Below are 193,582 nucleotides of genomic sequence, written 5' to 3' on the forward strand. Positions count from 1 at the left end.
CGTGGCCTGGCATTCCCTAGATCCACAAGCCGCGATCGAGCAGTTGCAAGCCCGGCCCGAAACCGGCCTCAGTTCCGCCGAAGTGCGCGATCGGCTGGCCCAATACGGGCCCAACGAACTTGAGGATGTCGGTGGCCGCAGCGTTTGGGAAATTCTGTTGGGTCAGTTTGGCGACATCATGTTGCTGATGCTGATCGGGGTTGCCTTCGTGTCCGCCGGCCTGGATCTGTTTGAAGGTTGGCAGGGCACTCAACAGGCCAACCTCAGCTTGGCGGAAGGCTTCCAACAGGGCAAATTTCCCTTTCCCAAGGATGCCTTGGCCATCTTTGTGATCGTGATTTTGAACGGCACTTTGGGCTATTTGCAGGAGAGTCGGGCCGAAAAAGCCCTATCCGCCCTCAAAAAATTGTCATCTCCCCGAGTCCGGGTGCAGCGGGATCAGCAAGTCTTGGAAGTGGATGCCAAGGAACTGGTTCCCGGCGATGTGATGTTGATTGAAGCCGGAAACCAGGTGGCCGCCGATGGCCGAATCCTGGAACTGGCCAATCTGCAAATTCAAGAAGCCGCCTTGACCGGAGAAGCCCATGCGGTGGATAAGCAGGTGAACTTGACCCTGGATCCGGAAACGTCCCTGGGCGATCGTCTCAACCTGGTGTTTCAAGGCACGGAAGTGATTCAGGGCCGCGGCAAGGTGCTGGTTACGGAAACCGGGATGCGGACGGAGCTGGGCAAAATTGCCACCATGATCCAGTCCGTGGAAGCGGAAGAAACCCCCCTGCAACAACGGATGGAGCAGTTGGGCAAGGCCCTGGTCACCGGCTCCATGGTGTTGGTGGTGCTGGTGGTGGTGGGCGGAACCTTTGCCCTGGGCTGGGAAAACTTCCGCAAGCTGTTGGAAGTGTCCCTCAGTATGGCGGTGGCCGTGGTTCCGGAAGGATTGCCCGCTGTGATCACCGTGACGCTGGCCTTGGGAACGCAGCGGATGGTGCGCCGCCATGCCCTGATTCGCAAGCTACCGGCCGTGGAAACCCTTGGCTCAGTCACCACCATTTGTTCCGACAAAACCGGGACGCTGACCCAAAACAAGATGATTGTGCAGGCACTGGAACTGTGCGATCGCTCCGTGCGGGTCACCGGCCAAGGGTACGAACCCTTCGGCTCCCTGCAACCGGTGGATGCGGCGGGACAAGTGGCCGAGCCAATCCCCGCCGAAACCTTGGTCCAGGAAGCACCGGACGTATATTTGCTGCTGTCGGCCTGCGTGCTCTGTAACGATGCCATTTTGCAGTGCGACAAAACCGTGACCGATCGGGGCAAGTCGCCTTGGATGATCATTGGTGACCCCACCGAAGGGGGGCTGTTGGCCCTGGCCGGCAAAGGCAACCTGAACCAGGAAGAGTGGACTAAGCGCTATCCCCGCGCCGCTGAAATTCCGTTTTCGTCCGATCGCAAACGGATGAGCGTGTTTGTGCGCACCGATCAGGCCGGGCCCCTGTCGTTGGCAGCCATCACCGGCCCCGCCAAGGTGTTGATGGCCAGCAAGGGATCACCAGAGTTGTTGCTGGAACGGTGCGATCGCGTCCAAAGCGGTGCCCAGGCTCGTCCCCTGACCCCAGCCGATCGCGCCGACATCTTGGAGCGCAATAACCAACTGGCCAGCAAAGGGCTACGGGTTTTGGGCTTGGCCTACAAACCCTTGGATCAACTGCCCCCCGAAGCCAACAATCACGCACCGGAACAGAACGGCTCCGCCACCGACCCCGAACAGAACCTAATTTGGCTCGGATTGGTGGGCATGATGGACGCACCGCGCCCGGAAGTGAGTGAAGCCGTTGCCCGCTGCCGCATGGCCGGCATCCGCCCGATGATGATTACCGGTGACCATCAACTGACCGCCAAAGCGATCGCCCAGGAGTTGGGCATTGCCGCCGAGGGCGATCGGGTCTTGACCGGCACTGAGCTGGAAAAAATGACCCAAGGGGAACTGGAAGAAGCCGTGGGCCGCGTTTCCGTCTATGCCCGCGTTTCCCCAGAACACAAGCTGCGGATTGTGAAAGCCCTGCAACACCAAGGCAAAATCGCCGCCATGACCGGCGACGGCGTGAACGACGCGCCCGCCCTCAAACAGGCCAACATCGGCATCGCCATGGGCATCACCGGCACCGATGCCAGCAAAGAAGCCAGTGACATGGTGCTGCTGGATGACAACTTCGCCACGATCGTCGCCGCCACCGAAGAAGGCCGCGTCGTTTATGACAACATTCGCCGCTTCGTGAAATACATCCTCGGCTCCAACATCGGTGAAGTGCTGACGATCGCCAGCGCTCCTCTGATCATCCCCATTTCCCAAGTGGGCGGCGATTTGGTGCCCCTCACGCCCTTGCAAATTCTGTGGATGAACTTGGTGACCGACGGGTTGCCGGCCTTGGCCTTGGCCATGGAACCCGCTTCCCCAGACGTGATGCAGCGGCCGCCCCATGCCCCCCACGAAGGCATCTTCGCGCGCGGATTGGGGGCCTACATGGTGCGGATTGGGATTGTGTTTGCGGTGGTCACCATTGCCCTGATGGTTTGGTCCTATAACTACGCCCAAGGCACCAACCACCCCGAGAGCTGGAAAACCATGGTCTTCACGAGCCTTTGCATTGCCCAGATGGGCCACGCTTTGGCCGTGCGATCGGAAACGAAGTTGATTGTGGAGATGAACATGCTCTCCAATCCTTATGTGCTCTGGTCGGTGACCCTCACCACGCTGTTGCAACTGGCGCTGGTTTACCTGCCGCCGCTGCAATCTTTCTTTGGCACTTCGGCGTTGGATTTCACGGAACTGCTGGTTTGTCTTGGCTTCAGCGCCCTGATTGTGGTTTGGATTGAGGGCGAAAAGCTGTTTCTCCGCTGGTTCTGGAACAAGCGCTAGGCGATCGGCATTCAGTCGCAATCACTGAAATTACTGAAATCACTGGCATGAGCATGATGGGGGGCGATCGCTCCCCTTTTTCATGGCTTGTTTTTCATGGCTTGTAGCGATTGCGCCTTGGGTCTCGATCGCCATAAATAGGGTCACCCTCCTGGGGACAGTGACCGGTAATCAAAAAATTGCTAAATGTAACGCGATCGAGTCGGTCTTCAGGTCTACTGAACAGAAAGTTTAGGTTTCTTTATCAATTCATGAACGATCGCTGACATTCTTCATCACCATCTCGCGACCAGTCATGAACACCCAAATGGCTTCATAGCGGGATTTTGGGTAATTTTCGCCAAAAATTCTCATTTTTAATTCTTTACTTACAGCAAAAAAGATTTATGAATAACGCTTTACGAAGTCAGTAGAATAGCAACATCCATAAGGCAGTAAGTATTCTTGCTCACCACCATCATGGCGGATCATTTTCCCTGGCTGACCGCGATCATTTTGTTTCCGCTGATCGCGGCCTTCCTGATTCCCCTCCTCCCCGATCGCAACGGCAAAACCGTCCGCTGGTTCGCACTCAGCGTCGGCGTACTGGACTTTCTATTGATGGTCTATACGTTCTGGACGCACTACGACCCCAGCAACTCCAGCTTCCAACTGGTTGAAAAATATCCCTGGCTGCCGCAAATCGGCTTTAGCTGGGCCGTCTCCGTTGACGGCATCTCCATGCCCCTTGTTCTGTTGGCTGGATTCGTCACCACGTTGGCCATGTGGGCCTCCTGGCAGGTCGATCGCAAGCCTCGGTTGTTCTATTTCCTGATGTTGGTGCTCTATGCAGCCCAAATCGGGGTGTTCGTGGCCCAAGACCTGCTGCTGCTCTTCATTCAGTGGGAATTGGAACTGGTTCCGGTGTATCTACTGGTTTCCATCTGGGGCGGTCAAAAACGCCGCTACGCCGCCACCAAGTTTCTGATTTACACCGCTGCCGCTTCGATCTTTATCTTGGTTGCTGGCTTGGCCCTGGCCCTGTCCGGCGACGGCCCCGTCACCTTTGACATCGCAGACTTGGCCCTCAAGAACTATTCCTTGGGCTTGGAACTGTTGCTCTATGCGGGTTTGTTGATTGCATTTGGGGTCAAGCTAGCTATTTTCCCCATGCACACTTGGTTGCCGGATGCCCACGGGGAAGCTTCTGCGCCCGTGTCCATGATTCTGGCGGGTGTGCTGTTGAAAATGGGCGGCTATGGGTTGATTCGCCTGAATCTGGAATTGCTGTCCGATGCCCACATCTACTTCGCACCGGTACTGGCCATTCTGGGGGTGGTGAACATCATTTATGGTGCTTTCGCCTCCTTTGCCCAAACGAATATGAAGCGCCGCTTGGCCTATTCGTCCGTGTCGCACATGGGCTTCGTGTTGCTGGGCATCGCTTCATTCACCGACTTGGGGGTCAGCGGCGCAATGTTGCAAATGCTGTCCCATGGTCTGATTGCAGCACTGCTGTTCTTCTTGGCGGGTGTGACCTATGACCGTACCCACACCCTGGCGATGGATCAAATGCGCGGCATGGGTCAACTGATGCCGAAGGTGTTTGCGCTGTTCACGGCGGGGGCGCTGGCTTCCTTGGCACTGCCGGGGATGAGCGGTTTTGCCAGTGAGCTGGCGGTGTTTGTTGGGTTCACCAGCAGCGATATCTATAGCTCCACGTTTTGCACGGTGACGGTGTTCTTGGCTGCGGTGGGTGTGATTCTCACGCCGATTTACCTGCTGTCGATGCTGCGTCAGGTGTTTTACGGCACGAGTGCGGATCTGGCTTGCGAGGTGGGCAATGCGGGCCTGCAAAACCAGGATGTGGAAGGCGCAGTTTGTTTCGGTACCGATTGCGTGTTGCCGGATCAGGCTGTGTTCCGGGATGCCCGGAAGCGTGAGGTGGCCATTGCGATGGCGTTCCTGATTCCGATCGTGGCGATCGGGGTGTATCCGCAACTGGCCACGAAGGTCTATGACGTGAAGACGGTGGCCGTGAACTCGCAGGTGCGGGAGTCTTACACGATCGCGAAGGCGAATCCTGAGTTCTTTGCCCAGGGTCTGTTCCAACGGTCGATCGCCCAAAAGGTGGCTCAGGCTCCGACGCTGGCGGAATAGGGTAGTGGAATCGGGTTGGAAAATGCCCGGTTTCGCTGCTCGGTCAATTCATCGGTTAACTTAATAGACTCCGATCGGGGGCGATCGCTATCTCAAGAAGATGGTCGATCGCCCCCGATTCAGTTACCAGATCTGCAAAAATATAGACCCGAAAAAATTACAGATCGAAAAATTACAGATCAAAAAAGGGAGCCGATCGACTCCCTTGAAAGCTATCTTTTCAAGCCGCATCCAGACTTATAAGCCTGGATTCAGGCATGGTTAATTTGCTAAAGACACCCTAGGAAATCCCTCAGGAATTCCTAGAAGTTGCCTAGAAATTTCCTGGAAATCCTATTTCTGCATCCAGCTAAACATGGCCCGCAGATCCTTGCCGACTTCCTCGATCGGGTGTTCTGCTTCCCGACGACGCATGGCCGTGAAGCCAGCCTTACCGGACTGATTTTCCAACACGAAATTACGGGCGAAGGTTCCGTCTTGGATATCCTTCAGCACCCGACGCATTTCATCCTTGGTTTCGTCAGTGATGATGCGGGGGCCGGTCACGTAATCACCGTATTCCGCCGTGTTGGAGATGCTGTCGCGCATCTTGGCCAAACCACCTTCCACCACCAAGTCCACAATCAGCTTCACTTCGTGCAAGCACTCGAAGTAAGCCAACTCGGGCTGATAACCCGCTTCCACCAGGGTTTCAAAACCTGCCTTGATCAGGGCGCTCAAGCCACCGCAAAGCACCGCTTGCTCACCAAACAGGTCGGTTTCCGTTTCTTCGCGGAAGGTGGTTTCCAAGATCCCGCCGCGCGTGCCGCCGATGCCCTTGGCATAGGCCATGGCCAGGTCACGGGCCTTGCCGGTTGCGTCTTGATAAACCGCAAACAGAGCAGGCACGCCTTGGCCTTGCTCATAGGTGCGGCGCACCAGATGGCCGGGGCCCTTAGGAGCCACCATCACCACGTCCACATCGGCGGGGGGAACCACTTGGCCAAAGTGAATGTTGAAGCCGTGGGCGAAGGCCAACAATTTGCCCGCGCTCAGGTTCGGCAGAATTTCGTTGCTGTAAACGGTCTTTTGCACTTCATCGGGCAGCAGAATCATGATGAAGTCGGCACGCTTGGCGGCTTCGGCCACGGACACGACTTCTAGACCGGCTTCCCGCGCTTTGGCGGTGGATTTGCTGCCTTCGTAAAGGCCGACAATGACGTTTACGCCGCTATCTTTGAGGTTAAGGGCGTGGGCATGGCCTTGGGAGCCATAGCCGACGATCGCGACGGTTTTGCCGTTCAGCAGGTCTAGGTTTGCGTCGTTGTCGTAGTACAACCGAGCCATTTGATTTCTCCTTCGGACGTGGGCCGTGCAAGGGGCATTGCAAGTGTTCGATCCTAGCGCAAAACGGCACGGGAACCGTTGGCCCGGCTCAGGTTGCCTGTGGGTCAAACGTCAAACGGTGCGGGAACCATTGATTTGGCTCAGGTTGCCCTTGGGGAACGCGATCGAGGATTGGTCGTCAAGCGATTAGTAGAGAACGTTGAAAGAGGTTTGGGTATGGCCTTGCTAGTGCTGACCGATGAGGATGAGCGGCTGAATTTAACGGAAGCCCAGGCAGTTTTGGGTCAGGGGGGCAATGACTCCCTCACGGGAACCAGTGGCGATGACATCCTCTACGGTGGCCTGGGCAACGACACCCTGATCGGCGGTGCTGGAGCGGACATTCTGGGCGGCAACGAGGGGGACAATCGCCTGCGAGGGGGGGCGGGCAGCGATATTTTTGTGATTGAGGCCGGAACCGGCACAGCAACGGCCCTGCAACGAATTGAGGATTTTGATCCAACGAGCGATCGAATTGGGCTGGCTCCGGGGCTGCGGTTCGAGGACTTGGAGATTGTGCGGGTTAGCGATCGCGCCAATGACACCATCGCCACCAGCACCACCGACAGCCCCGGCGAAGTGCTGATTTTTCTGAAAGGCACGACCAATCTGCTGGCCCGGGTGGCCAATGTGCGGTTGACAGACTTGGGGCGCGATCGATTTGTGGAAGCGGAGGTGCTGCAATTTAGCGACAGCACCTTCCAGGTTCGGGAAGATGGCACACCGCTCACCAGTATTCGCATTGAGCGCAGTTTTCCCTTTCTGAAATCGCCAATCACCACCAAAACGGTCACGGTGGGCGTGAGCAATGGCACGGCGATCTTGGATCAAGATTTGCGCTTGGATGGGCCGATCGTGGCGGAGTTTGGGGCCGATGAGCGATCGGTCTCGGTGGTGTTGCCATTGGTGGATGACCTGCTGGTGGAGGGAACGGAAACCCTGCGCCTCACCTTGGCGGATCCAACCGGGGGCAGCAAACTGGGCGATCGCACGCAGGCCACGCTCTCGATCGAGGACAATGACCAGCCTTCAGCGGCTTCGCCGGGGCGATTAGATTTCAGCGGCTCCGTCTACAGCGTTGAAGAAAGCGATGGCTCCGCCCTGATCGCCATCACGCGCACGGGGGGGACCAATGGCGAAATTACCGCCACGATCGATATTGTCAATGACAGCGCGATCGTCTTCCGCGATCTGGGCGCACCGGAACCCACCGTGGTGCGGTTTGCCGACGGAGACAGCACCACCCAATTTGTTCGGGTTCCTCTGATTGACAACTTTGTGGAGGATGGAACCCGCAGCGCCATTTTGCGGCTGGTGAACCTGACCAACGGAGCCAGCACCGGAGAACGCCCCGCCGCCCGCTTGGAAATCATCGACAACGACGGCCCCGCCGGAACTTTATCCTTCAGCCAACCGGTTTTTAGCGTGGTGGAAGGCCAGGCGATCGCCTCGGTGACGGTCACCCGCAGCAACGGCAGCAGCGGCCCCGTCACTGCTCTCATTTCCACCACCAGCGGCACGGCGGTTCCCGGTGCTGATTTTGGCATTCCTGCCAGCACTCTGGTGAGTTTTGCCGACGGGGACACCACACCCAAGACGATTCAATTCTCGATCGGGGATGATGCCCTGTTGGAAACCACCGAAGTGGTGAATCTGTCCCTGGTGAGCCCAACGGGCGGGGCCTTGCTGGGACGGCAAAATACGGCATTGTTGGAGATTGCCGATAACGATCGATTCACGGCCCAGGTCAACTTTGGGCAAGTGCGCGATCTCCAGCCGATCGGCACGGATCCGATTACGGGCGTTCAATTTTCCAGCAATGCCCTAGGCATTTTGGATTACAACGCGGGTGGCAGTGGCAACTTCATCGATCCACTGCTGAATGCTGGAGCCGCCGCCCAAGTGATGACCTACGGAGAAGGGCGATCGATTGTGATGACTGTGGCCAACGGGTTTCGCGATCAGCTCAGTTTTCGTTATGCGGCCCCCTTTGCCCTTGATCCTCGCCGTGATCCCGATGGGGATGGCCTCCACGAAGTGACACTCTACGACGGGCCCAACGGCACCGGAAACATTTTGGCCACCATCGATCTGCCCCTGACCACCGACAGTAAATTACCCGTGGGAGCCTATGCCCTGACCCGCGATCCCTTCGTGGTTAACTTCAGTGGCATTGCCCGATCGGTCACCTTCGGCAGCCAAGCAGACAAGCTGATTTTGGACGACATCGCGATCGGCTAGGCTGCTCGCCACTGCAATTCGTAGCCTGCTGAACAGCAAAAATTTTGATTTGCTTCAACATTGACGGGTCGCATATCTAGTGTTTGACTGAAAAAGGTTTTCTGTTTCACGCTAGATATTGTGGGTGTCCCATCAGCTATGGTCTCGCAACTTGAGGTTTCCACCCTATCGCGATCGTCCAACTCCCTCGCTCATGGTTTGGTGCAGGTGTTTACCGCGCCCCGGCGAACGTTTCTGACAGATGTAATGGCCCAGGCCCTGCGCGTGGCCGGCCAGGGACAGTCGGTGTTAGTGGCCCAATTCCTCAAGGGCGGTATTCGTCAGGGCAGCGACCATCCCATTTCCTTGGTGCAACGGCTGGATTGGCTGCGTTGTGACCTCTCGCGCAATTTGGATGAAACCCAGCCCACGCCCGAAGAAATTGCCGCCATTCGCGATCTTTGGCAACAGGTGGTCGATCGGGTGCAATCGGGACAATACGAGCTAATCGTGCTGGATGAATTAAGCTTGGCGATTCGGCTGGGGGCGATCGACTGCAAGGAAGTGCTGGATCTGCTCGATCGCTGCCCTCAACACCTGGACGTGATTTTGACCGGGCCCGACGTACCCCAATCGCTGTTGGATGCGGCTGACCAAATCACCGAAGTTCGTCGCAGTCGTCGTTCCTGATCGCCACTTTGGCTTGTTTTGGGCTGGTCTGCTCGATCGGGACTGCGCCATAGATTGCACCTTCCCCGAAGAGCCATCACAGCCAGGGGTAGTAAGCTCAAGGCTGCTTTATGCTAAGGTGGCTTGCTGCCCTACCTCACTCGCTGACGATCATGCTCAAGAACGATGCCTGGATTACTGAGATGGCCCGCCAAGGGATGATTTCCCCCTTCGAGCCAAAGCTTGTACGGCGCATCGATCAGCATCCCGTCATCTCCTATGGGTGCAGCAGCTTTGGCTATGACATCCGCTTGTCGCCCAAGGAATTCAAAATTTTTCGCCACATTCCTGGCACAGTCGTTGATCCCAAAAACTTCAACCCCGCCAACCTGGATCCCGCCGAGCTACACCGCGATGAAAACGGTGAATTTTTCATCCTGCCGGCCCACTCCTACGGCCTCGGAGTCGCCCTAGAGCACTTGCAAATTCCCGACACCATCACCGTCCTTTGCATCGGCAAAAGCACCTACGCCCGTGTCGGACTGATTGCCAACTTGACCCCAGCGGAGGCGGGCTGGCGCGGCCATTTGACCCTGGAAATTTCCAACGCTTCGAGCGCCGATTGCCGAATCTATGCCAATGAAGGCATTGTGCAATTGCTCTTTATGGAAGGGGATCCCTGCGAAGTCAGCTACGAAACTCGCCGGGGGAAATATCAAGACCAACCCGAGTCGATCGTGATTGCCCGAGTCTAATTCGCACCCAGTTTGCTGGTTATCCATCTCCCTTTTCCTGCCCCTCATTGTCGCTTTCCCTCGAACGTCATGGATCTGTTTCGTGTTGAAGTGCTTTCCGCCATGCCCAATCCTCAGCAGTTGGTGTGGGCAGCCATGCACCAGGACTATTCGGAAAACTTTGTAGTTGATGAGCGCGATCAATTCCCCGACGAGGCCCGAGCGGGTGAATTAATTATCAAGCACCTCTTACAAGGAAATCGGGGACATTTTGGGCCGATCGAGCATCCGCAAATTGTGTTTAATGTGGGCTTTTTTCCCCATTCAACCATGCAGCAATTGCGAACTCATCGAGTAGGAGTTTCCTTCGATGTTCAGTCCGGAAGATATTCAGGAATGCGAATTCTGGACGTAATCGAAGGAAAACGAGCACTAGAAGAAGTTTTTTATCTTCGACCAGTCGATTATTATTCTGATCGCCAAGGGAAAAAGTATTTTTATTCGCCTGAGCAACGGCAAGCGGATTTGGATTGGTGCTTAGAAGCTTGCAAGCGCTATAAGCAACGGATTGAGGAAGGACTGTCCGAAGAGCACGCTCGCGGGTTGATTCCCTTCGATGTGCGCCAGCATTTTGTGATGAGTTGCAATGCCCGATCGCTCATGCACATTCTCGATTTGCGAGCCAAAGCTGACGCACAGTTGGAAATTCAAAAGCTGTGCGACTTGTTGATGGTGCATTTCAAAAATTGGATGCCGGCCTTGGCCGATTGGTATGAAACCAATCGGTTGGGTAAGGCGCGGTTGTCGCCCTAGCGTCGAATAATCACGGTGGTGCGATCGAACCCAGGAGGCAGCCCGGGCGGCAGTGGAGAACTGGGATTAGTCGGCGTGGCGCTGGGGGCGTTGCTGCGGGGGCGATTGGCTCCCTCGCTCACGGTGCTGGGTGTGCCGCTACCGGTTGCACCGCGCCCACCCAGGGGATCCGCCATCCCATCTAGGGCATCAATCACAAAGGTTTCGGAAAAGCCGGTGCGGGCTGGCCGCCGGGACTCTTCAAAAAAAGAGGGCTTGGGACTGCTGCCCGAAGAGCCACTGGGGGCTGCCGGTTGGGCGATCGCCCCCATTGTCCCTAACCCCACGCCCAACAAGACTCCGATCGCCCCGCTGCTCAAACGCCATCCCCAGACCATAACCCGCCCCATCGCGATCGCCCTCTTCACTAATCAAGCTCAACAATTCAGGCAAAATTTCTCGGATTGTAGCCAAGTTATTGCCCCAGCCTGCACCCAGATCACCATCCAACCCGATCGTCATCCAGATTGAATCCGGCGAACTGCCGCGCTAGGATTCCTAAGCGGTGTTAAGAAACGCCGGAAATTCCCCCGTTGGAATTGCTAGACGAACACGAGCCATCGATCGTTTCCCTCGTCGCCGCCCAGACAACGTAGAAGACCGCTCCACCCGATCGGCCCCCTTTGCAACCCATGAGCCAAACCAGCAAAAAACGAGTTCTCTCCGGCGTACAACCCACCGGTAGCATCCACCTCGGCAACTATTTGGGCGCAATCCGTAATTGGGTCGTCGATCAGCACCAGTACGACAATTTCTTCTGTGTGGTGGATTTGCACGCCATCACCGTTCCCCACAATCCGGCGGTGTTGGCCGCAGACAGCTTCAAGATTGCCGCCCTCTACTTGGCCTGTGGAATTGACCTCAGTTGCTCCACAATCTTCATCCAATCCCATGTGAGCGCCCACAGCGAACTGGCTTGGTTGCTGAATTGCGTCACGCCCCTGAATTGGCTGGAGCGGATGATTCAGTTTAAGGAAAAAGCCCTGAAGCAAGGCGAAAACGTCAGCGTGGGCCTGCTGGACTATCCGGTGTTGATGGCGGCGGATATTTTGCTTTATGACGCGGATTTGGTGCCGGTGGGCGAAGACCAGAAGCAGCACTTGGAGTTAACCCGCGATGTGGCGATTCGGGTGAATCATCAATATGGCAGCGAGGAGCGGCCGATTCTGAAAGTGCCTGAACCCGCCATCCGCAAGGAAGGGGCCCGCGTGATGAGCCTGACGGACGGGACGAAGAAGATGTCGAAGTCGGATCCGACGGAGATGAGCCGGATTGAGCTGTTGGACAGCCCCGACACGATCGCCAAGAAAATTAAGCGCTGCAAAACTGACCCCCAGCGCGGTTTGGAATTCAATAACCCCGATCGCCCCGAATGCCACAACCTGTTGGGTCTCTATCAAATTTTGTCCGGCAAATCCCGCGAGGAAGTGGCGGCGGAATGTGCCGACATGGGTTGGGGACAGTTCAAGCCCTTGTTGACGGAAACGACGATCGCCGCGCTGGAGCCAATTCAGCAAAAATATAACGAGGTGATGGGCGATCGGGGCTATCTGGAATCTGTGTTGCGGGATGGTCGCGAAAAGGCGGCCGCCGTGGCCAATGCCACCCTGCTTCGGGTGAAGGATGCTTTGGGCTATTCGCGACCGCTTTAGGGCCGATTCGAGGGTTAATCAACCGCTGACGTGCGATCGGTCGCTGACGGGCGATCGGTCGCTGACGGGCGATCGGTGCGGCCCCGGAATTTGAGACCATAACCAACTGGACAATGGAGACGGAAACAGCGATGAAAGCCGTGGTGTTTGGTGCAACCGGCGAAACGGGCCGGCGAATTGTGCAAGTCTTGGTCGATCGCCAAGTGCCTGTGCGGGCCGTGGTGCGTGATTTGGCCACCGCTCGCGCAATTTTGCCGGATTCGGTGGAAGTGGTGCAGGGCAATTTACTCGATCGCCGCTCGATCGACTCTGCCTTAGCCGGTTGCACGGTGGTGTTGAGCGCTGCCGGAGCCAGGCCCAGCTTGGATCCAACGGGGCCCTTGCAGGTAGATTATCTGGGAACCAAGAACTTAACCGATGCAGCCAAGGCGGCGGGCATTGAGCAGTTGGTGCTGGTCTCTTCCCTCTGTGTGTCCAAACTGCTCCACCCGCTGAATTTGTTTTGGTTGATTCTGTTTTGGAAACAACAGGGTGAGCGCTACTTGCAAAACAGCGGACTGACCTACACGATCGTGCGGCCCGGCGGTCTGAAAAACGAAGATCGGGACACCCCTGTGGTGATGAGCACTGCCGATACGCTCTTTGAGGGATCGATTCCCCGATCGCAGGTGGCCAAGGTTTGTATCGAAGCCTTGTGGGAACCGGCGGCCCGCAACAAAATTGTGGAAATCGTAGCGCGGGATGATGCCCCCGTGCAGCCTTGGTCAGCCCTTTTTGCCAGCGTTTAAGCGCGGTTCGATCGATGTTTCCTAACTCATCCAATCCCAATCCCTTGGGGGGTTCTGGGTCGTCGCTGCCCGGTTCGCTGCCCGGTTCGCTGCCTGGATCTCCCACCGGAGAACCCGGGGGCGATCGCTACGGCACCGGGCTAGTGGCTCCCCAAAGTGTGGATGCGCGCACCAAAAAATTGATGCAGCGCACTTTCTTGATCTTGCTTTTGGCGGGTCTGGCGATCGGGGCGGTCATCTCCGTAGGGGTGGTGATTGCCTTCCAAAAATTTGGACTGATTGGCGTACCCACCCCCAGCACTCCGATCACGCCAGGGAATTAACCTCAAACTGGCACGCAACGAACCGTTAGGATTGGCGCACCACCGCCCCTCGCACACATAACCCCAACAAGCTGCCACTCAACAGCAGCTTCAGGGTTTCCAGCCCAAAGTAGCCCCCATGCCAAAGGGTCATGGCCGCCGGAACCGAGGGAGCAGTGCTAGCCCAAGACAGGGAAGCCCCTAGCCCCGCCATGGTCGGCGCAAGCCAATAGGTTTGCATCAACATAATGGCCATCAGCACCGCCGCGATCACCACCACCCACCGCTCGCTGAGGCGGCTCACTTCGTGGCGATATCCCAAGGCCAGCGCACCGGCCATCACCACCCCGGCCACCAACAGCCCCACGTGGTTGAACCCATTGAGCAGTAACCAACCCACGGGCGCAAAGTCGGGCCGCTCCATCATGCCGCCCATGTAGAGGGCCGGCATGGCCGCCAAGTCGATCGCCAAGGTGGCCCCAACCCACAACAAGAGGGCGATCTCAACGGTCATTTTCCAAGCCGATTGCCCCAGACCGAGAGCGTGGCTGAGACTGGTTTTAAATTCAGAACTCATGCTCGATCGCCTCCTAAATTCCAATTTCTAGCCTAGGAAACTTCCGAGATCAGCGGTAGCCTTTGTTGGGTTTATTCATGATTTGCACATGAACCGTAATACCGGCGATTGCTGAAGAATCTAGAGAATTGAGGATCATGGTCTGATCGAAAAAATGAAGTTCTTCGGTAGTTCTTCGGTAGGTTGGGTTGAGCTTTGCGAAACCCAACGCGATCGCTACAAACTTTACTGTTGTTGGGTTTCGTACCTCAACCCAACCTACAAGACTACAAAAAAATCGCTGATCGGCCGATTTTGAGAGAGGGGGTTAAGAATGGGGGCTTTTCACTGATTCGTGAAAGAAGTCTATTGATTGCGATGTTGATTTTTGAGTTGGTTTTGGAGTTGATTTTGGATTGGTCTTCAGTGTTAGTTGATATTAAGGAAAATTCATGAAGAATCTTGGATAAATGTCAAGATCAGTGTCAAAAAAGATGCGAGATTCGCACAGAAAACCGCAAAAGCTTTTGCTCAATAGCCGTTGCTCATGGTCCAGGTTGCAGAATGAGCCAGGTTCCAGTGTTGACGATCGGCCGATCGATCGGTGCTAGGGCGTTTTGGGGGGTGATTGATCGAGCGCTTGAATGACCCAAGTGTTGTTAAAGGGTTCGATCGCCTGGATTTGGTAGCGGGGATTGGTTTTGAGCCGATCGAGCCATTCTGTTTTGGGCCGATAGGCGATCGCCCGTTGAATGGTCTCGGGAAAGGTCAAATCTGGCTCCTCTAGGTAAATCAGTTGAGCTTGGGACGGCAGGCGACGGGCCAGGGCAAGCAACCGCAGAGCATTGCCGCTGATCACCACAGGTGGCTGAAGTTCACTCACCCGTTGAGCGATCGCCGGATCGTCGTAACTGCTGTATTTGTTCCACCAAGTGGGGGCCATCACGCCTTGGCTACTAGACCACAGCCCCACCACCCACAACAGGGTAATTGCTCCCACAGCCCAAGGCCGCCGCCGTTGGTTCGCCCAAGCTTCGCTGAGACCAAAGGCCAGCACCCAGGTGAGGGCCAAGTAGGCCGGAAGGAAGTAGCGGGCAATGGTCGATCGCTGGCCGCCATCCACCGCATCCAACAGGGCAAAGGGCAGGGCGATCGCACCAGTCAGCAGGGGAAACAGCCAAATATCCGGCGGCGCGACCCGCAGCAAGCGCTGGCTGCTGAGCGCAACCATCACCAGCAACAACCCGATCGGGAGCCAATGCCAGGACAGGGCGATCGGGTCGGTTTCCTGAGTGATGTCAAACAGGGGCCGATCGAAACAGGCTTGCCAATCCAGGGCGATCGCGCTGAAATTTAGGCCCCAACGCTGCACCAAGGTTCCCCAAGTCAGTTCTCGATCGATCCAACCCATGGGTTTGCGATAGGTCAGCCAACAAACCAGCCAGGGACTGAACAGCACCAATGCCCCCAACAGGGAACCACCCCAGGCCAAAAGGTTATGGCGCAAGGCATTCCAACCCCGGTGCGATCGCGCCAGCCATCCCCGCAGGGCCACGTAGGCTCCTTGGGCAGCAATCCCGAGGGCCAAGGGCAAATGGCCATAGAAATTGCAGGCCACCAAGACTCCGTAGGTCATCCAGGCCGATCGGGTGGGTTTGCCCAAGCGATCGAACCGCAGAACACGCAACAGGGCCCAACTGGCCAACAAAAACAACACCACCGCCAAGCTGTAGCCTCGGGCTTCGCGGGCATAGACCACTTGGATCGGGGAAACGGCCACCAGACCGATCGCCAAACCAATCACCGATCGCGCCCTGGGCCAGTCGGCTAGCCAAGCCTGCCCAAACAGAACCAAAGCCGGAAAAACCAGCAGGCTCACCAGGGCAGAAAAGGCCCGAATCGTCGCTACCGAGTCCCCTGCCAAATGCGTCCAGCCCCGCAGCAACAGGTAATAGAGCGGTACTTGGTCGGGGGTTTCAATAGCCAGGCTTTGGAGCGTCGCCAGCCAAGAACGATCGCCCGATCGCTGCAAGGGAACTAAATCAGCGGGGACGACGGGCCGCCCCTGGGGCTGGAAAAAGTCCTCCACTTGCTCCTTGGTGTAGCCCGCAATGCGCACGGAGGTGATGGTTTCGTCGTACCAGTAAACCGCGCGATCGAGGGCCGAAAACCGCAACAGCACCGCCACCACCAAGACGAACCCAATCACCCAACCCGATCGGCCCAGCCCAAATCTGCCACACCAAAAACCGCCTAAATTCCCAAATCGGCTCGATCGCTTCGGGGAGCTGCTCATGGCTTCACGTCCCGATCGCGGGCAATTTCAGCGGCGGCATCTGGCAAATCATCGAAATCATCAGGGGCATCATCATTGGGAACATCATCCGCCGGCAATCTCAACGAATCCTCTGGGTCATCATCCATGAACCGATCCTCCTCAATGGCCGACCAATCAGCCGGGGGCCAGTGGAGCGCCAAATAGGGCACATCCCAGGAGTCTTGGCGCGATCGCCCTGCCGCAAAGTTGCGCCCCGTCTCCGCACCGGGGTAGGGCAAATGACCTACCGGGGCCGACAGATCAAAAATGAGAGAGTTGTAAGGAATTAGTTCCACCACCCGATCGGGCGCAGTGCCCCGAAACCGTTGCCACCAAAGGGCCAGCCGTTGCCAGTCGTCCTGGGCAGCCGCATCGGGATCAAACAGAGTCACTTGCCAGCCCACATAATCCGCCAATTGCTCATAAACCTCTGAATCCCACTCTCCCGGCTGCCCGCCCAATTCCGTCCACAGGGCCGCTTGGATGCTCCAGCCAAATTGCCCGCGACTGTAGGTCACCCATAGCTCATCAATCTGTTGCAGTTCCGCCGTGGGTAATTCCAGAAAGGAGCATTGGGCGGCAAAGTAACGCACTAGCCGATCGGTTTCCCGATCGGCTGATCGCCAATCCCCCGCTTTCAATGCTTCAAACAAATCCTGATACAAATCTTGGCGTGCAAACCCGCCTCTTGCTTCCGCACAAATCCGATGGGCTTCGCCTCGGCGGGCAATATCTTCGTAAATGAGCAGGCCATCTCGTTCAACTTTGTGGATCCAATCCTCACAGCCGGTCAACTCTGGCGCAAAGGCATGGCCACAAAATTTACAAGCCTGGTGATCCAGAGGCGCACCACAGTTGGGGCAATGTTCCAAGGACGCATCCAGGGCCAAGGCTCCACAACTGCCACAGGGTCGCGGGGCTAATTGCACCTGAGCCAAGCAGTCTTCATGAAAGAAGCGCTGCAACTGGGGTAAATACACTACCGCCGAGGGGGCGATCGGCTGCTGACAAACCGCACAGGGCAATCCTAAATAGTCGATCGCCCCGCAATGGGGACAGGCCGCCGCCCCCAAGGGCACTGCTCCGCCACAGTCCAGGCAGGTGGATAACTCAGCCATGCATTCTCCTGCGTTGCTCAACCCCGGGCGATCGCTCCAGTTATGCAAGATTTTGCAACCATCGGGGGCGATCGGCGTTTGTCTGTGGGTTATTTTGCCTGATTTTCTGGTTCCCATTTCCTGGCGCTCAGCGTGTTGATGAACCCTGCGGGTCGTTGTTGCCTGAGCTGCTGGGGTTAATCAACCGTTGGGATCACGGGTTGATGGCAGCGCTATTCAGAATCATCAGAATCAATAGACCTCTTGCATCAATCAAGAACCTCATCCCAAATCCCGCTCCCAGATCCCTGATTGACTGAAAAAACACTCAAACACTGGGTTGTTCCGTAGGTTGGGTTGAGCTTTGTGAAGCCCAACTCGATCACTGCAAGCCTTGCTGTTGTTGGGTTTCGTACCTCAACCCAACCTACGAAATGATCGTTAATTAGCCCATCTTGATCAGAGGGGGTTAATTCGTGCAAGAGGTCTAATGCAGCGCCAGTTCAGCACCAATTCAGTTCAGTACCAATCGAGTGCCGAAGGTTTAACGGTTACAGCCGAGATCACTCGCTTCGGCGGTCGGGGTTGCGGTGTAGTATGTTCGTTGCGACATCCGGCCCGTTTCGGGGGTCGTTGGTTCAGCCGATCGGCGACGCGCAATCCTGAGGCCTATGCAACGCCAAAAATTTACCCTTGGTTTCATTGTGGTGCTGACGATCGCGGCGATCGCCGTGATTGTTAACCTGCCCGTGCAGTTGGGGCTTGACCTACGCGGTGGCTCCCAACTGACACTCCAGGTCATGACCACGCCGGAAATTCCCCAGGTCACGCCCGAAGATCTCTCGGCCGTCCGCAAAGTTATTGATAACCGGATTAATGAGCTGGGGGTTTCCGAAGCCCTGGTGCAAACATCCGGCAACGACAAGCTGGTGGTGCAACTGCCGGGGGTCAGCGACCCGGAACAGGCGGAGCGAGTTTTGGGCAACACGGCGCGGCTGGAGTTTCGGGAGCAAAAACCGGGAACCGAGGCCCAATACCAAGCGGAACGGCAAGTTTACGACGAGCTGAAGGCGAAACGGGCCGCGCTGATTCAGGCAGGAGACAAGGCCGCGATCGACGAAAATCAGCGGGCGATCGAACGGAGCCAGGAAGCCATTAGCCAACTGTTTGAAAAAGCGGTGCTCACGGGCCAAGACCTTCGGGAAGCGGGAGCCGCCCCGGACGGGGGCTTGGGTAACTCTTGGGTTGTGATTATTCGCTTTTCGGCCGATGCCGCCGATCGCTATGCGGAACTGACCAAAAAACTGGCCGGCACGGGTCGCGGTTTGGGTATTTTTCTCGATCGGGACTTGTTAACCGCACCCGTGGTGGGGCCAGAATATGCCCAATTGGGAATCACCGGCGGCAGCACCGAAATTCGGGGTAACTTCACCGCCGACTCCTCCCAAGAGTTGGTAATTCAACTGAAGGGTGGAGCCTTGCCCCTGCCCGTGAAGTTGGTAGAAACCCGCACCGTAGGCGCAACTTTGGGTCGCGACAGCGTAGAAAGCAGCATTTGGGCCGGCGTGGGTGGCTTGGTGTTGGTGCTGATCTTTATGGCCATCTACTATCGCCTGCCCGGCGTGGTGGCTGACCTGGCCCTGATGATCTATGCCCTGTTGAACTTTGCAGTATTCGCGTTAGTGCCTGTCACCCTCTCATTACCGGGGATTGCGGGCTTCATTCTCAGCATCGGGATGGCGGTCGATGCCAACGTGCTGATCTTTGAGCGCACCCGCGAGGAATTGCAATCGGGCAAGAGTCTTTATCGATCGGTCGAATCCGGTTTCTATCGGGCGTTTTCCAGCATTTTGGATGGTAACGTCACCACCTTGATCGCCTGCGCGGTGCTGTTTTGGCTGGGCACCGGTTTGGTCAAAGGGTTTGCCCTCACCCTGGCGATCGGGGTGTTGTTGAGCATGTTCACTGCCCTCACCTGTAGCCGCACCCTGTTGTTTGTGGCCCTCAGTATTCCTTCCCTGCGCCGTCCTGAGTGGTATTGCCCCGGTTTAAAAGCCAATCTGAAAACGGCTGGCTCGGGCAACTAGTGCCCCCCTTCGCCCCCTTCCACCTGCCCTCCTGAATCAGCAAGCGTGATGAACCTGAAGATTATTGAAAAAAGTCGGTTGTGGTGGTCGCTGTCCCTGGCCTTGACCGTTGCCGGGGCGATCGCCGTGGTTGGTTGCATGGTCAACTTTGGCACGCCCCTGAAGTTGGGACTGGACTTTGTGGGGGGAACTCGCCTGCAACTGCAATTGGACTGCCCAGCCACCGGGGCCCAACCCCAATGCCAAAAACCTGTGGAGCTGGCCGATGTGCGGGCCGTGCTGAACGAACAGGACTTGGACGGCGCGGCTGTCCAGTTGTTGGACGTGGACTCCAAGGCCCAAGACCGACATATCATCGCCATTCGATCACAGGATTTATCGGCCGAGAAGCGCACGGCCTTGGTGGCCGCCCTGGAAGCTAAATTGGGCAAGTTTGATGCCCAGGGAACGCTGATTGACACAGTGGGGCCCGTGCTAGGGCAGCAGGTGCTGAACTCCGGGGTGATGGCTGTGTTGCTGTCCCTGCTGGGCATTGTGATCTATCTGCGTTTCCGCTTCCAGTGGGACTACGCTATTTTCGCGGTGGTGGCCCTAATCCACGATGTGCTGATTACGGCTGGGGTATTCGCGGCCATGGGCTGGTTTGGCGGCACAGAAATTGACACGCTGTTTATTGTGGCCCTGCTGACCATCATTGGCTTTTCCGTGAATGACACTGTGGTGATTTACGATCGGGTGCGGGAGAACATTGCCCAAAATTCCACTGCCCCGATCGATACAGTAGTGAACGAGGCGGTGAATCAAACCCTGACCCGATCGCTCAACACCACCGCCAGCACCTTGCTTTCGGTTGTGGCAATCTTCCTGTTTGGGGGTTCCACCCTGCGGGACTTTTCGCTAGCCCTGATCATTGGGTTCATCTCTGGGGCCTACTCCAGTATTTTCATCGCCAGTACCCTGCTGGCCTGGTGGCGATCGCGCCCGGGCTATGTGCCCCCCAAACCTGCCACGGAAACCGAAACTAAGCTCCAAGACTCTATTTAGCCATCCCCTTCTTTGCTGAATCGGTTGGCTGAACAGGTCTGCTGAATTGGTTGGCTGAACAGCTCTACTGAACGGGTTTGCTGGGTTTCTGCAACTTTGCTGTTGCTGAGTACCCCCAATGCCAGTTTCTTGCTCGACCCCAGAGACTTCTCAATCGGCCGTTTGTCTTTTCTTCCTCGCCCCTTGCCCAAGCGTGCCTGCTCCTTCTTCCTCTCGCTTGCCCAGTCGATTGCGCTGGTTGCTGCTCGTCCTCTGTTGGGGCACGATCGGCCTAGCTAGTCTCTGGGCAATGCGCGAAGAGTTTGACCTTTGGCGCACCTACTTCACCTGGGCCGCGGTGCGCTATGCCATTTTTTTCAACCGCTGGCCGATCTTTGGCCTGTCGTTTTGCCTGGGGCTGACCATCACCACGCTGATCGATTACGGCCGCCATTATTTCTGTGATCAGCAGCCCGATCACCCGCGTAAACCCTGAATGGGCCACAGGTGTAAGCACTTTAACCAACCCCCAGACCTCGGCATTTTCAGAACAGCGATCGCAAGTTGACTGTCGGGAAAAGTTGATAATAATAAAGAGTGAATTGCAGTGAGCGATCGCTCCTCTTGCTAATCGGGTTTAAGCAATTAGGCCAACGGCTCGATCGCCCCAATGGTTACTTATGCCGTTTACCCAGGAACTACGCCATGTCCGTTGAAATCATAGAAAAGAAGTCAGCCGCCACCATCCGTAAACCAGCACCTCGCTACAAAGTGCTGCTGCATAACGATGACTTTAATTCCATGGAATATGTGGTGGAAACGCTGTTACAAACCGTTAGCAGCCTTACCCAACCCCAAGCCGTTAACATCATGATGGAAGCCCATTTTAACGGCTTGGCTTTGGTGATTACCTGTGCCCAGGAACATGCAGAATTTTATTGCGAAACCCTCAAAAACAAAGGGCTAACCAGCACGATCGAGCCAGATGAGTAGGAAACAATTCATCAGTTGTCTTGCGAAGTTCTACGAAAGCTAAAGACAAGGGGCTTAAGCCCCTTGTTACAACGACTGGGATATGGAAAATCAATCGTTTCCGCCTAGATCCTAGGAAATGACGACAGGCCCTAAGCCCCTTGCCCCCACCACTATTGGTGCTTTGCCAGTACCCCAAGTTACTGATGAGTTGCCCTATAAAGCAGACGGCTTGTACCCCAGCTTTTGGTAAACCGGGAGGGTGAAATGAAAACAACTCCCACCGCCCGGCCGCTCATCAACCCAAATTTGTCCATAGTGGGCCCGAATTGCTCGCTGGCAGGCAGCTAGCCCAATGCCATATCCTTCTGAGCGTTGATCTCGTTGCAGTCGGAATCGCTCCTTAAAGATGGAGCTACGTTGACTGTCGGGGATACCGGGGCCGCTGTCGCAAATGCTGACCTGCACATTCTGGGTGGTGCGGTGGAGGGCGGCCACATGGATTGTGCCCCCATCTGGCGTGTATTTCACGGCATTGTCCAGCAGGTTGGAAATCACTTGCCGAATCCGATCGGGGTCGGCATAAACCACCGGCAAGTCTTGGGGAATATCCGTTTCTAGGGTTTGGTGCTTCAGGTTAATTCGACTGCTGAAGGTGTCAATCACCGCGTGACAAAGGGCCTTGAGGTCAACGGACTGGGGCTGGATGTCGGCCTCTTGCCCCTCCCCTTGGGACACTTCTAACAGGTTGGCAATCAGCCGATCGATCGCTCGAATTTGCGATCGCGCCTGCATCAACAGTCGCTCCCGCAGGCTGTCGGTCATCTGGGCCGCCTGAATGGTGTTGGGTCGATAGCTGGCCTCCAGGGTCTCGATCGCCATTGAAGCCGCCGCCAAGGGGTTTCGCAAATCGTGGGCCACGATCTCGATCGCCCGATCCTTAAACCGCAACAGTTCCCTTAACTCCGCCTTTTCCCGCCCTAGCCGAAAGACTTCATCTGACAGACGAATCACCTCCGCCGCCGTTGCCAACGACGAAGGCGAACCATCCGTCGGCATCATGTCCATCGGCTGGTTTTTCTCCGGCGAGTCCAAGCTGTCGTGAATTGCCTCCTGCCACCGCTCCCACCAAGCATCCAATTGCTGGGCCAAGTCCATCCCCGTCAGGGTTTGGCGAGGGTGGGGATGCACCTTCACCAGTGCAGGCGTGGCAATCAGCCGGAAATGTTCAGCCACATAGGGCTGCTCGGCCACATCCACAATGTCGAAAGCAAAGGGATAACGGGCTTTTAAGGCCTGTAATCGACCCTGAATTAGGCTTGCTTGCTCCCAGGAACTGGAGCGGTGATCCACAAACAGAAGCAGTTGCAAGGGCGCGCGTGAGGCAGGGAAAGGATCGGGCGAAACCGACATAAGCGATGAACCATAAAATCAATAAGTTATGGATCGAGGCGGGCCTGCACCGTGACCATCCACCCGCATTCCAACCAAAAAGGCGCAAACTCTTTACAATCAACGTCAAGCAAAATCAAGTCGCAAGCCAGTTGCAATCAAACTACACGCAAACGCCCATCAAGGGCAGTGGGGGTGATGGAGCTGGCAGTGGTTGCCTCTGTCGATACCAATACCGTAGAAATGCCGTTGCTGGATCAAGGGTGGGGTTGGAAATGGGGTCGCAGGCTAAAAGTCGCCAGTCGGTTGAGTTCAGGCTAAGTTGGGCTTGAATGGGTGTTGATTTCTCCAGCCTATCGCTTTTTTCAGCGGGAGCTGCCAATTACGGTAAATCGGGAGGGGTGGAAGCGGCAATTCGATCGAGCGCCGAACGGGCCGCCTTCGTCACGATCCCGGTTACAACTAGGGTGGTGATCAAACCCAAAACAAAGAGTAACCACTCGATCGGGCTTTTGGCCCGCTCTCCATACCCCGAAAACAGGCTGGCCAGGTCCCGAAAAGAAGCCCCGATATAAACGTAGGCAACCGTTCCCGGCAACATCCCGATCGAGGCTAACAGGTAGTCTCGGATCGAAACCTGCGTTAGCCCCAACATATAGTTCAAGGCATTAAAGGGAAACAGCGGCGACAAGCGCATCAGCAACACAATCTTGAGGCCATCTTCTGCAATGGCGCGATCAATCGCCTGGAATCGTCGATTTCCAGCAATCCAGCGCTGTTCCACCCAATCCCGAATGCCATAGCGTCCCACCAGGAAAGCCGCCAGCGATCCCAGCGTGGCTGACAAGAAAACAATCACCGATCCCCACCCCACCCCAAACAGCACCCCAGCCCCCAAGGTCAACAGCGCTCCGGGAACCAGCGCCACCGTGGCAACCACATACACAACCACGAAAGCGACACCGCTCCAAGGCCCCAGATGCATAATTTCCGATAAAACCCACTCCAAGAACGCTTGCACGCTAACCAGCCTCCCTCAGCCCCAAATCGGTGAATCTCCAGTAATTCCTCGTTTTAGCCCACCAATGCTCTCCATCTATAAAAACCTGCATCGATAAATTTGCTTCCGCTAGCTATCAAGTAATTAAAAATTTTTGGAATCTCTTACTTGAAATTTAGCTTGATCTTTGCCCGATCGCTACTCGATAAAGACTGGATCTGTATTCTCTTCCTCATAGACAGTTGAACGCCTTCAGTCAAGATTTTTTTGATGAAGACCCCGACGATGACAGTAAAATGGTTCAATATTGCTATTGCCACAAAATTGCTGAAGCTAAAGCTGCAACTAAAACGGTAACGAAATCCCACTAATCTTTAATTTGACTTTAGAATTTTTTCAGAATCACTCCGTGAATGTCCTATGGATCGGCCGTCCCACACTCCAATTCCGCTGCCCTCACACATTCACTACGAACTACTTCTTCAGTTGCTGGAACGAGAAACCAGTGGCACTCTCAAACGAGGCACAGAGGAACACCGACAGCTCCAGGAATTGGTGGCCACCCTCCGCCGAGCACTCGCCGTTCAGAAACAGTTGGAAGCCAGTTGTCAAAACAAACAGCTACCGATCGAATATCACTGGTCGTTGAATCTGCCAGCCGTTGGCCCTCTGAGTAACGTTACCAAAGGCGAAGAATAGCCCAGCACTAACGATTAATCAGGAACAATCAATCGACAACAATTGTCAATCAGTTTTACTAATCAATGATCGATCAATTTTATTGACCAATTTTTGATGATTAGTTTGATGATCAAATTTTTGATTGCAATTACCAGATTATTGTAATTACCAGATTGGTAATTCTGGATTGATATTGAGTTGAGTTCAAATGATTCAATCGATTTGCGTGATCTTGGATAACTTCAACTTTAACTAATTATCGACTCTTTCGCTTCGTTTGAATATTTTTCTGAAGAACACTGTCGGAGTTAATCAATAAAATAATTCAATTATTAGCCTTAGCCCATTAAAAATTCGCAAATTTAAAACCTGTTTAACCCAAAAATCAAAAATTAAAGACTAGTGAATTAATTTCAATTCGTTAAACTAGTCAAAATAAATCAATATGGATTAATCAAGATCAATTAATCACCAAAATTACTAATCACCAAAATCACTAGCTTTTGCCCGCTAGCTTTTGCCCAATTTTTTGCTAGTTAAATTTGCCTTTCACGGCACAGTCAGCTCTCAATTTTCCAAGAAAAGAAGCCACAGGTCACAGGCGATCGCCCGAAGCGCTTGGGCTAGCTCGTTTGGTGACCAATGGGGCATCTACCCATGGGTGATCGCCCATGCTTAAGAATCGACCCAAGCCAGACCAACGGAATCGACCCCATTTCAGGGGGGCTTGTGACAGTTAATGTCAGGTTGATTTTGGTTTTGTCTTTATTTTTATCTAAATTCTAATTGCAAAAGATTCTCGTTTCTGGCAGTTCCGTGGGCTGTAAAAACCTCTCCCGATTACGGATCTAGCCCATCAATGGCTCAAGACAAATCTGCCAAATCAGGCGATCGCTTATAGTTTCAAATTTGCAACAAACTGAAATAATTAACGGGATTATTTTTATCGAATTGTGTCAGATCCTAGAATTGCAGATCAGCGCCAATCGGCAATCTGGTAAAAGTGCCTAGAGAGCAAGCGTTTTCGAGTTTCCATCCTCATCCAACCCAGCCGCAGGAGAGAGTACCGGATGTTCACCTACGTCAAGCCCGCCGTGCGCCACGTCCAACCCGAAGATCTTCGGGGGCGGTCTTTAGTCAAGGTGGTCTACGTCGTTCTGGAAGCGCAGTACCAGAGCGCCTTGACGGCAGCAGTCAAGTCGATTAATGCCAACAATCCGAATGTGGCCGTGGAAATCAGCGGCTATTTGATTGAAGAGCTGCGTAGCCCCGAAAATTACGAAGCCTTTTGTGATGATGTGGCCAGAGCTAACATCTTCATTGCTTCATTGATCTTTATTGAAGACCTGGCCGAAAAGGTGGTGGCCGCCGTGCAGCCCCACCGCGATCGCCTCGATGCGGCGGTGGTCTTCCCCTCCATGCCCCCCGTGATGCGGCTGAACAAGTTGGGCACCTTCTCGATGGCGCAATTGGGCCAGTCCAAGAGCGTGATCGGCGAATTCATGAAGAAGCGCAAACAGCAAAACGGCAGCGGTTTTGAAGACGCAATGCTGAAGCTGTTGCGGACGCTGCCCAACGTGCTGAAATTCCTGCCTGTGGAAAAGGCGCAAGATGCCCGCAGCTTCATGCTCAGTTTCCAATATTGGCTGGGTGGTTCGCCGGAGAACCTGGAAAACTTCCTGCTGATGCTGGCCGATAAATATGTCTTCAAAACGGACAAATCGGGCCGCGACCAGTCACGCGAAAAGATTGATTTGGACTATGCCGAGCCGGTGACCTATCCCGATATGGGAATTTGGCACCCGTTGGCCCCCAAGATGTTTGAGAGTACGAACGAGTATTTAGCTTGGTATCGCAATTCAGAGCTAGTGCCCGATGCGGTGCGCGATCCCGATGCGCCCTGTGTGGGTTTGGTGTTGCAGCGGACACATTTGGTAACGGGTGATGACGCGCACTATGTGGGCATGGTGCAAGAGTTTGAAGCCCAAGGTGCAAAGGTAATCCCGGTGTTTGCGGGGGGCTTGGACTTCTCGAAGCCGGTGGATGAGTACTTCTACTTGCCGAGCAAAAATGGCAGCGAACCGACCACGATCGTGGATGCGGTGGTGTCGCTGACGGGGTTTGCCCTGGTGGGCGGCCCGGCCCGGCAGGATCACCCGAAGGCGATCGAATCCTTGAAGCGCCTGAACCGTCCCTACATGGTGGCGCTACCGTTGGTGTTCCAAACCACCGAAGAGTGGGAAGAAAGCGAGCTGGGCCTGCACCCGATCCAAGTGGCGCTGCAAATTGCGATTCCTGAGTTGGATGGGGCGATCGAGCCGATCATCGTCTCCGGCCGCGACGGCAACACCGGCAAGGCGATCGCCCTGCAAGACCGCATCCAGGCGATCGCAGAGCGTGCCCTTAAGTGGGCCAACCTGCGCCGCAAACCGAAGCTGCACAAGAAAGTGGCGATCACCGTCTTCAGCTTCCCGCCGGACAAGGGTAACGTGGGCACGGCCGCCTATTTGGACGTGTTTGGCTCAATTCACGAAGTGCTGCAAGGGCTGAAGCGTGAAGGCTACGACGTGCAAGACGTGCCCGATTCGCCCAAGGAGCTGATGGAAGCCGTCCTGAAGGATGCCCAGGCCCAATACGCCAGCCCCGAGCTGAACGTGGCCTACCGCATGAGCGTGGCGGAATACGAAAAGCTCACCCCCTATTCCAAGAAGCTGGAAGAAAATTGGGGCAAACCGCCGGGGAATTTGAACAGCGACGGTCAAAACCTGCTGGTGTTCGGGAAGCATTTCGGCAACGTATTCATCGGCGTACAGCCCACCTTCGGTTACGAGGGCGACCCGATGTTGCTGCTGTTCTCGCGATCGGCTAGCCCCCACCACGGGTTCGCCGCCTACTACACCTACCTGGAAAAGGTCTGGGGCGCGGATGCGGTGTTGCACTTTGGGACGCACGGCTCGCTGGAGTTCATGCCCGGTAAGCAAATCGGCATGTCCAATGACTGCTATCCCGACAGCCTGATCGGTTCAATACCAAACCTCTACTACTACGCCGCCAACAACCCCAGCGAAGCGACGATCGCCAAGCGCCGGGGCTATGCGGAAACCATTTCCTACCTGACTCCGCCCGCTGAAAACGCTGGTCTCTATAAGGGCTTGAAGGAACTGAGCGATCTGATCGGCTCCTACCAAACCCTGAAGGATACGGGTCGTGGCCCCTCGATCGTCGATGCGATTATCGAGCAAGCTCGCGCCGTCAATCTGGACAAGGATGTGGAACTGCCGGAAACGGCCGGAAAGGATCTGAGTTCCGAGCAACGGGATACGGTGGTGGGTTCCGTCTATCGCAAGCTGATGGAAATCGAGTCGCGCTTGCTGCCCTGCGGTTTGCACGTGATCGGTAAGCCCCCCACGGCCGAAGAAGCGGTGGCCACTCTGGTGAACATTGCCGCCCTCGATCGCCCCGAGGATGGGATCATTGCCCTGCCCCGGATCATCGCCAACAGCATCTATCGCGACATCGAAGAGATTTACCGCAACAGTGATAAGGGCGTGTTAGCCGATGTGGAACTGTTGCAAAAAATCACCCTAGCCACCCGTACGGCGGTGAAGGCCATGGTCGATGCCCAAATCGACACCGATGGTCGCCTCTCGAAGCTAGCCAAGTTCAACTTCTTTGGCTTCGGAACCCAGAAGCAGCCTTGGGTTGAAGCCCTAAGCGAGGCTGGGTTTAGCAACGTCGATCGCGACTCCCTAAAACCGCTGTTCGAGTACCTGGAATTCTGCCTCCAGCAAATCGTGGCCGACAACGAAATGGCCTCTCTGCTGCGGGCCCTCGAAGGCGAATACATCCTGCCCGGCCCCGGCGGTGACCCGGTGCGGAACCCGGAAGTGCTGCCCACGGGCAAGAACATGCACGCCCTCGATCCCCAGTCGATTCCGACCACGGCGGCGGTACAGTCAGCCAAGGTGGTGGTCGATCGGCTGCTCGATCGCCAACGCCAGGAAAACGGCGGCGCATACCCCGAGACGATCGCCTGTGTCCTTTGGGGAACCGACAACATCAAGACCTATGGTGAATCCCTGGCGCAGATCCTCTGGCTGGTGGGTGTGAAACCCGTGCCCGATGCCCTGGGTCGCGTCAACAAGCTGGAACTGGTCTCCCTTGAGGAGCTGGGTCGCCCCCGGATTGACACGGTGATCACCTGCTCCGGCGTGTTCCGGGATCTGTTTGTGAACCAAATGGCCCTGCTCGATCGGGCCGTCAAGATGGCCGCCGAAGCCGACGAGCCGTTGGAAATGAACTTCGTCCGCAAGCACGCCATGGCCCAAGCGGAAGAACTCGGCATCAACCTGCGCCAAGCCGCCACCCGCGTGTTCACCAACTCCTCCGGCTCCTACTCCACCAACGTCGGTCTGGCCGTGGAAAACGGCACCTGGGAACAGGAAAAAGACTTGCAAGACATGTACCTGTCGCGTAAGTCCTTCGCCTTCTCCGCCGACAACCCCGGCGAAATGGAGCAGTCCCGCGAGTTGCTGGAACGCGCCCTGAAAACCGTCGATGTGACCTTCCAAAACCTGGATTCGTCGGAAATTTCCATGACCGACGTGTCACACTACTACGACTCCGACCCGACCAAGGTGGTGGCCAGCCTGCGCGGTGACGGCAAAAAGCCCGCCGCCTACATGGCCGACACTAGCACCGCCAACGCCCAGGTGCGCACCCTGTCGGAAACCGTCCGCCTGGATGCCCGCACCAAGATGTTGAATCCCAAGTGGTACGAAGGGATGCTGTCCCACGGCTACGAAGGGGTGCGCGAGCTGGCCAAGCGCCTAAACAACACCTTGGGCTGGAGCGCCACAGCGGACGCGGTGGACAACTGGGTCTACGAAGACACAAACGACACCTTCATCGCTGACCCCGAAATGTGCAAGCGGCTGATGGATCTGAATCCTCACTCCTTCCGCCGAATGCTGGGCACGCTGTTGGAAGCCAACGGCCGCGGCTACTGGGATACGAGCGATGAAAACCTCGATCGCCTGCGGGATCTCTACCAAGAAGTGGAAGACCGCATCGAAGGCATCGAGTAAGTGTGACTATAGACCCTATTGTGAGTCTAGGCTAGACTAAACTTCGAGGGTAGACAGCAACCTGTCTACCCTTTGTTGTATGCGATAAGCTGATGATTGAAGACTATGCCAGCGCCTTTCTGGAACGCGCTCAAGACCAAGCTGTTCTTGCCAAAGCCGATCGCCGAATTGCAGCTATGCACATGGGCGGTATCGTCATTGAATGTCGGCTAAAAAGCTTAATCTTCCGTAGTCTTTCCCCTGCGGAGCAAAATTGGAAAACAGACGATTACGACCCCGGTCACAGCATCACTAATCCTGGTCACAACTTACAAAATGCTCTGAAGCGTTGCCCTCGGCTATACACCAAGGCCCAGAGGAACAACATTCTTCCCTGGCTAGCAATTATTCAAAATCCATGCGGGGAGTTCATTCAACTACGATATTCCAGTCACAAAGTGTCAGATAAAGACTACTCGCAGTGGGTAAAAGCCTATCGCATTTTAATAGACTGGATTGAGAAAAATTATCGGGACTGAATTTCTTTGTCGGGATAACTAGTTGCTTTATGGATACCAATTGGATTGCTGATCTTCAGTCATTACTCAAAAGCCAGTATGTTCACCATGACAATGAATGGCTGGATTTCACAATCTCATCTAATAGCTTTATTGATTTAACAATTGTCAGTAATAATTTTGAAGGATTAAGTTATCAAGCTCGCCGGGATGCTGTTGAGACATTAATTCAACGCGAAACAGGATTTCTATCACTATATACCGTTGAAGAAGCGAAAGTTTTGGAGATGGAGCGCCCTGAACCAGCCCGGAGTGATCAGGTCAGAACTTGGCATGACTTAGCAATTTGGGCCCAGAATCCCCAGAATCACGGTGAAGTAAAAGAACGATCGCCCCGATCTCCCCGCACTGTGGCTTTCTATTCCTTCAAAGGGGGTGTTGGCCGCACGACAGCCTTAATTCATGTGGCTTGGCTGTTAGTCAAACAAGGCAAAAAAGTTGTCGTGGTGGATCTGGATATTGAAGCACCAGGACTCAGCAAAGCTTTAGATCTGGATGATTTGCCAGAAGTCGGCATTGTTGATTATTTCTATGAGCGGGCTTATGCGCCTGACGGAGCAGATTATGAAATTCAAATCGGCGATATCTTAGCGGAATATCGAGATCAGCAATTAGGTGATACCCGTGGTGGTCGCTTCTTTGTTGTGCCCACGGGAAAACTCGATCTCGACTATTTAGCGAAAGTTGATGACTTAAAGGCTAGTACTTGGGTCAATGGCAATAAGTCTCTGTGGGATATCTTTACCCACGATATCAATAAACAAATTGAACCAGATTTGATTTTAGTAGATTCTCGAACTGGCTTGAATCAATGGGGCGCTTTTTCCTTGATTCAAGCAGCAGATTCTGCCATTTTAGTATTATTCCCGAATGCTCAAAATGCAGAGGGAGCAAAAATTTTAGTTCAAGCTCTTGGCTCATTGGGCAAGCAGAATATTAATTTTGTTTTTTCACCAATTCCCAACTCGGATTCTAAGAAAACAGCCCAACTAATTCAGAGCGATTTAAGCGAAATTCTTAATCACTTCATTCCGCAAGACAGTGAAGAAGAGATCGACAATGCTGAGAGTGACGATTCAGCTAGCACTGATAACGCGATTTGTATTGAATATCTTCTCCCGATTGCAGTGGCTTCCCACTACCCTGTCCATACTGTCGTGGACTGGTATCAGCCGATCGTTAATTTAATCCTAAATTCCAGTACATCCGTGTCAACTCAATTGCAGCAAGATCGATGGAAGATTATCGAAGATCTTCAATTCTCGAATGTTGATGCCGAGAGAGAACAGGCAAATCTTAGTCATATTTTCCAAAAAACATCTAATTTCTATGATTTCCTGGACGACAAAGTATGTCTAGTGATTGGTCGAAAAGGAACAGGAAAAACTGCTCTTTACTTCCTTTTTTTAAAGCACTTTTCAGTTGTAAAATCCTTAATTAATCGGACAGGGGAAATTATCATTCTTTCGGGGCATGGTACAAGTTCTGCTAGCCGACCTACTCAGAGAAGCTTTAATGCTATTCACAAAAAGCTAAAAGAGTCTCAAGATAGTTGGTTGGGTTTTTGGGCTGCTTATGCCTTGTTTATAATAATGCGTGATCATGGTGATTCCGTAAATAGTCTGACCAAGGAGAAGCATAAAGCTTCAAAGTATAAGGAATTGAAAGACGGCTTTGATAAGATCAAAGGACTTCAATTTCGCTCAGAGCATCAAGAATTACTCCTCCAGTGGTGTCAAAATCCAGATCTAGAACCATTAATCTTTGATGCATTAAAAGACATTAATGATTATCTCAAGAATCAAGATCTAAAAATTTGGTTGCTTTATGACAACCTAGATCAAGACCTAAAGGAAGATAATAATTTACGCAATAATGCATTGACCGGACTCTTCAAGTTGATTCAAGAGTTTGATACTCAGGAGTTAACTCATCTTCGGATCAAAGTTTTCCTGCGTGAGGATATTTGGGAACGATTAATTTTCGACAATAGAAGTCATCTTCGCGGACGGTCTATCAAATTAGAGTGGAAGCGTATTGATCTGCTGCGCTTTGCCTATCGCCAGGTCACTCAATCAGAGAAGTTTAAAGCTCTGGTTAGTCAAGTTGCTCCCATCCCAGATCCCGATTCAGCAACGGAAGAGACACTGGTTGAAGCGTTAAAGGTTCTGTGGGGCGATCGCATTCGATTGGGATCCCGTGGGAAATATCTTTATCGCTGGGTCTACGATCGCCTGAGTGACACCAGTGGCGCAACCTATCCTCGTAGCTTGGTAGTGTTGCTAACTGAGGCAAAGAAATTAGAATTGCAACATAAAAATGATCCTAAATTGCAATCTGATCGCCTTTTCCGAAGCCGCTTTATGGCACTCGCACTCGAAGAAGCCTCACGAGCACGTTGCCAAGAAATGCGTGAAGAATATGGCAATCTCTCAGCGTTCTTTGATTCCTTGTCAGGAAAAGATGCCTTACTGCAACCGGAAGAGTTGCGGCAATGCTGGGAAAATTCTGCCCGAGAGGTTGAGCCAGATTTTGAGCGATTTGTGCAGCTTTTGAAGTCGATCGGGCTGGCGGAATGGCGACCTAAGGATGAGCGATATCGCTTTGCTGACCTTTACGTTTATGGGTTTAATATGAACAAAAAAGGGATGCGATAACGCATTTTTGTTGATGTAGCTGGTTACGAGCTGGTCGAGATAGCACAGAACTAGAGTCAGGAAGAGCATTGAAGAAACTACAAGCCGATCGCCCTGTTTAAGAATATCGATTTCATTATTGATCAATGGTTAACAAATAGAAGCCTTTCTGGACAGGCAGTTTTCTTAGCAATCATCACCTCACAGGCATCGTTTAATCGTAATTGGTGTGGAAGTAATGCATCGCATCGCTTCCACACCAAAGTTTGCACCTATCAAAACCAATGAGTCAACAACTGGGCACTGTTAGAAATGACTTGCCAAAGTCCGATGAAGGCTAAGATTTTGGTGATGTAGGCCAGCCAGTCAGTTTTAGCCGTTGACCTAGCAGCAGCGTGACGCTGTTTCATGGTTGATGCTCCTGATTACCATTTTTTGTAGGGCAGGAATTTGCCATTCATGGTGATTTTCACGCGATCGCCCTTGGGATCTTCTTCTTTTTCAATGTCCAAGGTGAAGTCGATCGCGCTCATAATCCCATCACCAAACTTCTCATGAATCACTGCTTTCATCGGCATTCCATAGACCTGCATAATTTCGTAGAACCGATAGATCAGCGGATCGGTGGGAACCACGGGCCCTAGCCCTTTCACCGAGGATTCTGTCAGTTCTGGCACCAAATCTTCGCTGAGTCCCAGAGCGTTGAGTAGCTTACTAGCCTCATCGGCAGAGGCAGACGCTTGGCGATAGATCACCGCCGCAATCCACACTTCGTCCCGACCGATCGCCTGTTCTAGCTCCGTGAACGTCACCCCCTTTGCCTTTTTAGCTGCCAACAGGGTTGCGGTGATTGCAGGAATTTCAGTGGTAGACATATTTTTTCCTTTCAATGTTTGGGTTGCTTTGCTGATTTTGACAGGGTTAATTCTGTCCGCGGCTAACGGTGGTTATTTCCGCACCCGAGACTCTTCCACAGCCCGAGTTTCGTAGGAAAGATGCTGCTCCATAGCCGCTTTTAGTTCGTGGTAGCCCGGATATTGATCCAGTTCTTCCCGACGGCGCGGCCGAGGAAATGGCACATCCAGCACCTGAGCAATACCCGCAGCAGGGCCCCGTGTCATCATCACAATCTTGTCAGACAACAGCAGCGCTTCTTCAATGCTGTGAGTGATTAGAATCACGGTCTTGCGTTCTTGCTCCCAAATTCGCTCAATTTCGTCTTGGAGAAAACCACGTGTGAGCGCATCCAAAGCGCCAAAGGGTTCATCCATCAACAAAATTTGTGGATTGATTGCCAGCGCCCTGGCAATGCCCACCCGTTGCTTCATTCCCCCCGAAAGTTCGTGGGGATGTTTAGTTTCGGCTCCCCGTAGTCCTACCAAACCGATGTAGTCTTGGACGATCGATTTCCGTTGGGCAATTCCCATGGTTGGGTAGACTGTTTCCACCGCAAAATCGATGTTTTCAGCAACCGTCATCCAGGGCATCAAGGCATAGTTTTGAAACACAACGCCGCGATCGGGCCCCGGTGCAGAAACCGGCTGGCCATTGATGCTGACTTGTCCCGTAGTGGGCTGAGATAATCCCGCAATAATGTTCAGCAACGTGGACTTGCCGCAACCCGATGGACCAATGATCGAAACGAAGGTGTTAGGCTCCACTTCTAGATCAATATCCGCGATCGCCACAAAAGGTTTTGAGGTGCGCCGCAGCAGTTTGTCCATCGCACCCGTGCGTCCCGGGAATACTTTGGAAATACCGTGCAGTGTCAGATGCGCTACAGGAGATTCAAGGGGAGGGAGCGCCATTTTAGATGCAGAAACTTGCATGGATTAAGACCTTTGGCCAAATGAAACTCGATGTTGCAATACACCAAATAGGTAGTCCATCAATAGCCCTACTAGTCCAACAATTAAGATGGCAGTAATAATGCTAGTGATCTTCAAGTTGTTCCATTCGTTCCAAACAAAATAGCCGATTCCACCACTCAACAGAATCTCCGCCGCCACAATCACCAACCAAGCAATTCCTAGGCTAATTCGTAGCCCGGACACAATGTTGGGGGCAGCGGCAGGCAAAATCACTTTGGTAATGATTCGCCAACGGGAAGCGCCTAAGGTGTGGGCCACGTTCAGATAGGCTGGATCCACATTGCTGACCCCGAACTTGGTGTTAATCAGGGTGGGCCAGATACTGGTGATTGCGATGACAAACAGGGCTGTTCTTTCCGAATCTCGCATGAGCGCCAGACCCAATGGCAACCAGGCGAGCGGAGAAACGGGCCGCAGAATTTGGATGAAGGGGTCAACGGCTTTGGAAACTACGGGCGATAGACCAATCAGAATTCCCAGGGGAATGGCGATCGCCGTGCCAATCAAAAAACCACTCAAAACTCGGCGCAAACTGGTCAACAACAAGAGACCAATGCCCTGATCATTGGGCCCATTATCAAAAAATGGGTTCGAGATCCAAAACCAAAGATCGGCGATCGTTTGGCTAGCAGAGGGCATGATTGGCAAGAAGAGTTTTGAATTTGCGCCTAACTCCCACAGACCCAAGAACACTAGCAAAATTGCCACAAACAACAAGAAGGCTTGTTGGTCGGTATTCAGCCGAAATGGCTTAACCTTTGGTGGAGCAGAGCGGAACACTTCATTTGTCACGATGGTGAACCTCGCTAGACTTTAAACCGCTTGATTTGCTCATCAACGTAAACAGCGGGGTCTTCGGGATCGAAGGTGTCGTACTTCAGCTTTTCAGACCGCTCGGCCGTGCTGGGCGGTGTTTGACCCAGTTCTTTTTGCAGTTCCGCTGCCAGATCTGTCAAGAAAATATCTTGGGCGATTTTGTCGTAATCTGCCTTGTCTTTGGGCATCAAATCCCAGCGGACTAATTGTGCTGCAATCCACTTGGAAAAACTCTTCCAAGGATAGGGATCAAAGCCAATGCGATCGGGCACATCTTGGGTATTACCCAACCCATCTTCAAATTTACCTGTCAGCACAGCTTCCACCACGGGCAAGGGTTGATTGAGATATTTACGCTCAATCAAAGCCTTGGCAATTTCAGGGCGGTTAGCTGGTGTGTCTGCATAGGCAGCCGCATCAATGATCGCCTTGTTCACAGCCCGGAAGGTGTTAGGATTCGCATCGATCCACTGTTGACTAGCGGCGAAGGCACAGCAGGGGTGGCCGTCCCACAGGTCTTTTGTTAATAGGTGAATAAATCCAACCTGCTCAAACACAGCCCGTTGATTGAAGGGATCAGGCATCAACATGGCATCAATTTCACCTGCTGCCATTTTGGCAACACTGTCCGGCGGTGGCACGGGTGAAATTTGCACATCCTTATCTGGATCAAGCCCCCCTGCTGCTAGGTAATAGCGAATCAGCATATTGTGCATCGAGAAGGGGAAGGGCACACCAATTTTGAAGCCCTTGAAGTCTTTGGCTTCCTTCACCTTACCCTTATGCTTGGCAGCAACGGTAATTGCTTGACCATTGATGTTTTCAATGCTGGCTAGCTTAATGGGAAATGACGCTGATCCTAAGCCGAGGGTAATCGCGATCGGCATGGGAGAAAGCATGTGATAAGCATCGAGTTCACCCGCGATCGCGGAGTCCCGAACAGCGGCCCAATTGGGCATCTTTTTCACTTGCACATTCAAGCCATATTTGCTGTAGAAACCCAGCGGCTCCGACATCACAATCGGCGTGGCACAGGTAATCGGAATGAACCCGATCGTTAAATCCTTTTTTTCCAAATTTGTTGGAGCATTAGCTGCTGGTGACTGAGCTGCATCAGGAGTTTCAGCCTGTTGTTGACCGCAACTGGCAGCAGCAATGAGTGCCCCGGCCACAACCACCCGCTTCATGAACTCCCGCCGACTAAATTCACTATTGCGGATAGTGTTGCTAAAAAATTCCGTGGAGTGAACACCAAATGCGGCTGTAAATACCTGGTCAAGCCCGCCCGCTTCCTTGATCAGTGCCTGGCAAAAGCGCTCTCGCTCTGGGTTGCCGCCCATTTGCCGCAACAGCAGCGCTTCTTTCATCTCCACTTCAGTCAGGGTCTTGGCCAGCTCTAGGGTTTCAGGCTTGTACAAACCCATTCGCACGAGATCATTAACGAGTTCTGCCGGATCATGGGGCATTCCTTCAGCCGCTTGCCAGTGATCCTGAGGGAGATGAGTTCCCCCGCAGGGGCAACGACTGAGTTCGACTTGAGCCTGAGAGCGAATATCCACTGATGACATGAGCTGCTCCAATTGGTATTGCGCAGGACAACATTCGGGTCTGTTGCTTTGCACAATACCAAGGAATAATGGACGATCGCATTAGAATTTTTTTGGTAAGAGTAGGATTTTTTTTCGCTCTTGAAAGAACAACCAAAGCCTCTGTGGGAAGCTTGGAAAATTCTCATTTGGAAAATAATGCGCTAAAAGTCCCTAATTCCAGAAAAATCACGCAAAAAGCGTCAATTTTTCCTGAAATTTTGGAATCACATCTGCGTTTTACGCACAAATAATTGATTGATTTTGTTGTGTTTAATACCATTTCTATGCGAACCGTAGTCGCACAGAGTTTCGCCAGGACTGGGGTGGATCGCCATAGAGCTGACGAAATTGGCGAGTGAAGTAAGCCACGTCTGCATAGCCCACTCCCGCTGCAATTTGGCGTACGGGTTGATCAGTTTCACAAAGCAACATCCGTGCCTGGGACATACGGCGTTCAGTAATCCAACGCTTAATGCTGTAGCCCGTTAGCTCTTGGGTAAGATTCGTTAAATAGGCGGGAGAATAGCCCACTGCTTTGGCCACATCATTTAACCCGATCGGGCGGTGATAGTTGGCTTCGATGAATGCAAATACTTGTGATAAACGAGAACAGTCGGGAAAAATTCCGTTTTCGAATTGACTGTTTATTTTACTTTCTGCTGGGGATGCATGAAAACTCGCTGCCAATTGGGCTTTTCGTTCCAGGCGAGTAGCGATCGCCGCCAACAATTGTTCAACGCTACAGGGCTTGGTTAAATAATCATCTGCACCCAATTCCATGCCCTGACGCAAATCTGCCATGGTTGCTTTGGCAGTGAGAAAGATAAATGGAATTGCAGCGGTGGCCGGATGGCGACGAATTGCCGATAGAACGCTGTAGCCATCGAGATCGGGCATCATGATGTCGCAGACGATTAAGTCTGGCAGATGCATTTGGGCTAACTTGATCCCGATCGAACCATTCTCAGCCTCGATCGCACAAAACCCCTCAAACGTCAGGCATCCCATGAAGATGCTGCGGGTTTGCGCTTCGTCTTCAATCACCAAAACTTTCGTCATGAACTGCCTGATTTACAGTAATGACCTGGGTGGTGTACCATGCCGGCCAAGTTTCGGTCGTACTCTCCAAACTGTGTGGTGTAAGAGGATACATATCCTCATTGGTCGCAAAATTTGTCAGGAATTCTGGACATCATGCGGCAATATTATTGGTTACAGCCTGTTTCAAAGCCGACCACGACACCGGCTGAGGCGCATATCTCCGCCTTACAAGCATCGCCGGAAACCGACCTAGAAACCCTGCGTCGCCAGCATGAGTTAATCCTGAATGCGGTGGGCGAGGGGGTCTATGGGCTGGATTTAGCAGGTCGAGTAACCTTTGTGAATCCAGCGGCGGCCAGCATGATTGGTTGGGAAATTCAGGACTTAATTGGTCAGTCCATGCATTCGGTTTTGCATCATTCCAAACCCGACGGCCAACCCTATCCCATCCATGACTGCCCAATTTATCAAGCTTTTCAAGACGGACGAATTCATCGTGCCAATACAGAAGTTTTTTGGCGCAAGGATGGATCGAGCTTTCCCGTTGAATATATCAGCACACCCATGCAAGATCAGCAGGGAAATGTGATTGGAACGGTGGTTACCTTCCAGGATATTACCCAACGAAAATGGGCAGAGACTTTGTTGCAGCGAACCAATGAAGAGCTTGAGTTGAAAGTGCGCGATCGCACGGCTCAACTTCATCGTGCCAATCAAGAACTCCAGGAGCTAAGCGATCTCAAATCTCGCTTTGTTTCGATGGTTTGTCATGAATTTCGTAATCCGCTCAATAATATTTTACTGTCAGCATCATCGCTTGACCGTTACGATGCACAACTTTCCCATGAGCAGCGCCAAAATTATCTTCAGGGAGTCAAGAACGATGTAGAGCGCATGACTCAAATGATTGATGACATTCTAGTGATCGGTAAAACTGAGGCCCATAAGCTAATGGTTCAACCTCAGCCGATCGAGCTAGTGCAGTTTTGTCATAGCTTGGTAGCAGAAATGCAGGCGACATCTGATCAACAGTCACTATCGATGTTGAGTCGGCATCGTCATGTGATGGCCAACTTAGACGAAAAACTATTGCGATCAATTCTGACTAATATTCTCTCTAATTCAATTCGATATTCCCATCACCATCAAAGCCCAATTCATTTGCGACTGTCAAAGCGCAGCGGTCAGGTAACGTTCCAAATTTGCGATCAAGGCATCGGCATTCCCCGCGAAGATTTACCCCACCTCTTTGAACCTTTTCGTCGAGGTAAGAACGTCAGTAATATTCCTGGAACTGGCTTGGGTTTGAATATTGTCAAGCGCTTTGTAGACTTGCAGCATGGAACAATCAAGATAGATAGTAAGCTCAATGTGGGAACGACTTTTAAAATTACGTTGCCGCTTGGTTGGAACGAAACATAGAAATAAGCCATCAGTTGCAAGTTGCAAAATGAAGCGAGCAACCGTATCGAAATTGCCTAAACATGCATTTCTGATTTGCACGTCATGTAGACGGCATTGTGATCAGCATCATGATTGAGCGCAATAGAATAATTTTTAAGTGATCACTAAAATCAACTAAGCGTGGGTTGAACGCCATTCATTGCACAACAACTCAAGTATTGTGCAAGGTTGCAAGGGGCTGGCTGATCAGTTGCAGAGATTAGGGGGAGTGGTTGCATGGGGATCGGGCGATCGCGCTAGAATCGGCTCCACTGTGCTATTTCAAGGGCCGATGGGCAACACCACCGACTCCTGCATGTCCCAATACGATATTCCGGCGCTGATTGCTGGCTATTCGCGCGGCTATTTTTTAATGGCCGATGAAACGGGTAACGATTTGGGCTGGTATTGCAGCCGGGAACGGACGCTGATTCCGCTGGATGATCGCTTCCGATATCCCAAGTCCCTGCGGCGAGTGCTGAATCAAAATCGGTTTACGGTGGCGATCGATCGAGCATTTCGGGATGTGGTGGAAGGCTGTGCCGATCGGGACACCACTTGGATCTCGGAAGAGCTAAAGGAAATTTATTGGGCGCTCCATTGCGCTGGCTATGCCCACAGTTTTGAAACTTGGCAGGGCGACCACCTGGCCGGCGGCGTTTTGGGAATTGTGATCGGTGGGGCGTTCATTGGCGAATCGATGTTTTATCAAATTCCCGATGGCTCGAAGGTGGCAATGGTCAAGCTGGTTGAGCATCTGCGCTGTCGCGATTTTCTGTTGTTTGATGCCCAAATGATGAATCCACACTTGGAACGATTTGGGGCTTACAACATCCGCGATCGCCACTACGAGGTGCTGTTGCATCGTGCAACCCAGCATCGCTGCTCATTTTGCTAACTGCATGGCTAGCCAGTTTGCCAGTGGTTAGCCAACCGGTTAGCAACGCAGTTAGCCAGTTTGAAAAAGTCGGGGATCAAAAAGCGATCGACTCCCCTGTTTCAGGAATCGATCGCGCTGTGCCAAACGGTGAATAACGCTGGCAATTGTTGGAAATTGTTCCGCAAACCACCGTTAATCAGACGGTAGTAATGGGGCGCTAATCAACTGGGGGCAATTACCTACCGACGGCGGAAGCTGCCAAAGCTCGATCGCATCCGCACGGGCGATCGCCCAAAGCTGCTGCCAAAGCTGCTGCGGGGCCGGGGAGCAGCCACGCGACGGTTAGGGGTGCTGCGGAAGGTGCTGCTGCCAAAGCCAGAGCCAGTGGCCTTGGCTCGGTTGTTGGCGGCCGGGCGGTTCAGCCCCGTAGCATTGCGAGCCACATTGCCGGTGGCGCGGAACTGCTGGCGGTTACGCTCGGCCACGGGGGCAGCGTTGTAGCGGTTTTGATAGCTGCTGATGGCATCACCGTAGCTGCGACCATAGCCGCCGTAGCCCACCAAGGGGCGACCGGGCAAATAGGCCGGGGGCAGCACGTAATGGGGCGCAAACAGAGCATTCGCCACCACTTGACCCGCGATCGCCCCAGCAAAAGGAGACCAGAAGCTAGACTCACGGCGAACAATCACCGTTTGTTGCTCACCCGTTTGGGGATTGGTTTGGACAGCGGTTTCGCTATGGAGATATTCGATTTTGAAGTCTTCGTTGAGGTACAGCACGGGCTGACCGTCTTTCATGGCCAGGTAGGGCTTTTTTCCTTGGGCGATCGCCTCGTCATCCAGCCGGGCCATCTGCAACTCGGAGGTGCGAAAAACCGGCGAAGCACCAGCGGGCGTGTTTAACAGCATCAGGGCATATTCCCCCGTGCCGTCGTCATAGGCGGCCTGCTGAACCGGATAGTCGCCCGTGGGCAGGGATTTGGCAGCACTGGGCGCGGCGGCCACAATGGCGCTGGGCAAGGCTTCCGCTCGCACCACCGTTGGTGAGCCGGTGATCGTGACCCAGGCGATCGCGATCGCCAGTACCAAAGCCAATAATTTTCGGAGCATAGGGCTATCTCAAAACAACAAAATCACGCTTGAGGCCATTGGGCGGCCAAGAAGCTGAGTTCTGTGGGCCAAGCCGGCAATGGGCCAAGTCTGCAATCCGCCAGCAGCGAATCGATCGCGTGGTGGCGGCCGAACCAAGAGCCGCAGCCCCAAAACAGCAAGCCAAACCCAAAACAGCAAGCGAGGATTGATTAAAAAAGACCAACCCTGATTCCTCGGATTGAAATTCCGATGGGACGGCATTCCTCCCAAAGACCCCCTAAGCGGGAGTTTCTACAGCGGAATCAGTTCCGGGAAATTTTGCAGGAGCTGATCATTCGTCAGCTCATCTCCCAGTCGGGCAGGGGCAAAGTGTACCTGCACAGCCCGCAATTTTTGATTGTAGTGGAGGTTTGCCAGAGCCTTGAGACCCGTTGCTAAGGCTTCAGAATCAGCCAGGTTGGTTTCGAGGCTGGGGACTTCGCCTTCATAGCCCACCGTCAACATCACCAACAGGTTGCTCGTGGCCGGGAGGGTCAGCAGGTCGTCATCCAGTTGACTGGGCAAATCCAGGTCAGGCTGGCTGAGATAGCGGGCCGCCGAGTCGGTGAATAGGTCATTGAACCGATCGCCCGCTTCTCCTTCATCCCAAAACACATCCCCCTCATTGCTGGCGGACTGCCAATAGGTTCGATATTGCAGCAGGCTTTCGCAAAGGTCTGACAGGCCCTGGCCCAAAACGTCCAAGTCCCCTTCCGCTTCGATCGCCTCCCGAGCAATTTGATTGAGCTTGCCCAGCAAGGGGGCCACTTCTGACCCGGCTAGATGCACAAAAATGCGGGTGACGACGAAGCGGCTTTTGCCCGTCAGTCGATTCCACTGATCACCTAAACTCATGGTTCTGGAACGCTGTTGACGCGATGTTGACGCGGTACTGATTCGGTCTCAATTCGGTACTGATTCGAGATCAAATCAATACGGTTTGAATGCAAATTGAATGCAAATTGAATGCAAAGGGAGTGGCTCAAAATCCAAAAGCGTGCAAGCCTTGGCTTGCTTACTGTCCAGCTTATCCTGTGGAGCAGGGGTGGCTCTGGCGAGATAACCGACCGCTGGCCGGCCTAGCGGAATGATGGCTAATCGGGTATCGACTGCGTTGCATTCCTGAGGCGTGGTGGGACAAAGGGAGTTTTAGGGAAGCGATCGATCGCGCGATCGGGGCAAATGGACAGCGTTTGGGCGATGATTCGGCGGTAGTCGGGGCTTGGGAATGGTGAAAGGAGTGTGGAGTGGTTGGTGTCGGCGAACAATCGGCCGGCGAACAATCGGGCTGGTGGGCTGTTTGGGATGGCTGTGGGGTGGAATCCTGATCCCAGCCGGGGCCGAGCCGGGGCCGGCTGTGCAAGCGCCCCAAACACCCTTGGACTGGCGTTATCAATATCGCAAAGTGCGCCACCCCCAAGGCTTTTGGGCGATCGAACTGCCGATCGATTGGAATATGCCGCTCCATCGGGATTATCACTCGGTGTTCTATAGCGAGCCGATCGCCCCGTCGCGGGGATGGCAACCCAAACCCCTGCCCCGATCGCTGATTCGGTTGGATTTGGTGCTGTTAGATCAATCCATGGAAGCGGCAGAAACGGATTTAACAACTCGGGCAGAAGCGGCAGGATTGACCTTAACCGAGCGATCGACTCTGAGCTTGGCCGGGCGATCGGCTGTGCGGATGGTTTTAGATCGGGTGATTTCAGATCGGGTAATTTCAGATCAAGTAATCTCGGATCAGGCGACTCCAAATCCGGTGAGTCCAGAAGCCAAAGACGCAAAAGACACAAAACCAGAAGCGGGCCCAGAGTTCGATCGCACCTGGTTCACCTTGATTCCCGTCACCCCGCGCTTGAGTTTGTTGCTGGTGGGGAGCTATAACCCCTGTGAAAATCCGACGGCGGAGGCGGTGCTAACCAAAATTCACCGCTCGATCGAGCTGTTTTTTGAACAACCCACCGACATACGCACACCGGCCCAACATTTACTCCCCCTGGAGTTGCCGCCCTTGGAAAATTCACCCGGCGATCAGGAACCCCAAACCCCCTAGAAATAATCCAATTCAAAACAACTCAAAACAATCCAACTCAAAACAATCCCAACTATCAAAAATGGGGCGATCGAACTGCTCGATCGCCCCATTAGTTAATTTCTGATTAAGGCATGGGTCGCTGATAACAGGCCCTTGGAACTAGGAACCCACCGTGGCCGGTTCCAGCTTTTCTAGCATCAGCTTCGATCGCTTCAACAGGGCTGGCACTGGAATTGGGTAGCGACCATTGAAACAAGCCGTACAGAAATTCTGCGTGGCATCTTGGGTCGCCTCCAGCATCCCTTCTTCGCTCAGGTAAGCCAGCGTATCCACACCAATTTGATCCGCAATTTCCTGCACTGACTTGGTGGCCGCAATCAGTTGCGATTGGTTGTCCGTGTCGATGCCATAGAAGCAAGGGTGGGTGACCGGCGGCGAAGAAATGCGCATGTGAACTTCCGTGGCTCCCGCATCCCGCAAGGCTTTGACGATCTTGCGGCTGGTGGTTCCCCGGACGATCGAATCATCCACAATAATCACCCGTTTGCCCGCGAGCACATCCCGCAACGGGTTCAGCTTCATCCGAATTCCCGATTCCCGCATGGTTTGGGTCGGTTGAATGAAGGTGCGGCCCACGTAGCGGTTTTTGATCAACCCTTCGGCGTAGGTGATGCCCGAAACCTGGGAATAGCCGATCGCGGCAGGAACACCGGAATCGGGCACAGCAATCACAATGTCCGCATCGATCGGGGTTTCGATCGCCAAGCGCCGTCCCAACCGCATTCGATAGCTATAGAGGCTGTCGTTGTGGAACTTGCTGTCTGGGCGGGCGAAATAGATCATCTCAAAAACACAAAGTTTCGGCTCCGGCTGCGTGGCCCAAAAGAAGGAGGCGAGACCATCGTTCGTGATCCAAACCATTTCCCCCGGTTCCACATCCCGCAGATAGTCCGCGCCGATGATGTCTAGGGCACAGGTTTCCGAAGCCAGCACATAGCGCTCGGGCGCACCGGGCAGCGTGCCAATCACCAGCGGCCGTACGCCGTTGGTGTCGCGAGTGCCAATCATGCCGTCGGGAGTCCCAATGACCAAACTGAAAGCCCCTTGGCATTGCTGGAAGGCCCGAATGGCCCCTTCCATCCAGCCCAAACCGCTGTCCACCTCTTGGCCAATGGCGATCGCGATCGCCTCGGAGTCCGTGGTGGTGGCAAATTCACAGTTGCGGGCGGCCAAGGAATCCCGCAGTTCCGCCGTGTTGACCAAGTTGCCATTGTGGGCCAGGGCCAAAGACCCCAAGCGCGTTTTCACCACGGCCGGTTGTGCATTGACACGACGGCTGGATCCGGTGGTGGAGTAGCGGGTGTGGCCCACGGCCAAATTTCCCGGTAGCTCTTGCAGGATTTTTTCGTTGAAGACTTGCGAAACGAGGCCCATGTCCTTGTGGACATGTACCGTTGAGCCATCAAAGGTGGCAATCCCCGCCGATTCTTGCCCCCGGTGCTGGAGTGCAAAGAGGCCAAAATAAGCAAGGGTGGCGATGTTTTCGCCCGGCGCGTAAACCCCAAAAACGCCACAGGCTTCTTCGGGTTTGTCGGGCCGATCGCCCATCAGATCGAACAGGTCTTCAGACTCGGAGGGAAACATTGGGCGACAATGACTCCTAGCAGCAAGAGCGGGTGAATTAGCAAAAGACGGTCAGAATCGCGATCGAGTGAGGCTGGCGCGGCTGGTTAGCGCAACGTTTCCTGAGCCAGGTAATTCCTGGTGCAGCGATTGGAAGCCAAAAAATCGGCCACTCAGGAAGTTAACAAGCTCTTAACGATCCCGCCTTAACAGTAACAGAAGTTGCGGAATCGATCGGCTGTGGCGATGGCGAATTCAAGGGCAATCATCATCGGGGCAATTTCCATGGCATCCCGATCGCTCTTCCCATGATTCTGTTGGCTCCCAAGCGGATCGCCAGGCAAGCACCAAGCTCGCCCCTGTGACTGATGATCAGCAATTCATAACCTGATTGAACTGCTGATTGATCGTTGTTGATCATTAATCGATCATCAACCTGACGATCGACAACGATCAACGATGATCCTCAGTGGACGATCGGGCGGCGCGAGATGACGGGGCAATCTCCCTTAAACCAACCGTTCCATCCGGCGGGCGATCGCCTCGCTCCAACCCTCGGTCAAATTCGCCAGGGCCGCATCGAGTGCCGTTGCGCCGTCCGGTGCGTTGATCACCAGCCGATCGCCCCCGACAGTGCCCAGCTTGGCCCAATCAGACCCGAGCTGCTCCGTCAGCCAGGTTTCAAACTCAGCCGCCCGATCGCCCGCCACGGATACCACGATCCGCGCGCCGCCTTCGCCAAACAGGGCCGCATCCCAGCGATCAGCTCCGGGGTCGATCGTCACCGTAGCGCCCAGGTTGCCGCTAATGCAGGACTCGGCCAGGGTGACGGCGATGCCCCCTTCGGCGCAGTCGTGGGCCGATCGAATCCAGCCCTGGCGAATCCCATTGCGGCAAGCGGCTTGCACGGCCCGCTCCCGATCGAACTCCACCACGGGCGGCCGACCGGCGATTGTGCCATGGATCGCTGCCAAATAATCCGACGCGCCAAGGGTGACGGGAGCTTGCGCGCCCAGCAGATAAATTCCATCGCCCGCCCCTTGGAAGCCCTGGCCGGCGATTTGGTGAATGTTCTCGATCGCCCCCACCATGCCCACCACGGGCGTGGGATAGATCGCCTGGGGATTGCCTTCGGAATCCAGGGTTTCGTTGTAGAGCGACACGTTGCCGCCTGTGACCGGCGTGCCCAGTTCCCGGCAAGCATCGGCCAGGCCGCGGCAAGCATTGGCCAACTGCCAATAGCCCACGGGCTTTTCGGGGCTGCCGAAGTTGAGGTTATCGGTCACGGCCAACGGTTCCGCCCCTACGCAAGACAGGTTGCGGGCCGCCTCCGCCACCACACCCAAGGCCCCTTGGTAGGGGTCGAGGTACACATGGCGAGCATTGCAATCCACCGTGGCCGCCACGCCCTTGGTGAAGGGAGTGCCGTTGTCTGTGACCAGTTGGGGCCGCAGCCGCACCACCGCCGCATCGGCCCCACCGGGGACGATCACCGTGTTGTTCTGCACTTGGTGATCGTATTGGCGATAGACCCAGGATTTCGAGGCGATCGAGGGGGTTTCCAGCAGGCTTTGCAGCACCGCGCTCCAGGGGCGATCGCCCGATCCCGTCACCGAACAAGCGGGCAACGAGTCCGGCGACCAAGCCCAAGCCTGTTGCGCGTAGGCCGGTGCTTCCGCCATCAGTTCCCGGCGATAGATCGGGGTGTTGTCCGCCAGGGCCGTCGCCGGAATTTCCGCCGCAATTCTCCCCTGGAACCGAATCCGGACGATCGACTCTTCGATCACTTCCCCGGCCACCACCGCTTGCAGACCCCAGCGATGGAAGATGTCGATCAGCTCCTGTTCGCGGCCCTTGTGCGCCACAAACAGCATCCGTTCCTGGGATTCCGACAGCAGATATTCGTAGGGAACCATCCCCGACTCGCGCACGGGAATCTTGTCGAGATCCAAATCAATACCCACGCCGCCCTTGGCCGCCATTTCCGCCGTGGAGCAGGTGATGCCCGCCGCGCCCATGTCCTGGGCTGCCGCCACTGCGCCTGTTTTGAAGGCTTCCAAACAGGCTTCGATCAGGGACTTTTCCAGGAACGGATCGCCCACCTGCACGGCCGGGCGATCGTCCATGGACTCATCGGTTAACTCCGCACTGGCAAAGCTGGCCCCGCCCATGCCGTCGCGGCCCGTCGTTGACCCCACGTACAGCACCGGGTTGCCAATGCCATAGGCTCCCGCCTTGACGATTTCCGGCGTTTCCATCAGCCCCAGGGCCATGGCATTCACCAGCGGGTTGCCACTGTAGGCGGGGTCAAAATAAACCTCACCGCCGACGGTGGGCACGCCCACGCAGTTGCCGTAGTGGGAAATGCCGGCCACCACCCCTTCAAACAGGCGGCGGTTGCGCGCGTCATCCAGGGAGCCAAACCGCAGGGCATTCAAAATGGCGATCGGGCGGGCCCCCATAGTAAAAATGTCCCGCAGGATGCCGCCCACGCCGGTCGCCGCCCCCTGAAAGGGTTCCACGGCAGACGGGTGGTTGTGGGATTCGATCTTGAAGGCCAGGTGCAGCCCATCGCCCAGATCCACCACGCCAGCGTTTTCGCCGGGGCCCACGAGGATACGCGGGCCGCTGGTGGGAAATTGGCTGAGTAGGGGGCGAGAATTCTTGTAGCAGCAGTGTTCCGACCACATCACGCCAAACATCCCCAGTTCGGCTTTGTTGGGGTGGCGGCCCAGTCGATTCACAATATCGACGTATTCATCGGGCTTGATGCCTTCGGCGGTGATTTCAGCGATCGGGAAGGGTGCGGATTCGAGAACGGTTTCGGGGGTTGACACGGCTTTGGTGGCGCGATTCAGAAAGCGCCCTAATTGTACAACCGAGGCGATCGGCGCGCCCGCCCCCAACCCCAAGGGCGATCCATTTATAAATCATGTTTGCTTACAAGATATGCGAGCTGCTTAGAATCGAAACAGAAGCCAATAGCCTCTTCAAAATTCAAAAGATCTGGGCATTTAATGAGAAGTTCGTTTTCAAAAACGGATCTAGTCAATTCTATCAAACTGGAAGTGAGGCTAACATTAGAAGTCGAAATAGAAATTTTCGAGCCACTTGCCAATTCATCCATGAAGTGATTATTTAGGTGGTGAATTACTTGAATAACAAGCGATTCCGTATCGGACAAATTTCGGTAATTCCTGTTGATGTGGTCAATATATGAAAAAAATAAGTAAAAGGCTTTTCCTAGTTGATTAGGACTAGATTTATAGAAATCAATTAAGTCATCCATCGACAAAAAAGGAAATTCATTGAATTGCGGTATTTCAAGTAGAAAATTCTTTTCGATAAAAAAATCTCTATCAATCTCTCTGAAATATATGATCAAAGAATTAAATATTTCAAAGAAAAGATTGTAATTGCAGTGACTCTGAGAAAGTTCTGAAAAGTACGCAGAATTAAAAGATTGTTTGAATTCAAATTCTCCGAAAAAGTCAACTATTTTTTCAAAAATTTCAAATAGGAAATAAATGCGAGAATTTTGATATGGCCTCAGCATAATTAGAGAAAAATTACCTAATGAGTCAAGCAGCAATTCTCGTCTATTGATATTATTAGACCAAGATGGTGTATGAATCCAGTGTGTTAGTAATACGATGCTGCCATAGGCTTTAAGTAATCGATCTAACTTTATTGAAGAATATTGTTTTGAGCTGTAAATCGGCAAATCAGGCACTGAAATCCATTTGCCATGGTAACAACGTTTAACTATCCAGTCTTTGCCATTTGTAAAAGCTGCAAACTCTGCTTGCAAGCAACTAGCGTAGCTCACTGCCTGTTCGACTCCATTAGATATATCGCTGTCTTCCTGCCTCTTGCACTCAATAACAGCCCATGGTCGATAGTCCTTGAGAAGGAGAATATCGGCACGATGCTGTCTCGTTCCCACCTTGACAGGTGATTCTATCGAAATTGCCTGAACCGGCACGTTGTAGACCGCTAGCAGTTCAAATATTATCCATTGGCGAACTTTCTCTTCAGGAGTATCTGATTTCCCAAAAAGATAATATTTTGAGTCAATATCGCAGAAGTTTCTTGGAGGCATAGGGTTAAATTTTTAAAGCAAATATAGATTGAGCGAATGTGTTGAGCAGCCATGCACTAATTTATCACAAAAAACTGTTATAAAGAAGAATCACCAACTCTGTTGATCTACATCGATCCCATCTAAGCAACTATAGGGCGCTGTCTTTTCTCCAACGGCTAGAATCAGGGCAGATTGCGCGATCGCCCCAGTCATCCCATGCAAGCCCCCGATTTACCAGCAGCTCTGATTCCCATCACCCATCAACTGCGGGCATACTTTCAGCAAACCTACCCCAATCGCCTCGATCGACTAGTGCTATTCGGGTCATAGGCGCGGGGAGAGGCAACCGCTGATTCAGACCTGGATCTATTGGTAGTTTTGCGTGATCCAGTTTCACCCAGTCAAGAAATTAGCCAAACCAGTGAATTTATTGGTCAACTTTGCTTAGATCACAACATTTTGATATCGCGACTCTTTATGGGGCGATCGCGCTTTGAAACCGAAAATTCCCCCTTGCTGCGAAATATCCGGCGCGAGGGAATTGCTTTATAGCTAGGCAAAAATACGCCGTAGATCTGTTGCGAGACGAATAGCTACACACGCGATCGCGACAGGATTCGGACGACTTGATCGGGTTGACCCGTGGGGACGGCGGGACTCCACAGGATGGTTTCGCCGATGCCGCAGAGGTGCAGGCTCTTGACCAGGCGATCGACCCACTCGCTTTGGCCCACGAGGATGATCCGGTTGCAGCGATCGTCCAGATGGTTCAGGCGTTCCAGAATGGGGCGATCGCCGTTGGTTGGGGTAGTCATATCGATTGAATGCTGCGAATCGACAACAAACTTACTGTAATCGATTAAGTTGTCAATTCGCAACCTTTACGCAATTTCCCAAGTTTGACACCATGAGCGGCATGGGAAAAGCCGGGAAAGCATTACGCGAAACGCTACAGCAACACAACCTCACGCAAAATCGTTTAGCCGTAACGATGGGGATTGCGCGCGGCACGATGAGCCATTGGGTGGCGGAAACACGCGACCCGACGGCGGAAGCAATCCCGACTATTGTGGATGCCCTAGAGCAGTTGAACCCGGAAGCCGCACGGACATTTGTCGAGGCTTACCTGGGCCGGGCGATCGGGGAACTGTCGCCCAAGCAGATTGAAGATAGAAGCTGAATGGGAAAAGCCGGGAAAGCACTACGCAAAACGTTGCAGCAGTACAACATCGCCCAGAATCGACTGGCGGTGAACATGGGCATCAATCGCGCCACCATTAGCCATTGGTTCGCGGAAACGCGCGACCCGACGGCGGAATCGATTCCGGCGATCGTGGATGCGTTGGAGCAGTTGAACCCCGAGGCGGCGCAGGCTTTTGTCGAGGCTTACTTGGGCCGGGCGATCGGGGAGCTGGCTCCTAAAAAGGCTGAGGGCGAGGGCTGAGCGGGAACGGCCGGAAAAATATTGCGCGAAATACCCCAGAATTAGCCCCTCGTCCACAGTCAGCGGACGAGGGCTGTGGGTATTGGTTGGGCGACCAAGAGCAGACTGAAGATGAGCTGTTGATTAGGTCATTCAACAGTTAATTGATCGTGGGCAAAAAGCTTAACTGCTGCTAAATTTATTGTATCTTTTTCAGGATAATTTAAAAATTTAGTATCAATAAATTTAGGACTCAATTATATTTTTATACCTCGTGATTTTGTCATGTACCTCAATGAGCGTTTCAGGCTGTTTTTTTAAGCTAAGGAAGTGCGTCTTTATACTTTACAGGGTTCACCACTGAGGCCACTGGGCTAAGCAATGACAAGTAATTCAACCCAAAACGATCTAACCGTCCCGGCTAAATCAATGAAATTTGGACTTCGTTCGATCGGCACTCGCTTGTTTTTGGCGGTGATGTCTGCTGCTTCCATTGGTCTCGGCAGTTTAGGGTATCTATTTTATAGTGAGCTGAAATCCGTTCGGATTTTGCAGCTAACTTCGGAAATGGATAACAAGGTTCGGCACCTTGATGCGGAGCTGCTCAGTGGTGAAACTTTTTTAAAGAGTTTGGTTTCCGCAACGATTTTCTTGCACGATAGTGGTGTGCGATCGCCCGAGGCCTACGAGAAATTATTACTTTCATTTATGTCAGCCCGTCCTAAACTAATCACCGGGTTTGGGGTGATGCAGTTCCCTAGGGGCTTGGTTGATCGTGAGTGGTTTGGACCTTATATTGAAGAATCTATTCCTGATCGCGGGGTTACGCTTTCTCAAAATTCTAGATTTACCTTGGTTGATCTATGGGAAGTAGATCAGTACCCAAAATTGCAATATTTTAAAAACGCATTTAAGGCTGATCGTTATCTTTGGTCAAAGCCTTATATAAATGATAACTATCCCATTCCACTCATGACTTTTTCGGGAACGATTCGCAACCAAAAAGGTCAATTAATTGCTGTAATGAACGGAGATATTAATATTGATGACCTTAACAAAGACATTGACATTAATGATCTTAACCTGAGTCAAGATGATCCTTCATTCAACAGCACTGGTTATCATGCCCTAATTACAAAAGAAGGGCAACTTTTGAGCTATTCTCCTGATCCTCGTAAAGCTGCCCAACTAGCCAATATTTCATCAATTCCATCTTTAAAACCTGTTTGGGAACAAATTCGCTACCGAATCAATCAAGGTATTGGAAAAGCGTATTTTGAGTCTGATTCGACCTATTGGGTTTATCAGACAGTTCCTAGAACTCAATGGGTGATGTTGGAAGCGATTCCCTATGAGACTATTGCCAAGCCTGCCCTGCTGGGAGCCATCAGCGCCACAATCATTGCAGCTATTTTTTTGCTATTAGTTGTTTGGTTATTTATTCGATTTCTAAATCACCGTTTACAACCCATTTTAGATGCTTGCGATCGCACGATCGGGGATCATAGCGACATCAACAACTCAGGCGATGAAATTAGCCATTTGTCTGATGTCTTTTTCAGCATGGTTAATCAGCAGCAGACCCTATTACAAAAGTTGCAAACAGCCAACAATCAACTCGCGCAGTCGAATCGACTGAAAGATAACTTCTTGGCAACAATGAGCCATGAACTCCGCACTCCCTTAAATACAATTTTGGGAGTGGCAGAGATTCTACAAGAGGGCATCTTTGGTGGAATTAATAAGCAACAGCATAAGGCCTTAGAAAATATTGAAAAAAGCGGCACGCATCTTCTGAATTTAATTAACGATATTTTGGATATTGCCAAGATTGAGTCGGAGTTTTTGGAGTTGAATTGCACGACTGTTGCGATCGGGCCGCTTTGCACATCAAGCGTCACCTTGATTCAACCCCAAGCCGAACAAAAGAATATTCAATTGGAAACCAATCTATTGCCTCATTTGCCTGATCTATACATCGATGAACGTCGTATCCGTCAGGTTTTGTTGAATTTACTTAGCAATGCCCTTAAATTTACGCCACAAGGAGGACGCATCACCCTAAAAGTGACTTGCCAAACGCAGGAAAATGAAGAGGATGCAGAAAAAAATGGAGAATTGCAGAAATATTTTGTGCGAATTTCAATCACTGATACGGGTATTGGGATTGCGCCAGAAGATGTCAAGCGTCTTTTTCAGCCGTTCGTACAAATTGATAGTGCCCTCAATCGTAAATATGAGGGAACGGGCCTAGGTTTGGCTCTGGTGAAGCGAATTGTTGAGCTTCACGGTGGTTGTGTAGGGTTGATCAGTGAAGTGAATGTGGGCAGTTGTTTTACGATCGATTTGCCTTATATTGAAACGCGATTTTCCGTTGAGCGAGAACGAGAAGGCAAACCCAATTTATCGAACGATCGGGAAACCTGTACTGAAGTAGCCCAAGAATGAGGTCTGAAAAGGAATCGCTTAGATCTTTTCGATCGCCAGATCCCGTAACCAAAAGAAGCGATCGTCCCGCCACTCACGACCCTTTTCGCGGCTCAAATAACCCGTAAGCGGGGAAGCCAGTTCGATCGCCACATCGTGTAAGTCTTCCATTTCCAGCAATTTTGGTGGCTGGGAAGTGATATAGACTGCGTGAAGCTCGACTGTGCTGGCTCCTTTATTTTGATTGTTACTTGTTAGTCGTTTCAGGCAATCAATCAAAAATGCACGGATTCGCAATTGTTCGATTTTTTCATCTATAAAATCATTAATTTGGTCATCGGCTTCTTGAGCATAGGGCGGATTTTTTAGGCAATTTTCTAGCTCCCATAAATTCAACGAACCAGGATAGGAAGCATTGAGTTTAACCAAGCGTTCTAGGGTAGCAGGTTTGATTAAATTCATCCGATTACCTTGGGCTGTTTTTTGGGCATGTTGATTGGGTTTTCCAACGGAAATCACTAATTTTATTGCTTGTTCATATTCCTCAGGATTGAGATATTTGTTACCAAGTTTCATGAGCTGCGAAAACACCCCATCGGGCAAAGTATCGCGGCTGCTGGATTTACATTCACCGATGACTAAATAGGGCGATTCACAAACAAAGTCCAGACCGCCCGCGCCGCCAACACTATCGGGATCAAGGCTAGCTTTGGGGTTTTGATTGCGGTTAGAAAATCCCAAAGAAATCATGGCTTGGCGCACTAGCCGCTCAAATTCGTTGCCTTCGCTGGATGCGCCGACTTTAGAAATTTTGTTCATCCAGGAACTGAACCGGGACGATCGCCCTGGAACGCGCCACCCCAAAAAGGCCTGAATGTTGTTGTCTAACTGCTTAGCGCTGGGCAGTATGTTGGCTAAATCAGCGAGGGCGGATTGCAGGGCTTCGAGTTCCGAATGTTCTGGCGGCTGTCGATCGCGCAGTTGTTGCGATCGCCGTTTAAACACCGCTTCTGGCAGCACCGGCTCAGGATTTTCGCCTGTGAAGGGACGGGGCATCACCACGCATTTTCCGATCGCACTGAGGTCTTCAAAATCGTGCTCTAGGGGGTGGGGTGTGAGCAGTCGAAAAGCACGGACGGTGGCTAGGAATAAATGTCCTTTGGTGGCGATCGAACGGGCGAGGAAATCCTCAGACCAAATGGTGAGGGCGGCGATCGCGTCAACGGCCGCCAAGTCGTCAATAATTTGGCATTCCACACAGGTGACGATCGCCCGAATAGCGGGGGGCAGCGTTTCGGAACCCAAATCTGCGAATCGGTAGGGGCGATCGTGCGATCGGGGATTGAGGCGATCGGGAATCGGCTGAAGTGCCAACATGCGCTGGGGCTTGATGAACGTGGCAGACAACATCGCCAGCATTCGCCCTTGCAACAGTGCTGAAATCTCAGATTCTGGCAAGCAGAGGGCGGCGGTAGGTTTGGGTTGTAGTTCCATGTGGCTGGATTACTAATTAATTTTGTCAACCACTTGCAAAGTCAATTCGTCCTCCAAATACCCCAGAGGAGCTAGCAGTTTTTCCGTGAGGGTTAGAACGCTAGAAATTCCCAAATCTGTTTCAATGTATAACCCTACCTTTCCTAGGAAGATAGGCTTAAACATCCCCTCAGTTTTTTGAGAAAACCGGGCCTTTCGGCCATTGGACTCCAGCGCAACCTTGACAAATTTCTCGGCGTGTTTCTCTGCCAGTACTTGGTTAATGGTGATAAAGAACTCGCGCCAGCTCTTGACCGAATAATTTTCGCCACGCAAGGTAAAAGCACAAAGTTTTTTACCTTTGTAGTCAGACTTGAGGGTAAGTGACTGGATTGTCGATGTATCAGCGGGTAGAGTTGCTGACTGGCTCGCATCGTCTGGTTCTAAGTCATCATCACCGCTGCCCACCAACAAATCGATCAAGTCTTCTTCGTTGTCCTCGATCGCGCTGGTATCGATCAAATCATCGTCACCGATAATGATGCTGACGAGGGTTTCGTCATCGATGATGCTGGGATCAATCAAGCCCGATGGGTCACTGAGAATTTCCAGCAAAATCTCATTATTCAGTGCAATTTCGCGAGAAAATTCCTGTACTTCTGCTTCCGTCAAGCCATAAATTGAAGCGCTTTCAAAGACGGCTTTCAGAGCCATCAAGACTTTCAACTGTTCCGGGTTAGGTTCAATGTGTTCGCCACCTTGGCGCTGGATAAAGTTCTGATAGGTTTTGTAGGAATCCCAGAAGGCCTTGATCTTGAAATCTGCGCCACGAATCAAACAGCCGCGCGTTAGCCCATAGGTTTTGTAGTCCACTAGGCGATTCAAACCGGCGGCAAAGGAGAGACCCGATTGTTGCAGGACGGCTACCCCGATCGCGAAGGGTTTGTCCTGTTCGGTTCCGACAATCTTGAAGTTGATGTAGCCAGCATTTTTGGCTTTGGGTTCAATATTGGCGATCGCGGTAATTGTAGCCCCTTCGATTTTCTCACCGGATTTTGTTTCACCGCTGATGGTTTGATTGACGACCAACTCAAAGCAATAGCGCAGGGTTTCAGCAACAGTAGCGCCATCGGCCATTGCTTCGCGATAGTCATCTTGGAGTTTCTCTTCAAATCCCTTTTGAAAACGCTCCTCAGGCGGAATCGGCGGTGCTGTCACCACAAAGTTTTCAGCACACCAACGAAGTGCCCGTCTAACAGGCATCCGTTCCTTTCTACCAACTTCTTTTAGCTCATCTTCATCGAAGGGATAGAACGGATTAGGCGGAGTTAAACCACGCGGTTCATAGAATTTTTTGGCTAGTAAAAACTTGACAAGCTTCGGAAAAGATTGACCATCGAGCTGCTTGAGGTTAATCGGATCACCTGTGCCAGCAGTCATACGATCAGAAGCCCCCGCTAGCGGAACCACTTCACGAGACCATTGGTCGGCAAACATAAATGATGAAATTACTAGCCCTCCATCATTGGCACTTTGATGAAGTGAATCAAAAGTATGCTTGATCAAGTAAGCCAGGATTTGAGTTGAGGAAAACCCTTGCTCACTGACTTGGGGAATTTCTGTTTCATCAAAGCAGAGCAAAATAGGTTGATGAGCTGATAGCAACTTGAGCAGTGCCAAAGAAATCTTGAATGATTCTGGTTCCTTGGAAACTTCCGCCGCCGCCATGCTCGGAAGCCCCATTTCTTCTACGCGCGCAGAAGATAGCTCATCACCACCCAGCCACTTGATGGCATAGGGCGCATGAGGTTCCGAAAGCGTCCACAGCAGTGCCCGCAACACATCAGGATCGACCTCTGGAAACAGTCCTTGGCATTTGTTCACCAAGGTTGTAATCAGGTCACGCCCCTGGGCCAAATGGCTGCGATAGAGTTTCCCAAAGCGCTTAGAAAAGCTAACGGGATCAAAAACTTGCTGACTCTTGGGATCAAGCAAAGCTTTTTCAATCACCGATGCAGCGAGCAGTTGCCATTGGGAAATTCCCAGAATAGTTGACTGTGACAAGCTGCGTGCGATCGCTTGCCTAAGTTCATAGTGAATTAAATTAATATCTCCACAGAGCGAAAAGCTCATGTAGAGAAAGAAGCCATTTTGTTCTTCATAAATCCGTCGATGTAGCCGACGAATCAAGTGACTTTTGCCAACGCCCTGTTCAGCGGTAATCACGAAAGAAGAAATCTTCTTTTCTGAATCCTGTATCGCTCGGGTTTCTTGCAGTTTTCCCAGAATCAAATCTGATGCCTGGGCGTGCAAAAACTCAACATCAACAAAATCTACATTCCAAACATCCTGATGTTTAACAACAGATCGCAAGTTGAACGGGTTATATTCCTGAATAGCTTGATGAATTTCATGCAGAGGGGAAGCGCTAGTCATAACCCAAAACTCAACTTTGCGATCTGGTGTGCAAGGAACAAAACAGGAGCAATCAAGCCGCTCTACAGCAACTTGGCATAGAACCGCAAACCACTGATTTTCGTTTCGATCGAGTCTCTGACCTGATCCTTCGATGCCTCAGAGACGTTGCCCTTTTCCAATTGAAAAATGTCATCACCCTGCATTTCCAGTAGCCATTCATCGAATTGTGTGCGCGAAATCCGATCGCCCAGTTGCCGACGAATTTGATAGATCGGCACAAAATTTTCGCAGCGATGTTCCTCATTCAAGAACTTGTGGGTGTCCAAAACCACCGTCTTAAATTCGTCGTAGGACGTAATTTTTTCGCCCGCCGAAACAGCCCCAGCCGCCGGAGCGGGAGCCTGTTGCAACCAATTCAGCGCCGCTTGGGCATTTTTGGCACTCACCACCGTGCCCTTTTGTCCCTTCGTCCAAAACGTCAGTTTGCCTGCCCGCAATTCTTGATCCAGCCGCGCCTTGCCTGCCGCCGTCAGGGATAACCGTCCCCCGTTCTCGCTCACAGCTCCCGCTTGGATCAGCGCATCCACCGCTTCCTCAAAATCCGAAACCTTGACCTTGCTGCCACAGCGCGATCGCGCCGTGTCGTCCTTACCCTTGCCACTAACTTTGCCTTTGCGAGGTACGCCCGCCCCCGTCATGCGTTCTAGATCCCACAAGACCAGCAACAGCAGCGTTGATTGCATCTCGCCTTACTCCTTTGTGACCCGTGCATGGATGAATGGATCACGTAAACCATGGTAAACGATTTTGCTGATTGCGGTTTGAGAAATCTAGAAAAAGTGAATTTTGAAAATGTTTTTTTGAGATTTGCTTTAAAGGCGAAATAAAAATTAAACCTGTGATGAATCTATTACCAGAGGATGAAATTGATTTCTCAGGAAGAAAATAAGGGAGGTTTTCGGCTGTTTTCTAAGCAGAACGCGCCTATTTGCGCTGGGAGGCTCAATCGTGGCTGATTGTGCGAATCACCTCCTAAAAATCCTCCAACCGATGGCTAGATTGGAGGATGGGACTGAAGGAAAGGGCGATCGAGTGGTTGGGGATGGATTAAACCAAAACTGGTTTTAGGCGATCGGCTTGGTATCCATGGCGGCAAGTTGGGCGATCGGTTGCCATGCGGTCACATCAGCCAGGAGACTTTCATAGCCCAAATCATTGGGGTGCAAACCATCAGGACCGAGGCGCTGTTCAACCCAGGAAGCCCCACGCGCGAGCCACAATTCAAAACAGTCTAAAAACGGAATCCGCCGCGCCTCACAGGCCCGACGGATCACTTCTTTATATTGATACTGATCAGCGTGGTTGTAATACAAACACTCTAAGAAAGGCATTTTGCTGGGGTTGACGGGAATCATGCCCACAAACAAGACGGGACAGAGGCCCTGCGCCCGATCGAGCAAGGCTTCCACTTGCGGGCCAAAGATTTCAATGGGGGTCATGTTTTTGCCGTCGGCTCGGCCCACTCGCGGCGAATCATTGGTGCCCACGGAAAGAATCAGGCGATCGGGAAGGCGATTGCGCAACTCGCCCCGGCTGCGAAATTCCAACTCCAGTCGATCGCTCACTTGGGTCACCTTGTCGCCCCGAACGCCCAAGTTATAAATCACATGGCCGGCTGAGTCGGGAGCCATCCACTGGCGGCGCAACCGTTCAACCCAACCGCCGCCACTGAGATCGCCGTAGCCATAAATCACACTGTCGCCCATGGCAATGATGCGGAGGGGTTGCGGTTGCTTGGGCCGAAATGGAGTCACCACGGCGTTATGGCGCATGACAGGAGACGCGATCGGAGCTTGCATAGGCTGCGGCGTAGAACGCGATCGAGAAAGGAATTGAGCCGGAATGTATCACTGCTGGGATGCTTGAGGCAATCACCGTCACTAATCATCCTGACAGCGGCATTGAGCCTGATTCCGGGTCAAAGGAGCCGATCGGGACAGTTTTGGCGATGGTTGCGGCGATGGTTGCGGCGGCTGGGCCAGGGTTGGGCAAATTCGTTGAGCTAATTCGTTGAGCTAATTCGGTTGGGGCAAAGTTGGGGTGCATTCGGGGCGAATCCGGGGCGAATTCGGTTTGAGCCAAAAGAACGCAACAGGCTACATCGGCCACCAAGGGAGTTTGCTAATCTCTCGATCGCCCTTGATAATACGCCCCGGACTGCCAAGGCCCCGACCGCCTCTCCCGTCAAACTCCGCTGAACCACCTTCAACCACCCGCAAGTAACCTGCCGTTTCCCATGAGCAAAGTCTTCCGCGAGCTGCTGAAAACCATCGGCAGCGGGCCCCACACAGGCAAAAATTTGGATCGATCGCAGGCCGCCGAAGCCATGCGACTGATGTTGACCCAGGCGGCCACCCCAGCCCAAATTGGTGCATTTCTGATTGCCCATCGGATTAAGCGGCCCACGGGCGAAGAGTTGGCGGGCATGTTGGATGCTTACGCTGAGTTGGGGCCGCGCTTGGGGCCGATCGAGGGCGATCGGCCCTTGGTCAGCTTTGGGATTCCCTATGACGGGCGATCGCGCACGGCCCCTTTGGGCATCGCCACGGGGTTGATCTTGGCGGCGGCGGGGTTTTCCTTGCTGTTCCATGGGGGCGATCGCATGGCCACGAAATATGGCATCACCCTCACGGAACTGTGGCAGGCCTTGGGTTTAGATTGGACTCGGGCCAGTTGGGAGCAGGTGGAACGGTGCTTGGCAGAGCAGGGTTTAACCTACTGCTACCTGCCGAAGCATTTCCCCGAAACCTTGCCCCTAGCGGCCTATCGCGACGAAATTGGCAAACGGCCGCCCCTGGCCACCCTGGAGCTGTTGTGGTCGCCCTATCAAGGGCCCCAACATCGGGTGATGGGGTTCGTGCATCCGCCCACGGAACAGATGATGCGTGATGCCTTGGCGCTGCATCAGATTGAGTCCTTCACCACAGTCAAGGGCCTCGAAGGCAGTCCCGATTTACCGCACGATCGCACGGTGATCACGGGATTGGGGCAACCGGGCCGGTTCGATCGCCTCTGTCTCAACCCCTGGGATTTGGGATACAGCCAAAGCAATTTGCCCTTAGGGACGGCCGCTGAATGGGCTGAAAACTTGAGTTCCCTGTTCCAAGGGAGCCATGGCCAAGATCATCCCTGGCGCACCAGTGTGATTTGGAATGCGGGTTTCTATCTTTGGCGACTGAACAGCGTTGGCTCCGATCGGCCCGATGACTTCACCGATCAAACGTCATTGAAGGATTACTTGGCTCAGGCGGCCACGATTGTGGATCAAGGATTAGCCTGGCAGAAGCTTTTGGATCTGCGATCCCATCTGGCGATCGCCCCAGAATAGGCAAGAATGGGCAAGCAAAATCAACCCCAAACCGGTTAACAATTCCGGCCCAGAGGGGTCTGACTCCCATGTTAGACTCGCATGTGACTCATCAAAACGATCGACTATCGCTCCTCTGCACACGAGCGTCCCATTGGTGGGGCGCTTTTTCGTAGGTGAGCGATCGCTTGCAGGATACCAGACTCGTTGAAACTTTGGGGTTGGGAATCCCGATCGGGGCCCCAAGAGATCCACAAACCATGCATCAATCCAGACTGGATCAATCTAGACTGAAATCTAGACTGAGATTCAGATTGATGATCAGTTTGATTATCAGTAAATTCCTATCGGTGATTAACCATTGGCTATGAACCGCAAACGGCAACCCGCCCGCGATCCCTACCGCGATCGCGACAGTTATCGCAGTGATTATCGGGGAAGCGCTCGCGAGTCGGCCGGGCGCGATGCGGATCGCGAACCGCGATCGGAAGGGCGATCGCCCGAACCACCCAAGAAAAAAGGCTTTAACTACACGGTGGTGGCGATTTTGGCCGGCGTGTTCATCCTGGGTATGGGCGTGGGCATAGGGTTCAGCTCTTCGGCCAGTGTTGATCCGCAAAATGTGGCTTCGCGGGAATTTATCGATCGGGCGGCTCCCAACCCGGAACTTTGTGCCCAATTTGGAGCCAGCGCCATTTCCATGAATGCGCGCATCTTTGTGACCCTCAGCCCCTTTAGTGTTTACGTGTCCCAGCCGGAAATGCAGCCCGGTTGCGTTATGCGCAGCAACAACTGGGCCGTGCTGCAACAACGGGGCGTGGTGACGGATAAGCAGGTTTCCGAATGCAAAAACCGGATGAATACCTTTGCTTTCACCGGCAGCATTGACAGCAAACCCCGCGTGGACTGTGTTTATCAAAACGATTCGGCGGGGAACCTGTTCTTGAATCAGCCCGGCGTGGTTCCGGCCCAAGAAAGCGATCGTTTCTAGCGTGACCCACGGGGGAATAAAGACGGGATGTTGGCTTATGGATTGGCGATTTTAGTGGCGATCGGGAGCCTGTTGCTCTACGCGATCGCCCTGCGGTTTCCGATCCTGTCACGGCGTAGTGACGTGATTTGGAGCAGCTTTGGCCTGTTTTATGCCCTCGTGTTGTGGGTTTGCAGTGGTCAACTGCATGGGGCCGTGCTCCTCAGCCAAGGGGTGGTGGTGGGGTTGATTGCCTGGCAAGGGTGGCAAACCTTGGTGCTGCGCGAACAAGTGGCGCGATCGAGCCTGGATGAGGTGCTGGTTGCCGCATTGCCCCAGTTCGATCGTTGGGTCGGGCTGCTGAATCTCTTTCGCCCCAGCCAGCCTAACTTGACCGGTTGGCAAGCCTTCCGCCAATCCCTCACCGGTTTTGGGGTCGTGCTTTGGATCCAGATTCAGGGCAAATTGGCCAACCTGCGAGCTTCCCGATCGCCCGGCGGCAGTCCTGCCCCAACACCCAAGCCAGTACCCAACTCAGCAGCCAAGCCAAACCCAGCACCCAACCCAACGTCACCCCCGACCAACCCCGCCCCCGCACCGCCCGCTCCGGTCAGCCCCACCACAGGCAGCACAGGGCAAAGTGCAGAGCAAAGCGCAGGACAAAACGCAGGACAAAGCGCAGGACAAAGCGCAGGGCAACCGGTTTACGTGCGCAAGAAATATCGCCAACCACCGGAAGGTGCGCCCCCAAACCAGGCTACGCCGTCACCTGCTCCCTCCCCTGAGCTTGTACCCGAGGGTTCCAAGCCCGTTTACGTGCGCAAAAAATATCGTCAGGCCCTGGAAAACTCATCTTCTGTCCCCAGTGCAAATCCTGTCCCCAGTGCAAATCCCGTAACGCCTGCCAATGCATCGGCGGATTCACCGTCGCCCGCTGCTGCAAGACCGGACAATTCAGCACCGATCGCCCCCAGACCACCCCGCCCCCGACCCACCCCCTCGCGCACGGTCAAACTCGACGGAGCCAATTTGCCCGATGAGGTGGTGGTGGATTACGAAGAGTTGCCCCCACGCCCGCCGCGGCCCCGTCGTCCACCGGCCGGATAAGGGAAGTTTTGGTGGTTCGGGAGGAACCGATTCGCGCTCTTTCGCTCCTCAAACGGGTCAAAGCAAGCCGCTACAATGGTTAACAGCCGTGCTGAACGGTTGTTGGCCGCGTTCTGGTGAACAGCAGGAGCCAACCATGCTGGTTAACAGCGCTGAAGTTTGTTTTTGAGTGCCTGCCCCGTGAGTTCCACCGTTCCTCCAGCGCGATCGACCTTGCAACCCGCCATTTCCCTGAGCAACGTCACCAAGGCCTTTTCCACGGGAACCGTTGCCCTACAAGATGTGTCCCTCACGATCCACGAGGGCGAATTTTTGAGCTTGGTGGGGCCCTCCGGTTGTGGGAAAAGCACCATTTTGAGCCTGATTGCGGGTCTGAGCAGCCCCACCCAAGGGGATTTGACTTGGCAGATGCCGGACGCTCGCCGGAATTTGGCCTTTGTGTTCCAAGATTCTGCCCTGCTGCCTTGGGCAACGGTGCAGGAAAATATTCGGTTGCCATTGAAGTTGGCGGGAATTTCCCGATCGGCCAGCGAAGACCGCGTGGCGGAGGCGATCGAGCTGGTGGGGTTAAAGGGGTTTGAAAAATCCTTTCCCCGGCAACTCTCCGGCGGGATGAAAATGCGGGTTTCAATCGCCCGGGCGATCGTCACCCAACCCAAGGTGTTGTTGATGGATGAACCCTTTGGGGCCCTTGATGAAATTACTCGCAACAAACTGAATGAAGACGTGATGAATTTGTGGCATCAAAAGCGTTGGACGATCGCTTTTGTGACCCACAACATCTACGAAGCCGTTTATCTGTCAACGCGGGTGGCGGTAATGGGGGTTAATCCCGGGCGCATCGTCACGGAGTTAGATATTCCTGAACCCTATCCCCGATCGGAAACCTTCCGTCAATCTCCAACTTTTGGGCAATATCGCTATCAACTGGCGGAAGCATTGGCCCTCGGAATGGGTGCGACGGTTCCCTTGTAAGGGTGTCAATGTGAATTGCACCAAGGTAAATTGCACCAAGGTAAATTTTGCGAATTTGCCCCAATTTACTCAAAGTTGACTGAGCATTAACTGAGTTTGGACTGCAAAATTCTGGTTTTGAATGGCTGGGAAACTCCTTAAAATTATCCCAGAACCGCCTAGCGATCCGTTAGAAGCTGCTTGAGAACTGCTGAAAACCCGCTGAAAGATCGGTTTTGAGCATTCCTTCCTGATCCTGAATCTTCTGAATTATTCCCACAATTTGAAGCCTATGAGTCGCAGTCGTTCTCCCCTAATTCCCAAGCGATCGCTCATTCAGCGCGTTTTTTCTGCCGACGTGCTAGCCCCCTTGGGGGTGGGACTGGTCTTTCTGTTGGCTTGGGATTTATTTGTACAAATCACTGGACTGCCTCCCTATCTACTCCCTCGGCCTGGCTTGGTGTTGCAAACCCTATTTGAAAACTGGAATGAGCTGTTTTCGGCCTTGATGGTGACGTTGCAAATTACGATCATTGCGTTTTTGGCGGCGGCGGTTTCCGGCCTAGGGATCTCGGTGCTGTTTACGGTGAACAAGTGGATTGAACGGAGCCTGTTTCCCTATGCGGTGATTTTGCAAACCACGCCCTTGGTGGCGATCGCGCCGCTGATTGTGATTTGGCTTAAGGATAATACGCTGGGGGCATTGGTGCTTTGTGCCTGGATTGCGGCCTTTTTTCCGGTGGTTGCTAACACCACCTTGGGGTTGAACAGTGTCGATCGCAACCTAACTAACCTCTTCAAGCTCTATAACACCAATCCTTGGCAGCGATTGATTTATCTTCGGTTACCCAGCGCATTGCCCTACTTTCTGGGGGGGTTACGAATCAGCGGTGGCCTGTCCTTAATTGGAGCCGTGGTGGCGGAATTTGTGGCCGGAACCGGTGGCGCAAAATCAGGCATTGCCTATCAAATTCTGATTGCTAGTTACAATTTGCAAATTCCGAAAATGTTTGCGGCCTTGTTGTTGGTGACGGGCTTGGGTATTTTGATTTTTGTGGGTCTTTCGGCCCTGTCCGATGCCCTTCTCAAAGATTGGCATGAAAGTGCTGTCAAGCAGGAAAGTTAAGTGACTTGAAAGGGTAGCTTGAAGGCGCTTGAAAGTGGCTGACTTCCAAGTCCTGATTTGCAAACAATCTCCCAACAATCAAACCCTGAAATTGAGCCTTGAAATTATCCCCATGACCGCCCCCTCACCCGTTGAAAATGCTCCTCAGTCGATCGCCCTGGTGGCTCCGACCCCGATGGAAGGGTTTGAGTTGCCCTCGATGGTGAGCGATTTGGCAGGGCTGCAACGGGCGATCGCCCAGGATCCCGATCGCTGGCGACCGTTGGTGTTCACCAATGGCTGTTTTGATTTGCTCCATGCGGGCCATGTGCGCTACCTGAATGCGGCGCGCGCGTTGGGGCGATCGTTGGTGGTGGGGTTGAACAGTGATCAATCGGTGGCGGGCTTGAAACCAGCGCGGCCCGGGTTTCCCCCTCGCCCGATCGTGCCCCAAGCCCAGCGGGCGGAGGTATTGTTGGCGTTGCGGGCGGTGGCGGCGGTGGTGATTTTTGAGCAACCCACGGCCACGGCACTGATCGAAGCGTTGCAACCCGACATCTATGTCAAAGGGGGCGATTATCGGGTGGAAACCTTGCCGGAAGCGCCGGCCGTCTTTGCCGGAGGTGGCCGCATTGAGCTGGTGAAAATTGAAGTGCCCAGCAGCACCAGCGGTTTGGTGGAGCGAATTTTGGCGGCCCGTCCCCAGGAGCCATAGGCTATGGCGGAAGATTGGGCTGCGGAGTTGCCCCCCAGCAGCGCCACGGAACCTTGGTCAGTGGCCACCCTCAACCAGTGGCTGAAGGATTGTGTGGAGGCGGAACCGGCGCTTCATCGGGTTTGGGTGATGGGGGAGGTGTCCAGCGCCAAGCCATTTCCCAGCGGCATCTATTTCACTTTGACCGATCGGGAGGCAACGGCCGCGATCGGCTGCGTGGTGTGGCGAGGCCAGGTCGATCGACTGGCGAGCTTGCCCGAACCGGGTCAGCAGGTAATCGCCTTGGGAGAATTGCAGCTTTGGCCCAAACGAGGCGAGCTGAAACTAGTGATCTGGCAACTGCTGCCGGCCGGGGCAGGTTTGCAGGCGTTGCGAATGCAACAGCTCCACGATCGCCTGGCCGCCGAAGGGTTGTTTGATCCCGATCGCCGCCGGCCATTGCCCGCTTTTCCCCAAACCGTGGCGGTGATCACGTCTCCCCGCGCGGCGGCCTGGGGAGACATCCAGCGCACCTTGCTTCAGCGCCATCCCGGCTTGCGGGTGTTGTTTGTGCCCGCTTTGGTGCAGGGCGATCGGGCCCCGATCAGTCTGATGCGGGCGATCGCGCAAGTGGTGGTGGATGGTCGAGCCGATTTGCTGATTTTGGCTCGGGGCGGCGGGGCCACGGAGGATCTATCCTGCTTCAACGATGAGCAACTGGTGCGCACCCTGGCAGATTGTCCGATTCCAGTGATCACCGGCATTGGTCACCAACGGGATCAGTCCCTTTGCGATCGGGTGGCGGACTGGTGTGCCCACACGCCCACGGCCGCAGCGGAGCGGGCCGTGCCGAGCCTGGTGGAGTTGCGCAACCGCTGGGCTGAACAGGCCTTGGGCCTGAAGTTAGCCATGGATCGCTACTTACAAGACCGAGTCGATCGGGTCGATCTGCTCCAGCAACGATTGGGACGGCTGCGCCCCGATCGCCAATGGCAGCGGGAAACGGAGCGGCTGGCGGATCTTCGGCGGCGGCTGAGCATGGCCATGCAACACCGGCTCGATCGGGAACAGCAACGGCAACAGGCCCTCAACCAGGCCTTGCGATCGCTGGATCCAAACCAAGTGTTGCAACGGGGCTATAGCTTGGTGCGCGATGATCAAGGGGCGATCGTTCGGCGGGCAGCCCAAACCCAACCGGGCGATCAACTCCGAATTCAGTTAGCCGATGGGTGGTTAGAGGTGAAGGTGGTTCCACCCCCGCCCCCGATCGCGCAACTCTCGATCGACCTTGATCCGCCGCCCTGAGAGGATGTCTGCACAATCAAAACGGCAACCTTGTGAATCTCGATCAATCAACACAGACAGGCGATCAACACAGACAAGGGGCTTCAGCCCCTTGCCTAGACGACGACTAGTGTTTTGCAAGCGTCCCAAGTGACTCCTCAGATATCCTCTCGGGCTGTCGAAATCCGCCCTAAACCGTTTCCGGTTCGCGTTCCTGGACTTGCGGTTGGAATTGGAACAGGGAATAAACCACATTCCGGCGCATGTTGGTCATCATGTCCAAGAAGAGTTCATAGCCTTCGCTCTTATATTCCACCAGCGGATCCTTCTGGCCATAGCCGCGCAGGCCCACCGTTTCCCGCAGCGCATCCATATGCTGCAAGTGCTCGCGCCAGAGGGTGTCAATTTGCTGAAGGATGAAATAGCGTTCCGCGTCGCGCATCAGGCCAGGGCGCAGGCTGTCGATTTGCCCTTCCTTGATGTCATAGGCAATCCGCACTTGCTCGGCCAGGAAGGTCTTGATTTCCGTGGGGTTGAAATCCTCAATCTGCTGGGGAGTCAGGTCTTGGATGGTGCTGACAAATTCCTTTACCTTGTCCACCATCTTCTCCAGATTCCACTCCTCCGCTGGCAAATCGGGATTCACATAGGCATCCACAATGTCGAACATTGTCCGCTCGGCATATTCAATCACCCGCTCTTTCAGGTCTTCCCCTTCAAGGACGCGGCGGCGCTCGGCATAGATGGCCCGACGCTGGTTATTCATCACCTCGTCGTATTCAAAAACCTGCTTCCGAATGTCGTAGTAATAGGTTTCGACTTTCCGTTGGGCCCCTTCGAGCGATCGGGTCAGCATTCCCGACTCGATCGGCATGTCCTCTTCCACACGGAACATTTGCATCAGGCCGGCCACCCGATCGCCCCCAAAGATCCGCAGCAGGTTATCTTCCAAGCTCAGGAAAAACCGAGTGGAACCGGGGTCACCTTGGCGGCCTGCCCGCCCGCGCAACTGGTTATCAATCCGGCGCGATTCGTGGCGCTCCGTCCCGATCACATGCAGGCCACCCAGTTGGATCACCTCTTCATGTTCACTGTCGGTGAAAGCTTCGTATTCCCGGCGAATTTGGTTGTAGGCTTCCCGCAGACCTTGCACCACTTCATTATCGGTGGGGGCCTTTTCCGAGGCGATCGCCAACAGTTCTTCGGCTTCTAGCTCCGGGAGCGATCGCTCGCCATAGGTCTTGACCGCAAAGGCCACCGCATCCTTCAGCATCTTCTCCGCCTCGGTCGTAATTGGCGTGGGGAAAATTTCCGGAGCCGCTTGCCAGGTTTTGCGCTTCTTGCCCGAGTTGCCAAAGCCCTGGGCTTTTTGCCGGCCACTCAGGCCCGCCACCTGCATCACCTCAAACTCATCTTCCTCTTCCAGGCGCACCAGCTTGGGCATCAGGTACTCCCGCACCTTCAGCCGGGCCATGTAGTCCGCGTTCCCGCCCAAGATGATATCCGTGCCGCGACCGGCCATGTTCGTGGCGATCGTCACAGCTCCGCGCCGCCCGGCCTGGGCCACGATTTCCGACTCCCGCTCCACGTTTTCCGGCTTGGCGTTCAGCAGGTTGTGGGGAATATTGCGCTCTGCCAGCAGTTCCGACAGCAATTCCGACTTTTCAACACTGGTGGTTCCCACCAACACGGGGCGACCCATTTCGTGCATTTCCAAGCACTCTTCGGCCACGGCCTTCCACTTGGCCACCTCGGTTTTGTAAACCACATCCGAGTAATTCTTCCGCGAGTTGGTGCGGTTGGTGGGGATGATCGTCACTTCCAGGTTGTAGATCTTCTCAAACTCGGCTTCTTCGGTTTTGGCCGTGCCGGTCATGCCCGCCAGCTTGGGATAGAGCAGGAAGAAGTTTTGATAGGTAATGGAGGCGAGAGTTTGGGTTTCGTTTTGGATTTCCACCCGCTCCTTGGCTTCGATCGCCTGGTGCAAGCCATCGCTCCAGCGGCGACCCGGCATCACCCGCCCAGTGAATTCATCCACAATCACCACTTCCCCGGCCCGCACGATGTAGTTCACATCTCGCAGGTAGAGTTCCTTGGCCTTCAGGGCGTTGAAGATGTAGTGGGCCCAGGGATCTTGCGAATCAAACAGATCCGTAACCCCCAACATTTGCTCGGCGGCGATGAATCCCTCATCACTCATGATCACGTTGCGGGCTTTTTCGTCCACTTCGTAGTGGTCATCGCGCACCAGTTGCCGCACCAGCTCATCGGCGGTCAGATATTTTTCGGTGGGGCGATCGACCTGGCCGGAAATGATCAACGGGGTACGGGCCTCATCAACCAGCACCGAATCCACTTCGTCAATCACGCAATAGTTAAAGGGCCGCTGCACCACTTCGTTGATGGTGGTGGCCATGTTGTCGCGCAGATAATCAAACCCTAGCTCACTATTGGTGGCGTAGGTGATGTCGCAAGCATAGTTCCGGCGACGCTCTTCGGGACTCATGCCCTGCTGAATCAGCCCCACGGACAGGCCCAGGAACCGATGCACCTGGCCCATCCACTCGGCATCCCGGCGGGCCAAGTAATCGTTCACCGTCACCACATGCACCCCGCGCCCCGTGAGGGCGTTCAGGTAGGACGGCAGGGTGGCCACCAGGGTTTTTCCTTCCCCGGTTTTCATTTCTGCAATTTGCCCGTTGTGCAGCACGATGCCGCCCAGGAGTTGCACATCAAAGTGGCGCATTCCCAACACCCGCTTGCCCGCTTCGCGAACCACGGCAAAGGCTTCGGGCAGGATGTCGTCTAGCAGTTCCTTGCGTTCGCTGTCGTTGCGGGCTTGGGCCAGTTTTTGGCGAAATTCGGCGGTTTTGCCTCTGAGTTCGTCGTCCGACAGCTTCGCGATGTCCTCTTCAAGGAGGTTGACTTCCACCACGTCGGGTTGGAACCGCTTGAGTTTGCGGGCGTTGGGGTCTCCCAGCAGAGCTTTCAACATGGCAGGCGATCGGGTGGCGTACTAGGCGAGATAATGGGGGCCAATGCAGTTGGCCGGTGGCGATCGCCCGATCGAGCGTCATGACGCGATCGAGCTGTGGCGCGCCTCCATCGTATCACCGCACCTTTGCGCCGGGCCGGTTCGGTTTCCCGTCGCGGCCGGTGCAAGGGCACGATCGACCGGAGGCCCAGGGCCCACAACGCCACTCAACCGCATTGGCCCGCCGTTGCACGCTATTGAGATTGAGGCCGATCGAGCCATGACCACCACCCTTGACAATCAGATGAGCCAACCAGAATGGAAACAGGGGGCGGCGATCGAGCTGGAAATTACCGACCTGGCCGATTCGGGGGATGGCGTGGGCCGTTGGGCCGATCGGGTGGTGTTTGTGCCGGAAACCGTACCGGGCGACTACCTATCGGTGCGGCTGTTGCAGGTGAAGCCCACCTTTGCCCGGGCCAAAATTTTGTCGATTCTGGATCCTTCGCCCGATCGTGTCCGCCCCGGCTGCATCGTGGCGGACAAGTGCGGCGGTTGCCAATGGCAGCATGTGGCCTATGGATCCCAACTGCTGGCCAAACAGCGACAGGTGGAACAGGCCCTCACCCGGCTCGGAGGCTTTGAAGAGCCGCCCGTTTTGCCCATTTTGGCCGCCGCTGCCCCCTTGGCCTACCGCAACAAAGCCACCTATCCCGTAGCTCCCGGCCCCGATGATCAAATTCGGGCGGGCTATTACCAAAAGGGCAGCCACAAAATTGTGAACCTGAACCAATGTCCCGTGCAGGACGATCGACTCGATCCCCTGCTGCGACAGGTGAAACAGGACTTGACCACCAGCGGTTGGGAACCCTACGACGAAACCACCCACACGGGCACGGTGCGTCACCTAGCCCTACGAATTGGGCGGCGCACGGGCGAAATGCTCCTCACCCTGGTGGTGCGCGACTGGGAAGCGCTGCCCGGTTTGGTCACCCAAGCGGAACTGTGGCGCGAGCAATTTCCGCAGTTGGTGGGGGTCTGTGTGAACCAGCAGCCCCAGCGCAACAATGTGATTTTTGGGCCCGAAACCCGCTGCGTTCTGGGGCGGCCGGCCCTGGAGGAACACCTGAATGGGTTGGTGTTTGAAATCCGCCCGGAAACCTTCTTTCAGGTGAACACCGACCAAACGGAAGAACTGCTGAAAACCATTCACCAACAACTGGCCCTGACTGGCCGGGAAATTTTGGTGGATGCCTATTGCGGCGTGGGAACCCTGACCTTGCCCTTGGCCCAGCGAGCCGGCCGGGCGATCGGGATTGAAGCCCAAGCGGAAGCCGTCACCCAAGCCCGCCACAACGCCGAACGCAACCAGCTCACCAACGTTGAATTTCAGGTGGGGAAAGTGGCGGATCTGCTGCCCCAATTGGGACTGCAACCGGACGTGGTGTTGTTGGATCCGCCCCGAAAAGGTTGTGAGCCGGGCGTGATTGAAGCCTTACGGGCGATCGCCCCGGCACGAATTGTTTACATGAGCTGCAAGCCGGCCACCCTGGCCCGAGATTTGAAGCTGCTCTGTGAACAAGGGCAATATCAGCTCGATCGGGTGCAGCCAGCGGACTTTTTCCCCCAAACGCCCCATGTGGAATGTGTCGCCTTTTTGAGTGAGCACCGTTGAGATGAGCGATCAAAATTTTGCCGCACGCTATGACGATCTAGAAAGGCGATCGTTTATTCAATGAACCGTACTCTAAAAGCACCTTGCTGATTCCGAAAACTCATCCAATTTCACCCTTGATCATGCCATCCGCACAATACAAAACCATCGCGGATGTTTTGGCGGAGTTCCCGATGACTTATCAGGAAACATCTTTCCTTGAACATCATGCCCTAGCGATCAATCCCAGCTTTGTGGATCGCTTGCAACTGGTTTTGACCGAAGGCATGGTTTTCAATTCGGAATATGCGATTTGCGAAAATATTATTTCGCCGATTTTGACGGAAGTGTGGCGATCGTATGTGGGTGAGTTGCTGACTTGGAGTCATCAACCGTTGCGCTACAACGATGAGCTATCGGGCACGCCGGATTATGTGGTGGCGAAGCGATCGCCCCGAGGAAAGGTGTTGTTTGAGCAGCCCTATTTGATTCTGATTGAAGCCAAGCGAGATGACTTTGAAGCGGGTTGGGGTCAATGTTTGGCGGAGTTGTGGGCGGCGCAACAGTTGAACCAAGAGGGCGATCGCCCGTTGTTTGGCATTGTCTCCAACGGGAAGTTATGGGAATTTGGGCGGCTTTGGGGCGAAACCTTCACAAAACACCCGACGGGCTACACGCTCGATCGATTGTCTGAACTGATGGGGGCGATCGACTGGATTTTCGCCACGAGTGCTCACTAGCTACATCAACCCAGTTCTGATGTAGGTTGGGTTGAGCTTTGCGAAACCCAAATCGGTCAATGTACACTTTGCTGCTGTTGGGTTTCGTACCTCAACCCAACCTACGAGATGACTGTTTTTTAGCCTATCTTGAAACCAAAGACGAAGAGAAATTCTAACCAATTTATGAAAAAGATCTAACTGATCCGCAGAACGATGATTGATACCGCTTAATTCCTCGAATTCATCACCAAAATACTGAAATTATTGCCAAATTTTTCTACGGAACTGCAACAGGATTAGCCAACTCTGATCGAATTGCTAATTGTTGTTGATGGAATTGTTCGAGCCAATATTTGACCCGATAGGTGGCCAAACAATCGTCCTCGTTGTAGGTAACGATCGCCTCTAGATAGGAGCGATCGCCCGTTTTCAGCCAGCGATCGTACCAATAGACCGCCTGCGACCCATTGGCCGTGCTGTCTCGCCACCCAAACCCCAAATACCCAGCGATTTGCTTCAGGGCATAGCCTTCCACCGGTAACACCACCGTTTGCGTTACCCAAGCATGGACATCCACAAATCGATCGAGCAGACGCTCTAGCCGCTGACTGGAACAACCATAGAGCTTGGCCAGGCGCTTGCTGGCATCCCGCTCATATTCACAAAAGTGAAAGATCGGCGCAGTGGGGTAGCGATCGACCAGCGCCAAAAAGTCATCCCAAACCCGCTGCTCATCCTCGGGGGTTTCCGCCAGGAAGCGGTGAAACGTCGGTTCCGGCTGCGATCGATCCACCACCAACACGCCCAGCAGGTAATCCAGCGAAAGATCCGGCTCCGCTTCGATGTCGAAATAGAGTTCCACCGGAGCGGCGGGCAGGCGATCGGGCGACCAAGCCTCACGGCGGGCCAGGGCGATCGGCTGTTGGGTCAAGGTGGCGCGGGATTGCACCAACACCGCCTCCGCCGCGCCGTCAAATTCGGGAAACTCCTGGAGCCGATCGAGTGGTGTGGCCGCCAACTGTTCGATCGTCTCGATTTTCAGCCGCTCCAACACCCGGTAGCGGGCAGGAGTCACGCCGGGGATCAGCGACAGGTGCTTGGCTTGCCGCGCTCGATCGGTGCAGTCGCCCACCCAATGACAAAGGGAACAGCGGTTGCGGGAAATGAACAGATCCGGCTCCCGATCGTCCTCCATCAGCGTATCGATTAGGTTCGCCAGCAAGTCTTGCACCTGCTTCAGCCGCGTCCGCAAGTCCACCCAATGGGGCGATCGACCGCGCAACACCACGCCCGCCTTAGCCGGAGCTGCCCCCTGAATCATCGTCAACAAATCCGCATGGAGCGCCGCCACGAGCTGATATTCCAGCTTCGGCTTCTTGCCCAACCGAATATCCACCGGCTCATAAATCCAATCGCCAAAGGCCGACTGGCCCGGCCGTTTCACCAACAAATCGGGATGGCCCACCAGCTCCACACCGGGGATCTCCTCCACCCGCAACAGCCCCCCGACGATCAACCCCGCCCCCGCTTCCATCAGGGCCAAGGTGGCCGCCGCGCCCGCATCCCGATCGCCCCGGCGAAACTGCGGCCGCACTAGCTCCAGTTCCAGCTTCTCGGCAATTTGCTGGGCTGCATCGCGCTTGTGGCGATCGCTCTCGTCATGAAGTTTTTGGATAAAACCGGCCGTGGGGGCGCGCCGACGGGGATCGCCATAGAAATCCAAAAAGACGCGCCGGGGGCAGCGCTGAAAAAAGAGCAGGTCATCAGCGGTTAGCAGCATGAAACTAAAGTTAACCGATCGCACGATAGGATAGGAGCGCAAGTCGCGGGTTTGCTCCAGTCCATGAAAGTTGGCGTTATCGTTTTTCCGGGTTCCAATTGCGATCGGGATATGCAGTGGGTGTTTCAGGGGCTATTGGGCCTGCCCACGCGCATGGTTTGGCACCAAGACAGCGACCTGGGCGATCTTGATGCAATTGTGATTCCCGGTGGCTTCAGCTATGGCGACTATTTGCGCTGCGGGGCGATCGCCCGGTTCTCGCCGGCCATGCGATCGGTGATCGAAGCGGCCGAGCAGGGCAAGCCGGTGCTGGGGGTTTGCAACGGGTTCCAAATCCTGACGGAGGCGGGGCTGTTGCCGGGGGCGCTGATTCGCAATCAGAATTTGCACTTTGTGTGCGATCGGGTGCCGGTGAAGGTGGAACGCAGCGCCCGCCTGTGGACGGAGGGCTACGCGGCGGGGCAAGTGCTGAACCTGCCGATCGCCCATGGGGAGGGTCGCTACTACGCCGATCCGGACACCCTGAAGCAAATTGAGGACAAGGGCCAAGTGCTGTTCCGCTACGAGGGCAGCAACCCGAATGGCTCTTGGAACCAGATCGCGGGCATCTGCAACGATCGGGGCAATGTGTTGGGGATGATGCCCCACCCGGAACGGGCGGCTGATGCGGCGTTGGGCAATACGGACGGGTTGGCGCTGTTCCAAGCAATGACGGCGGCGTTAGTGAGTGTCTAGGACGCTCAAGGATTGGCTCTGAATTGATGACCCTGCGATCGCCCGATCAACCGGATTTGCCAGATCTATTTGCTGCGGCGGCTCACAAAATAACTCGATCGCTTCTGGTGTTGGGGGCGATCGGCTTGATGGCCTGTGCGCCTTTGGAGGCAAGCACACCGGAGCCGGGCGGGCAGCAGTTGCCGATTCAAGCCCGCACCCTGATTGGGACTCAGGAAATTTTGCTGGAGGTGGCCCGCACACCGGAGCAACAGGAAATTGGCCTAATGTTTCGGCGCGATTTGCCACCCGATCGGGGGATGTTGTTTCCCTTTGAGCAATCACGGATGGCGCGGTTTTGGATGAAAAACACGCTGATTCCGTTGGATATGGTCTTTTTGCGGGAGGGGCGCGTGGTGGCGATCGAGGCGAATGTGCCACCTTGCCGTGAAGATCCCTGCCCGAGTTATGGCCCGAGTTTGTGGGTGGATGCGGTGTTGGAGTTACCAGCGGGGCGATCGGCTCAGTTAGGTCTCAAAGTGGGCGATCGGCTCACCATCACCCCCGCACCACCCGCCAAACCCTAGATAAACCATCAGCACCAACACCAGTTCGAGATGACTACATACGGAGAAAAAGTCAGAAAGTACGAAGCCAAAATTCGCAAGATCAATGAACTTGGATTAGAGGCATCCAAAAAGGATTTAAAAAGATTGGTTTACTACTACACCAGAGCAGAAAAGAAGGGTTGGGACTACAAAAGAAAACCAATCCAAGCAATGAAAGATAGAATTGCTTATTTAGACTTGAAAGAAATTAGTAAAATTATTGGAAACGTGGCTACCATAGAATCGGCCGCAAAGATTATCCTAAAAATTCTGTGTAAATAAACTGACTAGATAATTTCGTAGGTTGGGTTGAAGCATGAAACCCAACAGCACTTAGTATCGTCATTGATCGAGTTGGGTTTCGCCAAGCTCAACCCAACCTACCGACACTACTGCTACTGACCGTGAAGCTATGCAAAAGTCAGAATCTAAGATTGCACTCTTAATTGATGCCGACAATGCTCCCGCATCAAAAATTGAAGCAATTATTGCTGAAATTGCGAAGTATGGCGTTGCCAACATTCGTAGAGCTTACGGTAATTGGAAGAGTGCGGGACTCAAAGCCTGGGAAGACTGTTTGCATGAACATGCCATTCGCCCTGTGCAGCAATTTGACTATACAAAGGGGAAAAATGCTACCGACGCAGCAATGATCATTGATGCGATGGATTTGCTATACACGCAGAATCTAGATGCATTTGCAATTGTTTCAAGTGATTGTGATTTCACTCCTCTAGTTATGCGAATTTTGACTAATGGACTAAAAGTTTATGGCTTTGGAGAAAAGAAAACTCCCTTGCCATTTGTGTATGCTTGCTCAATATTTTTATATCTAGAAACAATTGATCAAGGGATCAATTCTGAAGAAACTCCTAAAGTTACGAATAACATCAAAAAAACTGGCAAAGAATTGAAGGGAGATACTAAATTAATGAACTTATTGAGAAATGCGGTTGCAAGCACTATGGATGATGATGGATGGTCAAATTTGGGGGAAGTTGGTGCTTGTATCGCTAATCAAGCATCATTAGATTCGCGCAACTATGGCTATGCAAAGCTTAGTGAACTATTTGAAGCAATTGATTTGTTTGAAGTTCAACGCAGAGACTTGACAGTCTATGTGAGAAGCAAGCGAAAAAATAATGTTTCGGTCAAAGTGCAATAGTGTAGTAGCTAGTAGGTCAGGTAATTTCTGCCTCCTCCTGGTCAAAGTAGAATCTATCCTCAAAATAGATGATTGTTATCTCCTAAAGTAGCGATCAGGTTATGGGATTTGAGATTGCTAGTTCTAGCGTTTTAAAGATTTTTAAGACAGCAATTCTGACGGGACTAGCTGACCATTACTATCTGGCTGAGTATGCAGACAGCCCCAATTCTCTAGGGTGGGGCCCCAATGGGCTGGAGCTGAAAGGATCGGTCAGAGTTACAGCAGAAGAACTGGAGCGCATCGAACGATTTATGTCGGCTGCCCAGTACAGCCTAGAGATCCATAACTGCGAACACTTTGCCAATTATGTTCTTTACGGTATTGATTTTTCTTCTCAACAGCATCTTTGGTGGAAATCCCTAGGCTCAAGCATCCTCAGCCAGTTGCAGCCTGTGCAAAGCGTGCGATCGAACTACAACAGCATCATGGGGCAGCAAATCTCGGATGTTTTAAAAGAAAATCTCAGACAAGCCAAAATTGAACAAGCCAATCGAAAACGTATTGAATTTTGGAAAAATAAGGGGATTGATGTTCAGTGAATTTATGACACCGGCAGAATATTTTCTTTGGGAAGAACAGCAACTGGAAAAATATGAGCTGATCGATGGTCAAGTCTATTCCCTAGCTCGGGGCGGAAATAACCCTAGCAGGATTGCGGTTAAGCTAACCGCATTGCTCGACAATCACTTAGATGAAAACTACATCGTTGGTAACTCTGATCTTCGAGTGAACATCCTTGGAACCAACGATTACACCTATCCCGATGCCAGCGTCAGTTGCGACGATCGCGACAAAACCACCAGCCAATACATCACCTATCCCTGCCTAATTGTCGAAGTGCTGTCCGAGAGCACCGAAGCCGACGATCGCGGTCAAAAATTCCGCCGCTATCGCCAAAATCCCATGCTGATTGACTATCTCTTGGTCAGCTCCACCAGCATCGCCGTGGACTTGTACCAAAAAAATGAGGCCGGCGATTGGCTGATTTTCAACTACCAAGCCGGTGACACGATCGCCCTGAAAAGCATTGATTTGCACTTCCCGATCGAGCAGATCTATCGCGGCCTCAACCTAACCCCAGCCACCGACTCTCAAGCATGAGTCAGGAAACTGACTGATTCAGCGAGATCAAGGCTATCTTCTGCGGCTCCGACCGTGAAATGAACTGCCCACCCTCAACCACATTGCCAAAAGAACCAACCTTCGGGTTTGTCAGCACCAAATCGCAGAAAAATATAGCCAATGCCGCCATCACCAAAGTTCGGCCCCTCGCAAATCCAAGTATTTTCTGATTCATCCCAAAAAATATCGATTGGACTAGTGGGCTGCTCTAAAAATTGGTATGAATCACTGAGTTGACCCACAAAAACCCAGCCTTCCCCAGGGCCCTCACTCGGGCTTTGCAACCATGCCGGAACACTGCCTAACTTGGTCACACAATCAACGCTGTCGGTGGCAGCATCGGGCAAGTCCCAATATTGATCATCATCAAAAAATGCTGGTTTTTGATTCTTGGTCACCGCATCTTTTTTGGGAATCCAGGTCGTAATTCGGGCTTCCAACTCTAGCGGCGGTGAGTCGGCCGGCATGGGCACGAGCCGATCGGACAATACTTCCGGATCCAGAATTAAACAGGCGTTGGCTCCCGATCCCCCTTCCCAGGTGGGGCATGTGCCCGGATCATGATTGCACTGAAAAACGAGCAGCACACGACCCAATCGCCCCAAATCTAGTCGCTCTGGATGGTGAATGAGTTGTGCCAAAAGGGACTGACTTTTTCCGCAATGACTACAGATTGGATATTGGTCTGGCGGTAGGCCCCAAGGGAGTCCCCCCAGCTTATCTTCTAACTGATTCTGAGGCGGTAGATCGGCACTGAGCTTAAGGTTCGGTACAAAATATTTCATGGTTTGATTTGAGTGAAAAAATGGATGGAACCCACTTAAGTTGTTGATGAATCATGCGGGTTGAATTCCTATTAAATTCCTAGACTTGGGGGCGATCGTCCTGAATTAGTGCCGCCGACTCCGATCGACCCAACCGATCGAGCTGATTCAGGGCCACATAACTGATCCCCACGGCCGCCACACCATTGATTGCAAAGGCCACTCCCGCCATGCTCAGGGAAAGCGGATCAGAAACAATCCCCATCAGCATCGGAGCCACAGGGGTCATGAGCCAAACCCAGTCCCAAGCATTCGTCCACCCGATCGCATCGCGCGATCGCATCATCAGGCCCAACAAGAGCGAACCGACGATCGCCGCCCCCACCAATCCCGCGGCCCAGGCAACCGGTCGGCGCACCTGCCACAGCAAGGCCCATTGGGCCAGCGCTCCATAGAGCAGCATCAAACCCGTGGTGCAGCCGATCGCCACCAACACCAACAGGCCTTGGGTGGAGCTGTTGAAACAAAAGGCCAGGGCCCAAGGCGACCAAAGGGCGATCGTCAACCCACCATTCACCAGCAAGGCCAACAGGGGCGGGCTGTTTTCTCCCCAAAGCCAGTCATCGATCGCCCGTTGGCTCGATCGCGCGTCTCGGGTTCTTTGGAAATGGCGATAGCGGGCCCAATCCAACAGGGTTTGGCGCGTCGGCAACAGCAACACAACCCAAGCGAACATTTGGATCAACCAAAAGAAGCCCACCACCGCCCAGCCTTGGAAGTGGTTGGGATTCCAGGGCATAAAAAAGCCCATGGCCAACAGGTTGAACCCGATCGTCAGCCAATAGCTTCGCACTTTGGTGATGAAGGTGTTGGCGGGGTTCTGAAAACGCCGGATCACGGCTTGCCAAAAAGTCAGCGCCACCCCCGCAAACCCCGCGATCGCGATCGCGGCGCAAAGCTGCGGCTGAAGGATTAAATCTTGACCAAACCAAAACCAGGAAGGGGATACGGGGGTGTCCATCGTGCCTCGGATCATCACCCCTCGGGCGATCGTCAGGGCGGGGGCAAACAGGAAGAGGCCCAGAATGCCAAAGGCCCAGCTTGATATGGCCTGTTTGCTGTCGCTGACGCTGGCATAAAACAACCCCAACAGATAAAGCGCACCCAGAAAAGCCACCGCCACCCCATCCGCCAGCAACAGGCCGCCGAGGCCAAGGCCCGCTTGCAGGCCGGCGAGGGTCTGTAGGGGCAAAGCCAGCAGCACTGCCCAATGGATCAGGGCCGGCGCACCCAAAAGTTTTCCCCACAGGATTCGGTGGCTGGGTTCCGGGGTCATGCGAATGAAGTCGAGGGTTCCCTGTTTGCTTTCCTCAAGCCAGTTGGTGATCAGGGCTTGCGTGCCACCCAGCACTAACAGGCCCACCAGAATTGAAGACAGCCAAAAGAACAAGTCCAACCACCACAGGGGCCAATTCACCGCAAAGGTTGAGGACGACAGCAATTCACAAGCTCGCAGCTCTTCATCGGCCTGGCCGGTGCAATAAAACCGCAGGATGCCTTCGGTTTCGGTGGAAACGGTGGCGGTTTCAACGGCGATCCTTTGCCAGCTCATCCAAAAGGCTGCTTGGGCAATCAGGGAACTGAGGGTGGCTAAGGTCAAGTTGCGCGAGGTGCAGTTGCCTTTCAGTTCTCGCAGCAGTTGGGGATTCCAGTTTCCGAGCCGATCGAGCCAGCGATCGAGCTGACTTTTGAGCGATCGTTGGGTGGTTTGCAAGCGATTCAGCCAGCTTGAGGGGCGGGGGTTCATGAGGCTTGTTGGTGTCCCAGTTTCAAGAAAATTTGCTCCAGACTTTCTCGATCGCGCCGGAATTCCACAATCGGAATTTGGGCCCGCACCATTTCCCCGAGCAAGTCGGCACAGTCAGTTTCATCACCCTGAAAGTCCACAGTAATGCGGCCGGTGGTGGGATGACATTCCCAGGCGATCGCCCTTGGGTCGGTTCTCAGGATCGTTTGCAAATCATTGAGCCGATCGAGGGCTGTGATCACCAGGGTGTGGCGGGCAAATTGGGCGTAAAGGGCTTCCAGAGGTGCGCTGGCCACCAACCGCCCCAGTTCCATCACTCCGATCGCGGTGCAAAGTTCCGCCAAGTCGCTGAGTACATGGGACGAAATCAGCACGGTCATGCCAGCCCCTTGCAGAATCCGCATCAGGTTGCGAAATTCCAAACGGGCGATCGGATCAAGGCCGGAAACGGGTTCATCCAGCAGGAGCAAAATCGGCTCGTGAATGATGGTGCGAGCTAGGCTCAACCGTTGTTTCATGCCACGCGAGAGGGTGGCGATCGGGCTATCTCGCTTCGGCAATAGTTGCACCAAATCCAGCACTTCATAAAGCCGCTGCCGCAGGTGCGATCGCCGCAGGCCATAGAGCCGCCCAAAATAGTCCAAATAATCCCAAACCGTCAGATCTTCATAGACTGGGAAATCGTCCGGTAAAAAGCCAATTCGCTGTTTCAGTTTTGCCCGCCGACTGCGCCGATTGGGATCTTCACCGCTGAAGAATTCGCCAGTTAAATATTCACCATCAATCAAAATTTTTCCAAGGGTTGGTTCCTCCACGGCCGCCAACATCCGAATCAGGGTGGTTTTGCCTGCTCCGTTGGGGCCAATTAGCCCATAGACTTCCCCAGGGGAAATTTTCAAATCCACCTGATTGACGGCCAGCTTGCGATCGAACTGTTTACTTAAACCACGGGTTTCAATTGCCCAGTTCATGGCCAAGGTCTCGGTTGGGGTGTCTTGCCTGGGGTGTCTTGCCTGGGGTGTCCGCCTGATTGATGCGATGGCGAAGGGTCTATGGCGAAGGGCCTATGGTGAAGGGTCGAGCATTCGGCGGCAACGTTCAGCCTCTTCCAAACTTACCCAATTTCACTGCTGTCGATCGCAGATTGGCTATTCAGTCTCCCAAGGCAGGCAACCGGATCGCTTGGAGCGGTTTCCCGATCGACGGGAGCCAAAGGTACAGTTCACAAACGGCTGGAAATCTTCAGAGTTCGTTGTCTTTTTGGTTAAGAAATATCAAGCAAGATTGCAATCACTCCGGATTCGTAACCTATGATGAATGCAGGGCGCAGGATTGCGCCCTGAGGCTTTTCAAAACTCAATACTAAAACTCAATACCTTGCTGGGCAGGAATTCCCTGGGCGATCGGGTGTTTGATGCGGTTCATTTCAGTCACCAAATCCGCCATTTCAATTAACCCCTGAGGAGCATAGCGCCCCGTGCTCGCCACGTGGCAATGGGGCGGCCGATTTTGAATTCCCGCTTGCACCGGCTCTAGGGCCAGTTGCTGATGCTTAAGGGCAATGTGCAACTCATCGAGCACCACGAGGGAAATTTGCGGATCTTGGATATAGATCAGGGCCTGTTCCCAGGCAGCCGCGGCCATGGCCCGATCGCGATCGGGATCCTGGGTTTCCCAGGTAAATCCGCCGCCCATGGTGTGCATTTGCACCGGAAATCCCAAGTTTTGCAACCGGGTGAGCAACAGGCGATCACCATCGGGAAACGCCTCGTTATTTTTCACAAATTGCACCACCGCCACGGGTAAATCATGGGCTAAATGGCGATAGACCAAGTTCATGGCGCTGCTGGTTTTGCCTTTGCCCAACCCGGTGAATAGCAAATATAATCCCCGTTCATTTCCAGCTCGATTGTCGCGGGCTGCATCCTTGGCGGCCTTAATTTTTTGCAGGCGATCGGGCTTTTCCGCTGGCGTTGTCTCAGGTTCTAAACTGGGGTGATGATCACTCATGGTTAATTGAGATCTTTTGGTACTTCATTCACTTTCAAATTTTAATCCTGAAACTATCTTTAATCGGACTTCAGGGGATCAAATTAGTGGTATGCTAAGGCGGCAAACTCAGTTCGAGTCATCTGATCAAGGTTTAGGTCAATCTAGGTCAGTCTTGGATTTTTATGAATAATAGAGCCATGAAAAATCGCAAATTCAATCATCAAAAAAACAACAAACAAAAGAATCGATCTAATTATAAAATTAGTGATCGTGCTTTGATAGTCATTGGTTCACTTATGAGTTTTTGTTGTTTGAGTTTTTCTCTGCCTGGCCTAGCAAAAACCAATGAAAAGCCAGTTAATCCGTTGGTAACCGATCAAAGATTTCTACAAAAATCATTTATACCAAAATCGCAACCACAGCCTGTGATTAAGCGGCGAGTGGTTCCTGAATTCGGTCAACATTTTCAAGATCTCAAGGTTGAAGGCTCCATTATTATTTACGATCCCCAGAAAAATCAAATTTATGAACACAACCCAAAGCGCAATCAAACGCCGTTTTCTCCCGCTTCCACTTTTAAGATTTTGAATTCGCTAATTTCTCTCGATGCCCAAGTGATTCCCGATCAGGATGTGCGGTTCACTTGGGATGGCATTCAGCGACCCTTTCCCGGTTGGAACCAAGATTTGAACATGCGCGAGGCCTTCAAGGTTTCAGCCGTCTGGTTCTACCAAATTTTGGCTCGGCGTATCGGCTATGAACGCATGAAAGCCGGGGTGATTGGGGCAAATTATGGCGATCGCAACATTGGCGATCCTGCCAATATTGATCAATTTTGGCTGTCGGGCCCGCTCAAAATCACGCCCGAAGAACAAATTCAGTTTCTTCAGCGTCTTTATTTGAACCAGTTGCCTTTTTCTGAACGCTCGATCGCGGTCGTGAAAGACATCATGATCATGGATCAAACGGCGCAATATACCGTCAGAGCAAAAACGGGCTGGGCCATGAGCGCAACACCTCCAATTGGCTGGTATGTGGGCTATTTGGAGCAAAATCAGCAGGTTTATTTTTTTGCCACAAACTTGGAACTTCCGGAGCCGGCCCAAGCAACTGCTCGCAAGGAAATTACCTACCGCTGCCTCAGAACTTTGGGACTGCTATAGTCCTGTCGTCCAAGCACAAATAAATGACCGAATTCTGAGATTGACAAAATGTGATTGATGGATTTTTTGCTGGTTTTCCACTCAGGAGCTTTGATTCTCTCTATCAACCTTACTGAGCTAAGTTTTCTGAAAATTCAGTAGAATCATATTACTTGTCCATTGATGATCGGTTACCAATTAACTGGTGATCGATCAATTGACGAGCTATCAAAAAATCAATTTGGGTTGATGCCGTGAGCAATTCCGTGAACCATTCCCAAGGGCGGAACTGGCGCGATCGCCTCATGCAAATTTGTTTTGATCGATCGGGGCGATCGCCCTGGCCCTTGTTGTGGAGTCTCGCGATCGCGGCGCTCTATGGTGGCCTGTCTCTGCATCAAGGATTCAGCGGTGAATTTGTGGTGCAAGACGATGCTCGCCAGCATGTGTTTTGGATGCAGCGATTTTTAAACCCTAGTCTTTTTCACAATGATCTGATTGCCGATTATTTTGAATCGATCGCCCCGATCGGCTACACCAAACTCTATCAACTGGCTGCTTTCTTACAAATCAATCCCCTAATTTTTAATAAACTCCTGTCGCCCATCCTTGGACTGATCATCACCTTCTTTACCTATCGGGTCACTTTTGCTATTTTCCCAGTTCCGGTAGCTGGTTTTCTAGCAACTGTCTTGCTCAACCAAAGTCTTTGGCTAAAAGATGACTTGGTTTCTGGTACGTCGCGCGCCTTTGCTTTTCCGCTCTTTTTAGCAATTTTGGATGGATTAGCTCACAAGTCGCCTCAACTGTTGTGGAGTTCCATTGCCCTTCAGGGGTTAATTTGTCCAACCTATGCCTTGGTTTCTGGCGGTTTAATTTCGATAAAACTTGCTTGGGTGGGCTATCAAAAGTTGGAACGAGCTTGGTTGTCGGCCGCTTGGACAATTCATGATCCCTCAGATTTGAAAGCATTAGAAAGCTTGGCATTACAGAAATCAGATTTGGTTTTGGCAATTCAAAGCCGCCTCATGGATGCGGAACGCCAACAACTATTTCTATATATTGGTGCCTTGGGAAGCTTATTTTTTGCATTGTTACCCGTACTCTTTTTGGGGCAAGATTTTGGACCAGTGGTTTCTGACAAAATTGCCCGCACAATGCCGGAATTTTTGGATGGGGGACGCACGAATATTTTTGACCGTGATTGGATCGATTACTGGCTTTTTGGTCGTGGCACTAATCTCATTCCCCGATCGCTTCTTACGCCAGTCACTTTAATTTTTGGCTTTGCTTTACCTCTTTTTCAACTCTCTTTTTCGCAGCTGAAAGGTATTCAATCGCGATTTTCCCTCAGTCATCGAATTACGCCGGAGGTTAACAATTTATGGCAACTGGGCTTGGCTTCGATCGGGTGGTTCTTGTTGGCCCATGGATTGTTATTTCGGCTCCACTTGCCCAGTCGCTACACGGGGCACAGCTTCCGAATCATAATCGCGATCGCGGCGGCCATTAGCCTTGTGATTGTTTGGGAAGCTTTCCAGCGCTGGGCCGGGCGATCGATTCCAAATTTTGATTCCTCTGCGGTTTATTCCTTGCCCCCCCTTTTCAATGCCCCAATTTCGCAAGCCATTCGACCAAAACCCAAATTTCTGCGCTGGAAAATCTATGTTTCCAGAAGTTTCAGTATTATTTTAATCGTGCTTGTGTTGGGGTATCCGTTGTTAGTTCCCACTTTTCCAGCAAATAGCTACCAAACGGGTCGTGCTGTCAAACTCTATCGATTTCTTCAAGGGCAACCAACGGATATCAAAATTGCCTCCCTAAGCAGTATTGGAGATGATATTCCTACCTTCGCAGGACGCTCAATTCTCACGGGTAAAGAATATGCCGTACCCTACCACTTAGGATATTACCGCTTGTTTCGAGAACGAATTTTACGAACCATTGAAGCCCAATACAGCACCCATGCCCAATCTGTGAAATTCTTTCTGGCGCGATATCACATTTCATTTTGGCTGATCGATCGAGCCGCTTTTTCAGAAAATTACCTCAAAGATTCTTGGCTAGAGCAATATCCAGAAGCCAGTGAACCAGCGCTGCAAACCCTGAGGCAAGGACAAACACCCCTCGTGCAATCCCTCATGAATAGTTGCGCCGTGTTGCAAGATCAAACCTGGGTATTGCTAGATGCGCAATGTTTACGGGATAGCTAATTTTGAGAATTGGGATGGAAACTCTGAAAATACTGGCTTTAAAGCTGCTGAAATTGCCGCATAAATTTCCGATCGAGATAGTCTTTCCAAACCCAAGCCCAAGCCCCCGTAAAAGCCCAACGGCCACGGGTAGCGATCGCCTGGCCATTGGCTAAGTTAATAAGGCTGAGAAATTGCTTTTGGGCTGTGAAAGGTTTCAGCGGCTGGCCCAAAATGGCAGCTCGCAAGTTGTCAGCCAGGGGGCGACCTTGACGCACCGCAAACACGCCGGCCTTGGGGCGCGGCTGTTCCACCATCGTCGCCACATCTCCCGCCGCAAAGACCTGGGGATGGGAGCAGGATTGCAGATAGCGGTTAACCGCAATGAATCCCTGGGGGTCAGTGGCGAGACCGGTGGCCGCCAACCAAGGGGCCGCTGCGGCTTGGGTAGCCCACAGCACCCGATCGCCCCAAAACAATTGCCCCGAGGCGGCCCGCAACTGGGTATCTGTGCCTATGAGGGTGGCGTGGGTGATGGTTTGACTCAAAACCAGCTCAATTCCCTGGGCTTGCAGCACTTGGGCCACCCGATCGCCCACCGCCGGGGCCAAATGGGGCAAGAGTTTTGCTTCTCGCTGAATCAAAGTAATGGACAAGCGATCGCCCACCAGGGGTTGCAAGCGCCGCTGGGCCGCCAAGGCCAGCTCAACACCACCCGCGCCGCCCCCCACCACCACCAACCGCAGCGGCCTGGATCCCCATTGGGGCAAGGCTGACAATAGCGCATCCCAGTTGGCCAACAGGGCTTGGATCGGCTTCGCGGCAATAATCGATCGCCCCAGAAGGGGTTGAACACCCGGGGGAACCAGGGGCGTGCTGCCCAAATTAACCGAGAGCCAGCGAAACCCAACCGTTTCCCCGCTGGCTAGTTGCACTTGTCGATCGCCCAGATTCAACCCCACAGCGCGATCGACCCGCAACGCCACCCCCGCTCGATCGCACAGGGCCTGCAAATCAATAAAACAATCTTCCCGCCCATAAACCCCCGCCACATGGCCGGGAACCATGCCCGAGTAGGGCGCTCGGGGTGCTTCGCTGATCAGGGTCACCGAGTCGATCGCACCGCTGGGCAGGGGTTTTTGGATCAATCGTCGCAGGGCGATCGCGTGGCTGTGGCCGCCCCCCAACAAAACCAAGGATTGGGCTGACTGTGGCAACGTGGCAACTTTCAAAATCCCCAAGTTCGCTAAATTCCCTAAATTTTCCAGATTTCCTAGATTCCATAATAAAAAATAAAAAATAAGAGATAAAAAATAAAAAATAAAAAATGAAAAAACCACCCAAAAAGCTGCCACATTGGGCAAATTGGGCGGAGTGAATTAAACAGCTCAGTGCTTAATTTTTGTATGGAATTAGCTGGAATTAGCGCTTAATTCAGGATTAGCACTTATTCAAATCAATGCCAGCTTCCTTAGCGAATGCTTGCAGACCCTTGGTGTTCAGGGTTTTCAGAGCTTTGGTCGAAAGACGCAACCGCACCCAACGGTTACCTTGGGGCCACCAAATTCGCTTCCATTGCAGGTTAACTTCTTGGAGCTTTTTGGTGCGGCGGTGCGAGTGGGAAATGGCGTAGGCGTTGTTCGCCTTTTTGCCGGTCAGTTGGCAAACACGGGACATGACGTTCTCCAAGCAGGACGAAAAGGTAAAACTTAGCGGTTGTGTTGCTTAGCGGTTGTGTTGATCCCGGCCCATCAAGCGATCGAGGCAAGATTCACCACAACTCCAACCCAAAAACGCCTCTCCAGGCAGTGGCCCGTTGGCAGCATCGGCCATTGCGGTCGGCTTAGGCGGGCGATCCTTCAGCGGGCGATCGATGACCGACTGAGAGCGCGATTGATCAGTATAACCCAGATGGCAGCCTAACCCGCCAGAAGCCCATTCCGCCCCTAAGACCAATGCCGATCAACCCGATCGATCGCCTGTGATTCCTGTGATTAGAGGATGTTTGGCAAGCATCTTATTGGCACGGGCCAAGCACCAATAGTCGTGGGGGCAAGGGGCTTAAGCCCCTTGTCTACGCGAGATCAAGCCCCTTGTCTACGCCGGTTCCAGCCCCTTGTCTATGTCGATCGCTGGGGCGTGCAGAGTAACAATTTTGGCTTTGCAGATATTAGGAGTCGATGGCCAACAGTCTGTAGCTCAGATCAAGCACCCCTAGGGTAGGGAATGTTCCGATCGCCCCCCATGCAAACCGCCCCCATGCAAACTACAGGTATCTGATTCGCGAGCCTCGCCCCCAGTTGTTTCCTCGCTGGGCGGTGTGGGGATCAACTTTTGGCGAGACAGCCGTAGCCGAATTTGATCCAAATAATCTTGCACACAGACAGGCCCCCGTGGCGGCGGTGCGTCATCGGGCCAAGAGGCCAAATCCTGGCAGGGACAGGGCCCGGCTTCCAAGTAGCTGTCATTGATGGGATAGAGCAAACTACACCGCGCGCAGGGCAGCAAACTCCAATGTCCCGACAACAAATCCTTCATGGAGCAGACCGTGCCCGCCAGGTGATACATCTGGGGTTTTTCGAGAATTTGCTGCCAAAGTTGCTCAAATTCTGCGGAGTAAGCTTCACCGTCAATGGTGCGGCGAGTCCCGAGCAAGCGATCGTCGTGACTGCACACCACTTGCTTACCCAACTGCAACCAAAGGGCAAGATATTGTTTGACGCGTTCTTCAGGAGCCATTTTGGTGTGGAGTCCGGGGGCGAGGGCCAAAGGTTAAAGCACTGATGGCCAGGATTTGGGATTAGGGCTAGCTTGATTCAACAAAACTAGGTTTAGAAGCTTGACTAAGAATCAGTTCAAAACTGGTCTTAACTTAAAAAGTAAATTAACAAAAGAGCAAATTAAAAAAAGCCAATTAAAACTCCAGGTTGCGGGTTTCGTTCCCAAGTACCAACTTCTGGGTTAAAACAATAGTTGAGAGAGTGCCTGGAAAAATGTCTGGAAAATACTCGAAGAAATAACCGGAGAAATAGTGGGAAAACCTGAGTGAGCAGCTCGCATGGAAACAGGTTCACCGGCAAGCTTGGATGGAAAATTCGGCCGCCAACTATTCTGCCTTCGATCCTAAGCTAAGGGTAGAGGGGCTACCGACAAAGAATCTTGAGCTTAGATTAAAGTTTTGAACGGTTCTTGGACAATATTTAAGGAAATTAAACAGTTTTTATCCAGTTGTTAAAGATTGACCGATCGCCCGTAAATTCACTGCAAAGCCCGCTGTGACCAGATAACAGGCATCGGATCGGCTGCCCAGTTCCCGCACTAGTTTGCCGAGGCGATCGCGAAACAGGCGACCGGCGGGGAAGGCCGGAACCACACCCCAGCCCGTTTCCTCAGCCACAAAAATACACATGGCTGGCAAGGCGGCACAGGTGGCCAACAGCGCTTCACAGGTTTGTTGCCATTCGGGATCGGGGCGATCGAGCCAGTTGGCCACCCAAGTTCCCAGTGAGTCCACCAACAAACAACTATCGGCGGGCGCTTGGCCCAAGGCCGCAGCCAACTCCAGCGGCACTTCCCAATTTTGCCAAGTTTCTGGGCGGCGTTGGCGGTGCTGGGCCACACGATCGGCCCACTCTTGATCCTGGGGATCCAAGTACGAGGTGGCCACATAGATGACCGATCGCCCCGAGGCCGCGGCCAATCGTTCCGCCCACTCACTCTTGCCCGATCGCGCCGGCCCCGTCACCAGCACCACCCGCGACCATCCCGATTCTGAAGTCTGAGACTGAGCCATGATGATGGGTTGCTCAATGGGGGTTACTCAGAAGGTTACTCAAGGGGGTTTGCCCGGTTAATTGCTCAGTTAATTGCTCAGTAAAGCATTTGGTGAAGGAGCTACTCGCTGACCCGCGACATCAGAAACCAAGGGGCCAGCCCGATCGCGCTCCCAATGCCCACAGCACTGGCCGCCAACATTTGCCAAAACGATTGCCAGCGCGATCGACCCGCCACCCGCAATTCCACCTTGGCCAAAAATTCCGCCGCCAACAACAGCATCACATCCGTTGTAATATCCAACCGCGACAGCACAATCACCACGCCCATTGCTGCCAAAATTGCGCCCCCGAAAGATTTGGTGGCCGTTTGAAACCAAGAAAAGCGCCCAAGCTCTGGCCAAGGCAACTTAAGGGTAAACAGGGCCGCCAAAGCCACGGCCACCAACAGGGCCACCCCCGCCACCTCTGCCAGCGAGGGAGGCTGGGGCACAGCGAGCAACGCCACCCAACTCAAGGCTAAGTAAACCAACGCCAGGATGAATAGCGATAGTCCGGTGTGGTTGTTGTACAGGCGCACGGAACCTTGTCTCCTTTCCAACTACAAGGTTTGATTGATAAAAAGGCGATTGCGATGGGAGATCAATGTGCAACTGAGAAGTGCAACTGAGAAGTGCAACTGAGAAACCAGTGAAGTTTCAGTAGCCGGTGAAGTTAAAAGCTGGTGGAAATGGCTTGCACCGGGCAGGTGGGAACACATTGCTCGCAAACCACACAGCGCGATCGAGCAAATTCTAAGCGAAAAGTTTCTGGGTGAAGCGACAGCGCCCCCGTGGGACAAACGCCCGTGCAGAGACCGCAATGGACACAGCTTGCTTCATCGATCGAGATTTCTCGATTAGCAGAAGAAACATCAATGTCGAGGGATTCCATCCACTCCATGGCCGCGTCCATTTGGTCAATGTCGCCAATGAGTTCAACGACTAATTTTCCAACGCGATCGGGGGCCACCTGCGCTCGAATGATGTTGGCAGCCACATTAAATTCTTTCGCCAATCGATAGGTGATTGGCATTTGCACCGCATGTTTCGGAAAGGTGAGTGTGACGCGCTTTTTCAAAACAAATCACCGCCAACGAACAATCGGGAAAACCAGAGCAATCGGGTCAATTCAGGGCAACTTGGATTAATTCGGATCAATTGGGATCAATTGGGAAAAACCACGGTAATCAGGCCGGTGGACGGGGCGATCGAGCCTTCAGCGACCAACGCTCCCCTAATAACGACTCATCCAACACGGCTCATCCAGCAGTGATTCAACAAGCCCATGAAGACATGTAACGAAGTTGTTACAATCAAAATAGCCCTTGCAGAATACTGTTAACCCTAGAACACTGACCAAAGCGCCAATCATCGGAGCAAAGCGGTCGTGATTGGGGCTGTGAGGGCGATCCCGTTGGTTTCGGAGTCGTGGGGTTTGGGCGATTGGCCCAACCTGCGCCGAAAATTCTGGATCACCAGCAACGGGTAACCAGAAACGAGTAACCAAAAACAATTCGGGCCCGATCGCCCTTGGCTCTTGAGGACTGTATCGCTAGCCTAGCACCAGAACTGATCCGCCATTCCGCTTTGCCCTCTTGTCTTGCCATTCTGCCATGAGCCAGCTTTCTCCTGAACCGACTTCCCAGCCCTCAACCGTGATCCCCGGAGCTGCCGCGGCCGGTAATCGTCTGCCAAATTTGGTGGTGGCCATTGTGGCGGCGTTGTTAGGGGTGGTGCTGTTTTTGGGGCTACGCACGGAACCCAACAGCAATATTCTGGAACGGCTGGCGCGTGATTCTGTGCCATTGGATCAGGCGATCGTCAATGGCAAGCCGACGGTCTTGGAGTTCTATGCAGATTGGTGTACCAGTTGCCAGGCCATGGCGAGTGATTTGCGGGAGTTGAAGCAGGACTATGGCGATCGGGTCAATTTCTCGATGCTGAATGTGGATAACACCAAATGGCTACCCGAGATTCTGAGCTATCGAGTGGATGGAATTCCGCACTTTGTCTTTTTGAATGCCCAGGGTCAGGAGTTGGCCCAGGCGATCGGGGAGCAGCCTAAATCAATCATGGCGGCGAATTTGGCGGCCTTGGCTGATGGAACCGCCATCTTGCCCTATGCGAAGGTAAACGAAGGTCAAACGTCTGAGTTTGATGCTCCGTTGTCTGGAGATTCGGCCCAAAAATCGGCGGCAACGGATCCTCGCAGTCATGGTGCGTCAGTTGCCAATTAGGACGAGGAAACCGGCCGTGAATGTCGGTCATGCTCAGCAGTCTCTAAAACCACAGAGGATGTCTGAACAGCCCAAGTTGATTCTCCCAAGTTGATCCTCTGTGCGCCCCAGTGATCAACGCAGACAAGGAGCTTAGGCCCCTTGCCCCCATGACGATTCGTGCTTGGCCCGTGCCAAAAGGTACGTTTCAAACACCCCCACAGGTCTAGAAGTCTCTCAATCCCTCAATCCCTCAATCCCTCTAGCAACTTCTAGCTGTATTTCTAGAAGTTGCTAGAAATACAGCTAGAAATACAGCCGCCCATTTTTACTTTTCCTTGGCCCCTGGCATGTCTTCCCGTCTTTTTACAACTCGAACTCAACTGGCGCGTGGCCAAGGTAAATCGGTTGTGCCGCGAGTTTATGAACAGTCGATCGCGATTCAGGCTAGTGCCACGGCGGTTGAGTGGTGCTTCACCGATCGCGAGCTGATGCATCGGTGGCTAAACCCAGCCCTGCGCTGCGATCCCGTGGGCGATCGCTGGGGAACCGATTTGGGCGATCGCACCCGATTTGTGTTGCAAATTCCCCTGCTGGAACCGGCGTTGCAATGCACGGTGGCGGAGCGATCGCCTGGCAAAATTGTTTGGGCTTTTTCTGGCTTTTTTGTGGGGTGCGACTCTTGGGAGTGTATTCCCGATGGATCCGGCACTCAGTTAATCAATCGGTTTGAGTTCGTAATCCCCAATCCCCTTGTTCGCTGGGGGTTCGATCGGGTGGCGGCCGGGTGGGTGCAAGGCGACATGCAAGCCCAGCTCCGTCGTCTGAAGCGCGTGGCCGAGGAAGTTTACCACCTGCGATCGGGGCAATAGCGATTCTCTACGTAAAATTACGTAACCAAAAAAGAACATTGTCCGGAAATTGCCGTCAACCTCTCTAAAAGACAGTAGAGTTCAGAAGGATAGCCTCTTTTCTTTTGGCTGTTTTAGGTTGGCTTTCCTTCGTTCTGGTTTTTTCGTGGATGAGCACCATGGACGAGTCATTTTGCCATGGGTTCATTCACCGACTTTTTGGGTTTCTGGATTGATTTCTGGATTGATTTTTGGACTGATTCCTGGATTCATTTCTAGATAAATTCCTGGATTGCTTTCCTGGATTGCTTTCCATGAAGTCGGTGAAAATACCAGTTCCTCTCCACAAATTTGCCACCGAACTGCTACGTTGTCGGAGGGTTTGGTATGTCTAAAGCATCTTCAATGCACCTTGCTCCCCAGGAGCTAACATCCATTGAGCAGGATGTTTTACGTGTTATTCAACAGTGCGATCGCAAGGGTTTTGCAGCCACGTTGGATTTGATTCAGGTGAACACGGGCTATGCGCTGGATGCGATCGAGCGGGCCGTTGAACACTTGATTCAAAGCCGTCTAATTCGTCCCCTGAATACGGAAGCTTGGGGTGATTGATTGTGGGCCGGCGGAATAGGAAATTTCACTGAAGCAATTTCACTGAAGACTGCTCCCAATCATCTAGCCTTTCCATCTAGTCCTTGAGGCCCAGGTGGGATTGAATCTGTCGCAGCAACTTGTGCATTTCGGGCAAGCGACGATAGATGGCAGAAGTTTTGAGCCATTGACTGTTGGGAATGGCTGGGTAGCCGGAGACAACCTCGCCGGCCGGTACGTCACTGTGCAAACCGGACTTGGAGGAGGCGATCGCCCGATCGCCCATTTTGACATTGTTGGCCACGCCCACCTGCCCGGCCAGAATCACCCCTTTGCCCAACTCCACACCACCCGCCAAGCCCGCCTGGGCCGCGATCGCACAGCCTTCGCCCAGTTGGCAGCCGTGGCCAATGTGAACCATGTTGTCGAGCTTTGTGCCGCGGCCAATGCGGGTTTCGCCCATGGCTGGCCGATCGATCGTGCTGTTGACTCCCACATCCACGCCGTCTTCGAGCACAACGCGCCCGGTTTGATCCAGCTTTTGCCAGCCTTGGGCCGTGGGCACAAAGCCAAATCCTTCATCGCCAATGACTGCGCCACTGTGGATGATGCAATGTTGCCCAATGATCGATCGCTCGTGGATGGTGCAGTTGGCATGGAGCCAGGAATCGGCCCCGATCGATGCGCCCCCATAGATCACCACATTGGCCATTAAGCAAACCCGATCTCCGATCGTCACCCCCTCATAAATCGCCACATGGGGCCCGATCGACACCTCCTGACCCAGTTGCACAGTCGGATCAATCCAGGCGCTGGGGTGAATTCCGGGTTTGGGTTTAAAGGGTTGATAGAACAGCCGCACAGCCACGGCAAATAGCATTTTGGGATCTTGCACCGCCACCCAGGCCAACCCCTGCTCTCGGGCCTGGCTAATTAGCTCAGGACGGTTGGGCAAAATCACGGCGGCTCGGGTGCTTTCCAAGCAGTCCGCAAATTTATCGCCTTCCAAATAGGTCAACTGACCGCCCTGGGCCTGGGCGATCGGGGCGATCGTTGTCAGCTCAGGATCATCCGCCAAGGAAAATTGATCGAAGGGGCGATCGCTCAGCTTCTCTAACTGTTTTAATAATTCGCTAAATTTCATGGCTCAAACTTAACGGCTTAAATCTATTCAAACTTAAGTTATTCAAACTCAAGAGTCATTCCACAAACCCTAAGCAGGAAAACGGAAACCCGGGTGGGGACGCACCGTCATGCGCCCCCCATGAGAATTTCAACGATGGTGTACCCCCACATTCCATATGAGGATTGCAAGGCAAGGGGCCTAAGCCCCTTATCCCTACGATCTTCAGGGGTTCCCGCAATCTTCAGCGGTTAATGGATCCTAGCCCGAGATCTAGGCCTCATCCAATGCCGCGATACCGGGCAGCACTTTGCCTTCCAACAACTCCAAGCTTGCACCGCCACCGGTCGAAATGTGGCTCATTTGGTCAGCCACGCCCACCTTTTCCACCGCTGCCACCGAGTCGCCACCACCAATAATCGTGGTCACGCCCTTCGGAGTCAGGGTCGCCAAGGTTTCCGCGATCGCCTTAGTGCCAGCCGCGAACTTGTCGAACTCGAACACGCCCATGGGCCCGTTCCAGATCACCGATTGGCAGGTTTCCAGCGCCGCTTGGAACGCCTGCACCGAGTCGGGGCCAATGTCCAGACCCATCCAGCCATCGGGGATTGCATCCACGCTGACGGTTTGGCTGTTGGCATCGGGCGCGAAGTTATCGGCCAACACCACATCGGTCGGCAACAACAGTTCCACGCCCTTGTCCTTGGCCTTCGCTTCCAGAGCGCGGGCCAAATCCAGCTTGTCGTCTTCCACCAACGACTTGCCCACGGCCAGGCCGCGTGCTTTGTAGAAGGTGAAGATCATGCCGCCGCCGATGAACAGCTTGTCCACCTTGTCCAGCAGGGTTTCGATCACGGTGATTTTGCTCGATACCTTCGAGCCACCCACAATTGCCGCCAGAGGACGCTTGGGGCTTTCGATCGCCGCTTGCAGGTATTGCAGTTCCTTTTCGATCAGGTAACCCGCAACGGAGGGGCTGAGGAACTTGGTCACACCTTCGGTGGAGGCATGGGCCCGGTGAGCCGTACCGAACGCATCGTTCACGTACAGATCAGCCAGCGAAGCCAGCTTCTTCGAGAACTCAGGGTCGTTTGCTTCCTCTTCCGCGTAGAACCGCACGTTTTCCAGCAGCACCACATCGCCATCGTTCATGGCTGCAACCGTTGCTGCTGCCTCGTCACCAATGCAGTCATCGGTTTTAACTACCGGCTTGCCCAGCAGTTCCGACAACCGCACAGCCACGGGCGTGAGACGCATCGAATCAACAACCTTACCCTTAGGACGGCCGAAGTGGCTGGCCAGGATGACCTTCGCGCCTTTGCCGGTCAGGTCTTGGATCGTGGGCAGGGCGGCCCGAACCCGGGTGTCGTCGGTGATTTTGCCAGCATCGTCGAGAGGTACGTTGAAATCAACGCGCACAAGGACGCGCTTGCCAGCTACATCAGCCGCCGACAAATTTGCTACAGTTTTCTTTGACACGATAAAAACCTCCTTTCAATGCGTCTCGCGGAAATTCGCGCGGGAGTTTTCGCGGAAGTTCACGCGGTGAATATTTTCCCCTAAAGATGTTCGAGACGATTCTTTTTCCGATCGATCGATCGCCCGAATCTCGTGAGGCGGCCGAAACCGTTGCCCAACTGGCGCAACTGCACAACAGTCGATTAGTCATTCTGTCGGTCGTTCCAGGCCCCGATGAAGGGGCCATTGAAGCGGCTGAAACGCTCCTCAGCCGGGCCAAAGCCATGTTTGCTGAGCGGGGCCTCGAAGCCGAAGTGATTGAGCGCGAAGGAATGCCCGCGTTCACCATCTGTGATGTGGCCGATGAAGTTGAAGCCAGCCTGATCGTCATGGGCAGCCGAGGGATGGGTCTAACCACCGAAGGAGCCGCCGAAAGCACTGCCCATCGCGTCATTGATCTATCTCCCTGTCCGGTGTTGATCGTTCCTTAGCACCAGGAGTTCGTGAAACAGCAAAGCCAGCACCAGCCAAAATCAAAACTAAGATAAGCTTGCCTGAAGCCTTGGACTGGAGTAATCCTGCCAGGGAAAGTCAGTTTCTAAAAGAGTCCCCGTGCATTTACGCCGGGGCGCGGCCGGCTTCATACATCGCTAAATTAGGGCGCTTTCCTTGCAAAAAAGGAGAGCGCTTTTGCTTGTTATCAGAGTTATGGTGGGATCAATTCCTGCAAAAGCTCCTTGCAAAAGCTTCTTGCAGAAGCTGGCTAGACCCATGCGATATTTCCCGGGACACCAGCGCCCCCCTTCTGACTCTGGGTCTTATTTTGGGTATTTATGAATTTTGGGTCTCTACAACGGGTTAGTTTTCCCGGGTATCTGAAAAGGCTGGCTCGGCGAATTGCAACACATAAACTTCCCCTCAATTACGTCATTACGGTTCCCTTTGTACTGCAAGTGGGAATCGTGGTGGGCTTGGTGGGATATTTGTCCTATCGCAGTGGCAGCGATGCTGTTGAATCTTTGGTCGATCGGCTGCTAGATAATAAAGCAAACCAAGTTCAGCAGGATTTAGATCATTACCTATCGATTCCTAAAATCACAACTCAAAACAATGCTTTTTTGATCCGCAGAGGTCACTTGAATAGCTTAGATCTAGACGAGCTTGAGTCATTTTTTATTGAACAGCTTAAGCTATTTCCTAAACTGAGTACTTTAGCCCTGTCTAATGAAGCGGGCGATTTTCTAGCCGTTGAGCGTCCGGATCCAAATGCGCTGATTATTCGTCGGTTGCAAGCTGCCTCGCCCGATCGATCGCTCCTCCGCTATTGGGCAAATCGTCAGGGTCAGCAGCGCGTTTTGCTCGAAGTTCGTCGTGACTATTATCCCCATCGCGATCCCCCCCACGATCCTTGGTACTTGAAGGCCAAACGCAACCCTGCTGGTCTTTGGACGATGGGAATTAGTCTATCTAAGGGCAAGCAAAATCCCATCTTGCACTTGATTCGGACTGTGCCTTTTTATGACCAGTCGGGTCGGTTTCAAGGAGTTTTAGGAGCGAGTTTTTACTTACAGCAATTTGGAGACTTCCTCCAGTCCATTAACACCAATGGTCAAGGGCAAATTTTTGTGATGGAACCCAACGGGCTGTTGGTAGCCAGCTCTGCCAATGAATTGCCCTTTGATGCCAGTCCTCGAAAAATATTAGCCCAAAATACTCAACACCATAATCGGCGCTTGGATGCCACTCAAAGCAAGGATAGTTTAATTTCAAAAACGGCACAAATTATTAGAAATAACAAAATTAACCTAGAGCAAATCCAAACAAAGCTTAAGCTAACAATTCAAATTCAAGAGCAAAACTATTTTGTACAAATTATTCCTATCCGAGGCGAGCTGAACTGGTTCACGGTGATTGTGCTGCCCCAGTCGGCATTTATGGATCAAATTCATAGCAATATTTATCGCACAATCTTGCTTTGCCTGTTGGCTTTGTTGGGAGCAGTAGCCACAGGAATTTGGACTGGCTATCGAATTAGTCGATCGCTCCAATGGTTGCGAGTGGCAACCAAAGCTCTCAATCATGATCACCATACTCAAGACTTACAGCCAGTTGAAAATGTTCAGATTTTGGAATTCGATCTGATCAATCTTTCCATTCAAAAAGTTCTGAAAGCGCTGAAAAAATCTCGACAAGCCCAGGCCGATTACGAAAAAACCTTGCAGTTGAAGGTTGAAGAAAAGACCACTGCCCTTAAAAAAAGCCAAGCACGTCTCTTGGAAGCTCAAAGAATTGCCCATGTGGGCCATTGGGAGCTGAATGTGGCTAAGCGGGCGATCGTCTGGTCACCGGAAATTTATCGAATTTTTGAATTTGACAAACCGGCCAGGGGCTTGAAAGCCCAGCAATTAATCAACCTCATCCATTCGACCTATCGAGAACGATTTCAGCAAGGTGTCATTGATTTAGTGATTGCTCATCGGGCTTTTGATGCTGATTTACGAATTATTACGGCCAAAGGCAATTCCCGTTACATTCAAATTAAAGGAAAACCGATCCTGAATGCACAGCAAGAAATTATTCAAGTTACCGGAATCATTGCAGATATCACGGAGCGCAAGCAGCTAGAGCGGGCCCTAAAAACATCGGAGGCCCAAGCCAAGGATATTTTGAACAGTGCGATCGCGGGAATTGTGAGTCTGCGTTTTTTTAAGAATCACACCTGGAAAATTGATCGCGTTTCTGCCGGTTGTGAACCCTTATTTGGCTATACCTGCGAAGAGCTATCAGTTAATCAAAATCTCTGGATGCAAGACATTGAGCCGGAAGATTTGCAAAACATTCAAGATCAAATTATTGAAGATATTCTTCATGAAAGAACAGGAACCTATGAGTATCGAATTTGTGATCACCAAAGGAGCGTTCGGTGGATTTCTCAAACGAATAATGCCGTTTGGGATTTGTTGGGAGATTGTTGGCACGTGACGATTACTGCTATCGATGTCACTGATCGCAAGCTAACAGAGGTTGCCCTGAAGCAAAGTGAATCAAAATTTCTTGATATTTCCGATTCTTCACCGGCTAATATCTATATTTTGGTGCGTCGCTTGGATGGTTCCTTTTATTTTGAGCACATCAGTCGGGCGGCTGAAACCATTCATGAAATTCCCGTGGCGATGATTCTTCAGGATGCGAATATTCTGCTCGATCGCATCCACCCTGATGACCAAGCAGCTTATAACCAAACCGTTGAACGCAGCATTGAAAACTTACGACCCTTTGAGCATGAATGGCGCGTCATTAATCCATCGGGGAAAGTGAAATGGTTACAGGGAAGTGCCAGCCCAAAACGGCGAGAAAATGGCGAAATTGCTTGGTATGGCGTTGCAATTGATATTACCGATCGCAAGATTGCTCAAGATGCTTTAAATGAAAGTGAAAGTCGGCTGGTGCGGCTTTCCAGTGTGTCTCCCGTGGTGATCTATTCTGTGGTGGAAGAACCGGGAAAACCGGTGGAGTATGAATATCTCAGTGCTGCTTTTGAGGAAATCCATGAAGTTCCTCTCAGTGCGGCGATCCAAGATCCTATGATTACTTTTAATCAAATTCACCCAGATGACCAAGAAGGCTATATTCAGGCTGTGGAATGGTCAAGCCGAAATCTACAAAACTTCCGCCATGAATGGAGAATTATTACACCTTCCGGCAAGGTTAAGTGGTTGCAAGCCAATTCACGTCCAGAGCTGCGTGGGAATCGAGAAATCGTTTGGCATGGGGTTGTTCAAGATATTACAGATCAAAAGGCGATCGCCAATGCCTTGGCTAAAACAACGGAAGAACTCGATCAGTTCTTTTCTGTGGCACTGGATTTACTTTGTATTGCGGATATTAGCGGGCGCTTCCAACGCTTGAATTTACAGTGGTCTAAAATTCTGGGCTATCCCTTAGAAGAATTAGAGGGATCGCGGTTTATGGACTATGTTCATCCAGATGATGTTGAAGAAACCATGCTGGCTTTGAATGAGCTGGTTAATCAAAAGGAACTTCATGGATTTGTGAACCGTTATCGTTGCCAAGACGGTTCCTATCGTTGGATTGAATGGCGCTCCGTGCCGGTTAACTCGGTGATTTATGCGGCAGCTCGCGACATTACCGATCGCAAGCTGGCCGAACTGCAACTTCAGGAAGCAAAGGATAAGGCTGAGGCGGCTAATCGGGCAAAAAGTCTATTTCTGGCAAATATGAGCCATGAACTCAGAACACCTTTAAATATTATTTTGGGATTTTCGCAACTCATTAACCGCGATATTCATTTATCAGAAAGCCATCGCGAATATATGAATTTAATTCAGAATAGTGGCACTCATTTATTAATGCTCATTAATGATATTTTGGATCTTTCTAAAATTGAAGCGGGTCAATTTACCCTTGACGAAGAAGAAGTAGATCTTTATGAAATTCTCTATTCCTTGCAAATTGCTTTTCAACAACAGGCTCTTAAGCGAGAAAATCAACTCATTTTGGAAATTGGCGACAGAGTTCCTCGATATATTATTTTAGATTCCAAAAAACTGAAGCAAATCCTGTTCAACTTGGTTGGTAATGCGATTAAGTTCACCACCCAAGGATCGATCGCGATTCGAGTTGATTTAATTTCAACCCTAATTGTTAATACCTTTCAGGTCTATCCCTATCCATCTTTGGCAGAGGGGCGATCGCAGGTTAATTCTGGCGCTTGCAACCCAATGTTGACCGAAAATCCAGATTTCAGGGCTGCAACGTTTCAGCAATGTCAAAACGAGACCTATAAAGGGCAGTTTTGTAATCATGACTATCTTCAGTTTCAGGTGATCGATACGGGCGTAGGGATTGAATCTGAGGATTTAAAAGCGATTTTTGATGCTTTTTCCCAATCGGCAGCTGGCAAAAAAAGCTCGGAAGGCACTGGTTTAGGCTTAACAATTAGCCAACAGTTGGTGCAGTTGATGGGTGGAGTGTTGACGGTGGAAAGCGCCGTTGGTTTGGGGAGCACGTTTATGTTTACCTTGCCGCTCCGTACCGGCCGATCGCCTGGGAAAAAGTCTGAACATCAGCCTTGGGTGCCGCCTCAAAACCAAACAACAATTTCTGAATCAGCTCGATCGCCCGCATCCTTCTGGGGCGATCGCCTGGATTCTAGAATGTTGTCTCCGTCAAGGCTGAATCACCGGGAATCGGAAACTGTGACTGATTCTCTGGCGAGCCGCCCAGCAGAATTACCAGCGATCGGTTTGGCAGCCATTCGATCGCGCTATCGCATTTTGGTTGTGGACGATCGCCCAGATAATCGCCTGTTGTTAGTGCAATTGCTGACTCAATTGGGGTTTGCGGTGCAGGAAGCCATGGACGGGACTGATGCGGTGCAGCGGTGGCAAGATTGGCATCCGCATTTAATTTTGATGGATTTAAGAATGCCCGGTTGCGATGGTTATCAGGCAACTCAACGAATTCGGGCGTTGGAGTCTTCGCGATCGACAGTAATTTTGGCCCTCACGGCCCAGGCGTTGGTGGAAGATCGGAATCAGGCGATCGCGGTCGGCTGTGATGACTACTTAAGCAAGCCGATTTCCGATCAAATCCTGATCCAAAAACTGGACTATTACTGTCAGCAAGCCGATCGCTCCTCGGATCCACCACATCACGCTCCTAGGGATCAATCTGATTTTTCATTGACAAAACCGGCTCATTCACCGGAATTGGTTGCGTCCTTAAATGGTGCTTTGGATAGTCGAGATCCATTCAATCCAATAGATCCATTAAATCAACGGCTGAATCAACGGCCGGATCACTTTTCCGACTATTTCATGGATTCCTTACCCGATCAATTGGGCGATCGCGTCAATGCGCTCCCGGGTTTTCAACATCACCAACGGGCCCAAGAATGCCTAGCCAAAATGCCCCGCGATTGGCTCATGCAGTTACAACATGCCGCAGCCCTTTGCGCTGAAGATTCCATGCGCGAATTACTCCAGACCATTCCCGAGGAACAGGCCCCGTTGTCTAATTATTTGGGCCAACTAATTTACGATTTTGCCTTTGACAAAATTCACCAATTGGTTAGCCGCTGCCTGAACGCACCTTTTGAGTAATGTTGAGTAATGTTGAGTAATGCGTCTTTTGAATGGCCAGAATTCAGAACAGCAAGCGGGCAAAGGAGCAAAAGAGCCGCAGAATACCCCCTTAAGCTTGGCTAAACTCCGCCTTGCTGCGTAAATCTTGCAAAATTCCGTACATTTCCGCTGCAAAACCCTTGGGGTTCCAAAGTGGGGCAGGATTGGCCGGATTTTTAGCCTGTTGCAACTTGTGGCGCACTGCATTGCACAACTCCCGATCGCGCCCTAAACGCACCCCCCACTCAATATATTCATCCCAAGTCCAGGCCATGCCTTCCTGGTCGAGGCCCGCCGCCCGCATCAGGGAATAGCCCAAGCGAGAGAAGGACTGCTCGCCCACCCTGGTCACGATCGGTTGGTTGAAGTAAAGGGCTTCCAGGTTGTGGGTTGCGCCGCTATAGGGATAGGAATCCAACAACACATCAGTGATTTGATACACGGCCCGGTGTTCTTCCTCGCTGGCGGTGCGGGGCAACATCCGCACCCGATTGGGGTTCACGCCCTGGCGGCGGCATTCCTCGTGATAGAGACTCAGCATCAGTTCCAAATCCCCAATTCGCGATTTGAAGAACAAAATGCTATCGGGCACATAGCGCAGCACATGGACTTGGGCTTGCAGCATTTCCATGCTGACTTTTTGTCCCGTGGGCACGCTGAGGAAGATGGTTTGGTTAGGATCAATCCGGAACGCTTGGCGCTGTTTGGCCCGATCGGTCGGCACGCTGGGCAGATAGGACAGGGCCGCAAAGGAACCCGACATCCGCACTAGCTTTTCGATGTAGTAGTGCTCAACGCCGGCCGGATGGGTGTTCCAGTCCACTAGGTTGTAGTTATCGGGGCAAATGTGGGGCGCGTCATAGCCCAGCCAGGTGAGGCAAACGGGCGCGGGCCGGTGGTAGAGCACTTCCGCGTGGGGCAGAATCGTGATCGAATCGAGGTCAAACAGAATATCGAGATTGTCTTCTCGGGCCCGGCGAATGATGGTGGGGGCGTTGGCATCGGGGAATCCTTCCTCACCGGGCATGTAGAACTTTTCGGCCAAGCCTTCAAACACCTTGGTTCGATCGTCCTTGGGCATGTCACCCGTGACGTAGAGGAACAGGTGCGGCGTATGTTCCTTGAGGGCGGTGAGGATTTCGCCGCTGCACCACCCCACGGAATGGCGGCGATAGTGGCGAGACATGAACCCAATGCGCAACCGATCGGACGTGCGGTGCGATCGCGCCGTGGGCATGGCATACAGGGGGCTGTTGGCGGCCTGGTGGTCTTTAAAGGCATTTTCCACCAGCTTGCGATAGGCCTCCGCCAGGGCGTTGGCCACCCTGGTGTTGGCCGCCACATCGTCCCGCAAGTGTGGCATATCAAACAGCACGTTCCCGTAAAGCTTCGTGATGTCGAAGGGAGAAAGCTGGTCAATGACCTGAACAAACTCGCTTTCGATTTCCAGGAACCGCTGACGGGCCACATGGCCTAATCCAATGAAACAAAAGGCTTTGGTCGAGATGATGCCCGCGAGAACGCGCTCTCGGGGGCTGCTGCCCGGTTCATTGAAGGTGCGCCAACAGCGATCGGCCACTTGGCGGGCTTGGGGCAAATATCCCCAGAACAGCAGATGTTCCATCAAGTCCCAATGGGCATCCAAGTGCTTGCGATCGAAGTGAATCGCCCGCTCATACCATTCAAACCCTTCCGGGCGCTTGCCCATGCCGACCAGGGTTTGGGCAATTCGGATGTAGCCCTGAATCCCTTGCACTTTCGGATCCACCGCCAGGGCCTGTTGCCAGCACTGAACGGCCTCTTCCTTTTTGTCGGCCGCTTCAAAGGTGCAACCCATGCTCCAGTAGGCTTGGGCCATTTGCGGATTGGCCTGAATAGCCCGCTGAAAACATTGGATCGCCTCGTCCGTTTGCCGCTTGCCAAGCAGAATGCTGCCCAGGTTTGACCAAGCTTCCGCGTAGTTGGGGTTCAACTGCACAGCGGTTTGGTAAGCGTTGGCGGCTTCTTGGTAGTTGCCGCGGCCGAGCATGATGTTGCCCAGCAGCTTGTGGGCTTCCGGGAAGGCATTTTGGATTGCGAGGGCTTCGGTCACCAGCTCATGGGCCGCGTCCAATTCGCCCCGATCGAACAGCAATGCCCCCAGCCGCTCCAACAACTGGGCAAAGGGAACCGCGATCGCCATGGTGCGCAGGTCGGCTTCGCGTCCCAAATCACAGGTGGTTTGGCTGGCTTTGGGGGGAACGGGCTGGCCGGCGCGATCGGCCTGGATCACGGCGGCGGGAGCTTCAATGCCCCAGAGGGTTGGGCGCACGGCCAAACCCCGACGATAGTGTTGTTCAGCGCCAGCCAAGTCGCCAATTTCCAACAGCAGGTTGCCCGACACCAGCTCAATTTCGGCCACGCGATCGAAACTACCCGCCAAGTAATGCCACTGGGCATATTGGCTGTAGGCCGGCAACAGATCCGCCACCAAGGCCCGCAGGTTATCCAACACCTCCGGACTGTCGGGCTTGATCTTTTGGGCCTTGGTGTAATACTGAAGCGCCTGATCCCAACTGCCGATCGCATGGCAAATTAGCCCCGAGGTGTTCAACACCGCCGGATCATTGGGGGTGAGGGTGAGGGCTTTTTCCACATATTCCACCGCGATCGCCATTTCGCCCATCTGATAGGCGATCGCCCCGAACCAGTGCAGCGCCTCCGGGTGGTTGGGATGGTGCTCCAGGATTTTTTTGTAAATCAGGCCCGATTGTTCGAGCTGACCCGATCGCAGCAGTTGGATCGCCCGCGTAAGGGCCTGAGAAACAGCAGCATCATCCATGACAAAATCCAGGGCAGAGGGAGGCGAAGTTGGCAAAACGCGCAAGTTGGAGGGAAAAAATTGGCCAGAATCACGACCGCTGATTAACCCCCGCCCGCTTGGGCCCTCCAGTGCTCAGCCCGGCTGACAGGGGTTGAAGATCCCTAGACCACCGTGGCCGGCTCGCGACTGGGTTCGTTGTAGTAATCCACCAAGGTACTGGCGGGAGGATATTGAATCGGCGGCAGGCGATCGGCCGCGAAATCCTTCAGGAACTGCACATGTCGCCAAAGGAGCGCTTGGTGTGAATAACGCTCCAGAACGGTGTTGCGGGCCGCTTGGCGAATGTGGGCCATCTGAGTCGGGTGATCCAGCACTTCCGACACCCGATCGGCAATTTGCTTAGGCGAGAAGAAATCGGCTAGCAGGCCGTTTTCCCCGTCGCGAATCACTTCCTGCACGGGCGCAGTGGCCGAACCCACCACCAAGCAACCGGCCGACATGGATTCAATCATCGACCAGGAGAGCACAAAGGGCCGCGTGAGGTAAATGTGAGCCTTCGAGGCTTGCAGTACCTTCAGGTACAGGCCATAGGGCAAGGAGCCAACAAAGTGGATCCGCGACAGATCCAGGGGCAACCGTTCCAACATCAGTTGTTTATAGGTTTTGCCATCGGGCAGGGCGCGGCCATAGCAAACCCGATCGCTCCCCACAATCACCACATGGCAGTTGGGGCGCTTCTCTTGCAGATAAACCAACGATTCCATGAACTCGGGGAAACCGCGATAGGGTTCCATGCCCCGACCCACGTAGGTAACGATTTCATCCACATGGGACAGATCTAGATTCGGCAGCACGAGCTTGGCGTTCGGCTCGGGCACAAAGAAATCGGTGTCTACGCCATCGTGCAGCACATGCAGCTTGGATTGGTATTCAGCGGGGAATTGCGATCGCTGCCAGGCCGTGGGGCAAATTCCCCGATCGCAGGTGTAGAGATCCTGCAAAATCGACGCATTTTTAATCCGAATTCGGGCCTGATCGTCCACGGACAAGGGTTCCGCCGGATCAAAATCCGCATCGGCTCCCTTGGATTTGTAAAACCACTCGAAATAGCCCAAGAACTTGGTGTCCGGGAAGGCATCCTTCATGAACAGGGTGGATCCCCAACCGGAGTGGCCATAGACCACATCGGGCACAAACCCATTGGACTTCAGCGCGTCGGCCACCCGGAACATGGATTGCCCCTGAAGCACGGCGGCCTCGAAGGGGCGGATGTAGTGATGGGTTCCAGGGGCGGGGTCGCGGCTGGGCTTGAACAATACTTTTTGAACGCCGGCAATTTGCCACTCGGGGTTTTCGTTTTTCGTGCCAAAAACCACTTGGTTTTCGGGATCGCGCCCGAGGGCCGCCGCGACGTGGCGAAACTGTGCGGGGAAGTTGGGATGCAAGAACAGAATTCGCATGATCGCCGTGGGTCGTCCTAAAAGTCGTCCTGAAATTCGATCGAGTCTCAGTGTCCCACCGAAGGGCCAAACGGGCAATGCGAATTTGCGCAAGTTGCCCCTTGACTTGGGGGCCAGCAGCCGGTGACCGAAACCCGCTGCCGGAATTGGGAGCGCCGTTGGGGGCGCTATTGGGATCGTTCGGTTGGAATCGCCTTAAGCAACCCAAACCAGTTCCCCTTGACGGGCTAACGATCGGGAAGCGGCCGCCAACAACCGCACCAGGGCCGTGCCGATGGAACCATCGGAGCGATCGAGCGGTGCGCCGTCCAAAACGCCGGCCAGGAATTGATCGCAAACCCGCCCAAGGGGTTCACCGCTCGCCAACTCGATCGACTGCTCCGATTGGTTGCAAGGAAGCCATTGGCTGCCAGATTGTTCCAAAGATCCCGCCCACAGGGTCAGGGGCGATCGGGCGTTCATTTCATCAAAAACCAATGTGCCTCGGGTTCCGACCAGGGCCAAGCGCCGGGCCCGATCGGGATTGTGCCAAGCCAGATGGATCGTGGCGGTGAACTGCTCAGGATAGTAAAGGGTGAGCCAAACCAAATCCGCCAAACCCGCCGCAGGACTGGGGCGATCGGTCACCTCAAGCCCAGCTCCGCGCCCCCGTTGTAACCAGGTTTGCCCCTTGGCTTGCAGGGCGATCGGGGTTGACTGAAGCCAATGGTTAAAGATGGCAATGTCGTGAATGGCCAAGTCCCACAACACATCCACATCCTGACGCACGGGACCCAAGTGGGTGCGAGCCGCATAGCCATAGCGCCGATCGCCGATCGCGCCCGATTGCAGGGCTTTGGCCCCCGCTTCCACCGCCGGATGAAAAAGATAGGTATGGTCAACCATCAGCCGACGATCGACCCGTTGCGCCAAGGTACACAAATCCTCGCACTCAGCCACATCCAGGGTTAGGGGCTTTTCCACCAGCACATGCTTGCCCGCCAACAGCGCCGATCGCACCAGTTCAAAATGGCTGGCGGCCGGCGTGGCAATCACCACAGCCCCAATGTCCGGATTGCCCCAGATCGATCGGCTATCACTGACCCGTTGCACCTCGGCCCAACCGGGATAGCTGGCAAATCGATCGCCCACGGCGGCTAGCAGGTCTGGATTGGTTTCCACCACGGCCTTCAGGTGCGATCGGGGATGCTCCAAAAAATTGCGAATGAGGTGTGTTCCCCACCGGCCCGCCCCAAATACCGCCAGTCCCAATCGATCGGTCATTGCCTTTAGCCCAAAAACGTCAACGAGGAATCTCAACCGAATCAGAGAATGTCTGAAAAGCCAAAATTGATACCCAGAACTGGCCCCAGCGATCGACGAAAACAAGGAGCTTAGGGTCTGTCGTCATTCCCATCATCGTAGGGGTTGGGTCTCCCAACCCTAACCCAGGCGATCGCGGCAACCCTGTCCCCCCCCTGGGAACACCCAAGGATCACGGGAACTGGGCAGGGAAACCCTGCCCCTACGACTGATTGGTTTGAAGAACGAGTTCATCAGGGTTTCAGGCAATTTGACGACAGGCCCTAAAAGCCCCTTGCCCCCACAACCATTGGAGCTGGGCAATTGCTGATCAAGTCCTGAACGATACTTTTCCAGCGGCCTCTAATAATTCCGGTCTGGAAAATTTCCACCTGGAAAATCTCAGTCCGGAACTTCAGCAATGCACCTCAAAAAATCAGATCCGAAACCCAACCCCAAAGTACTGCCCCAGGAACCAAAAGGGCTGAAGAAGGGCTACAGGGTCGATCGCTTGTCCAGCAGCCAATAGGTATTCATTTCACCACGGCCTTTGATGTGAATTGAACCCCGTTCTTCAAAGTGATAGCGATCCTTCAGCCGTTCATAGGTGGAATCAGTGACTTGAATCGAACCAGGAACCCCATGGGACTCCATCCGCGAAGCAATGTTAACCGCATCGCCCCATAGATCGTAGATGAACTTTTTCGTGCCAATCACACCGGCAATCACTGGGCCTGTGTTGATGCCAATCCGGATTTCCAACCGTTCACCCAAGGGCCCCAGTGCATGGGCCATACTCGATCGCATTTCCAAGGCCATATCAGCCACGGATTCCGCATGGTTTTCTTGGGGAACCGGCACGCCCCCCACCACCATGTAAGCATCCCCAATTGTCTTAATTTTTTCGAGATGGTGCTTTTCCGCAAGCCGATCAAAGGTGGAAAAAACTTGATTTAAGCAATTAATTAATTCCAGAGGCTCCAGTTGCGCAGCCAAGGAAGTAAATCCCACAATATCGGCAAAAAGAATCGTTGCTTCTTCAAATTGTTCCGCTGGTGATTCGTTGGAATCCTTGAGCTGATCTGCCACCCGACTGGGCAAAATATTCAGTAATAATAATTCCGATCGCTCTTTTTCCTTGCGCAGTTCGGCGGTGCGCCGCTCCACTCGCTGCTCCAATTCTTCAAAGGATTGCTGAAGTTGGGTAGCCATGCTGTTGAAAGCATCTGCCAGGCGATCGACTTCAATGATTGGGCTGCTGGCAACGGTTTGATCTAAATTACCCTTGGCCATTTCCCCCGAGGCTTGGGCAATTCGACAAATAGGCTGAGTAATCCAACGGGCTGTTAAAATTCCAATTGGAACCGAAACTAAAAGCGCTAAAAAGCAAAGGGCGATCGTGTTTCTGGTGTTTTCGTTGATTTTGGCCATGAAGTCCGACTCGGGAACCACCACCACAATTAGCCAATTTAATCCATAGGCATCCTTGAAGGGCGAAATTTGCAGAAATTGACGTTCATTGTTCAGCCAAAATTCAAACTGATGATTGCGATGAATATTCGAGAGTTGATCAAATTGACCATATAAGAATTCAGCGCTCGATCGCAAAAGCTGATTGTTACTTTGGAGCGCATGGACTCGTTGTAGTTCTTTTTTGGCTTTTTGGGACTGCTCAACCCAAAGGGGCTGATCTTTTAAGGAAGTGGCCACCAGTTCGCCGCTGGGTTCAACAATAAAAACCTGCCCCGTTTTGCCAACTTTTAAGGTCTGCAAAAAGCCACGAATCTGATCCGTGCCAAATTGGCTGGTTAAGATGCCTGCAGGTTGTCCATTGCGATCATAAATGGGCAAACTGGCATTAATTTGCAGCAGAGGATTCCCAAAGTTAAGATAAATTTTGCTCCAAGTGGGTTTCCCGGCCTTGAAAGCCACTTCATAAAAGGGTCGCTTGCGCACGTCATAATTAGGCACACTTTTAGCTAACTTGGCTCGTTGTCCTTTATTGTCAATTTCGTAATAATTTAAGTTGCCGCCACCAGGAACGAGCTGTTCGGCAATTTGAGGCGTTTCGGTTGCGGAAAGGCGATTGATCCAACCCACCCGCAGATATTGTCCCTGTTGATTGGCAAACCCCACATAGCCAACGTTTTTGTAGGTGATCGTTTGTCGCCAAAAATAGGTGCGTGCTTCGGCAATTTTTTGTAAATCAATAATTCCCAGCTCGATCGCATCGCGATTCACCTGATTCACCAACTGGGGAGTTTCCACATACGACCGCACCCGATCGCTCACCCTGGCCGTCACTTCGTTGCGCAATTGACTGGCCAAATCTCGCACTGCTTCCTGGCCGCTCCGAAACGACAGCCAACCCACCAACCCCACGGCGGTTACTAACTCGACTAAAAAGGGCAAAACCAGGGTGGTACGGAGGCGAAACTTACGGCGCACGGGCAAGGGTAGGGACTGAGATGAAACTTGTGTCAGTGGAATTTCTGAGCTGACCATAGGAACTGATTCGCGATCACCAAGATGACTCGGGCGTTCAAAGCTCAAGGATGAGGGATTCGGATCTGTGGCCCAGGACGGGAGTGAAACTGCCACAGGAAAGATTGCGGCTTCGCTTTACGGTAATCCAAGTTCCTGGAAATGGCGAAAGATTCCGTCCATCAAGGGGGCGGTGCTGAAGGAATCAATCCAGTGAATTCCTGTGGCCATCAGTTCAATTCGATTGTGTCAAGAAATATTAATACTGGGTGCGTTTTGATACCCGAAAAAATTCTTGATTACTGACTTACTGACCTATGATTGCAACCAGTAAATCATCATTGAGTAATGATTAGTTCATTCGCCGGGTTATTTCTTTATTCGATTAATAACTTGGTTTAGTAAAATTTATCAATAAAAATCAAAATGAAAATCCATCATTTTAATTAATAATTTCAATCAATAATTAAGTCAGCCAATAAATGCACCAAATTGGGGTTATTCAGTAAAGTCTCTTTGAGTGTTTGGATATAGAAACCTGCTCGCCATTAACCAACAAGTGAATTAGGTCATTTCGCGAGAGGCCGTTGCTGCTGATACACTAAAGCCTGGATTTTGCACAAAAATGTGAGGCGATCGGGAATCGATGTTAGCCCGAGTATGGAGTGCGGCCTTGGTGGGCATCGACCCGGTGAAGGTGGGGGTGGAGGTGGATGTCTCCAATGGGATGCCGGGAATTGCGATCGTGGGGCTACCGGATACGGCGGTGCAAGAATCTCGCGAACGGGTGAAAGCAGCCCTGAAAAATGCCGGATTTGCCTATCCCATGCGCAAAATCGTTGTGAATTTGGCTCCGGCCGATTTGCGGAAAGAGGGGCCGAGTTTTGACCTGGCGATCGGGGTGGGAATTTTGGCCGCCTCTGGACAAGTGAGCGCAGCCCTGTTGGGGGATCACTTGTTTATGGGAGAAGTGGCGCTGGATGGAGCCTTGCGGCCGGTGACGGGTGTGTTGGCGATCGCGGCGGCGGCGGCTCAGTTGGGCATTGTGGGCTTGGTGTTGCCGGCGGCCAATGCGGACGAAGCGGCGATCGTGCGGGAGCTAAAGGTTTATGGGTTCGAGCATTTGTCGGAGGTGGCGCGGTTTTTGAACCAACCGCAAACGATCGCGCCGCATCAACCGCCCCAGGAAGGGCGATCGCCCGATCCCTTGGCGTTGTTGGACTTGACCGATGTGAAGGGTCAAACCCAGGCCCGGCGTGCGTTGGAAATTGCTGCCGCTGGTGGCCACAACCTGATTTTTGTGGGGCCGCCAGGAAGTGGCAAAACCATGCTGGCTCAGCGGTTGCCGGGTATCTTGCCCCGGTTGACTTTTGCGGAGGCCCTGGAAGTGACGCGAATTCATTCGGTGGCTGGCTTGCTGAAGGAGCGGGGAACCTTGGTGCGCGATCGCCCCTTTCGCAGTCCGCACCATTCCGCCTCTGGCCCCTCGCTAGTGGGTGGTGGCAGCTTTCCGCGACCGGGAGAAATTTCCCTGTCCCATCGAGGGGTGTTGTTTTTGGATGAGCTAACGGAATTTAAGCGGGACGTGCTGGAGTTTTTGCGCCAACCCCTCGAAGAAGGCTGCGTGACCATTTCCCGGGCCCGGCAAACGGTGAGGTTTCCGGCGCGGTTTACGCTGGTGGCTAGTACCAACCCTTGTCCCTGTGGCTATTACGGTGATTCAGTGCAGGCCTGTACCTGCTCGCCCATGCAGCGCCAACGCTATTGGGCCAAGCTGTCGGGGCCGCTGATGGATCGGATTGATTTACAGGTGGTGGTGAATCGGCTGCAACCGGAAGAGGTGACTCGATCGAGCGGTGGGGAACCCTCGGCGGCCGTGCGCGATCGGGTGCTGGCAGCGCGGCAGGTAGCCCAGTCTCGCTTTGCCCAAGAGGAATCGCAATCGCCCGTGCAGTGCAATGCGGAAATGCAAAGTCGCCAGATTCGCCGCTGGTGCGCCCTGACGGATCAGACCCGATCGCTATTAGAAAACGCAATTCGACGGTTAGGATTATCGGCAAGGGCGACCGATCGGATCCTGAAAGTGGCCCGAACGATCGCGGATTTAGAACAAAGCGAAACGATTGAACCGGGCCACGTGGCTGAAGCGGTGCAATATCGCATTGTCGATCGAATGCAATAGATAGGTCTCACAGGTCTAACAATGAAGCTTTTGGTTTTGGCTTCCCATCCGGTGCAATATCACGCTCCGGTATTTCGATGCATGGCCCAAGAGTTGGCCGCCAGAGGTGATGAATTGTTGGTGGTTTATCTCTCGGATTTTTCAATTCAGGGCTATCGCGATCGGGAGTTTGGCCAAAGTATTGCTTGGGATGAACCCCTACTCAATGGCTATCGATCGGTCGTTTTGAATCCCAATCAAACAAAGCAACCCAAAGGCTTTTGGAGTTTGCGAGCCACCGGTTTTCCGGCCCTCTTGCGCCAAGAAAAACCCGATCGCCTGCTGATTCACAGCTTGATTTATAAGGGAGCTGTTACCGCTGCCATTTCCGCTAAATTTCGGAAAATTCCTTGCAGCTTGCGGGTGGAAACCAATGATCAGGCAGTGCCGCGCCAGGGTTGGAAAAGCCTAGTGCGATCGCTGGTTTATCGATTGCTATATGGGTTGTTTGATTCGGCCGTGGCGATCGGCTCCCTAAATCGCGAGCACCTGATTCGTCACGGCATCCCCGCCCGCCGAATTGCCATGGCTTACTACTGTGTGCCCGATCGGTTCGCAGATTTATCTCCTGAAAAAAAACAAACGATTCGGGCCAAAACCCGTGCCGCCCTTTGGCTCAATCCAGAGCGAACCGTTTTGCTCTTTAGCGGTAAATTAATTCCCAAAAAAAATCCCGGTTTAATTCTCCAGGCGATCGCCCAGTTACCCCCGGCATTGCAAGCCCAATTAGCGGTTCTGTATCTGGGCGCTGGGGAATTGCAACCACAACTGGAAGCCCAGGCGGAAACTATGCCAGATTTGGCAGTCAAGTTTTTAGGTTTTCGGAATCAGCAGGAGTTACCTCCCTTTTACCTAGCAGCGGATGTGCTGATTTTGCCCTCTAATCGGGCAGGAGAAACCTGGGGATTGGTGATTAATGAAGGTCTGCAAGCGGGCTTACCCTTCATTGCCACTGAAGCGGTGGGATCCACGGTGGATTTTGGTGAATTACCCGCAGTGCAAACAATCCCGATCGGGGACGCGACGGCCCTGGCAACCGCGATTCAACAGGTGATGGGCATCGATCGACAGTTCGATCGATACGCCACCACCATGGAGCACTTTTCAACAGAAACCGTTGCTCGGGTCATTGTGGAATCTTTGGCAAATTTTCAGGTCAATTCCTGATCAAAGGCCAATAAATTCCCAATGAATTCCCCATTAAATTCCAATCAGTTCACCTGCTTTACCGACCGTCGTGAGTTGGTGGTGCTTTTGTTGCATAAACTGAATCATTTTTTGATCTTCGCCCTTGATGTGATGGCGCAACCAATCGGCTAGGAAATTCATCAGATTCTGAATAGCGCTGGTTTCACCCGTTTGAAACTGTTGAATCAGTTTGGTCACTTTCTGAATTAGGCGATCGTGGCAATGTTTGTGGCGATCGAGTCCCGGGTAAGCATGATCCTGCATGAGTGATTCCTCATGCTGAAAATGGGCGATCGTGTGTTCAGCCAACTTTTCCAACATCATCGCTAGCTTGTCCATCGATTCCTGATGATCGATAGCACTCTGCAACTCATTCACTAATTCAAAAATGTCTTGGTGCTCCTGATCCACTCGATCGTCACCAATACAGAAATGATCGCTCCACTCGACTTTGGCCATCGTAGTAATTATTCCAGGCAGCAAAACAGCAAAAATCACCCTTGCCCAACGCAGATAGCCGTCATATCTCACAACAATTCAAAGATTGATTCTCGATCAATCATCAGCCCATGTTCACCAATCATCGCAATGGGTAATCGCAAATTTTCAGTTTTTCCAGCTAACAGCAACCCAAGCTAGCAAGAGGTTAATTGCACCTCTGGCTCTCTCGAAAACTGCCTAGAGACTTCATCCAGAAAAACAGAATGATTGGCGATCGAGTTCACAAACTTTGGCCAATGACCCTCAGTTCATGAACAAGCATGGACAAGTTGAATGAATTAATTCAACTGAATCCAAGGAATCTTAGATGAATTGTTGAGTCAGGTTAGATATTTAGGGGCACTGCGCAGGACTAATGAAGCCTGACTAGAATCTCTCAAAATTTTCCATCATCCAATTATTCAATCATTCGCTGTTGAAATATTGGGCAATTGAAGCCTTGAGAGATTGAAGGATTCGCTAGTGTTCGGGCATCTAGAAATGGTCGGTTTGAGTTTCGACCATCGGGCGATCGGGCCAGGGATGGGGTACGCGATGACCATGCAGAACAAAATCTTGGGCCAAGGCTCCCCGGGCGATCGGGAGTTGGCAGCAACCCAATCGTTTGAGTTTTCCCGCGAGTTCGATGAACCCAGCCGGTTTCGTCAACGTTGATGGGTGTCACTGCCCACGACAGTCACTAGTTTTAGCGGAATGCTGGCCCGATCGCAATCATTTTTGACTTTGATGTTGTTTTAAAACATTCCTTGAAAAAAAGGTGTTTAAATCATTTGAAATCACCGGATGATTCATCCTGAATCGGTGCGCACTGAACCCATGATTCATGGTTCAGTTGTTGGTCAGTTGTTGGTCAGTTGGTTGATGGGTTCTTTAGCAACGTTTTTCGGGGTTAATCAGCCATTGGCGCGATAGGCAGCCCATTTCTGACTGAAATTCCTGACTGAAATTTGTTTTTGGGCGATCGCCTCACTAGGATCTGGTGCAGGTGGTCGCATCGGCTGCTGGATCCAAGCCTGACCTCCCCGGCTGACCCAACCCACTGGTATCTGGCATGACAACATCTGGCATGAAAACCTGTCCCGTTTCCCCGGCTCCAGCGCGCACCGGTGCGAAGTCGATCGCAGAAATTGCCCCGGCTATTTTGCAGCACCTGAACCACGGCACACTGGAGGCGGTGACCCTCACGGAAGTGCTGGCGATCGACCATGGGCAACTGCTCCGAGCGATCGCCCCCGATGTGGGAGCGCCGATTTTGGAACAGGTGACCGCCCATAGCCACTTGAAAATCAAGGCTCGGATGCAAATCGTGGGGCAACTGCTGCTCGATCGGTATGGTTTGGCCGGCTCGGAGCGATTTGCCACCCACCGCAGTGACACGGCCCGCAGTTGGGCTGCAATGATGGTGGGCTTAGCTCCGGGGCTGTCGTTGCCCGATCGCCTGGCCCAAATCGCCAACTTAGCGGACGACCCCAACGCTAATGTGCGGGAGTGGGCTTGGATGGCATTGCGGCCCCATGCGGCCCATCAATTGGAACTGGCGGTCACCCAGTTAATTCCCTGGACGCTTCACCCATCAGCGAATCTGCGTCGGTTCGCCACGGAGTTAACCCGGCCGCGGGGCGTGTGGTGTGCGCACATCCAAGCCCTGAAGCGCGAGCCATCCTTAGGATTGCCGTTGTTGGAACCCCTGCGGGCGGATCCTGCGCGGTATGTGCAAAACAGCGTCGCCAATTGGCTGAACGACGCGGCCAAATCGCAGCCGCAGTTTGTTTGGGACTGTTGTCAGCGTTGGCAGCGGGAGTCTGCCACCCGAGCCACGGCTTATATCTGTCGGCGGGCCCTGCGTGGTTTGCTCGATCGCGATTGGCAGGACGATCGAACATTTACCGATCGCGCCAGTTAGCCATCCAGTGGACGAGCGATGACGGACAGGATCGACAGTCAAAATCCAGCGCTACGATACAAGGCAGATCCACTCGCAAACTTCCCGATCGCACCCATGCACCTCACTTGGTTTGATAGCAATAGCTGGTTAATTGAACTGGCGGGCAAGCGCATTTTGCTTGATCCCTGGTTTGTGGGGCCGCTGATGTTTGGGAATGCCGCTTGGTTTTTTAAGGCCACCCATCCCAACCCTCGTCCAATTCCCGCCAATTTGGACTTGGTTCTGCTGTCCCAAGGGCTGGAGGATCACGCCCATCGCCCCACCTTGGAACAGATCGATCGCACCGTGCCAGTGTTGGGATCGCCCAGCGCGGCCAAGGTCGCCGAACAGTTGGGGTTCCAAACGGCGATCGCCCTTGATCACGGTCAAACTTGGACGCTGGATCAACAGGTGGCCATCCGCGCCACCACCGGCTCCCCCACGGGGCCCAAAACCCTAGAAAACGGCTACATTCTGCGGGCGATCGCGGGGCCCGAAACCGGCGAGAGTCTTTACTATGAACCCCATGGCTATCACCCGGCGGAGTTGAGCGAGTTGGGGCCGGTGGATGTGACCCTTTGCCCACTGATGGATCTGTCGATCGGAGGGTTCCTGTCGATTATTCAGGGAACCAACAGCGCCTTGAAGCTGGCAACCATGTTGCGGCCCCAAGTGATGTTACCGACGGCGGCGGCGGGTGATGTGCAATACGAAGGTCTGCTGGTGTCCCTGTTGCGGGCGAAGGGCAATGCTGCCGAGCTTCAGACCCAATTGCAGGGGGCAGGGTTAGCAGCCCAAATTCTGGAACCCAAACCGGGCGATCGCCTAGCCATGCCCCTCAAGAAGACCTCAGCAATCGCCTAGGGAGTCGCTGCACCAGGCCAAGCCATCGGGAGAACTGGGAACGGCCCTTTCTCCCGGGGACTGGCAACAACACCAGACCCATGGCCACCATGGGCGACACCACCGGTAACCACCAAGCCGCCCAAAAAAAACTGATCATCCCGATCCCCCCCACCGCCAGCGAGCCGATCGCCCCAATCCAAAGTCGATCACACCAACGAGGCTGCGGGTTCCGTGCCTGCCAAACCGCCAACAGCCCTGCCCCAAGACCCGCCCAAAGCAAAATCCACCCCAACTTGTGCGGCCAAGCGATCGCCTGAAGCAAGGGGCGATTGTCCAGCACCGCGCTTATCAGTTGGCTGATGCCATGAGCCTGAATCTCCAAGCCCGGAATCTCCTGCCCACCCGGCAGTTTCCATCGATCCTCGGAACTGGCTTGGATATTGCCAATTAATACGATCGGGTTGGGTTGACCAGTCCAAGGAATTCGATCGGTACTTTGCAACACCTCTCGCAGGGGCAAACGTACCCAATCCGCCCGCCGAGGAGCCAACAGCAGTTGATTGCCTTGGTCATCAAACCACCCATACCCCCCCGCTCCAGCGGTGATTTGGGGAATTGTGACGGAACCATACTGCCATCGATCGCCCACGGCCTGAAATGCCACCCTCTGTTGCTTCAGGTAATCATCCATCAACAGAGCACTCAGCCCATAGGTGGCGTGACAAGCTTGGCTGGACTGGGGAGCCGCCATGGCCAAGAGTTGCCGTCGCACCACCCTTTTTGAATCACTGGCTTGGTCAGAAAAAGCCACCCGATCGCGCTTCAAGCCCACTGGGGCTGGAATTTCCGCAGAATCTTCCGTTGGGTCAGCTAATTTGCACAGACCCACCACCCGAGGATTCGACCAGAGGCGCTTTCGCCAAGCGGAGGTCAGCGGCCAGGGATAATAAATATCCACCCCGATAACACTGGGTTTCAGGGTAGCCAGTCGCTCCTGAAGCTTGGCCAAGGCCTCCGGAGCCAAGGAGCTGACCTCACCCTCGGTCGTTGGAATCCGTCGCCGTCGCCAACCTTGACGATCTTGATAAGCCACGTCATTTTCATCAATCGTGACCAGCAAAATACGTTGATCTTGTAATTCCAACGGCCGCTGCTGCAACATTGCGTCATAAACCCAAAATTCCGGGGTTTGAATTATGCCGCCTAGGCCAATGGTGATTCCCGTGGCTAAGAGTGCCTGCCCACCCAGTTGCCATGGCTTCAGACTAATTTTCGGACTGATTTTCGGGCTAATTTTCTGATTGTTTTCTGGACTCAGTGCCTGATTTAATTTCTGACTGATTTCCTGATTTGATTCCTGGTCTAACTTCTGGCTTGATTTTTGACTGGATTTCTGACTGGATTTTTGACTGATTTCCTGATTGGGTTCCTGGCTGAATTTCTGACTGGATTTTTGACTGATTTCCTGATTGGGTTCCTGGCTGAATTTCTGGATTGGATCCTGCCTCAGTGACCGATCGCTGCCGAACCGAACTGCACTCGGGTCAACGGGTTCGCTCCAGCTTTGGAAATCAGCTTCCGCGTGGGAGCGATCGGGCCAAGCGGGCAAATCTAACAGGGGGTGGTGAAACACCAGCGGCAACCAATCGGCCCTTGGAAATTTGGCACTGGAGCGTTGGAGCGATCGACGGGCTTCATACAGAGCTAGGGGCAGCGACCGCGATTGGGCATAGTGAGTCAGAAAGTCCTTGAGGAAATATTGAGCAAGCACATCGGGCACCGAAGCCCGCATCACAATGGCGGCCGGTAGGTGCGATCGATGAAGTGCTTCCGCCAAGTCCACACTGTGGCAACAGTTAAAAATCGCCAGTTGCAACCCCTGTTGAACCGCGCCTTCAAGGGCATGGCTGAAGTTTTCTACGGAAATGTTGTGCTGAAGGTTAAGGCCAATCTGACCCGATCGGCTTATGGTTCCGGGGTAGCCATGGCCCGCAAAGACCAGCACCTGCGGTTGGTTATCGCGCAGGGCATCAAAAAACTGTTCAGGAGTCGGAGCATCCAGCAACTGCACATCCGCCAGCCCTGCTGTGTTCAATTGCTGAAGAGCCTGTCGATCGGGATCAAGGTCTAAATTCGTCCGATCGCCCAAAGCCGCCAAAATCCGAACCAAGCCCCCAGGAGTCGATCGCGCCTGAATGGGTGGTGTTTTGCCACTGGTTGGACAACAGCCCCAGGCGAACCGGTGACCTTTCAGGGGTTTCCACTCGTCCCAAGGCAGCCTTGGCACATGGCGATCGTCCGTGGCGATCGACAGCCACAGATCATCGTCGGGATTGCTAAATCGCAGAATTTCATGGGTAATTTCCCGAAAGCTTTCCCCCTCCAACCAGTTGTTAAACAGGGTTTGCAGGCGCTCGGCCGCGATTTGGCACTGTTGACGATGCAAAGGAAGGGGCAACTGCCGCTGAATGCCCTTCACCTTAATTCGCAAGTTGGGATAACTCGCCCACAAGTCCCAAAATTCTGTGGCCACCTGGGCCAATTCCGGCGCTGGCGGCAGGCGAGTATTGCAAGTTTGTTTGTGATGGGGACTGCGCCACAAGTCCAAACGGACCAACAGTTCCTCCGTTGCCAGACAACCGTGAAGCGAGAGTTTTACCCGAAAGGTCATTGAGCGGGATGGGTCGCAAGATTAAGCGGGATTTCTTTAGTATCTGCGAAAGCTAGGGCCTGTCGTCATTTCCTAGGATCAGGCGGAAACGATTGATTTTCCATGTCCCAGTCGTTGTAACAAGGGGCTTGAGCATCTTGTCCCCCCACAATCTGCCAACGGCAGAATCAGGGTTTCAGGCGATTTGACGACAGGCCCTAGTATCTGCGAAAGCTTCTCTAAAATCCCGCAATTGCCCCCATCAGCTCATTTCAACTCCCTATTAATCTTGCAACTTCCTATTAATCATTAACCGTAATCCTGGGTAGGCGATGCTTAAAGCCGCAAAGGATTTCCCAAGAAATGGTTCCCAGCCGATCGGCCCAATCTTCTGCCGGAATTTGCTGGCCGGCATCCTCTCCCAACAGGGTGACCACCTCACCCGGCATCAGATCGCCGGGAAAGTCCGTCACGTCCAACATCAATTGATCCATGGTGATTGACCCAATCTGCGGAACCGATCGCCCGCGAATCAAAACCTGCATTTGGTTAGACAGGTTGCGCGGCACTCCATCGGCATAACCAATTCCGACCACGGCTACCCGGGTGGGCCGCTGGGCGACGTAACGATGGCCATAGCTCACCCCCTCACCGGGTTCGATGGTTTTCAGTTGGGTGATGCGGGCCCGAATGCTCATCACCGGCCGCAGGGGCAAAATGCCGGCCAGGTGTGGTGCGGGGGTCAAGCCATAAAGCGCCAGGCCGGCCCGCACCCGATCAAAGTGGTAAGCCTGATCGGCCAGTAGGGCGGCGGAATTGGCCATGTGAATTTTGGGCAGGGTCAGGCCGCTCGATCGGGCCCGTTGGGAAAAATCCTGCAAAAACCCCTGAAATCGCTGATATTGCAGCCGCATCACCGTGGGATCCGGTTCATCGGCCGTGGCGAAGTGGGAATACAAACTGGCCAGGTGTAGGGGCGACGCTTGGGCAACCCATTGGGCCCAGTCAGCGGCTTCCGTCCAGCGGGTTCCCAGCCGGGCCATGCCTGTGTCGATGTTGAGGTGTACCGGCAGCGATCGCCCTAAGGATTTCAGCACCTCCGCAAAGGTGAAACTCTGTTGCAAGGTGCAGAGGGTGGGTTGCAGTTTCCAATGCAGCAGCGCCTTGATCTGATCAGCGGTGTGAGCTGCGCCTAACACCAAAATGGGTGCATCAATGTTGGCTTCTCGGAGTTGGCCGCCTTCCTCGATCGTGGCCACGGCCAGCCATTGGGCCCCCGCCGCCAGGGCCGATCGGGCAATGGTCGCCGCCCCGTGGCCATAGGCATCGGCCTTGACTACCGCCAACAATTCCACCCGATCGCCCACCCAGGTTTTCAGGTGGCGCACATTGTGGCGCAGGGCCGCCAGGTCAATTTCCACCCAGGCCCGCTCGCGCTGCAACCAAGTCAGGGACGGCTGTTGCTGCACTAACATGTTCGATTGTCTCCTTCACACCACGGTTGGGCCGTTGGCCCGTTGGATCGATCGCCGCTGTCCGGTTTCGGCAATTCCGGCAACGCTCGATCGCCCCAACCATAGCGCACCCATTCCGTAAACTCACCAAACTCACCGCTGTGGCGGAACTGGCGGCACTGGCCACATCGATCGCCTCTGAAGGGCCGGTTGGCCATGGCCCGGCTCCCATTAGTCCAGTTCCCAGCCCGCTGGAATTCCTGAACCGCAATTCCCCAAACCATCTGCAACATCAGCGATAGAATAGGTTCATCAAAAATGAAAGCACTGTGAAAATCAGCGCTAGTTCCTGCTGATTTCGCCTTGTTTTCGCCTTGTTTTCGCCTTGTTTTCGCCGTTTCCCGCCGCCGTTACGAGATCCCGTGAACTTGTCTGATCCTTCTGCCCTCACCCCGGCCCAGTCCGAGGCCCAACCCGATCGCCCATCAGCGGCTCAATCGCCCGCCACCAGCGCCCGCAGCAATTTCCTCAGCGCCTTTGCCTCCACCTTCATCGCCATCTTTTTGGCGGAATTTGGGGACAAAACGCAAGTGGCTGTTCTGCTGATGGCTGCTGAGTCCCATCAACCTTGGGTGGTGTTTTTGGGAGCCACGATCGCCCTCATTTCCACCAGTTTGGTTGGTGTGCTGTTGGGTCAGCTTTTGGCTCGTTGGGTGTCGATCAAAACCCTGGAAACCATCGTGGGCGCGATTCTGTTGATGGTATCCGTCTCCCTGTTGTGGGAAGCCATGGTTGGAGGGTAGGGTTATGAATTGGCAATTACTGGGACTGAGTTTTATCACTGTGTTTTTGGCGGAATTGGGCGACAAGAGCCAACTGGCCGCGATCGCCCTCAGTGGCGGTTCCCGATCGCCCCGAGCCGTGTTTGCGGGCACGGCGGCCGCCCTGGTGTTTGCCAGCCTGATTGGGGTTGTGATTGGCGAGGGCACGGCCCAACTTTTGCCCACCCGCTTGGTGAAGGCAGCCGCCGCGATCGGGTTTGCGATTATGGGTCTGCGATTGTTGTGGCCCGCAACGGATTTTCCCCCGGACTACGAGGCTCCCGAAGCAGATTAAGCGGGCGATCGGCCTCATGCACGAACACTCGCCCAAATCCCTAACGCTCAAGCCACTAACGCTCAAACCGCACATCCACATCCGGTTCACTCTCGGATTGGTTAGCGGGCCGGTTGGTGGATCGATTGGCGGGCGGGGTTGCCCGTTCCGGCCCCGGGCCCGGAGCTTGTACCTGTTCCTCAAGCTGTTGCGTAGTGGCCAGAAATTGCCCCAGCGCCGTAATAATCACCCGCAAGCTGCTGCGAAATTGTGGATCGCCCGTCAGCTCATCCAAATCACCAGTGATTTTTTCAAGATTTTGGAGGGTCGATCGCGCGGAATTCACCGTTTGTTGCAACATCAACAGACTCTGGGGACTCTTAATCGCCCCCGTGATGTCCCGCAAATTGGCCGCCGTTTGGGCCGCATTTTCCGTCAGCGCATCCAAATTTTGCAGGAGGTTGCTACCGCGTAACTGACGCATGGCGGGCGCAACCTCTCCCAACGCATTGCGCAGACTCGCGCTGGTTTCCGCCAAGCTGGTCAACGTTCGGCTCAAATTCCCCCGGTTACTGACAATCAGCCCATTAACGTTTGTGCTGGTTTGCTCCAGGGAATTGGCGGTGCGGACAATGGCCGTGGTAGTGCTGCCCGTGGCGCGGTTAATGGTGTCTGAGGTGCGGGTGATGGAACGGGCAGTGTTGCCAAAGGTGCGCACCTCCTGTTGCAGGGCCCGCGCCAAACTGGCTGCATCTCGACTGAGCTGTCGAATCTCGGCCGTGGTGGCGTTGAGGTTGCCCATGGCTCGATCGACCTTGCCTTGAAATGTCGGATCCGTAATCAAATCTGCAATTTTGACGATCGCCCGAATCAACGATCCATAGTTAATGGGCGGGCTGCCCACCAGGCGATCGCCCCCACAAAGCAACAACTGGGAATCACAATCCCCTTGGGCTGGCCCCGGCCCCACCGTGGGCACTGGCCGACTGTCGTTAAGGGGACGAATGGCCAACGATGCTTCACCAATCAACCCGGTGCGATCGACCTCCGCCGAGGATTGGCGAGGCATTCGTAACTCCGGATTTTCAACCTCAATCACCACATCAACCGAGTTGGAAGCCGCCTGAATATCCGTCACCTTGCCAACCGGCACCCCACGGAACAAAACCGGAGAGCCAACCTTCAGCCCATCGGCATTGGCAAACTCAACAATTAAACGATAGGGACGACGACCCAAATAGGTTTCACTGAGCCACAAACTCAGCACCGCAACTAGCCCCAGTCCCAATAGCACCAGCAGACCAACGGCCCCCTCTCGGACAGTGCGCGATCGCATGGTAAATCGTCTCCTAATGGCACTGGTTAGAGCAATTCAATAGACTAAGTAGCAGTTGGATCACGATCAGCCACACCAGCAGTCAACAACGTAGAGATAAAAAATGGAGATCTCCAGGAGAGCTTAAACAGAGGCAAGGCCCAGGCAGACTCACGCCCAAGCAATTCCTCCCAGTTCATCGCTCCTCAGCCATCGCTCTCAAGCGATGACTCCAGGGTGACCCCCGATCGGTGAACTCAGCCCAAGCCAATGGTAGGGGCTGGCCTCCGCTTGTCCTCAAATTCGACGAAGACCGGTCAGATCAGACCCAGAATGAACCAAAGACGGCTCCGATGTCTAGCGGCAGGTCTTGACCACAGGGATCCTAGCCAAATCTGGGCCATGGCGTTTGGCGATGGCGCTCGGCCAAAGTCAATTGGGTTGGAATTGCTCTGGAAGCCTTAAGGATTCCGGACGCTGTTCCCCAATCTGCGAAACGAGGGATAACCTACCCTAAATCCTTGCTGAAATTGCCCCGATCGCCTGTGTTCTCCCTCACAGGCCGGCGGAGAATGTCAGCTAAGATTTTGGGAGGTTCAACAGGTTCAGGTTCGATCGCTTCCTTGGGCAACCCTACCCGCCATCGGTTCCAATTCGTCAAAAACGGTTTAGTGCCCAATTGAGTCAGATTAGGTCAATATAGTTGTCGATAGTTGTCGGGTAATCACCTGGCACGATCGGGGCCCAACGGGTCAAAATCGAAGTCACCCAGCGCTGCTGGAATTTCACGCCTGCTGAATAGATCTGTCTGCTCGATCCGTTATCCGGATTCAGGATCTGGATCCAGTGGTTGCGGAGCCGCTCAGGGCCCAACGCTAGCTTTGGCATCTGAGGCGAGGATCTGGGTCGGGGATCTGGGTCAAAGCTCTAGGTCGATGAAAATTTTAGAATTGCCCAAATGCTATCCCAGACTACAAATCTGACGGCAATCGGGACAAGCTTTGATTTAAATCACCTCGCCTGTGCGAATGCGGCTTTACTCTAGTTTTGGTTTAACCAGACTCTACCTGGATTACAGTCCAACCACCTTGCATCTTGCGAATCCCTGTGCATCAATTGGCCTAACGCAAAGTCAATCTAGAGCTTCTAGCCGAGATTCCTCACTGGAAATTCTTGCTGAGAATTCTAGAGATGCATTCTTCAGCGATGCAATCTGTGTCCAGGGCCGGGCTGCGACCGTCGGTTGTTTTCGGCAATGCTTTCGGCAAACATCGTTGGTCATGCTCCGTATGAATTCCGCCTGAATCTCCATCTGCTGACCCACCGCAATGTTTTCCCCAGTCATGCGACCGATCGCGCTAGGCTGTATGGCATCGGGGAGCGTCACTCTGCACTGAAATTTGGCTTATCCGCTTACCCATGTCCAGTCCGAACAGCCAGTTCCAGATCCGCTTTTGGGGTGTTCGTGGCAGTATTCCCTGCCCCGGCCCTGAGACGGTTAAATACGGCGGTAACACCCCCTGTGTCGAAATGCGCGTGGGCGATCGTCGGTTAATTTTTGATGGTGGTACGGGGTTAAGGGTCTTGGGGCAATCCATGCTAGCCGAGATGCCCGTTGAAGCCCACATGTTCTTCACCCACAGTCATTGGGACCACATTCAAGGCTTCCCGTTCTTCGTGCCTGCTTTTATTAAGGGCAATCGCTTCCACATTTACGGAGCGCCCGCGCCCAATGGGGCAACGATTAAGCAGCGCATGAATGACCAAATGTTGCATCCCAACTTCCCAGTTCCCCTGCAAGTAATGGGGGCGGATTTGGCCTTTTATGACATGCAGGTGGGAGACACAATCGCGATCGATGATCTGCATGTGGAAAATGCGTCTCTCAATCACCCTGGCGAAGCGGTGGGCTATCGCATCACCTGGCAAGGGCGGGTTGTGGCTTACGTCACCGATACGGAACATTTTTCCGATCGCCTGGATGAGAACGTGCTGCACCTGGCCAAGGATGCGGATGTGCTGATTTACGATGCCACCTACACCGATGATGAATACCATTCGCCTAAGACCAGCAAGGTGGGCTGGGGCCATTCCACCTGGCAAGAGGCGGTGAAGGTGGCGAAGGCGGCCAATGTTGACCAGTTGGTCATTTTCCATCATGATCCTCTGCACACGGATGCCTTCTTGGATGAAATGGGTCGGCAGGCGGCGGCGGCTTTCCCCCATGCGTTGATTGCGATGGAAGGGATGACGATTCAACTGACCCCCCGACGACCGGAACAACCGACCATTCGCCCAGAGGTGACGGTGCTCGCCTAGATGACTGACGACCATCCCTAGATTGCACACCTGAACTAAGCTGAGATTGCCGCGATCGGGTTTTGAGCTAGCCAGTCTTGAACTAGCAAGTCTTGAGCTAGGTGATGCATCGGAGTCATGAACCTGGATCTCGGTCTAGGTCATCACTCTAGGTTGTTGATCGATCTAGAGGGCGCAGCTCGCAGGAGTTTGTTGTTCGGGGAGCTTAGAGAGTCCTATTGGTTTGGATCACGTCTGCACTGGATTCGGTACTGTCGCCGACCACGATCGCACTCGGTAATTTTGATGGTGTGCATCGGGGTCACCAACGGGTGATTGCGCCCATTTTGAATGGCCCAGCGATCGACCCAAGTGATTCTGCCGCTGAGCCAGGTTCGATGCCGGTGAGTACGGTGGTTTCCTTTTCGCCCCACCCCAAGGCGTTTTTCAGTGGGCGATCGCACCCTTTGCTGACACCGATGGATGAGAAGGCGCAGGTGCTTGATCGCCTGGGAATTGAGCAATTTGTGATTTTGCCCTTTGGTCGATCGCTGGCGAATTTGACCCCCGAAGATTTTACGGTGGAGATCCTGATTCGGGGCTTGCAGGCCCGGGCGATCGCCGTGGGGGCCGACTTTCATTTTGGCCGAGGTCGATCGGGAACGGCCGATCGCCTGCGGGAAATTGCCGCCGAATTTGGCGTGCCGGTCAAAATCGTGTCGCTGATGTCTGACCAAGAAGGGCGCATCAGCAGTTCCCGGATTCGGGCCGCTCTTGGGGATGGGGATGTGCATAGGGCCCAAGCGCTCCTGGGGCGGCCCTATGCGATCGCCGGACGGGTGGAAGCGGGTCAACAACTGGGACGGCAATTGGGCTTCCCGACAGCCAACTTAACCATTCCCCCGGAAAAACTACTGCCCCGATTGGGGGTCTATGCGGTGCGGGTCACCTTGGCCGATGGTTCCCTGCGGCCGGGAGTCACGAATATTGGTCGGCGGCCCACGGTCGGCGAACAGGCGGCGGTGACCGTGGAAGTGCATCTGCTGGATTGGTCAGGAGACTTGTATGGACAATGGGTGACGATCGAGTTAATTGATTTTCTGCGCCCAGAGCAGCGGTTTGCATCTTTGACAGACCTGAAAACTCAAATTGAGCAGGATCGTCAACAGGCCCGCGATCGCCTCACTGCCGCTACCTTAAGTTAAGCTGACGGAGGGCTTGGTTTCCTAGCTCCTCCGTCGAATTCAGACCGACAGTTTCATGGCTTGCAGATGGCTTGGGGCCATGTCCTTAGGGTTGCACCCTGAGGGCTGAAGTTATGGAGCTGACTTTGCCAAATTCGGCCAAATTTTAGGATTGAATTATGGGTGAAAGTTCGCCAACGATCGAGTCGCACAAACAGGCACTGAAAGCACTTCAGAACAATCTCCAACGGGCGATCGTTGGCAAAGATGGGGCAATCCAGCTTGTGTTGGTGGCGCTGCTGGGGGGTGGCCATGCGCTGCTGGAGGATGTGCCCGGGGTGGGCAAAACGCTGTTGGCCAAGTCCCTAGCGCGATCGATTGATGGCAAGTTCCAGCGCTTGCAATGCACCCCCGACCTGTTGCCCGCCGACGTGACCGGTACTAATATTTGGAATCCCCAAAAGGGGCAATTCGAGTTTGTGGCGGGGCCCGCTTTCAGCAATGTGTTGTTGGCCGATGAAATTAACCGGGCCACACCGCGCACCCAAGCGGCGTTGTTGGAAGTGATGGAAGAGCGACAGGTGACCTTGGATGGGTTGTCGCGGCCCGTGCCGGAGCCGTTTTTTGTGATTGCAACCCAAAACCCGATCGAGTATCAAGGGACGTTTCCGCTGCCGGAAGCCCAAATGGATCGCTTTGCCCTGTCCTTTTCCCTAGGCTATCCGTCGGCGGAAGATGAACTGCGGATGTTGCAGCGACACCAGATGGGGGCGATCGACCAAGATTTGCAACCCTGCATTACGCTGGAGTCGGTGCGAGAACTGCAAAAAGCCTGTCGCCAAGTGCAGATTTCCGCCGCAGTCCAGGACTATATCCTGCGCCTGGTGCGATCGACCCGCCAAGATGACGAAATCACCCTTGGAGTCAGTCCCCGGGGCGCGGTTGCCATGCAACGTTCCGCCCAAGCCCTCGCCTTCTTGCAAAATCGGGATTATATTTTGCCCGATGACGTGAAACAATTGGCGCTCTCGGTTTTGGCGCACCGTCTGATTCCCGCTGGGGGCAAAAACGCCCGCACCGTGGTCGATCGGCTCCTGCAAACGATTTCCGTAGACTAGCTCCCACCCATTCCTTTCCTCCAAATCCTTCACGGCAACCATCGGGCATGGCAGACAGCAAATTTGGGCATCTCATCCGATCGCGGCGTGCATCCTGGGGGATTGCGCTCCTGCTGGCACTGCTGGCTATGCTGTTTGGGGTCGGGCTGGCCCGGGCGATCGCGCCGAGTTCGCTCCCGATCGCGGATTCTGGCCAATCGGTCATCGCCCAAGCCGAGCGATCGGTGCTCATCGACCCCAACGGCGACATCGATCGCGTTGCGCCCTCTTTCACGCTGGGGCGAGAACTGTACCTGGAAAATTGTGCCTCCTGCCATATCGGTGTGCCCCCAGGATTGATGCCCAGTCAGGTTTGGCGAAATCTGATTCGCGATCGCGACCACTACGGAACCACGATTGAACCACCCCGAGATCCCAGCCTCCAAATCATTTGGAACTATTTGAAAGAATATTCACGCCCCGCCGAAAACAACGAACAAATTAACTACCGCGTTGGCAGAACCACCACTTTCAAGGCTTTGCACCCCCGCGTTCAGCTACAAGACCCCGTTCAACTCAGCACCTGCATTCGTTGTCATCCCCGTGCTGATTTCTTTAATTTCCGTGCCCTTTCTCCCGATTGGGACAATGCACTTTAATTGATCAGTGGAATTCCGTCGGCTTGGATATTTTGTAGGAGTGGATGGTGTTCCCAATCTAGCTGATGCTCTAGCCAGAAAATGGGGCAGATGACCAAGTAAGGAATTGATAACTTTGGCATTTTGACTCAAGATTTTGCCTGGAATTGATCGATTAGCCAGCGGGTGATTTGTCCGTCATCTTCGCGATCGAGCCGTTGTAGCGCTTCGGTAATGATCGACAATTCTAAACCGGGCAACACTTGCGAGACTTGAATTTCTCGGCTGCCCCGATCGGCGATCGCAAATCCAATGATCGATCGCGCTTCAACGTTCACCACCCAATATTCCGCCACGCCAAGCCGCTCATATAGCAGTCGTTTCATACCCACATCATCGGCAAAACTACTTGCGCCAACTTCGACTACGAGGGAGGGTGGATCAAAGCGATCGAGGTCGATCGGTGCATTGCCGGTTGGCAGGTCTTTGAGGTCGCGATCAATATAAAACGCTAGGTGTGGTTGTGCTTGCTGGTGTTGCCACCGTTGAATAATGGGATTCACGTAGCCCGCCAGCTTCATTGGTGCAAGGGCTGCGTACAAGCCGACCAAGCTGGGAATCATGGCATGGCTACGAGCTTGATCTGCACCCGATCGAGTGGGTTCTAGGCGCATCCAGCCGTTGTAGTAGTAGCCTCGCGAATTCTGACAACTATCGGGGTTGGTTTGTTGGGCGATCGCGATGAATTCTGCCCAGGTTCCACGCTGCCAGTTATCCAGTTGGGTAGTCACGCTAACTATTGACGATCTTAATGAGTGAAATTCTGTACAGTGATCTCGCTTCTCTTTGGTATAACAGAACAGTCTAGGTTCAGTTCCAGCAATGATGGTGCACTGAAGATGCTGAGTCGGCAAACAGTTATCGAAACATTATTGAACCATCAGCAGCAAATTCAGGCATTTGCAGTGAAAACGCTATTTCTATTTGGCTCAGTGGCCCGGGATGAAGCTCAGGCTGATAGTGATGTGGATTTACTGGTGGAGTTCGAGAAACCCGTGGGATTATTTACGTTTATTGAGCTGAAGGACTATCTGGAGGAAATTTTAAATTGTTCGGTTGACTTAGGGACACCACAATCGCTGCGCCCCTACTTGAAAGATGTTGTGCTACGGGAGGCGGTGCGTGCCTTCTAGCAGTTTTACAGAATGGGTACAAGGCTCCTAATTAATTATCTCGTTCGAGTTCAGATTGATTAGTGAAATTCCGTCGGCTTTGATATTTTGTAGGAGTGGGTGGTGTTCCCAATCTAGCTGATGCTCTAGCCAGAAAATGGGGCAGATGACTAATTCATAGTCTAGATAAAGATCGGTGATGAACTGGGTTCGTTCTTGTTCTTGCAAGCGATCGATTTTGGCTTTCTGGTCGTGCAGAACAATCAGCAAATCGAGATCGGAGTCTGGTTTGGCATCGCCTCGGGCTTGGGAGCCAAAGAGAATGAGGTGGGCTAGGCGATCGCCGTAGATGTTGACCAGGTTGTCGCGCAGGGCGATCGCGATTTGACCCAGGTGAGGATGGCGTGATTGCCCAGCCAGCGATCGCATCAGTACCGCGTCTTGATCGGTTGAGTTTTGGGCGATCGAGGAGGCTGGCATGGTCAACGCTCCAGATTGGGTGGTTCGGACAGTGCTGAGTGATGGTTCCGACAAGCAGTTTAGGAAACAGCAAATTCAGTGATTTGACGGCGATCGCTGGGTTTAAATCCCAGGACAATGCGATTTTTGGGAATTCCTAAGGCGACTAGTTCATCGGCGATTCCTTCTTCTGTTCCATCCTGTTGAATCCAAAGCTTCTGATCGATGATGTCAATGTGTAGGAGCGTGCCATAGATGCGTCGCCCATTGTGCCAGCCGACTTCGACCAGCAGATAATGGTGATTGTGGGTGTCGATGATCGTTTCTAGCTGAATATCGTCACTGGTTCCTAAGAATTCAATGTAGCCATTGAAGATTTTCTGAATGATTGATTGGTCGGTGTCTAAGTTGAAATCCATTGCTTAATCACCTCCTGATTAGGGTCGAATGTCAGCAAGCGAATTAACTTATCTTCCAGCAGTATTTGACCAGCTTCTTCTTCAAAAACAGTTTTATAGACTGAATGAGTGACAGCTAAGTAAAGGGTTCTTTCGGGAGCGTAGCGCAAGAGGAGTCGTTCATAAAGAATAAATTGACCGAGGGCATCTTCTAAATCTTTGATGTCAGAGGCGCGGGTGAAGCTTTTGATTTCAACGGCGATTTTTTCTGTGCCCCGATCGGCTGCAATTAAGCGCTCGGCACCAAGATCAACGAAAAGGTTTTTGCGTGTTAATCGAATCCGAAAGGGATCATGGGTGATTGTCCAGCCTGCTTTGACTAGAGAATTTTTGACGCAATTATGGAAAATATCTTTGGCGGGCATGATCGATTTCTTGCTGTGCTGGCTGTAATCGTCATTTTTCCTGACGACTAATCTACTTAGTATTTTAATCGGTGAGCTTCTGGGCGATCGGGGAGGTTGGTATGGTCAACGCTCAAAATTGGGGTGAACGGTAAATCACTCGTGCAGTGTTGAGGATGTTTTGGCGGCGTAACCAGTTGTCACTGCGCTCGATCGCGGCTTTTACCAACAAGTCAACGGGACGGCCGAATAGGGCCTCTAGTTCATCACGGATTTGCAGGGTTTCGGTGAGTCCCCGTTGAGCGGTGGGCGCAAAGCTGACTAAAACATCGATGTCGCTGTCGGAACGAAAGTCGTCGCGTAACACTGAGCCAAACAGGGCAAATTCGGTGATCTGCCAGCGATCGCACAGTTCAGCAATACGCTCGATCGGAATTACAATATGGTTTGTCAAATTTGTTTGGCGGGCCATACACACTACCACTCATTTGCTAGTAACGATTATGAATTTTACAGACAGACCATTGATGAATTAAACTAACCCTTAAAAAGACCAACTTTAGCTACCAATATTTTCTAATTCAGACCAATATTTAAACCCTAAAGTTATTGGAGATTTCTTGATTTTTTGTATCCGTTTAATCTTGAAAAATCCTAATATCTCATTATTAAAGCTCCCACTTATTAATAAAGCCACCCAGAATCTCAATGCTTCCATCTTCTGGAATGCGATTCCACTCATAGATATTGAGATCTTTAGCATGATTGAAAGCTGGAGGAATAGCAGACATGAGATCTCTAAACATATCAAGATCCAAACGATCCCAAAGCATCATTGCTAAGTGCCATCCTGTTTTGCCTTCAATTTCCTTACCTTTATATGAAAAATCGCGATGAGCTGCAATTCTATTGCGAATATTAATCAAGTCGTTTTCAACTTGCTTTTTTGCCCTGGAATATTCTTTCCATAATTTTTTTGCCACCACTAGATCTTCAGTTGTAATACCTCTCCAATAAGATTTCACATCAATATCATGCACTTCAGCAGACATCACTGCCACTTGGATTGTATCCATAACTTCAGTTAAAGATCGTAGCTCGATACAGATATACTTTAATAGTAGCTTGCGATTGTATTCATCCTTGCTTTGATTGCGAATTTCAAGAAGCCTGAGAATATCATCCCAAATATGTCCACCAGCAATTAATGCTGATGTTTTCTCATCTCCTGGAAACCAGGCTGATGGATCGCGTTGCCAAACTGGATGAAAAACTGAATCTTCAGGAATTAGGCTATTGGAATTACTTTCCATGAGCTTAAGAATTACTATGTTGAAGCTTTAGTTTACTGAAGTGAACAAGCTACTAGGTTAGTACTTTGACCTCATGCTAAAAAATTGGCGTAAAGACCTGAAAAAGAAGTTTAGGGCAAGCTTCGATCATCACAGTGAAAAAACAGTAAGGGTGCATGGCTAGTCTAAATCTAATGTACAGCCGCGCACCCTCCTGTGGCTCTTACCGATCGCCCCTATTCAAACCCCTCGACCGGTGCAAAACCTTGGCGCTGGACGTTTTCCGTCACCACACGCGGCTCCAGGAATTGCAACAGATAGTCCGGGCCGCCCGCCTTCGAGCCAACCCCCGAGAGCTTGAACCCGCCGAACGGTTGCCGCGCCACGATCGCCCCCGTAATGTTCCGGTTGATATATAAGTTACCCACCTCGAACTCCCGGGCCGCCCGATCGATGTGTGACGGCGTGCGCGAATAGAGACCCCCCGTGAGAGCAAATTGCGTTCCGTTGGCGATCGCCAGCGCCTGCTCGAACGTCTCCGCCTTGATCACTGCCAACACCGGCCCAAAGATCTCCTCCTGGGCGATCGCCGCCGTTGGGGGCACATCGCGGAACACCGTCGGCCCCACAAAATAGCCACCCTCGGGGGCTGGCAGCTCGATCGCCAGGGTCGATTCCGCCTTGCCCTTGGCGATGTAGTCGCGGATGCGAGCCTGGGACGTGCCATCAATCACCGGCCCCACCTTGACGCTCGGATCATCCGCCGGGCCGATGTTCAGGGACTTGACCGCCTCGACCAGCCGCTCCACAAACGCCTCGTAAATCGGCGCAAGCACGATCGCCCGGGAGCAAGCGGAGCACTTTTGGCCGCTGTAGCCAAAGGCCGAATCCACCACGCCCTGCACCGCCTGATCCAGGTCGGCGCTCTCATCCACGACGATCGCATTTTTGCCGCCCATCTCCGCGATTACCCGCTTCAGGTGCTTCTGACCCGGTTGCAAAATCGCCGCGTTGGCATAGATCCAGCAGCCCACTTCCTGGGAGCCGGTGAAAACGATCGTGTGCACATCCGGGTGCTTGACCATGTGCGCCCCCGCCGTCGAGCCACGCGCCGGGACGTATTGCAGCACGCCATCGGGAATGCCCGCTTCCACCAGAATTTCAATGAATTTGGCGGCGATCACCGAGGAGGTTTCGGCGGGTTTCAGGATCGTGCAATTGCCCGTCACCAGCGAAGCCACGGTCATGCCCACCGGGATCGCCAGGGGGAAATTCCAGGGCGAAATCACCAATGTGATTCCCTTCGGTTGGTAGTGGTAGCGGTTGGTTTCGCCAGGATAGTCGTAGGCCGTGCCCGCCTCTAGCCGCTCCATTTCGTCGGCATAGTAGCGGCAAAAGTCGATCGCCTCGGACACTTCGGGATCCGCTTGGCGCAAGGCTTTGCCCACTTCTAAGCAAACCCAAGCCGACAACTCCGCCCGCCGCGCTTCCATCAGGTCAGCCGCTTTTCGCAGGATCGCCGCCCGTTCCTTGGCCGGTGTGGCTTTCCAGGCCGGGAAGGCCGCCTTGGCCGCCGCGATCGCCTCGTCGGCCTGCTCAATGCTGGCTAGGCCAACCTTGCCGATCAGCTCCTGGGGCTTCGAGGGATTTTCCGAGGCGATCGTTTCGCTGGTTTCCACCCGCCGACCGGCAATCAACGGCCGGTAAAGCTGGCCCAACTGAGACCTCACCTGGGCGATCGCCGCCAGGGCCGGATCGCGCAAATTCTGCCGCGAATAATCCGTATCCGGCGCATTGGCGAAGGGAACCACCGTTTCATAGACCGCATCATTGGGCTGCGGCGCGGCGGCCAACTCGTTTAGTTCCCGCTCCCCGAGGCTGCTTTGGCGCAAAAACGACGAATTGGCCGTGTTCTCCAGCAGCCGCCGAATCAAGTACGCCATGCCGGGGATCAAGTCGCCGTAGGGGCAATAGACCCGCACCCGATAGCCCTTGTCCGCCAAGGTTTTTCCCAGTTTGTCCGCCATGCCGTACAGCACTTGCAGCTCAAAGGCCCGCCGGGGCGCACCCACCTTTTCCGCCACTGCGATCGCCTTCGCGGCCGATCGAGCATTGTGGGTTCCCAGCGCCGCATACAAGTGAGCATGATTTTCCAGCAGCAACTGGGTCATCGCTTCGTAGTTGGCATCCGTCGCCGCCTTGTCATTAAACACCGGCTGCGGCCAATCCTTTTGCACCGATTGGATCGTTTCCTGATCCCAATAGGCTCCCTTCACCAGCCGCACGGTCACGGGTGTGCCGCGCTCCTTCGCCCAGGCCACCACGCCCTGCAAATCGGCGTAGGAATCGCGCAAATAGGCTTGCAGCGTCAGCCCAATATCGGTGCGATCGCGGAACTCCGGCTCCATCAACACCGCTTTCAACGCCGCCAACGTCGCATCCTTATATTTGTATTGCTCCATGTCGAAGTGCACCGCCGCGCCCAATTCCTTGGCCCGCCGCAGCAACACCCGCGCCCGATCGGCCGTTTTCGCCTGGGATCCCGCCACGTCCAGCGGGTCAAACTGGGAATAGAACGCCGTCAGCTTCACGGACACTTGCACCTTGGGCAGGGGCTGACCGTCCGCCTCGTCGATCTGGGCGATCGTCGGCCAGCGCTGGGCCGCCGTCGCCAACTGCGCCATCAAATCCAAATAGCGATCGAGGTACTGCTGGGCCTCCACTTCCGTAATCACCGCCTCGCCAAGCAGATCGACGGTGAAGGCCATTTTGTCCTTCCGCAACCGCTCGATCGTGCGGATGGCCTGGGCGATCGTCTCGCCGGAAATATACTTTTGCGCCAGCGTCTTAATCGCCGTACTCACCGTCGTGGCCGCCACCTGACCGGGCATTGAACCGGGATCGGAAAAATTCAGCAAATTTTTCAGCAAATCCGGCAGTTCCACCTCTTCAGTGGTCAAATATTCCCGCAGGTGGGCGGCAATTTCGGGGTTCGATTGCAACGCGGGCAGACAGTCAATGAACCGAAACAATTGCACCTTCAAGCCGGGATTGCTCATGGTCCAATCCATCAGCTTGTCATCAAGCTTCATCTGGTCGCGCATTTGGGCCAGGAAGCCTTTTTTCGTTTGGGTGGCTTGAATCAGTTCACGGGCGATCGATTGGGTGCGGTCTTCGTAAGAATTGGGGACAGTTGCAACCACGGTGTGCGAGCCTCTCAAAGCGTTCCGGTGCTTATCTTCCATTCTAGGAAGTCCAGCGGACGGTGCTTAAAGCGACAGCAAGGGCCCACGGGGCGATCGTCCAAATCGATCGCGATGCGTGAATGGGCAGACCTTTTAATTCAGCCTTCAAGGATTAAGTCTGAGGCTAACGAATGGTTGGATCGAGTAGCTGGTATAACGGACTATATCGCTGAACCCTCAAGCCACCGGCCAGGCAAAGGTATGTTGAAGCAGCCGTTGAAGATTCAGATTCCTCAGCAGGCACTGATCGCCTTTTGCCAAAAATGGCAGATTCAAGAGTTTTCGTTTTTTGGGTCTGTTCTACGAGACGACTTTCGACCAGACAGTGATATTGATGTCATGGTCAGTTTTGAGGACAGTTCAACTTGGGGAATTTTAGAACTAGTTCAAATGAAGCGTGAACTGCAGACATTGCTAGGACGCGAGGTTGATTTGTTGACCAAAAAATCAATTGAGCAAAGCCACAACTGGATTCGCCGAAAAGAAATTCTAGAAACAGCCCAAGTTGCTTATGTCGCGGGATAGTGCATCACTGATTGATATTGTCCAAGCAGGGCAATTGATTTTACAGTTTGCTCAAGGACTCGATCGTGATCAGTTAAAGTCAGATTTGCGAACACAATCTGCAATTCTGTACCAGATTGCAATCATGGGAGAGGCAACAAAACGATTATCTCGCGAGTTTCGAGCACAACATCCAGAAGTGCCATGGGATGATATGGCCGGAATGCGAGATATCGTTGCTCATCAATATGATCGAATTGATTTAGATATTGTTTGGCAAGTCATTGAACGCAATATTCCTCAGTTACTCAGTATGCTAATCAACTTGCTACCGAGTCAGAATGAATAATCAGACATTACTGATATTTTCGAGCTAAGTAATTTGTATAACTTCCAGAATCAACAGTTGCATTAAGCTCTGGCAATTTAGCGATCCCTCTCAAGCGCGACAAGCTAGATTGCTTGAAAAGCGATCGGGTTTCCTGTTTCAAGGACTCCAGCAAGAGCTGTACGAGCTGCCACCGATGATCCAGCGACAGTTGAAGAACTTGAGTTTGTAATTCTTGGAACGTCATAATCTTGCAGTTGTATACGATTTATCCATTGTATAAAATTCTATGATGTCGAAGCGAATTATGGGAGTGAACTTCAATGAGGATCACTTGATTTTGGCGTTAGAGGATGGGCGAGTTCTATCAGTTCCGATCGCCTGGTATCCTCGATTGGTTTACGGCATAGAAGCAGAGTGCCAAAATTTTCAAATCAGCGGTGCAGGTTTTGGCATTCACTGGCCAGAACTCGATGAAGATATTGGCATTGCGGGTCTATTGCTAGGCAAAAAATCTTCTGAAAGTCCAGAATCATTTCAGCGATGGCTGGCAAGGCGATCGGCTACGGCTCATTCTTCAACGTAAACCGTTGGGAGTGATGGCGACCATTACGGTCTTGATTGGCTATCCTTAAGTCAACACTCCATAGCCAATTACTCAAAATCATGCCCAAACTGCCAATTATTCAGCCCGATCGCGCCTACAGCTTTGCGGATTATTTCAAGCTCAACTTTGCGCCCCAAGATATCTTGAGCTATTTCAATGTCGCGCTCGATCGACAACTGCTAACGCTTCCTAGCTATTCAGGAGAACTCGATCGCCTGGGGGATTTAAAGTCACGCATCCTAGAAAGCCTGCCGCGCATCAGCTTGAATGCAACAATCACCCGTTCCTGAAACATGATCAAACTGCTTCAGTACGGGCTGTAGGTGTACATTGCCCACCCTACTAATTGGGCAATACTTGTCTCGCAAAATTATGAATTGCTTTACATGTGCTACTTCAGCTTGCCAGCAATCTTCTTGACTATTTTTTCTAGTATCTTAAATTGATCCTCCAATTTATCCAATCGTTCTTCTAGTTCAAGGAGGTGTTCTTTTAGATCATCTCCTTCCTGTTGCGTCTCTACCGGCTGTTGCTGTAGATATTGAGAATATAGATCTTCAGCGTCTTGCTCTGGCAGTTCATTCATGCTTATTTGCCTGAATTTCTAAATACACTTTTGAAGTGCTAACTCTGAATACCGTATCATGCAGTTTCAAGCAATGATAGATATCTTATGCTTTCTTCAAAATCTGATTTTCGATAGTTTGTAGCAGTCTGTGAGTTGAGCAATACTAAACCCACGGAATGTCAACCCCTAAAGCCGCTAAAGTGCCGATACGATGAGGGACAAGGGCGCGATCGCACCGAAGTAGTTGTTTCCCAGCGGCTATTCCCTTGGCTCAACCAATTTCCTTGTCAGTTAAAGCCGGAGTGAATTCCATGACCGCCACCCCGATCGAGCTATCCGAGTCTTCCAGAGATCGCACCCTTAAATATTAGTCATCCCACAACGACCCAGACTGACGCTCAATTTAATCAATTCAATTTATTATTCATGTTAATCAATTCAAATTATCATTCATGGCTTTTACCTATCATCGTACCGTTCGCTTTGGCGAAACCGATGCCGCAGGGGTAATGTATTTTTCGCGGCTATTGGAATGGGCCCACGAAGTCTATGAAACCTCGCTGATGGCTTCGGGGGTTAATGCCAAACATTTCTTCAGCCGATCGCAGCCTTGGGTAATGCCAATTGTGGAAACGGGAGCGAAATTTTTTCAGCCCATGTCCTGTGGCGATCGCCTGGAAATTGTGATGCGGGTTTATGCCATCCAAGAAAGCGAATTTCGATGTGAATATGAATTCTTTTTTGAAGGATCGCAGCGGGATTTCCACACGGCTCAGGCATTCACGCGCCATGTTTGCATTGACCAAGAAACTCGTAAACGACGCGAAATCCCTCCAGAACTGGCAGTTTGGCTAAAGCTTTTTGAGGAACCTCAGCCTCAGATTTAGGGAAGGTCGATTTCTTTGGCTTTCTTGATAGAATGAATCGTCACGATCGCCGATAGATCCAGCCCTTTAAGCAACGGCGGTCACTTGTCCTAAATCTTCGGGATGGAGGCGATCGTGCAAAACCTGCCCATCCCGAAACCAAACCACACGATGAGTCCGACGGGCCACCTCCGGTTCGTGGGTCACCATCACCACGGTCATGCCGCTTTGGTTTAATTCTTCAAAAATATCCAGCACTTCTTGGGTGGTTTTGGTGTCCAGTGCGCCGGTTGGTTCGTCGGCCAACAACACGATCGGGCGGTTCACGATCGCGCGTGCAATGGCCACCCGCTGTTGCTGCCCCCCAGACAGTTGGTTGGGTCGATTGTTCACCCGATTCCCCAAACCCACGCGGCCCAAAGCGTCCAGGGCCCGCTGTCGTCGCTCCCCGCTGGGCACACCCGCATAGACCATCGGCAACATGACATTTTCCAGGGCACTTAGTTGGGGCAGCAGGTGAAATTGCTGAAACACAAACCCCAGCTTGCAATTGCGCACCGTGGCTAGGTCTTTTTCGTTCAGTTCGGCCACGTCAATGCCATCGAGCTGATAGCGCCCGGAACTGGGGCGATCGAGGCAACCAATCACGTTCATCATGGTGGATTTGCCGGAACCCGATGCGCCCATAATTGAGCAATATTCACCACTTTCCACCACCAAGTTGACCCCATTCAAGGCGCGCACCTCGGTGTTGTCGCTGCCGTAGATTTTGTAAATCTCGGAGAGTTGAATAACTGGCGGGCGATTGGGAATGGGCGATCGGGGCTGGGGATTAGGCAGAGCAAGGGTCATAGCACTGTTTCAAGAAGGCAAGGATGAGCGGAAACCATCTCCCATTCTAAGAAGCTTGGCCAATTTTGTGCGGCCAGGGGATAACCGTAGAGGATGACTCGAGATGACAACTCAGCAGCTCACCGCTTAGTTGAATCAAGATGGGGGGATCGATCGATGACGAATGACCGTTCCAACGCAGATATTCAGCCCGAAAATATTTCCGAAAACACTCCCGAAAACATTCCTGAAAACATTCCTGAAAACATTCCCGAAAATACTACAAATCATCCAGGAAATCATCCATCAGGCAATTCAACCAATCATCCAGTTACGGTTGCAGCCGCCAACACCATTACTTTTCAAACATCGACCAGGAATCGGCTCTTGGCCAAGCTAATTGTACTGCTGTTAATTACAGGAGGATTCAGTCAGTTATTTCTGAAGGTGAGCCAACAGGATTATCAAAAGGGGTTATCCCTTACCCCGGAGGCCTATTCACAATCCTATGAACGGTATCGCACCCAACTTTTATCTAAAAAGATGGTCGTTGATTATCCGGCTGTGGGTGTTTTTGCGGTTTTTCTGGTGTTGCTGGGCCTGGTCGGTGGCTATGAATTGGCGGTGTTTGTGATTGGTTTGTTGATCGGAAAATTGTTGCCGCCAGGAGGTCAGCGCTGACATTGAAAAGGTGGCGAGGAGAATCGCTGGGAAAAAAATTGCCAAGGTTGTTGGGCAAGGCAGCCAAAGCAATAGGAATAGCGCGAGATTCGTGCAAATCTTAGATTGTCTGTGGGTGACTGGCCGGAAGCCAATTGCCTCGGGTATTTGGGGGGAGATTGGGAGTTGGGGTCTACGGGCCCTTGTCTACGGAACTCCTGGCCAAAAAGTCCGTGTCGATCGAAGCCGATGCCGGTATAGTTAAACCCTAGGTTCAGAATGGCGATCGCCCGATCGCTTCTGGCACTGCATCCCTTCCCGATCGCCCGCCATGACCGTCCTTGTCATCGACAACTACGACAGTTTCACTTACAACCTCGTTCAATACTTTGGCGAGTTGGGCCAAACCCACCCGATCGCTCGGGATATTCAGGTTTTTCGCAACGATAAGATCACCCTGGATCAGATTCGGGAACTGAAGCCCGATGGCATCACCATTTCGCCCGGCCCCGGCACACCGGACGAAGCGGGAATTTCCCTAGACATCATTCGGGAGTTGGGCCCAACTCTGCCGGTGCTTGGGGTTTGTTTAGGTCACCAAAGTATTGGCCAAGTATTTGGGGGCAAGGTGGTGCGTGCGCCGGAACTGATGCATGGCAAAACCTCCCCGATCGAGCATCGCAATGTGGGAGTCTTTCAGGGCATTGAATCCCCCATGACCGCGACTCGGTATCATAGTTTGGTCATTGAGCGAGAAAGCTGCCCGGAACAGTTAGAAATTACCGCTTGGGTGGCTGACGGAACCATTATGGGCGTGCGCCATCGGAACTATCCCCACATTGAAGGGGTTCAGTTTCATCCCGAAAGTATTCTGACCAATGCCGGTAAGCAACTGCTCTCGAATTGGCTGACGGTGGTGGCCCAGTTCCACCAATCCGCCGCTTTGGCCTAAGAATCTTGAGCATCCTGGCTCCTGGTTTCTGCGGTCGATCGGATCGATCACGTCGATTCGATCGCTTTGATGAGTACGCAAAGCGTTCCCAAAAAAGTTCACCTCAGAAGTTCACCTCAGAAGTTCACCCCCAAAAATTTACCCACAGAGTTCATCCAAAGAGTTCATCCAAAGAGTTTTCAGAGCGTTTTCCAAAGGGAGTTTTCAACACGATTTCCCAAAGCGTCCCTGAAGTTCCCATTCCAATTCAGATCAACTCAGTCTCTAATCAATTCAATCCCTAATCAATCTCAAACGGTGCGAGGAATTTTATGGATCGGTGGATCAATCGGCGGCAAATTCTGCGATATGGCCTGATGGGTGCAGGGGCCGCCCTGGCCAGTGCGATCGGGAGCCGTGCAACCTCAGCCCAAGCCGCCGATGGCTTAACGATTCAGTCCTTGGGCCACACTTGCTTTGCCTTCACCGGGGGTGGGCTGCGGATTCTGAGTAATCCTTTCAACACCCTGGGTTGCACTGCTGGTTATCGATCGCCCAATTTCACCGCCGACCTCGTGACCATCAGCAGCCAACTGCTCGATGAGGGATTTGTCAGCAATCTGCCGGGCAATCCCAGTTTGCTGTTTGAGCCGGGGACGTTTGAATTTCGCGGTAGCCAATTCCAAGGCATTCGCACTGCCCACGATCGATTTGGGGGGCGGCGATTTGGCGACAATGTGGTTTGGCGCTGGAAGCAGGGGGGCATCTCCATCCTGCACTTGGGCGGCATTGCGGCTCCTCTGGGAGTAGAAGAAAAAATTCTGATGGGGCGGCCCGATGTGGCCATTGTGCCGGTGGGCGGCGGGGCGAAGGCCTATAACGCTGAGGAAGCAAAACGGGCGATCGAGTCGTTGCAACCCAAGGTGGTGATTCCCAGCCAATACCGCACGGCGGCGGCCGATAGCCAATGTGATTTGGATGGACTAGAGGCGTTCTTGAGCTTGATGAGCGGTTATGACATCAAAACCCTGAACACGGAAACCATGACCTTGCGGCCGGAGAATCTGCCGCCCCAGGGCACGCTGATCCGCGTTTTACGCCACCCGGCCTAGGGGCGAATCTGGCATCTGGTGAGGGAAACGCTGGCCGCTGTTGCCCTAAGCCGCTGTTGCCCTAAATTGTGTGAACGATCGCCTGGATGGTGCTCCTGGGTTAACTGGGGGCAGATTGGCGATGCTGTGATCGATCACTCGTCAGATCGCTGGGCAAATCGCTGGGCAAATCGTCCACCAAATCGATCGATCGCGCCGAACCGCTGCCCACAACACTTTCGGCCCGCATCGGTGCATAGACCTCCACCGGCTCATGGCGACCTTTCAGACGCTGCGGGCCGAGGGAATGGAGCACCACCTCTGGATAGTTACGCAGGGCTTTGGCAGTGGTTTCGTTAATCAAAATGGGATAGTCCGGAAACTGTTTGGTGAGGGTTTCCAGGCGGGCGGCAATGTTCACCGCGTCCCCGATGACGGTGTAAATCAGGCGATCGAGCGAGCCAATTTGACCCGCCACCGCCTGACCGGTGCTGATGCCGATGCCGCTTTGGATCGATACCTGGCCGCGGGCGCGCCGATGTTCATTCAACTCCGCCAGGCGATCGCGCATGGCCAACGCCGCCGACACCGCACACCACTCCGCATCCGGCTGGGGCACGGGCGCACCAAATACCACCACGATCGCATCGCCAATAAAGTTATTGATATAGCCACCCCAAGGTGCAACGGCCTCCGTCATCGCCGTCATATATTCATTCAAAAACTCCACCACCCCCTGGGGATCCAACTGCTCAGAAAGGGTCGAAAATCCCCGAATATCGGAAAATAATACCGAAACCCAGCAGGTTTGTCCGCCTAGCTCCACCCCACCCCGTAATAGTTGTTCGCGCACCACAGGCGACACCATTCGCCCAAAAATATTCAGCTCCCGTTCCCGCTCCCGCAAACCGGAAACCATTTGGTTAAAGGTGGCCGCCAACAAACCCAGCTCATCAGTGCCCTGAATGTCCACATGGGCCCGGTCAAACTGTCCCATCCGCAATTCCTGAGCCGCACGGGTGAGCAAGTGCAAGGGCCGCACAATACTCCGGGCCAGGGCCAGGGCCAGCAGGGCCACCGCTCCCCCCACCAGAAACACACTGGCCGTGGTGCGATGGGCCAGTGCATTCAGCGGCGTGACAAAAACCGACTCTGGCTCCGTGATTGCCAAACGCCAGGGCCGCATATCCAAAGCCGACATACCCACGATTTCCGTTTTGCCCGTGAAGGGCGATCGATAGGCAATATTGCCGAAGGATGACGGGCCCAGCCCCATCGTTGACTGGTTCGGGGTAGAAGTGGCGGAGGGCGTGATGGGGGGCAATGGAACCGCCGATGATGCAGCAGTGGGGGCAGAGGGCAATTGCAGCGATCGCGCCAACACCGGCAAATTCAAACTTTCAATTCGATCGAGACCAAACTGAACTTTCGGGTCGATCGTGCGCAACTGCACGGGCGACAAAGGCAATAAGCTGCGATAGACCCAACGCCGATCCGTATGGGCAATCACAATTCCGTTTTGATCGACCAAGAAAGCAGAGCCACCTTCCTTTTGGTTCAAGCTGGTGAGCAAGCGACCCACCGCCTCCGATCGCAGCTTAATCACCACCACGCCCAGCAGATTGCGCGTGCCCTTGGCCACCACCGGCACCGAAAGGAAAATCCCCGGCTGACCCGTTGTGGATCCCACCGTCCATTCCGAAATGTAGAGTTTGCCTTGGCGCGCTTCTTGGAAGTAGTTGCGAAAGGCGTAGGACTTGCCAATGTTGCTGGGATTCGTTGAAACCAAACAACGTCCCGTGCGATCGAGCAGAAACACTGAAAAATAATCCGGATTGGAATTGCGAACATTCGCGATCGCTTCAGCCGCCAAAATTCGCCAATAGTTCTGTTTTTCCTGAGGCTCTTTCGCCGCCACCGACTCCGCAAATTGCACAATATCCCGCGCGCTGGCCATCTGAATCCCCACCCGTTGCGTGTCAATCAGCAACTGATCCAGTCGGGCCGCCACACTTTTCGCCAACAACTCCAGATTTTTATACTCCGCCATTTTGACCGTATACAGGCTTTGGCGAAGGTTATAAAACGCCGTCAGACTCATTGGCAGCAGCGACGCAGCCAACAAAGCCGCCGACAGCTTGGGCGCAATTTTCCAGCAAGCCGGATTCCAACTCCAACGCCAGCGGTTCACAAACAACCTCAGAGAGACACACTCAAAATGTAGGTTTAGCAGCGGCCACCATGACTTTGATTCGTCTTCAGCCATGAATCCGCAGCTAGCGAGATGCAATGCGAGTGTTTACCCCCACCTTCATCTTACCCAGCGTCCATTGCCCAGGAACAGAGCCAGAGGTGTTGGTCAATCGCTCCAAGCTGCGCCCAGCAAGGCAGCAAAAGATACTCATTTTCCTATTCTCAGATTCGCGATCGCTGTCTCTTGACTGTTCAATCTTCTCGCTTCAAAATCCGCAAAAAAATCAACCAATATCATCAAGATTTCACGAAAAATGATCTACAACTCTTCATGGAATTTCAAAATCGCAATTGACAACAATCTTTAAAATTCTAACAAGATTCACCCAATTTCAATGGGATTTTATGATCGAACCTAGTCTCAGACTGAAAAATCTTGACCCAAGGGCATAAAATTACACTGACATTAAGCTTGAGATTTCAAGGACTGTATTCAAAAGAGTGCCCTAAACATATTCTGGCTAAGCCATTGCCGTTCACAGAGGGCAAAGTCAACTAAATGAATTAAGGTAAAATTGATCACCAATTTTCTACGTAGCACGTCCTTCAATTGAACATAAATTCCTCATTAGTCGCTCTAAATGGGTTGCTCTAAATGAGTCGCTTTAAATGGGTCGCCCTGAATGGGTTACACCATTAGCGCGAGCAGACCTGAGCGCAACTCAACCAATGGAGCCGACCCAGCAAACCGAGCAAGAACCTGTCCCCGTACTCTTAGAATCCACTGCCAGAATCAGAGCAGATCCTCTGCCGGCCCACGCCGCCAACCTAAATACCTGCAAATGATTCGACAAAAAACCCAAAAATTAAAGGGGGTCAGGAGCCGCAACTCGGATCCCCTAAACCCCAACTGAACCTCTTGATTGCTCAATCCCCTGATTGCTCAACCAGCCTATTGGTAGTAATGGTTGGTGGCGTGGGCGAAGTCCTTGTAAACCTTGGGTAAATCAACGCCATATTTCTTGAGCCGCGACTCCCGCATATACATCACAAAATTTTGGCTTTTTGTGCTGGGAATTTCACTGGGGCGGCGGTGATTTTCCAAAATTTCCGTTGTCATTTTGCCGGCCACTTCTCCCATCTCATAGGGCGAAATCCCAACGGCTAACATGCCGCCATCATCCACATAAAATCCCCAGCATCCGATATCAGGAATCGGTGAGTTCTCGATCGTCCACTTCATCACTTCCTTCGGCGACACCACCGTATCATCGGTACTGGAGCGACGCAGCGTGTGGTAGTGCGTGATCAGCAAAAAGTCAGCAATTTTGCCGGAATTTTTGATAAATTGCTTCCACTCTTCAAAGGTGGCTACTTTTCGGTGTTCAATCAGATCGATCGGTCGCCAGTCAAAATCTGCCATTTCTTGGTGAATAGCTTCTGACGTTTCCGAGTCATCAGAATAGTGAACAATGCGGCGGCGATCGGGCGGCAAAATTTGCAGGAAAATCTCTTTCAGGGAAAAGAAGGGAATCCGCTCCAAAATGCCCGTCACATTCCTGGCTTTGTCAAATCCATAGGCGCTGGCTTCCGCATTCACCCCGCTGTAGACAATATCAATCTTGGGGTGATTATTGAAATACTTGGCGACAAATTCCTGAGCATTATCATCGATCGAAATAATCACATTTGGTTCCCAGCGCTCAATTAGCCGCCTAGCCAATTGTCCCGCCTTTTCCTTATAAGCCGCGCCAGGATTCCGCTTCGTATCCATGTAGTGATACTGAATCGAGTACGGCTTCTTATCCAGGATCCAGCTCAGCCCCACATTGATGTCTTTCGTCCAGGCAAAGTCCGTTGCATAGCTGCTTAGCACCAAAACACGCGGCTTACTAGAATTGCTGAAGGCAAAAAACACCAAGGCACAAATCAAAAAGAAAATAATTGGCAATTTCTGAAGCTGCTTGCCCCAGCGGTTAATATCAGAAAGCTTCCAAGAAAGTCGTGACATGGCTAGAGAATGAGTGGAGAAGTTAATCAGAATGAAGCTGTCGCTGCTTGCAATGGAAAAACCATGATCGATCAATGCCAATGCTCTTTAAGATTCTTTTGAGGTCGATTTCATGTTTTTCAATAATCGACTATAAAATCCCAAGACTGCGAAAATATCCCAATGATAGGTAGATTGAAAAGAAGCGAATTATTGTTGACAGTAAATTACCTCGCAAAATCAAACGCTCATTAAAAAGCTGCTGCTTATCCAATAGTTCCTGAAATTGGAGGTAGTAAGAACATTGGTAAGGGAAAAACCAAGCATCACTAATATTCAGGATAATTGCTCCCACAATCCAAGGGTTTACGCCATTGCTTTCTGCCATTGGAATCAATATTGTGGCAAAAATTGCAACGGCAGTCGTGTTGGGAATCACAAACCGCACAGCCAAAATTGTCAGGCTCAATAAAAAGATAAAAAGCGGAAAATTAGAGTTCATGGAATCGCTGAGCCAAGTCAGATATCCACCAAAGTGAGTATCAAGACCTAAGTAGGACATGGCTTCTGCAATTCCCACCAAACTGCCGAGTAGGATCAAAAATGGCCAGTCAATTTGGGTACGAAATTCGTTCTTCTTCAAAATTCCCAGTGACAACACCAGAAATAGGACTCCCAAGCCAATCCAGGGCAATTGGATTTTATGAATGGATGCGGTGACAATTCCCAGCAACAGCACGATTGTACTGACCAACGAAATCCACTCTTGGCTGCTCAGAGGGCCTAGGGTTTCCACCTGAGCTTCCACTTGCTGTTGGGAAATTTCAAAGGCTTGATTATTGCTAAATAGGAACTTTGTGGAAATAAAGTACAGCGCTAGGGTCACGATCCCCACCACTAAGCTAGCTTGCAACCAATAAACCCAACTAAATTGTTGCTGAACTTGCAAAGGCAAGAGGCCATAGACTACAAAATTAGCCGATTTACTGCTCAGAAAAACATGAGAAAGCAAGCTAGCACCACTGAAGGCAGCAAAGGCTAGATGACTGGCAGCTTTGCCACCTGGTTTAACCCCTGTGGCATCAATGGTGTCTGTCAAAATGGGTGACAACAGACCAATTCGACCATTAGCAGAGGGCAGAATGGGGGTCATCGCTAATCCGGTTAAAAATAAAGCGGTCGCATACCAACTTTCCGTTTTAGGAATGAATCGAGAGAGCCACAAAACTAGACGATAGGTTAATCCGGATCCCATCAAAACAGCTCCCAATCCAAAGAGGCTAAGCGCCATAAAAAAGCTGCCCGATGCAAAGCCAGAGAGGATAACTTCACTGGGGGCAATGTCTAGAATTAGCAATGACAAAATGCAAAAAAGACCAGGAATAAATTCTGGAACCATCCCAAAGACCCACATCACAATGGTGGATGTAAGTACGATTAAAAACATTTGAGAATTCCAATCAAATTCCGCAGTTTCTCTCAAAATTAAGTATAAAATTCCGGGAACTACCACTGACAAGATCCAACCGAAAGCCTGAACCCAATCATTGCGCTTGAGCTGAATAATGGGCGATCGGCGCTCCAGTTCTCGGCTAGGCTGCCCGCTGTAATGACTGAGCAGGGAAGCGTAGAACCGATCGATGGTTGGGGTGCCAGCACTGGCCACTTTGGTAATAGCTTCGCGAGGCAAAGCGATCACTTCCGTGTTGTCAACCGCGATCGCGTCGGCCATGTAGTAGTCAGAGGAAACGGCCGCCTCTTCACCCACGAAACCATGCTCCACCTCCGCAATGACGCGCCCTCCAGCCCAAAGCTGCACTTTGCCCCGGCGCACAAAATAGAGGGTTAAGGCGGGGGTTCCTGACTGGAATAGGGCTTGGCCATTTTCCAAAAAATGCTCGACCGCATAGGGCACAACTCTCGCCAGTTCTTGTACAGAACAATCAGAGAGAATCGGAGCGCGTCGCAACTCCTGCGCCATTTGCTTGAGATTGATCGCCATATGTTGATGTCCTGATTTGGAATTTCAATTGTAGGCTTAGCTCGTTGAAAGAATGCGGTTTAATTCATGGTTTTGGTATTCATATTTAATCCTAGCCTCCAGGCAGCTTTTAGGCTGTTGAGGAAGTTAAAAAACTATGAATTTGTAGTTCAATGCTATTTTCAAAAGTTTTCTGCTAGAGGTAATATCCCCCGCAGCCTCATTGAGCATAGCTATCTTGAAAGGCGTGAGCCAGCACCAATAACTATTGTTGTCAGATCGGTTGGTGGCTGATTTTCAGGTTGCCTGGAGTGTTGGGAACAGCGCCAGAAAATGACTCCTGACGATGAGAGGGGCAGACCTGAGCCAAGCCGCGATCGCTTGGTCATTCATACAGCAGCCGTCAATTCAACCCGGTCAAAATAAACACAGAGCACGGAGTTTGTGAGTTGAGTCCGTGGTTTTGACTACGAATCAGGAATGATTTAATACAAGCTTCTCTGTGTTTTCCCTAAAGTCGCTGTTTCAACAAACATTTAGCAGGGTGTGAGTTGATGAATTGGCTTGACTACTGGGGCGATCGGATTGCTTAATCATCGTCAAAGTGGATCAGGATGGTTAGGAACTGGCTGAAAATCCTAAGAAATTCAAGTCTTAGTTTGGCAGCCTTGGTGAATTATTGCACCTTGGACTTGGTTTTTCAGGAGCATCTTTGCTGATCTCTTGAGATTGGTTAATAATTGGTTAAGGCAATGCTAGCGCAAAACTTCGTAGCCATCACCAATCGCTGATTAAATCCAGGCAAGCCTAAAATTGCAGTCCCTGGTCAGAAATTTCAGAGCAAGATTGTCGAAAATGGCAAGCTGCAATTTATGATTCCATGGGTCAGAACTATCTTGAGAACATCAAGAGCAGATTATTCAAGGTTCCTATGGGCTTTGAGTCAGTCACGAAACATTCAGCAACCAATTCACCCACAATGGACGATCGCCCAATAAGCACTTCGGAAGCATCACCTTTTTTCCAGTTTGAGCAAGACTTCATCACTGGGTTACGGTGCATTCCCATGGTGGTTCGCTACCGCCTCGATCGAGTCGGCATTAAACTCAAACTGCATCACTGGAATCAACTGTCTGAGGCTGATCGCTTACGGTTAGTTGTGGCTCCTTGCGATACCTTGCCCGAGCAAGAAACCTATCGCCAGGAATTGCGTGAATTGGTGGCAGCGCGATCGGGTGAAATTCCCAAAGATTTGCCCCTAGAAAACCTGTTTCCTTGGTTGAGTGCCGACTTGCCCGATTCAGTCGCAACGCAAGCAGAGCGGGTTGGAGTCACACTGAACCATCAACAGTGGCGATCGCTTAGTGAATTGCAGCGATTTGCGCTCATTAAACTCAGCCAACCAGGCCACGAAAATCGCAATTTTTTGCCAGCGGTTCAAGAATTCGGCCTACTGAACCCTTAACGGCTGCCGGCACTGCGGTGGGGTGCTTTGAGGATACGATTACGCCTGCGATCAGCCGGGGTAGCCAAGGGAGTCTACTTGCGGGGTTGGGAGCCGGCCGATCGGAAAGATCAAAAAGACTGAAAAAAGCTGCCCACAAGATTGTACTGACAGGATCTTGGGATCTAGGGCTGGGCAGCAGACTCATTCTCTATTCTCTAGTCCACCAGAGAGTCAAGAGACGCGGGAAGAAATTTAGAGTAGCCCAGGTGTTTCCAAGCGGCGGGGGTGGCAACGCGGCCGCGAGGGGTGCGCTGAAGGTAGCCAATCTGCATCAGATAGGGTTCATAGACCCCTTCGATCGTCTGGGCATCTTCTCCGGTGGCGGCCGCCAAGGTTTCCAAACCCACGGGGCCCCCATTGAACTGCTCAATAATGGCGCTCAGGAGTCGGCGATCGGTCCAATCTAGCCCCCGAGGATCCACATTGAACAGCTCCAAGGCTGCCGCTGCGATCGCCCCGTCAATGGTTGTTTTGCCTTGGGTTTCCGCCCCTTTCACTTGCGCATAGTCCCGCACACGCCGCAACAGGCGGTTAGCAATCCGGGGTGTCCCGCGCGATCGCCGGGCAATTTCTGCGGCCCCGTCCGGCTCGATCGCCACCTGCAAAATTGTCGCCGTCCGCAACACAATTCGAGCCAGCTCCTCGGGTTCATAGAACCGCAACCGTTGAATCAGACCAAAGCGATCGCGTAGGGGCGAACTGAGGGCCCCCACCTGGGTTGTTGCACCCACCAGGGTGAACTTGGGCAACGGGATCGATCGAGTGCGGGCGCTCTGGCCCTTGCCCACCGTCACATCCAGCCGAAAATCCTCCATTGCTGGATACAAAATTTCTTCAGTGACCCGGGGCAGTCGGTGAATTTCATCCACAAACAACAGATCCCCCGGCTGCAAGTTCACCAGCAGCCCGGCAATATCCCGAGGGCGCTCCAGAGCCGGTGCGGTCGTAATTTTGCAAGACACACCCATCTCGCCGGCCAGAATCAAAGCCATGGTGGTTTTGCCCAAGCCTGGCGGCCCATAGAGCAACAGGTGATCCAGCGGCTCCCGGCGACCCTGGGCCGCTTGAATCGCAATGGTCAGCACCTCTTTTAAATCTTGCTGCCCCACATAGTCCGCCAGCCGCTGGGGGCGCACACGCTCATCGGGACGATCGCCCTGAGGAGACTGACTAACGGGCTTGGCCGCGTCTTGGTGAGCTTCCTCAGGCGTGGCCATCGGATCCAGCAGCGACGACGGAACGGACGATCGCGGTGAGTTCGATCGCCTAGCTGGCTTGCGGGGAGGCTGGGGATCAGGATTGCCGCCACCGGTTGACTTAGAAGAAATAATCGCCATGCCGTTGATATTAGCAATGGCATCCGCTCGGCCAAAATCGAAATTTCAAACCTCAGCGGAATTTGAGGGGAACCGCCAGCTTGAGTCCAGCAGCAGTTAGGCCTTGGGTCAGACCTTGGGTCAGGCCTTGGATTAGACCTTGCGGCGGAATGTGGCCCCGCGATATTTCAGCTCGATCGTTTGGTTAGCTTCTTCAACTTCTGTGGCTTCTGTGGCTTCTGGGGTCTCGGAAGTAACTTCTTGCCGCTTTTTCGGCATTTTCAGACCCCCACGATCGGGCATATGCCAAATTACCCCGCGATACACCCGATCGGTCACCGCCAAATGGGGATGCCCCAAAATCGAATCATTCGCTGCCGGAGCCGCCGTATTAACCGCCGTTAATTCCGCCTCATCAGCCGCTACCGACGAACTCGCCAGCTCCGCCCGATCGCCCAGGACTTCCGATTCCAGCATCTCCACCGGCTCCGGAGACCGTAGGCCATATCGCGCCACCCACCACACCGACAGCAACAGCAACACCTGAACTTCCCAGGGAGCCAAAACCAAGGCCACCAGAAAGCTCAAAATCGCCACACCATTCAGAATCAGCGACGGTTCATCCTGCCATCGTGAAGCCAGATAAACCGCAGCCACACAGATCAAAGTCGGCACCAAAAACCCAAGAGACATGGCTTACGCCTCAAAATGACTTGCCAGCTAGCCCGCATGATCAACAGAATCAGAATCAAAATGCCCGATTCAAAATGGGCAATGTGTATTTTTACTTAGTGATTTTTGCTGAATTGCTGCGGGATTATTTGGGGAATCGCTTGTTATTTCGTCTGTATCATCATGCTGACTCAAAGTGTTACATCAACGAAAGTAACTTTGTCAGCGTACTTGGTCTTATTACGCAGCATTATTTAAGAAAGTAGTGAGTAAAAACTCCTGCTCACCAACTGTCCAGGGTGAACCAGGGGCGATCAAAATGGGTCAAAAGAGCCAACATCAGCGGTCTTCAGAGGTTTTCAGCCTTGCCTTTGGCGTACACCCGCCTAGTGGGTAAATTTTGCCGTTAGCATCGGCAACTGAGTCATGAAAACTGAGTCATGGAAACTGATTTGAATCGCTGACTTTTAGAGAACCTTGACGAAGATGTCATTAACCATAGTTTAGATCAGTTATTTAGGCTACGAATGGGCTTGAAATATTGCTGATTGCAATCAAACCCATCGAACGCAAAGCGGCAATTGAGTAGACTGTGGGGCATTTCCGGCATCAATGACTGCTTAAGAACCACAACACCATCATGGGCCTAGACAGTCGATTGCCGGTGCTCGCCCCCGGTTAGACTTCGGTAGGTTAGGGTTGGAAAACCCGGTTTTAGTCAATCTTGCTGAAAACGGGTGCTGAAAACGGGTAAAGAACTGGATGAATGATTGAGATCATCATGATTCAGATGCCCCCCTCGATCGGGATCATTCAGAATCGTTAATTCACGGGAGCGACACACTCAGGCTGTGCGACCCCGGCGATCATATCCATCCCCCTGCTCTAATCGCCTTTGGCTGGAGTCCGCCTCTCATGACCGAATCAAGCCCCTTGCGCCTGTTGCAAATTGTGCCATCCGTGTCCTTGGTCTATGGCGGGCCGAGCCAGATGGTGTTGGGGCTAAGCCAGGCCCTTGGCGCAGCGGGGGCACAGGTGACGCTGCTAACTACCGATAGTAATGGGGATGCGGGGCAGGCTCCGTTGGATGTGCCGATCGCCCAGCCCGTGCTGGAAAAGGACTACAGGATTTATTACTTTCGCTGCGCCCCCTGGCGACGCTATAAATTCTCGATCGGGCTGTTGTGGTGGCTCTGGCGGCACGCACCGGAATACGACGTGGCCCACATCCATGCCCTGTTTTCGCCCATCAGCACCATGGCGGCGATCGTCTGTCGGTGGCGCAAGTTGCCCTATGTGCTGCGGCCCCTGGGCACGCTGGATCCGCTGGACCTGCGGAAAAAGGCCAGGTTGAAATGGTGGTATGGGCGGCTGCTGGAGCGGCGAAATTTAGCCAAGGCCGCCGCTGTTCACTTCACCAGTGCGGAGGAGTGCAAAATTTCTGAGCGGTTTGGGGCCATTTCCCGCGATTGGGTCATTCCCTTGGGGGTTCCGTTGCCGCCGCTCCGTGAACAACCCATGGCGCAATCCTCTAAGGAGGCGGGGCCGATGGTGCTGTTTATGTCACGGCTCGATCGCAAAAAAGGATTGGATATTGTGATTCCCGCACTGGAAACGTTGGCCGTGTCGGGACTGCCCTTTCGGTTTGTGTTGGCGGGGGCCAATGTGCAGGATCCAGACTATGAACAGTCCATTTCGGACTATTTGAACCGATCACACCTGAGCGATCGCACGGAAATTGTGGGCTTCGTGACCGGGGAACAGAAGCGATCGCTCCTAGCCCAAGCCGATTTGTTTGTGTTGCCGTCATACTATGAAAACTTCGGAATTGCGGTGGCCGAAGCGATGGCCGCCGGAGTGCCGGTGGTGATTTCCGATCAGGTACATATCTGGCCCGATGTGGCCGATACCCGATCGGGCTGGGTTTGCACTTGCGACGTATCTTCCTTTGCCGGGGCCGTGCGCGAGGCTTTGACCCAACCCACCGAACGGCAACAGCGAGGCCACAACGCCCGACGCTGTGCGGGCGATCGCTACAGTTGGTCAGCCATTGCTCAGCAGTTAATCGCCGCCTACGGCGAAATTCGCCGAACCCGGTAGACTGAAACGGAAGTTTACGGAAGTTCGCAGAAGTTCATCGCATCGATGATCGCAGTCACGATCGCAGTCACAATTGCAAACGATCGCGGCGATGTAATGACTGCGTTGCCAGGTTGTGCCTATGGTTCTTGAAATTTGCCGCGAAGTCACCATCATTCCCGCCCGGGAGCCTGGCTTAGGGGTTGACCTCCAGGGCTACCTGGCACGCCCTCGGGCCGCCGGTTCCTATCCGGTGATCGTGGTTCTTCAAGAAGTGTTTGGGGTGAATGACCACATTCGAGATCTGTGCGATCGCCTGGCAGGATGTGGTTATATGGCGATCGCCCCCGCCCTCTTTCAGCGCACCGCTCCGGGCTTTGTTGTGGGCTACAGCGCCGAAGAGCTAGCCCTCGGCCGACAACACAAGGACTTAACCAAGGCGGATCAACTGCTGGCAGATATTCAAGCCGCGATCGCCTTTGCCCAAAAACAACCCAACGCTAAAGCCGGAGCCGTGGGCTGCATCGGTTTTTGTTTTGGGGGCCATGTGGCCTATTTGGCCGCCACTCTGCCCCAAGTCGCCGTCACCGCTGCGTTCTATGGCGCAGGGATCACCACTTTTTGTCCCGGGGGCGGCGAGCCAACCGTCACCCGCACTTCCCAAATTCACGGTAAGCTCTGGTTTTTCGCAGGACTGGCCGATCCGCTGATTCCCATTGACCAGCTCGATCGCCTAGAGGCGGCCCTCGTGACCCACGGGCGCAACTTCCGCATCTTCCGTTACCGCGATGCAGACCATGGATTCTTCTGCGATCGTCGATCGAGCTACCATCCAGCGGCCGCCGCCGATGCCTGGGAAAAGGTACAAACCCTGTTTCAAGACCTCTAGACCGGATTCCATGGCCCACCCCCCAGCCGCATGACCCGTCCCATTCTTTACGTTGCCATTACTGCCCATGGATTTGGCCATGCCACCCGAGCGGCTGCCCTAGTTGATACCCTGCAACGGCTGCGGCCCGATCTGTTGCCGATTTTGGTCACCACCGCCCCCCGCTGGCTGCTCGGGTCTTACATCAGTGGTGAATTTCTTTACCGGCCCAGGGCGCTGGATGTGGGTGTGGTGCAGCAAGATAGTTTGCAAATTGATCGGCAAACGACTCTGGAGCAACTCCAGGCTCTGCGATCGCGGGCGGCGGCCATTGTGGCGGCAGAGGTGGACTTCATTCGGCAAATGTCCGTCAAAAATGGGCGCGTGGCTCTGGTTTTGGCCGACTTACCCCCCCTTGCGATCGACATTGCCCAAGCGGCAGGTCTACCCTGCTGGGCGGTCGGTAACTTCGGCTGGGATTTCATTTACCGAGATTGGGGTGGCGAATTTGAGCAAGAGGCGGACTGGATTGCCGATCGCTTTCGTCGGTGCGATCGCCTCTTTCGGTTGCCTTTTCACGAACCCATGGCCAGCTTTCCTCAACAAACCGATGTGGGCTTAACGGGCGGCACACCCCGCTACGGCGCGGCGGAATTGCGCGATAAGTTGGGTTTACCAGATATCCCGCGCGATCGCACCGTTTTGCTCACCTTTGGCGGTCTGGGATTGCAACAAATTCCCTACGAACGGCTGCGGCAATTTCCCGACTGGCTTTTCATCACTTTTGACCGATCGGCCCCGGACTTGCCCAACCTATACCAAGTGCTCGATCCGATCGAACACCATGCGAGCGATCGCCCCTTTCGTCCCGTGGACTTCATGCCCCTTTGTGGACGCATTGTTTCTAAACCCGGCTACGGAACCTTCGCCGAAGCCTGTCGCACGGGCCCAACCGTGGCTACCCTCACCCGGGATGGATTTGCCGAAGCTCCCATCCTGCTTGAGCAAATCCAAACCCAAACTTCCCACCAAATTTTGCAACCGACCGAGTTTTTTGCGGGAGATTGGTCTTTTTTACAGGCAGCGCCCACGCCTCCTCAATCCGGCCAACGGTTTACCTTGGATGGCAATGAAACCATTGCCCGGGCAATTAGCGCGGCTCTTGAGGCCTAGAACAAACCTGAGGCCTAGAGGGGGGCTGCAAGCTCCGCGATAGAGATCGCCCCACATTCCCACCCGGGAATTTTTGACTTGAACTCCCCAACCTGTCTGCTTCATGACAACATTCCCACCCACTAAGTCGCTAAAATGACCGACGGCTGTTCGACGGTTGGATTAGGCTAACCATTGGAGTTGACTGATCTGGGGTGCTACCCCCCAAAGGCCCATCCCATCGGTGCATCAAGATCGCAGACGAGCCTCATCCACGCAAAACGCTTCGTCAGGGATTTGTTAGGGTGCGATTAGGCGGTTATTAAACTCAGGGTGGCCCCGGCTGGGATCCAATCTTCTTAAGATTTGATCAATTCGATCCAGAATAGGGAATAGGGCGCTACTCGATTTCAGTCCCGACTTTGGGCTGCGATCGCTGAAACAAGAAACGGCAGCCCCCACGGGTCACCATCATTCAGACACTGCCCAGCCGAGTCGGCCAGCGCGAGGCAGCTCGTCAATGATTTGTCTGTGATGGCTTGGCTGCGATGGGTAGCCCCCGATAGACAGTCTGCAATAGACAGTTTTCAATGGGTAGCCTGCGATAGATAGCCTGCGATCGGCAGTCGGTAACAGATGGTTTCCAGCGGACAATCTGCAACAGACAATCTGTGGCTGTTCCCATCAACGGACAATCTGTGGCTGTTCCCATCAAGGCACAGAGACACATCGCCCGATCGCGGCCAAGACCCAAACCCAAATTCGGGCCGGTCATTCAGGGACGCATTCAGGGGTTTGAGTAGGAGGTAGCAAATTTGAAATTACGGCTCAAAACGCTGGTCATTGTTGGACTAGCGCTGCTCTGCTTAAACTTGGTGATGTTCACAACATCCTCGAACCTCCTGCTGGATGGCTATAGCCAGCTTGAGCGGCGTGAGGTGGAGCGCGATGTGCAGCGGGCCATCAGCGTCGTGATGGACAACGCCACGGATCTGGATGCGACGGCGCGGGACTATTCCGAATGGGATACCACCTACAGCTTTGTGGAAACCCATGATCCTGCCTATGAGCGATCGAACTTTGTCGATCGCACCTTCGACTACTTGCGGCTGAATGCTCTGATTTTGCTGGATCGATCGGGGAAGCCCCTCCTGCAACAGGGCTACAACCTGGAAAGTCGGCAGCGCGTGCCGATTCCCCGCAGCCTTTGGGAACACTTGCAACCGGGTAGCCCGCTGCTCACCCACCCATCGACCACCAGCGCTGTTCATGGCCTGCTGCAATTGCCTGAGGGGCCGATGATGGTGGCGGCCCGCCCGATCGTCACCAGCGAGGCGGAGGGGCCAATTCGCGGGACATTATTGCTGGGGCGATTTCTGGCTGGGCCGGAAATTGAACGGGTCAGCCGCTTAACTCAACTCAACCTGAGCCTGCAAAGTTTGCATGGAATTGTGCAACCATCGAGTGCTTGGGCTAAGCTCCCAACCAGTCCCGGCCGCCGGTCTTTGCTACCTTCAGCCCTTGCCAAGTTGCCCCTCGTTGCTCGATCGACTCCTTCCATCACGCCAGCACTGCAACAGTCCACTCCACAACAGTCCACTCCACAACAGTCAGCACCAAAGCCCACTCAGTCAAAGCCCGAGCGATCAAAGCCTGAGCGATCAAAGCCCGAGCGATCAAAGCCATCAGCACTGGTTGAGCCATTGGCTCAGTCCACTGACCAGATTCAACCGCAATTAACCCGGCTGAGTCCTACACCCCCAGCCTCTACCCCCCCACAGCCCCCAGAATCCGCCCAACCCGAATCTACCCAACCCGAATCTCCTCAGTCGCCCAAGGTTGCCAGACTTTCCGCCGCGACAATGCCCCCGGCCATCGACGACTCCCGATCGAACTCGGGAACCGAGGGGTCAGAAGTTTTGCGCCACAGAGCAGTGAAGGCCCTGCTGCTGGGCACAGAAACGGTGGCGATCGAAACCCTTTCCGATAATCGCCTAGCCAGCTATGCCCTGTTGGACGATTTGTATGGTCAACCGGCTTGGCTAGTGCGGGTTGAACTCGATCGCGCCATCTATAACCGAGGGCTAATTAGCCTCCGCTACACACTGGTACTGTTGGTGTTAGGGGGCTTAATTTTTGGGGCCATTACCCTGCTGCTGCTGGAGCGCTTGGTGTTGGCGCGATTGATGCGGCTGAGTGAACAGGTCAGCGCGATCGGTACCAGCGGCAACCCGACTCAGCGGGTGGAGGTGATGCCCGGAACCGATGAATTGTCGGAGTTGGCAGCTATTTTGAACGCCACGCTCGATCGCCTGCAAGTATCCCAGTCGGCCGTTTGCGCCGCCGAAGCCCAATACCGAAGCATCTTTGAAAACGCGATCGAGGGCATTTTCCAAACCACTCCCGATGGTCGCTACCTGAGCGCAAACCCGGCCTTGGCCCGCATTTATGGCTACAGCGGGCCCGATGTGCTGCTGTTGGCCCTGAATGCCACCCAAAATCTCTACGTCAATCCCAATCGCCGCAAGGAATTTGTTGAACAAATTCGCCAAAAGGGATCCCTCGCCAATTTTGAGTCAGAGGTTTACCGGGCCGATGGCCGCCGGATTTGGATTTCCGAATCGGCCCGGGCGGTTTACGACGAAGACGGCGAATTGCTCTATTACGAAGGCACGGTGGAAGACATCACGGAGCGCCGCCGATCGGAAGCCAGCCTGCGTACCCTGAAGGATCGACTGGAAGCGATTTTGGCCGCTGTGCCCGGCACGGTGTCGCGGGTGGGCCGCGACTTGCGTTACTTGGAAGTGAACCACCACCTGGCCGAAAGCTTCGGCCGCGCCCCGGAAGAATTTATTGGCCAAGACATCGGCTTTTTGGGCTATGGTCAAGAATTTCGGGAATTTGTGGCGGAATTTTTTGCCTCTCCGATCCAAGAGGCCACGCGCGAAGTGTCGCGACCGGTGGGCGATCGCATCGAAAGCTATTTGGTGGTGGCCCAAAAATACAACAACGATCAAGCGGCCTTTGTGCTGGGGATCGACATCACCGAACGCAAGGAAGCAGAACGGGCCGTGCGCGAGGCGGAAGAACGGTTCCGCAGCATTTTTGAAAACGCGATCGAGGGCATTTACCAAGCCCTGCCCGATGGACGCTACATCAACGCCAACCCGGCCATGGCTCGCCTTTATGGCTATGAGTCACCAACCGCGCTGATCGAAGCGTTCGATCGCATGGGCGGGCCGCCCTACGTGCAGGTCGATCGAGCGCGGGAACTGCTGAACATGCTGGAGGCCAGCGGCAGCGTTTCCGGGTTTGAATCGGAAGTGTACCGAGCGGATGGGCAACATATTTGGATTTCGGAAAACGCCTCCGCCCTGCTCGACGAAGCCGGGCGGCTGGTTTGCTATGAAGGGACGGTTGAGGACATCACCGATCGCAAACGGGCCCAGGAAACCCTGATGGAGCGATCGCGCCTTTCGATTTTGGAAGCGGAAGTGGGCGTGGCCCTCTGCCAACGGGGCGAACTCTCGGAAATTTTGCAAACCTGCGCCGAAATGATGGCCGGGCAACTGGATTGCAACCTGGCCCGCGTTTGGACGGTGGACTTAGACCCCACCTACTTGACCCTGCAAGCCCAGGTCAACCGCAACACCAACAACGCGCTGCACCTGGATATTCCCCTACTTGATGATGCCCTGCGAGACAAAATCAGTCTGAGCGCTCCGGAACTGTCCACGGTGGCAGCCGTGGCCCGATCGCGCAATCCCCTGTTCCGCAGTGAATGCGCCCTGATTCCCCATCAAGGCAGATCCCGCACAGAAGTGCATTTTGCGGGCTTCCCGCTGGTGGTGGAGGATCGGCTGGTGGGCGCGTTGGCGCTCTATCGTGTGGAACCCTTCGCGGAAGCGGTGCAGGATGCCCTGGGTTGGTTGGCCAGCGCGATCGCCGTGGGGATTGACCGCGCCCAAGCCCGCCAGGAGCTGACCACCCGCCGCGAGGCCCTGTTGTTTCAATTGGCGGCCCAAATTCGCAACTCCCTAGATTTGGATACGGTGCTGGAATCGGCCGTGCAAGGCATCCGTAACCTGTTGGATACCGATCGCTGTCTTTTCGCTTGGTATATCACCGATGCAGGCGGCGGCATCCCGGCTTGGGATGTGGTGAACGAGTCCCGTACCCCAGCCGTGCCCAGCGCCCTCGGCCCCTATCACCATATCCACGCCAGCTACTTCCTTCAGCAGTTGATGTGGAGCAAATGTGTGCGGGCCGACGATGTGTCGCGGTTGGATAATCCCACCCTGCGGCAAATGATGGAGGATCGGGGCTATCGTTCCCTGCTGGCCTTGCCGGTGCAAACCCGTTCCGGGGCGATCGGGGTGATTGAATGTGGCCAAAGTGCCCAGGTGCGCACTTGGAGTGAGCGGGAAGTGGAGCTGTTGCGCGCTGTAACCGACCAGCTATCCACCGCGATCGACCAGGCGGAACTCTATGCCAAGGCCCAGGTCACCGCTGTGCAGGCCCAAGAACAAGCCAAGCGCCTCAGCACTGCCCTTCAGGAGCTGAAAACCGCCCAAACTCAGCTCATTCAGAACGAAAAAATGTCCAGTCTGGGGCAGATGGTGGCTGGGATTGCCCATGAAATCAACAATCCCACCACCTTCATCCATGGCAACCTGACCTATGCCCGCCGTTACACGCAAGAGTTGCTCTCGCTAATTCAGCATTACCGAGATAGCTATCCTGTGCCGACGGAAGCGGTGGCCAATTTCTCACGGGACATTGACGTGGATTTCCTCTGTGATGATTTGCCCAAAACCCTGCAATCAATGCAGTTGGGAGCGGAGCGGATTCGGCAGATTGTCGCCTCCTTGCGAAATTTCTCGCGATTGGATCAGGCGGAAATGAAGCCGGTGAACATCCACGAGGGCATCGAAAACACGCTGCTGATTTTGCAACATCGCTTCAAAGCCAATAGCAATTTCCCTGGAATTGAAGTGGAAAAACACTATGGTGATCTGCCGCTGGTGGTTTGCTACGCGGGGCAACTAAACCAGGTGTTCATGAATGTGATTAGCAATGCGATCGATGCCTTGGAAGACCGTTACGGGCGATCGCGCAATTTGCGAGCCCAAGCCTTGCGATCGGCCCAGGTGGAAGAAGCCTCTCTCGTGGCCGGCAGCGGCAACAACAGCAAGGTTTGGATCACCGACAACCTTGAGGATCGACCCATTGCAACCTCGATCGTGATGCCCAGGCTAACCATCACCACGGAATTGATGTCCGGAGAGTGGGTGCGGATTCTGATTGCCGACAATGGCAACGGCATGAGCGATGAAGTGCGCTCTAAGCTGTTCGATCCGTTCTTCACCACCAAGCCCGTGGGCCAAGGCACGGGGCTGGGCCTGTCCATTTCTTATCAAATTGTGGTGGAAAAGCATCGTGGAACCCTTGATTGCCGACCAGCAGAGGGGGGCGGCACGGAGTTCTTGATCGAAATCCCGATCGAACAGCCCGAGTGGAATGAGTCTACCTAAGCTCGTTGGGTAGGCGACGGGGGCGCGATTGGGAAATTTGCCAACTCAACAGCGCCACTGGCACAATTCCCACTGCCACAATCGCCAAAGCGGGCCCCGCCGCATCCACAATTCGTTCATCGGAGGCCAACTGATAGGCCCGCACAGCCAGGGTGTCAAAATTAAACGGGCGCACAATTAGGGTGGCTGGTAACTCCTTCACCGTATCCACAAACACCAACAGTAAGGCCGTCAGCAGCCCCCCGCGCAGCATGGGTACATGGACACGCCACAACACGGCCCCCGGTGACAATCCGGCAATTCTGGCCGCCCCATCTAGGTTGGGCACAATCCGATCGAGGCTGGCTTCAATCGGGTTTAGAGCCAGGGCTAAAAACCTGACCCAATAGGCAAAAATCAAGGCCCCGATCGTGCCGCTCAGCAACAAACCCGAAGATGCGGCTTCCGCTTCCGGGGCGCTCGCCAAGGATTGAGTCGCCAACTGTTGATCAACCCAACCCACCGAAATCAAAACGCCCACGGCGGCCACGGATCCGGGAATGGCATAGCCCAGCGCCATGAGTTTTAACAGGAACCGCATCAGGGGCCCCGAAACCACCCGCACCCCATAAACGGCAGCTCCGGCAATGATCGCCGCCGTGACTGCCGCCAAGCTGGCTACTACGGCAGTGTTGCGCACGTAGAGCAAGAAGCTGGGATCAAGAAGGCTATTGGGATTGCGAATCGCCATGCTGGCCAGAAGCAGGGCCGGCAACCCAAAGCCCAAAAACAGGGGCAACCCACAAACCACCCAGGCTCCGATCGCCCGTAACCCACGGAGGGAGTAGGGTGCTTGCGCCGCATAGGCTCCACTCGATCGATAGCCGGCCCCACCGCGCGATCGTTGCTCCACCCACACCAACAACAACACCGCCCCCAACAGCAAGGCCGACAGTTGACAGGCCGCCGGGCGATCGCCCATGGCAAACCAGGTTCGATAAATACCCACCGCAAAGGTGTTAACGCTAAAAAATTCCACCGTGCCGTAATCGCCCAGGGCTTCCATCATCACCAAGGCAGCCCCTCCTGCGATCGCGGGCCGGGCCATGGGCAAAGCCACCCGCCAAAACCCCTGCCAAGGATTTAGTCCCAAGGTGCGGCCCGCCTCCAGCAGGCTGGCTGCCCCCTCCAGAAAGGCCACCCGCGCCAGCATGTAGACGTAGGGATAGAGCACTAGGCCCATCATTAAAATTGCCCCAGGCAGCGATCGAATGGGTGGAAACCAATATTCACCGAATTTCCAGCCCGTGAGCGATCGCACCCAAGACTGAATGGGCCCATAAAAGTCCAGTAGATCCGTGTAGACATAGGCCAACAAATAGGCCGGGAAGGCCAAGGGCAACAGCAACAGCCATTCAAGCCATCGCCGCCCGGGAAACTGAGTGGCCACCACTAGCCAAGCCGTCGCCACCCCCAGGCCGATCGCCAGGCCCGCTGTCCCCACGGCCAGCCCCACCGAAGCCAACACATACTCTCCCAAAACAGTTCGGGTGAGGTGGTTCCAGGTTTGACCACTGGCACTCAGGGCAGCTGCAATTGAGGCCAGGAGCGGCACGCCCACCGCCACCGCCGCCAACACCGTTGCACAGATCCACAACCCTTCTGTGAAGCTGAAGGGACGCAAACGGAAGCGATTAAAATTCAGCGGCGGCCAGCGGCGATCAGCGACGGTCATGCCAAAAATCTGAGAATAACTTGCAACAAACCAGAAGCCATCCTAGCATTGCACGCCGATTGCATAGGGGCGATATGACCAAGTGTGTGTAAGCACAAGAGTGGATCGCTCCGCCCTTAGGGCCTGTCGTCAAATCACGTGCAACATTGATCGCTCAGACTCTTCCAATAGTTCAGGATTTGCTGACGAACAGCCGAAGCGGCGATCCCCAAACCAGAATCGGGAAAAAGCTAGTGATGATGGGGGTTTCCGAGCGGTGAAAAACCGGTTTGGACGGGGATCGCCGGCCGGTTGATCCAGCTAGGCTACTGGCCGAGGTCTGATATTCTTGAGGGCAATTTGTGCTGATGGGCCATCACGAGCCTGATGACCTCAGATTGGAATCCTGAAGACCTATGAAGCCCTGCCCCAAGATGCCCAGCCCAAATCAGTCACCATCAGTCGCCAAGCGAATGATTGGTTCATTTCATTTCAGATTGAGATAGAACTCGTCCTGCAAAAGGCGGCCAGTCCGGTCGTGTCAGCTTGAGGAGCGGATGAAGCAGGAAGCTTCCTGATTGCAGCATTGATTAGTCAATTGCAGCAATTGTTAGTGAATTAGTGACGGAAATTCAACAGATGTCTGAGCAACCCCGATGGATCGCTGGTTTGGCTGGTTTGGTGTTGGGTGGTGGTTTGCTGACTGAACCAGCCCTGGCCAATTCTCAGGCAACCACAAACGTTGAACCGACTAGCGTTTCACAAACTGAGGCGATCGCGCTGTCGGCAGCCCCCGCGCCCAATCCCACAACGGATCCCGTGCGCTCCCCCAAACCGCTGCCTAAGGCGTTGAATTCGGCTTCTGCAACGGAGTTGGTTCCCGGAACCATCGTCACTCGCAAACCGGGGATCGAAACCGAGTTGATCGAACCGAACTCGATCGAACCGAACTCGATCGAACCGGAGGCCGCCAAGCAGGAACCGATCGAAACCGTGGAAGGCAAGTCCCTGCTGGCCCAAACGCCTCGGGTTTGCAGCAACCAACTGGCCGGAGCCTTAAGCCGAATTATTGATGCCCCTGCTTTTCGATCGGCCCGCTGGGGGATTCGGGTAGAAACCCTGGACGGGAATAACGTCCTATTCGATCGCAACAGCACCCAAGCATTGATTCCCGCCTCCAACATGAAATTGTTTGTGACGGCGGCGGCCCTGCAACTATACGACGGTCAAACCCCGCTCAAGAACTCCAACTTGGGCGCGTTGGTGCGCACCATTAACGTCAACAGCAACAATGGCTACGCCGATTCTCTGTTTCGATCGATTGGTGGCTCCGGGGCCGTGCAACGGGCCTTGGCTCCCTTAGGCGTTAATCGTGGCGAATATCGCATGAGTGACGGGTCTGGTCTGTCTCGCAGCAATGCCGTGCAGCCCCGGGCCTTTGTCCATTTATTGGAATCCATGACCGAAGCCAAGGGAAGCGACATCTTCCGCAGCTCCCTCCCGATCGCGGGTCAAACCGGCACGCTGCGCCGTCGTTTCCGCAACACACCGGTTCAAGGTCGTGTTTCCGCCAAAACCGGCACGCTCCGGGGAGTCCGGGCCCTATCGGGCTACATGGAACACCCGCTTTACAACACCTTGGTTTTTAGCGTGTTGGTCAATCAACCGGGCCAAGATGGCGACACCTTGGTTTCAGCGGTCGATCGAGTGGTGTTGACCCTCGCTCAGATGCGGCCCTGCGATGGGTGGGACACCGAAGCCAACCCCCTGTTGAATCAGCCCACCGAACCCGACGGCACATTGCGGCCCCTGCTGCCTTGGTGGCGACCAGGTGTGCCCCGGCCCAATGCCCCCAGCTCGCTGGAACTCACCCCCTAGGTAAAAAAATAGCCCTGGGCCTGGCAAAACCAGCTCGGGGCTTTCCTTTGTCAACAAAACTTTCCTTTGTCAACAAAAATTGAACAATTTAACAATCGAACAATGGTTAGGGAGGTGAGCCTGGGAGTTGGAACTTGCGCCGAGAGTTTGCGCCGAGAATTTGCACCGAGAATTAAGGAGCCACCGACTCCTTGAACTGTTTGCCCGCTGAAAAGGCCGGAACCTTGGTAGCGGGGATTTTCAGTTTCGTGCCGGTCTTCGGGTTGCGACCCTCGCGGGCCTGGCGCTCACGGCGCTCAAACGTACCAAACCCCACCAGGGTCACCTTTTCACCCTCTGCCACGGCATCCATGATCACTTCAATGGCAGCGGTCAAGATGGCATCTGCTTCCTTTTTGGTGGTATTGACCTTTGCTGCAATTTGGTCAATCAGTTCGCCCTTGTTCATGGAAACGCCTCAAGTTCGGTATTTCCAGCGATTCTAGCCCGACAATTTTCGATGTGAAGTGAAAGTTTTGTAGCAACTTCGCGGGTTTGAGCCAATTCCAGAGCAGCGTGTGATCCGATGGCAGTCCGTTAAATCGCGGTTGACAATGGCGAAAGCCTTTATTTCACAAGCCTTTCTCGGTTCTGCGGGTCTGAGTAACGATTAGACATTAAGGATCAAAAATCGTTGCGATCGCCCGCCTAGATACCTTTTGCCCCCCTGAGACCCGGTTTGGGTGTTGTTACAAAATTTTATAAATCATCTTCATAAACCCTCCCGATCGGGATGTATCGTCACCCCGTCAACCTTCAAACCCCACCAACCAACCCCGCCCGATCCCAAACGGGGCCATAGCCCATGGGATGGCCCGTCCTTGCCTATACTGTCTTTTACCCCTTTCGCTCCCTGTGCTGTTGCGATCATGACTGTTGCTTCATCTGCACCCACGTTGGTTGATCTTGCGCGCCAAACCCGCCAGGCGGCCCGAGCTTTGGCGCTGCTGCCGACGGACGATCGGCGGGCGGCCTTGGAAGCGGTGGCCCAATCTTTGAGCGATCGGGCGGCAGCGATTGTGGCGGCCAATGAAGCAGATTGCGCAACGGCCCAAGCGGAGGGAATTTCTTCGGCACTCTATGGCCGGCTCAAGCTGGATGCGGTGAAGCTGGCGGGGGCGATCGCTGGGGTGCGCGACTTGGCCCAGTTGCCGGATCCCTTGGGCGATCGGCAAATTCACCGAGAACTGGATCAAGGGCTGGTTTTGGAGCGGGTGACCTGTCCGCTGGGGGTGCTGGGGGTGATTTTTGAAGCTCGCCCCGATGCGGTGGTGCAAATTGCGGCCCTGGCGATCGCCTCAGGGAATGGGGTGATCCTGAAAGGTGGTAAGGAGGCGGTGCGCTCCTGCCAAGCGCTGATTGAGGCGATTCACGGGGGCTTGGCTAATTCGGCGGTGGATCCGGCGGCCGTGCGGCTGTTAACCACACGGGAGGAAACCCTGGAACTGTTGCGACTTGATCGCTATGTGGATTTGATTATTCCCCGAGGATCCAACGCCTTTGTGCAGTTTGTGCAAAACAACACGCGAATTCCGGTGTTGGGCCATGCGGACGGCATTTGCCATCTCTATGTGGATGAGGCCGCGGACTTAACCAAAGCAGTGCCGATCGCGGTGGATGCCAAAACCCAATATCCTTCCGCTTGCAATGCGATCGAGACCCTGTTGGTTCACCGGGCGATCGCCCCGCAGGGATTGCCGGAGTTGGCCCGGGCCCTGGTGGCCAAGGGGGTGGAATTGCGCGGGGATGTGGCCGCCTGTGAGCTGTTGCAAGAGGTTTGCGAGATCACTCCGGCGACGGAAACGGATTGGGCGACGGAATATAGCGATTTGATTTTGTCGATCAAACTGGTGGCGGACTTGGACGAGGCGATCGACCACATCACCACCTATGGATCGGGCCATACGGAAGCCATTGTGACGGAAGACGATGCCGCCGCCGATCGCTTCCTGGCCGAAGTGGACGCGGCCGGAGTCTATCGTAACTGCTCCACGCGCTTTGCCGATGGCTTCCGCTACGGATTCGGGGCTGAGGTGGGGATTAGCACCAATCGCCTCCCACCGCGTGGCCCCGTTGGGCTAGAAGGTCTAGTGACCTATAAGTATCGCCTAACGGGCCAGGGGCATGTGGCGGCCACCTATGCTGGAGCCGATGCTAAACCGTTGACCCATCGGGACTTGTAGCCTGCGGGTTGCTCAGCAGCATCACCGCATGGGGGCAAAATTTTGCTCGATCGAGAGGCGATTGATGCTCCCCAAAATGGTCAATTGACCGATCGATCCAAATCCTGGGCGATCGCTCGATCGCTCGACCAGAATGGGAGCAACTCCTGCAAACCTGCCTCCTTCGCTCTATCACCAGTGCGAGGATGCATCTTCAGGATGAATCACCATGCTTGCTGTGTTGCAGATTTTCCCTATGGATCAGTCCCTTTTCGGTCTTCGGACTTGCTCGGCCCACCTGGCTCGGCGCTATGGCCAAGCAATGCTGTTGACGGTGGCCCTGGTGGCCGGCGGGTTGGCAATGGGGGCAACGGCCCAACCGGCTGCGGCCGCTGAAACCAACTGCCGTGTGGTCACCACCAACGGCTCACCCTTGAATATTCGCAGCCGTGCCGACAGTAACGCCTCCATTGTGGGCACGATCGCCAAGGGTCGCACCCTGGACGTGATTGGCGGCCCTCAAAATGGTTGGGTACAGGTTCGCGCCACCATACCCACCGCCAACGGTTCGCGCACCGTCGAAGGTTGGGTGGCCAGCAGTTTTCTGCGGCCCTGCGCAGTGGTCACGCCGCCCCGCACTTGCCGAATGGTGGCCACGAGCGATCGCCCCTTGAATATTCGCAGCCGAGCCGATGACGACGCGCCCATCTTGGGTACGATCGCCAAGGGTCGCACCCTGGAAGTCACAGGCAGCGCCCGCAATGGCTGGGTTCCTGTGCGGGCCACGGTCATCACGGGTAATGGCTCGCGCACGGTGGAAGGTTGGGCTGCGGCCGCGTTCCTGCGTCCTTGCACCACGGCCCAAAATCCCCAAAATCCGATCAAGCCGGAATTGTGCCGTCGGGTGGTCTATGGCGAAGGCCTGTCGGTTCATGCCAACCCCGACCTAACTAGTCCCCGGCGCGGTGGTGTGGCGGCCGGGAGTGAAGTGCAGTTGTTAAATCGGGAGTCCACCACGACCGGGGGCGCGGTGTGGATGCAAATTAATCAGCCGGTTCAGGGATGGATTCCTGTGCGATCGCTCAACCGACCGACAGATCAACTGAACGTGCTGAATTGCCTTTAAGCTCCATCCCGGCGATCGGGGAAGTTGGGTCGCAAGGAAGATCGACCGTCTGAGACAATCGGCTAGCTGATGCAACCCATAAACTAGCCCATTGGCCCATCCTGTTCATCACCCTGCTGGATTTGCGCCCCATGGGGCTGCCCCAATCGCACCAATCATGCCGACTTCCCGCCCGATCGCCCCTGAGATGATGTCAACTGCTGCCGAGCCGCTGGATCTCTTAATTTTGTCCAACGGCCCCGGAGAGGTCACCACTTGGGTGCGACCGGTGGTGCAAGCCTTGCGGCAGCAGTGGGGAGCGGATCGATCGCGCCTGCGAATTTCCGTGGTTTTGGCCCCCTGTCCCAATGCAACGGGTCAGGAAGCGACCGTGGTGCAATCATTTCCAGAAGTCGATCGGGTGCAAGGGGCTGCGGCCTTTTGGCCCTTTTTGCTGTGGGGACGGACGGCGAAAGGGTGGGATTGGCGCGATCGAGGTGTGGTGTTGTTTTTGGGCGGCGATCAGTTCTTTGCCGTGGCGATCGCCCGCCGTCTGGGCTATGGCAGCGTGATCTATGCGGAATGGGATTTACGCTGGCTCCGTTGGGTCGATCGCGTGGGGGTGCGGTTGCCCCGGTTGGCCACCCAAGTTCCCCCCTGGGCCACCCCCAAAGTCGCCGTGGTGGGCGATCTGATGCTGGAGGCTGGCCGTTTAACCCATTCACCACAGGGCGATCGAGAACGGCTGGCCCTGCTGCCCGGCTCCAAAAGCGCCAAACTCGCCCAAGGTGTGCCGTTATTGCTGGGCACGGCCGATCGAATTCGAGCCGATCGGCCCCAAGCGGAATTTGTGATTCCCGTAGCCCCCACGATCGACCTGTCCACCTTGGCCCGCTATGCCGATCACGCTCATAATCCTGTAATTGACTGGGTTTCGGGCACAACAGCCCGCCTAGTAATACCCGAATCGATCGCCCCGGCCAATCCCCGATCGCTCCAGAACTTGCCTTACCTGGAAACCCCGGCGGGCACAAAAATTTGGCTTTGGGAGCGATCGCCCGCCTGGGACTTACTCAGCACCTGTGACCTTTGCCTTACCACCGTCGGCGCAAATACAGCCGAACTAGGCGCATTGGCTCGCCCCATGTTGGTGTTGCTGCCCACCCAGCAGTTAGATGCCATGCGGGCCTGGAATGGCATTCCAGGGCTGCTGGCAAATCTGCCGGGTTTGGGCGGCCTCTTTGCCAAGTTGATCAATGGCTTTGCCTTGCGTCGGCTGGGGATGTTGGCTTGGCCAAACCTGTGGGCCGGGGAGGCGATCGTGCCGGAACTGGTGGGGCCGCTCACGCCAACGGTTGTGGCTAACCAAGCAATTGCCCTGTTGGCCAACCCTGCTCAGCTCCAGGCCATGGGCGATCGGTTGCGGGCCGTGCGGGGCGAGCCGGGAGCCGCCGAAAAACTCGCCACTCTGGTCACGGAGTTGCTACAGCAACCCAAAAGCTAGAGGGTGGTTGGGTTTTGATTAGGTAGAGATTGAGCCTAGCGAAAATTGACCCGGTGCTTCGACTTACCCGGTGCTTCGATCGGCGATTGATCCATCCTAAAGCGCCCCCTAGGGCAACTCCACCGAGGTGGGCTTCGCAATGTGGGGCAGCCCCCAGCCCAGCTTTTCACGCAAAATTCGGAAAAACTCCGGCGGTTGCAACCGAATGAACTGGGCTGAATAGGCCGATCGATTCACCCGCACCCGATCGTCCGGCTGTACATAACAGCCCGCATTCCCATCCACCACCATCACGATCGGGTTTTGGGTTGCCGAAAAAATTGTGACTGGCTCCGTTTCGGAAAACACCAACGCCCGAGAGGCCAAGGAGTGGGGGCAAATGGGCGCAAGTTGCAACACCGGTACTTCCGGCGCAATCACCGGCCCTCCTGAAGACAGGGCATAGGCTGTGGAGCCGGTGGGTGTGGACAAAATAATGCCATCCGCCGCAATATCCACAGGGGAGTGATGCCCGATCGCCACCTCAAAATGGCACATGCTGGTCATGGGTTCCCGGTGCAGCACCATCTCATTCAGGCACAACACCTCCCAAAGGGGGTCATCATCCCGAAAAACCCGCACCTCTAACATGGAGCGGCTTTCCACGGAGAAATTACCCGCCAAGAGCTGCTCGATCGCGGCTGGAAGTTGGCTCAGGTAAATTTCCGTCAAAAACCCCATGTGCCCGGTATTGACCGTCAACAGAGGCACCCCGATCGGGGCCAACTGCCGAAAGGCTGACAGCACCGTCCCATCGCCACCCAGCACGATCGCGAAATCCAAGGATGGATCAAACCCCGGTGGCACCAACTGCTCAAGCGGCGAAGAACAAACAGGGTGGTTCAGCCGCGAGCAACCTAAAATTCCACCGGATCCCGTGGTGGAAGTTACCCGACAGCCCCGGGCCGACAGTTGTTCGACCAAATCCGCCGCCGTCTTTTCAGCGACGGGTTTGGCATCGTTATAGATAATTCCAACGTTGGGGCAGGCGCTGTCAGACACGGGCAACGACCGAAGGAGTGAGATGGGCGGAGCAAATGAGGTGGATGAGTCAGTCAGGCTAGGATTCCGTCCTGGTGACCGAATCAGGCGAAACTCATCCTATCGCGCCCCAGCCGGATGCCACTGTGATCGCCTTAAAACCGCAAGGTTTTTTTACGCTTACTTTCTTTGGCCGCGATCGACTGTTCGTAGTCAATTTGCTTCAGTTTTTTCAGAATTCGCCCAAAATATTCTTCTAGGTAGGCTTCCAGGGTGCTGATCTCCGCCGGATCAATGCCAAACGCGCGATAGGTTTCCGCCATTTCCGCCGTCAGCGGTTGGCCCGAAGAAAACACATCCGCAAAGGCCAGACGATCGGCCACATTCAAACTCCACTTGAACCAGCGGGCCGCGCTGCGCACCAAATTCAGCAAGCCCGTGGGAGGGCTGGTGACTTTTGCTTGGCGATCAGACAGTTTTTCGCAGAGGGCGATGATTTCCGCCGGAGTCCAGGCCTTGGGCCCCACCACCGGGAAGGCCTGGCGCTCCGTTTCTGTGGCCGTCAGGGCCCGCACCGCAAACTTCGCAATGTCTTGGGTGTCCATGTAGGCCACGGGTGATCCCCGATCGGGCACCCACACCGATTGATTTTCCAAAATCGGGATCGCATACTGACCGATTAATCCTTGCAAAAAGCCACAGGGCCGCAGGATTGTGTAATTCATTTCTAATTGCTTCAGATACTCCTCCGTGCAACGCTTGACTTCCATCAGCGGCACTTTGGGAAACTGATTCGCATTCAGAATGGAGAGAAAAATGTAGCGATCGACTCCCGATCCCTTAGCCGCTTGAATCAGATTGACCTTGCCGCGCCAATCCACATCGCGCACCCCCAGGGAATCCGTTGCCCGAGCCGTGGCCGCGTCAATCACGGCGGTAATTTCACCACCGGCAAAGGACGGGGCGATCGTCTCCGCGTCGCAAATGTCGCCACCCACCAGCTCTGCTCCCCACTCCCGCAGGAACGAGGCGCGGCTGTAACTGCGAACCAGGCACCGCACCGTGTGTCCCTCATCCAGGGCGCGACGCACGATTTGCCTGCCGAGGGTGCCGGTTCCGCCAACGACAAGAATGCTCATGAGGGACTCGTTACTAATCGTTAACTTTTTATAAGATGTTATCAGAAAGCGCTAGCAGCACCACAAGGTGGGATCGCGAGATTTGCAATCAACCATCGTCAACCGCCATCGTCAACCGACTGCGATTCTTAAGATTCCAGCGCTTTATCCCCCGGGGCTAATCTTTTCTCATTTTCCACCCTGTTCGCTGAGCTAGCGTGATCCCCGCTGGCAATGCACATCCACCCCCTAAACCAGCGCGATATGGTGTTGGAAGGATCTTGAACCAATAGGGATCGCTTCTCGGAGCCTCGCTCAGTGATTGTTTTCTCGCACAATCTCACAAAAATCAACCATCTTCCGTTCTCTGTTCCTGAAAAAACGAAACACAGTACCCTGGGTTTGATTGGTTTTGATCGCAAGTGAGTAGTACTAGAGAATTCAGAGCACCACGACTGCCGCATGGGGTCTGGGCTTGGCATCGAGCAGTTAATACAACGTAGTACTGACAAGGATTCCGGGTATGGCTGCCGATCATTCCTGCATAGAGCTATCCACTATAAGTCCCACAAGCCGTTTGGCGATCGACCAGCGATCGCCCGATGGATCAACAACACCGGCTCCCTTGGTGGAGAATACCTTGAGCGATCGGGTGCTTTCCACCAGCATGGCCCAACGGATGGCGGAAGTGTTTGCCCTGTTGGGTGACCCAAACCGTCTGCGAATTTTGTCAGCCCTGGTTCATCAAGAACTTTGTGTTTGCGACTTGGCCGAAGCCGTTGGCATGAGTGAATCGGCCGTGTCTCATCAGTTGCGGGCCTTGCGTAGCCAGCGCTTGGTGGCTTATCGCAAACAGGGCCGCCATGTCTATTACCGACTCAAAGACAGCCACATCCTGGTGCTCTATCAACAGGTCTTGGAGCATTTACAGGAGCCAGATGATGAGCAACCCTAGCGCAACAGTTGCCGCAGCTCAGCCAGATCGGCCGATCGCCCCAGCCGTTCCTTATAGGCAATCAGATGATGGAGCGACTGCACCCATAGGGATTGGCCAAAGTAGCGGGTGCGATGGGCAGTCTTGAGATCAGTATTCAGGGGCAAGCGTTTTTGCCCTCGAATGGCGTAGGCGGCTTCGTCGGCACAAAGATCAACCAACAACCCATTCACATCAAGCCGCAGCAACAAGAGGTCAAATTCCGCGTCAATGTAGCGATCGGGCGGGGCGATCGCCCAATCTTGAAAGCAGGCATAGGCCCGATCAAAATCAGCGATCGCCACATCAACATCCAAATCATGCAGGGGCCAAGCGGAGCCATAGAGATTTCCCGCCAGGCCCCCCGTCACTTGGTAGTGAATTTGATGAGTTTCTAGGCGCTGAATCACCCATTGCACCTGAGTCCACTGATCGGGCCCCATGCAAGGGGGATGGGTCGGCGGGGGCGCGGGGGGGCGATCCAGATCTGGACGACGCTCGCGGGTGCGCAAGATTTGTTCTTCGCGCCGCCATTGCTCGATCGCCCCGTGATTTCCAGACATCAAAACCGCTGGCACGGTTAGCCCCCGAAACTCCGGCGGCCGGGTGTAGTGTGGATAATCCAGCAGCGGTTCCTCAAAGCTTTCGGCCTTCAAGGATTCTTCCTTGCCCACCGTGCCCGGCTGAAGACGCAACACCCCATTGAGGAGGGTGAGGGCCGGAATTTCGCCGCAGGTCAGCACAAAATCCCCCAAGGACACTTCCCGATCGACCAGGCTCATCACCCGCTCATCCACCCCTTCGTAATGCCCACAGAGCAACACCAGTTGATCGCAATTGGCGGATAGGGCCTTAAACAGGGATTGGGTCATGGGTTGCCCTTGGGGCGTGAAGTAAATCACTTCCCGACGGGGCAGTTGAGGCAAAGAGTCGAGGGCCGCCGCGATCGGCTCCGGCTTCATCACCATGCCCACGCCGCCGCCGTAGGGTTCATCGTCCACTTTCCGATGTTTGTCCGTGGCGAAGTCCCGGGGATTGGTGACAAAGACTTCGGCAATTTGTTTTTGCAGCGCTTTGCCCACCAAGCCCGATCGCAGGGGGGATTCAAAAAAGTCTGGAAACAGGGTGACAAGGTCAAAGCGCATGGTTGAACAATCTAAAAAAACGCGCTAAAACAACGCAACCGCTGGGGGTTTTGCCGTGGGCCTTGGCTTTGGGGCAATATCGCCATCCAAACCAATGTCCTGAGCATCCCAATGATTGCGTTGATTGCGTTGTTTAGACTAGCTGTTGAACAGCCCAGTTTGGCAAGGGGCGGTAACTCGGAAATTGCGGAAGACTCGGATTTTTAAAGAATCTTGACCGAGATCTCAGCCACCGTCCGTCTGCTCACTGGATTTTACTTACTGGGTAAGAATTGCCCGATCGCGTCGCGAATTTCGTTGGCCATGCCCATGGCTCCGGCCGCATCCAAGCGCACGACGCTGGGGCCGTAATCCTCCAGCACTTCCAAAACCGAAATTTTGCCGTCGTCCATGATCGCCGTGACCAGGGCCCCGCGCAGGGCGTAGAAGTTACCCCGATCGTAGGGGGGGTAAATGACTTCGCTCACCCGCTTCAGCAACCGCTCGCCCACGAAACCATAGGACAGTTTCACCGCATCGGCGGGATCAATGCCCAGAACTTTCAGGTCGATCGAGGTGTTCAGATAGCCCCGCAGGCGATCGCGCGGCACCTTCCCATAGGACTCGATTTGACCCAGCAGACTATTAAAGCTATCGGAAACCGGCTTATCAGCCGCAAAGGCTTGCAGATCCTTCAGGGTAGCACTGACCCCGATTGGGCCATAGCGAATTTGGATTTGATCTGCTGCTTGGGCCATGGGAGCCAGCGACAACAGCGCCACCCCAGCCCCCAAGAGGGCCAAATGCCCGCGACGCAACAGGCAGCGGAGGGATTTCACTGGGGCAACACCCAGCAGGCTAGCAGGGGCGATCGCGCACCCCGGCCCGGAATCCGACAAGAGAGAACCTACAGACATAACCATCAGCAGTACCGTCCTTGGATGGGGACTCGTGGGATGGGGACTCGTGGCCGATTAACAATGCTTTTGCAGCGTTTTGGACAACGCTTCGACAGCAGAGACTTCAGGGAATCGCAACCAGTCTGCATTGATGGTTGATGGCAATTAAGTTTGCAATCAAATTCAATCAGACTGGTTGCTTCTTCGGCATGGCAGCCCGGGTCAGGAGAAATCGCCCAAAACCGCAGGGGGCTTACATCACCGCTCGACAGGCTGCACCCCGATTCACCGGCAACCCGAGGACTTCCATCATGGCTGCCATTAATCCACTAACGCGTCCTTCATAAGGTTTCAGATCGATTTGGCTCACATCGATCGATCCCAATTCTGACAGCAACGCCGAAAAGTCCCCAGCCGCCGCCTTTTGCAGCAGGGAACCAACATTCACTTGGCGCAACAGTTTATCCAGATCGGAACCCGGGTCGATCGTGCCAAAGGCCTGAATTGCCCCTTGAATCTTGCTGATGTCGCTGCTGGTCACCCCGGCTTCTGAGAGCAGTTGGCTCAGCTTGGCCGAGTCCATGCTGGTCAGTTCCCGCACGGTTAGGCCGCCTACCTTGCTGATAATCGGTTGCACCTTGGTTTTAACGCGGGTGTAGATTTTGAGTGCTTCACCCGCATCCACTGTCATGGTTTTCGGTTCAAGCTGCATCAACACATCCAGGGCCGTGACGGGTGCAGCCGAAGCACGGGACAGCACCTTCTCGATCGCGGCGGTCAGGGGCTGAGCATTGCCCTGGGCGTTGTCGGCATAAAGCACCTGGCTAATGGAGCCGATCACCAACTCACCGGGACAGCTTTTCAGCACTGCCGGAGCCGTGCGAGCCGCCGCGCTGCCCACCTGGAAGGGGCTTTTCAAAATCCGTTGCAAATCAGCTCGGCTCACCTGCTTGGCCACGTTGGGATCGCTCAGCAATTGTCCAAAGTCGCCGCTGGCTTGCCCCGTTTCCGCAAAGGTTTTTAGCTCTGCCATGGTGATATCCACATCACCCAGTCCCGGTAACCGCAACACTAACTTATCCAGGGCCAGGGCCTGACCGGCGGCCAAGGCAATCGCCAAGCTACTTCCCAGGGCCACGCTGCCGACTCGGCCAATCCAGCGAATGGCACGTTGACCCAATAGGGGAGGTTGCTGAACTGCTTGAGGTTGTTTGATCGATCGAGCCATGATCCACTCCTTCTCCTTTCTCAATCGGGTTGATACCTGCTTCAACCCAAAATTCAACCCAAAATAGGGTCAGGTACTAATGTTCAGGCATTCGTTCAGGCATCTGTATCAGGCTACATCTGACCGCTGATTAGCCCCGCCACCCATGCCCGATTACTATCGGCTGCTTCGTAGGGGTCTGTTGTCCAGAATGGCACGGTTTCCAAACCGGCATTTACCTGGGAACCTGTCCAGCAGTGCCATTGACGCAATTGGCACAGTATCGATCCTAAGCTTTCCTTTCGATTTGCCGTGGACTTTTGTTAATGGACTTTCACGATTGAGTCTTCACGAAGGAGCTTTTGTGATCGAAAGGCAAGCTCATGAACCTTCATGGAGGGTGTCGTGAATGATTTTGGGTTGCGAATGATTTTGGGTTAACGACCGTTGGCGGTATTGCTCCCGAGTCGATCGCTTTCCTGTTGCTCTTCTGCGCGATCGCTCTGCTGCCAGTCAGGTTGATCGCCCTTCCCTCTTCAATCGATCAAGCACTGGTCGATCGCACCTGGTGGCAGGGAATGGCCCAATCGTCCACAATCCAAAGCTAGTGTTCTCCGTTGAACCTGTCGATTAACCTTCACGATCGAACCTTCACGATTGCCCAAAGTTGAGAGGCTATTCCATGGCAACAGCCCTAATTACCGGCGCTTCTAGCGGCATTGGTGCAGCCTTTGCCCAAGCCCTGGCAGCCCGTGGTGTGCGTGTGATTTTGACGGCTCGATCGACCGAAAAACTCCAACAGTTAGCCCAGTCCCTAACCACCCAATTTGGTGTCCAGGCGATCGCCCTGCCGCTTGACCTCAGTGAGCCGGGCGCGGCCGACCAGTTGGCCGCCCAAGTCAAAGCCCTCGGTCAGCCGATCGACTGGTTAATTAACAATGCTGGCTTCGGAGACTTTGGGGAATTCGCCACTCGGGACTTGGCCAAGCAGCGGGCCATGTTGAACCTGAACGTGGTGGCCCTCACGGAGCTAACACACCACTTCTTGCAACCCATGCTCGATCGGGGCCAAGGACAAATCATCAACGTTGCCTCCACCGCTGCCTTTCAGCCCATTCCCTACCTCTCGCTCTATGCCGCCACCAAGGCCTTTGTCCTCAGCTTCAGCGAAGGCCTGTGGGTTGAGTGCCAAGGCCGCGGCGTGCGGGTGATGGCCCTTTGTCCGGGCCCCACCGCAACCAACTTTGCTGCGGTGGCCGAGTTTCCCAGCAGCCTGAAGATGCCCAACGATATCGCCACTCCCGAAGCCGTTGTTCAAGAGGCACTCCAGGCGATCGCCCAAGGGAAGCCCAATTGCGTCGCGGGCGGCTTGGCCAATCAAATTTTGGTCAACGCCAGCCGATTCATGCCCCGCAGCAGCTTAATCCAAGGGATTGGGAAGCTGTTTCGATCCGCTTCCACAGCATCCGAGGCTTAGCGTCCCCGTGAGCACCCCAGGCAGTCGATCGCGCTTGGGGTGCTCAATTTAACTAGCTCAATTTGATCAATTTTTGATCAATTTACGAGTGATTGAAATCGATCCCATCAATTCCATCGATCCCAATTAGTCCCTCAATTGATCCCAATGCGCTCAAAATTCACCCCAAATCCGCCCCAAATTTGCTGTGAATCAAAACCAGATCACCAGCTCTCGTCGGTATCCCTGACGGTTTCCCAAGGGGCGATCGCCAGGGCCCAACCTTGCCTCAACCATGCCCCCAACGCCTAAAACCGCCATCAAGCCGGTTCGGTAAATACCCCTTCATCATCTCGCCCCCACGAACCACTATAGAAAGCAAGAAATACAGCCAAATTTTCCCAATCGCCTCAGAAGCAGCAATACCCCTATGGCCAAAGTCGTCGGAATTGACCTCGGAACCACCAACTCTTGCGTTGCCGTAATGGAAGGCGGCAAACCCACCGTCATCGCCAACGCCGAAGGTTTCAGAACAACCCCTTCAGTCGTGGCCTACGCAAAAAACGGCGACAAACTCGTTGGTCAAATTGCCAAGCGCCAAGCGGTGATGAACCCCGAGAACACCTTCTACTCGGTCAAGCGCTTCATTGGTCGTCGCTTTGAAGAAATCACCCACGAAGCCACCGAAGTAGCCTACACCGTTGCTAACGTCAGTGGTAACGTCCGCATTGACTGCACAGCTAAGGGTGAAAAATACGCTCCGGAACAAATTTCCGCCCAAGTGCTGCGGAAGCTGATCGAAGATGCCAGCAAATATATCGGTGAACCCGTTACCCAAGCGGTCATTACGGTTCCCGCATACTTTAATGACTCCCAGCGCCAAGCCACCAAAGACGCAGGCAAAATCGCAGGCGTAGAAGTGCTGCGGATTATCAACGAACCGACCGCCGCATCGCTGGCTTACGGTCTTGATAAAAAAGAAAACGAAACGATTTTGGTCTTCGACTTGGGCGGCGGTACGTTTGACGTATCGGTGCTGGAAGTGGGCGATGGCGTGTTTGAAGTGTTGGCTACCTCGGGGGATACCCACCTGGGCGGCGATGACTTCGACAAGCAGATTGTGGACTTCCTGGCCGACACGTTCCAAGCCAGCGAAGGCATTGACCTGCGCAAGGATAAGCAAGCTCTGCAACGGCTGACGGAGGCCGCTGAAAAGGCCAAGATCGAGCTGTCGAGCGTTACCCAAGCCGAGATTAACCTGCCCTTCATTACGGCGACCCAGGACGGGCCCAAGCATTTGGACTTGACCCTGACCCGGGCCAAGTTTGAAGAGCTGTGCGCCGGCCTGATCGATCGCTGCCGGATCCCCGTTGAGAACTCTCTGCGCGATGCCAAGCTGACCAAGGCTGACATTGACGAAGTGGTGCTGGTGGGCGGTTCAACCCGGATCCCGGCCATCAAAGACCTGGTGCGCCGAGTTCTGGACAAGGAGCCCAACCAAAGCGTCAACCCCGATGAAGTGGTGGCCGTGGGCGCTGCGATTCAAGGCGGCGTGCTGGCTGGGGAAGTGAAGGACATCCTGTTGCTGGATGTGACTCCGCTGTCGCTGGGTGTGGAGACCTTGGGCGGCGTGATGACCAAGATCATCCCTCGCAACACCACCATCCCCACCAAGAAGTCCGAGGTGTTCTCGACGGCGGCCGATGGCCAGACCAATGTGGAAATTCACGTTCTGCAAGGGGAGCGGGAGTTCGCCAACGATAACAAGAGCTTGGGAACCTTCCGTTTGGATGGGATTCCGGCTGCGCCCCGGGGTGTGCCTCAAATTGAGGTGACCTTCGACATCGACGCGAACGGCATCCTGAACGTGACCGCGAAGGATAAGGGCACGGGCAAGGAACAGTCCATCAGTATTACGGGTGCTTCGACTTTGCCGAAGGACGATGTGGAGCGGATGGTGCAAGATGCGGAGCGTAACGCTGCTGCCGACAAGGAACGCCGCGAACAAATCGACCTGAAGAATCAAGGCGACTCGCTGGTTTACCAGGCTGAGAAGCAACTGAAGGAACTGGAAGACAAGATCTCCGACGACCAAAAGGCCACGGCCGAGGCCGCGATCGCCAGCCTGAAGGATGCGTTGCAGAAGGAAGATTACCCGGCCATCAAGACCCAGGTGGAGGCCCTGCAACAGGCGCTTTATACGATCGGGTCGTCGGTGTATCAGCAAGGGGCCCCGGATGCGGCCGCTCCGGATGCACCCGCTGGGGATAGTTCGACCGGTGGCGATGGCGATGATGTCATCGATGCGGAGTTCTCGGAAACGAAGTAACTCAAATTTGGGTGCGAAACCTGGCGCTAAAACTCAGGTGAAGCTCAGCCGCTGAAATTCACTTCGTTTTAGGGTTGTTTCAGAGTCATTCCAGGAGCGATCGGGTAGGGATAACCTGCCCGATCGCTTGTCATTTAGGATGAGTGCATTGGTTGGGTACGAATCCATTGAATTGATGCATATGGATTGGTGCATAGGGTATCGATGCCTGCGAGACCAGGCACAGCAGCGGTGACAAGCCGGGTGACAAGACTATGGTGGGTTGGCTGATTTTGGATGGACTCTTGGCCCTGTCTGGGTTAGGAATTGGGATCTTTTGGGTGCGATCGTGCCAGTCCTTGGCCGGTGCATCGCGGCTGGAGCCGGTGACTCTCGCGGAGGTTCCGGCTCGATCGATTGCGGTGGTAATTCCCGCCTACAACGAAGAAGTGAACATCGTGGATTGCGTGCGATCGGTCTTGGCCAGTGAGCTACCGGACACTGTGGAATTACAAGTGTGGGTTGCTGATGACCAATCCAGCGATCGCACCTTGGCCCTGGCCGCAGCCTTGATGCCCACCGATGCCCGGTTGCGGGTGCTGCGAGTGCCCCCGCGCCCCACGGAGCAATTGTGGTTAGGCAAAAACTGGGCCTGTGCCCAAGTGACAGAGGCGATCGGGGAAACCGTAGACTATCTGCTGTTTATTGATGCCGATGTGCGGTTGGCTCCTGGGGCGATCGGGGCCGCTTTGACCCTCGCCGATCGCCAACAAATCGACTTGCTCAGTTGCGCCCCCCTGTTGGTTTGTGGCTGTCTCTCAGAATGGTTGGTGCAGCCCATTGTGGCCAGCGCCATGGCCATTGCCTTTGACTTCCGCACCTTGAACGATCCCAAATCGCCCACGGCCTTTGCAGCGGGGCCCTTCATGTTCTTTCGGCGATCGAGCTATGCCGCCATCGGTGGCCACGCCGCCGTGGGCCATGAATTAACCGAAGACCTGGCCCTCGCCCGCCAAATTCGCCAAAGTGGGCGATCGCTGCATTTCGCGCTGGGGTTGGGGTTAATGCGCGTGCGGATGTATCAAAACTTTGCGGCCCTGTGGGAAGGTTGGACCAAACATTGGCACATTGCTAACCAAAGCAACATCCCTAAAACCCTAATCTCAGCAGCGGGGTTATTTGGAGTGTTTGCCATGCCCTGGCTGGGGTTGTTAATCGGGGCGATCGGGCTACTGATTGACGGCCCCTCTCTCCTTGGGTTTGCGTCCTGTGGGCTGGCACTCGCCACCACGATCGCGGTCTGCTGGATGCGCTGGGCGATCGCCCAACAAACGGACCAATCCCTGCGCTACTGGTGGCTGATGGGTGTGGGTGGCGTTTTAGTTTTCGCGATCGCGATCGCCTCAATCATCAAAATCGAAACCGGTTGGGGATGGACTTGGCGCGGCCGCCCTTTAACCCAAAGCTCTTAACTCCTGAATCAAACAAATGACCCGGAAAGCTAACTGGGGAACGATTTTTGAACCATCAAGCAATTGCGCTTTCCATAGCGACGGTAACGCACCCGCCGCGACAATTGCTCCATAAACATCAATCCCCGCCCCGATTCCTTATCCAGAGGGCTGCGCTTTTCCTGCTTCAGTAAAGCCAACTTTGCATCCCAATCAAAGGGATCGCCATAGTCCCAAATTTGAATATTTAAACAACGTCCGCAACGGCCCACCTCAACCACGATCGGGGTGTGTGGGGGGCGGTGATGGTGCGCATGGCGAGCCGCATTCGTAAATCCTTCCGTCAAGATCAACTGGCACTCCCACAAAAATTGTGGCGGCAGCGATTCAGGAATAGCCCGCTTCAAAATGACATCAAACCACTGCAACAACGAAGGCAGTTCCTGAAGATCCGTTGTGAGGTGCAGGTGCGATTGATGGCTGGTGGGCATCCAGCGGTTATCCGTTTGATAGTCCCACCAATGGTGCAGACGGGGCCCCAACCCCTGAGTCCACCATTGCTGCCAGCGACGAGGCCGCAAGCAATCTCGCAACCAGGCAAGGCGGCCGCGCAGAGATTTGAAGCGGTTTGATCTGATCGAACCTTGAGGACGCGCGCCCATGTGACTCGCCTAACTACATTGCGCCGCTGCTGCGGGAAAACAGAAGTGCGACGGTTTTGAAAATGAGTTTTAAGTCGTGCTTCAAACTCCAATTTTCCTGATATTTCAGGTCTAGGCGAATCACGTCCTCAAATTTTTTCACCGTCGATCGCCCATTAACCTGCCACTCACCAGTCATCCCAGGACGCACATCTAACCGCTGCCATTGGGGAACCTCGTAGCGCTCCACCTCATCAGGCGTGGGCGGCCGAGTGCCCACCAGGCTCATATCTCCCCGCAACACGTTCCAAAACTGGGGTAGCTCGTCCAGGCTGGTGCGACGTAAAAAACGGCCAATGCGAGTAATGCGGGGATCGTTGTCATTCTTGAAGAACGCACCCTCAGCTTGGTTTTTAACCTCGTTACGCCGGGCTTCCGCATCAGAAACCATGGAGCGAAATTTCCAAAGCCGAAACCGCTTACCCATCCAACCGCAACGGGACTGGCTAAAGAGAATGGGGCCAGGGCTATCGAGACGAATGGCGATCGCGAGGGGGATAAATAATACGCCCAAAATGGTCAGCCCCACCAACGAACCCGCAATGTCGAGGGTACGCTTCACCCACGATCGCACCGAGGGGTGAGTGGCCGGTGGCAACATATCTTCTGATGCGGCCTTGGCGCTCATTGGGGCGGTGGCCCGTTCGATCGGCAACATCGCATCCAGACCAGTCATGGACAGCACGGCCATCACTGGCGGCTGCACATCCCGCAATACAAAGCTCACACCCGTCGCATGGGCCAGCTTATAGCTACTGACCAATGCACCGATACCGCTACTGTCCACAAAAGCGGTGCGGCTGAAGTCCAGAGTGATTTGAACCGGAAGTGATTCCGATTCACAGAGCATTTTGCAGGTGTCCTTAAAATCAACGGCTTCCAGAACAGAGAGGCGCTCAGGGATATGAAGAACCGTTTCAGTGGTTCCAGCCACAGTTGAAACACCAATACTAGTCGGCTGCGAAGTCATAGAACCGTGCGAATCACGCGATGATTAGCAGTTGAACCTGAAACTGAAGACAGTTACGAATATCCTGTTGCACCCCTAGGAGAATGTCTGAGACGTAACTTGGGGTACTGGCAAAGCACAAGTTGCCTTCGGGGCAGGGGGCTTAAGCCCCTTGTCGTCGATCGATAAGACCCACAAGATAGCCGTTTTGGCTTGTCAGACATGCTCTAACCGATGACTCAGGCTTTGAGGGCCTAAACATCGATGTTGCTTTTGCGGTCAGAATACCAGTGCGGGTTTGCAATGGTAGCGATTATGCTGTCGGCTACGACGAATCTTAGGATATTCGATCCGCTCATTCATATATAGCTCATCTACTGGTGGTTACCGGCCATTTGCGCCTGATTCTGATCGATGACGATCAATTTCATTTGAGATTCTTAAATACTTCTATAGTTTTCGATGGATGGTGTGACTGATAGAGGTTCTAGGAGTCGATCGCCCTGAAACCAGCTCTCAAATTTTGAGCAAACAATTTTGAGCAAAGAATGCCGCACAGGGAGCCGATCGCCGCAAAATCGGCCCCATTTCCCCAGCCCCTGGCCAGCACCCACCAGCAACCCTCAGCCAGTTGGTCTAAAAGCCGCTAATGCCGTCAGCGGGAGCACCCACTAGGTATGCCACCACTCGATTACCCAGCAGCACCTTCGTATCGCAGCCCACAGACTCGAAGGTGACCTGACCAAAATCAAGGCCGGTGATGCGATCGACCCCTCGCTCAAAGTCCAGAATCGTGATGGTTCCGGGGCGATCGCCCAACACGAACGTATCCCGTCCCACGCCACCACCCAAGGTATCGTCTCCTTGGCCACCGTCTAGCCAATCGTCTCCATCGTTGCCTAACAGCAGATCTTTGCCCCAACCGCCAAAGAGGGTGTCGTTACCATTGCCGCCGCCCAAGGTATCGTCGCCATTCTGACCAACCAACAAATCATTACCTTCGCCACCCAACAGGCGATCGGCATCCGCTTCGCTACCCAGGAGATCTCGGGTCACTCCCCCATCAAGGTCACCAAACAGGGTGTCATTGCCCGCGCCGCCTACCAACAGGTCTTGACCCAAATCACCCCACAGAAAATCATCATCTCGGCCGCCCCAAAGGGCATCCTGGCCACTGCCCCCAAAGATGCGATCGCGCCCGGGGCCCCCTTGCACCACGTCATCCCCCGCGTTGCCGTTGAGCTGGTCGTTGCCCGCATCACCGTAGAGGTTATCGTTGCCACCTAGCCCAAAGATGCGATCGGCTCCCTCGCCACCCCGAATCTCTTCGCTGCGTCCCGATCCGGTAATGAAATCGCTGGAGTTGCGGCCCAACGTGGCCGGCTGGGCGATCGAGTTTTGCTGAAACTGCACTCCGGGTAAATCAGGCAGCGGCAGCGGTGCTGGCTGCGTTGCTAAATTACAAACGGGGGCCCGTGAACTGCCGATCGGGGTAACCGTCGAAATATTCGGGAAAGTGACTCCCGACCCCGAGTTCGATCCACCATTAATCACAATGCCCCGCGACGCATCGATCACAACTCCCGGGCCACTGGTGGTTGGTGTGCTGCTTCCACCGGTTGGTGTGCCGCCTCCCGATGTTCCTCCAGAAGTGCCGCCTCCGGAGGAACCACCGCCGCTAGCCGTGTCGTTATCGGTGTTGGTTGCTGTAATTGTGAAGGTTTTACCTGAGTAATTAGCATCACTACTAGTCAGGGAACCATTGATGTTGTAGGCAATATTGCCATCCACCAGTGAGTCATCAACACCTGTAACCGTCACAGTTTTGGTTGTATTCCAGTTAGTGTTGTCAAACTCCACTGAAACGGGCAACACAGTTCCTTCAGTGGTATCTGAACTAGTCAGATTAACAGTGACTTTGCTGGTGGGCGGCGAGGTTAGTACTAGCGTGAAAGTTGCTGTGCCACCAGCCTCAGTAGTGATTAGTCCCGAGGCTGGTGTGCGTACAATATCGGCCGTGTCATTGTCCGTATTGCTTACGTTAACTGCTACATCGCTCAAGCCATTATATTTAGTGTCTACAGAGTTAGGATCAAGCTTGATCTGATAGGCTTGATCACCGTCTTTTACAAGATCATCGACACCTTTAATGGTAACCGTCTGATCAATATTCCAGTTGATAGATGTAAACGTTAAAGGGGTAGGAAAAGCTGTTCCTTCTCCCGTGTTTGTGCTTGTTAAAGAAACAGTTACATCACTGGTAGGCTGGGATTGGAGCTTAACCGTAAAATCTGTTGTTCCGCCGCCTTCGGTGGTTGTTAAGCCCGCCGCTGATGTAACAATCAAACCTGCTGTGTCATTATCAGTAATCGTAATATTTTGAGAAGTAGTCGTGCCCAAAACCAGCCGACTCGAAGGACTACTGAGAGTTAGAGTTGCGGTCTCGTCATCCTCATCAATGGAGTCATTGACAACCTTAAAGGTGGCTGTTCCCGAAGTCTTTCCATCGGGAATTGTGATCGTGGCTGCGCTGGTTGATAATCCATTCAAAGTGTAGTCACCGGTTGTAACTCCTGTTCCGGTGATCGTTAAGGTAACTGTCTGATTTCCTACTACTGAATCATCAGTTGCGGCATTTCCATCATCAGTCGTGGCAGTAACGGTAATTTCTGTTGTTCCAGCTTCGGAACCAGTAGTTGCACTCATCGACAAATTAACCGGCAATTTGACAATTTGTTTGCCAAAGTCTGTTAGAGGAAGTGCTGCTGCTGATGTAGCTGAAGTCCAGTTACTGGAAGAGTTAATGGCTGACAGCCATTCTGATTTTGTCCCACCAGCAGGGAGTGAACTTAATGTAAAAACACCTCCATTAGTAAATGTCAGGAGAGAAAATGCCTTACTGCTTGCCAATGAGGCAACTTGATAGCTAGCAGAATCTCCAGAGATAGATCCAGTCGTCTCAAAAGAGCCTGTATTATCCAGTTGATAGATAGCCGTAAATCCAGAGTTAAGGGGATTATCATTATTAGTAGACTGCAAGGCAATGATCTGATCACCGCCTGATTTAAGGTCAAGAGAACTATACTCTCCATCAACAGTGGCAGTTATACCAATCTGACCAACTGTAGTCCAGCTAAATGAGGTTTTAGTCTCAGAACTATTGATAATGCTGCCTGTGGCGATGTTGGAGAGTACTTCAAATCTCAGCAGCTCTTCGTCTCCATTGCCATCTGTTGGACTTGATCCACGAAAAGCGCTACCTGTCCAGCCGTTAGTTGTGAAGTAGATAACTGTTCCGGCTGTCAGCGGAACGAGATTAATAAAGGCAAAAGAATCTGGAGTTTGATTACCGGTATAGCCAACGATCGCGATGTCGCCGGGGGTCAGGGTGGTAGGCATGATGCTTCCTCGTGACGATCGAAGAACTTAATAATTAAGAAGTGAACGTGGACAACCAATCAACCCTGCCGCGGCCGACTGACCGAGCGGCAAAAGCGACAACCAAAGACCGGATTTGACGATCGCGCGGCTTAGCTCTGACGCAAATCGGAAAATCGGGGCTGTGGGGTGAGATTGACGAAAATTTTAAAAGAAACCTTAAGATGCAGCCCCAATTTAACTATACCCAAGCGGATGAGCGAAATTTCTGCGGAGGGATGCGAAAATCGGTAGGCAACTCTGAGCAACGAGGAGCCTGGGCCCAAAACCCAAGAATTTGTAGCGATCGCGACAGCAAGCGGCTTGGCCCCATTAACCTTTTCTTTACCCAAGCGGTTTATGCTAGCCGCCGTTTGCCCCTGTCATTATTCACCACACACCAACGGGCGGCGCAACCGGCAGTTTTAGCCGCCGCGAGGCAGTTTCCTCGTAAAGCAACCCACTCGACTTCAGCTCATCGCCGATTTCAAATCAGGTTTCAGATTTCAGACCTCAGACTCGATCGGTTGATTGACTTCACCCCTTACGGAAGCTCTATGACTTACTCACTCCTGCGTCGAATGACCCGTCACGCGGCTGCTGGCTCGATCGCAGCCCTGGCTCTCTCCCTAGCTGCCTGTGGTGGCGCACCCCAAGCAGGCAACAGCCCCGCCGCTGGCGAAAGCCCTGCTGCTGGTGCTAGCCCCGCTGCGGCGGAAGCAACGGCCACCGTCAAGGTTGACGGCTCCAGCACTGTGTTTCCGATTTCGGAAGCCATGGCTGAAGAGTTCATGAAGGTCAACACCAACACCAAGGTGATTGTGGGATCGTCGGGAACCGGTGGCGGTTTCAAGAAATTCTGCGCTGGGGAAACCGATATTTCCAACGCTTCGCGACCCATCAAAGGAGAAGAAATCGAACTCTGTAAGAAGGGCAACGTGGAATATGTGGAGCTGCCCATCTCCTTTGATGGTCTCTCGGTGGTGGTGAACCCCAAAAATGACTTCGCCACCTGCTTGAGCGTTGATCAACTCAAAAAGATGTGGGAACCGGCCGCAGAAGGCAAGGTGAAGAGCTGGAAGGATGTGGATCCGAAGTTCCCCGACAAGCCGATGACCCTCTACGGCCCCGGTACGGATTCGGGAACCTATGACTACTTCACCAAGGCCATTACCGGCGAAGAAGGTAAGAGCCGTGGGGACTACACGCCTAGCGAAGACGACAATGTGATTGTGCAGGGCGTGTCGGGTGATGAAGGCTCCTTGGGCTTCTTTGGCTATGCCTACTACGAAGCAAACAAGGATAAGCTGAAGCTGGTGGAAATCAAGGGCGAGAGCGGCAAGTGCGTTGCTCCGAGTGCTGCCACGATCGCCGATGGTTCCTATGAACCCCTGTCGCGTCCAGAATTCATCTATGTCCGCAAGGATGCCCTCAGCCGTCCTGAGGTGAAGGCCTTTGTGGCATTCCAAATTGATGCGGCTAACAAGCAAATCATTGCGGATACGGGCTATTTGCCGCTGCCCGATGAGGTGTTGACGCTGGCGAAGGAGCGCCTGGAGAAGGGAGTGACCGGTTCTGTGTTCGGTGGCAAGGCTCCGGCTGGGGCTAAGCTGGCTGATCTGCTGGCGGCTGAGAAGGCCGGCGGTGCCGAGAAGAAGTAAACGGGTTCAGCCTGGCGCTGAGGGGCGATCGCCCGGGTCTTTAAAATCCTCACGGGGGCTTTAGATGACAGGGCTGATCATCCCTTGGCTTGTGGCAGATTCTTGAACAGGAGCAATTGGGGCCGAGCACCCAGCAGGGGTCACGCTTCGGTCACTTTGCTCCGTGGTCAAGGCGATGCGACAGGTACTGAGTGGTTGATCAGCCGATTGCCGGTTTGCAGTTAAATCTAGAGAAAATCGAAAAGGTTTTGGCGGGTTACCGCACCCCTTCCCTATGGAGAGTTCCCTGCGCGATCGCGCACTTTGGCAGCCCAATCGTCAAGCGAGTCATCGTACAGAGTTGATCGTTCGACTGATTTTGGGTCTTTTTTCATTTGTATCGGTTGCCACAACGATCGGGATTGTTTTCACCCTGATCTTTGAGACGATCGATTTCTTCAGAATCATTCCCATTTGGCGATTTTTCACAGAAACCCGCTGGACTCCGCTCTTTGCCAGCGCCCAATTCGGGATCGTTGTCTTGATCAGCGCCACGGTGCTAACCACGGGGATCGCCATTTTGGTGGCGTTGCCCTTGGGTCTGCTGTCGGCCGTTTGCCTGAGTGAATATGCCAGCCCCAAGGTGCGACAGGTGCTGAAGCCGGCCCTGGAGGTGTTGGCAGGTGTGCCCACCGTGGTCTATGGCTACTTTGCCCTGCTGTTTGTCACGCCGCTGCTTCAGAAAATCATCCCCGGACTGCAAGGGTTTAATGCCCTGAGTGCGGGGATTGTGTTGGGTGTGGCCATCACGCCGCTGATTGCCTCTCTGAGTGAAGATGCGATCTATGCCGTGCCTCGGAGTTTGCGAGATGGTTCCTATGCGTTAGGGGCTACGAAGCGCGAAACCATTATTGCAGTCGTGTTACCGGCGGCTCTGTCGGGGATTGTGGCTTCGGTGATTTTGGCAGTGTCGCGGGCAATTGGGGAAACCATGATCGTGGCGATCGCAGCGGGTCAGAATGCCACTTTGGGTCTGAATCCCTTTGTTTCCGCCATGACCATGACGGCATACATCGTGCAGGTCAGCCTTGGGGATACGCCAGCCGGGTCGATCGCCTACCGAACCCTGTTCGCAGTGGGTACCACCCTGTTTGTGATGACCCTGGTGTTGAACGTGTTCAGCTTTTGGTTTGTGCGTCGCTTCCAGGAAAAATACGACTAATGGCTATTTCAAACGAATCCCAAGGGCGATCGCGCGCGTTGCTCTTCAACCCTCGTCTGGATCAGCGCTACGTCAAGGACAACATCTTTGCTGGGGCCACCTGGGTGGCCACCGGGCTTGCCATCCTAGTTTTGGTGGTGCTGCTGGTGGATACCTTCATTGATGGAATGCCCCGCATTAGCTGGCAATTCATCACGAGCCTGCCCTCGCGCAAGCCGGAATTGGCCGGGGTGGGCGCGGCATTGGGTGGTTCCATTTGGCTGCTGGTGCTGACGGCGCTGATTGCTTTCCCGATCGGGGTGGGTGCGGGCCTGTACCTGGAAGAGTTCTCGCTCGAATCCTGGTGGTCTCGCCTGATTGAGATCAACATCTCCAACCTGGCTGGCGTACCCTCGATCATTTATGGTTTGCTGGGATTGCAGGTGTTTGCCCGCTGGCTGCAACCCATCACTGGCGGCCGCAGCGTTCTGACCGGGGCCCTAACCCTCTCATTGCTGATTTTGCCGGTGATCATCGTGGCCACCCGCGAAGCCCTGCGCACCGTCCCCGACGGTCTGCGTCAGGCAGGCTTTGCGCTGGGGGCAACCCGTTGGGAGGTGGTTTCGGCCCATGTGTTGCCGTTGGCCCTGCCGGGGATTTTAACCGGAACCATTTTGGCCCTATCTCGAGCGATCGGGGAAACCGCCGCGCTGATCACCATTGGAGCCTTGACCTTCGTTCCCTTCATCCCCACCAATCCCCAAAGCCCCTTCACCGCGCTGCCAATCCAGATCTACAACTGGGTCTCCCGACCTCAGCAAGGTTTCCACGTCAACGCTGCCGCCGGGATTGTCATCTTGATGATTGTTCTGTTGGCCATGAATGGCACAGCAATTCTGTTGCGCAACCGGTTCCAGAAAGCCCTTAACTAGTTCCGGGAATCCCTGAAGTTCTTTGGGTCTTTGGAACTTTGGTGACCGGTACGTTATGACGGTTTTGCAAACGTTCTGCGGTTGATCGATCGGATTGGGACTCACACCCTTCTCATGGCCCGTAATCACCGGATCTAGATGATGGGGTTGAGATCGACCGCGCTGGATGCTGATGTTTCGAGCCTCTCCTTTGCTTCTTCACTTTTCAGTTCAGGTTTGACTGGTATGCAATCTTCTGTCACGTCCAATGCGGTGTTATCTGCCCGATCGGTCTCGGTCTACTACGGTCCCAGCATCGCGGTGCGCGACGCATCACTAGACATCCCACGGGGCGAAATTGTGGCCTTCATTGGCCCCTCCGGTTGTGGCAAGAGCACGATCTTGCGCTGCTTTAACCGAATGAACGACCTGGTTCCCAGCGCCCGCGTTGAGGGACAAATTACTTACAACGAAGAAGATCTCTACGGCCCCAAGGTCGATGCTGTTTCCATCCGTAGCCGCATTGGGATGGTGTTCCAGCGCCCGAATCCCTTCCCCAAATCCATTTACGAAAACATTGCCTTTGGGGCCCGCATCAACGGCTATCGCGGCAACATGGATGAGCTAGTTGAAAGCTCCCTGCGGCGGGCTGCCCTTTGGGATGAGGTGAAAGACAAGCTGCGCGACAGTGGCTTGGCCCTCTCTGGTGGACAACAACAGCGCCTTTGCATTGCCCGCGCTGTGGCCATTCAACCGGAAGTGATCCTGATGGATGAGCCTTGCTCGGCCTTGGATCCCATTTCAACCCTCCGCATTGAGGAACTGATTAAGGAACTGAGTGGTGACTACACGATCGTGATCGTGACCCACAACATGCAACAGGCTTCGCGGGTGAGCGATCGCACGGCCTTCTTCAACGCCCAAGCCACCGACTCGGGCAACAAAGTTGGTTATTTGGTGGAGTACGATCGCACGGAGCGCATTTTCCACGATCCCGTAGAAGAAGCCACCCGCGATTATGTAACCGGTCGATTCGGCTAAAACTGCAGCCCCAACCAGAACCCTAAACGAAGGAGAGGATGCGTTCATGTCTCAATGAACCAGCATCCTCTCCTTTTTAATGGTTGCACTTCTTTAGGGTTGCACTTCGTCTGAACTGCGTTTGAAGGGCTGCGGCAGATTAAATCTTGAAAGGGATCTGAGTAACGTCGAAACTGTGGCGTTAGGAGTTGACAGGTGGTGCAGACATGCGAAGTCGAAATCAGTCTCAGCCAGGTTTGGGCGCTTCTTAACCCATCAGTTTTTACCCATTTGCTGAAAGCCCATTCACTTCTGCAACGAATGAATTGTGATCAGCCAATTCGAAATCAACTAGCTCCTGATTGACCCATAAGCGATGGTCTGCATTCATGGGTTTCATGAACCAGTCTTACTCAACTGGTTTCATCGATCAATTGCGAACAAATACGGACAACTCAATTACGGACAATTACGCAAAGATACGAAAAGTTGCGTAGAAAGCTGCAATGAGTGGTCACGGAAATTCCAAACAGGAGTGACACAAACATTGCTTCAGTGGCGATTGGGATGACCCAAAGCCTCATCAAAGCTTTCGTCCACCATCATTGAAGACAGCAGAACCGGCGCAAACAAAACGGCAAGTACGAGTAGCACAGACATTGATGAACCTCCCTTTTAGGTGAAGGGTAGAGGTAGGAGTTGCATCGCTCAACCGATGCGGGATAGATGCTCTCTGGGTGGATTGCTTTGTACTTTGATTGTGTCACGATCGCCCGATTGAACCAGTGATGGTTCAGCCCGTGGCGCGTGACAGTACTCGGCGGCCTTGTCGATCGTTGTCGTCAGTCTGAGCGATCGCGATCGCACCCCTGCGGTGTCCCAGTGCTGGCCTCCTAAGCTAGGCATTCTTAGGCATTCTCATGGAATCAGCCACGGGCTGAATGATCTAGATTTCCCAGATTCCAGCTTCCCAGATTTCAGCTTCCCAGATTCCAGAGCAGTCACTAGTTGCTTACGAGATTCCTTAAGGAATTCTCTGAGAGCGATTTCAAGGCGTTTCAGACCAGTTATGGGGCGAGCGATCCGGCAACAACTGATTTCGCATATGATTAGGGCCGCTCAATCCAAAACGAGTGGGCAAACCTATTGAACCCAAATTCGTCGCTACTGGACTTGGGTGCTGGATCTTGAGAAGTAGCAGTTTAGAGGGTAGCGATGGCCTACAGAGCCTTGAAGCAATTGCTCACTCGTTTCAGAGGGAGCATTGCTAAAACGATCAATCGTCCAAACGATCATGAAGGTTAACAGATCACCGAGAGCACTTCGACCATTGAACCCTAACCCAAAGATCGCCTTTGATCTCCCCTGGTCAGGACAATTTACTCGTTAGTAAATTGCCAGTTAAATCACCAACTTTGCTGTTTGGCGAATTGGCTCATTTAATTGGTCAGCTATCGATGCTCCGATGCCCCTTAGCCTACATCAGAATCGGCAAAATTCATCCCTTTCTTCATTTAGCGATTCACTGCTTCTAAATTCTATGCAAATTCGTCGCATTCAGCCTAATCCGGCCGTTGCCGTTGACACCTTGCGCTATCAAGTGCGTGTGCCTGATAGTGAACCTCGCCATATTTTGGAAAAAATCGTTTGGCATAAGGAAGCAGAGGTCGATCGCCTGCGAGAATCTTTACCCCTGGTTAAACTTCAGCAACGGGTGCGAGAAGCCCAGCCCCCTCAGGACTTTTTGGCCGCATTGCGCCAACCGCCAGCCCCTCAGCCAGCCCTGATTGCGGAGGTAAAAAAAGCCTCCCCCAGCAAGGGCGTGATTCGTGCGGACTTTGACCCAGTGACGATCGCCCAAACCTATGAGGCCAGCGGTGCGGCCTGTTTGTCAGTGCTGACGGATCAGGAGTTTTTTCAGGGCAGTTTTGATTATTTGGCACAAATTCGGCAGGCGGTGCATTTGCCGCTACTCTGTAAAGAATTTGTGCTTTATCCTTACCAAATTTATCTGGCTCGATCGCTCGGGGCCGATGCCATTTTGTTAATTGCAGCCATCTTGACTGATACGGATCTGCAATATTTCTTGAAGATTATTAATGCCTTGGGAATGACGGCGCTGATTGAGGTGCATACCTTGGCCGAATTAGACCGGGTTTTAGCCCTGGATGGGGTGAAATTGGTGGGGATCAATAATCGGGATTTGGCCACATTTCAAGTGACGCTGGAAACCACGATCGTCCTCTTGGAAAAGCGGGGTGAGCAACTGCGATCGCGGGATATTTTGGTGGTCAGTGAATCGGGCCTGGGCAATCGTTCAGATCTCGATCGAGTAATGAATGCCGGAGCCGGAGCCGTGTTGGTGGGGGAATCGCTGATGCGTCAGCCGGACATGGCCCAAGCGGTCAATAATTTGCTGCATGGCGAAGTCGATCGCGAATGAACCTCTAGCTCAACGCCAACCGGTCAACCGTCCTGATAACGATGGACGGTTGAGCAGTCACCTGCGGTACTGGTGAAGCACCAACAGTTGGGAGGTCAAGGGCTTAGGGCTTGTCGCTAAATCGCTCAAAACCCTGATTACACCGTGACAAGATTGTGGAGGACAAGGGGCTTAAGCCCCTTGTCTGCATTGACCATCGGGGCGTGCAAAGTAGCAATTCAGACTTTTTAAGCATTTCCTTAGAAATCTATTGATTAAAAAATTCGGTAGTGTTGCGGTTCAGTAATGGTGAACGGGTGAAAGCCTTTCTGAGCAAGCCATCTTGCACTGAAAACCATCACTTTGTAGACAATACTAAAGTTTGTTGGATGAATACGAATATGCCGATTAGTTCTCCAAGTTTAGACCAAATTTAGACCAAATTTGCTTGTTAGCGTTACAAATGAATGCCTGAAGCCCTCGTTCAATCTGAAATCAAAATAGCGTTGCTGCCTAAGAGCTAATTTATAAAGAGAAGCTAAAGCCGACTTGGCAGCTCTAAATCCGGTTTTAGGCTAGACCTACCCGAAGCATCACCCAGCTCATGAGTCGTCTCCCGGTCATTGCCAATCCTACCCGCAAA

Annotated in this window: 155 protein-coding genes and 3 pseudogenes (1 of these 158 only partly in view); 86 read left to right on the top strand and 72 right to left on the bottom strand. The window is 53.6% G+C overall.

All coding sequences use genetic code 11. The annotated features are described in order from the left end of the window. Positions 1-2,917, top strand: the 3' portion of a protein-coding gene (locus VPK24_RS15705; RefSeq protein WP_393014745.1) for a cation-translocating P-type ATPase. The gene continues 56 nt to the left of window position 1, outside the view; the window shows 2,917 of its 2,973 coding nt (coding positions 57-2,973); the start codon falls outside the window, past its left edge; it ends in the stop codon at positions 2,915-2,917. A 456-nt stretch (positions 2,918-3,373) separates the two neighbouring features. Further along, entirely contained in the window at positions 3,374-5,056 is a 1,683-nt protein-coding gene (locus VPK24_RS15710; RefSeq protein ID WP_393014996.1) for an NAD(P)H-quinone oxidoreductase subunit 4, read from the top strand. A gap of 333 nt (positions 5,057-5,389) precedes the next feature. Here VPK24_RS15710 and ilvC read toward each other — a convergent pair whose 3' ends face one another. Continuing rightward, complete coding sequence (ilvC, locus tag VPK24_RS15715) at positions 5,390-6,382, bottom strand: ketol-acid reductoisomerase (RefSeq protein WP_099533592.1); 993 nt, start codon at positions 6,380-6,382, stop codon at positions 5,390-5,392. A gap of 216 nt (positions 6,383-6,598) precedes the next feature. On the opposite strand from ilvC, the gene VPK24_RS15720 reads away from it, so the two are divergent. The 4 genes from VPK24_RS15720 (at position 6,599) to thyX (ending at position 10,857) form a co-directional block, all read left to right on the top strand. Beyond that, entirely contained in the window at positions 6,599-8,662 is a 2,064-nt protein-coding gene (locus tag VPK24_RS15720; protein WP_393014747.1) for a Calx-beta domain-containing protein, read from the top strand. A gap of 138 nt (positions 8,663-8,800) precedes the next feature. Further along, the gene (locus tag VPK24_RS15725; RefSeq protein WP_099533594.1) at positions 8,801-9,331 is read left to right on the top strand and encodes a cob(I)yrinic acid a,c-diamide adenosyltransferase; all 531 of its coding nucleotides are present in this window, start codon (positions 8,801-8,803) and stop codon (positions 9,329-9,331) included. Between the two features lie 152 nt (positions 9,332-9,483). After that, positions 9,484-10,065 carry a dCTP deaminase gene (gene dcd / locus VPK24_RS15730; RefSeq protein ID WP_393014750.1) on the top strand — a complete coding sequence of 194 codons (582 nt, stop codon included), beginning with the start codon at positions 9,484-9,486 and terminating at the stop codon, positions 10,063-10,065. 69 nt (positions 10,066-10,134) lie between these two features. After that, complete coding sequence (gene thyX, locus VPK24_RS15735; RefSeq protein WP_393014752.1) at positions 10,135-10,857, top strand: FAD-dependent thymidylate synthase; 723 nt, start codon at positions 10,135-10,137, stop codon at positions 10,855-10,857. Here the strand turns inward: thyX and VPK24_RS15740 are convergent. Continuing rightward, positions 10,854-11,246: a hypothetical protein gene (locus VPK24_RS15740; RefSeq protein WP_393014754.1), complete on the bottom strand. Its 393-nt coding sequence runs from the start codon at positions 11,244-11,246 to the stop codon at positions 10,854-10,856. The two genes, thyX and VPK24_RS15740, sit on opposite strands and share 4 nt — an antisense overlap. 282 nt (positions 11,247-11,528) lie before the next feature. On the opposite strand from VPK24_RS15740, the gene trpS reads away from it, so the two are divergent. The 3 genes from trpS to VPK24_RS15755 all read left to right on the top strand — a co-directional run bounded on the left by trpS (position 11,529) and on the right by VPK24_RS15755 (position 13,659). After that, positions 11,529-12,548, top strand: coding sequence for a tryptophan--tRNA ligase (gene trpS / locus VPK24_RS15745; protein WP_099533599.1), 1,020 nt, complete (start codon positions 11,529-11,531; stop codon positions 12,546-12,548). Between the two features lie 131 nt (positions 12,549-12,679). Further along, positions 12,680-13,336, top strand: a complete 657-nt coding sequence (locus VPK24_RS15750) for an SDR family oxidoreductase (RefSeq protein WP_393014756.1) — start codon at positions 12,680-12,682, stop codon at positions 13,334-13,336. A 14-nt stretch (positions 13,337-13,350) separates the two neighbouring features. Next, entirely contained in the window at positions 13,351-13,659 is a 309-nt protein-coding gene (locus VPK24_RS15755; protein ID WP_393014758.1) for a hypothetical protein, read from the top strand. Between the two features lie 25 nt (positions 13,660-13,684). On the opposite strand, the gene VPK24_RS15760 is transcribed toward VPK24_RS15755, so the two are convergent. From VPK24_RS15760 to VPK24_RS15770, 3 genes are all read right to left on the bottom strand, one after another. Then, a complete protein-coding gene (locus VPK24_RS15760) occupies positions 13,685-14,215 on the bottom strand; it encodes a DUF4149 domain-containing protein (RefSeq protein ID WP_393014760.1) in 531 nt (176 codons plus the stop codon). 586 nt (positions 14,216-14,801) lie between these two features. Continuing rightward, entirely contained in the window at positions 14,802-16,490 is a 1,689-nt protein-coding gene (locus VPK24_RS15765) for a glycosyltransferase family 39 protein (RefSeq protein WP_393014761.1), read from the bottom strand. Further along, a complete protein-coding gene (locus VPK24_RS15770) occupies positions 16,487-17,746 on the bottom strand; it encodes a GUN4 domain-containing protein (RefSeq protein WP_393014763.1) in 1,260 nt (419 codons plus the stop codon). Before VPK24_RS15770 ends, VPK24_RS15765 begins: the two co-directional genes overlap by 4 nt. 533 nt (positions 17,747-18,279) lie before the next feature. On the opposite strand from VPK24_RS15770, the gene secD reads away from it, so the two are divergent. Together secD and secF are read left to right on the top strand one after the other, a co-directional pair. Then, positions 18,280-19,695, top strand: a complete 1,416-nt coding sequence (gene secD, locus VPK24_RS15775; protein WP_393014765.1) for a protein translocase subunit SecD — start codon at positions 18,280-18,282, stop codon at positions 19,693-19,695. Positions 19,696-19,743: 48 nt separating this feature from the next. Further along, complete coding sequence (gene secF / locus VPK24_RS15780; protein ID WP_393014767.1) at positions 19,744-20,739, top strand: protein translocase subunit SecF; 996 nt, start codon at positions 19,744-19,746, stop codon at positions 20,737-20,739. On the opposite strand, the gene VPK24_RS15785 is transcribed toward secF, so the two are convergent. Further along, entirely contained in the window at positions 20,736-20,930 is a 195-nt protein-coding gene (locus VPK24_RS15785) for a hypothetical protein (protein ID WP_393014769.1), read from the bottom strand. The two genes, secF and VPK24_RS15785, sit on opposite strands and share 4 nt — an antisense overlap. 2 nt (positions 20,931-20,932) lie before the next feature. On the opposite strand from VPK24_RS15785, the gene VPK24_RS15790 reads away from it, so the two are divergent. Next, entirely contained in the window at positions 20,933-21,214 is a 282-nt protein-coding gene (locus VPK24_RS15790) for a hypothetical protein (protein ID WP_393014770.1), read from the top strand. A 209-nt stretch (positions 21,215-21,423) separates the two neighbouring features. Next, positions 21,424-21,711 carry an ATP-dependent Clp protease adapter ClpS gene (gene clpS, locus VPK24_RS15795; protein ID WP_099533615.1) on the top strand — a complete coding sequence of 96 codons (288 nt, stop codon included), beginning with the start codon at positions 21,424-21,426 and terminating at the stop codon, positions 21,709-21,711. A 195-nt stretch (positions 21,712-21,906) separates the two neighbouring features. On the opposite strand, the gene VPK24_RS15800 is transcribed toward clpS, so the two are convergent. Further along, a complete protein-coding gene (locus VPK24_RS15800) occupies positions 21,907-23,103 on the bottom strand; it encodes a histidine kinase (RefSeq protein WP_393014772.1) in 1,197 nt (398 codons plus the stop codon). A 361-nt stretch (positions 23,104-23,464) separates the two neighbouring features. Next, on the bottom strand, positions 23,465-24,103 hold the full coding sequence (locus VPK24_RS15805; protein ID WP_393014774.1) for a TVP38/TMEM64 family protein: 639 nt from the start codon (positions 24,101-24,103) through the stop codon (positions 23,465-23,467). Positions 24,104-24,502: 399 nt separating this feature from the next. Here VPK24_RS15805 and VPK24_RS15810 point away from each other — a divergent pair, with 399 nt between their 5' ends. From VPK24_RS15810 to VPK24_RS15825, 4 genes are all read left to right on the top strand, one after another. Beyond that, on the top strand, positions 24,503-24,781 hold the full coding sequence (locus VPK24_RS15810; RefSeq protein ID WP_393014776.1) for a DUF5340 family protein: 279 nt from the start codon (positions 24,503-24,505) through the stop codon (positions 24,779-24,781). Between the two features lie 1,052 nt (positions 24,782-25,833). Next, positions 25,834-29,850 carry a magnesium chelatase subunit H gene (locus VPK24_RS15815; protein ID WP_393014778.1) on the top strand — a complete coding sequence of 1,339 codons (4,017 nt, stop codon included), beginning with the start codon at positions 25,834-25,836 and terminating at the stop codon, positions 29,848-29,850. 92 nt (positions 29,851-29,942) lie between these two features. Next, positions 29,943-30,368, top strand: coding sequence for a hypothetical protein (locus tag VPK24_RS15820; protein WP_393014779.1), 426 nt, complete (start codon positions 29,943-29,945; stop codon positions 30,366-30,368). A 29-nt stretch (positions 30,369-30,397) separates the two neighbouring features. Beyond that, positions 30,398-33,064, top strand: a complete 2,667-nt coding sequence (locus tag VPK24_RS15825) for a P-loop ATPase, Sll1717 family (protein WP_393014781.1) — start codon at positions 30,398-30,400, stop codon at positions 33,062-33,064. 404 nt (positions 33,065-33,468) lie between these two features. On the opposite strand, the gene cynS is transcribed toward VPK24_RS15825, so the two are convergent. The 4 genes from cynS to VPK24_RS15845 form a co-directional block, all read right to left on the bottom strand. Further along, entirely contained in the window at positions 33,469-33,918 is a 450-nt protein-coding gene (gene cynS / locus VPK24_RS15830) for a cyanase (protein ID WP_190355131.1), read from the bottom strand. 72 nt (positions 33,919-33,990) lie between these two features. Further along, entirely contained in the window at positions 33,991-34,851 is an 861-nt protein-coding gene (locus VPK24_RS15835) for an ABC transporter ATP-binding protein (RefSeq protein WP_393014783.1), read from the bottom strand. A 24-nt stretch (positions 34,852-34,875) separates the two neighbouring features. Further along, a complete protein-coding gene (gene ntrB, locus VPK24_RS15840) occupies positions 34,876-35,706 on the bottom strand; it encodes a nitrate ABC transporter permease (protein ID WP_393014785.1) in 831 nt (276 codons plus the stop codon). Positions 35,707-35,720: 14 nt separating this feature from the next. Next, positions 35,721-37,289 carry an ABC transporter substrate-binding protein gene (locus VPK24_RS15845; RefSeq protein WP_393014786.1) on the bottom strand — a complete coding sequence of 523 codons (1,569 nt, stop codon included), beginning with the start codon at positions 37,287-37,289 and terminating at the stop codon, positions 35,721-35,723. Positions 37,290-37,366: 77 nt separating this feature from the next. Here VPK24_RS15845 and VPK24_RS15850 point away from each other — a divergent pair, with 77 nt between their 5' ends. Then, positions 37,367-37,570 carry a hypothetical protein gene (locus tag VPK24_RS15850; protein WP_393014788.1) on the top strand — a complete coding sequence of 68 codons (204 nt, stop codon included), beginning with the start codon at positions 37,367-37,369 and terminating at the stop codon, positions 37,568-37,570. Between the two features lie 31 nt (positions 37,571-37,601). Here the strand turns inward: VPK24_RS15850 and VPK24_RS15855 are convergent, their stop codons facing one another. Beyond that, on the bottom strand, positions 37,602-38,378 hold the full coding sequence (locus VPK24_RS15855) for a response regulator transcription factor (RefSeq protein WP_393014790.1): 777 nt from the start codon (positions 38,376-38,378) through the stop codon (positions 37,602-37,604). A 135-nt stretch (positions 38,379-38,513) separates the two neighbouring features. Here VPK24_RS15855 and VPK24_RS15860 point away from each other — a divergent pair, with 135 nt between their 5' ends. Both VPK24_RS15860 and aat read left to right on the top strand, forming a co-directional pair. Beyond that, the gene (locus VPK24_RS15860) at positions 38,514-39,782 is read left to right on the top strand and encodes a PAS domain-containing sensor histidine kinase (protein WP_393014792.1); all 1,269 of its coding nucleotides are present in this window, start codon (positions 38,514-38,516) and stop codon (positions 39,780-39,782) included. Positions 39,783-40,119: 337 nt separating this feature from the next. Then, the gene (gene aat, locus VPK24_RS15865; RefSeq protein ID WP_393014997.1) at positions 40,120-40,701 is read left to right on the top strand and encodes a leucyl/phenylalanyl-tRNA--protein transferase; all 582 of its coding nucleotides are present in this window, start codon (positions 40,120-40,122) and stop codon (positions 40,699-40,701) included. Between the two features lie 221 nt (positions 40,702-40,922). On the opposite strand, the gene VPK24_RS15870 is transcribed toward aat, so the two are convergent. Together VPK24_RS15870 and VPK24_RS15875 are read right to left on the bottom strand one after the other, a co-directional pair. Further along, on the bottom strand, positions 40,923-41,792 hold the full coding sequence (locus VPK24_RS15870) for a hypothetical protein (protein ID WP_190528477.1): 870 nt from the start codon (positions 41,790-41,792) through the stop codon (positions 40,923-40,925). 273 nt (positions 41,793-42,065) lie between these two features. After that, the gene (locus VPK24_RS15875; RefSeq protein WP_099532910.1) at positions 42,066-42,668 is read right to left on the bottom strand and encodes a DUF1517 domain-containing protein; all 603 of its coding nucleotides are present in this window, start codon (positions 42,666-42,668) and stop codon (positions 42,066-42,068) included. Positions 42,669-43,041: 373 nt separating this feature from the next. Here VPK24_RS15875 and VPK24_RS15880 point away from each other — a divergent pair, with 373 nt between their 5' ends. After that, positions 43,042-43,866, top strand: coding sequence for a hypothetical protein (locus VPK24_RS15880; protein ID WP_393014794.1), 825 nt, complete (start codon positions 43,042-43,044; stop codon positions 43,864-43,866). A gap of 141 nt (positions 43,867-44,007) precedes the next feature. On the opposite strand, the gene purF is transcribed toward VPK24_RS15880, so the two are convergent. From purF to VPK24_RS15900, 4 genes are all read right to left on the bottom strand, one after another. After that, a complete protein-coding gene (gene purF, locus VPK24_RS15885) occupies positions 44,008-45,492 on the bottom strand; it encodes an amidophosphoribosyltransferase (protein WP_190355122.1) in 1,485 nt (494 codons plus the stop codon). Positions 45,493-45,739: 247 nt separating this feature from the next. Next, positions 45,740-45,928: a hypothetical protein gene (locus VPK24_RS15890; RefSeq protein WP_393014796.1), complete on the bottom strand. Its 189-nt coding sequence runs from the start codon at positions 45,926-45,928 to the stop codon at positions 45,740-45,742. Between the two features lie 52 nt (positions 45,929-45,980). Then, positions 45,981-48,308: a phosphoribosylformylglycinamidine synthase subunit PurL gene (gene purL, locus VPK24_RS15895; RefSeq protein WP_393014797.1), complete on the bottom strand. Its 2,328-nt coding sequence runs from the start codon at positions 48,306-48,308 to the stop codon at positions 45,981-45,983. A gap of 86 nt (positions 48,309-48,394) precedes the next feature. Next, a complete protein-coding gene (locus tag VPK24_RS15900; protein WP_393014799.1) occupies positions 48,395-49,573 on the bottom strand; it encodes a type I restriction enzyme HsdR N-terminal domain-containing protein in 1,179 nt (392 codons plus the stop codon). A 321-nt stretch (positions 49,574-49,894) separates the two neighbouring features. Here VPK24_RS15900 and VPK24_RS15905 point away from each other — a divergent pair. Next, positions 49,895-50,107 (top strand): annotated as a pseudogene (locus VPK24_RS15905) (nucleotidyltransferase domain-containing protein); the annotation flags it as partial. A 41-nt stretch (positions 50,108-50,148) separates the two neighbouring features. On the opposite strand, the gene VPK24_RS15910 reads toward VPK24_RS15905, so the two are convergent. Next, positions 50,149-50,370 (bottom strand): hypothetical protein, encoded by a 222-nt coding sequence (locus tag VPK24_RS15910; protein ID WP_393014801.1) that lies wholly within the window; start codon positions 50,368-50,370, stop codon positions 50,149-50,151. Between the two features lie 92 nt (positions 50,371-50,462). On the opposite strand from VPK24_RS15910, the gene VPK24_RS15915 reads away from it, so the two are divergent. The 3 genes from VPK24_RS15915 to VPK24_RS15925 all read left to right on the top strand — a co-directional run bounded on the left by VPK24_RS15915 (position 50,463) and on the right by VPK24_RS15925 (position 53,426). Further along, on the top strand, positions 50,463-50,735 hold the full coding sequence (locus VPK24_RS15915) for a helix-turn-helix domain-containing protein (protein ID WP_305068604.1): 273 nt from the start codon (positions 50,463-50,465) through the stop codon (positions 50,733-50,735). Continuing rightward, entirely contained in the window at positions 50,736-50,999 is a 264-nt protein-coding gene (locus tag VPK24_RS15920; protein ID WP_190355117.1) for a helix-turn-helix domain-containing protein, read from the top strand. Positions 51,000-51,407: 408 nt separating this feature from the next. After that, entirely contained in the window at positions 51,408-53,426 is a 2,019-nt protein-coding gene (locus tag VPK24_RS15925; protein WP_393014803.1) for a sensor histidine kinase, read from the top strand. 18 nt (positions 53,427-53,444) lie between these two features. Here the strand turns inward: VPK24_RS15925 and VPK24_RS15930 are convergent, their stop codons facing one another. The 4 genes from VPK24_RS15930 to VPK24_RS15945 form a co-directional block, all read right to left on the bottom strand. Next, complete coding sequence (locus tag VPK24_RS15930; RefSeq protein WP_393014805.1) at positions 53,445-54,899, bottom strand: DUF1802 family protein; 1,455 nt, start codon at positions 54,897-54,899, stop codon at positions 53,445-53,447. A gap of 12 nt (positions 54,900-54,911) precedes the next feature. Continuing rightward, positions 54,912-57,314, bottom strand: coding sequence for a hypothetical protein (locus VPK24_RS15935; protein WP_393014807.1), 2,403 nt, complete (start codon positions 57,312-57,314; stop codon positions 54,912-54,914). A 62-nt stretch (positions 57,315-57,376) separates the two neighbouring features. Further along, on the bottom strand, positions 57,377-58,039 hold the full coding sequence (locus VPK24_RS15940) for a hypothetical protein (RefSeq protein WP_393014809.1): 663 nt from the start codon (positions 58,037-58,039) through the stop codon (positions 57,377-57,379). Between the two features lie 381 nt (positions 58,040-58,420). Next, a complete protein-coding gene (locus VPK24_RS15945; protein WP_393014811.1) occupies positions 58,421-59,155 on the bottom strand; it encodes a GDSL-type esterase/lipase family protein in 735 nt (244 codons plus the stop codon). Positions 59,156-59,592: 437 nt separating this feature from the next. Between VPK24_RS15945 and VPK24_RS15950 the strand changes: the two genes are divergently transcribed. The 7 genes from VPK24_RS15950 to xseA all read left to right on the top strand — a co-directional run bounded on the left by VPK24_RS15950 (position 59,593) and on the right by xseA (position 66,798). After that, positions 59,593-60,684: an anthranilate phosphoribosyltransferase family protein gene (locus tag VPK24_RS15950; protein ID WP_393014812.1), complete on the top strand. Its 1,092-nt coding sequence runs from the start codon at positions 59,593-59,595 to the stop codon at positions 60,682-60,684. Positions 60,685-61,030: 346 nt separating this feature from the next. Further along, positions 61,031-61,654: a DUF3172 domain-containing protein gene (locus VPK24_RS15955; RefSeq protein WP_393014814.1), complete on the top strand. Its 624-nt coding sequence runs from the start codon at positions 61,031-61,033 to the stop codon at positions 61,652-61,654. 27 nt (positions 61,655-61,681) lie between these two features. Beyond that, the gene (locus tag VPK24_RS15960) at positions 61,682-62,740 is read left to right on the top strand and encodes a Ycf66 family protein (protein ID WP_393014816.1); all 1,059 of its coding nucleotides are present in this window, start codon (positions 61,682-61,684) and stop codon (positions 62,738-62,740) included. Between the two features lie 180 nt (positions 62,741-62,920). Beyond that, the gene (locus VPK24_RS15965) at positions 62,921-63,715 is read left to right on the top strand and encodes an ABC transporter ATP-binding protein (protein WP_393014818.1); all 795 of its coding nucleotides are present in this window, start codon (positions 62,921-62,923) and stop codon (positions 63,713-63,715) included. 271 nt (positions 63,716-63,986) lie between these two features. After that, the gene (locus VPK24_RS15970) at positions 63,987-64,820 is read left to right on the top strand and encodes an ABC transporter permease (RefSeq protein ID WP_393014820.1); all 834 of its coding nucleotides are present in this window, start codon (positions 63,987-63,989) and stop codon (positions 64,818-64,820) included. Between the two features lie 199 nt (positions 64,821-65,019). Continuing rightward, on the top strand, positions 65,020-65,514 hold the full coding sequence (locus VPK24_RS15975) for an adenylyltransferase/cytidyltransferase family protein (RefSeq protein WP_393014999.1): 495 nt from the start codon (positions 65,020-65,022) through the stop codon (positions 65,512-65,514). A 3-nt stretch (positions 65,515-65,517) separates the two neighbouring features. Next, positions 65,518-66,798 (top strand): exodeoxyribonuclease VII large subunit, encoded by a 1,281-nt coding sequence (xseA, locus tag VPK24_RS15980; RefSeq protein WP_393014822.1) that lies wholly within the window; start codon positions 65,518-65,520, stop codon positions 66,796-66,798. Between the two features lie 169 nt (positions 66,799-66,967). On the opposite strand, the gene secA is transcribed toward xseA, so the two are convergent. After that, complete coding sequence (secA, locus tag VPK24_RS15985; protein WP_393014824.1) at positions 66,968-69,772, bottom strand: preprotein translocase subunit SecA; 2,805 nt, start codon at positions 69,770-69,772, stop codon at positions 66,968-66,970. Positions 69,773-70,055: 283 nt separating this feature from the next. On the opposite strand from secA, the gene rlmD reads away from it, so the two are divergent. Both rlmD and VPK24_RS15995 read left to right on the top strand, forming a co-directional pair. Then, entirely contained in the window at positions 70,056-71,426 is a 1,371-nt protein-coding gene (gene rlmD / locus VPK24_RS15990) for a 23S rRNA (uracil(1939)-C(5))-methyltransferase RlmD (protein WP_393015000.1), read from the top strand. Between the two features lie 122 nt (positions 71,427-71,548). Then, positions 71,549-72,145 carry a hypothetical protein gene (locus tag VPK24_RS15995; RefSeq protein ID WP_393014826.1) on the top strand — a complete coding sequence of 199 codons (597 nt, stop codon included), beginning with the start codon at positions 71,549-71,551 and terminating at the stop codon, positions 72,143-72,145. A 259-nt stretch (positions 72,146-72,404) separates the two neighbouring features. On the opposite strand, the gene VPK24_RS16000 is transcribed toward VPK24_RS15995, so the two are convergent. Continuing rightward, positions 72,405-73,907: a TM0106 family RecB-like putative nuclease gene (locus tag VPK24_RS16000; protein ID WP_393014828.1), complete on the bottom strand. Its 1,503-nt coding sequence runs from the start codon at positions 73,905-73,907 to the stop codon at positions 72,405-72,407. Positions 73,908-73,970: 63 nt separating this feature from the next. Between VPK24_RS16000 and purQ the strand changes: the two genes are divergently transcribed. From purQ to VPK24_RS16030, 6 genes are all read left to right on the top strand, one after another. After that, entirely contained in the window at positions 73,971-74,642 is a 672-nt protein-coding gene (gene purQ / locus VPK24_RS16005; RefSeq protein WP_393014830.1) for a phosphoribosylformylglycinamidine synthase subunit PurQ, read from the top strand. Between the two features lie 26 nt (positions 74,643-74,668). Beyond that, positions 74,669-75,208: a DUF192 domain-containing protein gene (locus VPK24_RS16010; RefSeq protein ID WP_393014832.1), complete on the top strand. Its 540-nt coding sequence runs from the start codon at positions 74,669-74,671 to the stop codon at positions 75,206-75,208. 30 nt (positions 75,209-75,238) lie between these two features. Beyond that, a complete protein-coding gene (locus VPK24_RS16015; protein WP_393014833.1) occupies positions 75,239-75,511 on the top strand; it encodes a hypothetical protein in 273 nt (90 codons plus the stop codon). 130 nt (positions 75,512-75,641) lie between these two features. Next, positions 75,642-76,394 (top strand): NYN domain-containing protein, encoded by a 753-nt coding sequence (locus tag VPK24_RS16020; protein WP_393014835.1) that lies wholly within the window; start codon positions 75,642-75,644, stop codon positions 76,392-76,394. Positions 76,395-76,495: 101 nt separating this feature from the next. Continuing rightward, the gene (locus VPK24_RS16025) at positions 76,496-76,975 is read left to right on the top strand and encodes a hypothetical protein (protein WP_393014837.1); all 480 of its coding nucleotides are present in this window, start codon (positions 76,496-76,498) and stop codon (positions 76,973-76,975) included. A 4-nt stretch (positions 76,976-76,979) separates the two neighbouring features. Next, positions 76,980-77,537, top strand: coding sequence for a Uma2 family endonuclease (locus VPK24_RS16030; protein WP_393014838.1), 558 nt, complete (start codon positions 76,980-76,982; stop codon positions 77,535-77,537). Between the two features lie 74 nt (positions 77,538-77,611). On the opposite strand, the gene VPK24_RS16035 is transcribed toward VPK24_RS16030, so the two are convergent. The 4 genes from VPK24_RS16035 to VPK24_RS16050 all read right to left on the bottom strand — a co-directional run bounded on the left by VPK24_RS16035 (position 77,612) and on the right by VPK24_RS16050 (position 82,139). Continuing rightward, positions 77,612-78,343, bottom strand: a complete 732-nt coding sequence (locus VPK24_RS16035) for a hypothetical protein (RefSeq protein ID WP_393014839.1) — start codon at positions 78,341-78,343, stop codon at positions 77,612-77,614. 79 nt (positions 78,344-78,422) lie between these two features. Next, positions 78,423-80,129 (bottom strand): hypothetical protein, encoded by a 1,707-nt coding sequence (locus tag VPK24_RS16040; protein WP_393014840.1) that lies wholly within the window; start codon positions 80,127-80,129, stop codon positions 78,423-78,425. After that, the gene (locus VPK24_RS16045) at positions 80,126-81,106 is read right to left on the bottom strand and encodes an ABC transporter ATP-binding protein (RefSeq protein WP_393014842.1); all 981 of its coding nucleotides are present in this window, start codon (positions 81,104-81,106) and stop codon (positions 80,126-80,128) included. The genes VPK24_RS16040 and VPK24_RS16045 overlap by 4 nt, the downstream gene beginning before the upstream one ends. A gap of 385 nt (positions 81,107-81,491) precedes the next feature. Further along, a complete protein-coding gene (locus VPK24_RS16050) occupies positions 81,492-82,139 on the bottom strand; it encodes a cob(I)yrinic acid a,c-diamide adenosyltransferase (RefSeq protein WP_099533185.1) in 648 nt (215 codons plus the stop codon). A gap of 434 nt (positions 82,140-82,573) precedes the next feature. On the opposite strand from VPK24_RS16050, the pseudogene blaOXA reads away from it, so the two are divergent. Further along, a pseudogene (blaOXA, locus tag VPK24_RS16055) lies at positions 82,574-83,284 on the top strand (class D beta-lactamase); the annotation flags it as partial. Positions 83,285-83,517: 233 nt separating this feature from the next. After that, positions 83,518-85,476: a hypothetical protein gene (locus VPK24_RS16060; RefSeq protein WP_393014845.1), complete on the top strand. Its 1,959-nt coding sequence runs from the start codon at positions 83,518-83,520 to the stop codon at positions 85,474-85,476. A 38-nt stretch (positions 85,477-85,514) separates the two neighbouring features. Here the strand turns inward: VPK24_RS16060 and VPK24_RS16065 are convergent, their stop codons facing one another. From VPK24_RS16065 to VPK24_RS16090, 6 genes are all read right to left on the bottom strand, one after another. Next, complete coding sequence (locus VPK24_RS16065) at positions 85,515-86,687, bottom strand: FAD-dependent oxidoreductase (protein ID WP_393014846.1); 1,173 nt, start codon at positions 86,685-86,687, stop codon at positions 85,515-85,517. A 208-nt stretch (positions 86,688-86,895) separates the two neighbouring features. Next, positions 86,896-87,132 carry a 50S ribosomal protein L28 gene (gene rpmB / locus VPK24_RS16070; RefSeq protein WP_099533188.1) on the bottom strand — a complete coding sequence of 79 codons (237 nt, stop codon included), beginning with the start codon at positions 87,130-87,132 and terminating at the stop codon, positions 86,896-86,898. Positions 87,133-87,669: 537 nt separating this feature from the next. Next, positions 87,670-88,224, bottom strand: a complete 555-nt coding sequence (locus VPK24_RS16075) for a hypothetical protein (protein WP_393014849.1) — start codon at positions 88,222-88,224, stop codon at positions 87,670-87,672. Between the two features lie 451 nt (positions 88,225-88,675). Next, on the bottom strand, positions 88,676-89,248 hold the full coding sequence (cobU, locus tag VPK24_RS16080) for a bifunctional adenosylcobinamide kinase/adenosylcobinamide-phosphate guanylyltransferase (protein WP_393014850.1): 573 nt from the start codon (positions 89,246-89,248) through the stop codon (positions 88,676-88,678). A 101-nt stretch (positions 89,249-89,349) separates the two neighbouring features. Continuing rightward, positions 89,350-89,808 carry a hypothetical protein gene (locus VPK24_RS16085; protein WP_393014851.1) on the bottom strand — a complete coding sequence of 153 codons (459 nt, stop codon included), beginning with the start codon at positions 89,806-89,808 and terminating at the stop codon, positions 89,350-89,352. Between the two features lie 134 nt (positions 89,809-89,942). After that, a complete protein-coding gene (locus tag VPK24_RS16090; protein WP_099533193.1) occupies positions 89,943-90,347 on the bottom strand; it encodes an NIL domain-containing protein in 405 nt (134 codons plus the stop codon). 535 nt (positions 90,348-90,882) lie between these two features. Between VPK24_RS16090 and VPK24_RS16095 the strand changes: the two genes are divergently transcribed. The 3 genes from VPK24_RS16095 to VPK24_RS16105 all read left to right on the top strand — a co-directional run bounded on the left by VPK24_RS16095 (position 90,883) and on the right by VPK24_RS16105 (position 92,948). After that, positions 90,883-91,506 carry a thioredoxin family protein gene (locus VPK24_RS16095; protein ID WP_393014854.1) on the top strand — a complete coding sequence of 208 codons (624 nt, stop codon included), beginning with the start codon at positions 90,883-90,885 and terminating at the stop codon, positions 91,504-91,506. Positions 91,507-91,835: 329 nt separating this feature from the next. Beyond that, positions 91,836-92,357, top strand: a complete 522-nt coding sequence (locus tag VPK24_RS16100; protein WP_393014856.1) for an SRPBCC family protein — start codon at positions 91,836-91,838, stop codon at positions 92,355-92,357. 366 nt (positions 92,358-92,723) lie between these two features. Next, on the top strand, positions 92,724-92,948 hold the full coding sequence (locus tag VPK24_RS16105) for a hypothetical protein (protein ID WP_393014858.1): 225 nt from the start codon (positions 92,724-92,726) through the stop codon (positions 92,946-92,948). A 76-nt stretch (positions 92,949-93,024) separates the two neighbouring features. Here the strand turns inward: VPK24_RS16105 and lpxD are convergent, their stop codons facing one another. Both lpxD and VPK24_RS16115 read right to left on the bottom strand, forming a co-directional pair. Continuing rightward, complete coding sequence (gene lpxD, locus VPK24_RS16110; RefSeq protein WP_393014860.1) at positions 93,025-94,071, bottom strand: UDP-3-O-(3-hydroxymyristoyl)glucosamine N-acyltransferase; 1,047 nt, start codon at positions 94,069-94,071, stop codon at positions 93,025-93,027. 252 nt (positions 94,072-94,323) lie between these two features. Continuing rightward, the gene (locus tag VPK24_RS16115; RefSeq protein ID WP_393014862.1) at positions 94,324-95,529 is read right to left on the bottom strand and encodes a phosphoglycerate kinase; all 1,206 of its coding nucleotides are present in this window, start codon (positions 95,527-95,529) and stop codon (positions 94,324-94,326) included. An 86-nt stretch (positions 95,530-95,615) separates the two neighbouring features. On the opposite strand from VPK24_RS16115, the gene VPK24_RS16120 reads away from it, so the two are divergent. Next, positions 95,616-95,999, top strand: coding sequence for a universal stress protein (locus VPK24_RS16120; protein WP_393014864.1), 384 nt, complete (start codon positions 95,616-95,618; stop codon positions 95,997-95,999). Positions 96,000-96,341: 342 nt separating this feature from the next. Continuing rightward, on the top strand, positions 96,342-101,633 hold the full coding sequence (locus VPK24_RS16125; RefSeq protein ID WP_393014865.1) for a PAS domain-containing protein: 5,292 nt from the start codon (positions 96,342-96,344) through the stop codon (positions 101,631-101,633). Between the two features lie 91 nt (positions 101,634-101,724). On the opposite strand, the gene VPK24_RS16130 is transcribed toward VPK24_RS16125, so the two are convergent. Further along, complete coding sequence (locus tag VPK24_RS16130; protein WP_393014867.1) at positions 101,725-104,475, bottom strand: tetratricopeptide repeat protein; 2,751 nt, start codon at positions 104,473-104,475, stop codon at positions 101,725-101,727. 143 nt (positions 104,476-104,618) lie between these two features. Next, entirely contained in the window at positions 104,619-105,917 is a 1,299-nt protein-coding gene (locus VPK24_RS16135; protein ID WP_393014869.1) for a glycosyltransferase family 4 protein, read from the bottom strand. Here VPK24_RS16135 and VPK24_RS16140 point away from each other — a divergent pair. Beyond that, positions 105,916-106,044: a hypothetical protein gene (locus tag VPK24_RS16140; RefSeq protein ID WP_393014871.1), complete on the top strand. Its 129-nt coding sequence runs from the start codon at positions 105,916-105,918 to the stop codon at positions 106,042-106,044. The genes VPK24_RS16135 and VPK24_RS16140 overlap by 2 nt on opposite strands. Before the next feature lie 68 nt (positions 106,045-106,112). On the opposite strand, the gene VPK24_RS16145 is transcribed toward VPK24_RS16140, so the two are convergent. Both VPK24_RS16145 and VPK24_RS16150 read right to left on the bottom strand, forming a co-directional pair. Beyond that, positions 106,113-107,180 carry a Gfo/Idh/MocA family protein gene (locus VPK24_RS16145; RefSeq protein ID WP_393014873.1) on the bottom strand — a complete coding sequence of 356 codons (1,068 nt, stop codon included), beginning with the start codon at positions 107,178-107,180 and terminating at the stop codon, positions 106,113-106,115. A 513-nt stretch (positions 107,181-107,693) separates the two neighbouring features. Then, the gene (locus tag VPK24_RS16150) at positions 107,694-109,646 is read right to left on the bottom strand and encodes an adenylate/guanylate cyclase domain-containing protein (protein ID WP_393014874.1); all 1,953 of its coding nucleotides are present in this window, start codon (positions 109,644-109,646) and stop codon (positions 107,694-107,696) included. Between the two features lie 682 nt (positions 109,647-110,328). On the opposite strand from VPK24_RS16150, the gene VPK24_RS16155 reads away from it, so the two are divergent. After that, positions 110,329-111,864, top strand: a complete 1,536-nt coding sequence (locus VPK24_RS16155) for a YifB family Mg chelatase-like AAA ATPase (protein ID WP_393014876.1) — start codon at positions 110,329-110,331, stop codon at positions 111,862-111,864. A gap of 21 nt (positions 111,865-111,885) precedes the next feature. After that, positions 111,886-113,070, top strand: a complete 1,185-nt coding sequence (locus tag VPK24_RS16160; protein ID WP_190528406.1) for a glycosyltransferase family 4 protein — start codon at positions 111,886-111,888, stop codon at positions 113,068-113,070. A gap of 33 nt (positions 113,071-113,103) precedes the next feature. Here the strand turns inward: VPK24_RS16160 and VPK24_RS16165 are convergent, their stop codons facing one another. Beyond that, positions 113,104-113,550, bottom strand: a complete 447-nt coding sequence (locus VPK24_RS16165) for a bacteriohemerythrin (RefSeq protein WP_393014878.1) — start codon at positions 113,548-113,550, stop codon at positions 113,104-113,106. A 516-nt stretch (positions 113,551-114,066) separates the two neighbouring features. After that, a complete protein-coding gene (locus tag VPK24_RS16170; RefSeq protein WP_393014880.1) occupies positions 114,067-114,240 on the bottom strand; it encodes a hypothetical protein in 174 nt (57 codons plus the stop codon). A 403-nt stretch (positions 114,241-114,643) separates the two neighbouring features. On the opposite strand from VPK24_RS16170, the gene VPK24_RS16175 reads away from it, so the two are divergent. Next, positions 114,644-115,495 carry a DNA alkylation repair protein gene (locus VPK24_RS16175; protein ID WP_393014881.1) on the top strand — a complete coding sequence of 284 codons (852 nt, stop codon included), beginning with the start codon at positions 114,644-114,646 and terminating at the stop codon, positions 115,493-115,495. A gap of 18 nt (positions 115,496-115,513) precedes the next feature. After that, positions 115,514-116,380, top strand: coding sequence for an MBL fold metallo-hydrolase (locus VPK24_RS16180; protein WP_393014883.1), 867 nt, complete (start codon positions 115,514-115,516; stop codon positions 116,378-116,380). On the opposite strand, the gene VPK24_RS16185 is transcribed toward VPK24_RS16180, so the two are convergent. The 3 genes from VPK24_RS16185 to VPK24_RS16195 all read right to left on the bottom strand — a co-directional run bounded on the left by VPK24_RS16185 (position 116,355) and on the right by VPK24_RS16195 (position 120,759). Further along, entirely contained in the window at positions 116,355-119,033 is a 2,679-nt protein-coding gene (locus tag VPK24_RS16185) for a CHASE2 domain-containing protein (protein ID WP_393014885.1), read from the bottom strand. The genes VPK24_RS16180 and VPK24_RS16185 overlap by 26 nt on opposite strands. 281 nt (positions 119,034-119,314) lie before the next feature. Continuing rightward, positions 119,315-120,487: an alanine racemase gene (gene alr / locus VPK24_RS16190; protein WP_393014887.1), complete on the bottom strand. Its 1,173-nt coding sequence runs from the start codon at positions 120,485-120,487 to the stop codon at positions 119,315-119,317. Continuing rightward, entirely contained in the window at positions 120,481-120,759 is a 279-nt protein-coding gene (locus VPK24_RS16195; RefSeq protein ID WP_393014888.1) for a hypothetical protein, read from the bottom strand. The genes alr and VPK24_RS16195 overlap by 7 nt, the downstream gene beginning before the upstream one ends. A 129-nt stretch (positions 120,760-120,888) precedes the next feature. Between VPK24_RS16195 and VPK24_RS16200 the strand changes: the two genes are divergently transcribed. Together VPK24_RS16200 and VPK24_RS16205 are read left to right on the top strand one after the other, a co-directional pair. After that, positions 120,889-121,269, top strand: coding sequence for a TMEM165/GDT1 family protein (locus tag VPK24_RS16200; protein WP_190528402.1), 381 nt, complete (start codon positions 120,889-120,891; stop codon positions 121,267-121,269). A 4-nt stretch (positions 121,270-121,273) separates the two neighbouring features. Next, on the top strand, positions 121,274-121,582 hold the full coding sequence (locus VPK24_RS16205) for a TMEM165/GDT1 family protein (protein WP_393014890.1): 309 nt from the start codon (positions 121,274-121,276) through the stop codon (positions 121,580-121,582). 55 nt (positions 121,583-121,637) lie between these two features. On the opposite strand, the gene VPK24_RS16210 is transcribed toward VPK24_RS16205, so the two are convergent. Beyond that, the gene (locus tag VPK24_RS16210) at positions 121,638-122,897 is read right to left on the bottom strand and encodes an MlaD family protein (RefSeq protein ID WP_393014892.1); all 1,260 of its coding nucleotides are present in this window, start codon (positions 122,895-122,897) and stop codon (positions 121,638-121,640) included. Positions 122,898-124,295: 1,398 nt separating this feature from the next. On the opposite strand from VPK24_RS16210, the gene VPK24_RS16215 reads away from it, so the two are divergent. The 4 genes from VPK24_RS16215 (at position 124,296) to VPK24_RS16230 (ending at position 128,114) form a co-directional block, all read left to right on the top strand. After that, positions 124,296-125,195 carry an MBL fold metallo-hydrolase gene (locus VPK24_RS16215; RefSeq protein ID WP_393014893.1) on the top strand — a complete coding sequence of 300 codons (900 nt, stop codon included), beginning with the start codon at positions 124,296-124,298 and terminating at the stop codon, positions 125,193-125,195. Between the two features lie 218 nt (positions 125,196-125,413). Then, positions 125,414-126,379 carry a bifunctional riboflavin kinase/FAD synthetase gene (locus VPK24_RS16220; protein WP_393014895.1) on the top strand — a complete coding sequence of 322 codons (966 nt, stop codon included), beginning with the start codon at positions 125,414-125,416 and terminating at the stop codon, positions 126,377-126,379. A gap of 158 nt (positions 126,380-126,537) precedes the next feature. Then, positions 126,538-127,476, top strand: coding sequence for an AAA family ATPase (locus VPK24_RS16225; RefSeq protein WP_393014897.1), 939 nt, complete (start codon positions 126,538-126,540; stop codon positions 127,474-127,476). 47 nt (positions 127,477-127,523) lie between these two features. Continuing rightward, complete coding sequence (locus VPK24_RS16230) at positions 127,524-128,114, top strand: diheme cytochrome C (RefSeq protein ID WP_393014899.1); 591 nt, start codon at positions 127,524-127,526, stop codon at positions 128,112-128,114. Positions 128,115-128,242: 128 nt separating this feature from the next. Here VPK24_RS16230 and VPK24_RS16235 read toward each other — a convergent pair whose 3' ends face one another. Further along, positions 128,243-128,884, bottom strand: a complete 642-nt coding sequence (locus tag VPK24_RS16235) for a Uma2 family endonuclease (protein ID WP_393014901.1) — start codon at positions 128,882-128,884, stop codon at positions 128,243-128,245. A 108-nt stretch (positions 128,885-128,992) separates the two neighbouring features. Between VPK24_RS16235 and VPK24_RS16240 the strand changes: the two genes are divergently transcribed. After that, entirely contained in the window at positions 128,993-129,286 is a 294-nt protein-coding gene (locus VPK24_RS16240) for a nucleotidyltransferase family protein (RefSeq protein WP_393014903.1), read from the top strand. A gap of 27 nt (positions 129,287-129,313) precedes the next feature. Here the strand turns inward: VPK24_RS16240 and VPK24_RS16245 are convergent, their stop codons facing one another. From VPK24_RS16245 to pruA, 6 genes are all read right to left on the bottom strand, one after another. After that, a complete protein-coding gene (locus VPK24_RS16245; RefSeq protein ID WP_393014904.1) occupies positions 129,314-129,745 on the bottom strand; it encodes a nucleotidyltransferase domain-containing protein in 432 nt (143 codons plus the stop codon). A gap of 59 nt (positions 129,746-129,804) precedes the next feature. After that, complete coding sequence (locus VPK24_RS16250; protein WP_190528393.1) at positions 129,805-130,143, bottom strand: XisI protein; 339 nt, start codon at positions 130,141-130,143, stop codon at positions 129,805-129,807. After that, a complete protein-coding gene (locus VPK24_RS16255) occupies positions 130,128-130,547 on the bottom strand; it encodes an element excision factor XisH family protein (protein ID WP_099531937.1) in 420 nt (139 codons plus the stop codon). The genes VPK24_RS16250 and VPK24_RS16255 overlap by 16 nt, the downstream gene beginning before the upstream one ends. A 112-nt stretch (positions 130,548-130,659) precedes the next feature. Further along, entirely contained in the window at positions 130,660-130,998 is a 339-nt protein-coding gene (locus tag VPK24_RS16260; protein ID WP_393014907.1) for a nucleotidyltransferase family protein, read from the bottom strand. Positions 130,999-131,194: 196 nt separating this feature from the next. Further along, entirely contained in the window at positions 131,195-131,839 is a 645-nt protein-coding gene (locus VPK24_RS16265) for a hypothetical protein (RefSeq protein ID WP_393014908.1), read from the bottom strand. A 215-nt stretch (positions 131,840-132,054) separates the two neighbouring features. After that, positions 132,055-135,063 (bottom strand): L-glutamate gamma-semialdehyde dehydrogenase, encoded by a 3,009-nt coding sequence (pruA, locus tag VPK24_RS16270; RefSeq protein ID WP_393014910.1) that lies wholly within the window; start codon positions 135,061-135,063, stop codon positions 132,055-132,057. A gap of 201 nt (positions 135,064-135,264) precedes the next feature. Between pruA and VPK24_RS16275 the strand changes: the two genes are divergently transcribed. The 4 genes from VPK24_RS16275 to VPK24_RS16290 all read left to right on the top strand — a co-directional run bounded on the left by VPK24_RS16275 (position 135,265) and on the right by VPK24_RS16290 (position 136,792). Beyond that, positions 135,265-135,588, top strand: coding sequence for a nucleotidyltransferase family protein (locus VPK24_RS16275; protein WP_393015002.1), 324 nt, complete (start codon positions 135,265-135,267; stop codon positions 135,586-135,588). Beyond that, the gene (locus tag VPK24_RS16280) at positions 135,575-135,916 is read left to right on the top strand and encodes a HepT-like ribonuclease domain-containing protein (RefSeq protein WP_393014912.1); all 342 of its coding nucleotides are present in this window, start codon (positions 135,575-135,577) and stop codon (positions 135,914-135,916) included. The genes VPK24_RS16275 and VPK24_RS16280 overlap by 14 nt, the downstream gene beginning before the upstream one ends. 268 nt (positions 135,917-136,184) lie before the next feature. Continuing rightward, positions 136,185-136,481, top strand: coding sequence for a DUF2442 domain-containing protein (locus VPK24_RS16285; RefSeq protein WP_393014914.1), 297 nt, complete (start codon positions 136,185-136,187; stop codon positions 136,479-136,481). Positions 136,482-136,561: 80 nt separating this feature from the next. Next, positions 136,562-136,792, top strand: coding sequence for a hypothetical protein (locus VPK24_RS16290; protein ID WP_393014915.1), 231 nt, complete (start codon positions 136,562-136,564; stop codon positions 136,790-136,792). A 101-nt stretch (positions 136,793-136,893) separates the two neighbouring features. On the opposite strand, the gene VPK24_RS16295 is transcribed toward VPK24_RS16290, so the two are convergent. After that, the gene (locus tag VPK24_RS16295) at positions 136,894-137,088 is read right to left on the bottom strand and encodes a hypothetical protein (protein WP_393014917.1); all 195 of its coding nucleotides are present in this window, start codon (positions 137,086-137,088) and stop codon (positions 136,894-136,896) included. Between the two features lie 434 nt (positions 137,089-137,522). On the opposite strand from VPK24_RS16295, the gene VPK24_RS16300 reads away from it, so the two are divergent. Beyond that, the gene (locus VPK24_RS16300) at positions 137,523-137,957 is read left to right on the top strand and encodes an acyl-CoA thioesterase (protein WP_099531947.1); all 435 of its coding nucleotides are present in this window, start codon (positions 137,523-137,525) and stop codon (positions 137,955-137,957) included. 66 nt (positions 137,958-138,023) lie between these two features. On the opposite strand, the gene VPK24_RS16305 is transcribed toward VPK24_RS16300, so the two are convergent. Continuing rightward, positions 138,024-138,788: an ABC transporter ATP-binding protein gene (locus tag VPK24_RS16305; RefSeq protein ID WP_393014919.1), complete on the bottom strand. Its 765-nt coding sequence runs from the start codon at positions 138,786-138,788 to the stop codon at positions 138,024-138,026. A 93-nt stretch (positions 138,789-138,881) separates the two neighbouring features. Here VPK24_RS16305 and VPK24_RS16310 point away from each other — a divergent pair, with 93 nt between their 5' ends. From VPK24_RS16310 to VPK24_RS16320, 3 genes are all read left to right on the top strand, one after another. Beyond that, positions 138,882-139,448, top strand: a complete 567-nt coding sequence (locus VPK24_RS16310) for a hypothetical protein (RefSeq protein WP_393014921.1) — start codon at positions 138,882-138,884, stop codon at positions 139,446-139,448. A gap of 310 nt (positions 139,449-139,758) precedes the next feature. Then, on the top strand, positions 139,759-140,379 hold the full coding sequence (locus VPK24_RS16315) for an anthranilate synthase component II (protein WP_393014922.1): 621 nt from the start codon (positions 139,759-139,761) through the stop codon (positions 140,377-140,379). A gap of 323 nt (positions 140,380-140,702) precedes the next feature. Next, on the top strand, positions 140,703-141,470 hold the full coding sequence (locus VPK24_RS16320; RefSeq protein ID WP_393015004.1) for an MBL fold metallo-hydrolase: 768 nt from the start codon (positions 140,703-140,705) through the stop codon (positions 141,468-141,470). A 100-nt stretch (positions 141,471-141,570) separates the two neighbouring features. Here VPK24_RS16320 and VPK24_RS16325 read toward each other — a convergent pair whose 3' ends face one another. The 3 genes from VPK24_RS16325 to VPK24_RS16335 all read right to left on the bottom strand — a co-directional run bounded on the left by VPK24_RS16325 (position 141,571) and on the right by VPK24_RS16335 (position 147,634). Next, complete coding sequence (locus VPK24_RS16325; protein ID WP_393014924.1) at positions 141,571-143,640, bottom strand: cache domain-containing protein; 2,070 nt, start codon at positions 143,638-143,640, stop codon at positions 141,571-141,573. Between the two features lie 954 nt (positions 143,641-144,594). Continuing rightward, on the bottom strand, positions 144,595-145,653 hold the full coding sequence (locus VPK24_RS16330) for an ABC transporter substrate-binding protein (protein ID WP_393014926.1): 1,059 nt from the start codon (positions 145,651-145,653) through the stop codon (positions 144,595-144,597). A 130-nt stretch (positions 145,654-145,783) separates the two neighbouring features. Beyond that, on the bottom strand, positions 145,784-147,634 hold the full coding sequence (locus tag VPK24_RS16335) for an SLC13 family permease (protein ID WP_393014928.1): 1,851 nt from the start codon (positions 147,632-147,634) through the stop codon (positions 145,784-145,786). Positions 147,635-148,592: 958 nt separating this feature from the next. Here VPK24_RS16335 and VPK24_RS16340 point away from each other — a divergent pair. Beyond that, positions 148,593-149,078, top strand: coding sequence for a nitrate reductase associated protein (locus VPK24_RS16340; protein ID WP_393014929.1), 486 nt, complete (start codon positions 148,593-148,595; stop codon positions 149,076-149,078). A gap of 197 nt (positions 149,079-149,275) precedes the next feature. Here VPK24_RS16340 and ruvB read toward each other — a convergent pair whose 3' ends face one another. Together ruvB and VPK24_RS16350 are read right to left on the bottom strand one after the other, a co-directional pair. After that, entirely contained in the window at positions 149,276-150,457 is a 1,182-nt protein-coding gene (ruvB, locus tag VPK24_RS16345) for a Holliday junction branch migration DNA helicase RuvB (protein ID WP_393014930.1), read from the bottom strand. A 132-nt stretch (positions 150,458-150,589) separates the two neighbouring features. Continuing rightward, the gene (locus VPK24_RS16350; RefSeq protein WP_393014931.1) at positions 150,590-151,129 is read right to left on the bottom strand and encodes a hypothetical protein; all 540 of its coding nucleotides are present in this window, start codon (positions 151,127-151,129) and stop codon (positions 150,590-150,592) included. Between the two features lie 912 nt (positions 151,130-152,041). Between VPK24_RS16350 and hpsP the strand changes: the two genes are divergently transcribed. The 4 genes from hpsP to VPK24_RS16370 all read left to right on the top strand — a co-directional run bounded on the left by hpsP (position 152,042) and on the right by VPK24_RS16370 (position 160,741). Then, positions 152,042-153,208, top strand: a complete 1,167-nt coding sequence (gene hpsP, locus VPK24_RS16355) for a hormogonium polysaccharide biosynthesis glycosyltransferase HpsP (protein WP_393015006.1) — start codon at positions 152,042-152,044, stop codon at positions 153,206-153,208. 121 nt (positions 153,209-153,329) lie between these two features. Continuing rightward, entirely contained in the window at positions 153,330-154,076 is a 747-nt protein-coding gene (locus tag VPK24_RS16360) for a dienelactone hydrolase family protein (RefSeq protein ID WP_393014932.1), read from the top strand. Between the two features lie 30 nt (positions 154,077-154,106). Further along, entirely contained in the window at positions 154,107-155,228 is a 1,122-nt protein-coding gene (locus VPK24_RS16365) for a glycosyl transferase (protein ID WP_393014933.1), read from the top strand. Positions 155,229-156,022: 794 nt separating this feature from the next. Next, positions 156,023-160,741: a PAS domain S-box protein gene (locus VPK24_RS16370; protein ID WP_393014934.1), complete on the top strand. Its 4,719-nt coding sequence runs from the start codon at positions 156,023-156,025 to the stop codon at positions 160,739-160,741. On the opposite strand, the gene VPK24_RS16375 is transcribed toward VPK24_RS16370, so the two are convergent. Further along, positions 160,734-162,455: an ABC transporter permease gene (locus tag VPK24_RS16375; protein WP_393014935.1), complete on the bottom strand. Its 1,722-nt coding sequence runs from the start codon at positions 162,453-162,455 to the stop codon at positions 160,734-160,736. The genes VPK24_RS16370 and VPK24_RS16375 overlap by 8 nt on opposite strands. A gap of 618 nt (positions 162,456-163,073) precedes the next feature. On the opposite strand from VPK24_RS16375, the gene dacB reads away from it, so the two are divergent. Further along, positions 163,074-164,312, top strand: a complete 1,239-nt coding sequence (gene dacB / locus VPK24_RS16380) for a D-alanyl-D-alanine carboxypeptidase/D-alanyl-D-alanine endopeptidase (protein WP_393014936.1) — start codon at positions 163,074-163,076, stop codon at positions 164,310-164,312. Positions 164,313-164,484: 172 nt separating this feature from the next. On the opposite strand, the gene VPK24_RS16385 is transcribed toward dacB, so the two are convergent. After that, positions 164,485-164,760, bottom strand: coding sequence for an HU family DNA-binding protein (locus VPK24_RS16385; RefSeq protein WP_099531963.1), 276 nt, complete (start codon positions 164,758-164,760; stop codon positions 164,485-164,487). A 460-nt stretch (positions 164,761-165,220) separates the two neighbouring features. Here VPK24_RS16385 and VPK24_RS16390 point away from each other — a divergent pair, with 460 nt between their 5' ends. The 3 genes from VPK24_RS16390 (at position 165,221) to VPK24_RS16400 (ending at position 169,122) form a co-directional block, all read left to right on the top strand. Continuing rightward, positions 165,221-166,534, top strand: coding sequence for a glutamate-5-semialdehyde dehydrogenase (locus tag VPK24_RS16390; protein ID WP_393014939.1), 1,314 nt, complete (start codon positions 165,221-165,223; stop codon positions 166,532-166,534). Between the two features lie 235 nt (positions 166,535-166,769). Continuing rightward, complete coding sequence (locus tag VPK24_RS16395) at positions 166,770-167,639, top strand: SH3 domain-containing protein (RefSeq protein ID WP_393014941.1); 870 nt, start codon at positions 166,770-166,772, stop codon at positions 167,637-167,639. Positions 167,640-167,796: 157 nt separating this feature from the next. Next, positions 167,797-169,122 carry a lipid-A-disaccharide synthase gene (locus VPK24_RS16400; RefSeq protein ID WP_393014943.1) on the top strand — a complete coding sequence of 442 codons (1,326 nt, stop codon included), beginning with the start codon at positions 167,797-167,799 and terminating at the stop codon, positions 169,120-169,122. A gap of 108 nt (positions 169,123-169,230) precedes the next feature. Here the strand turns inward: VPK24_RS16400 and VPK24_RS16405 are convergent, their stop codons facing one another. Together VPK24_RS16405 and VPK24_RS16410 are read right to left on the bottom strand one after the other, a co-directional pair. Further along, positions 169,231-170,163: an NAD(+) kinase gene (locus tag VPK24_RS16405; protein ID WP_393014945.1), complete on the bottom strand. Its 933-nt coding sequence runs from the start codon at positions 170,161-170,163 to the stop codon at positions 169,231-169,233. Between the two features lie 134 nt (positions 170,164-170,297). After that, entirely contained in the window at positions 170,298-171,281 is a 984-nt protein-coding gene (locus VPK24_RS16410; protein WP_393014947.1) for an NAD(P)H-binding protein, read from the bottom strand. A 502-nt stretch (positions 171,282-171,783) separates the two neighbouring features. Here VPK24_RS16410 and VPK24_RS16415 point away from each other — a divergent pair. Further along, positions 171,784-172,215: an ArsR/SmtB family transcription factor gene (locus tag VPK24_RS16415; RefSeq protein ID WP_393014949.1), complete on the top strand. Its 432-nt coding sequence runs from the start codon at positions 171,784-171,786 to the stop codon at positions 172,213-172,215. Positions 172,216-172,715: 500 nt separating this feature from the next. On the opposite strand, the pseudogene trmD reads toward VPK24_RS16415, so the two are convergent. The 3 genes and pseudogenes from trmD to VPK24_RS16430 all read right to left on the bottom strand — a co-directional run. After that, positions 172,716-173,378: pseudogene (gene trmD, locus VPK24_RS16420) on the bottom strand (tRNA (guanosine(37)-N1)-methyltransferase TrmD); the annotation flags it as partial. Positions 173,379-173,632: 254 nt separating this feature from the next. Next, positions 173,633-174,280, bottom strand: a complete 648-nt coding sequence (locus VPK24_RS16425; RefSeq protein WP_393014950.1) for an alpha/beta hydrolase — start codon at positions 174,278-174,280, stop codon at positions 173,633-173,635. Positions 174,281-174,509: 229 nt separating this feature from the next. Beyond that, a complete protein-coding gene (locus VPK24_RS16430) occupies positions 174,510-175,484 on the bottom strand; it encodes an alpha/beta hydrolase (RefSeq protein WP_393014952.1) in 975 nt (324 codons plus the stop codon). 661 nt (positions 175,485-176,145) lie between these two features. Here VPK24_RS16430 and VPK24_RS16435 point away from each other — a divergent pair. The 3 genes from VPK24_RS16435 (at position 176,146) to VPK24_RS16445 (ending at position 180,699) form a co-directional block, all read left to right on the top strand. Continuing rightward, positions 176,146-176,940 carry an SDR family NAD(P)-dependent oxidoreductase gene (locus VPK24_RS16435; protein ID WP_393014954.1) on the top strand — a complete coding sequence of 265 codons (795 nt, stop codon included), beginning with the start codon at positions 176,146-176,148 and terminating at the stop codon, positions 176,938-176,940. A gap of 409 nt (positions 176,941-177,349) precedes the next feature. After that, positions 177,350-179,248, top strand: a complete 1,899-nt coding sequence (gene dnaK, locus VPK24_RS16440) for a molecular chaperone DnaK (protein WP_393014956.1) — start codon at positions 177,350-177,352, stop codon at positions 179,246-179,248. Positions 179,249-179,502: 254 nt separating this feature from the next. Next, the gene (locus VPK24_RS16445) at positions 179,503-180,699 is read left to right on the top strand and encodes a glycosyltransferase (protein ID WP_393014958.1); all 1,197 of its coding nucleotides are present in this window, start codon (positions 179,503-179,505) and stop codon (positions 180,697-180,699) included. Positions 180,700-180,728: 29 nt separating this feature from the next. Here VPK24_RS16445 and VPK24_RS16450 read toward each other — a convergent pair whose 3' ends face one another. From VPK24_RS16450 to VPK24_RS16460, 3 genes are all read right to left on the bottom strand, one after another. Beyond that, the gene (locus VPK24_RS16450) at positions 180,729-181,259 is read right to left on the bottom strand and encodes an ATP-binding protein (protein WP_190529655.1); all 531 of its coding nucleotides are present in this window, start codon (positions 181,257-181,259) and stop codon (positions 180,729-180,731) included. Between the two features lie 94 nt (positions 181,260-181,353). Then, positions 181,354-182,349 carry a sugar transferase gene (locus VPK24_RS16455; RefSeq protein ID WP_393014960.1) on the bottom strand — a complete coding sequence of 332 codons (996 nt, stop codon included), beginning with the start codon at positions 182,347-182,349 and terminating at the stop codon, positions 181,354-181,356. 615 nt (positions 182,350-182,964) lie between these two features. Further along, on the bottom strand, positions 182,965-184,203 hold the full coding sequence (locus VPK24_RS16460) for a calcium-binding protein (protein WP_393014962.1): 1,239 nt from the start codon (positions 184,201-184,203) through the stop codon (positions 182,965-182,967). 775 nt (positions 184,204-184,978) lie between these two features. Here VPK24_RS16460 and VPK24_RS16465 point away from each other — a divergent pair. From VPK24_RS16465 to trpC, 6 genes are all read left to right on the top strand, one after another. Further along, positions 184,979-185,251 carry a hypothetical protein gene (locus VPK24_RS16465; protein ID WP_393014964.1) on the top strand — a complete coding sequence of 91 codons (273 nt, stop codon included), beginning with the start codon at positions 184,979-184,981 and terminating at the stop codon, positions 185,249-185,251. Positions 185,252-186,302: 1,051 nt separating this feature from the next. Continuing rightward, positions 186,303-187,406 carry a PstS family phosphate ABC transporter substrate-binding protein gene (locus VPK24_RS16470; RefSeq protein ID WP_393014966.1) on the top strand — a complete coding sequence of 368 codons (1,104 nt, stop codon included), beginning with the start codon at positions 186,303-186,305 and terminating at the stop codon, positions 187,404-187,406. Positions 187,407-187,680: 274 nt separating this feature from the next. Further along, entirely contained in the window at positions 187,681-188,607 is a 927-nt protein-coding gene (gene pstC / locus VPK24_RS16475; RefSeq protein ID WP_393014968.1) for a phosphate ABC transporter permease subunit PstC, read from the top strand. After that, positions 188,607-189,518 (top strand): phosphate ABC transporter permease PstA, encoded by a 912-nt coding sequence (gene pstA / locus VPK24_RS16480; RefSeq protein ID WP_393014970.1) that lies wholly within the window; start codon positions 188,607-188,609, stop codon positions 189,516-189,518. The genes pstC and pstA overlap by 1 nt, the downstream gene beginning before the upstream one ends. A 225-nt stretch (positions 189,519-189,743) precedes the next feature. Further along, the gene (gene pstB, locus VPK24_RS16485) at positions 189,744-190,538 is read left to right on the top strand and encodes a phosphate ABC transporter ATP-binding protein PstB (RefSeq protein ID WP_099532015.1); all 795 of its coding nucleotides are present in this window, start codon (positions 189,744-189,746) and stop codon (positions 190,536-190,538) included. A gap of 1,519 nt (positions 190,539-192,057) precedes the next feature. After that, complete coding sequence (gene trpC, locus VPK24_RS16490; protein WP_393014972.1) at positions 192,058-192,960, top strand: indole-3-glycerol phosphate synthase TrpC; 903 nt, start codon at positions 192,058-192,060, stop codon at positions 192,958-192,960. Positions 192,961-193,582: the final 622 nt, after the last annotated feature.

Origin of the sequence: Limnothrix redekei LRLZ20PSL1 (assembly GCF_043235035.1) — a bacterium.
Taxonomy (GTDB): Bacteria; Cyanobacteriota; Cyanobacteriia; order CACIAM-69d; family CACIAM-69d; genus CACIAM-69d.

Coding starts and splice junctions, on each gene's coding strand:
- ilvC (WP_099533592.1), bottom strand. CDS start 6,382: ATGGCTCGGTTGTACTACGACAACGACGCAAACCTAGACCTGCTGAAC.
- VPK24_RS15720 (WP_393014747.1), top strand. CDS start 6,599: ATGGCCTTGCTAGTGCTGACCGATGAGGATGAGCGGCTGAATTTAACG.
- VPK24_RS15725 (WP_099533594.1), top strand. CDS start 8,801: ATGGTCTCGCAACTTGAGGTTTCCACCCTATCGCGATCGTCCAACTCC.
- dcd (WP_393014750.1), top strand. CDS start 9,484: ATGCTCAAGAACGATGCCTGGATTACTGAGATGGCCCGCCAAGGGATG.
- thyX (WP_393014752.1), top strand. CDS start 10,135: ATGGATCTGTTTCGTGTTGAAGTGCTTTCCGCCATGCCCAATCCTCAG.
- VPK24_RS15740 (WP_393014754.1), bottom strand. CDS start 11,246: ATGGGGCGGGTTATGGTCTGGGGATGGCGTTTGAGCAGCGGGGCGATC.
- trpS (WP_099533599.1), top strand. CDS start 11,529: ATGAGCCAAACCAGCAAAAAACGAGTTCTCTCCGGCGTACAACCCACC.
- VPK24_RS15750 (WP_393014756.1), top strand. CDS start 12,680: ATGAAAGCCGTGGTGTTTGGTGCAACCGGCGAAACGGGCCGGCGAATT.
- VPK24_RS15755 (WP_393014758.1), top strand. CDS start 13,351: ATGTTTCCTAACTCATCCAATCCCAATCCCTTGGGGGGTTCTGGGTCG.
- VPK24_RS15760 (WP_393014760.1), bottom strand. CDS start 14,215: ATGAGTTCTGAATTTAAAACCAGTCTCAGCCACGCTCTCGGTCTGGGG.
- VPK24_RS15765 (WP_393014761.1), bottom strand. CDS start 16,490: ATGAGCAGCTCCCCGAAGCGATCGAGCCGATTTGGGAATTTAGGCGGT.
- VPK24_RS15770 (WP_393014763.1), bottom strand. CDS start 17,746: ATGGGAACCAGAAAATCAGGCAAAATAACCCACAGACAAACGCCGATC.
- secD (WP_393014765.1), top strand. CDS start 18,280: ATGCAACGCCAAAAATTTACCCTTGGTTTCATTGTGGTGCTGACGATC.
- secF (WP_393014767.1), top strand. CDS start 19,744: ATGAACCTGAAGATTATTGAAAAAAGTCGGTTGTGGTGGTCGCTGTCC.
- clpS (WP_099533615.1), top strand. CDS start 21,424: ATGTCCGTTGAAATCATAGAAAAGAAGTCAGCCGCCACCATCCGTAAA.
- VPK24_RS15800 (WP_393014772.1), bottom strand. CDS start 23,103: ATGTCGGTTTCGCCCGATCCTTTCCCTGCCTCACGCGCGCCCTTGCAA.
- VPK24_RS15810 (WP_393014776.1), top strand. CDS start 24,503: ATGGATCGGCCGTCCCACACTCCAATTCCGCTGCCCTCACACATTCAC.
- VPK24_RS15815 (WP_393014778.1), top strand. CDS start 25,834: ATGTTCACCTACGTCAAGCCCGCCGTGCGCCACGTCCAACCCGAAGAT.
- VPK24_RS15820 (WP_393014779.1), top strand. CDS start 29,943: ATGATTGAAGACTATGCCAGCGCCTTTCTGGAACGCGCTCAAGACCAA.
- VPK24_RS15825 (WP_393014781.1), top strand. CDS start 30,398: ATGGATACCAATTGGATTGCTGATCTTCAGTCATTACTCAAAAGCCAG.
- cynS (WP_190355131.1), bottom strand. CDS start 33,918: ATGTCTACCACTGAAATTCCTGCAATCACCGCAACCCTGTTGGCAGCT.
- VPK24_RS15835 (WP_393014783.1), bottom strand. CDS start 34,851: ATGGCGCTCCCTCCCCTTGAATCTCCTGTAGCGCATCTGACACTGCAC.
- VPK24_RS15850 (WP_393014788.1), top strand. CDS start 37,367: ATGGACGATCGCATTAGAATTTTTTTGGTAAGAGTAGGATTTTTTTTC.
- VPK24_RS15855 (WP_393014790.1), bottom strand. CDS start 38,378: ATGACGAAAGTTTTGGTGATTGAAGACGAAGCGCAAACCCGCAGCATC.
- VPK24_RS15860 (WP_393014792.1), top strand. CDS start 38,514: ATGCGGCAATATTATTGGTTACAGCCTGTTTCAAAGCCGACCACGACA.
- aat (WP_393014997.1), top strand. CDS start 40,120: ATGTCCCAATACGATATTCCGGCGCTGATTGCTGGCTATTCGCGCGGC.
- VPK24_RS15870 (WP_190528477.1), bottom strand. CDS start 41,792: ATGCTCCGAAAATTATTGGCTTTGGTACTGGCGATCGCGATCGCCTGG.
- VPK24_RS15875 (WP_099532910.1), bottom strand. CDS start 42,668: ATGAGTTTAGGTGATCAGTGGAATCGACTGACGGGCAAAAGCCGCTTC.
- VPK24_RS15880 (WP_393014794.1), top strand. CDS start 43,042: ATGGTGAAAGGAGTGTGGAGTGGTTGGTGTCGGCGAACAATCGGCCGG.
- purF (WP_190355122.1), bottom strand. CDS start 45,492: ATGTTTCCCTCCGAGTCTGAAGACCTGTTCGATCTGATGGGCGATCGG.
- VPK24_RS15900 (WP_393014799.1), bottom strand. CDS start 49,573: ATGCCTCCAAGAAACTTCTGCGATATTGACTCAAAATATTATCTTTTT.
- VPK24_RS15910 (WP_393014801.1), bottom strand. CDS start 50,370: ATGACTACCCCAACCAACGGCGATCGCCCCATTCTGGAACGCCTGAAC.
- VPK24_RS15915 (WP_305068604.1), top strand. CDS start 50,463: ATGAGCGGCATGGGAAAAGCCGGGAAAGCATTACGCGAAACGCTACAG.
- VPK24_RS15920 (WP_190355117.1), top strand. CDS start 50,736: ATGGGAAAAGCCGGGAAAGCACTACGCAAAACGTTGCAGCAGTACAAC.
- VPK24_RS15925 (WP_393014803.1), top strand. CDS start 51,408: ATGAAATTTGGACTTCGTTCGATCGGCACTCGCTTGTTTTTGGCGGTG.
- VPK24_RS15930 (WP_393014805.1), bottom strand. CDS start 54,899: ATGGAACTACAACCCAAACCTACCGCCGCCCTCTGCTTGCCAGAATCT.
- VPK24_RS15935 (WP_393014807.1), bottom strand. CDS start 57,314: ATGACTAGCGCTTCCCCTCTGCATGAAATTCATCAAGCTATTCAGGAA.
- VPK24_RS15940 (WP_393014809.1), bottom strand. CDS start 58,039: ATGCAATCAACGCTGCTGTTGCTGGTCTTGTGGGATCTAGAACGCATG.
- VPK24_RS15945 (WP_393014811.1), bottom strand. CDS start 59,155: ATGCAAGCTCCGATCGCGTCTCCTGTCATGCGCCATAACGCCGTGGTG.
- VPK24_RS15950 (WP_393014812.1), top strand. CDS start 59,593: ATGAGCAAAGTCTTCCGCGAGCTGCTGAAAACCATCGGCAGCGGGCCC.
- VPK24_RS15955 (WP_393014814.1), top strand. CDS start 61,031: ATGAACCGCAAACGGCAACCCGCCCGCGATCCCTACCGCGATCGCGAC.
- VPK24_RS15960 (WP_393014816.1), top strand. CDS start 61,682: ATGTTGGCTTATGGATTGGCGATTTTAGTGGCGATCGGGAGCCTGTTG.
- VPK24_RS15970 (WP_393014820.1), top strand. CDS start 63,987: ATGAGTCGCAGTCGTTCTCCCCTAATTCCCAAGCGATCGCTCATTCAG.
- VPK24_RS15975 (WP_393014999.1), top strand. CDS start 65,020: ATGGTGAGCGATTTGGCAGGGCTGCAACGGGCGATCGCCCAGGATCCC.
- xseA (WP_393014822.1), top strand. CDS start 65,518: ATGGCGGAAGATTGGGCTGCGGAGTTGCCCCCCAGCAGCGCCACGGAA.
- secA (WP_393014824.1), bottom strand. CDS start 69,772: ATGTTGAAAGCTCTGCTGGGAGACCCCAACGCCCGCAAACTCAAGCGG.
- rlmD (WP_393015000.1), top strand. CDS start 70,056: ATGAGCCAACCAGAATGGAAACAGGGGGCGGCGATCGAGCTGGAAATT.
- VPK24_RS15995 (WP_393014826.1), top strand. CDS start 71,549: ATGCCATCCGCACAATACAAAACCATCGCGGATGTTTTGGCGGAGTTC.
- VPK24_RS16000 (WP_393014828.1), bottom strand. CDS start 73,907: ATGCTGCTAACCGCTGATGACCTGCTCTTTTTTCAGCGCTGCCCCCGG.
- purQ (WP_393014830.1), top strand. CDS start 73,971: ATGAAAGTTGGCGTTATCGTTTTTCCGGGTTCCAATTGCGATCGGGAT.
- VPK24_RS16010 (WP_393014832.1), top strand. CDS start 74,669: ATGACCCTGCGATCGCCCGATCAACCGGATTTGCCAGATCTATTTGCT.
- VPK24_RS16015 (WP_393014833.1), top strand. CDS start 75,239: ATGACTACATACGGAGAAAAAGTCAGAAAGTACGAAGCCAAAATTCGC.
- VPK24_RS16020 (WP_393014835.1), top strand. CDS start 75,642: ATGCAAAAGTCAGAATCTAAGATTGCACTCTTAATTGATGCCGACAAT.
- VPK24_RS16025 (WP_393014837.1), top strand. CDS start 76,496: ATGGGATTTGAGATTGCTAGTTCTAGCGTTTTAAAGATTTTTAAGACA.
- VPK24_RS16030 (WP_393014838.1), top strand. CDS start 76,980: ATGACACCGGCAGAATATTTTCTTTGGGAAGAACAGCAACTGGAAAAA.
- VPK24_RS16035 (WP_393014839.1), bottom strand. CDS start 78,343: ATGAAATATTTTGTACCGAACCTTAAGCTCAGTGCCGATCTACCGCCT.
- VPK24_RS16040 (WP_393014840.1), bottom strand. CDS start 80,129: ATGAACCCCCGCCCCTCAAGCTGGCTGAATCGCTTGCAAACCACCCAA.
- VPK24_RS16050 (WP_099533185.1), bottom strand. CDS start 82,139: ATGAGTGATCATCACCCCAGTTTAGAACCTGAGACAACGCCAGCGGAA.
- rpmB (WP_099533188.1), bottom strand. CDS start 87,132: ATGTCCCGTGTTTGCCAACTGACCGGCAAAAAGGCGAACAACGCCTAC.
- cobU (WP_393014850.1), bottom strand. CDS start 89,248: ATGGCTCAGTCTCAGACTTCAGAATCGGGATGGTCGCGGGTGGTGCTG.
- VPK24_RS16095 (WP_393014854.1), top strand. CDS start 90,883: ATGAGCCAGCTTTCTCCTGAACCGACTTCCCAGCCCTCAACCGTGATC.
- VPK24_RS16100 (WP_393014856.1), top strand. CDS start 91,836: ATGTCTTCCCGTCTTTTTACAACTCGAACTCAACTGGCGCGTGGCCAA.
- VPK24_RS16105 (WP_393014858.1), top strand. CDS start 92,724: ATGTCTAAAGCATCTTCAATGCACCTTGCTCCCCAGGAGCTAACATCC.
- lpxD (WP_393014860.1), bottom strand. CDS start 94,071: ATGAAATTTAGCGAATTATTAAAACAGTTAGAGAAGCTGAGCGATCGC.
- VPK24_RS16120 (WP_393014864.1), top strand. CDS start 95,616: ATGTTCGAGACGATTCTTTTTCCGATCGATCGATCGCCCGAATCTCGT.
- VPK24_RS16125 (WP_393014865.1), top strand. CDS start 96,342: ATGAATTTTGGGTCTCTACAACGGGTTAGTTTTCCCGGGTATCTGAAA.
- VPK24_RS16130 (WP_393014867.1), bottom strand. CDS start 104,475: ATGGATGATGCTGCTGTTTCTCAGGCCCTTACGCGGGCGATCCAACTG.
- VPK24_RS16140 (WP_393014871.1), top strand. CDS start 105,916: ATGATCGCCGTGGGTCGTCCTAAAAGTCGTCCTGAAATTCGATCGAGT.
- VPK24_RS16135 (WP_393014869.1), bottom strand. CDS start 105,917: ATGCGAATTCTGTTCTTGCATCCCAACTTCCCCGCACAGTTTCGCCAC.
- VPK24_RS16145 (WP_393014873.1), bottom strand. CDS start 107,180: ATGACCGATCGATTGGGACTGGCGGTATTTGGGGCGGGCCGGTGGGGA.
- VPK24_RS16155 (WP_393014876.1), top strand. CDS start 110,329: ATGTTAGCCCGAGTATGGAGTGCGGCCTTGGTGGGCATCGACCCGGTG.
- VPK24_RS16160 (WP_190528406.1), top strand. CDS start 111,886: ATGAAGCTTTTGGTTTTGGCTTCCCATCCGGTGCAATATCACGCTCCG.
- VPK24_RS16165 (WP_393014878.1), bottom strand. CDS start 113,550: ATGGCCAAAGTCGAGTGGAGCGATCATTTCTGTATTGGTGACGATCGA.
- VPK24_RS16175 (WP_393014881.1), top strand. CDS start 114,644: ATGACAACATCTGGCATGAAAACCTGTCCCGTTTCCCCGGCTCCAGCG.
- VPK24_RS16180 (WP_393014883.1), top strand. CDS start 115,514: ATGACGGACAGGATCGACAGTCAAAATCCAGCGCTACGATACAAGGCA.
- VPK24_RS16185 (WP_393014885.1), bottom strand. CDS start 119,033: ATGACCTTTCGGGTAAAACTCTCGCTTCACGGTTGTCTGGCAACGGAG.
- alr (WP_393014887.1), bottom strand. CDS start 120,487: ATGTTAGTGCAGCAACAGCCGTCCCTGACTTGGTTGCAGCGCGAGCGG.
- VPK24_RS16195 (WP_393014888.1), bottom strand. CDS start 120,759: ATGTTGCAGATGGTTTGGGGAATTGCGGTTCAGGAATTCCAGCGGGCT.
- VPK24_RS16205 (WP_393014890.1), top strand. CDS start 121,274: ATGAATTGGCAATTACTGGGACTGAGTTTTATCACTGTGTTTTTGGCG.
- VPK24_RS16210 (WP_393014892.1), bottom strand. CDS start 122,897: ATGCGATCGCGCACTGTCCGAGAGGGGGCCGTTGGTCTGCTGGTGCTA.
- VPK24_RS16215 (WP_393014893.1), top strand. CDS start 124,296: ATGTCCAGTCCGAACAGCCAGTTCCAGATCCGCTTTTGGGGTGTTCGT.
- VPK24_RS16225 (WP_393014897.1), top strand. CDS start 126,538: ATGGGTGAAAGTTCGCCAACGATCGAGTCGCACAAACAGGCACTGAAA.
- VPK24_RS16230 (WP_393014899.1), top strand. CDS start 127,524: ATGGCAGACAGCAAATTTGGGCATCTCATCCGATCGCGGCGTGCATCC.
- VPK24_RS16240 (WP_393014903.1), top strand. CDS start 128,993: ATGCTGAGTCGGCAAACAGTTATCGAAACATTATTGAACCATCAGCAG.
- VPK24_RS16245 (WP_393014904.1), bottom strand. CDS start 129,745: ATGCCAGCCTCCTCGATCGCCCAAAACTCAACCGATCAAGACGCGGTA.
- VPK24_RS16250 (WP_190528393.1), bottom strand. CDS start 130,143: ATGGATTTCAACTTAGACACCGACCAATCAATCATTCAGAAAATCTTC.
- VPK24_RS16255 (WP_099531937.1), bottom strand. CDS start 130,547: ATGCCCGCCAAAGATATTTTCCATAATTGCGTCAAAAATTCTCTAGTC.
- VPK24_RS16260 (WP_393014907.1), bottom strand. CDS start 130,998: ATGGCCCGCCAAACAAATTTGACAAACCATATTGTAATTCCGATCGAG.
- VPK24_RS16265 (WP_393014908.1), bottom strand. CDS start 131,839: ATGGAAAGTAATTCCAATAGCCTAATTCCTGAAGATTCAGTTTTTCAT.
- pruA (WP_393014910.1), bottom strand. CDS start 135,063: ATGGAAGATAAGCACCGGAACGCTTTGAGAGGCTCGCACACCGTGGTT.
- VPK24_RS16275 (WP_393015002.1), top strand. CDS start 135,265: ATGTTGAAGCAGCCGTTGAAGATTCAGATTCCTCAGCAGGCACTGATC.
- VPK24_RS16280 (WP_393014912.1), top strand. CDS start 135,575: ATGTCGCGGGATAGTGCATCACTGATTGATATTGTCCAAGCAGGGCAA.
- VPK24_RS16285 (WP_393014914.1), top strand. CDS start 136,185: ATGATGTCGAAGCGAATTATGGGAGTGAACTTCAATGAGGATCACTTG.
- VPK24_RS16290 (WP_393014915.1), top strand. CDS start 136,562: ATGCCCAAACTGCCAATTATTCAGCCCGATCGCGCCTACAGCTTTGCG.
- VPK24_RS16295 (WP_393014917.1), bottom strand. CDS start 137,088: ATGAATGAACTGCCAGAGCAAGACGCTGAAGATCTATATTCTCAATAT.
- VPK24_RS16300 (WP_099531947.1), top strand. CDS start 137,523: ATGGCTTTTACCTATCATCGTACCGTTCGCTTTGGCGAAACCGATGCC.
- VPK24_RS16305 (WP_393014919.1), bottom strand. CDS start 138,788: ATGACCCTTGCTCTGCCTAATCCCCAGCCCCGATCGCCCATTCCCAAT.
- VPK24_RS16310 (WP_393014921.1), top strand. CDS start 138,882: ATGACTCGAGATGACAACTCAGCAGCTCACCGCTTAGTTGAATCAAGA.
- VPK24_RS16315 (WP_393014922.1), top strand. CDS start 139,759: ATGACCGTCCTTGTCATCGACAACTACGACAGTTTCACTTACAACCTC.
- VPK24_RS16330 (WP_393014926.1), bottom strand. CDS start 145,653: ATGTCACGACTTTCTTGGAAGCTTTCTGATATTAACCGCTGGGGCAAG.
- VPK24_RS16335 (WP_393014928.1), bottom strand. CDS start 147,634: ATGGCGATCAATCTCAAGCAAATGGCGCAGGAGTTGCGACGCGCTCCG.
- VPK24_RS16340 (WP_393014929.1), top strand. CDS start 148,593: ATGGACGATCGCCCAATAAGCACTTCGGAAGCATCACCTTTTTTCCAG.
- ruvB (WP_393014930.1), bottom strand. CDS start 150,457: ATGGCGATTATTTCTTCTAAGTCAACCGGTGGCGGCAATCCTGATCCC.
- VPK24_RS16350 (WP_393014931.1), bottom strand. CDS start 151,129: ATGTCTCTTGGGTTTTTGGTGCCGACTTTGATCTGTGTGGCTGCGGTT.
- VPK24_RS16360 (WP_393014932.1), top strand. CDS start 153,330: ATGGTTCTTGAAATTTGCCGCGAAGTCACCATCATTCCCGCCCGGGAG.
- VPK24_RS16365 (WP_393014933.1), top strand. CDS start 154,107: ATGACCCGTCCCATTCTTTACGTTGCCATTACTGCCCATGGATTTGGC.
- VPK24_RS16375 (WP_393014935.1), bottom strand. CDS start 162,455: ATGACCGTCGCTGATCGCCGCTGGCCGCCGCTGAATTTTAATCGCTTC.
- dacB (WP_393014936.1), top strand. CDS start 163,074: ATGTCTGAGCAACCCCGATGGATCGCTGGTTTGGCTGGTTTGGTGTTG.
- VPK24_RS16385 (WP_099531963.1), bottom strand. CDS start 164,760: ATGAACAAGGGCGAACTGATTGACCAAATTGCAGCAAAGGTCAATACC.
- VPK24_RS16390 (WP_393014939.1), top strand. CDS start 165,221: ATGACTGTTGCTTCATCTGCACCCACGTTGGTTGATCTTGCGCGCCAA.
- VPK24_RS16395 (WP_393014941.1), top strand. CDS start 166,770: ATGGATCAGTCCCTTTTCGGTCTTCGGACTTGCTCGGCCCACCTGGCT.
- VPK24_RS16400 (WP_393014943.1), top strand. CDS start 167,797: ATGCCGACTTCCCGCCCGATCGCCCCTGAGATGATGTCAACTGCTGCC.
- VPK24_RS16410 (WP_393014947.1), bottom strand. CDS start 171,281: ATGAGCATTCTTGTCGTTGGCGGAACCGGCACCCTCGGCAGGCAAATC.
- VPK24_RS16415 (WP_393014949.1), top strand. CDS start 171,784: ATGGCTGCCGATCATTCCTGCATAGAGCTATCCACTATAAGTCCCACA.
- VPK24_RS16425 (WP_393014950.1), bottom strand. CDS start 174,280: ATGGTTATGTCTGTAGGTTCTCTCTTGTCGGATTCCGGGCCGGGGTGC.
- VPK24_RS16430 (WP_393014952.1), bottom strand. CDS start 175,484: ATGGCTCGATCGATCAAACAACCTCAAGCAGTTCAGCAACCTCCCCTA.
- VPK24_RS16435 (WP_393014954.1), top strand. CDS start 176,146: ATGGCAACAGCCCTAATTACCGGCGCTTCTAGCGGCATTGGTGCAGCC.
- dnaK (WP_393014956.1), top strand. CDS start 177,350: ATGGCCAAAGTCGTCGGAATTGACCTCGGAACCACCAACTCTTGCGTT.
- VPK24_RS16445 (WP_393014958.1), top strand. CDS start 179,503: ATGGTGGGTTGGCTGATTTTGGATGGACTCTTGGCCCTGTCTGGGTTA.
- VPK24_RS16455 (WP_393014960.1), bottom strand. CDS start 182,349: ATGACTTCGCAGCCGACTAGTATTGGTGTTTCAACTGTGGCTGGAACC.
- VPK24_RS16470 (WP_393014966.1), top strand. CDS start 186,303: ATGACTTACTCACTCCTGCGTCGAATGACCCGTCACGCGGCTGCTGGC.
- pstC (WP_393014968.1), top strand. CDS start 187,681: ATGGAGAGTTCCCTGCGCGATCGCGCACTTTGGCAGCCCAATCGTCAA.
- pstA (WP_393014970.1), top strand. CDS start 188,607: ATGGCTATTTCAAACGAATCCCAAGGGCGATCGCGCGCGTTGCTCTTC.
- pstB (WP_099532015.1), top strand. CDS start 189,744: ATGCAATCTTCTGTCACGTCCAATGCGGTGTTATCTGCCCGATCGGTC.
- trpC (WP_393014972.1), top strand. CDS start 192,058: ATGCAAATTCGTCGCATTCAGCCTAATCCGGCCGTTGCCGTTGACACC.